General features: G+C 69.0%; 198 protein-coding genes, 4 tRNA genes, 4 pseudogenes and 1 CRISPR repeat array (1 of these 207 cut by a window edge). Of the genes and pseudogenes, 108 read left to right on the forward strand and 98 right to left on the reverse strand.

Features of this window, described 5'->3' with window-relative positions; translation table 11 throughout:
• Window positions 1–34 precede the first annotated feature (34 nt).
• From dnaA to gyrA, 6 genes are all read left to right on the forward strand, one after another.
• On the forward strand, window positions 35–1,723 hold the full coding sequence (dnaA, locus tag FRANCCI3_RS00015) for a chromosomal replication initiator protein DnaA (RefSeq protein ID WP_011434478.1): 1,689 nt from the start codon (window positions 35–37) through the stop codon (window positions 1,721–1,723).
• Between the two features lie 764 nt (window positions 1,724–2,487).
• Window positions 2,488–3,696, forward strand: coding sequence for a DNA polymerase III subunit beta (gene dnaN / locus FRANCCI3_RS00020; protein ID WP_011434479.1), 1,209 nt, complete (start codon window positions 2,488–2,490; stop codon window positions 3,694–3,696).
• Window position 3,697: 1 nt separating this feature from the next.
• Window positions 3,698–4,897, forward strand: a complete 1,200-nt coding sequence (gene recF, locus FRANCCI3_RS00025; protein WP_011434480.1) for a DNA replication/repair protein RecF — start codon at window positions 3,698–3,700, stop codon at window positions 4,895–4,897.
• Entirely contained in the window at window positions 4,887–5,708 is an 822-nt protein-coding gene (locus tag FRANCCI3_RS00030) for a DUF721 domain-containing protein (protein ID WP_011434481.1), read from the forward strand. Before recF ends, FRANCCI3_RS00030 begins: the two co-directional genes overlap by 11 nt.
• 312 nt (window positions 5,709–6,020) lie before the next feature.
• Window positions 6,021–7,955, forward strand: coding sequence for a DNA topoisomerase (ATP-hydrolyzing) subunit B (gyrB, locus tag FRANCCI3_RS00035; protein WP_035729010.1), 1,935 nt, complete (start codon window positions 6,021–6,023; stop codon window positions 7,953–7,955).
• A 199-nt stretch (window positions 7,956–8,154) separates the two neighbouring features.
• On the forward strand, window positions 8,155–10,659 hold the full coding sequence (gene gyrA, locus FRANCCI3_RS00040) for a DNA gyrase subunit A (protein WP_011434483.1): 2,505 nt from the start codon (window positions 8,155–8,157) through the stop codon (window positions 10,657–10,659).
• Between the two features lie 165 nt (window positions 10,660–10,824).
• On the opposite strand, the gene FRANCCI3_RS23025 is transcribed toward gyrA, so the two are convergent.
• The gene (locus tag FRANCCI3_RS23025) at window positions 10,825–11,865 is read right to left on the reverse strand and encodes a hypothetical protein (protein ID WP_162492183.1); all 1,041 of its coding nucleotides are present in this window, start codon (window positions 11,863–11,865) and stop codon (window positions 10,825–10,827) included.
• Here FRANCCI3_RS23025 and FRANCCI3_RS00045 point away from each other — a divergent pair.
• The 5 genes from FRANCCI3_RS00045 (at window position 11,864) to FRANCCI3_RS00065 (ending at window position 16,435) form a co-directional block, all read left to right on the forward strand.
• Window positions 11,864–12,496, forward strand: coding sequence for a DUF3566 domain-containing protein (locus FRANCCI3_RS00045; RefSeq protein WP_235463104.1), 633 nt, complete (start codon window positions 11,864–11,866; stop codon window positions 12,494–12,496). The two genes, FRANCCI3_RS23025 and FRANCCI3_RS00045, sit on opposite strands and share 2 nt — an antisense overlap.
• Window positions 12,497–12,559: 63 nt before the next feature.
• Window positions 12,560–12,633 (forward strand) — tRNA-Ile (locus tag FRANCCI3_RS00050).
• A gap of 488 nt (window positions 12,634–13,121) precedes the next feature.
• Entirely contained in the window at window positions 13,122–14,525 is a 1,404-nt protein-coding gene (locus FRANCCI3_RS00055; protein ID WP_011434486.1) for a glycosyltransferase family 4 protein, read from the forward strand.
• 10 nt (window positions 14,526–14,535) lie between these two features.
• Window positions 14,536–15,267: a class I SAM-dependent methyltransferase gene (locus FRANCCI3_RS00060; RefSeq protein ID WP_011434487.1), complete on the forward strand. Its 732-nt coding sequence runs from the start codon at window positions 14,536–14,538 to the stop codon at window positions 15,265–15,267.
• On the forward strand, window positions 15,254–16,435 hold the full coding sequence (locus FRANCCI3_RS00065; RefSeq protein ID WP_011434488.1) for a hypothetical protein: 1,182 nt from the start codon (window positions 15,254–15,256) through the stop codon (window positions 16,433–16,435). The genes FRANCCI3_RS00060 and FRANCCI3_RS00065 overlap by 14 nt, the downstream gene beginning before the upstream one ends.
• Here FRANCCI3_RS00065 and FRANCCI3_RS00070 read toward each other — a convergent pair.
• Both FRANCCI3_RS00070 and def read right to left on the reverse strand, forming a co-directional pair.
• Complete coding sequence (locus FRANCCI3_RS00070) at window positions 16,418–17,035, reverse strand: class I SAM-dependent methyltransferase (protein ID WP_023839953.1); 618 nt, start codon at window positions 17,033–17,035, stop codon at window positions 16,418–16,420. The two genes, FRANCCI3_RS00065 and FRANCCI3_RS00070, sit on opposite strands and share 18 nt — an antisense overlap.
• 91 nt (window positions 17,036–17,126) lie before the next feature.
• Complete coding sequence (gene def / locus FRANCCI3_RS00075; RefSeq protein ID WP_023839952.1) at window positions 17,127–17,810, reverse strand: peptide deformylase; 684 nt, start codon at window positions 17,808–17,810, stop codon at window positions 17,127–17,129.
• Window positions 17,811–18,573: 763 nt separating this feature from the next.
• Here def and FRANCCI3_RS00085 point away from each other — a divergent pair.
• The 10 genes from FRANCCI3_RS00085 to cas2e all read left to right on the forward strand — a co-directional run bounded on the left by FRANCCI3_RS00085 (window position 18,574) and on the right by cas2e (window position 32,142).
• Window positions 18,574–20,655, forward strand: coding sequence for a glycosyltransferase family 2 protein (locus FRANCCI3_RS00085; protein WP_236701414.1), 2,082 nt, complete (start codon window positions 18,574–18,576; stop codon window positions 20,653–20,655).
• 70 nt (window positions 20,656–20,725) lie between these two features.
• Window positions 20,726–22,171 (forward strand): acyltransferase family protein, encoded by a 1,446-nt coding sequence (locus tag FRANCCI3_RS00090; RefSeq protein WP_236701413.1) that lies wholly within the window; start codon window positions 20,726–20,728, stop codon window positions 22,169–22,171.
• A gap of 313 nt (window positions 22,172–22,484) precedes the next feature.
• Window positions 22,485–25,316, forward strand: a complete 2,832-nt coding sequence (gene cas3 / locus FRANCCI3_RS00095) for a CRISPR-associated helicase Cas3' (protein WP_256375104.1) — start codon at window positions 22,485–22,487, stop codon at window positions 25,314–25,316.
• A gap of 362 nt (window positions 25,317–25,678) precedes the next feature.
• Window positions 25,679–27,331 (forward strand): type I-E CRISPR-associated protein Cse1/CasA, encoded by a 1,653-nt coding sequence (gene casA / locus FRANCCI3_RS00100; protein ID WP_011434494.1) that lies wholly within the window; start codon window positions 25,679–25,681, stop codon window positions 27,329–27,331.
• 26 nt (window positions 27,332–27,357) lie between these two features.
• Window positions 27,358–27,978: a type I-E CRISPR-associated protein Cse2/CasB gene (gene casB, locus FRANCCI3_RS00105; protein ID WP_011434495.1), complete on the forward strand. Its 621-nt coding sequence runs from the start codon at window positions 27,358–27,360 to the stop codon at window positions 27,976–27,978.
• Window positions 27,979–28,056: 78 nt separating this feature from the next.
• Complete coding sequence (gene cas7e / locus FRANCCI3_RS00110) at window positions 28,057–29,211, forward strand: type I-E CRISPR-associated protein Cas7/Cse4/CasC (protein ID WP_011434496.1); 1,155 nt, start codon at window positions 28,057–28,059, stop codon at window positions 29,209–29,211.
• Window positions 29,208–30,038 (forward strand): type I-E CRISPR-associated protein Cas5/CasD, encoded by an 831-nt coding sequence (gene cas5e, locus FRANCCI3_RS00115; protein WP_011434497.1) that lies wholly within the window; start codon window positions 29,208–29,210, stop codon window positions 30,036–30,038. Before cas7e ends, cas5e begins: the two co-directional genes overlap by 4 nt.
• A 7-nt stretch (window positions 30,039–30,045) precedes the next feature.
• Window positions 30,046–30,873: a type I-E CRISPR-associated protein Cas6/Cse3/CasE gene (gene cas6e, locus FRANCCI3_RS00120; RefSeq protein WP_011434498.1), complete on the forward strand. Its 828-nt coding sequence runs from the start codon at window positions 30,046–30,048 to the stop codon at window positions 30,871–30,873.
• 1 nt (window position 30,874) lies between these two features.
• Window positions 30,875–31,867: a type I-E CRISPR-associated endonuclease Cas1e gene (gene cas1e, locus FRANCCI3_RS00125; RefSeq protein ID WP_011434499.1), complete on the forward strand. Its 993-nt coding sequence runs from the start codon at window positions 30,875–30,877 to the stop codon at window positions 31,865–31,867.
• Complete coding sequence (cas2e, locus tag FRANCCI3_RS00130) at window positions 31,864–32,142, forward strand: type I-E CRISPR-associated endoribonuclease Cas2e (protein WP_011434500.1); 279 nt, start codon at window positions 31,864–31,866, stop codon at window positions 32,140–32,142. The genes cas1e and cas2e overlap by 4 nt, the downstream gene beginning before the upstream one ends.
• Before the next feature lie 18 nt (window positions 32,143–32,160).
• A CRISPR array of direct repeats spans window positions 32,161–34,505; the repeat unit is 28 nt; unit sequence GTCGTCCCCGCACGCGCGGGGATCTTCC.
• 19 nt (window positions 34,506–34,524) lie between these two features.
• Here cas2e and FRANCCI3_RS00135 read toward each other — a convergent pair.
• A complete protein-coding gene (locus FRANCCI3_RS00135; protein WP_011434504.1) occupies window positions 34,525–34,953 on the reverse strand; it encodes an organic hydroperoxide resistance protein in 429 nt (142 codons plus the stop codon).
• A 917-nt stretch (window positions 34,954–35,870) separates the two neighbouring features.
• Entirely contained in the window at window positions 35,871–37,079 is a 1,209-nt protein-coding gene (locus FRANCCI3_RS00145; protein WP_023840580.1) for a lipase family protein, read from the reverse strand.
• Window positions 37,080–37,684: 605 nt separating this feature from the next.
• On the opposite strand from FRANCCI3_RS00145, the gene FRANCCI3_RS00150 reads away from it, so the two are divergent.
• Window positions 37,685–38,491 carry a DedA family protein gene (locus FRANCCI3_RS00150; RefSeq protein ID WP_011434507.1) on the forward strand — a complete coding sequence of 269 codons (807 nt, stop codon included), beginning with the start codon at window positions 37,685–37,687 and terminating at the stop codon, window positions 38,489–38,491.
• 419 nt (window positions 38,492–38,910) lie between these two features.
• On the opposite strand, the gene FRANCCI3_RS00155 is transcribed toward FRANCCI3_RS00150, so the two are convergent.
• Window positions 38,911–39,249, reverse strand: coding sequence for a P-II family nitrogen regulator (locus FRANCCI3_RS00155; RefSeq protein ID WP_011434508.1), 339 nt, complete (start codon window positions 39,247–39,249; stop codon window positions 38,911–38,913).
• Window positions 39,250–39,395: 146 nt separating this feature from the next.
• On the opposite strand from FRANCCI3_RS00155, the gene FRANCCI3_RS00160 reads away from it, so the two are divergent.
• Window positions 39,396–39,938: a YbhB/YbcL family Raf kinase inhibitor-like protein gene (locus FRANCCI3_RS00160; RefSeq protein WP_011434509.1), complete on the forward strand. Its 543-nt coding sequence runs from the start codon at window positions 39,396–39,398 to the stop codon at window positions 39,936–39,938.
• 40 nt (window positions 39,939–39,978) lie between these two features.
• On the opposite strand, the gene FRANCCI3_RS00165 is transcribed toward FRANCCI3_RS00160, so the two are convergent.
• The 6 genes from FRANCCI3_RS00165 to FRANCCI3_RS00185 form a co-directional block, all read right to left on the reverse strand.
• Window positions 39,979–42,114 (reverse strand): conjugal transfer protein TraC, encoded by a 2,136-nt coding sequence (locus FRANCCI3_RS00165; RefSeq protein ID WP_011434510.1) that lies wholly within the window; start codon window positions 42,112–42,114, stop codon window positions 39,979–39,981.
• A complete protein-coding gene (locus FRANCCI3_RS00170; protein ID WP_011434511.1) occupies window positions 42,111–43,613 on the reverse strand; it encodes an SCO6880 family protein in 1,503 nt (500 codons plus the stop codon). Before FRANCCI3_RS00170 ends, FRANCCI3_RS00165 begins: the two co-directional genes overlap by 4 nt.
• Window positions 43,614–43,652: 39 nt before the next feature.
• Window positions 43,653–45,035, reverse strand: coding sequence for a hypothetical protein (locus FRANCCI3_RS00175; RefSeq protein ID WP_011434512.1), 1,383 nt, complete (start codon window positions 45,033–45,035; stop codon window positions 43,653–43,655).
• Window positions 45,032–45,817: a hypothetical protein gene (locus FRANCCI3_RS23765; RefSeq protein WP_011434513.1), complete on the reverse strand. Its 786-nt coding sequence runs from the start codon at window positions 45,815–45,817 to the stop codon at window positions 45,032–45,034. Before FRANCCI3_RS23765 ends, FRANCCI3_RS00175 begins: the two co-directional genes overlap by 4 nt.
• Window positions 45,818–45,886: 69 nt before the next feature.
• Window positions 45,887–46,303: a DUF6112 family protein gene (locus FRANCCI3_RS00180; protein ID WP_011434514.1), complete on the reverse strand. Its 417-nt coding sequence runs from the start codon at window positions 46,301–46,303 to the stop codon at window positions 45,887–45,889.
• The gene (locus FRANCCI3_RS00185; protein ID WP_023840585.1) at window positions 46,300–47,517 is read right to left on the reverse strand and encodes a MinD/ParA family ATP-binding protein; all 1,218 of its coding nucleotides are present in this window, start codon (window positions 47,515–47,517) and stop codon (window positions 46,300–46,302) included. Before FRANCCI3_RS00185 ends, FRANCCI3_RS00180 begins: the two co-directional genes overlap by 4 nt.
• A gap of 1,528 nt (window positions 47,518–49,045) precedes the next feature.
• On the opposite strand from FRANCCI3_RS00185, the gene FRANCCI3_RS28830 reads away from it, so the two are divergent.
• From FRANCCI3_RS28830 to FRANCCI3_RS00200, 3 genes are read left to right on the forward strand one after another with little or no spacing between them, the layout of a single operon-like run.
• Entirely contained in the window at window positions 49,046–49,489 is a 444-nt protein-coding gene (locus FRANCCI3_RS28830) for a helix-turn-helix domain-containing protein (RefSeq protein WP_023840587.1), read from the forward strand.
• 40 nt (window positions 49,490–49,529) lie between these two features.
• The gene (locus FRANCCI3_RS00195; protein WP_023840588.1) at window positions 49,530–50,174 is read left to right on the forward strand and encodes a hypothetical protein; all 645 of its coding nucleotides are present in this window, start codon (window positions 49,530–49,532) and stop codon (window positions 50,172–50,174) included.
• Between the two features lie 6 nt (window positions 50,175–50,180).
• Window positions 50,181–51,176 carry an NlpC/P60 family protein gene (locus FRANCCI3_RS00200; RefSeq protein ID WP_011434517.1) on the forward strand — a complete coding sequence of 332 codons (996 nt, stop codon included), beginning with the start codon at window positions 50,181–50,183 and terminating at the stop codon, window positions 51,174–51,176.
• Between the two features lie 45 nt (window positions 51,177–51,221).
• Here FRANCCI3_RS00200 and FRANCCI3_RS26525 read toward each other — a convergent pair whose 3' ends face one another.
• From FRANCCI3_RS26525 to FRANCCI3_RS00210, 3 genes are all read right to left on the reverse strand, one after another.
• A complete protein-coding gene (locus tag FRANCCI3_RS26525; RefSeq protein WP_023840589.1) occupies window positions 51,222–51,380 on the reverse strand; it encodes a hypothetical protein in 159 nt (52 codons plus the stop codon).
• A 325-nt stretch (window positions 51,381–51,705) separates the two neighbouring features.
• Window positions 51,706–53,304, reverse strand: a complete 1,599-nt coding sequence (locus tag FRANCCI3_RS00205; RefSeq protein WP_011434519.1) for an FAD-binding oxidoreductase — start codon at window positions 53,302–53,304, stop codon at window positions 51,706–51,708.
• A 123-nt stretch (window positions 53,305–53,427) separates the two neighbouring features.
• Window positions 53,428–55,893, reverse strand: coding sequence for a protein kinase domain-containing protein (locus FRANCCI3_RS00210; protein WP_035957966.1), 2,466 nt, complete (start codon window positions 55,891–55,893; stop codon window positions 53,428–53,430).
• Between the two features lie 269 nt (window positions 55,894–56,162).
• Here FRANCCI3_RS00210 and pgi point away from each other — a divergent pair, with 269 nt between their 5' ends.
• On the forward strand, window positions 56,163–57,833 hold the full coding sequence (pgi, locus tag FRANCCI3_RS00215) for a glucose-6-phosphate isomerase (RefSeq protein WP_011434521.1): 1,671 nt from the start codon (window positions 56,163–56,165) through the stop codon (window positions 57,831–57,833).
• Between the two features lie 93 nt (window positions 57,834–57,926).
• Complete coding sequence (locus FRANCCI3_RS00220) at window positions 57,927–58,268, forward strand: STAS domain-containing protein (RefSeq protein ID WP_011434522.1); 342 nt, start codon at window positions 57,927–57,929, stop codon at window positions 58,266–58,268.
• Window positions 58,269–58,310: 42 nt separating this feature from the next.
• Here the strand turns inward: FRANCCI3_RS00220 and FRANCCI3_RS26530 are convergent, their stop codons facing one another.
• A complete protein-coding gene (locus FRANCCI3_RS26530) occupies window positions 58,311–58,616 on the reverse strand; it encodes a hypothetical protein (RefSeq protein ID WP_049760794.1) in 306 nt (101 codons plus the stop codon).
• 242 nt (window positions 58,617–58,858) lie between these two features.
• Between FRANCCI3_RS26530 and FRANCCI3_RS00230 the strand changes: the two genes are divergently transcribed.
• The gene (locus FRANCCI3_RS00230) at window positions 58,859–59,182 is read left to right on the forward strand and encodes a hypothetical protein (protein WP_011434523.1); all 324 of its coding nucleotides are present in this window, start codon (window positions 58,859–58,861) and stop codon (window positions 59,180–59,182) included.
• 21 nt (window positions 59,183–59,203) lie between these two features.
• On the opposite strand, the gene FRANCCI3_RS00235 is transcribed toward FRANCCI3_RS00230, so the two are convergent.
• Both FRANCCI3_RS00235 and FRANCCI3_RS00240 read right to left on the reverse strand, forming a co-directional pair.
• Window positions 59,204–62,473: an adenylate/guanylate cyclase domain-containing protein gene (locus FRANCCI3_RS00235; protein ID WP_237704554.1), complete on the reverse strand. Its 3,270-nt coding sequence runs from the start codon at window positions 62,471–62,473 to the stop codon at window positions 59,204–59,206.
• 155 nt (window positions 62,474–62,628) lie between these two features.
• Complete coding sequence (locus tag FRANCCI3_RS00240; protein ID WP_011434525.1) at window positions 62,629–62,964, reverse strand: ATP-binding cassette domain-containing protein; 336 nt, start codon at window positions 62,962–62,964, stop codon at window positions 62,629–62,631.
• 130 nt (window positions 62,965–63,094) lie between these two features.
• Here FRANCCI3_RS00240 and FRANCCI3_RS00245 point away from each other — a divergent pair, with 130 nt between their 5' ends.
• Both FRANCCI3_RS00245 and FRANCCI3_RS00250 read left to right on the forward strand, forming a co-directional pair.
• On the forward strand, window positions 63,095–63,721 hold the full coding sequence (locus tag FRANCCI3_RS00245) for a nitroreductase family protein (protein WP_011434526.1): 627 nt from the start codon (window positions 63,095–63,097) through the stop codon (window positions 63,719–63,721).
• A gap of 95 nt (window positions 63,722–63,816) precedes the next feature.
• Complete coding sequence (locus FRANCCI3_RS00250; RefSeq protein ID WP_011434527.1) at window positions 63,817–64,413, forward strand: hypothetical protein; 597 nt, start codon at window positions 63,817–63,819, stop codon at window positions 64,411–64,413.
• A gap of 34 nt (window positions 64,414–64,447) precedes the next feature.
• Here FRANCCI3_RS00250 and FRANCCI3_RS00255 read toward each other — a convergent pair whose 3' ends face one another.
• Window positions 64,448–67,876 carry a patatin-like protein gene (locus tag FRANCCI3_RS00255; protein ID WP_011434528.1) on the reverse strand — a complete coding sequence of 1,143 codons (3,429 nt, stop codon included), beginning with the start codon at window positions 67,874–67,876 and terminating at the stop codon, window positions 64,448–64,450.
• A gap of 194 nt (window positions 67,877–68,070) precedes the next feature.
• Between FRANCCI3_RS00255 and FRANCCI3_RS00260 the strand changes: the two genes are divergently transcribed.
• A complete protein-coding gene (locus FRANCCI3_RS00260) occupies window positions 68,071–69,915 on the forward strand; it encodes an acyl-CoA dehydrogenase (RefSeq protein ID WP_011434529.1) in 1,845 nt (614 codons plus the stop codon).
• Between the two features lie 63 nt (window positions 69,916–69,978).
• Window positions 69,979–70,365: a hypothetical protein gene (locus tag FRANCCI3_RS00265; RefSeq protein WP_232234807.1), complete on the forward strand. Its 387-nt coding sequence runs from the start codon at window positions 69,979–69,981 to the stop codon at window positions 70,363–70,365.
• 121 nt (window positions 70,366–70,486) lie between these two features.
• Here the strand turns inward: FRANCCI3_RS00265 and FRANCCI3_RS00270 are convergent, their stop codons facing one another.
• The 4 genes from FRANCCI3_RS00270 to pdhA form a co-directional block, all read right to left on the reverse strand.
• Window positions 70,487–70,723, reverse strand: a complete 237-nt coding sequence (locus FRANCCI3_RS00270; protein ID WP_011434531.1) for a hypothetical protein — start codon at window positions 70,721–70,723, stop codon at window positions 70,487–70,489.
• Window positions 70,724–70,853: 130 nt separating this feature from the next.
• A complete protein-coding gene (locus FRANCCI3_RS00275; protein WP_011434532.1) occupies window positions 70,854–72,428 on the reverse strand; it encodes a dihydrolipoamide acetyltransferase family protein in 1,575 nt (524 codons plus the stop codon).
• A 52-nt stretch (window positions 72,429–72,480) separates the two neighbouring features.
• Window positions 72,481–73,542 carry an alpha-ketoacid dehydrogenase subunit beta gene (locus FRANCCI3_RS00280; protein WP_011434533.1) on the reverse strand — a complete coding sequence of 354 codons (1,062 nt, stop codon included), beginning with the start codon at window positions 73,540–73,542 and terminating at the stop codon, window positions 72,481–72,483.
• A complete protein-coding gene (pdhA, locus tag FRANCCI3_RS00285) occupies window positions 73,539–74,738 on the reverse strand; it encodes a pyruvate dehydrogenase (acetyl-transferring) E1 component subunit alpha (protein WP_011434534.1) in 1,200 nt (399 codons plus the stop codon). Before pdhA ends, FRANCCI3_RS00280 begins: the two co-directional genes overlap by 4 nt.
• Before the next feature lie 126 nt (window positions 74,739–74,864).
• Between pdhA and FRANCCI3_RS00290 the strand changes: the two genes are divergently transcribed.
• Together FRANCCI3_RS00290 and FRANCCI3_RS00295 are read left to right on the forward strand one after the other, a co-directional pair.
• The gene (locus tag FRANCCI3_RS00290) at window positions 74,865–75,776 is read left to right on the forward strand and encodes an LLM class F420-dependent oxidoreductase (RefSeq protein ID WP_011434535.1); all 912 of its coding nucleotides are present in this window, start codon (window positions 74,865–74,867) and stop codon (window positions 75,774–75,776) included.
• Window positions 75,777–75,884: 108 nt separating this feature from the next.
• Window positions 75,885–77,102 carry a CapA family protein gene (locus FRANCCI3_RS00295; protein WP_011434536.1) on the forward strand — a complete coding sequence of 406 codons (1,218 nt, stop codon included), beginning with the start codon at window positions 75,885–75,887 and terminating at the stop codon, window positions 77,100–77,102.
• Between the two features lie 96 nt (window positions 77,103–77,198).
• Here the strand turns inward: FRANCCI3_RS00295 and FRANCCI3_RS00300 are convergent, their stop codons facing one another.
• Window positions 77,199–77,708: a Fur family transcriptional regulator gene (locus FRANCCI3_RS00300; RefSeq protein WP_369807835.1), complete on the reverse strand. Its 510-nt coding sequence runs from the start codon at window positions 77,706–77,708 to the stop codon at window positions 77,199–77,201.
• A gap of 274 nt (window positions 77,709–77,982) precedes the next feature.
• On the opposite strand from FRANCCI3_RS00300, the gene FRANCCI3_RS28835 reads away from it, so the two are divergent.
• Together FRANCCI3_RS28835 and FRANCCI3_RS00305 are read left to right on the forward strand one after the other, a co-directional pair.
• Entirely contained in the window at window positions 77,983–78,078 is a 96-nt protein-coding gene (locus tag FRANCCI3_RS28835) for a hypothetical protein (RefSeq protein WP_023840601.1), read from the forward strand.
• A 90-nt stretch (window positions 78,079–78,168) separates the two neighbouring features.
• Window positions 78,169–78,789, forward strand: coding sequence for a hypothetical protein (locus tag FRANCCI3_RS00305; protein ID WP_011434538.1), 621 nt, complete (start codon window positions 78,169–78,171; stop codon window positions 78,787–78,789).
• Here FRANCCI3_RS00305 and FRANCCI3_RS00310 read toward each other — a convergent pair.
• From FRANCCI3_RS00310 to FRANCCI3_RS00320, 3 genes are all read right to left on the reverse strand, one after another.
• Window positions 78,731–80,362, reverse strand: a complete 1,632-nt coding sequence (locus tag FRANCCI3_RS00310; RefSeq protein ID WP_108913668.1) for a hypothetical protein — start codon at window positions 80,360–80,362, stop codon at window positions 78,731–78,733. The genes FRANCCI3_RS00305 and FRANCCI3_RS00310 overlap by 59 nt on opposite strands.
• A 61-nt stretch (window positions 80,363–80,423) precedes the next feature.
• A complete protein-coding gene (locus FRANCCI3_RS00315) occupies window positions 80,424–81,671 on the reverse strand; it encodes a pyridoxal phosphate-dependent aminotransferase (RefSeq protein WP_011434540.1) in 1,248 nt (415 codons plus the stop codon).
• 133 nt (window positions 81,672–81,804) lie between these two features.
• Window positions 81,805–82,002, reverse strand: a complete 198-nt coding sequence (locus tag FRANCCI3_RS00320) for a hypothetical protein (protein ID WP_035957958.1) — start codon at window positions 82,000–82,002, stop codon at window positions 81,805–81,807.
• 324 nt (window positions 82,003–82,326) lie between these two features.
• On the opposite strand from FRANCCI3_RS00320, the gene FRANCCI3_RS00325 reads away from it, so the two are divergent.
• Window positions 82,327–82,662, forward strand: a complete 336-nt coding sequence (locus FRANCCI3_RS00325; protein WP_035729259.1) for a type II toxin-antitoxin system VapB family antitoxin — start codon at window positions 82,327–82,329, stop codon at window positions 82,660–82,662.
• On the opposite strand, the gene FRANCCI3_RS00330 is transcribed toward FRANCCI3_RS00325, so the two are convergent.
• Both FRANCCI3_RS00330 and FRANCCI3_RS28840 read right to left on the reverse strand, forming a co-directional pair.
• A complete protein-coding gene (locus FRANCCI3_RS00330; RefSeq protein ID WP_011434542.1) occupies window positions 82,641–82,997 on the reverse strand; it encodes a hypothetical protein in 357 nt (118 codons plus the stop codon). The two genes, FRANCCI3_RS00325 and FRANCCI3_RS00330, sit on opposite strands and share 22 nt — an antisense overlap.
• Before the next feature lie 128 nt (window positions 82,998–83,125).
• Entirely contained in the window at window positions 83,126–84,496 is a 1,371-nt protein-coding gene (locus FRANCCI3_RS28840) for an HNH endonuclease (protein WP_131728887.1), read from the reverse strand.
• Window positions 84,497–85,043: 547 nt separating this feature from the next.
• Between FRANCCI3_RS28840 and FRANCCI3_RS26535 the strand changes: the two genes are divergently transcribed.
• A complete protein-coding gene (locus FRANCCI3_RS26535; protein WP_023840608.1) occupies window positions 85,044–85,766 on the forward strand; it encodes a hypothetical protein in 723 nt (240 codons plus the stop codon).
• A gap of 1,053 nt (window positions 85,767–86,819) precedes the next feature.
• Here the strand turns inward: FRANCCI3_RS26535 and FRANCCI3_RS00340 are convergent.
• Together FRANCCI3_RS00340 and mscL are read right to left on the reverse strand one after the other, a co-directional pair.
• Entirely contained in the window at window positions 86,820–87,968 is a 1,149-nt protein-coding gene (locus FRANCCI3_RS00340) for a S1C family serine protease (protein WP_023840609.1), read from the reverse strand.
• Window positions 87,969–88,698: 730 nt separating this feature from the next.
• Window positions 88,699–89,094 (reverse strand): large conductance mechanosensitive channel protein MscL, encoded by a 396-nt coding sequence (gene mscL / locus FRANCCI3_RS00345; protein WP_011434546.1) that lies wholly within the window; start codon window positions 89,092–89,094, stop codon window positions 88,699–88,701.
• A 1,114-nt stretch (window positions 89,095–90,208) separates the two neighbouring features.
• On the opposite strand from mscL, the gene FRANCCI3_RS25765 reads away from it, so the two are divergent.
• Entirely contained in the window at window positions 90,209–90,892 is a 684-nt protein-coding gene (locus FRANCCI3_RS25765; protein WP_083494738.1) for a hypothetical protein, read from the forward strand.
• Between the two features lie 28 nt (window positions 90,893–90,920).
• Here the strand turns inward: FRANCCI3_RS25765 and FRANCCI3_RS00355 are convergent, their stop codons facing one another.
• The 3 genes from FRANCCI3_RS00355 to FRANCCI3_RS00365 all read right to left on the reverse strand — a co-directional run bounded on the left by FRANCCI3_RS00355 (window position 90,921) and on the right by FRANCCI3_RS00365 (window position 93,810).
• The gene (locus tag FRANCCI3_RS00355; RefSeq protein WP_011434548.1) at window positions 90,921–92,099 is read right to left on the reverse strand and encodes a PHB depolymerase family esterase; all 1,179 of its coding nucleotides are present in this window, start codon (window positions 92,097–92,099) and stop codon (window positions 90,921–90,923) included.
• Window positions 92,100–92,126: 27 nt separating this feature from the next.
• A complete protein-coding gene (locus FRANCCI3_RS00360) occupies window positions 92,127–92,525 on the reverse strand; it encodes a hypothetical protein (RefSeq protein WP_236701411.1) in 399 nt (132 codons plus the stop codon).
• Between the two features lie 196 nt (window positions 92,526–92,721).
• Window positions 92,722–93,810 (reverse strand): mechanosensitive ion channel family protein, encoded by a 1,089-nt coding sequence (locus FRANCCI3_RS00365; protein ID WP_236701410.1) that lies wholly within the window; start codon window positions 93,808–93,810, stop codon window positions 92,722–92,724.
• A 209-nt stretch (window positions 93,811–94,019) separates the two neighbouring features.
• Between FRANCCI3_RS00365 and FRANCCI3_RS00370 the strand changes: the two genes are divergently transcribed.
• The gene (locus tag FRANCCI3_RS00370) at window positions 94,020–94,670 is read left to right on the forward strand and encodes a UdgX family uracil-DNA binding protein (protein ID WP_011434551.1); all 651 of its coding nucleotides are present in this window, start codon (window positions 94,020–94,022) and stop codon (window positions 94,668–94,670) included.
• 73 nt (window positions 94,671–94,743) lie between these two features.
• On the opposite strand, the gene FRANCCI3_RS00375 is transcribed toward FRANCCI3_RS00370, so the two are convergent.
• The 5 genes from FRANCCI3_RS00375 to FRANCCI3_RS00390 all read right to left on the reverse strand — a co-directional run bounded on the left by FRANCCI3_RS00375 (window position 94,744) and on the right by FRANCCI3_RS00390 (window position 98,539).
• A complete protein-coding gene (locus tag FRANCCI3_RS00375) occupies window positions 94,744–95,478 on the reverse strand; it encodes a L,D-transpeptidase (protein ID WP_023840613.1) in 735 nt (244 codons plus the stop codon).
• A 20-nt stretch (window positions 95,479–95,498) separates the two neighbouring features.
• Window positions 95,499–96,299 (reverse strand): hypothetical protein, encoded by an 801-nt coding sequence (locus tag FRANCCI3_RS00380; protein ID WP_011434553.1) that lies wholly within the window; start codon window positions 96,297–96,299, stop codon window positions 95,499–95,501.
• Window positions 96,300–96,563: 264 nt separating this feature from the next.
• Entirely contained in the window at window positions 96,564–96,704 is a 141-nt protein-coding gene (locus FRANCCI3_RS26540; protein WP_023840614.1) for a hypothetical protein, read from the reverse strand.
• Between the two features lie 519 nt (window positions 96,705–97,223).
• Window positions 97,224–98,027: a pyridoxamine 5'-phosphate oxidase gene (gene pdxH, locus FRANCCI3_RS00385; protein WP_035729252.1), complete on the reverse strand. Its 804-nt coding sequence runs from the start codon at window positions 98,025–98,027 to the stop codon at window positions 97,224–97,226.
• A gap of 116 nt (window positions 98,028–98,143) precedes the next feature.
• Window positions 98,144–98,539: a toll/interleukin-1 receptor domain-containing protein gene (locus FRANCCI3_RS00390; RefSeq protein ID WP_011434556.1), complete on the reverse strand. Its 396-nt coding sequence runs from the start codon at window positions 98,537–98,539 to the stop codon at window positions 98,144–98,146.
• 426 nt (window positions 98,540–98,965) lie between these two features.
• On the opposite strand from FRANCCI3_RS00390, the gene FRANCCI3_RS00395 reads away from it, so the two are divergent.
• Together FRANCCI3_RS00395 and serC are read left to right on the forward strand one after the other, a co-directional pair.
• Entirely contained in the window at window positions 98,966–100,075 is a 1,110-nt protein-coding gene (locus tag FRANCCI3_RS00395) for a citrate synthase 2 (RefSeq protein ID WP_011434557.1), read from the forward strand.
• Window positions 100,068–101,192 (forward strand): phosphoserine transaminase, encoded by a 1,125-nt coding sequence (gene serC / locus FRANCCI3_RS00400; RefSeq protein WP_011434558.1) that lies wholly within the window; start codon window positions 100,068–100,070, stop codon window positions 101,190–101,192. Before FRANCCI3_RS00395 ends, serC begins: the two co-directional genes overlap by 8 nt.
• Window positions 101,193–101,295: 103 nt before the next feature.
• Here serC and FRANCCI3_RS00405 read toward each other — a convergent pair whose 3' ends face one another.
• From FRANCCI3_RS00405 to FRANCCI3_RS00415, 3 genes are all read right to left on the reverse strand, one after another.
• Window positions 101,296–102,663, reverse strand: a complete 1,368-nt coding sequence (locus FRANCCI3_RS00405; protein WP_011434559.1) for a citrate synthase — start codon at window positions 102,661–102,663, stop codon at window positions 101,296–101,298.
• A 237-nt stretch (window positions 102,664–102,900) separates the two neighbouring features.
• A complete protein-coding gene (locus FRANCCI3_RS00410; protein ID WP_011434560.1) occupies window positions 102,901–103,620 on the reverse strand; it encodes a response regulator transcription factor in 720 nt (239 codons plus the stop codon).
• A complete protein-coding gene (locus FRANCCI3_RS00415) occupies window positions 103,611–105,374 on the reverse strand; it encodes a sensor histidine kinase (protein WP_011434561.1) in 1,764 nt (587 codons plus the stop codon). The genes FRANCCI3_RS00410 and FRANCCI3_RS00415 overlap by 10 nt, the downstream gene beginning before the upstream one ends.
• Window positions 105,375–105,748: 374 nt before the next feature.
• On the opposite strand from FRANCCI3_RS00415, the gene FRANCCI3_RS00420 reads away from it, so the two are divergent.
• Window positions 105,749–106,180 (forward strand): MarR family winged helix-turn-helix transcriptional regulator, encoded by a 432-nt coding sequence (locus tag FRANCCI3_RS00420; protein WP_011434562.1) that lies wholly within the window; start codon window positions 105,749–105,751, stop codon window positions 106,178–106,180.
• A 36-nt stretch (window positions 106,181–106,216) separates the two neighbouring features.
• Here the strand turns inward: FRANCCI3_RS00420 and FRANCCI3_RS00425 are convergent, their stop codons facing one another.
• Window positions 106,217–107,230, reverse strand: a complete 1,014-nt coding sequence (locus tag FRANCCI3_RS00425; RefSeq protein ID WP_023840617.1) for a Gfo/Idh/MocA family oxidoreductase — start codon at window positions 107,228–107,230, stop codon at window positions 106,217–106,219.
• A gap of 207 nt (window positions 107,231–107,437) precedes the next feature.
• Between FRANCCI3_RS00425 and FRANCCI3_RS00430 the strand changes: the two genes are divergently transcribed.
• Window positions 107,438–108,103 (forward strand): 2'-5' RNA ligase family protein, encoded by a 666-nt coding sequence (locus FRANCCI3_RS00430; RefSeq protein ID WP_049760797.1) that lies wholly within the window; start codon window positions 107,438–107,440, stop codon window positions 108,101–108,103.
• On the opposite strand, the gene FRANCCI3_RS00435 is transcribed toward FRANCCI3_RS00430, so the two are convergent.
• Together FRANCCI3_RS00435 and FRANCCI3_RS28845 are read right to left on the reverse strand one after the other, a co-directional pair.
• Window positions 108,070–108,585 carry a winged helix-turn-helix domain-containing protein gene (locus tag FRANCCI3_RS00435; protein ID WP_011434565.1) on the reverse strand — a complete coding sequence of 172 codons (516 nt, stop codon included), beginning with the start codon at window positions 108,583–108,585 and terminating at the stop codon, window positions 108,070–108,072. The two genes, FRANCCI3_RS00430 and FRANCCI3_RS00435, sit on opposite strands and share 34 nt — an antisense overlap.
• Window positions 108,586–108,942: 357 nt before the next feature.
• Complete coding sequence (locus FRANCCI3_RS28845; RefSeq protein ID WP_347272474.1) at window positions 108,943–109,023, reverse strand: putative leader peptide; 81 nt, start codon at window positions 109,021–109,023, stop codon at window positions 108,943–108,945.
• A 206-nt stretch (window positions 109,024–109,229) separates the two neighbouring features.
• Between FRANCCI3_RS28845 and FRANCCI3_RS00440 the strand changes: the two genes are divergently transcribed.
• Complete coding sequence (locus FRANCCI3_RS00440) at window positions 109,230–110,144, forward strand: sulfotransferase (RefSeq protein ID WP_011434566.1); 915 nt, start codon at window positions 109,230–109,232, stop codon at window positions 110,142–110,144.
• A gap of 57 nt (window positions 110,145–110,201) precedes the next feature.
• On the forward strand, window positions 110,202–110,540 hold the full coding sequence (locus FRANCCI3_RS00445; protein ID WP_011434567.1) for a DUF2530 domain-containing protein: 339 nt from the start codon (window positions 110,202–110,204) through the stop codon (window positions 110,538–110,540).
• A gap of 28 nt (window positions 110,541–110,568) precedes the next feature.
• Here FRANCCI3_RS00445 and FRANCCI3_RS00450 read toward each other — a convergent pair whose 3' ends face one another.
• Window positions 110,569–114,126, reverse strand: a complete 3,558-nt coding sequence (locus FRANCCI3_RS00450) for a sacsin N-terminal ATP-binding-like domain-containing protein (protein ID WP_049761029.1) — start codon at window positions 114,124–114,126, stop codon at window positions 110,569–110,571.
• A 187-nt stretch (window positions 114,127–114,313) separates the two neighbouring features.
• Here FRANCCI3_RS00450 and FRANCCI3_RS00455 point away from each other — a divergent pair, with 187 nt between their 5' ends.
• From FRANCCI3_RS00455 to purM, 3 genes are all read left to right on the forward strand, one after another.
• A complete protein-coding gene (locus tag FRANCCI3_RS00455; protein ID WP_011434569.1) occupies window positions 114,314–115,126 on the forward strand; it encodes a sterol carrier family protein in 813 nt (270 codons plus the stop codon).
• A 257-nt stretch (window positions 115,127–115,383) separates the two neighbouring features.
• The gene (purF, locus tag FRANCCI3_RS00460; RefSeq protein WP_011434570.1) at window positions 115,384–117,018 is read left to right on the forward strand and encodes an amidophosphoribosyltransferase; all 1,635 of its coding nucleotides are present in this window, start codon (window positions 115,384–115,386) and stop codon (window positions 117,016–117,018) included.
• Complete coding sequence (purM, locus tag FRANCCI3_RS00465; RefSeq protein WP_011434571.1) at window positions 117,015–118,124, forward strand: phosphoribosylformylglycinamidine cyclo-ligase; 1,110 nt, start codon at window positions 117,015–117,017, stop codon at window positions 118,122–118,124. Before purF ends, purM begins: the two co-directional genes overlap by 4 nt.
• A gap of 263 nt (window positions 118,125–118,387) precedes the next feature.
• On the opposite strand, the gene FRANCCI3_RS00470 is transcribed toward purM, so the two are convergent.
• Window positions 118,388–118,594 carry a DUF3073 domain-containing protein gene (locus FRANCCI3_RS00470; RefSeq protein ID WP_011434572.1) on the reverse strand — a complete coding sequence of 69 codons (207 nt, stop codon included), beginning with the start codon at window positions 118,592–118,594 and terminating at the stop codon, window positions 118,388–118,390.
• A 381-nt stretch (window positions 118,595–118,975) separates the two neighbouring features.
• Window positions 118,976–120,046 (reverse strand): Glu/Leu/Phe/Val family dehydrogenase, encoded by a 1,071-nt coding sequence (locus FRANCCI3_RS00475; RefSeq protein ID WP_011434573.1) that lies wholly within the window; start codon window positions 120,044–120,046, stop codon window positions 118,976–118,978.
• Between the two features lie 261 nt (window positions 120,047–120,307).
• Here FRANCCI3_RS00475 and FRANCCI3_RS00480 point away from each other — a divergent pair, with 261 nt between their 5' ends.
• The 4 genes from FRANCCI3_RS00480 to FRANCCI3_RS00495 all read left to right on the forward strand — a co-directional run bounded on the left by FRANCCI3_RS00480 (window position 120,308) and on the right by FRANCCI3_RS00495 (window position 123,089).
• The gene (locus tag FRANCCI3_RS00480; RefSeq protein ID WP_011434574.1) at window positions 120,308–121,138 is read left to right on the forward strand and encodes a hypothetical protein; all 831 of its coding nucleotides are present in this window, start codon (window positions 120,308–120,310) and stop codon (window positions 121,136–121,138) included.
• Between the two features lie 152 nt (window positions 121,139–121,290).
• A complete protein-coding gene (gene bldC, locus FRANCCI3_RS00485; protein WP_006540950.1) occupies window positions 121,291–121,497 on the forward strand; it encodes a developmental transcriptional regulator BldC in 207 nt (68 codons plus the stop codon).
• Between the two features lie 544 nt (window positions 121,498–122,041).
• Window positions 122,042–122,794 (forward strand): hypothetical protein, encoded by a 753-nt coding sequence (locus FRANCCI3_RS00490; protein WP_011434575.1) that lies wholly within the window; start codon window positions 122,042–122,044, stop codon window positions 122,792–122,794.
• 219 nt (window positions 122,795–123,013) lie between these two features.
• Window positions 123,014–123,089, forward strand: a tRNA-Glu gene (locus FRANCCI3_RS00495).
• A gap of 53 nt (window positions 123,090–123,142) precedes the next feature.
• On the opposite strand, the gene FRANCCI3_RS00500 is transcribed toward FRANCCI3_RS00495, so the two are convergent.
• Window positions 123,143–124,507, reverse strand: a complete 1,365-nt coding sequence (locus FRANCCI3_RS00500) for a transposase (RefSeq protein ID WP_011434576.1) — start codon at window positions 124,505–124,507, stop codon at window positions 123,143–123,145.
• A 265-nt stretch (window positions 124,508–124,772) separates the two neighbouring features.
• Here FRANCCI3_RS00500 and FRANCCI3_RS00505 point away from each other — a divergent pair, with 265 nt between their 5' ends.
• Both FRANCCI3_RS00505 and FRANCCI3_RS00510 read left to right on the forward strand, forming a co-directional pair.
• Window positions 124,773–125,201 carry a hypothetical protein gene (locus tag FRANCCI3_RS00505; protein ID WP_011434577.1) on the forward strand — a complete coding sequence of 143 codons (429 nt, stop codon included), beginning with the start codon at window positions 124,773–124,775 and terminating at the stop codon, window positions 125,199–125,201.
• 40 nt (window positions 125,202–125,241) lie between these two features.
• Window positions 125,242–125,610: a nuclear transport factor 2 family protein gene (locus FRANCCI3_RS00510; protein ID WP_011434578.1), complete on the forward strand. Its 369-nt coding sequence runs from the start codon at window positions 125,242–125,244 to the stop codon at window positions 125,608–125,610.
• 109 nt (window positions 125,611–125,719) lie between these two features.
• Here FRANCCI3_RS00510 and FRANCCI3_RS00515 read toward each other — a convergent pair whose 3' ends face one another.
• Window positions 125,720–126,277, reverse strand: coding sequence for a hypothetical protein (locus FRANCCI3_RS00515; protein WP_023840621.1), 558 nt, complete (start codon window positions 126,275–126,277; stop codon window positions 125,720–125,722).
• Between the two features lie 205 nt (window positions 126,278–126,482).
• Here FRANCCI3_RS00515 and FRANCCI3_RS00520 point away from each other — a divergent pair, with 205 nt between their 5' ends.
• Window positions 126,483–127,232: a transposase gene (locus tag FRANCCI3_RS00520; RefSeq protein WP_011434580.1), complete on the forward strand. Its 750-nt coding sequence runs from the start codon at window positions 126,483–126,485 to the stop codon at window positions 127,230–127,232.
• A 201-nt stretch (window positions 127,233–127,433) separates the two neighbouring features.
• A complete protein-coding gene (locus tag FRANCCI3_RS00525) occupies window positions 127,434–128,207 on the forward strand; it encodes a glycosyltransferase family 2 protein (protein ID WP_023840623.1) in 774 nt (257 codons plus the stop codon).
• 60 nt (window positions 128,208–128,267) lie between these two features.
• Here the strand turns inward: FRANCCI3_RS00525 and FRANCCI3_RS00530 are convergent, their stop codons facing one another.
• From FRANCCI3_RS00530 to FRANCCI3_RS00540, 3 genes are all read right to left on the reverse strand, one after another.
• A complete protein-coding gene (locus tag FRANCCI3_RS00530; RefSeq protein WP_011434582.1) occupies window positions 128,268–129,806 on the reverse strand; it encodes a hypothetical protein in 1,539 nt (512 codons plus the stop codon).
• A 250-nt stretch (window positions 129,807–130,056) separates the two neighbouring features.
• Window positions 130,057–131,040, reverse strand: coding sequence for an intradiol ring-cleavage dioxygenase (locus tag FRANCCI3_RS00535; protein ID WP_011434583.1), 984 nt, complete (start codon window positions 131,038–131,040; stop codon window positions 130,057–130,059).
• Window positions 131,041–131,257: 217 nt separating this feature from the next.
• Entirely contained in the window at window positions 131,258–131,458 is a 201-nt protein-coding gene (locus tag FRANCCI3_RS00540; RefSeq protein WP_023840626.1) for a DUF7715 family protein, read from the reverse strand.
• 923 nt (window positions 131,459–132,381) lie between these two features.
• On the opposite strand from FRANCCI3_RS00540, the gene FRANCCI3_RS00550 reads away from it, so the two are divergent.
• Complete coding sequence (locus FRANCCI3_RS00550; protein ID WP_011434585.1) at window positions 132,382–134,361, forward strand: UvrD-helicase domain-containing protein; 1,980 nt, start codon at window positions 132,382–132,384, stop codon at window positions 134,359–134,361.
• A 34-nt stretch (window positions 134,362–134,395) separates the two neighbouring features.
• Here FRANCCI3_RS00550 and FRANCCI3_RS27625 read toward each other — a convergent pair whose 3' ends face one another.
• The 3 genes from FRANCCI3_RS27625 to FRANCCI3_RS23790 all read right to left on the reverse strand — a co-directional run bounded on the left by FRANCCI3_RS27625 (window position 134,396) and on the right by FRANCCI3_RS23790 (window position 139,558).
• Entirely contained in the window at window positions 134,396–135,169 is a 774-nt protein-coding gene (locus FRANCCI3_RS27625; protein WP_011434586.1) for an RNA-guided endonuclease InsQ/TnpB family protein, read from the reverse strand.
• Between the two features lie 52 nt (window positions 135,170–135,221).
• Complete coding sequence (gene metH / locus FRANCCI3_RS00560) at window positions 135,222–139,001, reverse strand: methionine synthase (RefSeq protein WP_011434587.1); 3,780 nt, start codon at window positions 138,999–139,001, stop codon at window positions 135,222–135,224.
• Window positions 139,002–139,210: 209 nt separating this feature from the next.
• Window positions 139,211–139,558, reverse strand: coding sequence for an enoyl-CoA hydratase-related protein (locus FRANCCI3_RS23790; RefSeq protein ID WP_083282414.1), 348 nt, complete (start codon window positions 139,556–139,558; stop codon window positions 139,211–139,213).
• Window positions 139,559–139,981: 423 nt separating this feature from the next.
• Between FRANCCI3_RS23790 and FRANCCI3_RS00575 the strand changes: the two genes are divergently transcribed.
• Window positions 139,982–140,056: transfer RNA gene (locus FRANCCI3_RS00575), tRNA-Asp, on the forward strand.
• A gap of 52 nt (window positions 140,057–140,108) precedes the next feature.
• Window positions 140,109–140,185, forward strand: a tRNA-Phe gene (locus FRANCCI3_RS00580).
• Window positions 140,186–140,304: 119 nt separating this feature from the next.
• On the opposite strand, the gene FRANCCI3_RS00585 is transcribed toward FRANCCI3_RS00580, so the two are convergent.
• On the reverse strand, window positions 140,305–141,465 hold the full coding sequence (locus tag FRANCCI3_RS00585) for a tyrosine-type recombinase/integrase (RefSeq protein WP_049760798.1): 1,161 nt from the start codon (window positions 141,463–141,465) through the stop codon (window positions 140,305–140,307).
• Between the two features lie 207 nt (window positions 141,466–141,672).
• On the opposite strand from FRANCCI3_RS00585, the gene FRANCCI3_RS00590 reads away from it, so the two are divergent.
• The 4 genes and pseudogenes from FRANCCI3_RS00590 (at window position 141,673) to FRANCCI3_RS00595 (ending at window position 143,365) form a co-directional block, all read left to right on the forward strand.
• Window positions 141,673–142,620 carry an ISAs1 family transposase gene (locus FRANCCI3_RS00590; RefSeq protein WP_023840632.1) on the forward strand — a complete coding sequence of 316 codons (948 nt, stop codon included), beginning with the start codon at window positions 141,673–141,675 and terminating at the stop codon, window positions 142,618–142,620.
• Window positions 142,571–142,756: pseudogene (locus FRANCCI3_RS28490) on the forward strand (ISAs1 family transposase); the annotation flags it as partial. The gene FRANCCI3_RS00590 and the pseudogene FRANCCI3_RS28490, both read left to right, overlap by 50 nt.
• A gap of 30 nt (window positions 142,757–142,786) precedes the next feature.
• Window positions 142,787–142,927, forward strand: coding sequence for a hypothetical protein (locus FRANCCI3_RS27630; RefSeq protein ID WP_023840633.1), 141 nt, complete (start codon window positions 142,787–142,789; stop codon window positions 142,925–142,927).
• Window positions 142,928–142,960: 33 nt separating this feature from the next.
• On the forward strand, window positions 142,961–143,365 hold the full coding sequence (locus tag FRANCCI3_RS00595) for a tyrosine-type recombinase/integrase (protein WP_330218938.1): 405 nt from the start codon (window positions 142,961–142,963) through the stop codon (window positions 143,363–143,365).
• 176 nt (window positions 143,366–143,541) lie between these two features.
• On the opposite strand, the gene FRANCCI3_RS00600 is transcribed toward FRANCCI3_RS00595, so the two are convergent.
• Together FRANCCI3_RS00600 and FRANCCI3_RS00605 are read right to left on the reverse strand one after the other, a co-directional pair.
• Window positions 143,542–144,165, reverse strand: coding sequence for an IS630 family transposase (locus FRANCCI3_RS00600; RefSeq protein WP_011434592.1), 624 nt, complete (start codon window positions 144,163–144,165; stop codon window positions 143,542–143,544).
• Window positions 144,129–144,617, reverse strand: a complete 489-nt coding sequence (locus FRANCCI3_RS00605; protein ID WP_049761030.1) for a winged helix-turn-helix domain-containing protein — start codon at window positions 144,615–144,617, stop codon at window positions 144,129–144,131. Before FRANCCI3_RS00605 ends, FRANCCI3_RS00600 begins: the two co-directional genes overlap by 37 nt.
• A 280-nt stretch (window positions 144,618–144,897) precedes the next feature.
• Here FRANCCI3_RS00605 and FRANCCI3_RS23795 point away from each other — a divergent pair, with 280 nt between their 5' ends.
• The 3 genes from FRANCCI3_RS23795 to FRANCCI3_RS00615 all read left to right on the forward strand — a co-directional run bounded on the left by FRANCCI3_RS23795 (window position 144,898) and on the right by FRANCCI3_RS00615 (window position 150,523).
• Complete coding sequence (locus FRANCCI3_RS23795; protein WP_011434594.1) at window positions 144,898–148,125, forward strand: NACHT domain-containing protein; 3,228 nt, start codon at window positions 144,898–144,900, stop codon at window positions 148,123–148,125.
• Between the two features lie 163 nt (window positions 148,126–148,288).
• Window positions 148,289–149,023, forward strand: coding sequence for an IS5/IS1182 family transposase (locus FRANCCI3_RS00610; protein ID WP_011434595.1), 735 nt, complete (start codon window positions 148,289–148,291; stop codon window positions 149,021–149,023).
• Window positions 149,024–149,209: 186 nt separating this feature from the next.
• Window positions 149,210–150,523, forward strand: coding sequence for an IS701 family transposase (locus tag FRANCCI3_RS00615; protein WP_237704540.1), 1,314 nt, complete (start codon window positions 149,210–149,212; stop codon window positions 150,521–150,523).
• An 882-nt stretch (window positions 150,524–151,405) separates the two neighbouring features.
• Here the strand turns inward: FRANCCI3_RS00615 and FRANCCI3_RS00620 are convergent.
• The 5 genes from FRANCCI3_RS00620 to FRANCCI3_RS00640 all read right to left on the reverse strand — a co-directional run bounded on the left by FRANCCI3_RS00620 (window position 151,406) and on the right by FRANCCI3_RS00640 (window position 156,923).
• Window positions 151,406–152,596 (reverse strand): ISAs1 family transposase, encoded by a 1,191-nt coding sequence (locus FRANCCI3_RS00620; RefSeq protein WP_011434597.1) that lies wholly within the window; start codon window positions 152,594–152,596, stop codon window positions 151,406–151,408.
• A gap of 468 nt (window positions 152,597–153,064) precedes the next feature.
• Window positions 153,065–154,531: an SAVED domain-containing protein gene (locus FRANCCI3_RS00625; RefSeq protein WP_011434598.1), complete on the reverse strand. Its 1,467-nt coding sequence runs from the start codon at window positions 154,529–154,531 to the stop codon at window positions 153,065–153,067.
• Between the two features lie 6 nt (window positions 154,532–154,537).
• The gene (locus FRANCCI3_RS00630) at window positions 154,538–155,449 is read right to left on the reverse strand and encodes an AAA family ATPase (RefSeq protein WP_011434599.1); all 912 of its coding nucleotides are present in this window, start codon (window positions 155,447–155,449) and stop codon (window positions 154,538–154,540) included.
• On the reverse strand, window positions 155,446–155,955 hold the full coding sequence (locus FRANCCI3_RS00635) for a hypothetical protein (RefSeq protein ID WP_011434600.1): 510 nt from the start codon (window positions 155,953–155,955) through the stop codon (window positions 155,446–155,448). Before FRANCCI3_RS00635 ends, FRANCCI3_RS00630 begins: the two co-directional genes overlap by 4 nt.
• Window positions 155,956–155,957: 2 nt before the next feature.
• Window positions 155,958–156,923: a CBASS oligonucleotide cyclase gene (locus tag FRANCCI3_RS00640; RefSeq protein WP_011434601.1), complete on the reverse strand. Its 966-nt coding sequence runs from the start codon at window positions 156,921–156,923 to the stop codon at window positions 155,958–155,960.
• Window positions 156,924–157,062: 139 nt separating this feature from the next.
• Here FRANCCI3_RS00640 and FRANCCI3_RS23800 point away from each other — a divergent pair, with 139 nt between their 5' ends.
• Together FRANCCI3_RS23800 and FRANCCI3_RS00645 are read left to right on the forward strand one after the other, a co-directional pair.
• Window positions 157,063–157,398, forward strand: coding sequence for a helix-turn-helix domain-containing protein (locus FRANCCI3_RS23800; protein ID WP_011434602.1), 336 nt, complete (start codon window positions 157,063–157,065; stop codon window positions 157,396–157,398).
• Window positions 157,399–157,447: 49 nt separating this feature from the next.
• On the forward strand, window positions 157,448–157,909 hold the full coding sequence (locus FRANCCI3_RS00645) for an ImmA/IrrE family metallo-endopeptidase (protein ID WP_049760801.1): 462 nt from the start codon (window positions 157,448–157,450) through the stop codon (window positions 157,907–157,909).
• Between the two features lie 109 nt (window positions 157,910–158,018).
• Here the strand turns inward: FRANCCI3_RS00645 and FRANCCI3_RS00650 are convergent, their stop codons facing one another.
• The 4 genes from FRANCCI3_RS00650 to FRANCCI3_RS25775 all read right to left on the reverse strand — a co-directional run bounded on the left by FRANCCI3_RS00650 (window position 158,019) and on the right by FRANCCI3_RS25775 (window position 162,718).
• On the reverse strand, window positions 158,019–158,840 hold the full coding sequence (locus tag FRANCCI3_RS00650; protein ID WP_011434604.1) for a hypothetical protein: 822 nt from the start codon (window positions 158,838–158,840) through the stop codon (window positions 158,019–158,021).
• A gap of 1,201 nt (window positions 158,841–160,041) precedes the next feature.
• Entirely contained in the window at window positions 160,042–161,406 is a 1,365-nt protein-coding gene (locus FRANCCI3_RS00655) for an IS110 family transposase (protein WP_011434605.1), read from the reverse strand.
• A 295-nt stretch (window positions 161,407–161,701) separates the two neighbouring features.
• Entirely contained in the window at window positions 161,702–162,172 is a 471-nt protein-coding gene (locus FRANCCI3_RS23805; RefSeq protein WP_011434606.1) for an NUDIX hydrolase, read from the reverse strand.
• A gap of 3 nt (window positions 162,173–162,175) precedes the next feature.
• Window positions 162,176–162,718: a hypothetical protein gene (locus FRANCCI3_RS25775; protein ID WP_011434607.1), complete on the reverse strand. Its 543-nt coding sequence runs from the start codon at window positions 162,716–162,718 to the stop codon at window positions 162,176–162,178.
• A gap of 417 nt (window positions 162,719–163,135) precedes the next feature.
• On the opposite strand from FRANCCI3_RS25775, the gene FRANCCI3_RS00665 reads away from it, so the two are divergent.
• From FRANCCI3_RS00665 to FRANCCI3_RS00695, 8 genes are all read left to right on the forward strand, one after another.
• Window positions 163,136–163,372 carry a hypothetical protein gene (locus tag FRANCCI3_RS00665; protein ID WP_035732209.1) on the forward strand — a complete coding sequence of 79 codons (237 nt, stop codon included), beginning with the start codon at window positions 163,136–163,138 and terminating at the stop codon, window positions 163,370–163,372.
• Window positions 163,373–163,400: 28 nt separating this feature from the next.
• Window positions 163,401–163,628, forward strand: a complete 228-nt coding sequence (locus FRANCCI3_RS00670) for a hypothetical protein (protein WP_035959083.1) — start codon at window positions 163,401–163,403, stop codon at window positions 163,626–163,628.
• A 660-nt stretch (window positions 163,629–164,288) separates the two neighbouring features.
• On the forward strand, window positions 164,289–164,501 hold the full coding sequence (locus FRANCCI3_RS25780; protein WP_134352052.1) for a hypothetical protein: 213 nt from the start codon (window positions 164,289–164,291) through the stop codon (window positions 164,499–164,501).
• Between the two features lie 529 nt (window positions 164,502–165,030).
• Entirely contained in the window at window positions 165,031–165,240 is a 210-nt protein-coding gene (locus FRANCCI3_RS00675) for a hypothetical protein (RefSeq protein WP_023842166.1), read from the forward strand.
• A gap of 93 nt (window positions 165,241–165,333) precedes the next feature.
• On the forward strand, window positions 165,334–165,717 hold the full coding sequence (locus FRANCCI3_RS00680; RefSeq protein WP_131728958.1) for a hypothetical protein: 384 nt from the start codon (window positions 165,334–165,336) through the stop codon (window positions 165,715–165,717).
• The gene (locus FRANCCI3_RS00685; protein ID WP_011434612.1) at window positions 165,717–165,908 is read left to right on the forward strand and encodes a hypothetical protein; all 192 of its coding nucleotides are present in this window, start codon (window positions 165,717–165,719) and stop codon (window positions 165,906–165,908) included. The genes FRANCCI3_RS00680 and FRANCCI3_RS00685 overlap by 1 nt, the downstream gene beginning before the upstream one ends.
• A gap of 726 nt (window positions 165,909–166,634) precedes the next feature.
• On the forward strand, window positions 166,635–167,696 hold the full coding sequence (locus FRANCCI3_RS26555; protein WP_157858587.1) for an FtsK/SpoIIIE domain-containing protein: 1,062 nt from the start codon (window positions 166,635–166,637) through the stop codon (window positions 167,694–167,696).
• 494 nt (window positions 167,697–168,190) lie between these two features.
• Window positions 168,191–168,370, forward strand: a complete 180-nt coding sequence (locus FRANCCI3_RS00695; protein WP_023842169.1) for a hypothetical protein — start codon at window positions 168,191–168,193, stop codon at window positions 168,368–168,370.
• 243 nt (window positions 168,371–168,613) lie between these two features.
• On the opposite strand, the gene FRANCCI3_RS00700 is transcribed toward FRANCCI3_RS00695, so the two are convergent.
• The 4 genes from FRANCCI3_RS00700 to FRANCCI3_RS00715 form a co-directional block, all read right to left on the reverse strand.
• Complete coding sequence (locus FRANCCI3_RS00700) at window positions 168,614–169,255, reverse strand: hypothetical protein (RefSeq protein ID WP_011434615.1); 642 nt, start codon at window positions 169,253–169,255, stop codon at window positions 168,614–168,616.
• A 309-nt stretch (window positions 169,256–169,564) separates the two neighbouring features.
• Complete coding sequence (locus FRANCCI3_RS00705; RefSeq protein WP_011434616.1) at window positions 169,565–170,038, reverse strand: type II toxin-antitoxin system VapC family toxin; 474 nt, start codon at window positions 170,036–170,038, stop codon at window positions 169,565–169,567.
• Window positions 170,022–170,291, reverse strand: a complete 270-nt coding sequence (locus FRANCCI3_RS00710; RefSeq protein WP_011434617.1) for a type II toxin-antitoxin system Phd/YefM family antitoxin — start codon at window positions 170,289–170,291, stop codon at window positions 170,022–170,024. The genes FRANCCI3_RS00705 and FRANCCI3_RS00710 overlap by 17 nt, the downstream gene beginning before the upstream one ends.
• Window positions 170,292–170,919: 628 nt before the next feature.
• Window positions 170,920–171,693, reverse strand: coding sequence for an IS5/IS1182 family transposase (locus FRANCCI3_RS00715; protein WP_011434618.1), 774 nt, complete (start codon window positions 171,691–171,693; stop codon window positions 170,920–170,922).
• Between the two features lie 212 nt (window positions 171,694–171,905).
• Here FRANCCI3_RS00715 and FRANCCI3_RS00720 point away from each other — a divergent pair, with 212 nt between their 5' ends.
• Window positions 171,906–173,606 (forward strand): IS66 family transposase, encoded by a 1,701-nt coding sequence (locus FRANCCI3_RS00720; RefSeq protein ID WP_237704555.1) that lies wholly within the window; start codon window positions 171,906–171,908, stop codon window positions 173,604–173,606.
• Between the two features lie 561 nt (window positions 173,607–174,167).
• Window positions 174,168–174,713, forward strand: a complete 546-nt coding sequence (locus FRANCCI3_RS26560) for an AfsR/SARP family transcriptional regulator (protein ID WP_157858537.1) — start codon at window positions 174,168–174,170, stop codon at window positions 174,711–174,713.
• A 171-nt stretch (window positions 174,714–174,884) separates the two neighbouring features.
• Here FRANCCI3_RS26560 and FRANCCI3_RS00730 read toward each other — a convergent pair whose 3' ends face one another.
• The 3 genes from FRANCCI3_RS00730 to FRANCCI3_RS00740 form a co-directional block, all read right to left on the reverse strand.
• Complete coding sequence (locus FRANCCI3_RS00730) at window positions 174,885–175,619, reverse strand: SDR family oxidoreductase (RefSeq protein WP_011434621.1); 735 nt, start codon at window positions 175,617–175,619, stop codon at window positions 174,885–174,887.
• A 142-nt stretch (window positions 175,620–175,761) separates the two neighbouring features.
• Window positions 175,762–176,334, reverse strand: a complete 573-nt coding sequence (locus FRANCCI3_RS00735; protein WP_347272520.1) for a methylated-DNA--[protein]-cysteine S-methyltransferase — start codon at window positions 176,332–176,334, stop codon at window positions 175,762–175,764.
• Between the two features lie 38 nt (window positions 176,335–176,372).
• Window positions 176,373–176,858 (reverse strand): RNA polymerase sigma factor, encoded by a 486-nt coding sequence (locus FRANCCI3_RS00740; RefSeq protein WP_011434623.1) that lies wholly within the window; start codon window positions 176,856–176,858, stop codon window positions 176,373–176,375.
• A gap of 196 nt (window positions 176,859–177,054) precedes the next feature.
• On the opposite strand from FRANCCI3_RS00740, the gene FRANCCI3_RS00745 reads away from it, so the two are divergent.
• From FRANCCI3_RS00745 to FRANCCI3_RS00765, 5 genes are all read left to right on the forward strand, one after another.
• Window positions 177,055–177,582 carry a methylated-DNA--[protein]-cysteine S-methyltransferase gene (locus FRANCCI3_RS00745; protein ID WP_011434624.1) on the forward strand — a complete coding sequence of 176 codons (528 nt, stop codon included), beginning with the start codon at window positions 177,055–177,057 and terminating at the stop codon, window positions 177,580–177,582.
• Between the two features lie 192 nt (window positions 177,583–177,774).
• Window positions 177,775–179,004 carry a 3-carboxy-cis,cis-muconate cycloisomerase gene (locus FRANCCI3_RS00750; protein ID WP_011434625.1) on the forward strand — a complete coding sequence of 410 codons (1,230 nt, stop codon included), beginning with the start codon at window positions 177,775–177,777 and terminating at the stop codon, window positions 179,002–179,004.
• Between the two features lie 230 nt (window positions 179,005–179,234).
• Window positions 179,235–179,987: an IS5 family transposase gene (locus FRANCCI3_RS00755; RefSeq protein ID WP_011434626.1), complete on the forward strand. Its 753-nt coding sequence runs from the start codon at window positions 179,235–179,237 to the stop codon at window positions 179,985–179,987.
• 642 nt (window positions 179,988–180,629) lie between these two features.
• The gene (locus FRANCCI3_RS00760; protein ID WP_011434627.1) at window positions 180,630–180,932 is read left to right on the forward strand and encodes a nucleotidyltransferase family protein; all 303 of its coding nucleotides are present in this window, start codon (window positions 180,630–180,632) and stop codon (window positions 180,930–180,932) included.
• Window positions 180,922–181,269, forward strand: coding sequence for a HepT-like ribonuclease domain-containing protein (locus FRANCCI3_RS00765; RefSeq protein WP_006538963.1), 348 nt, complete (start codon window positions 180,922–180,924; stop codon window positions 181,267–181,269). The genes FRANCCI3_RS00760 and FRANCCI3_RS00765 overlap by 11 nt, the downstream gene beginning before the upstream one ends.
• A gap of 84 nt (window positions 181,270–181,353) precedes the next feature.
• Here FRANCCI3_RS00765 and FRANCCI3_RS00770 read toward each other — a convergent pair whose 3' ends face one another.
• Window positions 181,354–182,241, reverse strand: a complete 888-nt coding sequence (locus tag FRANCCI3_RS00770; RefSeq protein ID WP_051569443.1) for a WYL domain-containing protein — start codon at window positions 182,239–182,241, stop codon at window positions 181,354–181,356.
• A 15-nt stretch (window positions 182,242–182,256) separates the two neighbouring features.
• Here FRANCCI3_RS00770 and FRANCCI3_RS00775 point away from each other — a divergent pair, with 15 nt between their 5' ends.
• Window positions 182,257–183,180 carry an IS66 family transposase gene (locus FRANCCI3_RS00775; protein ID WP_237704556.1) on the forward strand — a complete coding sequence of 308 codons (924 nt, stop codon included), beginning with the start codon at window positions 182,257–182,259 and terminating at the stop codon, window positions 183,178–183,180.
• A 78-nt stretch (window positions 183,181–183,258) separates the two neighbouring features.
• Here FRANCCI3_RS00775 and FRANCCI3_RS00780 read toward each other — a convergent pair whose 3' ends face one another.
• Window positions 183,259–184,026, reverse strand: a complete 768-nt coding sequence (locus FRANCCI3_RS00780) for a hypothetical protein (RefSeq protein WP_035958099.1) — start codon at window positions 184,024–184,026, stop codon at window positions 183,259–183,261.
• Window positions 184,027–184,214: 188 nt separating this feature from the next.
• Here FRANCCI3_RS00780 and FRANCCI3_RS28850 point away from each other — a divergent pair.
• Window positions 184,215–184,262, forward strand: a pseudogene (locus FRANCCI3_RS28850) (hypothetical protein); the annotation flags it as partial.
• Window positions 184,263–184,294: 32 nt separating this feature from the next.
• On the opposite strand, the pseudogene FRANCCI3_RS27635 reads toward FRANCCI3_RS28850, so the two are convergent.
• The 7 genes and pseudogenes from FRANCCI3_RS27635 to FRANCCI3_RS00815 form a co-directional block, all read right to left on the reverse strand.
• Window positions 184,295–185,014: pseudogene (locus FRANCCI3_RS27635) on the reverse strand (transposase); the annotation flags it as partial.
• A 232-nt stretch (window positions 185,015–185,246) separates the two neighbouring features.
• Window positions 185,247–188,675 carry a CHAT domain-containing protein gene (locus FRANCCI3_RS00790; protein WP_011434630.1) on the reverse strand — a complete coding sequence of 1,143 codons (3,429 nt, stop codon included), beginning with the start codon at window positions 188,673–188,675 and terminating at the stop codon, window positions 185,247–185,249.
• 215 nt (window positions 188,676–188,890) lie between these two features.
• Complete coding sequence (locus FRANCCI3_RS00795) at window positions 188,891–189,832, reverse strand: hypothetical protein (protein ID WP_011434631.1); 942 nt, start codon at window positions 189,830–189,832, stop codon at window positions 188,891–188,893.
• A 5-nt stretch (window positions 189,833–189,837) separates the two neighbouring features.
• Window positions 189,838–190,254, reverse strand: coding sequence for a hypothetical protein (locus FRANCCI3_RS00800; RefSeq protein ID WP_011434632.1), 417 nt, complete (start codon window positions 190,252–190,254; stop codon window positions 189,838–189,840).
• 266 nt (window positions 190,255–190,520) lie between these two features.
• Window positions 190,521–191,390, reverse strand: coding sequence for a TIGR03619 family F420-dependent LLM class oxidoreductase (locus tag FRANCCI3_RS00805; RefSeq protein WP_011434633.1), 870 nt, complete (start codon window positions 191,388–191,390; stop codon window positions 190,521–190,523).
• A gap of 103 nt (window positions 191,391–191,493) precedes the next feature.
• Window positions 191,494–191,853: a MerR family transcriptional regulator gene (locus FRANCCI3_RS00810; protein ID WP_011434634.1), complete on the reverse strand. Its 360-nt coding sequence runs from the start codon at window positions 191,851–191,853 to the stop codon at window positions 191,494–191,496.
• Between the two features lie 371 nt (window positions 191,854–192,224).
• A complete protein-coding gene (locus FRANCCI3_RS00815; protein WP_011434635.1) occupies window positions 192,225–193,595 on the reverse strand; it encodes a YncE family protein in 1,371 nt (456 codons plus the stop codon).
• Between the two features lie 471 nt (window positions 193,596–194,066).
• Between FRANCCI3_RS00815 and FRANCCI3_RS00820 the strand changes: the two genes are divergently transcribed.
• Entirely contained in the window at window positions 194,067–194,693 is a 627-nt protein-coding gene (locus tag FRANCCI3_RS00820; RefSeq protein ID WP_108913321.1) for a polysaccharide deacetylase family protein, read from the forward strand.
• A 137-nt stretch (window positions 194,694–194,830) separates the two neighbouring features.
• Here the strand turns inward: FRANCCI3_RS00820 and FRANCCI3_RS00825 are convergent, their stop codons facing one another.
• Window positions 194,831–195,691 (reverse strand): polysaccharide deacetylase family protein, encoded by an 861-nt coding sequence (locus FRANCCI3_RS00825; RefSeq protein ID WP_023840183.1) that lies wholly within the window; start codon window positions 195,689–195,691, stop codon window positions 194,831–194,833.
• Between the two features lie 441 nt (window positions 195,692–196,132).
• Between FRANCCI3_RS00825 and FRANCCI3_RS23045 the strand changes: the two genes are divergently transcribed.
• A complete protein-coding gene (locus FRANCCI3_RS23045; protein WP_157858540.1) occupies window positions 196,133–197,257 on the forward strand; it encodes an SGNH/GDSL hydrolase family protein in 1,125 nt (374 codons plus the stop codon).
• Between the two features lie 100 nt (window positions 197,258–197,357).
• On the opposite strand, the gene sigJ is transcribed toward FRANCCI3_RS23045, so the two are convergent.
• Complete coding sequence (sigJ, locus tag FRANCCI3_RS00835) at window positions 197,358–198,236, reverse strand: RNA polymerase sigma factor SigJ (RefSeq protein WP_011434639.1); 879 nt, start codon at window positions 198,234–198,236, stop codon at window positions 197,358–197,360.
• Window positions 198,237–198,469: 233 nt separating this feature from the next.
• Between sigJ and FRANCCI3_RS00840 the strand changes: the two genes are divergently transcribed.
• Window positions 198,470–199,165 (forward strand): NAD(P)-dependent oxidoreductase, encoded by a 696-nt coding sequence (locus FRANCCI3_RS00840; protein ID WP_011434640.1) that lies wholly within the window; start codon window positions 198,470–198,472, stop codon window positions 199,163–199,165.
• Between the two features lie 110 nt (window positions 199,166–199,275).
• Here the strand turns inward: FRANCCI3_RS00840 and FRANCCI3_RS00845 are convergent, their stop codons facing one another.
• From FRANCCI3_RS00845 to FRANCCI3_RS00855, 3 genes are all read right to left on the reverse strand, one after another.
• Window positions 199,276–200,727: a Kelch repeat-containing protein gene (locus FRANCCI3_RS00845; protein ID WP_011434641.1), complete on the reverse strand. Its 1,452-nt coding sequence runs from the start codon at window positions 200,725–200,727 to the stop codon at window positions 199,276–199,278.
• 262 nt (window positions 200,728–200,989) lie between these two features.
• Window positions 200,990–201,931, reverse strand: coding sequence for a lysylphosphatidylglycerol synthase transmembrane domain-containing protein (locus FRANCCI3_RS00850; protein WP_235462892.1), 942 nt, complete (start codon window positions 201,929–201,931; stop codon window positions 200,990–200,992).
• 20 nt (window positions 201,932–201,951) lie between these two features.
• Window positions 201,952–203,220: a glycosyltransferase family 4 protein gene (locus tag FRANCCI3_RS00855; protein ID WP_011434643.1), complete on the reverse strand. Its 1,269-nt coding sequence runs from the start codon at window positions 203,218–203,220 to the stop codon at window positions 201,952–201,954.
• Window positions 203,221–203,553: 333 nt separating this feature from the next.
• Here FRANCCI3_RS00855 and FRANCCI3_RS00860 point away from each other — a divergent pair, with 333 nt between their 5' ends.
• Window positions 203,554–203,949, forward strand: coding sequence for a hypothetical protein (locus FRANCCI3_RS00860; RefSeq protein WP_011434644.1), 396 nt, complete (start codon window positions 203,554–203,556; stop codon window positions 203,947–203,949).
• A gap of 54 nt (window positions 203,950–204,003) precedes the next feature.
• Here the strand turns inward: FRANCCI3_RS00860 and FRANCCI3_RS23820 are convergent, their stop codons facing one another.
• The 3 genes from FRANCCI3_RS23820 to FRANCCI3_RS00875 all read right to left on the reverse strand — a co-directional run bounded on the left by FRANCCI3_RS23820 (window position 204,004) and on the right by FRANCCI3_RS00875 (window position 207,507).
• Entirely contained in the window at window positions 204,004–204,486 is a 483-nt protein-coding gene (locus tag FRANCCI3_RS23820; protein WP_011434645.1) for a hypothetical protein, read from the reverse strand.
• 198 nt (window positions 204,487–204,684) lie between these two features.
• On the reverse strand, window positions 204,685–205,857 hold the full coding sequence (locus tag FRANCCI3_RS00870; RefSeq protein ID WP_011434646.1) for a PP2C family protein-serine/threonine phosphatase: 1,173 nt from the start codon (window positions 205,855–205,857) through the stop codon (window positions 204,685–204,687).
• A 150-nt stretch (window positions 205,858–206,007) separates the two neighbouring features.
• Window positions 206,008–207,507, reverse strand: coding sequence for an amidase (locus FRANCCI3_RS00875; RefSeq protein WP_011434647.1), 1,500 nt, complete (start codon window positions 207,505–207,507; stop codon window positions 206,008–206,010).
• A gap of 545 nt (window positions 207,508–208,052) precedes the next feature.
• Between FRANCCI3_RS00875 and FRANCCI3_RS23050 the strand changes: the two genes are divergently transcribed.
• Together FRANCCI3_RS23050 and FRANCCI3_RS00885 are read left to right on the forward strand one after the other, a co-directional pair.
• Window positions 208,053–208,643, forward strand: coding sequence for a hypothetical protein (locus tag FRANCCI3_RS23050; protein WP_011434648.1), 591 nt, complete (start codon window positions 208,053–208,055; stop codon window positions 208,641–208,643).
• Between the two features lie 31 nt (window positions 208,644–208,674).
• Window positions 208,675–208,983, forward strand: coding sequence for a GlsB/YeaQ/YmgE family stress response membrane protein (locus FRANCCI3_RS00885; protein WP_011434649.1), 309 nt, complete (start codon window positions 208,675–208,677; stop codon window positions 208,981–208,983).
• Between the two features lie 134 nt (window positions 208,984–209,117).
• Here the strand turns inward: FRANCCI3_RS00885 and FRANCCI3_RS00890 are convergent, their stop codons facing one another.
• The 3 genes from FRANCCI3_RS00890 to FRANCCI3_RS00900 form a co-directional block, all read right to left on the reverse strand.
• Window positions 209,118–210,755, reverse strand: a complete 1,638-nt coding sequence (locus FRANCCI3_RS00890; protein WP_011434650.1) for a mechanosensitive ion channel family protein — start codon at window positions 210,753–210,755, stop codon at window positions 209,118–209,120.
• Between the two features lie 674 nt (window positions 210,756–211,429).
• Complete coding sequence (locus tag FRANCCI3_RS00895) at window positions 211,430–212,041, reverse strand: GNAT family N-acetyltransferase (protein ID WP_011434651.1); 612 nt, start codon at window positions 212,039–212,041, stop codon at window positions 211,430–211,432.
• A 91-nt stretch (window positions 212,042–212,132) separates the two neighbouring features.
• A complete protein-coding gene (locus tag FRANCCI3_RS00900; protein ID WP_011434652.1) occupies window positions 212,133–212,333 on the reverse strand; it encodes a hypothetical protein in 201 nt (66 codons plus the stop codon).
• Between the two features lie 343 nt (window positions 212,334–212,676).
• Here FRANCCI3_RS00900 and FRANCCI3_RS00905 point away from each other — a divergent pair, with 343 nt between their 5' ends.
• Together FRANCCI3_RS00905 and FRANCCI3_RS00910 are read left to right on the forward strand one after the other, a co-directional pair.
• Window positions 212,677–214,077, forward strand: a complete 1,401-nt coding sequence (locus FRANCCI3_RS00905; protein WP_011434653.1) for a glutamate decarboxylase — start codon at window positions 212,677–212,679, stop codon at window positions 214,075–214,077.
• A 308-nt stretch (window positions 214,078–214,385) separates the two neighbouring features.
• Window positions 214,386–215,183, forward strand: coding sequence for a VOC family protein (locus FRANCCI3_RS00910; protein ID WP_035941068.1), 798 nt, complete (start codon window positions 214,386–214,388; stop codon window positions 215,181–215,183).
• Here FRANCCI3_RS00910 and FRANCCI3_RS28645 read toward each other — a convergent pair.
• Window positions 215,087–215,782: a beta-eliminating lyase-related protein gene (locus FRANCCI3_RS28645; protein WP_011434655.1), complete on the reverse strand. Its 696-nt coding sequence runs from the start codon at window positions 215,780–215,782 to the stop codon at window positions 215,087–215,089. The two genes, FRANCCI3_RS00910 and FRANCCI3_RS28645, sit on opposite strands and share 97 nt — an antisense overlap.
• Before the next feature lie 16 nt (window positions 215,783–215,798).
• Entirely contained in the window at window positions 215,799–216,278 is a 480-nt protein-coding gene (locus FRANCCI3_RS27640) for a maleylpyruvate isomerase N-terminal domain-containing protein (RefSeq protein ID WP_235462895.1), read from the reverse strand.
• Window positions 216,279–216,441: 163 nt separating this feature from the next.
• Here FRANCCI3_RS27640 and FRANCCI3_RS00925 point away from each other — a divergent pair, with 163 nt between their 5' ends.
• The 8 genes and pseudogenes from FRANCCI3_RS00925 (at window position 216,442) to FRANCCI3_RS00965 (ending at window position 223,949) form a co-directional block, all read left to right on the forward strand.
• Window positions 216,442–217,584: an ABC transporter substrate-binding protein gene (locus FRANCCI3_RS00925; protein WP_070982161.1), complete on the forward strand. Its 1,143-nt coding sequence runs from the start codon at window positions 216,442–216,444 to the stop codon at window positions 217,582–217,584.
• The gene (locus FRANCCI3_RS00930) at window positions 217,578–217,841 is read left to right on the forward strand and encodes a hypothetical protein (protein ID WP_023840171.1); all 264 of its coding nucleotides are present in this window, start codon (window positions 217,578–217,580) and stop codon (window positions 217,839–217,841) included. The genes FRANCCI3_RS00925 and FRANCCI3_RS00930 overlap by 7 nt, the downstream gene beginning before the upstream one ends.
• A 6-nt stretch (window positions 217,842–217,847) precedes the next feature.
• Window positions 217,848–219,344: an ABC transporter permease subunit gene (locus FRANCCI3_RS27645; protein WP_011434657.1), complete on the forward strand. Its 1,497-nt coding sequence runs from the start codon at window positions 217,848–217,850 to the stop codon at window positions 219,342–219,344.
• A gap of 26 nt (window positions 219,345–219,370) precedes the next feature.
• Window positions 219,371–219,871: pseudogene (locus FRANCCI3_RS27650) on the forward strand (ATP-binding cassette domain-containing protein); the annotation flags it as partial.
• A gap of 139 nt (window positions 219,872–220,010) precedes the next feature.
• Entirely contained in the window at window positions 220,011–220,250 is a 240-nt protein-coding gene (locus FRANCCI3_RS27655; RefSeq protein ID WP_035941046.1) for a hypothetical protein, read from the forward strand.
• Between the two features lie 31 nt (window positions 220,251–220,281).
• Window positions 220,282–221,313, forward strand: a complete 1,032-nt coding sequence (locus FRANCCI3_RS00955; protein ID WP_011434659.1) for a 2OG-Fe(II) oxygenase family protein — start codon at window positions 220,282–220,284, stop codon at window positions 221,311–221,313.
• Between the two features lie 278 nt (window positions 221,314–221,591).
• Window positions 221,592–222,524 carry a hypothetical protein gene (locus FRANCCI3_RS00960; protein ID WP_011434660.1) on the forward strand — a complete coding sequence of 311 codons (933 nt, stop codon included), beginning with the start codon at window positions 221,592–221,594 and terminating at the stop codon, window positions 222,522–222,524.
• A gap of 276 nt (window positions 222,525–222,800) precedes the next feature.
• Window positions 222,801–223,949, forward strand: a complete 1,149-nt coding sequence (locus tag FRANCCI3_RS00965) for an aromatic ring-hydroxylating oxygenase subunit alpha (protein ID WP_070982162.1) — start codon at window positions 222,801–222,803, stop codon at window positions 223,947–223,949.
• Between the two features lie 234 nt (window positions 223,950–224,183).
• Here FRANCCI3_RS00965 and FRANCCI3_RS00970 read toward each other — a convergent pair whose 3' ends face one another.
• Window positions 224,184–224,423, reverse strand: a complete 240-nt coding sequence (locus tag FRANCCI3_RS00970) for a transposase (RefSeq protein WP_011434662.1) — start codon at window positions 224,421–224,423, stop codon at window positions 224,184–224,186.
• 563 nt (window positions 224,424–224,986) lie between these two features.
• On the opposite strand from FRANCCI3_RS00970, the gene FRANCCI3_RS26570 reads away from it, so the two are divergent.
• From FRANCCI3_RS26570 to FRANCCI3_RS00990, 5 genes are all read left to right on the forward strand, one after another.
• Complete coding sequence (locus FRANCCI3_RS26570) at window positions 224,987–225,139, forward strand: hypothetical protein (RefSeq protein ID WP_157493328.1); 153 nt, start codon at window positions 224,987–224,989, stop codon at window positions 225,137–225,139.
• A 44-nt stretch (window positions 225,140–225,183) separates the two neighbouring features.
• Entirely contained in the window at window positions 225,184–225,414 is a 231-nt protein-coding gene (locus FRANCCI3_RS00975) for a hypothetical protein (protein WP_131728897.1), read from the forward strand.
• Window positions 225,415–225,564: 150 nt separating this feature from the next.
• Window positions 225,565–227,316, forward strand: coding sequence for a type I restriction-modification system subunit M (locus FRANCCI3_RS00980; protein WP_011434663.1), 1,752 nt, complete (start codon window positions 225,565–225,567; stop codon window positions 227,314–227,316).
• Window positions 227,306–228,556 carry a restriction endonuclease subunit S gene (locus FRANCCI3_RS00985; RefSeq protein WP_011434664.1) on the forward strand — a complete coding sequence of 417 codons (1,251 nt, stop codon included), beginning with the start codon at window positions 227,306–227,308 and terminating at the stop codon, window positions 228,554–228,556. The genes FRANCCI3_RS00980 and FRANCCI3_RS00985 overlap by 11 nt, the downstream gene beginning before the upstream one ends.
• Window positions 228,556–230,686, forward strand: partial view of a type I restriction endonuclease subunit R gene (locus FRANCCI3_RS00990; protein ID WP_011434665.1) — the 5' portion only. 995 nt of this gene lie beyond the right edge of the window; the window shows 2,131 of its 3,126 coding nt (coding positions 1–2,131); its start codon is at window positions 228,556–228,558; its stop codon lies off the right edge, out of view. The genes FRANCCI3_RS00985 and FRANCCI3_RS00990 overlap by 1 nt, the downstream gene beginning before the upstream one ends.

A 230,686-nucleotide genomic window follows, 5' to 3' on the forward strand; every position in this document is an offset into this window, starting at 1 on the left:
CCGCAAACCGTACCGAACTGCCCGAGGAGCCCCCGTGTCCAACCTCCGCGCCGACTCCGTCGCCGGTCTGCCGTTCGGGGACGAGCCTTCGGGTGACCCGGACCTGGCCGCGGTGTGGAGCCAGGCCGTCGCCGGGGTCGCCGACGGCACGCTGTCCGCCCAGCAGCGTGCCTGGCTGCGGCTGACCCGCCCCCTCGGGCTCGTCCAGGACACGGCTCTGCTGGCCGCGCCGAACGAGTTCACCAAGGATCTCCTCGACTCGCGCCTGCGCCCCTTCTTGTCCACAGCGTTGTCCACAGCCTATGGGCGGGAGATCAGGGTCGCGGTCACCGTCGAACACCTGCCCGATCCGGAACCAATGAGCGGACCGATCCGGATCGTACGGCCGGTGGATGCCAGGGGCGACACCACACCCGGCCAGGGCTCGGGCCCCGCCTCCGGTTCGGCGTTGAACGCGGGTACCGGATCAGGATCGACCGGCGCCGCCGCAGCCCCGGTGCCGCCGACGAGCCCGGGCTCGTCGGCGGTGCCGGTGCCGGCGCCGGCACCGGCACCAGTGCCGCCGGCGCCGGCGGCACTGGTGAACGGCGAACTGCCCTTCCCCGACGCCACCGAGGGAACACCACCGGTACGGGTCAGCGCGGGTCTCGGACGCGATGCGGCGCCGCACGAGACCGAACCGGCCCAGGCCCGGCTGAACCCCCGCTACATTTTCGAGACGTTCGTCATCGGCGACAGCAACCGGTTCCCCCACGCGGCAGCGGTGGCCGTCGCCGAGGCACCCGCGAAGGCCTACAACCCGCTTTTCATCTACGGGGACTCCGGGCTCGGCAAGACTCACCTTCTGCACGCGATCGGTCACTACGCACTCAAGCTCTACCCGAACATGCGGGTGAAGTACGTGAGCTCCGAGGAGTTCACCAACGACTTCATCAACTCGATCCGGGACGACCGCCAGCAGGCGTTCCAGCGGCGCTACCGTGACATCGATGTCCTGCTCGTTGACGACATCCAGTTCCTGGAGAACAAGGAACGGACGCAGGAGGAGTTCTTCCACACCTTCAACGTCCTGCACGACGGCGAGAAGCAGATCGTGATCAGCTCCGACCGCTCGCCCAAGCAACTCTCGGCCCTGGAGGACCGGCTGCGCAGCCGCTTCGAGTGGGGGCTGATGACCGACATCACCCCGCCCGACCTCGAGACGCGCATCGCCATCCTGTCGAAGAAGGCGGCTACGGAGCGCCTGCCGGTACCCCCGGATGTCCTCGAGTACATCGCCACGCACATCGAGCGCAACATCCGTGAGCTGGAGGGGGCGCTGATCCGGGTCGCGGCCTTCGCGAGCTTGAACAAGTCCCACGTCGACCGCACGCTCGCCGAGATCGTGCTGCGTGATCTCATCCCCGATGCCGGCAATCCCGACATCACGGCCGCCGCCATCATGAACGCGACGGCGGCGTACTTCGGCGTCTCGATGGAGGACCTGTGCGGCACCTCACGTAGCCGCGTGCTGGTCACCGCCCGTCAGATCGCGATGTACCTGTGCCGGGAGCTGACCGACCTGTCGCTACCGAAGATCGGCCAGCACTTCGGGGGTCGGGATCATACGACGGTCATGCATGCCGATCGCAAGATCCGCGGTCTGATGGCGGAACGGCGCGCGATCTACAACCAGGTCACCGAACTGACAAACCGCATCCGTCTGCAGGCCCGGCAGGCCTAGCGCCACTGCCCACTGTCCACCGCCGCCCACCACCGCCGCCCACCACCGCCGGGCAGCACCACCGCCGGGCAGCACCACCGCCGGGCAGCACGGTTCCTCCTACCTCCCCCCGGCCGGAACGTCCCGCGGACCGGTGGCTGCCGCCCGAAGGTGGGGTGTGACGCCTCGCCGGGTGTCACACGTGGCGCAGGAACCGGACGCCGCGGGGCAGGACTTCCCCAAACGACCCCGGACAACCACGGACGGCTGGGGACAACCGGGGACGACCTCACCGAGCCCACGGGGTGGTTCCGCCCACAGCTTGTGGAAAACGTTGTGGACAGCCTGCGGTCGGAACGGTGGAGTGGCAGTGGACAGCCTGTGGACAACTCGGGGATGGCCTGTGGAGGGACAACGTGGTCCTTGTGGACGCAGATCGGGCCTGGGGATAACCACTGCGCGCATGCACAGATCCACCCACAAGATTTGCACCGGCCAACAACCCCTCTGACCTGCAGAAACAGAGGTTATCCCCAGTATCCACACCCCCTACTACTACGACCAACTAGATCTTTCTAAGAATGATCAAAAGCTCTTAGTACTAGGGGGTGTGGACAACGGCTCGAGCGCGGCTCCGAGAGCCCTACGTGCCGCGACTCGGCCCCGGGCAAGCGCCCGGGGCACGGCCGACCGCTCGTCGGCGCCTGCTGGCACTCTGAGATGCTGGTCGGTGTTCCCTGCGGGGTGACTCCGAACAACCGGAGGGAACGACAGGAGGCCTAACCATGAAGTTCCGGGTGGAACGGGACGAATTCACCGAAGCGGTCGCCTGGACCGCACGCACGTTGCCGAGCCGGCCGACCACCCAGTTGCAGGTGCTCTCGGGCCTGCTCCTCGACGCGACCGGACCGATACTCAAGATCGCCGCGTACGACTACGAGGTGGCCGCCCAGTGCACGGTGCACGCGACCGTGTCGGAGGAGGGGCGCGGGCTCGTCAACGGCAAACTGCTCGCGGAGATCACCCGGGCGCTGCCCGCGGCACCGGTCGATCTGGGCATCGACGGCACCCGCCTGGTGATCACTTGTGGCAATGCTCGGTTCGCGTTGCCGATGCTGCCGGTGGACGACTATCCCGCCCTTCCGGCCATGCCCCCGATCACGGGGCACATCGAGGGATCCGCGTTCGCCGCGGCGGTCTCACAGGTGGCGATCGCGGCCGGTCGTGACGACACGCTGCCGGTCCTCACCGGGGTCCGTATCGAGATCGAGGGGGACACTCTCACCCTCGCCGCGACCGACCGTTACCGGCTCGCCGTGCGGACGTTGAAGTGGCGGCCGTCGGAGACAGCCGCCGGGCCCGATGAGGACGGCGTGACCGGTGTGGACGGCCCCCCGCCCACACCGGTCACTGTCGCTCTCGTGCCGGCCCGCACCCTGCTCGACACCGCGAAGTCGTTGTCGGGTTCGGGGGTGGAGGTATCCATCGCGCTCGGGACCGGCCCCTCCGGCGAGACGCTGGCCGGTTTCGCCGGCTCGACCCGGCAGACGACGACCCGGTTGCTCGACGGAAGCTTCCCGCCCTACCGCAAGCTGTTGCCTGACAGTTCGCCGTTGATCGCGCAGCTGGAGATCGCCCCGTTGCAGGAGGCCGTCAAACGGGTGGCGCTGGTCGCCGCGAAGACCGCACCGGTGCAGCTGACGTTCTCCCCGGACCACCTCGTGCTGGAGGCCGGGACGGGCGGTGAGGCGCAGGCGACGGAGACCCTCCCGGTGACCTACGACGGACCGGAGCTGTCCGTGGCGTTCAACCCGTCGTACCTGCTCGACGCACTCGGGGCGCTGGAGTCGGACGTCGTACGGATCGGTTTCGCCAGCGCGGAGGACCCGGCGGTGGCGGCGAACAAGCCGGCGATCCTGACCGGGAAGGCCGACGACGACGGCGAGGTCCCCGACTACCGGTACCTGCTGATGCCGATCCGCCTGCACGGGTGACGTGCACCTCACGCACCTGTCCCTCGTCGACTTCCGTTCCTACCCGGCCCTTGACCTGACTCTGGGTCCGGGAGTGGCCACCTTCGTGGGTGGTAACGGCCAGGGGAAGACCAACGTGATCGAGGCGATCAGCTATGTCGCCACGTTGGCCAGCCACCGGGTCGCCGGGGACGCCCCGCTGGTCCGTGACGGCGCGTCTCGGGCGGTCATCCGCGCCAGGATCGTCCGGGGTGACCGGGCCGCGCTGGTGGAGATCGAGATCGTTCCGGGAAAGGCGAACCGGGCCCGGTTGAACCGGGCTCCCGTCGCCCGGCCGCGTGACATCGTCGGTCTGCTGTGCACCGTGCTGTTCGCCCCGGAGGACCTGGCCCTGGTGAAGGGGGATCCGGCGCAGCGTCGTCAGTTCCTCGACGAGCTGCTGATCGCCCGGACCCCAAGGATGGCCGCGGTCCTCGCCGACTACGACCGGGTCCTCAAACAACGATCGACCCTGCTACGCACCGCCGGGACGGCCCGGCGAGCTGGGGGGCAGGGAGATCTGCGCACCCTCGATGTCTGGGACGGGTATCTGGCCGCGCATGGCGCCGAGGTGCTGGCCGCGCGGTTGGCACTCGTCGACGCGTTGCGGCCGGCCGTGGCCGCGGCGTACGAGGCCGTCGCCGGCGCCGAGTCCGCTACCGCGCTGGACTACCGTTCCAGCGTCACCCTCCCGGACATCTTGCATGCGTCCGGTCCACCCGGTCCACCGGGCCAGCCAGAGCAGCCGGGCGCGGGTCGGCCGGATCCGGCGGCACCGGATCGGACCATGCTGGCGGAGGCGATCCGCGCCGATCTGGAGGCCGCCCGGCCACGGGAGGTCGAACGGGGGATGACGCTGGTCGGTCCGCACCGCGACGATCTGCTCTTGTCGATCAACGGGCTCCCGGCCCGTGGCTACGCGAGTCACGGCGAGTCCTGGTCCCTCGCCCTCGCGCTCAAGCTGGCCTCGTTCGACCTGCTGCGTGCCGATGACCGCGAGCCGGTCCTGCTCCTGGACGACGTCTTCGCCGAATTGGACACGCGCCGCCGCGGTCGGCTCGCGGAACTCGTCGCCTCCGCGGAGCAGGTGCTGGTCACAGCCGCGGTCGAAACCGACGTTCCCACAGAGCTGACCGGGGTGCGGTACGCCGTCGCCGGAGGAGAGGTCCAGCATGCCCACTGAGCGCCCGGACCCCCGGGACCATCCCACCGTGCCCGGATCCACCGTGCCCGGATCCACCGCATCCGGGCGGTCCCGGGGAGGGGCCGGGCGCCGCGGGAAGACCGAGGGGCCGGACGGCACCGCAGCCCACGGAGCGGACCTGGCTCGGGAGATTCTCGCCCAGGTCAAACGGGACGCGCGGGAGCGTGGGCGGGGACGGTGGGGCGCCGGCCACACCGCCCGCCACCCGACCGGGCCCGGTCCGGCCGGGCCCGGCACTGGTCGCGGTGGCGGGATGCCGGGTGCCGACGGCGGCACGTGGGCCGATGAGGACGCCTCCACCGGCGCCACCGGGACGGGCGGCCCGTGGGGCCCGGGCTCTCGGACCCGCCTCGGTGCCCGGCGGGCCGACCCGTCGGACGACCAGGTGCCCCGCCGACCGCGGATGCCGGGCATCGCCCCGCCCGGCCGGGAATGGCGCGAACCGGTCGGTTTCGGGACGGCGATCAACCGGCTGCTGGCGGCCCGTGGCTGGAAGGCTCAGGCGAGCGACGCGAACGTCCTGGCCCGATGGGATGCCATCGTCGGGCCGGACATCGCCGACCACTGCACCCCGGTGTCCCTGCGCGACGGAGACCTGGAACTTGTCGCGGAGTCGACGGCCTGGGCGACCCAGCTGCGCATGCTGTCCCGGCAGCTCCTCGGCATCCTGCACCGGGAGCTCGGTCCACACGTGGTCCGCCGGATCGTCGTGCGTGGCCCGACGGCGCCGTCCTGGCGGCACGGGTCCATCCGAACCGGCGGTCGAGGGCCCCGCGACACCTATGGCTGAGGCCGGCCGTTCGGCTGCTGCCCGCCTGACACCCCGGTGCTCCCGGTGCTCTCGGTGCCCCTTGGCGCCTGGATTGTGCCTGTGGTATCCGTCGGTGCGGCTGGGGCGATCATGATGGCTCCGCGGGATCGCGGTGTCGGTGACAGTCGTGGAGGCGCGCCAAGGCGGTCGGGGGAGTCGGTCCGGTAGGGGGGGTTGGCCATCCCCATGTGCGTGGCGCTGCGCAGACGCCAGGGGGCTCCCTGCGTCCGCTATGGCGGGTTGCCGGGTAGACTGGTGGATACTTCCGCCCAGAACGAGGGGACCCGCCGCGTGGCCTACGATGCAAGTTCGATCAAGGTTCTCGAAGGTCTTGACGCGGTCCGCAAGCGTCCGGGCATGTACATCGGCTCCACTGGAGAGCGTGGACTGCATCATCTCGTCTACGAGGTCGTGGACAACGCGGTGGACGAGGCGCTCGCCGGTTACTGCGACACCATCACCGTGACGCTGCTTGCCGACGGCGGGGTGCGGGTCACCGACAACGGCCGTGGCATTCCCGTCGGCATGCATCCCACCGAGAAGCGGCCCGCCGTCGAGGTCGTGCTGACCACCCTGCACGCCGGCGGGAAGTTCGACGGCAAATCGTACGCGGTGTCCGGCGGGCTGCACGGAGTCGGCGTCAGCGTGGTCAACGCGCTGTCCACCCGGCTCGACGTGGAGATCCACCTGGATGGGCACGTCTGGTTCCAGCCGTACGTGGCGACCCGCCCGGACAAGCCGCTGGCCAAGACCGGTACCACCCGCAGGACCGGGACGTCGGTCACCTTCTGGGCGGATCCGACGATCTTCGAGACCACCGAGTACAAGTACGAGACGCTCTCCCGCCGCCTGCAGGAGATGGCCTTCCTGAACAAGGGGCTGTCGATCACGCTCGTCGACGAGCGTGACGAGGAACGCGTGGCGGTCACCTACAAGTACGCCAACGGCCTGGTCGACTTCGTCGGTCACCTCAACGCCACGAAGGACACCATCCACCGCAGCGTGATCTCGCTGGAGTCGAAGGGCGTGGGCATCGAGGCCGAGCTCGCGATGCAGTGGAACGGCGGCTACACCGAGTCGGTCTACACCTTCGCGAACACCATCAACACCCACGAGGGCGGCACCCACGAGGAGGGCTTCCGGGCCGCGCTGACCAGCGCCGTCAACGCCTACGCCAAGGACCAGAACCTGCTCAAGCCGGTGAAGGCGGGGGCCAAGAACAGCGACGAGCGGCTCTCCGGCGACGACATCCGGGAGGGCCTTACCGCGATCATCTCGGTGAAGCTCGCGCAGCCGCAGTTCGAGGGCCAGACCAAGACCAAGCTCGGCAACACCGAGGCCAAGAAGTTCGTCCAGGAGATGTGCTACTCAGCGCTCAAGGACTGGTTCGAGGTCAACCGCACCGAGGCTCGGGCCATCGTCAGCAAGGCGCTCGACGCCCAGCGGGCCCGCATTGCCGCCCGTCAGGCCCGCGATCTGACCCGGCGCAAGGGTCTGCTCGGCGGCACCGGCCTGCCGGGCAAGCTCGCCGACTGCCAGTACACCGATCCCGAGCGGTGCGAGCTGTACATCGTCGAGGGTGACTCGGCGGGTGGGTCGGCCAAGGGTGGTCGAGACTCGAAGTTCCAGGCGATCCTCCCGCTGCGAGGAAAGATCCTCAACGTCGAGAAGGCCCGCATCGACCGCGTTCTGAAGAACACCGAGGTCCAGGCCCTCATCCAGGCGCTGGGTACCGGCATCCACGACGATTTCGACATCGCGAAACTGCGCTACCACAAGATCGTTCTGATGGCGGACGCCGACGTCGACGGCCAGCACATCCGGACCCTGCTGCTGACGCTGCTGTTCCGGTTCATGCGCCCGCTGGTCGAGGCCGGTCACGTGTTTCTGGCGCAGCCGCCGCTCTACAAGATCAAATGGGGTAGGGAGGACTGGGAGTACGCCTACTCCGATCGGGAGCGCGACGGGCTGGTCGCCCGCGGGGTGGAGTCCGGGCGCAAGCTGCCCAAGGATGCCATCCAGCGCTTCAAGGGTCTCGGCGAGATGAACGCCACCGAGCTGTGGGACACCACCATGGACCCGGACCGGCGCATCCTGCTGCAGGTCACGCTCGACGACGCGGCGGTCGCCGACGAGTTGTTCTCCGTGCTCATGGGTGAGGATGTCGACGCGCGTCGCAGCTTCATCCAACGTAATGCCAAGGACGTGCGTTTCCTGGACATCTGACCCGGCCGTGTCGCGTGCCTCGGACCGGTCGTCGGGTGACCCCTCAGGTCGGTCCGGGCGCGGCGATCCCGACGGTCCGGCCCGGCGAACGGAGGGCTCCGGATCCCGCCCGCCGTCGGGTCCACCCGGCCCCGTTGCCCGGGGCGCCCGTCCCGCCCTGACGCCCTGACGACTGCTCCCACTGCCCTGGAAGGACCCCGTGGTCGACGTCCTACCTCCTCCCCCCGGCGACCGCATCGAGCCCATCGGCATCGAAGTCGAGATGCAGCGGTCGTATCTCGACTACGCCATGTCGGTCATCGTCGGCCGTGCGCTGCCGGAGGTACGCGACGGGCTCAAGCCCGTCCACCGCCGGGTCCTCTACGCCATGTACGACGGCGGCTACCGCCCCGACCGCGGATACTTCAAGTGCTCCCGCGTGGTCGGGGACGTCATGGGTAACTACCACCCCCATGGCGACACGGCGATCTACGACACCCTCGTCCGGCTCGCGCAGGGCTGGTCGTTGCGCTACCCGCTGGTCGACGGGAACGGCAACTTCGGCTCGCCCGGCAACGATCCGCCCGCCGCCATGCGGTACACCGAGGCGCGGATGGCGCCCTTGGCGATGGAGATGTTGCGTGACATCGACCAGGAGACGGTCGACTTCGCCCCGAACTACGACGGGCGTTCGCAGGAGCCGCTTGTTCTGCCCAGCCGGTTCCCGAACCTGCTCGTCAACGGCGCCGGCGGCATCGCGGTTGGCATGGCGACGAACATCCCGCCGCACAACCTGCGCGAGGTCGCGAAGGGCGTGCGGTGGGCGCTCGACCACCCGGACGCGAGCGACTCCGAGCTGCTTGAGGCGCTGATCGGCCTGATCAAGGGTCCGGACTTCCCGACCTCGGGGCTCATCGTCGGCCGTAACGGCATCGAGGAGGCCTACCGTACCGGCCGCGGCAGCATCCGGATGCGGGCGGTGGTGAACGTCGAGGAGAACAAGGGCCGCACCCAGCTCGTCGTCACCGAGCTGCCCTACCAGGTGAACCCGGACAACCTCGCCGAGAAGATCGCCGAACTGGTCCGGGACAACAGGGTCACCGGTATCGCCGACGTCCGGGACGAGACCTCGGCGCGCATCGGCCAGCGGCTGGTCATCGACCTCAAGCGCGACGCCGTCGCCAAGGTCGTGCTCAACAACCTCTACAAGCACACCCAGCTCCAGGACACCTTCGGCGTCAACATGCTGGCGATCGTCGACGGCGTGCCGCGTACCCTGCGCCTGGACCAGATGGTCCGCTACTACGTCGAGCACCAGATCGACGTCATCGTCCGCCGGACCCGCTATCAGCTGCGCAAGGCCCGCGAGCGGCTGCACGTCTTGGACGGTCTGCTGATCGCGCTGGATCACCTCGACGAGGTCATCAACCTCATCCGCAACGCCGAGTCGGCGGACGTGGCCCGCGGCCAGCTGATGGAACGCTTCTCGCTGTCGGAGATCCAGGCCACCGCCATCCTCGACATGCAGCTGCGCCGGCTCGCCGCCCTGGAACGTCAGCGGATCATCGACGAGGCGGCCGAACTTCGCGCGAAGATCTCCGATCTGGAGGCGATCCTGGCCTCGCCGACCCGGCAGCGGCAGATCATCGGCGAGGAGCTCGCCGAGGTCGTCGAGAAGTTCGGCGACGAGCGGCGGACCCGTCTCGTCCCGTTCGAGGGCGACATGTCCATCGAGGACCTGATCGCCCAGGAGGATGTGGTCGTCACCGTCACCCGCGGTGGCTACGCCAAGCGCACCAAGACTGACCTCTACCGCTCGCAGCGCCGCGGCGGCAAGGGCGTGCAGGGCGCGGCGCTGCGCGAGGACGACATCGTCGAGCACTTCTTCGTCACGACCACCCACCACTGGCTGCTGTTTTTCACGAACAAGGGCCGGGTGTACCGGGCGAAGGCGCACGAGCTGCCCGAGCAGGCCAGGTCGGCCAAGGGTCAGCACGTCGCGAACATCCTGGCCTTCGGGCAGGACGAGCGGATCGCCGAGGTCATCGCGGTCAAGGACTACGAGGCCGCCCCCTACCTGGTCCTGGCGACCAAGCGCGGGCTGTGCAAGAAGACCGCGCTGCATGACTTCGACTCGAACCGGGCCGGTGGCCTGGTGGCGATCAATCTGCGCGACGACGACGAGCTGATCGCCGCCCGGCTCGTGGCGCCCGGCGACGATCTGCTCCTGGTCAGCCGTAACGCCCAGTCGATCCGGTTCCACGCCGACGACGAGCAGCTGCGGCCGATGGGCCGGGCGACCTCGGGTGTGATCGGTATGCGGTTCGATGCCGAGGACGAACTGCTGTCCATGGACGTCGTCGTGCCGGGTACGACGGCGGATCTGCTCGTCGCCACCTCCGGTGGATACGCGAAGCGGACGCCGCTGGCCGAGTACCCGGTGCAGGGCCGTGGTGGCAAGGGCGTGCTGACCGCTAAGATCGTCTCGACTCGCGGTGGTCTGGTGGGGGCACTCGTCGTCGATCCCGACGACCAGCTCTACGCCATCGCCTCCAACGGGGGCGTATTGCGGACCGTTGCCAAGGATGTACGGCGGGCGCAGCGGCAGACCATGGGAGTCCGGCTCATCGATCTGGAGTCCGGGGTGCAGGTTGTCGGAGTCGCACGTAATGCTGATGCGGAGGACACCGACGCTCGTATCGACGCCGGGCCCCAGGAAAGCTGAGAGCGAGCCCCCGAGAGGTTGACGATCTCGTGGTCGTGGCCACCCACGCCGAGAACGACGCCGCCCGAGGGGACGGGTGTGCGCGGGACCCGTGCACACCGTCAGGACTGAACCGGGAGAGTCCGTGAGTGACAGTCAGGAAGACCGGCCAGCCCGGTCGGCGGTCTACCGCGGCCCCTCCTCGGCCGCCGGGGCGGAGGGATCGCGTGCCACCGAGCAGTCCCGCCGGCCGAGCGGGGGGGACGGGGCCGGCCCACGGTCCACGGTGAGACCCGCTTCCGTTGGTTCCTCCGGTGCTGGCGGCGCGGCCAGAGGCGCGAGCTCCTCCGGCCCGGATTCCGCGGGCCCGGATTCCGCGGGTTCCGCTGGTGTTTCCGATTCCGCCGGGCGTGATTCGGAAGCCGGCCGCCGGGCCGGCGCCGGCCCGGCGTCGGGACGCGCGGCGGACGCCGCGGGCCGCTCGTTGTCGCTGCGGGACGGCCGTGGGGAGGACGCCGGCAGCGAGACGGTGAAGGTGCCCGCGGCCGGCGATGGGCCCGAGTCCGGTAATCCGTTCTTCCAGCGGCCCGGGCGGTCCGGTCGGCCCGTGGATGAGCGGGAGGGCGGCCGCGGCCCGGCCGGAGGCGCGGCGGACCCGCCGCAGTCCTCCGCCGGGGGGCCGACGGGTTCGACTGGGTCGTCGAAGGCCGGGTCGTCAAAAGCCCATTCGGCTGAACCCGGCTCGTCGGCGTCGGGTTCGGCGGGTTCGGGTTCGGGTGCGGCGGGTTCGGCGGCGTCCCGCTCCGGATCGGTCCCCGACGGGGCGAAGTCCCCCTTGTCCTCGCGGTCCTTGTCCACCTCTTCCGCGGGCGCGTCGGGTGTGTCGGGCGCAGGGTCCTCGGCTGGCACCTCCACGGGACGTGCCAGCGGAACGTCGTCGGTGTCCCCATCCGGGTCGGCTCGTACCGGGGCCGCTGGAACCCACTCCGACGAGGCGGGCTCGGCTACCCGGAAACTCGGCCCGGCCGCCGTATCGTCGCCGGCGAAGTCCCTCGGCCTGGCGCCACCCGGACCCGGTCGAGCCACGCCAGGGGGGCCGGCAGTTCGCGTGGAGCCCCCGGCCGAGCGGCCACGGGAGACCGACACGATCTCCCTGGTCCGCCCGCCCAGCATGACGAGGAGCCGTACCACGAAGCCCGACAGGAACCGTGCCGCGCCCGAGCGCATGCCCGCCCCCGATCCGGTACGCCCCGCCCCGCCGGGTCCGGCGGGGGGGAGGTCCGGCGGTGCCGGCCCCACGGCGGCCTACGACCGGCCGCTCGCGGCGCCGGAGTCCGCGGGTACCACCACGACGACGGGTGCTCTGAACAGCGTGACCACGACCTCCCCCGGTGCGCTCGACGACCAGTTCGAGCCGGTCTCCGCTGAGCGGGCGGGTGCCGGTCACTCCCCTGGCCGGTCCGGTCCCGGCTCGTCCGGTTCCGCCCGCCCGCCCGGTCAGGGCCGGCGGGCCAAGCTCAAGCTGTCCAAGGTCAATCCCCTCACGGTGACCCGGGTCAGCTTCGCGTTCTCCCTCTGCGTCTTTGTGGTTCTGCTCGTCGCGATCGCCGTGCTGTGGTTCGTCCTGAACTCGATCGGCGTGTTCGACAGCGTCTCCGACGCGGCCGATACCCTGACCGACAGCAGCAGCACCGACATCCGAGGATGGCTGTCGTTCGGCCGGGCAATGCAGATCAGCTTGCTCATCGGGGCGATCAACGTCATCCTCATGACCGCGCTGTCCACGCTCGGTGCCCTGCTCTACAACCTCTGCGCCGAGATGATCGGCGGCGTCGAGCTGACTCTGAGTGATCAGTAGCTTGGAGGGACGGCGGCGGTCCCGCTCCTGCGCCGCCGTCCTGTATTCTTGGACTCGCAGCACGGACCTATAGCTCAGTCGGTTAGAGCGCTTCCCTGATAAGGAAGAGGTCGGTGGTTCAAGTCCACCTAGGTCCACGCGCTAGCCAATCATGATCGCCGCCCTCTGGGCGGCTTCGCCGTGCCCGTTATGCTGGCCGAGGGGCCAAGCCCCCTGACCCCCCGTGTTGCGCCTTCGGCGCTCGCCGTGCCCGGTGGGATGGTCGGGCCGTCGGTGGCGGCGAGGTCTGAGAGCGGGCCCGGGCCGACGTGCTGCGCGAGGTCGCGGGCAACGCCACAGGGACGACTCCCGGCTGCATAAACCGTCCACCGGTGATCCGGGAAGATCCCCGCGCCTGCGGGATAAAGCGGACACAAAACCCTCTGGATGGGCAAGTCTCCCTCGTTGCCGCAGATCTTGGACTCACGACGAAGAGTCCTAATGTGACGCAGGGCACACGGCCAGGACACAGTGTCGGCCCATTTCAGTGAAGATCGGCACTCAATATCCTAATGTGCCAGGAAGCGGCGCCACCCTCGACGTCGAGGAACCAGGACATGGCCCGAGACGGACGGAGGGCGCACAGTTGCGGATTGCGTTGTTGTCGTACCGGAGTCTGCCCACCTGCGGTGGCCAGGGTGTGTACGTCCGACATCTGTCCCGCGAACTGGTCGCCCTGGGGCACCGCGTCCAGGTGGTGAGCGGGCCGCCGTACCCGGTGCTTGAGGAGGGTGTCGGCCTCACCGAACTGCCCAGCCTTGATCTCTACCGGGACTCCGACCCGTTCCGGTGGCCCGGACTGGCCGAGTTCCACGGCCTGCCGGACGTCGTCGAGTTCGCCATGATGCGGACCGGCCAGTTCTCCGAGCCGCTCGCCTTCAGCCTGCGTGCCTGCCAAGCCCTGCGCCCCAGGGCATCCGGGGGTCGGCCGCCGTTCGACATCGTCCATGACAACCAGGGGCTGGGATACGGCCTGCTGGCGCTGCGGGCAGCCCTGCGCCCGTACCGGATCCCGGTCGTGGGCACCGTGCATCATCCGATCACGGTCGATCGCCGCCTGCACCTCGCCGCGGCGACCACCTTCACCTCCCGGCTGGGCCTGCGCCGGTGGTACTCGTTCCTCCCGATGCAGGCCCGGGTCGCGCGGGGGCTGGATGGCATCGTCATCCCGTCGGAGAGCTCCCGGCGAGAGATCATCGCGGACATGAACCTCCCCCCGACGGTCATGCGCACGGTTCCCTTGGGAGTCGACGCCGACGTCTTCACGCCGGCGCCCGCGGGCAATCCGGCGGTTCCGGGCCGTGTCGTCGTCGTGACCAGCGCCGATGTTCCGCTTAAGGGCCTGCTTGTCCTGCTCGAGGCGCTCGCGAAGCTGCGGGTGGATCGCTCGGCGCACCTGGTCTGCGTCGGCAAGGTCCGCGAAGGGGGAACGGCCCAGCGCCAGGTTGCCGAGCTGGGCCTGGCCGACGCCGTGACGTTCCGTTCCAACATGCCGGAACCGGAGCTGGTGGACCTGTTGCGCTCCGCCGAGGTCGCGGTCGTTCCCTCGCTTTACGAGGGGTTCAGCCTGCCCGCCGTCGAGGAGATGGCCTGCGGGATCCCGCTGGTCGCCACCACCGCCGGGGCGTTGCCCGAGGTCGCCGGTCCGGACGGGGAGGCCGCGTTGCTGGTCCCACCGGGGGATGCGGGAGCCCTGGCGGACGCCATCGGTTCCCTGCTCGATGATCCCGAACGACGGGCCCGAATGGGTGCCGCCGGGCGCCGCCGGGTGGAGGCGCGGTTCTCCTGGCGGGCGGCCGCCGCGGCCACCGCGGACTGGTACGCCGAGCGGATCGCGGCGGTCGGCGGGACGCCCACCTCCCCGGTCCCGGCCCCGGGACCGGGACCGGGACCGGCGGCCCAGTGGACGCCGGCACCGCTGTCCACACCCGGCGCCGTCACACCCGGCGCCGCGGCGTCCGCACCGGCGTCGTCGACGCTGACCGGCTGACGGCCGACGCATGCTGACCGTCGACTTCGACCAGTTTCCCGTCTCCGCGGGCTGCCGGCTGCTCGACCTGGGCTGCGGCGCCGGACGGCACACGTTCGAGGCGTTCCGACGGGGCGCCGAGGTCATCGCGCTGGACCACTCCGCCGGCGAGGTCGCCGGCGTCAACGCGATGCTCGCCGCGATGGCCCTGGAGGGACAGGCTCCGCCCAAGGCGAAGGCCGCCGGAGTGCGCGGTGACGCGCTGGCGCTGCCGTTCGCCGACGGCACCTTCGACCGGATCATCGCCGCCGAGGTGCTCGAACACCTGCCCGCCGACACGGCGGCGATGACGGAGATCGCCCGGGTGCTACGGCCCGGGGGGTGGGTGGCGGTCACCGTCCCGAACCGGTTCCCCGAGCAGGTGTGCTGGAGCCTGTCGACGGCTTATCACAGCGTCGAGGGGGGCCATGTCCGCATCTACCGCCGGGACGAGCTTCGTGACCGGTTGATCGCGGTGGGACTGGAACCGGCCGGCACCCATTTCGCACACGCCCTGCACGCCCCGTACTGGTGGCTGCGGTGTCTCGTCGGTGTCCACGACGACGACCATCCGGCGACGCGGCTTTACCACCGGCTGCTGGTGTGGGACATGATGCGCCGTCCCCGCATCACCCGGCTCGCCGAGCGGGCCCTCAATCCGATCATCGGCAAGAGCATCGTGCTGTATTTGAGGAAACCGGAGGTAACGCGTGCGGCCGGTTGAGTCTGCTCCGGTCCTGACCCCCGAGGCGCTCACCGCGACCGCGACCGCGATCGCCGTCGTCCAGGAGCCGGACGGCGCCATCCCCTGGTATCCCGGTGGCCACACCGACCCGTGGGATCACCTCGAATGCGCCATGGCCCTCGACCTCGGCGGCCTGGTCGACGCCGCCGACGCCGCGTGGGCCTGGCTGTGTCGCAACCAGCGGCCGGATGGATCCTGGGCGACGAGCTACGTCGGCGGCGCGGTCAAGGAGGACTTCGCCGACAGCAACCAGTGCGCCTATGTCGCCACCGCAGCCTGGCACCGCTGGTTGGCCACCGGTGACCGCGCCTTCCTCACGAGGATCTGGCCGGTCGTCGAGGCAGCCCTGGGCTTCGTCGTCGACATGCAGAGCCCGACCGGACAGATCTGGTGGGCCCGGTCGTCGGACGGTGTCGACTACCCCGAGGCCCTGCTGACGGGATGCTCCAGCACGTTGCACAGCCTGCGCTGCGGGATGGCGCTCGCAGCCCTGGTCGGGGAGGTGCCACCGGCCTGGGAACGGGCGACCGGCGCGCTGCGGCACACCCTCGTCGCTCACCCAGAGTACTTCGCCCCCCGCGACCGGTGGTCGATGGACTGGTACTACCCGGTGATCGGCGGAGCGCTGCGCCGGTCCGCGGGTCGGTCCCGGCTCACCAGCCGGTGGAACGACTTCGTCGTCGACGGTCTGGGCATCCGCTGCGTGGCCGACGAGCCCTGGGTCACGGGGGCCGAGACCTGCGAACTAGCCATCGCCCTGCATCTCGTGGGCGAGACCGCCGCGGCGACCAAGCTGGTTACGGACATGCAGCACCTGCGGCACGCCGACGGGAGCTACTGGACGGGCTGGCAGTTCGAGACCGCGACGTTCTGGCCGGCCGAACAGTCGACCTGGACCGCGGCGGCGGTGATCCTCGCGGTCGACACGTTGGCCGGCGGGGTCACCGAGACCCTCTTCCGCGGCGACGGCCTCCCCGAGGGGATCTGTGTCCTCGACAAGGAGTCCGACGAGCCTCGGCAGGGCGGCAGGCGGCTTCCGGAGTCGCGGACGGAGCCGCGGACGGGGACGGAGGTGGTGACGCCCGCCGAACGCCGGCTTCCTCGGCAGCGGCCGGCATGCGGATGCCGCTCAGTCGACGCGGCGTAGGACGCGCAGCGAACCCGCGCACGACAGCTCGCGGAAGCCCTCCGTCAGCGCCCGCACCAGGACGTGGTAGGGCGCCTGGCCCCCGTCCGCCGGGTCCGGAAAGACGTCGTGGATGGCCAGGAGACCGCCGGGCCGCACGTGGCAGGCCCAGGCCTCGTAGTCCGCCTGGGCCTGCTCCTCGGTGTGCCCGCCGTCGAGGAAGAGCAGGTCGGCCGGGGTCGACCACCATCGCCCCACCCGTTCGGAGCGGCCGACGACCGCCGTCACGACGTCCTCGACGCCCGCGTCCTCCAGCGTCCGCCGCAGGAAGGGCAGCGTGTCCAGCCGGCCGCTACGCGGGTCGACGAGATCGGCGTCGTGGTACTCCCACCCGGGTTGGTTCTCCTCCGACCCGCGATGATGATCCACGGTGATCACCGTCGCTCCCACCGTCCGGGCGGCCGCGGCCAGGTACAGGGTCGACTTACCGCAGTAGGTGCCGACCTCGCAGATCAGGCCGCCGGCCGATACCCGTGTTGCCGCCGCGTAGAGCGCCAGGCCCTCCTCCGTGGGCATGAAGCCCGTCGCCGCCTCGGCCGCCCGCCGCAACACCACATCCACCGCCGACTCTCTCTTTCTCGCAGGACGGATAGCCTTTCTTGCAGGACAGGTAGCCTTCCTCGCAGGACAGGTAGCGCGCGCCGGTGGCTCGCTACCTGCCGAGCCGCGCGGCCACCTCGACCCGGCGGGCGAAGATCTCCTCGGTCCGCTCCTCCATCTCGCGGAGGGCCTTCTTGCGTCCGCGGCTCGACAGCCGGTCCAGGTAGAGGCTGCCGTACAGGTGATCGGTCTCATGCTGCAGGCAACGGGCGAAATAGCCGGTTCCCTCCAGGCGGAGCGGGGCACCGTGCTGGTCCTGACCGCGGACAGCAGCATGCTCCAGCCGGGCGACCTCCATGTAGGCCCCCGGAACAGACAGGCACCCCTCATCCCCCTTGACGAGCCGGCGCTCCGCCGGCGGCGCCTCCTCCAGGACGGGGTTGACCAGATGGCCCACGTGCCGCACACCGTCCTCGTCGGTGCAGTCATAGACGAAGACCGCGGCGTCGACGTCGATCTGGTTCGCGGCGAGTCCGACACCTTCGGCGCCGTACATGGTGGTGAACATGTCATCGATCAGCGCAGCGAGCTCCGCGGTCCCGAACTCGGTGATTTTCTTACAGGGCCGGTGCAGAACAGGCTCGCCGACAACGGTGATCCTGCGGATGGAACCGCGGCCGACCTCCGGCGGCAGCTGGGGGTAGGAGTCCACCGGCTCCCCCAGCACCCGGACCCGCCGATCGATCTTCTCGTCCTTCTCGTCCTTCTCGTCAGATCGCGTCAAGCGCGAGGCCATGGCGAGCATCTCCTTCCATCCGACCGGGGCGCGCCTGCGCGTGAGTCGGCGCGGGGCCGATCCTGCCGATCGGCAGGATCGGCCCCGCGCCACCGCCGATCCTCGACGTGCTTCGTTCGCTACGAGCTTGACAGATCGCACCCCCTGTCCGCTCGGCGGACTGGTCACTCCCGTGATCAACAGTGTCACCAGGTGCGGCGCCATCATGGCCGCTACCTGCGGGAAGAGCGCGGACCTCAGACTGTTCATTGCATGGCGCAACTTCACCAACACCATACGCACATAAGGCTCCCCGGAAACGGGGAGCCTTTTCCGTGCCCGGTCGCACGCGGTCATGCCCGACCGTGTCCAGCCGTGTCCAGCCGCGTCCTATCGCCGTTCCCGCAGAGATCGCGGACGCTGAATCGTCCGCGATCCGCGTGGGTAAGAATGATTACCGCAAAGGATGAACAGAACGTTAAATCTAACTCGCATGCCGCTAACGCAACGTATCGTCTCCCCCTGGCGCACGGCCCACCAACAGACACCCGAACCCCGACTGGTATGGTGTCGGCCACGATAAAGCTGAACCAGTAGAGAATCACGCTCCCAGGTATTTACCTTCCGGCCAGGAGAGAGGAGTGCTGCCCCGACTCCCACGACTCCCTACACCAAAAAGACTTAGAATTATCCGGCGAATCTAGCGAGAGTTCAGTTCATGGCTGCGAATTTCGCTGAAACGGTCGCTGAAAGGCCGACGCCGGGGGGGATCAACACACCGAACATGGCAGTTCCGCCGCCGGAGTACGTGGTGGTGGATCTGGATCCGGGAACGAGTGACCTCGCCGTCCCGGATGGATCCGGATGGCGGCGGGTCATGCGGGTGCCAGGACGACGGCATTACCATCACGAGCACCACGATCGCGCCATCGCGACCGTCCAGCAGGCCCGGAGCCGTACTCGATCGACGGGCCGGAGTTGCGTCGTCGGCCTTCTGTACATCGCCGAGTTCGGCCGGCTGCGCGAGCGCCTCGCTCCGGGCGCCTGCCTGTCTCTACTCGATCAGGTCGCCGCCCTGGCAGGTGATCTGCATCGGTGGCGTGGCTCCGCCATCGGCCAGGGCCGCCCCGGCGAGGTGGTCGTCGTCCTGCCGACGCGGCCGGGCCGCTCCGCCGAAGCGGCGTTCGGCGAGATCGTGCGTACGGTCGCAAGCTGTGACTTCGCCGTCAACGGCGAGCGTCTGCGGGTCACCCCCGTTCCGGGGTTCGTCCAGGTGGACGACACCATCGATGATGCCACCGCCCTGCGGCGGGCCCGGCTGGCCATGGGGCTCGCCGCAGGGCAGCTCGACATGGTCCCCGTCTGTTACGACCCGAAGATGGAACCAGCGGAGAACCAGCCGCGACGTTCCGGGCGCCCGTTGCACACACGGTTGCGGCCGTCCGACGCCGTCCAGATCGTCGTCTCGACCGCGATCTGCCTCGGACTCCCGTTCGGGATCTACAGCACACTGTTCACACTGGGCCTCGACCCGACCCACGTCGTCTTCGCACTCCTGGCCATCGCGCTGGCCGGCACTACCCTCACCACCTACCTGGAGCAGTTGTCGGCGCTCGAACCGGAGAAGTGCCCGGACGCGCCCGCCGCGCCGTTCCCGGCGGCGAGCGCCATCATCGCCGCGTATCTGCCGAACGAGTCGGCCACGATCGTCGACACGGTCAAGGCGTTCCTCCGGCTGGACTACCCGGGTCCACTACAGATCATCCTCGCCTATAACACTCCCCGATACCTGCCCGTGGAGGAGACGCTCGCGCGGATCGCCGATTCCGATCCCCGTTTCATCCCGATGCACGTGCCGACCAGCACCTCCAAGGCGCAGAACGTGAACGCGGCGATGCCAATGATCACCGGTGAGTTCGTCGGTGTCTTCGACGCGGATCATCATCCGGCACCGGACGCCTTCCGGCGGGCCTGGCGGTGGCTGTCGCACGGGGCCGCGGTCGTCCAGGGGCACTGCGTGATCCGGAACGGAGAGGCATCGCGGATCAGCCGCACCGTCGCCGTGGAATTCGAGTCGATCTATGCGGTGAGTCATCCCGGCCGGGCGAGGATGCATGGTTTCGGGATCTTCGGCGGGTCGAACGGCTACTGGCGGACCGACCTGCTGCACCAGACCCGTATGCGCGGGTCGATGCTGACCGAGGACATCGACGCGAGTCTGCGCACCATCATGAGCGGTGAGCGGATCGTCGCAGACCCGGAACTGGTCTCCTACGAGCTGGCGCCGACGACGATGTCGGCGTTGTGGCGGCAGCGGTTGCGCTGGGCGCAGGGTTGGTACCAGGTCTCCCAGCGGCATCTGTGGAAAGCCGTCGGCTCACCCGACCTCACCGCCCGCCAGAAACTCGGCCTGCTCTGGCTGCTGGGCTGGCGCGAGATATATCCGTGGCTTTCGCTGCAGATGTATCCGCTGATCGTCTTCGGTCTGCTGCACCCGCAGTCCGGGCACGGTTTCCGGTTGAACGTCTCCCTGTACGTGGTCGCCACACTCTTCTCGGCGATGGCGGGCCCGATCCAGGCGTTGTTCGCGTACGCCCTCGCCGACCCCACGATCCGCCGCCATCGGAGTTGGTTCGTCCAGTTCTGCCTGATGAACATCGTCTACAGCGAGTTCAAGAACGTCATCGCCCGGCTGGCACCGGTGAAGGAGCTGCTGCGGGAACGCGAGTGGCACGTGACCCCACGCGCCGTGCCGCAGCCCGACCCGGTCACGCCGGACGGCGCGACCGCACCTCCAGCTGGCTCCGCACCTCCAGCTGGCTCCGCGGCGGGCGGTGTGGTCCCTTACCCCGAAGCCAGGTCATGACCACACCAGGCGGACCTCGAAACATCGTGCCGAGGTCCCGGGTTCTGCCCGCGCCGGCTCTCCCGTCCTGGTGGGCGCAGCCCCCGCCGCCGCCGCCGCCGGTGCCGCCGCCGCCGGTGCCGCCGCCGCCGGTGCCGCCGCCGCCAGTGCCGCCGCCGCCAGTGCCGCCGCCGAGAGAGCGGCCGACCGTGCCGGTCCGGACCTCGGCCCGGCCGCGGGCCGGGGGGTGGGTATCACCGGAGAGAGCGGAGGGAACCGCCGCGGTCGCCGACGGACGACGGTGGGCGATCCCAGGCTCGAGCTGGTCGACCTGGGCGGGTTCCGCGGCGTGGCGGCGATCTCAGTGATCATTTTTCACGCCTATCAGTTCTGCCGCGGGGATGGCAACACGCCGTACGCGGGTACGTTCCTCGGCCAGGTCCTCGGCGCCTTCGACGGGATGATCAGTTGGTTCTTCCTGGTCTCCGGGTTCCTGCTGTATATGCCGATGGCGAACCGGGTCAGGGCCGGCCGGACCCAACGGTCACCCAAGAACACGCTCATACGTCGTGGACTGCGGATTCTTCCGCTGTACTACACGGCGCTCATCGTCGTGTGGGCGGCGCGTAATCCCACTCTGCCCGGCGACTGGATCGACCTGGTCGAACACCTGACCTTCACCCAGGTCTTCGACAGCAAGCGGGTGTTCTACACGATCGGCCCGGCCTGGTCGCTGGCCGTCGAGGTCTACTTCTATCTATACCTCGCCCTGGTCGCCGGCTGGCTGCGGCGGCAGACTCATCGACTACCCGAGGCGCATCGCTGGCGGCGGCTCTGCCTGCCGCCGGTCCTGCTGATCGTGGTGTCCGCCGTCTGGATCGTCTATGCGGTCTACATCGTGCGGGCTCAGCACGACCAGTGGGCGTACTGGTTCTCGCCGCAGAACTATGCCGGCAACTTCGGCCTCGGAATGATCACTGCGGTTCTCTATGTCCGATGGGGTCGGGAGCGGCCGTTGCCCGCCCTGCTCGCGTGTGCGTTGCGGTTTGTCGCCGCCGGGCTCATCATCGCCGGCGCGCTGGTCCGGGGGCACACCGCGGCATCGTTCGAGGCGTTCTCCACGCTGAATTCAATCGGTTTCGGTGTGCTGTTCGCCGCATCCGTGCTGGCACCCCGCGACACGCTGTGGCGCCGGTTCTTCGCCACCCCGGCATTCGTCTGGCTCGGCATGATCAGCTACAGCGTGTATCTGTGGCATGAGCCGATTCTGCTGCTGGTGCTGGACCGGCACGGGCTGGTCAGTCATGCGCCGTCGGCGTTTCCGTGGGTGGCCGCCATGCTGGTCACGGTCGGCGTCCTCGGTGGATGGATCAGCTACGTCGTCCTGGAGAAACCGGGCCGCCGGCTGTCCATCCTGGTGGAGAAGCTCCGCCGCACCCCGGTGTCCGCCTCGGTGTCCCCCGCCTTGGTGTCCCCCGCCCCGGTGTCCCCCGCCCCGGTGTCCACCCCGGTGCGACCGGCACGGCCAGTTCCCTGACGTGGCGTGGCGCAGGCTTCCCGGTCTGCGCCGGCTGCGCTACGTGCGCCGGCCGCGCGCGGATCGTCTCCCGTTGGAGGCCCCGTCGTCCCCGCAGGCGCGGGGATCTTTCCAGTGATTTCCTGTCTTCAGGGCTGGGAGAACGCACAGCTCAATAATCAGTAAAACGAATCAGGCAAGCCGTCAACAGCATTTCTACGACGGCCGATGTCACGTCCAAGCCCCCATGAACGGGCTCATTTCGCAAGGTGCTTGAATGGGGCTGTCCATTATATCTGGGATGGGAGTCTTCATGGATGATGAGTTCTTCGGTATGATATGGGGGAAGTCGGCGGAGAAGGCGGGGGGATCGATGCACCTGCTCCTCGGCCATCTTCTGGATACGGCGGCGGTGGGCGAACTTGTCTGGGATCGTTTCCTCGCATCCACCATTCGGGATCGTCTGGATGATTGCAGCGATGGTCGCGGGCGGTCTCTGTTCGCGCTGTTGTGCGGCCTGCATGATGTCGGTAAGGCCACGCCGGCCTTTCAGATGAAGGACGAGGGTTTGGCGCAGCGCGTTCGGGCTGCCGGGCTTGGCTGGCGAGGGGTGACTCCTCAGCAGGGCCGGCAGTGGCATCACGCGCGGGCGGGGGCTGTCATCGTCCGCAAGTATCTCCCGCAGGTCGGTTGGAGTCGGCCGGGGTGTGACTGGGTGTGGCCGCTGGTCGCGGGCCATCACGGCCTGATACCGGACCGTGGCCGTCTTGTGCACAAGCCCGCCGTCCACGGCGCCGGACCGTGGCTCGACGTCCAACGTGCGTTCGTCGACCGGGTGGCCGGCGACCTCAACGTTGACCTGGCTTCCTTTTCGGAGCTGCGAACACCATCCCGCGGAGGTCAGCTTGCCCTATCCGGGATGATCATCATGGCAGACTGGGTCGCGAGCGACAAAGAGCATTTCGGTGGGCTGTCGGATCTGGCGGAGATCTCGATGAAGGGCTCGCGGGAGCGTGCACAGCGAGCCTGGGCACAGTTGGGTCTGCGTGGCGGGTGGCGCTCCGACCGGCCCGCACCCGGCAACCAGTCTGACCTGGTGCACCACAGATTCGGTAAGCCAGCCCGGCCGGCGCAGCGCGCCGCGGTCCAGGCCGTGCGGGAAATGCCCGGCCCCGGGCTACTGATCCTGGAAGCGCCGATGGGTGAGGGGAAGACGGAGGCGGCGCTCGCCGCCGCGGAGGTACTGGCCGGCAAGGTCGGTGCGGATGGGGTGTTCGTCGGAATGCCGACGCAGGCGACGAGCGATCCGATGTTCAGCCGGGTCCGCGGCTGGCTCACCGCGGTGGATCCCGAGGTTCCGATCGGCCTACTGCACGGCCGGGCTCGTTTCAACAAGGAGTGGGCGGCACTTCGGTCGCAGGTCCGGTTCGTCGACGTGCATGACGATCTCGACGAGTATGGGATGGCCGACGATTTCGGTACGGGTACGAGCGGCCCGGGTCGTCGCGACGCACCGCTGGCGGGCGCCGCGGCGGCCGCGGAGTGGTTCTTCGGATCGAAACGGGGGTTGCTCGCTGCGGTGACGGTCGGCACGGTGGATCACCTGCTGCAGGCGGCGACCCGGACGAAGCATGTGATGCTACGGCACGCCGGCCTGGCCGGCCGGGTCGTCATCCTTGACGAGGTACACGCCTACGACGTCTACATGGCGCAGTTCCTGTTCGAGGCGTTGCGCTGGCTCGCCGACACCGGCGTGCCGGTCATCGTTCTGTCCGCGACGCTGCCGCCGGTACTGCGTGCACAGCTCGCCGGCGCCTATCTGCAGGGCGCCCTGCAGCGCCCCGATGTCGACCTCGCCGATCTGCCGCGGCCCACCGGCTACCCGAGCACCACCGCGGTGTATATGGCCGACGGGAAGCCCCGGTTTTCCGTGACGTCCCAGTCACCCTGGCGTGAGTCCGTGCCCGTTGCGGTAGAGATCCTGGCAGAGCCCACCGACTTCGCCCCGGTGAGCATCGCCGCCGCTGTCTCGGCGGAGGTGAGCGAGGGCGGCTGCGCTCTCGTCGTGTGTAACACCGTCCAGCGGGCCCAGGTCGTCTACGCCGAGCTGCGGACGACGTTCGGTGATGACGTGGTGCTGCTGCACTCCCGGTTCACCGCAGCCGAACGCGCGAGCCGTACGGAAGACGTCGTGGACAAGCTCGGCCCCCCCGGACGGGAGAACGCCCAGGACCGGCCCGCGCGGCTCGTCGTCGTGGCCACCCAGGTGGCCGAACAGTCGTTCGACGTCGATGTGGACATCCTCGTCACCGATCTCGCCCCCATCGACCTTCTGCTGCAACGGGTCGGCCGGCTGCATCGGCATGACCGGCCGACCGGGCAGCGACCGGCCCGGCTTCGCGACCCGAAAGTGATCGTCAGCGGTCTGCGGCTGCCCGACGGGGCTGTGCCACTCTGGCCCGCCGGTAGCCGGGCCGTGTACGGGGATCATCTACTGCTGCGCTCCGCCGCTCTCGTCGCCGAAGCCGCCACGGGTGGTGGATGGTCGATTCCCGCCGACGTGCCCGGCCTCGTCGCTCTCGGCTACGGTGATGAGCCTCTCGGTCCGGCGCGCTGGGCTGATGCCGCGGCCGAGGCCAGGCAGGAATGGGAGGCCAAGGAGCGTCGTCGCCGGGTGAACGCCACCGGATTTCTGCTTTCCGGCGAGGACGGTCTGGGCCTGACCACGCTCGAGGGTCTGCACGACAAGGCGACCGCGCCGCTGGAAACCGAGGAACGCCTCACCGCGGTCGTCCGTGACAGCGACGAGTCCGTGGAGGTCGTCCTCGTCCGCCGCGGACCGGCCGGGTATCTCACGCTCGCGGGCCGATCGCTCGGGCACATCGGCGAAGTTGCCGTGTCTGACGACGCGGTCCTCGAAGAGGTCGTCGGAGCCACCATCCGCCTGCCCGCGAACAAGGAGATCACCGCCGCGGCGCATGCCGAACTGACTCCCCTGGCCGGCTGGGACGGCGACTCCTGGCTCCGCCGCACCCGCGCCCTGATTCTCGACGATCGCATGTCGGCGATCCTCGGGGGGCGACACCTGACCTATGACAACAAGCTCGGGCTGAGCCTCGCGCCTCGACCGGCTGCTGATACTCGACCGGCTGCTGGTAAAGGGTGAACTGCCGGACCGGGGCAAGGTGTTGATCTTCTCGGCGCTCAAGATGGGACGGCTGACTCCCATGCTCCGAGACAAGGCGAATCCGTGCAGATATACCGGTTCACCCCATACGTCACTGTATGTGCTACTTTCGGTGCGAGGCGGGAGCATGGGCACCGTTCGGCCAGTTATCTGGTCGCCATGGGTTAGGAGATCCTTGATGTGGCGACGCCAGATGTCCATCTCCTAGCAGGAGCCGCACGATCGGTAGCAGCCGACGTGCCGCGCCGTCGCGGTCGACCAAAACTGTCGGTGGCCCTTGGTACATCTCGGCTGAGCCACCGACGGTCGGCGCAGGCCGGGGCCTACGAACGGGGGAATGAGTGAACGGTTTCAACCTGATCGATGGGCAATGGATCCCAGTGATCAAGCGGGGGCGGCGCCTGGAGGTGGGGATCAGGAAGGCGCTCGTCGACGCTCACACGATCGACGGGCTGGCCCTTGATGATCCGCTCGAAGCCGTGGCGGTGCTGCGTCAGGTCCTGCTGCCCGTCGTCCTGGACGTGTTCGGCGCCCCCCGTACCGACGAGGAGTGGTCACAGCGGTGGGAGGCTGGCTGTTTCGACCGGATTATCAGGAAAGATCGGGCTGAGGATGAGGAGGGCATCGAGTCGTATCTGATCCGACAGGCGGCACGATTTCATCTGTTTCATCCGACGGCTCCGTTTGCGCAGGTCGCCGGGTTGCGGACCGCGAAGGACGAGACGAAGCCGGTGTCGCTGCTGGTTCCGCGGCTGGCCTCGGGGAACAATGTTCCGCTGTTCAGTTCCCGGACCGAGAACGACCCGCCGAGCCTGACGCCCGCTGCGGCGGCACGGGCGTTGCTCGCAGCCCATTGCTGGGACACCGCCGCGATCAAGACCGGAGCGGCGGATGACCCGAAGGTCAAGACGGGGAAGACGATGGGGAACCCGACCGGGCCGCTCGGGCAGTTCGGGATCGTCCTGCCGCTGGGTGAGACGCTCTTCCATACGCTGATGCTCAGCATCCCCGTCCTGCGGCACGGTCTGCGGCAGAAGGACCGGCCGCAATGGAGATCCGAAAGCAGCGCCACCTCCCGCTGGGAGACTCGCGCCCCGGAAGGGCTACTGGATCTGCTGACCTGGCAGTCGCGGCGGATCCGGCTCGTGCCCGAGGCAGACCCGACGGCTGTCGAGGATGTCTCGGTCCGACGGGTGGTGCTCACCGCCGGTGACCGGCTCACCGGATCGGTGCACGCACTCGAACCGCACACGGCGTGGCGGCAGGTTGACAAGCCCAAAGCCGACGAGCCGCCGGTCCGTCCGGTGCGGCATCAGCCGGGCCGGTCGGCCTGGCGCGGGCTGGAGGCTCTGCTGACCACAACGCCCTTGTCGAGTGACAAAGTGTTCGCGCCGACGGCGCTGTCGCAGCTCGCCCGGCTGCGTGACGACGGCTATGTCCCCGATGATCTGCCACTGCAGGTACTGACCGTCGGGGTGAAGTACGGCACGCAGTCGGCGGTGATCGACGAGGTAATGGCCGATGAGATTCCCCTCCCGGTCACCGCGCTGGCACGGGACTCCGCGGTCCGTGAGACCGTGCTGGCGGTGGCGGCCCAGGCCGAGAGCCTGCGGATCGCCGCCAACCGTCTCGGCGACGATCTTCGTGAGGCTGCCGGTGCGACGGACAAGCTGCCGTGGGACAAGGGCCAGCGGCTCGGAGAAATACTGATCCACAGCTTCAATCCGACGGTGCACCGGCTGCTAGCCGGGTTGCAGCAGCATCCGGAGGACGCCAAGCGGGCCGAACTTGCGTGGCGGATCCTCGCTCGGCGGTTGGCGTGGGAGGTCGTCGACCCGGTGTTGTCCGCTGCCGGTCCTGAGACGTTCCTGGGCCGCGATCCCGGTGAGCCGTTCGGCGCCCGCCTCGCCGGCGCCGAGATGTCATTCCGGCGCACGCTCAACGACGTGCTCGGCAAGGACGAGGACAACCGGCTTGCTCTGGCCGCCGCCTGATTCCCACGACCCGTCAGGAAGGTCTGATGACCGAGGTAACCGCGGCGCCGTCCGCATCGTCCACATCATCCGAGACGACATCGCCACGCGAGACGACATCGCCACGGCACTTCTGGGAACGGGACCATAAGGGCGACCGGCCCGACGGGGCGGATTTGGCCGTGTTGCGCCGCGGTGTTGGCCGCGAGCCTGGCAGCGTCCCGGAGATGTGGCGCTACTACTCCACGCTCACCGTCGATGGCCGCAGAACCTGGTCCCTGACCGCGGAGCACGTCGCGCTCACCTTGTTCGCGGTGCACCAGCAGTCCCTGCCCACTGCGGCGTATCAGCCTGGCATCGGGCTCGGCGAGGCTGCTCTACGCCTGCGTAGCAGCGACAAGTTCAGTCCTGAGGCGGTCGACCGGCGGTTCAACGCCGTGGCCACCGCCACCACCCTGGACGAGGCCGCCTACCACCTGCGTGGTCTGGTCCGCCAGTTCCGCCAGGTCCCCGTCGGTCTCGACTACACCCAACTCTGGCGGGACCTCATCGCCTGGCAGACCCCCGAGCGGATCGGCGACGTACGCCGCCGGTGGGGAGCCCAGTACTTCTACCGGCCCCCGAAAGACAAAGCCGCTACCCCGGCCGCCGCGTCCGGCACTTCCTGATCTTCCGTCTAACCTCCGGCGTTGCCTCCGCGCACCGGGGCTTTCCCGTCCTGACCCAGCAGAAAGAGGCATCTACCAATGCGCTGCTACATCGACGTCCACATCCTGCAGACCGTCCCTCCGTCCAACCTCAACCGAGATGACGCCGGTACCCCGAAACAAGCCGTCTATGGCGGGGTGAAGCGGGCCCGGGTGTCGTCCCAGGCCTGGAAGCGGGCGACGCGAACCGCCTTCGCCGACCACATCGATCAGGCCCAGCTCGGAACACGCACCAAGCGGATCTCCGCGCTGCTCGCGGAACGGCTCGCAACCCGCTGCGCGCTCGACGCGGAAACCAGCACCCGGATCGCCACCAGCCTTCTGACCGCTCTGAAGATCAGTGCGGGGAAGAAGGCGGCGGAGACCGCCTATCTGCTGTTCTTTGGCCGTCCCCAGCTCGAACGGCTCATCGACCTCATTGTCGAGGATGTGCCGCGCCTCGCCGATCTCAGCGACGGCGATCTGCTCGCCGCGGTCAAGGATGTGCCTGTCCTGGCTACTCTCGGCAGCGACCATCCGATCGACGTCGCGCTGTTCGGGCGGATGGTCGCCGACCTGGCGTCGTTGAACGTCGACGCGGCCACCCAGGTCGCGCATGCCCTGTCCACCCATGCCGTCGACGTCGAGTTCGACTACTACACCGCCGTTGACGACCAGAACGCCAAGGACGAGACCGGCGCCGGGATGATCGGCACGGTCGAGTTCCAGTCCGCGACGCTGTACCGGTTCGCCACCGTCGGCCTGCACCAGCTCGCCGAGAACCTCGGCGGTGACATCGAGGCGACCGTCGAGGCGCTACGGGTGTTCCTCACCGCGTTCACCACCTCCATGCCGACCGGCCATCAGAACTCCTTCGCCCACCGCACCGTGCCGAACCTGCTCACCATCGCGATCCGCCCCGACCAGCCGGTCAACCTTGTCTCCGCGTTCGAGAAGCCGGTACTGCCCCGTGGCCGGGGCGTCCTCACCGGATCCCTCGAGCAGTTCGCCATCGAACTCAACAGCGCGTCGACGCTGTGGGGCCTCCAGCCCGACATCCTCGCCTCCACCTACCGCGCCCCCGACGACACCAACACCAACACCGACACCACGGCGATGATCGTCAAGGCGCTCGGCGAGCCGAAGCCGTTCGACGAGGTTCTCGACACAGTGGTGGCTGCCGCCCGCGACCGGCTCATGAGCAGCGTCCGATGAGCCAGGACCCGCCCCGCCACTGCCTGGTGCTGCGCCTCGCCGGCCCCCTGCAGTCCTGGGGTTCCCGCAGCATGTTCAACCGCCGCGACACCCTCACCGAACCGACGAAGAGCGGGATCATCGGGCTGCTCGCCGCCGCCCAGGGCCGCCGGCGCACCGACCCGATCGAGGACCTCCTCAGCCTCACCCTCGGGATCCGCACCGACCAGCCCGGCACCCTGCTGCGCGACTACCACACCGTCAGCGACTACCGCGGCCGGCCGCTACCCTCCGCCGCGGTCAGCGCGAAAGGCCTCCAGAAACCGACGTCCCCGGCGAAGCACACCCACGTCACCGAGCGGTTCTACCTGCAGGACGCCGTGTTCGTCGCCGCCCTCGCCGCACCCGAACCGGTGCTCACCACCCTCGCCGACGCGCTGCGCACCCCCGCCTTTCCCCTCGCGCTCGGCCGCCGCGCCTGCCCGCCGACCCACCCCCTCCTCCTCGTTCCCGACAGCGAGCCGGACGCCGCTTTGTGGTCGGGCAGCGCCCTGGAGGTCCTGCGGCAGGTGCCGTGGCAGGCCCGCCCCGACCACCGCGACGCCCTCGCCCGGCGCAGGCCACCCCGCCTCCGCCGCATCGACCTACCCGTCACCGTTGACGACCCAGACGGGGACGACGTCCGGATCGACCTGCCGACCACCTTCGATCCCCACCAGCGAGGGTTCACCAGCCGCCGGGTCCACCAGAGCTGGGTCCACCTCCCACCCCCCTACGAGCTCACCGACGCCGACAACGTCGAGGGCACCACCCCGCACCACGATCCTTTCGCGATTCTCGGATGGTGACCGGACCATGACCTACCTGTCCCGGATCTGGCTGAACCCGCTGCGCACCGGCGCCCAGGCGCTACTGAAGAACCCCCAGCGCATGCACGCCGCCGTCCTCGGCGGGCTCAGCCGCCAACCCGTCACCGAACGGGTCCTGTGGCGACTGGAAACCGGTGAAGGCCTCCGTGGAGCAGACCGACCGCACCGCGCCGAAGTCCTCGTTCTCACCGAATCCACGCCGTCCTGGGAGCACCTCATCGAACAGGCCGGCTGGATCCACACCGACGAACCCCAGGTCCTCGTCCGCGACTACCAGCCCCTGCTCGACCGCCTCCACACCGGCCGCGAATTCCGCTTCCGGCTGCGCGCGAACACTGTCAGCGCCACCCGCACCCCCGACAATCCCTCCCCTGCCCAGAAGGAACACCTCGCCGCCCCCCGCCCCCGCGGTGTCCGCGTCGGCCACCGCACCGCCGCCCACCAGACGACCTGGCTCACTGACCGCATCGACCGCTGGGGATTCACCCTGCTCACCACCGCCGACCTCGATGGCCCCCGCAACCAGCCCGATGGCCCCCGCAACCAGCCCGACGGCCCCGGCGACACCGACGAGCCGGCCCCCGCGCTACGGCTCACCGCCCGCGAACGCCTCACCTTCCCCAAGAAAGCCAAGAACACCGAGAAGACTGGCCGCCGCGTCGTCCTCAACACCGCCACCTTCGAAGGCGCCCTGCGCGTCACCGATCCCGCCCGCGCCCGCGCCACTCTCCTGCACGGCGTCGGCCCTGCCAAGGCCTACGGCTGCGGGCTGATCACCCTCGCGCCCCTGCACACCGAACAGGCCGGCCGCTGACATGTGGTGGCTGTCCAATCCGCAGGACCTGCACCGCGTCGAGGACCGCGTCTCCACGCTCTACGTCGAGAAATGCCACGTTGACCGCGACGACAACGCCGTCGTCCTGGTCAACAAGGAACGCACCGTCCGTGTCCCCGCCGCGTTCGTCGCCACCGTCCTGCTCGGTCCCGGAACCCGCATCACCAGCGCCGCCGTGCGCCTGCTCGCCGACTCCGGCACCGCCCTGTGCTGGGTCGGCGACCGCGGCGTACGCATGTATGCCGCAGGACTCGGACCCAGCCGCGGCGCCGGCCTGCTCATGCGCCAGGCTTACCTCGTCACCCGCACCAGCGAACGCCTTGACGTCGCCCGCCGCATGTACGCCAAACGCTTCCCCGACGACGACGTCACCACCGCCACCATGCAACAACTCCGCGGCCGGGAAGGCGCCCGCATCAAAAAGATCTACCGCGATCACGCCACCCGCACCGGCGTCACCTGGAACAAACGCGTCTACACCCACGGCGACCCCTTTGCCGACAGCGACGACATCAACCGGCTCCTGTCCGCCGGACACAGCTGCCTCTACGGCATCTGCCACGCCGCCATCGTCGGCATCGGCGCCAGCCCCGCCCTCGGATTCGTCCACACCGGAGCCGCCACCTCCTTCGTCCTCGACATCGCCGACCTGTACAAAGCCGACTACACCATTCCCCTCGCCTTCGACCTCGCCGCCGCCGGCCTCACCGACGAGCGCGACATCCGCACCGCCTTCCGCGACAAAGTCGCTGACGGGCACCTCATGGCCCGCATCATCCACGACATCAAAGACCTCCTCATCGAGGAAGGAACCCGAGATAACGACGAGGACGCACTCCACTTGTGGGACGAGCTCGACGGCCACGTCCCCGGCGGCGTCAACTGGGCCGCCGACCTCGCCGACCAGACCGACGACACCACCATCCTCGGTGTCACCGGACCCGACACCGACCAGCCACCCCCACCCTGGTGACCGTCATCGTCCTCATCGCCACCGCCGACGGCCTCCGCGGCCACCTCACCCGCTGGATGATCGAAATCTCGGCGGGCGTCTTCGTCGGCAACCCCAGCGCCCGCGTCCGCGACCGGCTCTGGACCCTGCTCTCCCAACGCGTCGGTGACGGCCAAGCCATCATGATCGAACCAGCCACGAACGAACAAGGCTGGGCCGCCCGCACCGCCGGCCGCAACCGCACCCAGCCCGTCGACTACGACGGACTGATACTGTTTGCCCGATCTCGCCGATAAACCCGCAGGTCAGCAAGTGTCGTCCCCGCACGCGCGGGGATCTTCCTGTCAGCCCGAAAGATCTCCGGTGGCCGTCGGCGTCGTCCCCGCACGCGCGGGGATCTTCCCCGCAGCAGTGTTCACCCGCGCATGTCTGTTACGTCGTCCCCGCACGCGCGGGGATCTTCCCGAGATGAAACACAGCAGCTCGACAGGGGTGCCGTCGTCCCCGCACGCGCGGGGATCTTCCCTCGGCCCAGCCCATCCGCTCGATGGCGCAGCGGTCGTCCCCGCACGCGCGGGGATCTTCCCTCCCTCGCCGAGATGTGGGTGCTCACCCGCTGGTCGTCCCCGCACGCGCGGGGATCTTCCCGGCTCTACGCCCTGCACCACGTCGACATCGCCGTCGTCCCCGCACGCGCGGGGATCTTCCCCAGAACATGACCACGGTCGGCTGTCGCGCGCTGTCGTCCCCGCACGCGCGGGGATCTTCCCCGTCTCCGCGGACTCGACCAGTCACCCATGCCGTCGTCCCCGCACGCGCGGGGATCTTCCGGTTCCCGAGCATCGACCGGGCGGCCTGCGACCGTCGTCCCCGCACGCGCGGGGATCTTCCGGTCTCGTGCATTCCGATCGCGGCCGCGGCGGCGTCGTCCCCGCACGCGCGGGGATCTTCCTATTTTCCGGAGCTTTGAAACCCATTGCTTAGTCGTCCCCGCACGCGCGGGGATCTTCCCATTGCGGTCCTGCACAGTCATCCAGACCAGGGGTCGTCCCCGCACGCGCGGGGATCTTCCTCCCAGAGGGCAGTCCTGGAGTGGTGGCGCCCGGTCGTCCCCGCACGCGCGGGGATCTTCCCCTCGACGTACACCACAAGCGGCTACACGCCGAGTCGTCCCCGCACGCGCGGGGATCTTCCGAGCATCCGTCGGCTCCAGCTCGGCTGAGGCCGGTCGTCCCCGCACGCGCGGGGATCTTCCTTCGGGTGAAGAAAGCCGCGCGCAATCGCATTCGTCGTCCCCGCACGCGCGGGGATCTTCCGCGGGGGATGAGGTCGGCGGGCACGTGCCAGTGGTCGTCCCCGCACGCGCGGGGATCTTCCTTGAGATGGACGCCGACCACACGGCGCGGATCGGTCGTCCCCGCACGCGCGGGGATCTTCCTCTGCTGTCATATCTGGTGGGTGGAAACCGCCCGTCGTCCCCGCACGCGCGGGGATCTTCCCAGATCGGACCGGCCGGCTGGGGCTCCCACCGCGTCGTCCCCGCACGCGCGGGGATCTTCCGCGCATGGGGTTGCAACTCCGCACCGCCCGGCAGTCGTCCCCGCACGCGCGGGGATCTTCCGGACGAGATTGCGGCGATCGGAAACGAGATCGTGTCGTCCCCGCACGCGCGGGGATCTTCCGCCTGGCCCGGCCCGGCCGCGGGGTCGGGATGAGTCGTCCCCGCACGCGCGGGGATCTTCCCTTCCCATCGACCCACAGCTAGGCATCCTGGACGTCGTCCCCGCACGCGCGGGGATCTTCCTGGCCCAGACGTGGGCCGACGACCAGCGCAATCGTCGTCCCCGCACGCGCGGGGATCTTCCTTCCAGCCTCATCCCGCCACCAACGTCCCGCAGGTCGTCCCCGCACGCGCGGGGATCTTCCCCCGAGGTCTTCGAGAAGGTAGAGGCTTCCCGGGTCGTCCCCGCACGCGCGGGGATCTTCCTAGCGGGACCGTCCGGGGCTGCAACCCCCGGACGGTCGTCCCCGCACGCGCGGGGATCTTCCCCCGTCGTCGCTGACCGCGCCCAACTTCGCGGCGTCGTCCCCGCACGCGCGGGGATCTTCCCCGTGCCCGTTCCCGGGCGATCCGCGCGCGCATGTCGTCCCCGCACGCGCGGGGATCTTCCTCTCGCCATCCAGAAAGTTGCCGGTTCCAGAGGGTCGTCCCCGCACGCGCGGGGATCTTCCTGCGCCGCGATGCGGCATGAGCGGCTTGTCGTCGTCGTCCCCGCACGCGCGGGGATCTTCCCCTACACCATGGACGACGTCAACGCTATGGCTGGTCGTCCCCGCACGCGCGGGGATCTTCCTTCGGGTGAAGAAAGCCGCGCGCAATCGCATTCGTCGTCCCCGCACGCGCGGGGATCTTCCCCTCAGATGAGGTGGGAAAGCTTGCCTTCGCGGGTCGTCCCCGCACGCGCGGGGATCTTCCTTGAGATGGACGCCGACCACACGGCGCGGATCGGTCGTCCCCGCACGCGCGGGGATCTTCCCCCCCACCCCTGTTTTCGAGGAGACCCCACGATGTCGTCCCCGCACGCGCGGGGATCTTCCCATCCAGGAAGGAGCAGACCGTGACCGTCGAGCGTCGTCCCCGCACGCGCGGGGATCTTCCGGTGAGCAGGGGAGCCGGGTCAGTCGCTCTCGACGAGGACCACCTCGGAGGGGATGTTGCCCCGGGTGGCCACGGAGTATGGGCACAGGGCGTGCGCGGCCTCCAGAATCTCCTGGGCGCTCGCCCGCTCGATGCCGGGGATCTGTGCCTCGATCCGCGTACTCAGCCCCAGGCTGCCGTTGTCGTTCCTGATCAGCCCGACGGTCACGGAGACCGCCGAGTCCTTGATATCGATCTTCTTCCCGCGCGCGATGGCCTTGAGCGCGCCATGGAAGCACGCCGCGTAACCGGTGGCGAACAACTGTTCCGGGTTCGTGCCCGGTCCGTCGTCACCACCGAGGCCCTTCGGGGCGGAGAGCTGGAGGTCGACCCGGTTGTCGCTGGACACCACCCGTCCGTCGCGTCCACCCCAGGCGGTCGAGGTGGCGGAGTAGATCGTGTTCGCCATGGTTGCCTCCGTGCATCAGGTGTTGCCGAAGCTCCGGAGAGCCTGTGACATTTATGCAACCAAACTGGTGCCCTAAAAACTTCGCGGCCCACACCTTCGATTCCCGCCTAGCCTGAGCGGACGGCGGAGGAGAAGACCGGTGAGCTCGACCGACCGCGACGGGGACGGCCCCGGGATACGACGATCGACACTCGCGTGATCTCCGCCGCAGTCGCCGAGTTGGCCGAGCACGGCGTCGGCGGATTCCGCGGGTTCCACCGGTCCCGCACGCTGCCCTCCGATGGCTGCCCTCCCATGGGCAGCGTGCGGGCGATATCTCCAGGCGGTACGGGATCCCCAGGCGGTACGGGGCCGTGCTCAGGTGACGATGCCCCACCCGGGCAAGAGCGATATGAGCTGACGATCAACCAGCTCGGGCAGGGTCCATCGGCTTTGGCCGCCCGTGCCCACGCTGCCCGTCTCCGGACGATGGTTGACGGTTCTGCCGGTCACCTGGCCTGGTGCTGGTGGCCGGATTGCCCCTTCGCCGTTGATGGGCACGGTGGGGACGGTCAGTGGAAGGTCGAGGGACGGTCGGTCGACGGTGCTCCACACAGCCCGGGGTGGGAGAACGACGGCGGTTTCGTCGGTCACCGTCGTGGGTGCTGGTGAGCGGATTCATCGCTTATCGCCTCGGGGCAGTGCGACCCGAGGGGGCTCTGCACCGCGCCCGCGGACTTATCCACAGGGTGGGTGTGTCGCCATGGGCAGCGGGCGGCGACGTTTTCCACATCAGCTACCCGATCAGCTACCGGATCAGCCACCTGACGGTCCCCATAGATGGGCAGGGTGTGCTCGGGCGCACGGTTGTCCACAGGCCCTGTCGTGAGCCGGGCCCTGCCGTGAGCCGGGGACGGGCCCGTTTAGCCGGGGACGGGTTATCCGAACCGAGCTGCGCGCATCTCGCAGATGTCGGTGACCGGCGGCGGGTGCGGGGCGAAGCGCTGCGCGACCCAGGCGGTGAGCTCGGCCATCGATGCGCCGAGGACGGTGCCGTGGTCCGCGTCGGGGTAACGCCGGTAGTCCACGGTCGTGCCCTTCCGGCACAGCCCGGTGACCACGCTGTCGGTCACCGGGCGTCGGATCACCAGGTCGAGGTCGCCCTGGAGAACGAGGGTCGGAGCCATCTTCCGCAGGGCCACCTCTCGCTGCCGGGCGAATCCGGCTGCGAATGGCTGATGATCCAGTGGATTGACGGTAAAGGCGGTGCTGACGGACGTACCGATGCTTGCCCTGATGAGGTCGGTGGCGCAGCGGTCGCGGGCGATCGACAGCAGTCGCCGGCCGGTCGGGGTGAGTACCCGGTCCAGGTTGATCGTCCGGTCCTCGACGGACAGCCCGATCATCGCCAGCAGGACATAGGCGACCCCGTCGGCATTGTGCTGCAAGGTGGCGAGGGACGCCGGCAGGTCGGCCAGGGGGGCGGTTGCGACGACTCCCCGGATCCGTAGCTCGGGTGCGTAGGCGGCGGCAATCGCTCCGGCGGCCAACACCGCCTGGCCGCCCTGCGAATAGCCCCAGAGGACGACGTCGCGACCGGCACCGGTCGCCTTGAGGGCGGCGGCGGCGCGCGCCGCGTCAAGCACGGCCCTGCCCTCCGGCTCGGCAACATAGATCGCGTGTTCGCCGGGACTCCCCAGCCCCGGATAATCTGTGAGGGCCACGACATAACCGGCCCGGACGAGCGGAAAAGTCGAGGCGGCGGCGATCAGCGCGGGTCGTGCCGCCGACGGTGCACAGGCATCCTTGAGGCCCGTGGTGCCATGCCCGAACGCGACGATTCTTCGGCCGCCCGGCGGAACCGGAACGTTCTCCTCCGGGGCCAGGATTATCCCGGACACCGGAATGTCGACGCCCGACGTCGCGTGGGATCGGTACATCACCCGCCACGCCCGGATGCCGGTCGGGGCCGGCGCGACCACCTGACTGGACAGAATTTCCCCGCGGGTTCCCGGTGGTAACGATGCACCTCGCTCATCGGGTCCGCCGGCACTGATTGCGGGGGATGATCCGTCGTTGCCATCCCGCTTTCCGCAGGCCGCAAGGGGCAGCAGTCCGAGCAGGAGCCCGAGCAGAAGCAGGACCATGAGCAGCGGGGTACGGACCGGGTGGGAAGGGCATCGGTGCGCCCCGACAGGGGTGGCCCCCGCAGCCGGTCGCGTCGGTCTCCCTGACCGCGCTGACCGCGCTGACCGCGCTGACCGCATCGGCCGGGAGCGCGGGGTCCGTGGCGTTAACGCATCCGGCCAGGCCGGCGGATCACTCGGATCACTCGGATCACTCGGGACAACAGGCCGCTGATCCTGGCTTGGCCGCCGATAACGCACGAATTAAGCCTAATGAGGCACATCCGGCCATCGACGTCGGCGGTCCACCTGGGCCGGCCAGATCTTGACTGGCGGCGGATCGCTGCACTGGACAATTTGGGAACTCATGATCGGAAACTCATGATCGGGCACCTATGGTGGGGAACCTATGAGGGACGTACCGGGCGCACCCGGGCATGCCGCAACCTGCCGGGACGCGCCCGGGACGCCGGGGAGCCACTCTTGCGGGTGCCCGGTGGGAGACGGGAGAGCGCTCGATACCCTTACGGTGTCCTCGGGCGGGTGCGGTGGCGGTCCCTCGACGGTTGCCGCGGTCTCACGGACGTGTCCAACCCGTCGTCAAAGCCTGTCGGAGGCCCGCGATAGTGAATGCATTCGCGTCGAACACCCTCGCTCTCGGCCCTGGCGTCCTCAGCGCGGACAGCTTGGCCAAAGCGGGCCTGGCTGTCGTTCTGCTGATCGTCTTCGCGGAGTCCGGCCTACTGGTCGGGTTCTTCCTCCCGGGTGACTCCGTGCTGTTCACCGTGGGTATGCTGATCGCCCGCGACGAGCTTTCCACCCCGCTGCCGGTGGCGGCTGTCCTGATCGGGCTCGCCGCGGTGACTGGCGACCAGGTCGGCTACCTAATTGGTCGAAGAGTCGGTCCGGCGTTGTTCCGACGCCCCGACTCGCGGCTGTTCAAACAGGAGTACGTCGAGCAGGCACACGAGTTCTTCGAGAAGTACGGGCCGCGGTCCATCATCCTGGCGCGGTTTGTTCCCGTGGTCCGCACCTTCACTCCGGTTATCGCCGGCGTGAGCCGGATGAACTACCGCCTCTTCATCACCTACAACATCGTGGGCGGGGTGGTCTGGGGTTGCGGCATCACGGTTCTGGGTTTCTACCTCGGCAAGATAGACTTTGTACGGAACAACATTGAGCCGATGTTGATTCTGATTGTCGTCGTCTCGGTGCTTCCCATTGCTTTCGAATTTCTCCGGGCCCGCCGTAGGAAGCGGGCCGGGAACGGTGCCGTGCGGGAGGGCTCCGCTGGATTCGGCGGGAGTGCCCCGGTCGCCGACGAGGCTGAGACCTTCGCGGTACGGCCACGCCGCGGCGGCGGGCGTCACTCGGTCGCCCATCAACGTCAGACGCCGGGACTGACCGAGGCTGATCGAGAAGACCGAGGCTGATCGAGAAGACCGAGGCCGATCGAGAAGACCGAGGCCGATCGGGATACCCCGATGGTCATCGCGGCCGCGCGAACGGTTACCTGCGATGCGGGCCAAGTCGCGAGGACAGGTCCCGGCGGGCTCCGCACCGATACGGGGGGAGTCGGCGAGACGCCCGCCGGGACCCGTCAACCGTATCGGGTCAACGGGTCATTGTCGCCTCTCCTCGTCACCCAAAGGTGGGAACAGTCGCTGGTCGCACACCGAAAGCATCGTTTGTATGACGATCGTCTCACTATTGATGGGTGGTGCCGTGGCCTTGGGGACCATCGAGCGATCGCGGCAATCGAGCTGGTCACGGTCGGTGCAGTCTGCTGGTCACCGTCACCGCAGCCGGGTGACCGCAGCCGGTCGCGTCCGGACTCACAAGGCGTCCGGACTCACAAGGCGTCCGGCCCGCGTTCCCCCGTGCGGACGCGGGCGATGGCGTCGACGGGAAGGACCCAGATCTTGCCGGCTCCGCTGGCCGCCGATCCGCCCGATCTCCGGATCACCTCGATGACGTCCTCGACGTCGCAGTCCGCGACGACGCACTCGACCCGCACGGCGCTCACCGACTCATCGTGGAAGGTCTGCCCGCGATACGTCTGGGTACGCCACAGTTCGATGCCGAATCCGGTCACCTGGCTGACCGTCATACCCTGAATACCGAAGGTCTCAAGGGCGGTGCGTACGTCATCGATGCGATGTGGACGCAGGATGGCGGTGACCAGTCTCACCGGGACCTCACCAGGTTGTCTGGAACCGCATGCCGACGGCCCGGCGCACCTTCGGGATGAGGTTTCATCGCGGAGAAGCGTAGAGCCGGCAAGCGACGGTTCCGTCTCGGGAATGTCATCGAATGGCGTAACGGAAGGAATGGTAGATGTCCCTGCTCGACCGCGGTACACCCCCCGACCCGTTCGACGTGCTGCCCGCCAAACCGCTGTTCACCGTGACCAGTACGGACCTCGTCGACGGTGGAGTCGTTCCGTCCGATCAGGTGCACACCAGCGCCGGGGGCGCCGACATCTCCCCACAGCTGGCCTGGTCCGGTCAGCCCGCCGAGACCAGGAGCTTCGTCGTCACCTGCTACGACCCGGACGCGCCCACCGGCAGCGGATTCTGGCACTGGGTCCTGGTGGACATCCCCGCGGCGGCGACCGAACTTCCCCGCGGCGCGGGCAGCGGCGACTTCACCGGCCTGCCCGCCGGCGCGTATCACGTGCGCAGCGACTGGGGCTCCAAGGCGTATGGCGGGGCCGCGCCGCCGCAGGGCGACGTACCGCACCGGTACATCTTCACCGTCCACGCGGTCGACGTGCCGAAACTAGAGATCAACGACGAGGTCTCACCGGCCGTCGTCGGCTTCAACCTCACCTTCCACACTCTCGCCCGGGCCGTGCTGCGGGTGACCTTCCAACGCTGACGGGGCCGCCCTGCCGGCGCGGCGAGATCCCCGGGGATCGTCAGCCGGTGGAGCTGGGACTGGGCTCCACAGGCGGGTAACCGAACCCGCCCGTGAGGTCGGCGGCCCGTGGGACGGCCGGGCCGCCGGCGAGCTCCCGGCCGGCGAGCTCCCGGTCGCCGAGGAGTTCGTCGGCCATCCGGCGCAGCCGGCCGGGACCGAGATCCGGCGGGTCCAGCTCGGCCGGATCCAGATCGTCGGGGGTCAGGTTAGTGTCGTCGACCTCGCCGTGCATCTTCGAGCCGTTGAGCACCACGGGGATCTCCAGGTCGCCGACGACGTGCTCGACGTAGAAGGCGCGGGCGCCGATCAGCCACAGGGCGTAGCCCGGGTCGAGCCTGGGGAGCAGGTCGGCGGCGACGTCGGTGAGCCCGAGCGCGGCCTGCGTGTCGGCGATCTGATCGGACGCCTGCTTGTAGAGGATCCGGATCGCGGTTTCGGCGAGCAGGCCTTTGGCGATCTCCACCGAGTCCGGCGAGGCGGACAGCAGGTCGGAGATGCGGTGGGCGACGATCGCGTTCGCGCATCCCCACTGTCGGGCGAGCTTCTGCTGGGCGGACAGCCGGCGGACGAGGCCGGCGAACCGCATCAGCCGCCAGCACTCGTCGTAGACGACGTAGCGCTGCACGCCGTCCTGGCGCATGAGTGCCGCTTCCATCCACGCCTGCGCGCAGGTCATGATCAGGGCGATCATCTCATCGCTGCCCTGGACCCGCTCCAGGTTCAGCACGGCGATCGGACGGTCGAAGTCCAGGGGAGAGGTGGTCGGCCCGTCGAACAGACCGCCCAGCGCGCCGTGTGTGAGCCGGCGCAGGGTCAGCGTGGCATCCCGGGAGGCGTCGCGCAGCTCGGTCGCGGTCATCGGGAGGTTGACACAGTCCTCCTCGGTTGGATCCGTCATCGCCTCCAGCACGTGCGGCAGGATCGGGGTTGCCCACCGGTCCGGGGACGCCCCGGTGATCTGCCGGGTCACGACGTCGAGAGCCAGGTCGACCGCGGTGTGCTCGGCCGGGGTGAGCGGCACCCCCTTCGCCGTCTCGATCAGGGACGACAGCAGCGCCGAACGAGCCCGCTTCACCTCACGGGCCCAGTCCTCGTCGGCGATGCCCATCGGACGGGGTGGGGCGTCGAGCGGGTTCAGCCGGGTGGCCATGCCGGGCCCGATGTAGGTGGGCTCACAGCCGAGGCGCCGAGCCAGCCGCGTGTACTCGCCCTTCGGGTCACAGGGTACGGCGGCCTGGTAGCCGAACGCCGCCCCTCGCGAGATCAGCGTCTTCAGCAGCGCCGACTTGCGGGAGCCGACCGCGCCGAACACGGCGAAGTTCGGATTCTCGATGACCTGCTGGCGGTACAGCTCGAAGACGTCGAAGTCGAACGAGTTCCCGGACCAGACGTGCCGACCGATGTACATGCCGGGCGCGGCCAGGCCGGAGTCGACGACGAACGGGTAGATGCCGGCGATCTGCGCCGTCGTCTCCATGTGCGCGGGAAGCCGCAGCTTGTGGAACGTTCGCCCGCCGAACGGCCCGAACAGCCGTGGCGGCTGTGCGCCCCGGCGCAGGGCTATCTGGGCCCGGCGCATCGCAGCCTTCTCGGTGGCCGCCGCGGCCCGTTCCGCGCGCCGGCTGCGCCGGGGGGGCTCCGCGGATAGGCGTCCCTCGCGCCGCCGCCGCGGACCGCCGCCGAGGTCCACATAGCCCTCGGCATCGCGTCCCGGGTCGTGGGAGGTGGCCTCGTAGTCCGCCGCCTCGTAGCCGTCGGGGTCGTAACCGGTCTCGTCGTAGCTGGGCGGGTCGTCGAAGTCGCTGTCGTCGAAGTCGCTGTCGTCGAAGTCGCCGTCGCCGAAGTCGCCGTCGGGGCCCTCGTCGTCGGGGCCGCCGGGGCTGCTGTCGGCGCGCTCGGGGTGACCGGCCACGGCTTCACCGGCTGGATAGCCGGCCGGCACGTAACCGCCCACCGCATGGCCGTTGCCCGCATAGCCGTTGCCCGCATAGCCGTTACTCAGCTGGCCATTGCCTGGCTGGCCATGGCTCGTGTTGCTGTTACCCGGATAGTTGTTACCCGGATAGCCGCCGGTCGGGTAGCCGGTCGGGACCGGGTACCCGCGCGCCGAGGCGTCGTCGTGTGCTGAGCTCACGAAACCCCCACCGCCAACGGTAGCGCTCCGACGCTGAAGCCCTGATCCTGCTCGCCGACGAGACGCACCATCTCCAACCGGCTGCGTGAGGCCAGCGTTTCGGCCTCACCGCAGGCGTCGGCGAGCCCGTCGAGGTCGTCGGCGGAGACCATGACGAAGCCGTGGAAGCGGAAGGCGCCGAATCCGGCGATCAGCTCCTGCTCGCGGCGTTCGACCTCGTCGGCCTCGGCCACGTCGCGCTGGGTGGTGACCTTCCCGACCTTGTCCCGCATCTGCTGTTCACCGAGGTGCGCCATCCGCCGTCGGTTCACCGCCTTCTCCGCCTTCCGGCCGGGCAGCGGCTCGACCATCAGTGAAACCGTCCGCCGACAGGTCGTCTCCATCAGCAGCGGAGCGAGGAACGCGGCGGGGGAGGGCACACGCGGCCAGCCATTGATCCAGTACGTCGTGTGGAAGCCAGAGTCGGTGCGGTAGTGGTCCCAGGCGGTGACGGCCCGGACCGGGCCGGCGACCGCCGGGTCGATGCCGGACGCCAACCCCTTCAGGCCCCCGGCGAGGTCCGTACTCGCACCACCCCGCGCGTCAATCATCTCGATCGAGTACGGATCGTAGGTGGTGCGGATGACCGCGGCGAGCGCCCGTGGCGGCAGCCATCCGACCGTGTTGATGGACGCACGGGCGAGAGCCGCCTCCATCGTGCGCAGTTCGCCGAGCAGGACGGCGCAGGCCGCCTGGTCACCGCCCCCGGCCCGCTGGATCGCGCGCCGGGCGTCCCTGGTCCGAAGCTGGAACGAGAGGTAGGTCTCGTGTCGCTGCGCCACCGGACCCGCCGCGTCGATGACCTGTTGGTAAGCGTCGGCGGCCCAGGAGTCGTCGTGATGCCCGCGGACCCGCCAGTGCCGCTGAAGCTGGTCGCCGGAGTCGGGCAACGTGCGTTCCAACCACTGGATGCGCGACAGTTTGCCGCCCCCGGCGGTCAGTCCGGCCAGCAGTTCCCCCCAGGCGTCCACCCTGGCCTGCTGGTCACCGGACTCCAGCAGGGCGAACTGGCTACCCTGCACCTGCAGGACGGCGGTGTAGGTCTGCTGCTTGGCATCCTTTACCACCGCCACGTACCGGCCGCCGCCGACCGGTACGGACAACATCACCAGCGACGACAGCGGCCCCGGGAGGACCGTTCGGCTGAGCTGGTCCTCCCCGGCGCCCAGCCGGAAGAACGCGCCACGGAACACCGTTTCGCCCGTCACCTTCTGCATCGTGAAGCCGAAGAGGATCGGCACCCACTGGTCGAGATTACGATCCTCCACCCGGACGAACGCAACAAACAGGAGCGTTACTCCCACCAGTACCCAGAGTGGGATGAACAGGAGCGGAGAGCGAAGTGCCCCGAGCACACACAGCATCACGCCGATCATCAGGCCGAGCTGCGGCCAGCGCATGCCCAGCATGACTCCGCCGCGTTCCAGCGGTCCGAAGCGGTAACTGCGTTCCGCGATCATCGACTACCTCGCTACCTCGCTACCTCGCCACTCAACTACTCACGTGCCGCCGGTGCGGGACGGCGGCACCGCCGCCGTCATCTTCGGAGGCCGGGACGCCGGCGGGGGCACGGGTACCCGCCTCGTGGCCTGACCGGTCCCGCGTGCCCCGCCCGTGGCGGAACCCGGGCGCATCGTCCTCGTGGCGCCGACCGGCCTGGAATTGCTGCCGACCGTGACCGTCGCCCTGGTGGGGGTGGCGGCTCTTGCCGGTTGCCGGGTACTGCCACCGCCGGCCCGGGGCCGGCCGGCCGTCGAGCCGCGCACCGCGGCCGTGGCGGCACCCGTCCGGGATGACGTGCCCGCCGGAGCGCCGAGGCCGCTGCCACGACCGGTCCGTAGCCCGGCTGGCCGGGGCAGCGCGGGCTCGCTGCCGACGCCACCGACGCCACCGGCGTCGCCGAGCATGCCGCGGTTGCGGGTCTGCAGCCGTGCGCCGATTCCGCGGAAAGTCTCCCGCGACGTCGATCCCAGCAACGCACCCGCCCCTTGGCCGAACGACGCCGCACTGCGCCGACCTGCCGAACCGACGGCGCGCATCAGGTGGATGTCGGCGAATCCCATCAGATGCAGCAGGACGAAGGGAGCGAACACCGCCGCAATCATCACCACGGCCCCGCCGAGGATCGTCAGTGTCTGATCGACTGTGGAGCCGCTCGAGTCGCTTGCCACACCGGCACCGAGTGTGAAAATCGCGTAAATAACCGGCTTCGCGAAAATCAGCGCCAAGAGGATCTCGGTCGCCCGCTTGATCCAGGCGCTCGTGGACATCGTCGGCTGCCCGGCCAGATACACCGGGATGAACACCGCCATCACGATGATCGCGACCTTGCGGATGTACAGCACCACGAAGAGCGCAAACGAGAACAACGCCACCAGCAGCGACAGCACGATGTCGAGTGCGAAGTTCCCCTGCTCCGGTAGGGCCCGCAGTTGGGTTACCAGGGCCGAGCCGAGTGGCTTCCCGTCACCGAAGGCGTCGGCGATCCCATCCGAGGCGGTGAGCACCATCTGTAGCAGGGTGAGTGCGACGAACGAGCCGAGGATCGCGGTGCCGGTGGAGGCGAGCGCGCGTGCGAAGATGTGAGGATCACCGCGCACGGCGCCCATGATGCAGGCGCAGATGAACAGGCCGGTGACGATCAGGACCGCCACCCCAAACGCGATGTTGTAGTTCTGGACGACGTAGTCGGCATTCAGGTTGATGGTCGTCTTCTGCGCCGCGAAGCTGAATACGGAGCTGGACAGGTCCGCCGCCATGCCGCAGAAGGCCTTGCCTGTCGAGTTGAAGTACGCATCCGCACTCCCCGCTATCGCATCCTTGATAGCACCGAGTGGGTGAAATGGGAGGGCTTGCAGTTGATTATCCACGGTCACGGTCACTGTCCGGCTCCGACCAATAGAAAATCACGGAAACTCTCGGCTGCTCGTTCGGTGATGGCTGGCGTCCAAGGTCCATCGCTTGCATCTTTAAGCTTCCAGTCCCCTGAACTCCATACAACCTGACAGTTATCCGTTCCCCAGCCTTCATGTGGGGCAAGCCTTGGATCGGGATTTCCGTAAAGCCCGATTCCAACTAGTCCCCAGAGTGTTATGTTAGCTTCATCGTTGCGATATGAGCGAACCGTGTAGCCCGTGACCCGTCCAATCCAGTTTACCGCCGGAGATTGAAGAGAGTTCAATTTAAAATATTTTGCGTTTTCCTTGTCGATTGAAATAACGGTGTTAGCAAGTCTGTCGGCTTCTTCTGGAAGTGCCATCGATTTGAAGACATCTTTGACGCGGGAAGGTGTGCGATTCGCGGGATTTCCATAAGCTCTGTCGTAGTTGGCGCAGGCGCTGACGGCGCCGGCTTCGGTGTGGGGGTAGCCGACCGGGATACCGAACTCGTTGATCCGGGTGGGGACACCGGGGACTGAGGTGGTGGCGGCGGTGTTGGCCGGTTGGCTGGACGGTTTCGGCGAGGGGACCAGCGTCGGCGTCACTCCGGGCGGGGTAGCGCTCGGAGAGGTCTGCGGCGCGACGGACGCGGTATCCGGGCCATTCGAACCATTGTCTGGGACCACGTAACGGCCGATGACCAATCCGCCGATCACACTCACCGTGCCAGTGGTCACGATGATGATGATCAGGCGTCTGGCCGCCCACTCCACAAGGCTTACCAACGCCCACTCCCCTCACAAGACGGCACGGTCATCATCGCAATGTCCGCCCGCTGGTATCCGGGGAACAGGTCAGAAGAGCGTTGACGATGGGTCATGGACCACGCCGGGGTCAACGGCAACGGTGAGCTCTACGGCGGGTTGACGCTGGCCAGCCGGGTTAGGGTCGGGTGCGGTGGCCGTTGCACCGGTGGCAAGGAAGAAGTTGACGAAGGCTGCCGCGGCACCGACGAGGAATGCGAGACCGAAGCCTGCGATCACACCGCTCTTGCCGACCATCGACGCGCGTTCGAGGCCCATCCGTTCGCCGAGTGCCCATGCGATACCGCCCAGTAGCACAGCGGCGACCGCAGCGATCACCGCATAGGCCGCCAGGCCGTTGACCAGGTCTTTCAGAGCATTGATGCCAGGCGCCTTGGAGTCATCCGGTTTGACCTGTACCTCAGCGAGGACAACGGTCGCCTTGACGGCGGCGGCGTCCAGGATCATCTCGGTTCCTTTCCCACAGGCGGGGGGCCGCCCGGCCGATCCGGTCCGGCGATCCTTGTGGGTGCCGTTGGTGACCGTAGGTCGCCAAATGATACGCCCTGCGCCGCAGGGTGATCCTCGGTAGTCGCTCGTGGGCCGCCGGAAGCGCCAGAATCTGCACGGGTGGTGACCGCTTCCACAGCGCCGCCGGCCGCAGCCCCCGGCTGATCGACAGCGCCCGCAGCAGCCGTGACCTCGGCTTTCGCGAGAGTGAACAGGGCTTCCACGGCGGCCGCGGCCAGCTGGAGGTAGGCGCGGCGAGTACGTCGGCGTAGTCGAGGAATCCGCACCGGAGTATGCCTGCTGGGGTCGAGCCGGGCGTCGTACGGGATTCGGATCAGCGTGTCGACCTGGCGCCCGAGCCGGGCCGCCGCCGCGCGGGTCCGGGGCGAGGGACGGCCCCGGCGCGGCGCAATCATGGCTGCCACGATCATCGGCCCGCCGTGTCTGGCTGAGCCACCACCCGCCGCGTCCCGCAACGTACGCAGTCCGGTGAGTGTCGCCTCCAGATCGGCGGCGGTCGCGAGTGTGACGAGGATGATGAGGTCCGCGGCCTGGAGCGCCGCAGGCGTCAGCGGTGCCTTGGCCGGCGCGTCGACCAGCACCAGCGGATAGGAATGCGCGAGCAGGCCGAGCACGGACCGCAGTCCGGTCGGGGCGACGGTGTCGTCCGCGGGGACGACGGCGGCCGCCTCGTCGCCGGAACCGCCGCCGCCGTGCCGGTCGGATCCTCCGCCAACACCGCGTCGCACGGGAAGCACGTCGAGGTCCCTGGTGCTGCCTGCGGGACGACCGCTGATCATCAGAGGTAGATCGGTCACCGTACTGTCGGAGGCTTGCCGGCGGGCGACGTCGGCGACCGTCGTCGTTCCGGCCGCGCCGACCCGGATCGCGAGCGGATCACCGCGTGGTTCGTCCTCGTCCTCGGTGCCGGCGCCCACAGGCGACGATGGCGCCCCCCCGGGAGACTCCCCCGGCCAGAGATCGACCGCGAGGACCGGCTGCGCCCGCACCCCGGCGAGGGTCAGCCCGACGACCCCGGCAAGGGTGGTGGTCCCGGAGTAGGGGAACAGCGAGGTCACCGCGATCCGCCACGAACCGGGCAACGGGATACGGGCCCGGTCGCGCAGAGAGAGCCGTACCGGGATCTCTTCCCATGGCTCGAGATCGCGCACGCCGGCCCACGGCTCCTGCCACGGCCACAGCCGACCGTCCGACGACGGCCGGCGACGCGAGACGGTCTGGCCGCCTGCCGCCGCGGCCTCGGGGGTGGATCGAGACGCCGGGTCCGGCTGCGGTTGCGCGGGGGGGAGCACTGGAGCCGTCGGCTGCTTCGTGTCCGCGGCTGGCGCGGCCGGCGCGGCTGGCGCGGCCGGCGTGTAGCGGGCGACCGGCGGTGTGACCGGCACCGCGCAGACGTGGCCCGGGACGGACGATTCGGAGGGGACCGGATCGTCCGTGGGAGGGGCCTGCGCATCCCCGGGGCCGGTTACCTCGATCGGGCCGGCCGCGGCTGGCCGGCTGGCCGCGGCGGATGGAACGGTTGCCGTCGGCGGATCGGTCGGGCCGCTGATCGGCGCCGCATCCGTCGGCGCGGCCGGTGTCGGCCGCGGAGGCTGCGGATGGCGGGGCGCGGAGGCGCGCGGCGGCCGGACGCGTGGCCCGTTCGGGGCAGGCAATGGCCCGTTCGGGTGTGGTGGTACCGCAGTTGGGTCGCCACCGGCACCAGGACTCGCGGCCGGGCTGACGCCTCGGCCTGACGCGCTGCCACCCGGCGCGCTGCCACCCGAGGCGGTGTCCGCCTTCCGCGAGGATTCCACCGCGCCCGGGGGGATCGGGGTCGAACCGCGGGGATCTGCCGGCCGGGTTGGACGGCGGGAGGGATCAGCCTGGTTACGGGGCGGAATCGCCGACGGGCGGCCGGCGCGCCGGGCAGCGGCGCCGCGGGTGCGCCGGGAGCTGGTGTCCGCGCCCGTGGTCGCCCGGCCCGGCCCGGCGCCGGGTGCCTCGGTCCTGGCGCCCGGCACCGATGGCGGTGTGTCGTCGGACGTGTTTGTACGGTCCGCACCCGAACGGGCCGCCGATGTCGCATCATCGAGGTGGAATGCCTCGCTCTGCCACGCTTCGTCGAGTGGCTGCGGCGAGCCCGTCCCGCCCCGCCGTCGATGCCGTCGGCGCCCGGATCGTGAATGGGGAGGTGACTCTACGTCTTCGGTGCCTGCTGCTTCGTCCCGTACGTACTGATCGTTTCGTATGTACTGATCGTCTCGTATGTACTGATCGTTCCGGATGGGCGGACCGTCGGGAGGGGAGACCGACGAGGGGATGCGGGCACCAATGAGCGAAACGGGCCGCGCGTCGCCTTCCTCACCGTACGGTGCCTGTGGCACATCGCTCACGCGCCGTCGACCTCCCGGCCTTCTAAGGTTAGCTAGTGCCAGTTAAGGTTACTTACTGTTATCTGCGCTCGGCTGCGGTCGGATCGATGTAACACGAGTCATTCGAGTATGACAAGCTCTGGTCGAAGCTACCCATCATGGGTGGGTCGGTGTACCTTCCGGAACCGGAGATGTGCCGTCCGGATTGAGGGGACGAACCGGCGGACGGTTTGGCGGACGGTTGGCTGTGATCCGCGACGTGGCGGGCTGGGGGCGGCCTGGACGACACGGCACCGTGCGTGCGGCAGATGGGAAAGGAGCGTCGGTGGCGCAGGACGGCTTCTCGATGGCGACGCCTCGGCCATCCCAGCGCTCCGGCGCACCGCAGGGGGTGACGCCCGCGAAATCCCCGGTCGGCTCGGCCCCGGCCCGGTCTGCTCCGGCGGCATCCGGCCGGGTCCGCACGGCCTCGGCCCGCTCGACCGGCATGTCACCGACCGTCGCATCCCGCGGCACACCGGCGCCCGCCGCCGCGGCGCCTCCGCTCGCGCCCCCTCCGCTCGCGCCGACGTCGGCCGGTGGCGTGCCGTCCCGACCCTCCGACGACGACGAAGTGCTCACCGTTGACGAACTGGTCGCCTGGTTGCGGTTGTCGGAGAGCACCGTCCTCAAGCTGCTTTCGGAACGGGCCATCCCGGCTCGCAAGGTCGGTCACCAGTGGCGGGTGCGTCGGGGGCGGGTGCGGGACTGGCTGGACGGTCGGGAATGAGCGCTCTCACCCCGGTGCCGCCTCGCTCCGGCCGGCCGCGGTGAAGCCCCGCCCCTGGCTGGCCGTCGGGCTGCTGCTCACCGTGGTCACCGTGGCCGGATGCGGCGTGTCGGGTAGTACTGCCGGTCCGTCTCCCGCCCCGTCCGCCACCACGGGGCCACCGCCCGGGGCGAGTCAGGCGCCGGGTCCGCCGCTGGCCACCGCGTCCGCGCCACCAACCGGCGAGGTGGACCGGAAGGACCCGTCGGCGGTAGCCGCCGACTGCTTCACACGCTGGCAGTCCTTCGACGCCCGGACGGACCCCGGCCCGGCAGCCGGTGTCGAGCGGGCCCGCGACTGCCTCACCGAGGACTTCGCGGCCAGCCTGGGCGCCGGGGGCGCGGGCGCCGGGGGGTCCGGAACCGCTGCCGGTGGGGACGGTCAGGCGTGGCAGGAGGTGCGCGCCGCGGGCACCCACTCGCGGGTGACCGTGCTGGCGACCACGCCCCTGGGCGGGATCGACACGACGGCCACCGGTCGGGTGGTGCTTCAGCTGAACGTGCGCCGCGAGACGGCGGCGGGCGGCGCCGCCCCGGTGGTGACGCTGTCCACCCCCGCGCTCACCCTCCTGCGCCAGACCGACGGGACGTGGCGGGTCGCCGGTGCGGATCTGTCGAGCGTCGCCGGTGACGCACCGGGCCGGTGAGGCGTGATGGCCCGCGGCTTCACCCGTAAGCGTTCCCGCTGGCTGGTCTGGACGGGGGCGGGCATGGCCCTCGCCGTCGGCGGCATCGTCATGCTGGTCGCCGTCCTCATTCTGATCATCACCGGTCCCTTCATCCAGGATCAGGGCGGGGGTAACCGGACCATCAGGAACTCCGACGGCATCCCGGCCGAGTACCTGCAGACGATCATTGATGCGGCGAACGCGGCCGGGTGCGCCGAGGTGACTCCCGCCCTGCTGGCCGCCCAGTTACATCAGGAGTCGGGTTTCAACCCGCGGGCCCGGTCACCCGTGGGCGCGATGGGGATCGCCCAGTTCATGCCCGGGACGTGGGCGTCCCACGGGCAGGGCGACGTGTGGAACCCGGCCGACGCGATCCCCGCGGCGGCCCGGTACGACTGCGCGGTGGCGGCCTCGGTCGCCTCCGTGTCCGGCGCGGCCCAGGAGAAGATGCTGGCCGCGTACAACGCGGGAGCGGGCGCGGTGCTCGCCTTCGCCGGCATTCCGCCGTACACCGAGACGCGTAACTACGTCCGCACGATCCTCGCGCAGGCGCAGGTGTACGGTGACGCCTTGGAGCTCGGCGTCGACATCCCCGCTGGTTCGGTCGCCCCGATGGTCGCCTTCATGCGGTCGCAGATCGGCAAGCCCTACGTCTGGGGTGCGACCGGTCCCGACGCCTGGGACTGCTCGTCGCTGGTCCGGGAGGCGTATCGCCGCATCGGCATCGAGCTCCCCCGCGTGACGACCGACCAGCTGCGGTTCGGCCCGCAGGTCGCGGGCGTCGATCCGCAGCCGGGGGACCTACTGTTCACCCCGGGCACCGACGGCACCGCCGAGGCGCCGGGTCATGTCGGGATGTACATCGGCGACGGCCGGGTCATCGCGGCCAAGGGAGCGCGGTGGGGGGTCGTCGAATCCGACATCTCGGACTGGAGTGGGACCGTGGCCGTGACCAGGCCGCTGGCCAGGCAGCGTTCCTGATCCGGATTTCCTGCTCCGGACACTCCGGGTGTGCCGTTGCTCCGCTCAGGTAGCCGCCTGGGACACGAAGGTGGACAGCCCGTCGGCCACGCCACCGAGCGCACCGACGGCGCTGTGCACCACATCGGCGGCGTTACCCGGTGCTGTCACCGCGAAGAACAGGGCGAACAGCCCGACGCCATACGGCCAGAAGATTTTTTTCATCGAGGACCTCACAGAAAACCCAGTCGACACGGCCAGACGGACACCAACGTCGGTGCGTTACCGACAGCATGTGTGTACTCACCTTGAGTAGTCACCGCAAGATGAATCGCCGGAGCGATGAGTGAACTGCGCGGTGGCGGGGCCGGGGGACAGCGGATGGACAGGGATCTGACCATAGGTGGGCAGTAGGCAACGGATGGGTGAACGGATCTAATAGTGCATGCCACCCCGGGTCGGTTGACTTCGATTCCCGGCGCGGGGTGGCTGTCCGGGGCAATGGCCGGGGCCCGGCCGGGGAAGCTCCCGCCGGAGCCGCTCAGGACCGTCAGGACGGCGCGATGCTCTGCGCGAAGCGAAACAGGTTGTCCGGGTCGTAGGCGCGCTTGACTTGGCGCAACCGCGGAAGGTTCGCCCCGTAGTACGCATCGGCCCAGGTGGTGAGGTCCGGGTCGATGTAGTTCTGGTACGCCGACGACGACATGAACGGCGCCGTCGCCGCCACCGTGGATCGCAACCAGCTCTGGTTAGCCTCCTTGTCCGCAGGGGATGCGTCGACGGAGTAGCCGGCGACGAACTGGGCGCTGGCGAGCGTGTTGCGGTGCACGAACGCCGTGTCACCCGGGCCGACCCGGTTGATCGCGCCGCCCCAGGAATCCAGGATCACGCCACCCGGACCGGCCCCGGGTGTGCGCTGGCGTCGCTCGAGCGCGGCGAGCATCGTCTCGATCCCGCCGGCAGGCATCGGTTCGGTGAGGAATGCCGAGGCAGCCCGTTGGGCCACCCGTGGCAGGGTGCCTCCGGGCGTCCGGTCGCGCAGGTGGCACGCGTCGACGCTTTTGCCCGCGCAGCCCGCCTCAAGCAACATCGTCTCGAGATGGCCACGCTGGGCGACGAAGGTGCTCGAGGGCCTCCGGCCGACGGCGGCGACGAGGTCGGCGAGTCGATCCCGCAGCCACGTGATCCGCGTGTCGTCGGCGCCGCCCGCGAGCACGCCGCTCACCCGCAGGGCTGGGCTGCCGGTGGCCCCGGTCGTCGGCATCGAGGTCACGACGCAGGTCGACCACAGGTCCTCCGGCGCGCCGCCGCTGTCGGCGATCCAGCCCTGCCACGCGGTGAGCACGTCCGCCGCCACGTCCCAGGGCCAGCGGTAGGTGAACAGCGCCAACGGTGTCGCCCGATGGGTGGCGAAGGTGAACGACGTCACGATGCCGACGTTGCCCCCGCCCGCACCGCGTAGCGACCAGAAGAGGTCCGGCTCGGTGTCGGCGTCGGTGCGCACGGTCTCCCCGGAGGCCAGCACGACCTCGGCGGAGACCATCCGATCGCAGGTCAGACCGTAGCGCCGGCTCAACACTCCGATGCCGCCGCCGAGGGCGAGCCCGGCGATGCCGACGGTCGGGCATGATCCGGCTGGCAGCGCCAGCCCGTTCTCGGCGAGTGCGGAGTAGACGTCGATCAGCAGCGCTCCGGCCCCGATCAGCGCGGTGCCGTCGGGCCCCGGCCGGACCGACGCCATCGCAGTCACGTCCACGACCAGCCCGGTCGTCGTTGAGTAACCCCCGTAGCTGTGGCCACCGGCCCGCGCGACGAGATGTATCCCGGTGGAGCGGGCGAAGTCGATGCAGGCCGTGACGTCCCCCGCGGACATGGCACGGACCACCGCCTGCGGACGTACCGCGTCGAAAGCCGGGTCGAACAGCATGCTGGCGACGGCGTAGTCCGGATCGGTCGGTCGCAGCAGCGGACCGGTCAGTCGTTCGTCGAGCGTGCGCCAGTCGATCTCCGTCGGTATTGGGTGGGGGGCGTCCTCCTGCTGACAGGCGCTCATCAGGCCGCCACCGAGCCCGAGCGCGGCGAGCCCGAGCCCGCCGGCTCCGGCTGCGGCGGTCCGTAACACCGATCGTCGGTCAGGCTCGTAATCCACGGTCAGTCCTCACGGCTGCTACGAGTCCGGGGAGTGGACGATGGTCGTCACGAATCGTCCGACCATCCGTGCCATCGGCGACAGCCTAGGTCACCGGCGACACCCTAGGTCACCGGCGACACCCTAGCCCGGTTGGGCGACGGTCGTGATGGTGCCGTTCGGATCGATGCGGCGCACCCGATCGTTGCCGTTGTCCGCGATGTAGAGCGCGCCGCTGCCGTCGACCGCGACCGAGCTCGGGTTCTTGAACTGGGCCGCGGTCGCCGGGCCGCCGTCGCCGCCGGAGCCTTCGCCGCCGGTGCCGGCGATCGTGGTGATCACGCCGTTCGGGTCGACCCGGCGGATCCGGTGGTTGCGGTAGTCAGCGAGGTAGAGCGTCCGGCCGTCCGGGCCGACGGTGAGCGACGGCACGTTCAGCCTGGCCCGGGTGGCCGGGCCGCCGTCACCCGAGAAGCCCCCCTCACCGGTCCCGGCGACGGTGGTGATGATCCCGTCCGGGGTCACCTTCTGAATGGTGTCGCTGGCGAGGTCGGCGAAGTAGAGGGTGCCGTCGTCGGTCATCTGGAGATCGTTCGGGCCGTTGATCTTCGCTGCGGTGGCCGGGCCGCCGTCGCCGGTGTAACCCGCGACTCCGGTGCCCACGTACGTGGTAATGATCCCCTGTGGGCTGATCTTGCGGATCCGGTGGTTTTCGTAGTCGGAGAGGTAGACGCTGCCGTCCGGCCCGGTGGTCACCTTTTCCGCACTGTTGATCTTCGCCGCGGTGGCCGGGCCGCCGTCGCCGCCGTAACCGGCGTCACCGGTGCCGGCGATCGTGGTGATGATCCCGGCTGGGCTGATCTTGCGGATCCGATTGTTCTTCGCGTCCCCGATGTAGATGTTGCCGGCCTTGTCACGGGCGGTCGATCCGGGCCCGTCAAGCTGCGCCGCGGTGGCCGGGCCGCCGTCGCCGCTGATCCCGCCGGCTCCGGTGCCCGCGAGGTCGCTGACCGCCCCGGCGGGGGTGATCTTCTGGATGCGGTCCGTCGCGAGGCTGGAGACGAGTAGCGAGCCGTCGGGATCGACATCGACGCTGTAGGGGCTCAGGCCCTGCACCGACAGCGCCGTTCCCCGGTAGGCGGTTGCGAGGCGTGCCGTGCCGCCGCCGCGGTCACCGCCGCGGCTGCCGCCGCCCGAGTTCGTCACCGCTGCCACGATGCCGACGGTGATGGCGACGATGACGACGAACGCGACCGCTCCGATGATGAGCGGCGTCCGGTTACGGGCGTTCGGACTCGACTGGTGCCCGGCCTGGCGGGTGGCGGCCGGCGGTACCCCCGCCATCCCGTGCACCGGTCCCCCCGGACCGGGCCGGTACGTCTGGCCGCCGGGACCGCCGGGGGCACCCGGTCCGCCTGGGGCATCCGGTCCGCCATAACCGGGGCCGAGCGACCGCGGCGGTGGGGTCGACCGCGGCGGTGGGGTCGACCGCGGCGGTGGAGTGTTGCCCGGCGGGAATCCACCCCAGCCCGGCCCACCCGGTGGTGGATATCCCCCCATCGGATGGCCGGCCGGACTACCGGGTGCTCCGGGGCTACCGGGGAAGCCCGGACTACCGGGTGCTCCGGGGCTACCGGGGAAGCCCGGACTACCGGGTGCTCCGGGGCTACCGGGGAAGCCCGGTCGACCGGCGGCCGGCGGGCGCGGGGTGGTCGAGGTGGCGAGCGCCGCCTCCCGGATCTCGTCGTCGATCCGCACCTTGACGTCGGACCGGGACAGCCAGGTCGGGCCGAACGCGCGGCTGCTCGCTCGGGCGAGTTCCAGGGCGAAGTCGGCGGCGTCGGCGAAGCGGATGCTCGGATCCTTCGCCAGCGCCCGCAGGATCACCGCGGAGACGGGTGGCGGAACCATGGTGAGCGGTTCCGGCATGATCGTCAGATGGTGGTGGGTCAGCGGTTGCACCGCCATCTGACGGCCGAACAGCGGCCGGTTGGCGATCATCTCGTAGAGCACACCCGCGAGGGCGTAAAGATCGGTGGACGGGAAGAGACGCGTCCCCATGATCTGCTCGGGAGCCATGTAACGCGGCGTTCCCAGGATCGCGCTGGCGGTGGTCTCCGCTCCGTCGAAAATCTTGGCGATGCCGAAGTCGGTCACCTTCAGCAGCCCGTCGCCGGCGAACATGATGTTGTCCGGCTTGATGTCCCGGTGCAGCACTCCGTGGCCGTGCGCCGTGGCGAGGGCGGCCGCGGCCGCGAGCCCGATCGAGCAGGTGGTCTCGGCGGAGACCGGTCCCGAGCTCATCCGCTGTTTGAGCGTGCCGCCGGAGAGCAGCTCCATGACGAGCAAGCAGGTGCCCTCATGCTCCACGTAGTCGTGGATACGCACGATGTGCGGATGATCCAGTTCGGCCAGCACCCGAGCCTCGGACAGGAAGCGGGTACGCAGATCGGGGTCGTCGGAGGTGTCCAGCAGGATCTTGATCGCGACCTTGCGGCCGATGAGCCGGTGCTGGCCGGCCAGCACGAGCCCGTAGCCACCCCGGCCCAAGTCGCCCTCGACGGAGTAACCGGGAAGCGCCGCCTCCACCCGAGATTTATCTATCAACAAGGTCCAGATCCGTCCGCTACCACGCCGGGCATCCGCTGTACCGCCACCCGTGCGCCGAGAACCATCCTGGCCTGCAATGACGCCCTTCGTCGGATTCCTGGTGATCCTACGGCCCTGACCCCCCATTCCCTACCCCCGGCAGGCCGATCCGGCGTGCCGGATCGGCGACACGGGCATGCCGACGGGGCTGACGAGCGCCGCCGCCGCCGCAGTGCGGATGATGGGCACTGCGGCACACGTTGAACCTGCGAGGAAGGGCATCCCACGTCATGTCGACAACCGAGCCCGCTGCCCCGGTGGCTCCGCTGGACATCACCGCGACCGAGGAATGGGCGGCGCTCACCACGCATCTGCGCGAGATCTCCGAGGTGTCCCTGCGGGATCTGTTCGCCGCCGATCCCCGGCGTGGCGAGACGTTCGCCGCCGAAGCGGACGGACTCTATCTTGACTACTCCAAGAACCGGCTGACCGCGCGCACCGTCGAGTTGCTGACCGCGCTGGCCCGGCGCGCCGGGCTGGCGGACCGGATCGAGGCGATGTTCCGGGGCGAGAGAATCAACGTCACCGAGAACCGACCGGTGTTGCACGTGGCGTTGCGCGCCCCGGCCGGAACCCGGATCGAGGTGGATGGCGTCGACGTCGTCCCCGACGTGCATCGGGTGCTCGACGCGATGTCCCAATTCGCCGACCGGGTGCGGTCGGGGGACTGGCTGGGGGCCACCGGTGAGCGGATCCGGACGGTGGTCAACATCGGCATCGGCGGCTCCGACCTGGGACCCGCCATGGCCTACGACGCCCTGCGCGACTATGCCGACCGGTCGATCGAAGTCCGGTTCGTCTCCAACGTCGACCCCACCGACATCTGGGAGGCTACCGCCGATCTCGATCCGGCCAGCACCCTGTTCATCGTCTCGTCCAAGACGTTCACCACCCTGGAAACGATCTCCAACGCGCGGGCCGCACGGTCCTGGCTCACCGGCCTGCTCGGCGAGGACGCCGTTTCCCGGCACTTCGTCGCGGTCTCCACGAATGCCGAGAAGGTCGCCGAGTTCGGTATCGACACCGTGAACATGTTCGAGTTCTGGGACTGGGTGGGCGGCCGGTACTCGGTGGACTGCGCGATCGGCCTCTCGCTGATGATCGCGATCGGGCCGCCGAACTTCCGGGAGTTCCTCGCCGGTTTCGCCGCTATGGACACGCACTTCCGGACGGCTCCGTTCGAGCGGAACCTTCCGGTTCTGCTCGGTCTGATCGGCCTGTGGTACCGCGACTTCTTCGGTACAGCGACGCACGCGGTGCTGCCCTACAGCCACTACCTGGGCCGATTCCCGGCTTATCTCCAGCAGCTGGACATGGAGAGCAATGGGAAGTCGGTCGATCTCACCGGGCGGCCCGTGTCGACGCCGACCGGACCGATCGTCTGGGGGACTCCCGGCACGAACGGACAGCATGCGTACTACCAGCTCCTGCACCAGGGGACAACGATCGTTCCGGCCGATTTCATCGGCTTCGTCCGGCCGAACCATCCCGGGGTGGGCACGGCGGATGGCGCCGGGGTGGACCAGCACGCCCTGCTGCTGGCCAACTTCCTGGCGCAGACAGAGGCCCTCGCGTTCGGCCGGACAGCCGCGGAGGTGGCCGCCGAGGGTGTCACGCCGGACCTCGTTGCGCATCGGACCTTCCCGGGTAATCGACCCTCGAACACCCTGCTGGCCCAGAAGCTGACTCCGTTCGCCCTCGGTCAGCTGATCGCACTGTACGAGCACAAGGTGTTCACCCAGGGGGTCATCTGGGGGATCAACAGTTTCGACCAGTGGGGCGTGGAGCTCGGCAAGGTGCTGGCCGGTCGGATCATTCCGGAACTCGGGTCCGAGCAGGAACCGGAGCTGGGGCATGACAGCTCGACGAATGCTCTGATCAAGCGTCTGCGGGCCGGCTGACGCCCGCCGGGGATCCAGCCAACCGAGGCATGTTACTCTGCGTAATCGATCGGGGGTGGCCCCGCGCGGTGACGACATCGGGGGGTGGAAGTCATGCGGGTGGATGCTGGAGCCTTGCGGATGTCCGTGCGGCGGACAGGCGAGGACGTGCTCATCGAACTCGCCGGGGAACTCGACACGGCCGGGCGGCTCCGGTTCCGTGAGCAGATCGGCGAGCATCTTGGCCGGGGCGGGGGGACGGTCACGGTGGATGTCGCGGGCCTGCGCTCGATCGACGTCCCGGGGCTCGCAGCTCTGCTCCGCGCCGATCTGCTGCTCCGCCGGGTGCACTCATGTCTGGAGATCCAGGCACCCACGCCGGCGTTCGCCGCGTTGTTGCGGGAGGCCGGTCTCGACGGTCGGCTGCGGGTCGGTGGGGGATCCCGCCGCCGCTGACCGCCCCCTCGACTGTCCGCATCCCGCGGGCTGGGAGACGGCTCAGCCGATGAGCGGTGACGTCCGATCGCCCGATGACGCGGGTGCGCTGGGGGTGGCGGGTGCGCTGGGGGTGGCGGGTGCGCTGAGGGCTGCGGGTGCGCTGAGGGCCGCGGGTGCGCTGGGTGACGGTCGTGCACCGGATGGTCCGGAGTCACCCACCGAGGCGGTGCCGTCCTCGGTGACCAGGGAGAGCAACCCGCGGGAGCCGATCAGACGTTTCTCGATTCCGCCCATCATGAGCATCCCCGCCATTACGAAGAGTGGAAAACCGAGCACCATCAGCAGGACGGGTGGTGTGAGACTCACCGAAAGACCCCCAGGCTGGCTTACGGATCTGATCGGCACCATGGACGCCGTACCGTAGGCGTTACCCTCGGACCTCCGTTGCTCACGTCCCGACAGTCGTCTCACCCGACTCGGGTGTCCACCGGGTTCTCCCCGAGGGGGCCGCCGATTCCGGCCGGGTGGAAGAATGAACCGCAGCTCAGAGGTCTGTTTCGGGATGCGTGTTGTTCCCGGTGTCCGCGGGCTCGTACCCTTCCCCCAACATGTCTGCGCGGCCCGCTCCATTGCCCGCTTATAGCGGCCGTCCGTGGGTTCGTGACGCGGACCTGCTTGCGCGTCTCGACCTGCTCTCCGAGCAGATCGATTTCGCCCTCGCCGAGATAGCCCTGCGGCGGGCCGCCTACCAGCGAGCCTGCGAGGAGGAGGCCGCCTGGCCGTGGGCGCCCGTCGGCGTTGAGGTACTGAGCCGGCCGTCCGTGGCGCAGGCTCTGGCCGGCGAGCTCGCCGCCGTCGAGCGGCTGCGGTTGTGGGCGCAGGAGATGTACTGGTTGCAGGAACAGGCGCGGCTGCGCGGACTGCTGCGCTGAGCGCGCGGGCGCGGACCCCCGCTAGCCAGTTCCTGGCGAGGGGTCTCCCGTCCCTGCTGAGGGGTCTCCCGTCCCTGGTGGGGGGCCTCCGGTTCCCGGCGGGGGACCGTCGAGCGCGTCGAACAGCCGGCGGCCGAGGTTTGCCGCGGCGACGTTGCCCCGGTGCAGATACCGGGTGATGCCAGCCTCCAGGCTCTCGGCGGCGTCGTCCTTGCGGCCGGCCCGGTAGAGAACCTCGGCGCGGGACAGCAGCGCATGTCCCTGGCCGTCGACGTCGTCGGTGCGGCTGGCGAGATCGACGGCGGTGTCGGCGAACCGGAGGGCCTCGGCATCGCGGCCGCGCAGCGCCAGGAGCTTCGCGTGGACCCCGCACCATCCGGCCTGGGCCGGTAGCTGGTCGGCGGCGGCGGCGTCCCGACACCGGGTGACATACTTGCCCGCGTCGTCAACCTTGCCGAGCCGGACGAGAACGTCGGCGAGTGCCGCGGCCCGGTTGGCCAGGAACGCGCGTTCCCCCATCCGGGACAGCTGCCGGCAGCTTCGCCGCAGCTCCCGCTCGGCGACTGCCAGCTCGTCGGCGAGCAGCGCCACCCGGGCCACGACGAACCCGCCATGAAAGGGGTCGGTCCGCGGGGCGCGCAGGTCGTGAACGATCTCCTCGGTCGCCTTGAGATGGATCCGCGCGCCCTCCAGATCCCCCGACATGGCGGTGAGGACCGCGAGCTGGGCGAGCACGGCCCGACGCAGAGCCCGGTCGTCGCCGGCGGCGTCGAGGGCCTCGTTCGCCCGGGTGATCCCGACGGCGACCGGCCGGGGCCCCCAACTCATGAGCATGGTGAGCTCGCGGCGCAGCGACTGCGCGGCCCGGGGCACGCCGGACTCCTCCGCGTGCCGGACGGCGTTCTCCATCGCCCGCTCGGCCGCGGCGAACTGCCCGGCCGCCAGGTAGGCATTGGCCTGGCTGCGGCAGGCGAGCGCCGCGCCGACCTCGTCGCCGGCCTGCACGAAGTTGGTCAGGCACACCGCGGCTTCGGTCAGCGTCCTGGCGACCAGGCCCTCCGGATCGGTGGAGAACAGCACCCGCAGGTACGCGAGCCGGGCGTGGGCCCGCAGGCCCTCCTCCCCGGCGCGCCGGGCCCGCTCGGTCACCTGGCGCAGGATGCGCTCGGCGTCGGAGAGCCGGCCGAACGAGTACAGCGCCCAGCCGAGGTCGATCTCGGCCCGTAGCCGCAGTGGGTCCGTCTCGGGCAGCAGGGTGATGGCCCGCTTGAGCAGCTGGGCCGCGCCGGTCTCGTCGCCCTGGCGCACCCGGTCCGCCGCCTCGATCAGACAGGTCGCCGCGGATCGGCCCAGCTCGATCGTCTCGGTGTCGCGCTGCCCGATCTCCACCCGGTAACGAAACGCCTGCTCCAGATGGTAGCCGACCAGTTCGTCGTGCTCACCGGGGCCACCCTCCAGCCGGGTCTGCAGCCACTGGGCGAACCGCTGGTGCAGATCGGCGCGCTGCCGTTTGGCGGTGGACTGGTAGGCGCAGTCGCGCAGCAGCACGTGCAGGAACCGAAACGCCTCGACGCCGGGCAGGTCGGACCGGTCCGGATGCACCAGTTCCTTGCGGACCAGGCTCAGACAGTGGGCGGCGACCATCGGCTGTTCGCTCGGGTCCGACAGGTCGATGACAGCGTCGAGGTAGAAGCGTTCCCCCACGATGGCGGCGCGTTCAAGGACCCGCCGTTCGGGCGGGTCGAGCCGGTCGAGCCGGGCCGCGAGCAGGGACGAGATGGTCGGCGGCACCGTCACGTTGCGCAGGCTGCCGGTGGCGATCCACCGGCTGCCCTCCCGGCGCAGCAGGCCGTCGTCGACGAGGGCCGCCACCATCTGCTCGACGAACAGTGGGTTGCCGGCCGCGGAGGTAGTGATCCGGGAGACGAGGGCCGGGTCGAGGTCGTCGGAGCCCATCAGGGTGCGGATCAGGCGCTGGCAGCGCGCCTCGGTCAGCGGCGCCAGCAGCATCGAGGTGGCGTTGAGCTTGCCGCCTCCCCAGTCCCGCCGCTCCTCCAGCAGTTCCGGGCGGGCCAGGCACAGCAGCATGATGGGGGCGTCGCGGGACCAGTCGGCGATGTTCTCCAGCAGGTCGAGCAGGGTCGGCTCGGCCCAGTGCACGTCGTCGAACCACAGGATCAGCGGGCGTCGGGCCGCCAGCGCCTGGAAGAAGGACCGGACGGCCCAGAAGCTTTCCTGCGGACCGAGTTCCGCGCCGCCCAGCCCCACCAGGGGCGCGAGCGCCTCGACGATCTCCGCCGCCTGGGTGACACCGTCGAGCAGTTCCCGCAGCCGACGCCGCCCGTCCGGGGCGCTCTCGTCAGCGGACAGACCAGTGGCCTGGCGCACCATCTCCATCAGCGGCCAGTAGGCGATGCCCTCGCCGTAGGACAGGCAACGCCCGGTGAGCACGGTCGCCCGGTTCGCCATGGCCGCGCAGAACTCGCCGACCATCCGGGACTTGCCGATGCCCGCCGGGCCCAGCACGGTGAACAGGTGGCAGGTGCGTTCCTCGACCACGGCCTCGAAGGCGTCCTGCAGCCGGCGGCGTTCCCGGTTACGCCCGATGACCGGGGCGGTGAAGCCGTGGGTCGGGGCCCGGCTGCCGGGACCCGCGGTCGGGTCTACCAGCCCGATCAACCGGTGCACCCGCAGCGGGTCGCGCTTGCCCTGGACGACCAGGGGGCCGAGCGGGCTTACCGTGACGCTGTGCCGGATGAAGCGGTAGGTGGTGTCCCCGATGAGGATCTCGTCGGGGGGAGCGGCGTGTTCCAGCCGGGAGGCGACGTTCACCGGATCGCCGGTGACGCCACCGCCTGCGACGGTCACCTCGCCGGTGTTGATCCCGATCCGCACCCGCAGTTTCAGGCCCCACTCGCGCTGCAGGTCGGCATTGAGCGCCTCCATCGCCGCCCGGATGTCGAGGGCGGCGCGAACCGCGCGCAGCGCGTCGTCCTCGTGCAGCACGGGAATGCCGAAGACGGCGAAGACGGCGTCGCCGATGAACTTCTCGACCGATCCGCCGTGGATGTAGATCACTTCACGGACGGTGGTGAAGAACCGCCACATGACCTGCTGCAGCGGTTCGGAGTCGATTCTCTCGCCGATGTCGGTGGACCCGGTGATGTCCACGAACATGATCGTCACGGTCTTCCGGGCGCCGCTCCCCGGGGTGGGAAGGGGGTTCCCACATCCGGAGCAGAAGCGGGCCCGCTCGTGGTTGTCCTCCGCGCATGTCGGGCACGGCACCATGTGCCGGATGGTAGGCCGATCGCGACCCGATGCGGTGGGGGATGCGCGTACCCGACGCGCCTGAGGTGACCCATCCCACGCCGGTGCCACCGCCGGGTCCCGGCCGGGACGGCGCGACCCGGACGGCTCATCCGCCGGCGGCCAGCCTGGCGCGGTCATGACGGCAGCTCCCGCCGCACCGCGAGGAGCGCCGCCACCTGGGCCAACACTCCCCAGCCGACTACTCTCCAGCCGGCCGCGTTCACCTCGACCGCCCCGCAGCCACCGAAGACCAGCACACTGCCGGAACCAGGGGTGACCAGACTCAGCAGGATGCGCAGCGTCGTTGTCTTGCCGGAGCCGTTCGGCCGCAGAAAACCGGTGATGTTCCCTTCCCGCACCGTGAAACTCACGTCCCGGACGGCGCGCTGGGACCCGTATCGCTTGGCCAGATGGTCTATTTCAACGACGGCGGTGACGAGAGCCTCCCGGCGGAGGTCCGAGCGGGGCAATATCTACGGTAACCTGTCACCGTTCCAGATCCACCGGCGGCTGTCACCGCTGGCTGGGTCGCGGTCGCCGGCCGGGAGATCGGTACTTCCCGCGGGGGCTCCCCGAACCGCGATCCCCCGAGGAGTTTTCATGGACGCTCTCGCCTGCCTGATGACGCGCCGCACAGCGACCCGGCTCGTCGAACCCGGTCCGACGGTGGAGCAGATTATGATCATGCTTGGCGCCGCCACCACGGCGCCGGATCACAAGATGCTGCGGCCCTGGCGCTTCGTGGTTGTGCGGAGCGATGCCCGCGCCACCCTGGCTGCGGCGATCAAGCGGGCCGCCGAGGCCCTCGGCGGGTTGCCCGAGCCGGTCATCCGCAAGACCGCGGGCAAGGCCACCCGTTCCCCGGCGCTCATCGCCGTCGTCGCATCCCGTGTCGGTTCGAAGGTTCCGGTCGCCGAGCAGGACGCCTCGGCCGCGGCAGCGGCGCAGAACATCTGCCTGGCCGCGCACGCGCTCGGCGTCGCCTCGGCCTGGAAGTCGGTGCCGATGCAGGACAGCGCCGAGGTCCGGGGGGCGTTCGGGCTGACGTCGGACGAGGTGCTGGTCGGCTGGGTGGAGCTCGGGACCCAGGCGGACACCGCGCCGCTGCCGGCGCGGCCCGCCGTTCGGCTGGCCCAGGTCGCGACGGAGATGGAGGTCGACGGGACGCTGGTTCCCGTGGCGGCGGACGATCGGATCTCCCAGTTCGGGCAAGTGACCACGGTGTGAGCGGCAGGTTACCTAAGCTGGAACACAGGTCTTGAGATCGGGCGGCCTGGACCGGGGTATGACTCCGGCTCCCGAGGTGCGACGGGAGGTACGCCGTGTATGGCGGTCTTCGAGGCCGTGGTGGTCTTCGAGGCCGTGGCCGTCTCGGCCTGACCGTGGCCGGAGGGCTGCTGCTCGCGCTGGTCGTCGGATGCTCGGAGCCGGGGTCGAGTGGGTCCGGCGGCTCGGTCGCCCGGCCGGGCTCGGTGGTCACGCCGAGTGCGTCGTCTCAGGACCCGGGCGGCCCGGGCGCGCTCGGGACCTCCGCCGCGGCTGCGACGCCTGACGTCTCACGGGCGCCGGGCCCCTCCGGAACCTCCGCCGCCCCGGACGGTGTCGCGTCACTGCCGGTGCCGACTCCGCGAGCATCCTCCGTCTTCGTCGGAGAGGCCTGTTCCCCCGCCGAGGACACCTCGCCCGCGACCGCCGTCAACGGCCTTGTGCTGTTCTGCGCGCCCGTCGGCGGGACCGGCCCGGCCGGCATCGGTCGATGGTCCACGGAGCCGCCCGCCCCGGCTCCCGTGGTTCGGCCGGATGAGGGCGGGAACTGCGACCCCGAGGACGTCGGGCGCATCGTCCAGGACTCCGCCGGCCGCCCGGTGTCCTGCCTTCGGGACCCGACGGGCACCCTGACCTGGTCCGACATCTCCTGAACTACGTCGCCACGTCGCCACGTCGCCGGGATGATCAGCCGTTGCGGCGGGCCCGGCGGGTGGTGAGGGCCTCGGCGACGGACCAGAGAGCCGGCAGCACCAGGGCTCCGAAGACGGTCGCCCATGCCCACGGATGATCGGCCAGGTAGGGCACGACATCGTCGTGTAGCCAGGGGAAGAGCCGGTCATGGATCACCGGAACGACACCGGCCGCCGCGAACACCGCGATGAGCCCCGCTCTCACGACCGCCAGTCCTCCGGGCAGGTGCCGCCAGCCGGTAAGTCCGATCATCAGCAGGCCGATCAGGCCGACGACGATCCCCAGGCCGCCGACGATGCCCGAACCGGTCAGCCCGCCGGCCGTGCCGAGGCCGACCAGCGCTGTTCCCACCGCGATCGTCATCCGCCGCCGGCCGTGCGTGACATCCCGGATCATCTCGAAGGCGAGACGGGTGACGGTCCGGGCGAGGAACGCGACCGGCCGCAGGGGCCGTGGCAGCCGGCGGGTCGATGTGGCCCAGGCGACGACCACGGCCACGATCTGGGCCAGGGCGGTCACCAGAACCGGGCCCTGCGCCGCGTCGGTGATGCGCTCGTCCGAGACGCGGCAGGCCTCGAGTACCTTGTCCACCGCTCGCGGGGGCAGCGCGCCGGGCGTGACGGGGACGCCGCTGAGCCCGGGTGGCCGGGGCGGTCGGCGCGCCAGAGCCGAACTGTCGACGCCGGCAGGCCGGTGGGCACCGGTCTGTCCCGCGGCGATCCTGGCGGCCACGGCCGCGGCCAGCGAGATGACCTCGGCGCCGCGCGGCTCGTCCAGGTTCGGGGAGCCTGTCCCTTCCGGTACCGCCGAGGCCCCCGGTCCGGTCGTCGTCCCGGGCCGGCTCGGTTCCACGGTCAGGGCCCGGTCGACGGCGGCGAGGAAGTCGGCGGTGGGCCGCGGATCGACCCCGGCCTTGTTGTCGCGCCGCACCGCCTCGGCGACCCCCACCAGCTCCTTGGCCGCGATGTCCCGTTGGATGCCGGCGGCGACCCAGGTCGCCGTGACCGGAAGGTTCGGCGGCACGGGGGCGTCCGGATCGGTCAGAAAGCCAAGCTCGTCGAGTACCTCCCGCGGCGCCGGGATGCCGGCCACCTCGGTGAGATCGTCGACCAGATCCACCAGCCAGCCCCGGCGGGCCAGCGCCGCGGCGTGGGCGTGACCGGCGGGGACGGCGGTGTCCCGGCGGATCACGAGCCGGCGTGGATCCAGCATGATCCGGACCAGCCAGCCCGCACCGTCCAGCCGTCCCCACATCCAGTCGTTGGCCCGCCACGAGGACTTCGCGAAGGCGCCGAAGTTTCCCAGCTGCAGGCCTGTGACCTTCTCCTCGGCCAGTGCGCGGGCGGGATCGAGGCGGTTCGGTAGATCCGCGCTGATCTGGACGAGCTCAACCGGTTGGTCGAGGACCGCGGCGCCGGTGCTTCGTTCGACCAGGTGCACGTCGAGCACGGCGATCAGGGCGTCCGCGGGAGTCGACGGGAGGTACCCGACGAAGTCCGCGAGGGTCCGGGCCGCCACCGCCCGGCGCTGGCCGACGCTGAGACCCTCGGGCCTGGTCTCTGGTCCCGCCGGAGGCCGGGCCGCGGGGGACCGCCGGTCCACGAGATCGGTGAGCTCGGTCCGCAGGGTCTCGATCATCCGCTCCAGGGAGCGCCAGGCCCGGGTGAGCTCGTCCTGCCCCGCGTCGCCCTCCGGGTCGGTCCGCAACCAGCGGCGGGCAGCCTCGGCGATGACGTCGAGCAGCGGTGCCCCGGCCATCGCACCGAGGGTCTCGCTGACCGTCGTGAAGACGCCGGGCCGCAGGGCCGCGGTGGCTGTGGTGGCTGTGGTGTCGGTGGTGTCGGTGTTCCGGATGGTGGCGTGCGATGCGCCGTGCACGGCCGCCGCGAGCCGGGCAAGTCGGATCCGGTCCGCCGGCTCGGGGGAGAGGACGTACCCTTCGTTGATCATGTTGATCAGTAGACCCTTGGCGGCGTCGAGCGCGGGTCGGCCCAGCCGCCACAGGTCGGCGAGGTCGGCCGTGGTCGGCAGCCGGTCGGGAAGCATCTGGATCACGGCGTTGACCGCGGCGTTCGTCATCCGGGCGGGTCCGGCCGCGTCGGTGCGCAGCGCTTCGGTGTCCGGGGGACGGGGCAGATCGAACCGACCACCGAGGACGCGCAGCAGCGCCTCGATCACCGGTGGGGCGATCTCCTCTGCCAGGCTGCGGCGGTAGGCGTCATAGACGCTCTCGTCCGCTAATCGGGGACCACCGGCCGGGGCGAGGCGCAGCAGCCGTCGCCGGTTCGCCCGCGTACCGCGTACGGCGCTGTTGTGGTCGCGCAGCGTCGCCAGATCTGTACCGATCGACTGGTTCAGCGCCGCGCCGAGCACCTGGAGAAGGGTGGGGATCACCGTGGGTGGCACAGGCAGGGCGGGCGGTGTGGACGTCCTGGTTGGTGCCGCCGGATTCGTTGGTGCCGCCGGATTCGTCGGTACCGGCATCCGCGGCGAGGGCACGACGTAGGCGAGCACGCGACGGACTTGGCGTTCGGCGGGCCGGTCGAAGATGGCCGCCAGCGCCGGTCCGATCGGGCGGTTGACCAGGATCCCGCCGTCCGATGCGTGGAATCCGTGGGAGGCGTTGACGTAGCGGGCCATGTCCGGGTGCGCGGCGTCGACGGCGTGCCCCACCGGCACGTAGGCCGGCTCGAAGGCGCCCGGAAAGGCGGAACTGGCCCGTGCGGCCAGGGCGAGACGGGGGACCGCGCCAGGGTCGGTCAGGTCCTGCGTGCCGAAGGCGAACAGGCCCCGGTGGTCGACGTCGTACATGGTGCCGCCGAGTGAGTCGGCGTGCTCGGCGACCTCGCCGCGCAGGATCGTCGTAGTGATGAAGACCGATGTCGGGCGGTCCATGCCGGCTCGGTCCATGCCGGCTCGGTCCATGCCGGCTCGGTCCATGCCGGCTCGGTCCATGCCGGCTCGGTCCATGCCGGCTCGGTCCATGCCGGCTCGGGCCGTCTCCCCCACCGCTGTCAAGGCGGTGTGCAGCGCGGGCAGCACGGCGGTGTCCCCGTGCAGCAGCGAGGGATACGTCTTCTCGTGGGGGGTGCGCATGAGCGCGTCAAACGAGCCGAGGGACAGCCACAGGTCCCGCAGCGGGGTGAGATCGGCGTGGTGGGTGTTCGCGTAGCCCAGCATGGCGGCGTTGATGCCACCGGCCGAGGTGCCGGCGAGTACGTCCACACTGACCTCGACGTCGAGGATGGTCGCCAGCCGGGCGTAACGGGCAGCGACGGCGGCGTCCGCGTCGTCGGCCCGGTCACGGTCCGGGCTGGTCGCAAGGTTGATCTCGGTGGCGACCCCGCCCATCCAGACGGCGAGGCTCGCGCCACCGGTCATGACGACCGCGAGCCGTACCTCCTGGGTGGCCGGGTCGCGCATGAGTGGCAAGAGTAGACGTGCCCGGCCCCGGGCCTTCCCCGTTTGTCGGAGAAAAGTTGGATCGCGACGACTTCTTCCCAGCCGCCACTCTTGTCAACGGGTTACTCGTGAGTAGCATGGGAACAACGTACTCACGAGTAGCTAGCCGGCATCGGCCGATCACGGTGTCCGGCGGTCCCGGGAAGGAGCCGTTGATGGGCCACTACCGGAGCAATCTGCGAGACATCGAGTTCAACCTGTTCGAGGTGTTCGGGGTCGATCGCACGCTCGGCACCGGTCCCTTCGGGGAGATGGACGCCGAGACCGCGCGCGAGGTGCTGGCCGAGCTCGATCACCTCGCCTCCGGACCCGTTGCCGAGTCCTTCACCGACGCCGACCGTCATCCACCGACCCTGGATCCGGCGACCGGGTCGGTGACCCTGCCGGAGTCGTTCAAGAAGTCCTACCAGGCCGTTCTGGACGGTGAGTGGTGGCGGCTCTACCTTCCGCCGCACCTGGGTGGGCTGGGTGCGTCTCCGACCGTCGCGTGGGCGGCCTCGGAGCTGCTGCTCGGAGCGAACCCGGCCATCTTCATGTACATGGCCGGGCCGACGTTCGCGGCGATCCTGCACCGGCTCGGCAACGAATGGCAGCGCCAGCTCGCCGAGTTCGCCATCGAACGGCACTGGGGCGCGACGATGGTGCTCACCGAGCCGGACGCGGGTTCCGACGTCGGGGCCGGTCGTACCAGGGCGATCGAGCAGCCCGACGGCACCTGGCACATCGAGGGCGTGAAGCGGTTCATCACCAACGGGGACTGGGATGTCCCGGAGAACATCATCCACCTCGTGCTCGCCCGGCCGGAGGGGCACGGCCCGGGGAGTAAGGGCCTGTCGATGTTCGTGGTGCCGAAGTTCATGCCCGATCCGCGGACCGGCACGCCCGGCGCCCGTAACGGCGTCTACGTGACGAACATCGAGAAGAAGATGGGCCTGAAGGTCTCCGCCACCTGCGAGCTGCGGTTCGGTGAGCGGGCGCCGGCGGTCGGTTGGCTGGTCGGTGACGTCCACGAGGGCATCGCCCAGATGTTCCAGGTGATCGAGTACGCCCGGATGATGGTGGGCAGCAAGGCCATCGCCACGCTGTCCACCGGATATCTCAACGCGCTCGAGTTCGCCCGCACCCGCGTCCAGGGTGCGGACCTGGCCCGCGCGTCGGACAAGACGGCACCGCGTGTCACGATCATTCATCACCCGGATGTCCGCCGGATGCTGATGATGCAGAAGGTGTATGCGGAGGGCATGCGTTCACTGGTGCTCTACACCGCGACGTTCCAGGACCGGGTTGCGCTGGCCGGCGAGCGGGGGGAGGCCGACGAGCTCGCCGAACGCATCAACGACCTGCTGCTCCCGATCGTCAAGGGGGTCGGCTCCGAACGGTCCTACGAGCTGCTCGCCTCTTCACTGCAGATCCTCGGTGGTTCCGGGTACCTGCAGGACTATCCGATCGAGCAGTACATCCGCGATGCCAAGATCGACACTCTCTACGAGGGCACCACGTCGATCCAGGGCCAGGACCTGTTTTTCCGGAAAATCGTCCGGGACCAGGGGCAGGCGCTGGCCTCCGTGCTGGGCGAGATCCAGACGTTCGTGAAGGGCGAGGCCGGCAACGGCGCGCTGCGGGCGGAGCGGGAGGCGCTGGGGGTGGCCCTTGAGGACGTCCAGAGCATGGTGAATTCGCTGGTCGGGTTCCTCACCGGCGCCGCCGAGGAGGCCGCCGCGATCTACAAGGTCGGCCTGAATACGACGAGGCTGCTGATGAGCCTCGGTGACCTGATCATCGGATGGCTGCTCCTGCGCGGCGCCGAGGTAGCCCTGCGGACCCAGGATTCTCCGGCGTCCGCCGGGGCCCGGCCCGCTCGGGACGCCGCCTTTTACCAGGGCAAGGTGGCCGCCGCGCGCTGGTTCGCGGCCAATGTGCTACCGGAGTTGACGGCGCGCCGGGTAGCGCTGGAGTCCACCGGCCTCGGGCTCATGGAACTGCCGGAGGAGGCGTTCTGATGTTGCCGCGGCGGGGTTGCGTTCTTGCCGCGGAAGGGTATATGGACCGGTATGGGAATCCCGTTGAGTCTTTTACTCTTGGCCCTCGGCGCCATCCTCGCCTTCGCGGTCCGCTCCGAACCGTCCGGGCTCGACATCACGGCCGTGGGCATCATCCTGATGTGCGTCAGCGCCATTGGGCTCGGCCTCACCCTGTACCGCGACCAGTGGCGCAGGAAGATCGTCGAAGAGTCGGTCGAGAACGGCGTGCCCGCGCCCAGACCGCTCGATGACGGCATCATCGTCGACCCGTCCGCTCCGTTCGAGGCCCCGCACCGGCGCGAGCTGGGACTGACCCCCGAGGAGGATCGTCGGCTGAACCCCTCACGCCATCCGGAGGCGACCTACGGTGACGGGCAGCCGGCCATCCACGTGCACGTCGAAGGGGACCACCCCCTGTCGCCGCACTGAACCGTGCTCGTTCACCGGTCCGCCTGCCCACCGCCCGGTCCGGTTCCCTGGACGGTCCGTGGGGACGGACCAGGGAACCCGGCCGGGCGCTCGTCCGCGGGGGCGAGCCGGGATGGTCGGTTCAGGAGGTGCGTAGCGGCGGGAACGCCTGATCGAGCTCGTTGCGCATGTCCCGCTTGAGGATGTCGTCGGCGTCCGAGGAGGACTGACCCTCGAGCAGAAACCGAGCCACTCGTAGGGTGAGGTCGACCCGCTCAGCCAGGTTGAGCGTGCCGGTGAACCGGCCGCTGGAGTTGGCGGAGGTCAGAACCTTGGCGACGAACTCGTCCGCGGCCTGCAGTGCCTCCACTCGCGTCATGGTTCCACCTCTTTGTGCCGGAAGCCGGTCAGAGGCGCAACCGTACCAGGGAGCGGAATCTGGGCCGTTGTGTGCCCCTCTTGCGTGCAGTGTGCCCGTTTGTGGCCAACTGGTGGATCCGATGAGTCGATCAGGACCAGGCGAGTGCCACCGTGGGATCGGTGATGACGGCACCCACGTCGGCGAGGACCGCGGAGCCCAGCGCGCCGTCGACGATGCGATGGTCGAACGAGAGTGCCAGCTGTACCACCGTACGCACGGTGAGCTGGCCCTCGTGCACCCAGGGCATCGGTCGGATCGAGCCGAGGGCGAGGATCGCCGCTTCGCCCGGGTTCAGGATCGGGGTGCCGATGTCGACGCCGAGGACGCCGACGTTGGTGATGGTGATCGTGCCGCCGCGCAGATCCGCGGGGCTGAGCCGGTCCGCCCTCGCCGCGGTGGTGAGGCCGGCCAGGGCGTGAGCCAGCCCGACGACGTCGAGCCGGCCGGCATCCGGGATGGTGGGCACGACGAGCCCACGCGGGCCCGCCACGGCGATGCCGAGGTTCACCCGGTCGTACACATGTATCTCCGGCCGGCCACCGTTCTCCGGCCGGCCACCGTTCTCCGGCCGGCCACCGCCCGCGTCCTCGACCCAGGATGAGTTGATCATCGGATGTCGGCGAACGGCGATGAGCAGGGCTCTGGCGACGAACAGCAATGGGGTGATCTTGATCCCGGTGAACTCCGGCAGCGCCGCGATCCGGTCCCGGGCGGCCATCGTCGCCGTCGCGTCGACGGTGAGGAACTCGGTGACATGCGGGGCAGCCGAGACGCTGGCGACCATCGCCTGCGCCATCGACCGCCGGATGCCGGTGACAGGCACGTGCCAGGTACGCGTCTCGGCGGAGAAGGTGGCCCCGGCGGGGATGACGCCGATCGGCGGGGCATCGCGCGTGGGCGGCGCCGCGAGGGGCGCGGTACGGGCGGCGGCACGCACCGCGGCCTCGACGTCGGCCCGGCTGATCGTGCCGTCCGGGCCGGTGCCGGCGAGGGATGCGAGGTCGACACCGAGGTCACGGGCGAGCTTGCGGACCGGCGGTTTGGCGAGCACCGGACCGGCTGTGTGGACCGGACCGGCTGTGTGGACCGGACCGGCTGTGTGGACCGGACCGGCTGTGTGGACCGGACCGGCTGTGTGGACCGGACCGGCTGTGTGGACCGGACCGGCTGTGTGGACCGGACCGGCTGTGTGGACCGGACCGGCTGTGTGGACCGGACCGGCTGTGTGGACCGGACCGGCTGGCGTAGGTGGTCGTCGAGGGCGGCGCCGGCGGCTCTCGGCCGTCCTCGGTCCATAGCCCACGAGGACGGGGGTGCGCTCGATGCTGCCAGCGTCCCGGGATGTCGGCAGGCTGTTCGCACCCGTCCCGTTCCCACCCGTCCCGTCGGCGTTGGTGTCGGTGTCGACGTAGGTGTCGGTGTCGGCGGTCTGGATGGTCAGCAGGGGTGCGCCGACCGCGAGGGTCGTTCCCTCGGCGCCGTGGGTCTCGACCAGGATCCCGGCGAACGGGCTGGGGACCTCGACGACCGCCTTCGCGGTCTCGACCTCGACGAGGGGCTGGTTCACCGTGACGGTGTCCCCGACCTGGGCAAGCCACCGGACGATGTCCGCCTCGGTCAGACCTTCGCCGAGGTCAGGGAGCCGGAACTGTCGCTGCGTCACGGTAACCCCAGTCAGATAGCCGGTTGGTCGGTCCTCATGCTTCTCAGTACGCTCAGTACGCGAAAGAACGGTCCACGGCGTCGAGGATGCGGTCGACGTCGGGGAGGTAGTGATCTTCGAGGCGGGCCGGGGGATACGGGGTGTCGAAGCCGGTGACCCGCAGGACCGGCGCCTCCAGGGAGTAGAACGCCCGCTCCGTCACCCGCGCGGCGACCTCGGCCGACACCGAGACGTTGGACGGTGCCTCATGGACCACGACCAGCCGGCCGGTCCGGCGTACCGAGTCGAGCACGGGTTCCAGGTCCAGGGGTGAGAGCGTCCGCAGGTCGATGACCTCCAGCGACCGGCTGTCGTCCGCCGCGCTGATCTCGGCGGCGTCGAGGCAGGTCCGTACGGTGGGGCCATAGCCGACGAGGGTCGCGTCCGTGCCGGTGCGCACGACCCGGCTGGCGTGCAGCTGGGTGAGCTCGCCCGCGGGCAGTTCGGCGAGGGGGCGCGGGTCGACCACGCCCTTCTCCCAGTACCGCCGTTTCGGTTCGAGGAAGATCACCGGATCGTCGGACCGGATGGCCTGCTGGATCATGTGATGGGCGTCGACCGGGTTCGAGCAGGCGACAACCTTCAGGCCGGCGGTGTGACAGAAGTACGCTTCCGGCGACTCACTGTGATGCTCGACGGCGCCGATCCCGCCGCCGAAGGGGATGCGGATCGTCACCGGCAGCCGGATCCGGCCGGCCGACCGGTAGTGCAGCTTCGCGAGCTGGCTGACGATCTGGTCGAACGCGGGATAGACGAACCCGTCGAACTGGATCTCACAGACCGGCCGGTAACCGCGCATGGCCAGCCCGATCGCCGTGCCGACGATCGCCGACTCGGCCAGCGGGGTGTCGATGACCCGGGCCTCGCCGAACTCCTGTTGCAGCCCGTCGGTCACCCGGAAGACCCCGCCGAGCTTGCCGACGTCCTCCCCCATGATCAAAACCTTGGGATCGGCTGCCATCGCCGAACGCAGCCCGAGGTTCAACGCCTTGGCCATGGTGACCGGGGCGCGGGCAACCCGCTCACCGACCTCGTCGGAGCGCTGCTCCCCGGCGACGACGGCCCCGCTGGTCACCGGTTCCCCTCGGGTACGCCCATCTCGTCCTCCACGCCGGGCCCCTCCACGTCGAACATGGCCGCCAACGCCGATCGCTGGGCCGTCACGAGTTCATTCTCAGCCACCTGCACATGGTCGAACAGGCTGGCCGGGATCGGATCCGGCAGCGCGACGCACTGCGCGCGCAGCTCGTGCGCGAAGGAGTCCGCCTCGATGGCCAGCTGCCGCAGACTCTCCTCGGTGAGCAGGCCCCGCGCCGTCAGGTAGGCGCGCATCCGGTCCAACGGATCACGCCGACGCCACATGTCCAGTTCACCCTTCGGACGGTAGCGGCTGGGATCGTCTGCCGTGGTGTGTGGATTCATCCGGTAGGTCACGGCCTCCACCAGCACCGGACCACGCCCGGCACGCGCGGTCGCCAGGGCCCACCGGGTCACCGCGAGACACGCCAGCACGTCGTTGCCGTCCACCCGCACGCCCGGGAAACCGAAGCCCGCGGCCCGGTGGACGATCTCGATCCGGCTCTGGCGCCGGGCAGGTGCCGAGATGGCCCACTGGTTGTTCTGGCAGAAGAACACCAGCGGGGCGGCGAACACGCTCGCCCATCCGAACGCCTCGCTGACATCGCCCTCGCTTGACGCCCCGTCACCGAAGTACGCAATGGCCGCGTCGTTGGTGCCGTCCCGGGCGATTCCCATCGCGTAGCCGGTGGCATGCAGTGCCTGCGAGCCCACGACGATCGAGTAGAGGGCGCACCCGTGGGTGCCCGGATCCCAGCCACCGAGCGTCGTGCCGCGATAGATCGCCAGGATTTCCCTCGGCCTGACTCCCCGGCACCAGGCCACCCCGTGTTCCCGGTACGACGGGAACACCATGTCGCCGGGCCTCAGCGCCCGGCCGGATCCGACTTGGGCCGCCTCCTGGCCCCGCAGGCTCGCCCACAGCCCCAGCTCGCCCTGGCGCTGCAGGCTGGTCGCCTCCTCATCGAACCGGCGGATGAACACCATGTCCCGATACAGCCCGTACAGGTCGTCGTCGGTCAGGTCGGCGATCTGGGCGGCCAGATCGACGGCTGTCCGGGGCGGGTCCGCTCCCGCGGCGTCCACCCCGCCGGCGCGGGCTCTGGAGGGATCGGGTCCCGGCGCGTCGGGTCCGGCTGCCGTCGTCGTGGACGCGGTGGTGATCCGGTGGCCGGTCGGGGTGAGCAGCTGCATGAGCTCCGTCACACTTGCCAACGATAGACCTTGGACGGACAGTGGCAACCGGATCCGGCGGTCCCGCCGTGACGAGTGACCATCGTTCCTGCTCGGTACGGTTGCGCGGTGACGAGTGCGCAGCACATGAGCCGCCCGCCGGCCCGGCGTGAGATCGGCAAGGTGGGGATCTGGAGTGGCCAGTTCGACTTCTCCCCGGCCGCGGTCGTCCGGGAGGCGGTCGCGGAACTCGACGATCTCGGTTATCCGACGTTGTGGACCGGTGAGGTCAAGGGGCGCGAGGTGCTGGTCACCGCCGCTCTGGCGCTCGCGGCCACCTCCCGGATGACGATCGCGACCGGGATCGCGCAGATCCTCGCCCGTAACCCGCTCACCATGACCGCCGGTCAGCTGGCCCTCGCCGAGGCGTACCCGGACCGGTTCCTGCTCGGGCTCGGGGTGTCCCACGCCGAGCTGATGCACATCCGGGGCGCCTCCTACACGCGCCCACTCGCCCAGATGGCGGCGTACCTCGACGAGATGGACCGGATGGCGGTCGAGCAGTACCGGGCCGTGCCACCGCCCGGTGTCCCGCCACGGGTGCTCGCCGCGCTCGGTCCGAAGATGCTCGGCCTCGCCCGGGACCGGGCCGACGGCGCCCACACCTATTTCGTGCCACCCGAGCACACCGCTGCCGCCCGGGACATCCTTGGGCCCGGCAAGCTGCTCGTCCCCGAGCAGGCGTTCGTCTTGCACACCGATCCGGAACAGGCCCGTGAGCTCGCCCGCCGGCACACCGGGTCCTATCTTCGGCTGCCGAACTACACGACGAACCTGCGGCGCTTCGGGTTCGACGACGACGATCTCGCCGGCTCGGGCTCGGACCGCCTGGTCGACACGATCGTCCCCTGGGGGGACGCGGACGTCCTGCTCGGGCGGATCAAGGAGCATCTCGACGCCGGGGCCGATCAGGTGGCCGTGCAGGTGCTTGACTTCGACCGCCGTGGGCTGCCGCGTCGGCAGTGGCGCGAACTGGCACCGGTGCTGTCGGCACTCTGACCTCGGACGGACCACGGCGGTCGAGTTCGGGATCATGGGAACGGTCGGGACGCGGCCGGTTTGCGAGTGGCTCGTCGTGGCGCGGTCGTCACGGAGGGGGAGCCTGGGGTGGAGCGGGGTGCAGTCAGCCGGCGTGTTCGGCGTGTTCGGCGTGTTCGGTGCAGACGCGGGCGCACGGCCGTCGCCGGTGGCGTCGCCGTCATCGTCGGATTCATGTTCGTGGCCTGCGCCGTGCCCTACGGCGAGGACCATCCGAGGCCGACGCCGACGACTCATGCCGATGGTGCCCCCGTCACCACCGGTCCCTCCGCCTCAGCCGCGGCCACCGGGGGAGCCGGGGGAGCCGGGGGAGCCGCCCCCGTCGGTGACGGCCCGCGGCGGCCGACGGGGCAGCCGGTCACCATCGCCTTCGGCGGCGACATCCACTTCGCGGGTGCTCCCGGTCAGCGGCTCGCCGCCGATCCGCGGACGGCGATCGGACCCATGTCGGCGGCCCTGAGCGCGGCCGATCTTGCGATCGCGAACCTGGAGACGGCGGTGACGGACCGTGGCACCGCGGCCCAGAAGGCGTATGTGTTCCGGGCTTCGCCCACCGCGTTCACCGCGGTACGGGCGGCCGGCATCGACGTTGTCACGATGGCCAACAACCACGGCATGGACTACGGCATCGAAGGCCTGCAGGATTCGCTGCGTTACGCTCGGGAGGCGCACTTCCCGCTCGTCGGCATCGGCGTGGACGACACCGCCGCGTACGCCCCGTACACGACGACGGTCAAGGGGCAGCGTATCGCCGTCCTCGGGGCCACCCAGGTGCTCGACGACGAGTTGATCGCGGCCTGGACGGCGGGTCCGCACAAGCCCGGCCTGGCATCGGCCAAGGAGGTCGATCGGCTGGTGCGAGCCGTGCGGGCCGTGCGGGCCGCGGCGGACACGGTCATCGTCTTCCTGCACTGGGGGACCGAGCAGCAGCAGTGCCCCAACGAGGCACAGCGCGCCCTGCTCCCCCGGCTGGCGGCCGCGGGCGCGGACGTCGTCATCGGGAGCCACGCCCACGTTCTGTTGGGCGCTGGATGGAACTCCGATGGAGTGTACGTCGGCTACGGGTTGGGGAACTTCGTGTTCTATTCCTCCGGCGCCGGCCGGAACACCGAGTCCGGGGTGCTGGAACTGACCGTCGCCGGCCGGGCGGTCACGGCCGCCGCCTGGCTACCCGCCCGGATCGTGGGGGGCATCCCCCAGCCGGTGACCGGTGCCGCGGGAGCCCGGGCCCTGGCGAGTTGGAACGCTCTGCGCGCCTGCACCGGCCTCTCGGCGACGGCACCCTGACCGACGGCTGCGCGCACTGTGCTCCGCCGCGCGCACTGTGCTCCGCCGCGCGCACTGTGCTCCGCCGCGCGCACTGTGCTCCGCCGGGAACCTCGCTCAGGTGGCTGGTCGGGCCGCGCAGATGGTGCAGGTGCCGTAGATCTCCACGGTGTGCACGACGTCGACGAATCCCTCGGCGTTGGCGACCTTGGCGGTCCACGCCTCGATCTCCGGTCCGGCGATCTCCACCGTCCGGCCGCAGGAGCGGCAGACAAGGTGATGGTGATGGTCGTCGGAGGCACAGCGCCGGTAGACCGTCTCACCGTCGTCCCGGCGGATCATGTCGACCTCGCCGCGGTCGGCCAGCACCTGCAGATGGCGGTACACTGTCGTGAGCCCGACCGCGGCGCCCTGCGCCCGTAGCCGGGCGTGCAGATCCTGGGCGCTGGTAAAGGCGTCGGTCTCGGCAAGCGCGGCGGAGACGGCGTCGCCCTGCCGGGTGGCACGCACGGCCGTCCCCCGGCTCGGCGCCGGACGGCGCTCCACCGTCTCATCCCGATGGTTGCAGGGGTCGCGGGCCGGCCGGCCCGCGCCGGCCGACCTGGTGTCGTTCCCCGCGGTGCTCACGTTGCTCCCTTCGCCGCCGTTCAGGCTGTCTGGTCGGTTCAGTCTGTTGCCGGAGGCGCCCTTACCGTCCGTGCCTCTCATCCCGACTGTGCCGTCCGTCCCGCCCGGGGTGCGCGCCAGCCGTGGGGTCGGCTCGGACCCATGAGCTTCTTGGGGTGTACGGGCCACGTTCTCACTTTCTCATCTCCTCGTCGCGCTGGGCGTGCCTGTCGATGGGAATGGGCACGCGTCCGTTTGTCATTATTGAAAATGGTTTTCATCTCGGAGGCGCTGGGTGTGGCACGACTCCGCCGGTGGCGAGCAGTACCGGCGTTTCGTCTCGATCGGAGCGCAGGTGCTCAACCAGAAACCCGAACTCGCCAACTGCTGACGGCCGCACGCTGACGGTCGCACCCACCGATGATCTGCAACACTCCGAGGCATAACCTTCGCCCAGAGTAGATCCAGGACGGAGGGATGCATGGCGGGGCGTAGCGGCCGACCTGGGTGGTTGCGGGAACCGGATCCGCTCCAGAACCCCCTCGGTAGTCGGCTCGCCATCCTCGGCGCGATCGTGTTGGTGATCGGCGGGGGAGCGGCGACCCTGGCGGGCGGTGCGGATCCGGCGTCCGGGCTGCCCACGTCCACCGCTGGCGATTCTGTGTCCACCGCTGGCGATTCTGTGTCCACCGCGAACGACTCTGCCGAGCTGGCCTCCTGGTACCACGGCAGCGAGGGTCTGCGGGCCCGGGTCGCCACGGACGTCGCGGCGGCCCGGGCGTATCTGGCCGCCCAGGACGGCGCTTCCCTGCAGCCCGTCTGTGTCTCCCTCGGCACCGACACGCAGGCGGCGCTGACCGCGCCGGTGCCGCCGACCGTGGCCGCGCAGGCGCGGTTCGATGCCGGCGGCAGGGACTACGCCGCCGCTGCGGCGTCCTGCAAGCAGCTCTTCGATGGCACCCGGATCCAGGTCGGCGTGCTGCAGCAGCGCATCGCGGCGTCGTTGGCGGACGGTGACCGGGAATGGGGGGCACTGGCCGCTCTCATCGGACAGCCGATGGCGACCGCGAGTCCCCCCGCGGCGTCGGGGCGCAGCGGGTGAGGCCGTGCAGGGTGCCGGTGAGCGGAAAGGTCCGGATCTCTTGCTCACACCATCCGGCCTGCCGCAGGGACGCGAGTTCGGCGGCCGTGCCCCGGAGGTCGTAGGCGAGGATGAACAGCAGGATCCGGTTCGGCGGTTGCGGGCGGCTGCGGATCGCGCTGTCCGCGCCGTCCGCGCCGTCCTTCCCGATCACGCTCAGGAAGGTCGTCGCCGATCGGGGTACCCGGGGCCCGACCGGCGGTTCCCCGGACGATGCGTCGTCGCTGAGGTCCATGGCGTAGAGCCAGCCCGCCCGTGCCAGTCGGCCGCCGACGATGACGAGATCGCCCGCCCGATACTCGGCGCGGGCGGCGATCGTCGCGTCGACCATGGCCTCGATCGGACGGGGATCGTGGCGTTCGTCCCATAGCGTGACGGTCCCGCCGACCGCGCAGACCGGCATCACCGCCAGCGCGATCAGGCCGACGGCCGCGGGAAGCCGCGCCGGCCCAACCAGCCTGGCTGTCTGGGCCGTGCGGGCCAGGTCGGCGACGCCGACCGCGACGATGATGGTGAGCAACGGAACCAGAAACAGGTTGGTCCGACAGGCCCCGAAGGGCCAGTAGCGTCCGGCGCTGGCCGCGAGTTGGAGCAGTTCGGCGCCGACCAAGGCGACGATAAGGATCATCCCGTCGGGGCGCCGGCGCAGTACCCGGACTCCGAGCGCCAGCGCAACCGCCGTGGCCGTCCCGACGAGCAGCGTCGGGAGGCGATGCCCCTCGAGGAGGGAGTGCACCAGATTGGGGTCATAACGGTCGATCCCGGGCGGGACGCCACCGAGAATCGCGCCGGTCTGTTCGAGCGTGAACCGCAGGCCGCCAAGGATCCCTCGACCGGCGAGGAAGTGATCGTCCCAGAAATGGCTCGCCCGTTGGCTGGACTGGTGCGCCACAAAGATCATCATGTGGGTGCCGGTCAGGAGGAGGGCGGGGCCCACCCGTCCGGCGGTGCGCACCACGGTGCGTCGGGGCACCGCGCGGACCAGGTCGTAGCCAGCGAGGGGAACCAGCAGAAACACCGCTGGCAGCGACAGCAGCGCCAGCGCCCCGGCCGCGGTCCGGCGTGGGAGCGTGGCCTGTCCCGTCCACAGCGCGACCACCGCGAGGGTGACCACCGCATCGAGGACGTAGGGCTTGAGCTGCGTGCCGGTGTCGACGACGGTGCCGGCGAGGGCGGTCGTCACCGTGGCGGCCACGGCCGGTACCCGGCCGGTGAACCGCCGCGCGAGCAGGAAGCCGCCCGTAGCGAGAAGCGGTAGCCAGATTCCCGCTCCGACGAGCCGGAGCGACCAGCTGTGCCAGCCGAGGATGGTCCCGGTCAGCCGGGTCAGTGCCAGTGAGCCGACCGAGGACGGGGTGTTGGCCGCCGTCAGCTCCGACCAGAACGTCGGCCACGGTTCCCCCGCGAAGTGCGGGCGCCACAGCTCGTCGTACCAGAGCGGACGATCGATCCGGGCTCGCAGCGCGATCTGCACCCCGATCGTGGCGGCGACCAGTAGACCCACGAGCAGGACGTCGCCATGCCGTTTTTCCACAGGTTGTCCACAGGACACTGGCGTCCTGTGGACAACCTCCCCGATGGTGTCGATTGCTCCGTCAGTTCCGTCGTTGGGAGGGGCACTGTTGTTGGGAGGGGCGTTTGTAGGAGGCCAGGAAGCGATCGATCCGGCCGATGGCGTCCGTGAGATCGTCCACCGCGGGCAGGGTCACGATCCGGACATGGTCGGGATGCGGCCAGTTGAAGCCGCTGCCCTGGACGAGCAGGATCTTCTCGGCCAACAGCAGATCGAGGACGAAGCGCTCGTCGTCCCGGATCGGGTAGACGGCGGGGTCCAGCCGGGGGAAGGCGTACAGCGCCCCCCGCGGCGGGACGCACGACACCCCGGGGATGTCGTTGAGGAGCTTCACGACCGTGTCTCGTTGTTCGCGCAGCCGGCCGCCGGGCAGGACGAGGTCCCCTGCGCCGCCGTCCTCCGTGAGGGCGGCGACCGTGGCGAACTGCCCGGGCGCGTTGGCGCACAGGCGCATGTTCGCGAGGATGTTCACTCCCTCGATGTAGCTCGAGGCGTGGCCGCGCGGACCGGACATCACCATCCACCCGGCCCGGAACCCGGCCAGCCGATAGGACTTCGACAGCCCGTTGAAGGTCATGCAGACCAGGTCCGGCGCGAGCGCTGCGGTCGCGATGTGCTCGGCGTCCTCGTAGAGGATCCGGTCGTAGATCTCATCGGACAGCAGCATCAGGTGGTGGCGGCGGGCGACCTCGACGATGTTCTCCAGCACCTGCCGGTCGTAGACGGCACCAGTCGGGTTGTTCGGGTTGATGACGACGATCGCTCGTGTCCGCGGGGTGACCTTGGCGGCGATGTCGTCGAGGTCGGGCGCCCAGCCGGCGGACTCGTCGCAGAGGTAGTGCACGGGCCGGCCACCGCACAGGCTGACCACGGCCGTCCACAGTGGATAGTCGGGCGCGGGGAGCAGCACCTCGTCGCCGTTGTTGAGCAACGCCTGCAACGACATCATGATCAGTTCGGAGACGCCGTTGCCGAGGTAGACCCCGCCGGGGTCGATGCCGGTGACCCCCTTGCGGAGGTGATAGCGCACGACCGCTTCCCGGGCGGCGAGTAGTCCCTTGGAGTCGCTGTAACCCTGTGCATCCGCAAGGTTTGCCACGACGGCCTCGAGTACCTCCGGCGGTGCGGAGAAGCCGAACGGCGCGGGATTGCCGATGTTCAGCTTGAGGATGCGCGACCCCGCAGCTTCCAGCCGGGTCGCTTCGTCGAGGACAGGCCCACGGACGTCGTAGCAGACGTCGGCGAGCTTGTCGGACTGGGTGAACTCCATCTGCCCAGGGTAGGTGGGCTGTCCAGCGGATTTTCGACCGGTCGGCGGCGTGCCGGCGAGTTCACCCCGAGGGAGTGACTCCGAACTCGACGGTTGCGTGCTCGTCCGGCCTGATCGGCTGATCCCTGTCCGGTCACCGAGAGCCGTGCCGCTCCTTGGCACGAAGATTGACGATATTCGCCTTGAGATCGATCGTATCGATGAGACCGATCTTGACCTGTGATGGAGCTGGAGTCACCTGCACTCCGGTCACCTGCACTCCGGTCACCTGCACTCCGGCAATCTTGTCACCGGTCGCCGCAGGTTTCCCGTGCCGGGCAAGCTGCGGCATCTGGTGAGATCAGGTGAATACGCACTGATCAGATCCGGTTCGGCAAGCGCACACGTGGAGAGGTCGATGCGTCGACCGGCGTCTGGAGGCGGGCAGAGCACGACGTCGTCCATGGAATCTCCTTGGCATCAGGTTAAGCTTACTTAAGTCATGCCTGGCTGTGAGATCGGGAGAAGGGGTGCCAGCTGGGGGCATCTGACCTGCAGCCGTGGTCCGGGTGTCCACGCGGCTCGATGCTGCGGGGCCACCGGGGTCTTATAGGAGGGGCGGGGATTCTAGGCTGTCGTGGTCGGAGAATGTCTCGCCCTCGAGGAGGAGGTGCCGGTGATCTTCAGATTGGTCGGAGACGGTCGCCCGTACCCCGAGCACGGCCTTGGCCAGCGGGACTGGGCGGCCATTCCCCCTCGCCAGGTTCGGCTTGACCAGCTCGTCACCACCAAGCGAGTGCTCGCACTCGATGTTCTCCTCGATGAGGACTCGACCTTCTACGGTGACCTCTTCCCTCACGTCGTCGAGTGGGACGGAGCCCTCTACCTGGAGGATGGCCTGCACCGTGCTGTACGGGCCGCGCTGCAGCAGCGCACGTCCATACACGCCCGCGTCTACGTTCTGACCGGCCCGGCCCTGACCGGTCCGGCTCAGTCGTCGGCGGCGCGGTAGATGACGAAGACGTCCTTGCCGATCCTGGCGAAGAGGTAGCGCGGACAGTCTGATGTCGGACGGTACGCCATGATCGGGCGGAACACCGGTGACCGCCTGACCTCCTTGAGGCTGCCACCTGCCATCTGGCGTGCACGGCTTCCTGCGATGTCCAGCTCGTCTGAACGCTTGTACCATCCGCCGCAGTAGCGGATCTCGTCCGGTCGTGATGTCCACGCGGGGGTGCGGAAGAACCACATCAGATACACCGTCCGCATCAGCAGCACAAGCAGCAGGATGATGAACAGGGCTCGGATGAAGTTCCCAGCTCGTCCGGGCGCGAGGATGGGGCTCACAAGGTTGGGAGCCTACGGGCATCCCGTTCGTAGCTGAGCATCGGCTCTCGTGTCCCCCCCCCCCCCCCATCGGGTCGCGGTACGCCGAGGCAGACATTTGGATCATGTCCATACCCCCTGGGGGTAATTCAGGCTACTCGTCTTGTCGGGACGGTCTCAGCTGGCGCGGCTGAGGTGTTATCGCTGAGGAGCTCCAACAGATCCGGACCCAGATGCAGCCGTGGCGCCTGCTGCATCAGCGTTCCGTCACGATGGCGGGCGACAATCGAACCGTCGCGTCCGCGCTGCAGAACAATCCGCCTTTCATGAATAGTCCGATGATGAAGGGAGCAGATCAGAACGAGATTATCAAGATCTGTATTTCCGCCTCCGGATGCCCATTCCTTCATATGATGTACCTGGAGCCAGCGGGTATGATGGCAGCCCGGATACTGGCATACCCCTCGGTCGCGTGCATAAATTGCTAGCCGCAATCTCGTGGTTGGGTTTCGGCGGGTGCGACCCAGCATGAGAGGGTTTCCCTTGGAGTCTATAATAAGTGTCCGAAGGAGGCTGTCGCAGGACAGTCTTCGAACGACGTTCGGTAGAACGGGGATATGGTCCTTCACATCACACCTTCGGGTATTCAGTCCATTCCCTTCATGTCGCTGGAGGGGGGATCCATGGTTCTCTCGGCTTGAACCGATAAGTGTATCAATATCTATGTGTACATTTATCGTGTGAGATGTGGAGCTCATCAGCGTGGGAGCGCCGGTGGAGAGGAAAGATTCGGACATAGCCGTCAAGGCATCGGCTTTCATCTCAGGACCTGCGTGTGTTATCGAGGTGTCATTGATCGAGCCCTCGGCATCGGATGTCGTGGAAGAATCTTCCCGGTTAGAGTCTCGGGAGTCGTGCAGGCTTGACATGGCCATGACGAGAGCGCTCTCAATGATCGCACCACGGGCTGGATCGAGGCGGACGGACAGTGAAAATGTTCCATCTTCGTTCCACCGCCAAGAGCACCGCGTATTGTTCGGGCCATCTTCGTCGCGCCCCCCGTTCTCATCTTTTTGATCATGATTGATTTTGGCATGCAAGGACACGAGTCTCTCGAGCTTCTGCGCTGTGCACTGTGCGGCCTGCTCAACCCACCTTGCTTCCGTCTCCGGCTCGGCGACACGTGTTATAGCCCGAACCTTTGAATAGGAGATCTCTCCTTTGGAGAAGGACTCGCGAATGAGGGGAAGGAGTTCTAGTGCTCGGGCGACTCGAAGGTAGTCGTAGCTGGCGCGAAGTCCGAGTCCGCACCGCCAGGACAACCAGTGCGCGCAGGTCGGCATGCCGCTGGCGGACCAACCTTTGCGGCGATCGAAGGCAGCGAGCAGAATCAGCCAACGGCAGGTGGCGGCAGCCAGTCGACCCGCCCAGCTGCAGAGTTCCGTCTCGAGGGCAGGGAGGGGAACCGTCTCCAGATCTTTACCGAACATGTGTTCGATTATGGCGCGCGATGGGACCATCGTCAACCGCGTCTGGTGGGCGAACCATCTCAGCGTAGATCGCGTTATAGATCGTCAGCGGGGGCGACATCGAGAATTCTGTTTGCTTGAGGATGCGGTCGCCACAGCCGCAAGTCATGCGCTGTTCCGCGGTGCGGTCTTCCTCGACGGGCGTAGGGGTTGACGCCGTGGCGAGTGTGACGCAGAATCGACCATGTGTTCGGTTGGCTCCTGTCATCCTTTCAAGTGCGCGGGATTTCAAGTACGCGAGCACAGCCAGAACACGGTGATGATCTTCCGTGAGAGGTAGCCAATTATGCCAGCTCATCGGCGAGAAACTCTGCGGCATATTTCTTTTCGACATACTGGCGGAGAACGGGGCCGGGGACCCTGCGTGGGCAATGCGTGATTATGGCGCCGACGGGTCCGGGACCGAACCGCAGTCCCTTCTAGGCCGAGTATCGGCACTCGGCGGATCTCGGGCCTTTTAACGTCTCTCGACCTGGCAGCTTTTGAGTATGCCCGTACCCACATTGTTGTGCAATGTGTACTAGAGAGAGAAGACTAGATGAAAATGGGCAGCGGTATTGTGATCGTATTGGTGATCCAGCCGCCCGTGCTGGGTGAACTTGTCCCTCCGGTGGAGAAACTGCTGGGGGCAGGTCCGGTACTTGGGCTCCCGGGGTTGCCACTCGGCGGGGACGTCGGCGTCGGAGCGTCCACCCCGGTCGGTGTCGTCGAGGGTGGGGTGCTGGTGGGTGCCGTCGTGGGTCTGCTGGCTGGCGATGGAGCCGTGGTTGGCGGCTGTGTAGGAGTCGTGGTCGGTGGCTCCGTCGTCGGCGTGCGTGGCGCCGGGGCGGTGGATGGCGAGGACGGAGGCGATGTCGCAGGCGTCTTGACAAAAGCAGGGTCGGGACGGTGGGTGGCGGAGGGCGAGGGCTTGCTGACCTGTCGCGCGATGGGCTCCATGAGGTGTGGTTCCAAGCCTCCGGGCGATGCAGCCCGGCTGGTAAACGCTCCGGCAACCGTCGGGACGACTGTCGAGGACGTCGCGGCCGCATTGCTGGGTGCGGCCGCAGGCATGGGCGGACGTATCGCGTCCGGGGTCGGTGCCTGCGTCACCTGCCCCTGCGTCACCTGCGTGATATTCGGCTCGTCCTCCGACAGCAGCTGGGCATCGGAGGTGGGCCAGTTCATGGCCGCCGTGAGGCCGGCGACGGCGATGGCCGTCACCGCGGCGACTGCCACCGCCGACCGCCTGCGCCATCCCGCGCTGCCGCGGCCAGCATGAGTCTGCGGTGCGTCGGTGAGGTCGTTGTCGGAGTCCATGCGCATGAGCGGGAGTACACGCACGGAGTGCGTGGTGGCGGCGATGATGGTTTTCTCGGCGTCGGCGTACCTGTCACCGCTGGGTGGAGCCGTCGGTACCTTGACGAGATTGACCTTCGGTGTCTCCTTGGTGGTCTCGCCGACTTCGCTCTCAGTATCGGCTGCCGCTGCCGCTGCCGCTGCCGCTGCCCGCCGACTGGCGGCTGAGGCTGCGGCTACAGCCGCGACAGCGGCGCGATCGAAGGTGCGCGCGAGGCCGACCCGCAGACTCGCTGGCGCCGGAACCACGGCACCGGCGAGGAGCTCTTCGGGCGAGACTCCATGGGGTACCGGGATGCTGCGCGCCTGGGGCGATCCAGACCAGGCCAGAGCGCTTCCTCGAGCAAGCTCGAGTAGCCAGGACCGCAGCCGGGTGGGATCGCTCAGAGGATTTAGACGAGTGCGGGCGACGAGGGCGAACGCCGTCCCGGCCGCTGCGCGGGCCACGGTGGGATCGCCCAGAATCAGCAGGCACATCGAGAAGACATCATCGGCGTACAGATCGTAGAGATCGTCGAACGCCTGTCGGTCACCACGTCGGACACGGGCCACCAGGTCCGCGTCGTCGTCCATACTCAGCTTCTCCCCGGGGACTAGCGGCGGCCCCGGAACGGGCCGGCATCGCCCCATCGGTAGCCCGGTGAGGCAGTCCCAATGCTAGAAGTTCGTCCCCCGCAGCGGGTGAACGTCGTGAAGATTTTGTTGTCGCCGATTCGACAGTCGATAACGCTTGACTACTGATGCCGTCGCACTTTGATCCTCATCGACTACGGCTGGTTACTTTGCCTGGTAGGTCCCACGGCAGGGTGGCCATGTCCCGTCGGAGACGGGACCAATCCGCCATGGACGAATCTGCCTTCAATGAGTATAAGTCGAAATCTGTCACCAATTCGGCGGAACCGGCGTTCGGAACCGGACCGGCCATTCGCGGCCTTCCACCGGATGGCACCATGCTTCTTGCGGGTCGGGACATAGCTCAGGATGCCGGTGGTTGTTGGGCGAGCCGGGCCTTGACGGTGCCGCTCTGTCCATCACGGGTATAGGTCACTTCCACCTCGTCGCCGATGGCGTGGGACCGGACCGCCGCGATGAGGGAGTCGACGTCGTTGACGGCACGGTTGCCGACCTTCGTGATGACGTCGCCGGTGCGAAGGCCGGCCCTTTCGGCGGGTCCACCCGGAACCATGGAGCGGATCTGTGCACCGTTGCCGCTGGAGGCGGTGGAGCGGGTGTTCTCCTCCGCGGTGGAGGCGCTGACGCCCAGGTACGGGTGCCGGGCGCTTCCCGTGGAGATCAACTGGGTGGCCACCGACTCGGCATAGTTGCCCGGAATAGCGAAACCGACGCCGATGTTGCCGGACTGCTGGCCGCCACCGAAGGGACTTCCACCACCCACGGTCGCGATCGCGCTGTTCACGCCGATGATCTCGCCGCGACTGTTGACCAGCGGACCACCGGAGTTACCGGGGTTGATCGATGCGTCGGTCTGGATTGCGTCGAGCACGGTGTTCTGCTGATCCCGCACGGTTGAATCCCCGGTGCGCACCGGGCGATGCACGGCACTGACGATGCCGGACGTGACCGTACCGTTCAGCCCGAGCGGACTGCCGACCGCTACCACCAGTTCCCCGATGTTCAGCGTGTCGGAATTGCCGAACGTGGCCGCAGTGAGACCGGTGGCATTGATTTTGATCATCGCGAGGTCCGAGCTCGGATCCGTGCCTACGACCTGCGCATCGAAGGTACGACCGTCCTGCAGGGTGACCGTCAGCGAACCGCCGTTCGCGGCACCCGAGACCACATGGTTGTTCGTCAGGATATGCCCGTCCGAACGGATGATGGTGCCGGAGCCGGTGCCCGACTCGCTGCTCGATTCCTCGGAGATTGTCACGACACTCGGCAGGATCTTCTGCGCCGCGGCCGACACGGTGTTCGCGGCTGCCGGCGACGTTCCACCGGAACTGTCCACGGTGTTGTGCAGACCGGCGGATGTGACGATGGTCTGCCCCCCGTTGTTATCGGCGACCAGCGCTCCGACACCGCCACCTACACCAGCTGAGACCAGGGCAATGGCGAGTCCGGCGGCGACGAGCCGCCGTCGGCGCCAAGGCGGCGAGGCGGCCATGGTTGTCCCGTTGCCGTAGAGGTCCTGGGCGGGTGGCGAGCCGGCGCCGCTCGGGGAACTCCACGGCGGTCCCCAGGAATGCCCTCCGGTCGGGGGTCCCGCGGGGGGGCCCGCGGGGCCGGCCGCGCCGTTCAGAGCTCTCGGGGCAGCGGGACCACTGGGTGGCGGGCCTGAAGGTGGTCCCCACGGGCCGCCGGGCGGCGCCGCCGGAGGTGGGCTTCCCGCGGAGAACGCGGCCTGCTGCTGGCTGGCCTGGGACGGCCCGGCCGGGTACGGAGAATCCGGATACGGACGAGGATCCCCATGCGGGGGATGGGGATTCGGATACTGAGGATGCTGGCCGGAGGATGGCCCCAGCGCCGGCGGTTGGCTGTACGGCGAGCCGGGCGGACGGGAAGGCGGGCCCGCCGGGAGGTCGGGTTCGGAGCTGGCGGGACCAGCCGGGTGAGCTTGGCCGGCTGGTGTCCCGGCCGCGCTGCCGATGGGCGGAGCCCAGGGGGAGGGGGAGTCATGCCCGGCGCCGGACCCCTCCCTGCCGCCGCCCCCGGGGGCGGCCTCGGCGCTACTGCTGAAGGGGAGACGCGGTGTCATGGTAGGCACTTTCCCTTGAAAGCCTGAGCGATTCCTGAATGCCGACCAACGTTCGGGTAAGCGATCCGGCGTGGAGCCGCGCCGCGCCGGGTCGGCCCGACCCGGGCCGACCCGGCCCGGCCCGGCTGGGTCAGCTGGGTCAGCCGGTGGGACGGTGTTCCGCCAGTAGATCACGAATTTCCGTGAGCAGGCGTGCCTCGTCGGTGAGTGCCGGGTCCTCCTCCGGCGGGACCTGCCCCCGCGTCCGCCGCTCGTTGATGGTGTTCAGGGGGAGTACTACCACGAAGTAGATCACTGTAGCGACTGAGAGGAATGCGATGACGCTGTTGATGAACTCGCCGTACCGAAACACGCTGCCGTTGATGGTGAAGGTGAGGGCCGAGAAGTCGGGTTTGCCGAAGATCGCGGCGATCAGCGGGGTGAAGATGGTCTTCACCAGCGACGTCACCACTGCGGTGAAGGCGGTGCCGACCATGACCGCGACCGCCAGGTCGACGACGTTCCCTCGCATCAGGAACTGCCTGAAGCCCTTCATGTGGCGTCCCCCCTGAAATATGTGCCTGATGACATGGGAGGATATCGACGCAGATCAGTGGGTGACCGGCGAGGTGCCTGGCCGATCCCTTTACGCCTTCGGGGGGCTACTGTCAACTAAGCTCGCGCAACGTCGACGCAACGCCGTGGTACACCGGTGGCACGGGTGGACGCAAGCGGAGCTCGGGATCGGAGGTCGTCTGGTGACGGACGGTGTGCGACGGACCGAGTGGGACGACGACGACCGGCAGTCTCCCTACTATCAGGGGAGCGGCAGGGGTCCCTCGATGGAGCCGTACCAACCAGCGGGGCCGGATCCGCGGCCTAGCGGCTACGGCCCTCCGACCGGGCCATATGACGCCGCGGGCCCGGTGACCGGGCCCTACCACCCGGTACCGGCGAGCCATGGCGATCCCGGCCATGGCGATCCCGGCCATGGCAGTCCACGTCAGGGCAGTTCGATACAGCCCGAGGATATCGATTCCCCGTCCACCGGCACCTCGATGCGCCGGGCGCTCGTCCCGCCCGCTCGGACCGCTCGGACCGCTCGGGCTGAGAGCCCGCGGTCCCGAGCCGTTCCTGGTTCCACTCCCACTCCCGCACCCGCACCCGGTTCCACTCCCGGGCGTCGACCACCCGGATGGGCTACCGATGGAAGGTCGGCTCCACGAGGTGGACCGGATCGGCAGAATGAGGTCGGTCTGCCGCGGGCCAGAAGGGCGATGCCGACACGTCGGGCCGACGGTGCCTCCACAGGCGGTCCGCCGACCGGCGGCGCCGGGATGAGAGACGGTGGAACAGGCCCGCGGATGCCCTACGGCAGGGATGCCGGCGACGACCTCGGACTCGACCGACGCCATGCCGACCGCACCGATCCTGATCGGCCCGGTCGGCCCGGTCGGCCCGGTCGGCCCGGTCGGCCCGGTCGGCCCGGTCGGCCCGAGGCTTACCCGCCGGGCGCGGGGCGGAGCCGGCCGAGTCCGGCGCGGTTCGGAGCCGATCAGCGGGTCGCGGCGCGTCGCTCGGGGAGCCTGGCCTCCGCCGCGGGCACAGCCGATTTCCCCGACGATGACGACGCTCGCGATTCCCGACAGGGAGATCGTGATTCCGACACCATGCCTTTCCTGCATCGGGTCGGGGTGGCCCTGGTGGTGCTGGCCGTGGCACTCGGGGTGGGCGTCGGGGCCGGTGCCGTCTGGGAAAAGGTCCGGCCCAGCGGCCGGACCGCCAATGCGGCCCCGGCGCCGACGGCAGCATCGTCCGGCGGCCCCGCAGCGGCCGCGCCCAGCCCAAGCACAGGGGCGGCTGGCGGTCAGGCAGCTGGCGGTCAGGCGGCTGCGGGCCAGATCGCGGTGCCGGCGGACTGGACCTCGTTCACCGACACTGTGCAGAAGGCCACCTTCTCCCACCCGCCCGTGTGGAAGCAGCGGCGCGACAACACCGGCATCTTCTACGGCGAGCCCGGCACCGTCTCGGAGTACGGACCGCAGATGATCGGGGTGGCCCGGGTCGCGGTGCAGGATCCGGTGGCAGCGCTCACGCAGGTCCAGTCCGCCGAGTTCAACACGGTCCCCGGTCTGACCAGGGACCATTCCGGTCCGGCGACGGACACCAGCGATCAGCCCACCCAGGAACTTGCCGGCTCGTACGACCGGGAGGGGCAGCGGGTCTCCTACCTCATGCGCACGGTGTCGGTGGCCGGTGCCGTGTACGTGCTCATCGCGCGAGTGTCGACCAACGTCCTGGCGTCGCTCAACACGCTGATGGGCGCACTGCGGTCGTCGTTCGCGCCGGCCTGATCCGTCCCCGCCGGCTGGCCGTCATGGGTCACATCCGTGGGCCGGGCCGCGCGGAACGGGCCGGAGCCAGCAGATTCCAGATCACCCTGCCCGTGGCGAAGGCGGCCGGTCCGGAGACGGCCGGCCAGCCGTGGGCCAAGGCGGGCAGCAGGAACTGCACGACCCGGGCCGAGGAGGCACAGGGGGTCTCCTTGCGCAGGGCGACGGCCGGTGACGTCACTGCGGTCGAATTCGCGGGCACACCCGGGACGGCACTCGGCATCAGGACCCGCGGGGCGGCGTTCACCGGCGCGCTTGCCGGGTTCACCGGCGCGCTTGCCGGGTGCACTGGGGGCACGGCGACGGGCGCGGCCACGTCCGCATCCGTTCCAACGCTCAGCGCGGACGGTGATGCCACCGGAGCGTGCCATGGCACGCCGGCCGAATCCGTGAGGACAGTGTCCGTAGGCCGGCTCGGGACGGGGCAGCGATCCACCGACCGGAACGGGATCATGCTCTCCTCGACCGACGTGATCGCGGTCCGTAGCACCGGCGACCAGGGGGTCCCCTGGTAGGGGATATGGCCGTCCGCCCCGCCGTGGACGTCCACGACGGTCAGTGGGGCGCCCGGATGGCAGTCCGACACCTGACGGCTGGCCGCCACGACGGCGATGCCCGCGAGTTCGTCTCCGTGTTCGCAGGCGTACCGGTAGGCCAGCATGCCACCGTTGGACAGACCGATCAGGCTGACCCTGTTCCGGTCGATCGGGTAGTGCTCGCTGAGATGCGCGATCAACGCGCGTAGCCAGCCGACGTCATCGGTATGGTTGGTCACGGCGGGTTCGCAGCAGGTTCCAGCGTTCCATGCCCTGTTGAGGCCGTCCGGGTACACGACGGCGAGGCCGGCGGTACGGGCGAGGCCGTCCAGGTCCCAGTGCTGCTCGGGATCCGTGCCGTCGTAGTACAGGCTGTGCAGCGCCACGAGCAGGGGATAGGGCTTCGGGGCGTCGGACGGGGGCAGGGTCACCCGGATGTGGGCGCCCCGTCCGGAGCGTTCGAATGCATCGGGACCCGTGGTCGGCGCGGGGGTGGCGGCCAGGACCACATGACCACGTCGGGGACCCTCCAGCACGCCGCAGCCGGACGTCGTCAGCAGAAGGGGAACCAGGAGGGCGAGGAGCCAGGCCGCGGCGACGCGGCGGCGACGGACGGCTGGCACGAGGGCCATTCTGACGCGCGTCCAGCGCCCCGGGCGTCACCGGTGTCGGTGATTGCTCTTCGTGTTCGATCTACTACGAGCGAGATCGCCTTCGGGGGCGCGGACCACATTGAGTCTGGGACGATCCGCGTCGGAAGGTACCCAGCGGCCCGATGACCGTGCCTCCGTGTTCTCCGCGGCCGTGCGGTAACGGTCGAACGCCTCCTGGGCGCGGCTTTCCAGATCGTCCACGAGAGCGAGTGACTCGCGTACCCGCCGCTCCCCGGCGGGACCGGCGGCGAGCAGGTCCGACAGACAGTTGTCCACGGCACGCCGCGCCGCCAGCCAGCCGAGGAGCAGTCGGGAGCGCTCCATATCCGAGAGCTCGTCCACCGAGATGTCCCTCCGCTCGCCACTCGTGACGTTGATGAGGTTTCCGCCGTGAGGATCGGCCACATGCGGACCGATCCGGCGGGGTCCCCTGGCTGGGTCAGGTGTCCGGGTCAGGGCGATATGCGTGGTCGAGGTCAGTGACCGACTTTTACCGTCCGTCCTCTTCCAGAGTGCCCCACCTGGGGCCCGAACGCGCCGCAGTTCGCCGAACGCACATCCACCGGTCGACGCGACCGGGACGTGGGGGACGGACCACACGTTACGTGGGTCCCCCCGGAAGCGGTCGGTCGGCGGTCGGCGGGGGCTCGTCCACCGCGGACGGTGGAGGTCGTTCGGAGGAGCCGGTTTTGGACAGTGGTCCCTCACCCGGTGGCGGGATCGGGGGTCGGGGCGAGGCGACGGCCGGCGGTGGCAGCGGCTGTTTCGGCGCGTGTGCCGAGGAGTCTGTGTGTCCCGGGGAGTCTGCGTGCCTCGGGGAGTCTGTGTGCCTCGGGGAGTCTGTGTGCCTCGGGGAGTCTGTGTGTCCCGGGGAGTCTGCGTGTCCCCGGGAGGTGTGTGGGCTCGGGGGACCGGTGGGACCGGCGGGACCCGGGAAGCCGTGGGGTGTGGACGGGCGGTGAGAGACCGACGATACCTGGGGCACCGTGGTGGGGCGGCGATCGTGCCACTTCGCCCGAGCCTCGGCGGCGGTGTCCTCGACATGATCGAGGATCTCCTCCCATCGGATCTGCATGGGTCGAATGAGGCCGCCTCCCACGCCGACGACGATCACACCGGTGAGGGAGGCCAGGATCGCCCAGAGGAGCGGTGTGGTGACCGACGTCGCGAGTCCCACCTCGTCCAACGCCGCCTTGCCGAAGGCGACTACGAGCACGGTGGCCACGATGTTGCCGGCCGCCCGTCCGTACGCGAGGTCGCGTAGTGCCTCCGTGACGAAGGTCCGGACGACCCGGCCGAGGCCGACCCCGATCATGATGACCAGCGTCGCGAGCAGGGTGTGGAGCAGCAGAGCGAGTAGATCGGTCACGGTGTCCTCGGCCGCGTTCGGTCCGAAGACCCCCAGCGCGATCCGCAGCACGCCGAGCAGGCCGATGCCCATGAGCACCCGCAGCCCGCCCGCACGCACGCTCGGGGCCGGCTGGTGCAGTAGCCGCGGCAGGCCGGCGCGATCGATGATCCGATCCAGGCCGGCGCGTTCGGTCAACCGGGTGACGAGGCGCGTACCCGCCCGAACCAACAGCCAACCGAGCAGACAGATCGCGAGGAAAAGGCCAATTTTCGGGGCTGTCGCGGCGATTTGCGACCAGGCGTCGGAGAAGCCCCGATCCCACTCCACGGCAAGCGTCACCCGTACAGCACAACAGCAAACGCTGTGTAGTTGAATGATGACACGCCGCTATTTTGTGGGGGTGGTCCCGTGGTTTGCCCCGACCGCCGGGGGCCAGATATCCGGCCCCGGCACCCCCGGCACCCCCGGCACCGGGTTCCCGGCACACCGGGTCTCCCAGGGCTCGTGCGGACGGGCGAGGGCCCGTCCGGTTGAATCGGTGGATGAGCATGCAGCCCGTACACATACCACCACGGGCGGACCTGCCGACCCTGGCGGCGGCCGCCGCCGACTGCCAGGGATGCGACCTCGCACAACTGCCCGGCACCCGCACGGTCTTCGGGGTCGGCCCCGCGCATAGCTGGCTCGCCCTCGTCGGCGAGCAGCCGGGCGACATCGAGGACCGGCGGGGTGTGCCGTTCGTGGGCCCCGCCGGCAAGCTGCTCGACCGGGCCCTCGGCGAGGTGGGACTCGACCGTGCCGAGGTGTACACGACGAACGCCGTCAAGCACTTCCGGTATCGCACCGGCAACGGTCCGCGGCGGATCCATCAGACCCCGGACCTGCGGCATGTCACCGCGTGTCGTCCCTGGCTATCCGCGGAGCTCAACCTCGTTCGGCCGGCGATCGTCGTGATCCTGGGGGCTACGGCCGGCATGTCGCTGCTCGGACCGTCGTTCCGGGTGACGAAGATGCGTGGCCGGCTGCTCCCCGGGCCGGCAGGCTCCGGGGCTCAGCTGCTCGCCACGCTGCATCCCAGTGCGGTGCTACGGGCGGATCCTGCCCGCCGTGACGAGGTCTACGCCGGCTTCGTCAACGATCTGCGGATCGCCGTGGCGGCCCGTCCCACCATGGACCCGTCCGCCTCGGTGGACGCATAGTCCGTCCGGGCCCCGGCGATCCTCCACCGGGAAGGGCCTCGTTACCGATCTTCGTCTAGGTGACGATCTTCGTCTAGGCGACGATGTCGATCGGCGTGCCGAGGGGAACGGTCTGGGCGAGTCTGGTGATCGCGTCGTTGCTCAGGCGGATGCATCCGTGGCTGACGTCCTTGCCGATGAGCTTTGGTTCGTTCGTCCCGTGCACGCCGATGACCGGCTTGTGGCCGCCGAACGAGCTGAGTGATGTCGAGAAGCCGTTGAGCCCGAAGGCATACGGCCCGTACGGACCGTTCGGATCACGCGGCTTGAGCAGCTCCATGAGATAGAAACGCCCGCCCGGCGTCGGGGTGTCGGCGGTGCCGATCCCCACCGGCTCCTCGGCGATCTGCGTCCCGTTGCTGAACACCTGGAGTCGGTGCCTGCTGCGGGAGACAACCAGCCGGTACGGCGTCTCGGACGCGGTGACCTGGTCCGCCTTCAACCATCCGGTGCTGCCGTTCGGCTGCACCGGCAGCAGTACCTGCCACCATCCCGACAGCTTGGCCTGGACGAGGAAGACCCGCTTGACGCCGTTCTCATTCGGACTGGCCAGAGTGGAGGAGGGTTGGGTGTCGGTCGGGGCGCTGTAGACGTCGACGCTGGCACCCACGGCCGTGACCACGGTGCTCTTTCCCTGGCCGAGTCCGGCGGCGGCGGCGAGCTGGTTGCGCACCTGCGGGGAGAGATCGGTGGATGCGTTCCTGGCGCCGTCGCCGCAGCCGGTCAGCACGACGCCACCCAGGATGGCCGCGAGGGCGCCCGCGGCCATCCTGGGACCAGGTCCGGAGCTCATCGCGTGTAGTGCGGATCGGCCGGGACGGCGCTCGTGGCGGCGGGCACCGCGACGGGTAGCGGAGCGGGCGGTGCGAGCGGCGGCGGGGCCGATCCGCCCGTGCAGTTGGAGACACCGACCGTCGGCACGGTCACGAGCAGAACCTTGGTCTTGGCGTCCCAGGGGGAGCCGATTACCGCGAGTGCCTTCGAGGGGAGGTCAACGGTCTGCTTCGGCCCGATGTCCAGAATCCCGCCGTGCAGGCTGGTGTCGAACCAGCCGAATCCAAAGGCCTTGTCCGCGGTGTTCTTCAGTTTCCAGGAGGGGACGGAGCCGTCGCAGGTGAAGGTGAGGAACAACGGGTTGACGTCCATGTCGTCGATGCTGTTGATCTGCTTGTCCAGCGGGACCTTGAAGGGCAGCAGGTCGAGGAAACCATCGAGTGTCGGCTTGCCGGTGCCGTTGGTCGGGGTCGCGGAGGACGCCGCGCTCGCCGTCGCGTCCAGAATCAGAGCCGCGGCGTCGGTGGGCGTGGCGCTCGGCGTGGCGCTCGGATCGAGGCTCGCAGTGGCGGTCGGGCCGGCCGACCCGGTCGGCTTGCCCGCCGAGTCCAGGCCGGCCAACGGCCCTGTCTTCGGGGTCGCCGTCGGGGTGTCGGAGACGAGGGGGGACGGACTCGACTGGGTGACGGCGGCCGTGGCCGTCGCGATGGCGGTGGGCGACGGTTCCGGAGTTTCGGCGAGCGCCGGGGAGGCCAGTGCGATGGTCGCCATGCCGAGAACGCCGGCCACCGCGGCACGCATTCTGGTGATACGCATAAATCCGTCTCCTCGACGTGTGCCGAGCACGTTGATTGCGGGCAGGAGCGATTGCAGCCAAGAAGGTAGCAACGCGCCGTTCGTCCCCGGCGGGCCGGGTCCGGCGTAGCGGAACTGTTGGGTCGAAGAGGGACGGAGGACGGGCGCGACCCCTTTGTCGATCATGGAGTTCTCGACACTTCATGTTCGACAGGGAAGGGGAATGGGCCCGGGACGCCCGCACCGGGCGGCGTTGGAAAGAGCTGCCGAAGCCTGGATCCAGGCTCACTGGCGGCCCTCGACGCCGCCCCACACCGCCCGACATGGCGGGCGGGCCGGGTACGGCGCGTGCTCACGGTAGATGGAACGACGATGCGCCCCCAGCACGGCAGCCGCCACGTGCACCTGCCCGAAGGCCTCGCCCACGCCTGCGGCGTGCTCCTGACACAGGTCGACGTCGACGAGAAGACCAACGAAAATCCCTTTGTTCTCCGCGGTTTAGGCCAGATTCCTGACCTGACCGGCGTCCTGATCACTGCTTTCCCGGCCCCGCCCTCACACGCCCAGGCGGCAGGATCAAACGGCCACCAGCTCAACACACTGGAGCCCGGGGAACCGTGCCCGCAGAGCCTGGCAGATCTGCTCCGGCCTCCACCGTATGGCGAGGTGGTCCTGGATGAGGTCCCGCAGCTACGAGTTACGGATGATCTTGCTGGTGTCCGAGAAACGGGCCGCACCTCAGTTCACTCGCGTCAGCATTTCGTTGTCCGGTGCCGTGGACCAGTAGCACGGGAACGAGAACAGTAGTCACAGCTACAACGGAGAGCGCCCAGAAGGCAGGGTCTTCTCGATGCGAGGACGGGGCCCAGCCAGAGCCACCGGAGCCGGCACCTGTGGATTTGTGTACGCGCCCTCAGCCAAAGTTCTCCCAAGATCGGCGAGACTTCAAGGGGCGAGGCGTTCGACGACCCAGAGATCTTCGGCCGCGGTCGGGACGCCGCCGCCCGCATCGCCGCCGCCCGCATCGCCGACCCGGACACCGGTGGCGTCCGGGTCGGCGACGGCGAGGGAGTCCGTGCCGCCGCCGTCGGCCGGTACCGACACCCGCCGGTACCGCAGCCGGTCGTGCAGCCGGTCCGCGCGGCCCTGCCAGAACTCCACGGTGTCCGGCACGATGCGTAGCCCACCCCAGAACTCCGGTGTCGGCACCCGGGTGCCCTCGGGCCAACGGGCCGCGAGCTCGGCGGCGCGGTCGTCGAGCACCGTACGGGACTCGATGATCGTCGACTGGTGGCTGGCCCAGGCGCCGAGCTGCGAACCATGCGGACGCGACTGGAAGTAGCGTTCCGTCTCGGCCCGGCTCACGCGCTCGATCGATCCGATGACGACGACTTGGCGCTCGAGGGCGTACCAGGGGAAGACCAGCGAGCCGAAGGGGTTCTCGGTGGCCTCACGGCCCTTGCGCGAGGCGTAGTTCGTGTAGATCACGAAGCCCCGCTGGTCGAACCCCTTGAGCAGCACGGTCCTGGCACTGGGCCGCCCAGCGGCGGATGCCGTCGCGAACACGGCCGCGTTGGCCTCCGGAACGCCTACCCCGGGGGTGGCCGCGTCGATGAACCAGGCGGCGAACTGTTCGACCCAGGTCGGCGCGAGATGCTCCGGCTCCAGACGACCGGCGCGGTAGCCCTGGCGGAGCAGGGCGGGATCGGGGACGTCCAGATCGGGGACGTCCGGGTCCGGACCGCCCACCGGCGGCTCGTCGGCAGCGGAGGCTGGGGCCACGCCCCGATCCTGCCAGGCAGGCCGCGCACCCCAGCGGGACGGTCCCGAGAGTGATCCCGCCGGGCCAGGGTCCGTCGTCCTGGTCAGGAGAGCTCGGCCAGGATCTCGCGGACGCCGAGGTCCCAGCGAACCGTGAGGTCGGTGCACCGTCGGCCGGCCAGCCGATATGGCGCGTCGCCGCCCGACGACCCCGACAACAATGCTGGTAGCAGGGTGATACCGCGAGCGGCGAGATCATCGGCCAGCGCGGGCAGCCATTCCTGGACGATCCACGGCGTGTGGATTCCCAACGTTGAGTATCCGAGCACGAGAAAGTCGGCGACGGCGAGCGTCTCATTCATGAACATGGACACGGTGTCGCCGATGCGTATCTCCCAACGGTCCAGGTGCACCGCGTGCCCCGCCGCGCCGATCGCCCGGCCCAACCGTTCGGCGGGTGCGATGTCCGCTGCGCGATGACTGATGAAGACGAACGCCATGATCCTCCCGTCGTGTTCGCGCTGCGTGACTGCCGCCGGTCAGGCGTTCCAGGCACGAGGCCCGACCGTAGCGCGGAATGATCTCAGTTGACCAAACTTTCCATTCACGACTTTCGGCATATTCGTATAAATAGTAATATGATAGATAAAACTGCTGTGACTTACGTCATATTTTATGGGTTTCGCGTTGCCCGGTGCGTCGGTCTGTGCGCGGTCGGCCCCAGATAAGGGTTGGATGGAGCATCGCGGGGCACCTGCGCCCTGGCGCGCTGGGAGGCCTCACGGCAGGATCGGACGGAGCAGCACCGACGAAGCAGGCAGCACCGACGAAGCAGCACCGACGAAGCAGGACGCGGACGGGCCGCCGGCGGGACCATAGAGACAGAACCGGTGGGACCAAGAGACAGAAGCGGAGATCCGGACTCGATGGCCGAGAAAACAAGCGATTTCAAGCCCGGTCTGGAAGGTGTGATCGCCTTCGAGACGGAGATCGCCGAGCCGGACAGGGAAGGTAGCGCGCTGCGTTACCGCGGCGTCGACATCGAAGACCTTGTTGGCAAGGTCGACTACGGCCACGTCTGGGGGCTGCTGGTCGACGGGGCGTTCGAGCCCGGACTGCCGCCGGCCGAGCCCTTTCCGGTCCCGGTGCACTCCGGTGACATCCGGGTGGACGTGCAGAGCGCGCTCGCGATGCTCGCGCCCTACTGGGGCCTGGGCCAGCTGATCGACATCACCCCGGAGCAGGCACGGGACGATCTTGCCCGGGCATCGGTCGTGGCGTTGTCGTTCGTCGCCCAGTCCGCGCGGGGCCTTGGTCAGCCGGCGGTGCCGCAGAAGGAGGTTGACCGGGCCCGGACGATAACCGAGCGGTTCATGATCCGTTGGCGTGGTGAACCGGATCCCAGGCACGTCCAGGCCGTGGACGCCTACTGGGTCTCGGCCGCCGAGCACGGCATGAACGCCTCGACGTTCACCGCCCGGGTGGTCGCCTCGACCGGCGCGGACGCCTCGGCGGCGCTGTCGGCTGCCGTCGGTGCGCTGTCCGGTCCGCTGCACGGCGGTGCTCCGTCCCGGGTGCTCGCGATGCTCGACGAGGTCGAGCGCACCGGCGACCCCCTCGGCTACGTCCGCCGCGCCCTGGACCGCAAGGAGCGCCTGATGGGCTTCGGGCACCGGGTGTACCGCGCCGAGGACCCGCGGGCCCGGGTGCTGCGCCGGACCGCTCGTGACCTGGGCTCGACCCGCTACGAGGTGGCGGAGGCGCTGGAGGCCGCCGCGATCGAGGAGCTGACCAATCGGTTCCCGGATCGCCCGCTGCGGACCAACGTCGAGTTCTGGTCGGCGGTGGTGCTGGACTTCGCCGAGGTGCCGGCCCATATGTTCACGTCCATGTTCACCTGTGCCCGCACCGCCGGCTGGAGTGCCCACATCCTGGAACAACAACGCACCGGGCGGCTGATCCGCCCGTCCGCGCGGTACGTGGGCCCCGCTCCGCGCCCGCTCGGTGACGTTCTGCCGGGGGTCAGCCGTGGCTGACGCTCCCGCGATCGTGCTGCCCGACCGGCTGCGTCCCCGGGACGGCCGGTTCGGCTGTGGCCCGTCGAAGATCCGTCCCGAGGCGGTCGAGGCCCTCGCCACGAGCGGGGCGACCTACCTCGGCACCTCACACCGGCAGAAGCCGGTCAAGAGCCTGGTCGGCCGGGTGCGGGCAGGCCTGTCCGAGCTGTTCTCCCTGCCCGAGGGCTACGAGGTCGTGCTCGGGATCGGCGGCGCCACCGCCTTCTGGGACGCGGCAGCCTTCAACCTCGTCCGGACCCGCTCCCAGCACCTCGTCTTCGGCGAGTTCGGGGGCAAGTTCGCCGACACGACGAAGGGCGCGCCGTTCCTGGCCGCGCCGTCGGTGATCTCCTCGCCGCCCGGTACGCATCCGGACTGGGCGCCGGAGGCGGGCATCGACGTCTACGCCACTCCGCACAACGAGACCTCGACCGGTGTCGCCCGTCCGGTCCGCCGGCCGGTGGGTGCGGACGACGGCGCCCTGCACCTGGTCGACGCCACCTCGGGGGCCGGCGGGCTGCCGGTCGACGTGCGCGAGGTGGACGTCTACTACTTCGCGCCGCAGAAGAGCTTTGCCTCCGACGGCGGCCTGTGGGCGGCGCTCGTGTCCCCGGCGGCGATCGACCGGCTCGCCGAGATCGCCGCGACGGACCGGTGGATCCCGCCGTTCCTCGATCTCACCACGGCCCGGGACAACAGCTCCAAGGACCAGACCTACAACACCCCGGCAGTCGCGACGCTGTTCCTGTTCGCCGACCAGATCGAGTGGATGCTCGCCCAGGGCGGGCTGGACTGGTGCGTGCGGAGGACCGCGGAATCGTCGTCCATCCTCTACACCTGGGCCGAGAAGACCTCCTACGCGACACCGTTCGTCGCCGACCCGGCCGCGCGTTCACAGGTCGTCGTGACGGTCGACTTCGAGGGGGTGGACGCCGCCGCCGTGGCCAAGGTGCTGCGCGCCAACGGTGTCGTCGACGTCGAGCCCTACCGCAAGCTCGGCCGCAACCAGCTGCGGGTGGCCTGCTTCCCGGCGGTCGAGCCGGCCGACGTCGAGGCGCTCACCACGAGCATCGACTACGTGGTCGAGCACCTGTAGGTGGTCGAGCACCTGTAGGCGCCGGGAACCGGCGGGAGCCGCCGGCCAACCACAAGGGCCGGGGCCGCGGGAGACGCCGCGGCCCCGGTGGGGCCGCATCCGGTCAGCGCAGCGGGCGCTCCGGTGCCGCCTGGGCCGCCTGGGCCGCGATCGGGTCGATCCCGCTGTCCCCGACCCCGCTACGGTCGTCTATCGGGACATACGACCGCTGGTCGTAGCCGATGTACAGCTGGCGCGGTCGGGCGATCTTCTGCTCGGGGTCGAGTAGACCCTCCTCCCACTGCGCCAGCCATCCCGGCATCCGGCCGATGGCGAACAGCACCGGGAACATCTCTACCGGGAAGCCCATCGCCTGGTAGATGATGCCGGTGTAGAAGTCGACGTTTGGGTAGAGCTTGCGCGCGACGAAGTACTCGTCCTCCAGCGCGATCCGCTCCAGCTCCATGGCCAGGTCGAGGAACGGGTTCGTGCCGGTGACCTTGAAGACCTCGTCGGCGACCTGACGGATCACCCGGGCCCGCGGGTCGTAGTTCTTGTAGACCCGGTGGCCGAAGCCCATCAGCTTCTTCTTGCCGTCCTTCACCTGGGCGATGAAGGCGGGGATGTTCTCGACCGACCCGATCTCCGAGAGCATCCGCAGCACCTGCTCGTTGGCGCCACCGTGCAGCGGACCGTAGAGCGCGGAGATCGCGGCGGCGGCCGCCGAGAACGGGTCCGCCTGCGAGCTGCCGACCGCGCGCATCGCGTTGGCCGAGCAGTTCTGCTCGTGGTCGGCGTGCAGGATGAACAGCACGTCGAGGGCGTGCTCCAGGTTGGGGTCCGGCTCGTACTTGAGCTCGGTGGCCTTCCACATCATGTTGAGGAAGTTGCCGGCGTAGGACAGGTCGTTGTCCGGGTAGACGTACGGGAAACCGACCGAGTGCCGGTAGGAGAACGCCGCCAATGTCGTGATCTTGGCGATCAGGCGGACGATCTGCAGCCGGCGCAGCCCCGGGTCGTCGATCGTCTTGGCGTCCGGGTAGAAGGTCGACAGCGCACCTACCGTGGAGACCAGCATGCCCATCGGGTGCGCGTCGTGGTGGAAGCCGTCGATGAACTTCTTGATCGACTCATGGACCAGGGTGTGATGGGTGATCTCGTCTTCCCAGGTCGACAGCTCCTCGGCGGAGGGAAGCTCGCCGGCGAGGAGCAGGTAGGCGACCTCGAGGAAGCTGCTCTTCTCCGCCAGCTCCTGGATCGGATAGCCGCGGTAGCGCAGGATGCCGGCGTCACCGTCGATGTAGGTGATCGCACTCCTACAGCTCGCCGTGTTCGTGAAGGCGGGGTCGTACGTCATCAGCCCGAAGTCGTCGTCGCTCGTTTTGATCGAGCGAAACGCACTCGCACGTACCGCGCCGTCCGTAACCGGTATCTCATACGTTTTTCCGGTGCGGTTGTCGGTGACGGTCAGTGTGCTGACCTGCTCGGACACGCCGGGCTCCTCTCGCTGTGGCGGTGCCGCAATGACGGCACTAGCCCAAGTCGGGGCGCGCGTCCGGGTACGGAGCGCTCACGCCGGTTCGCTGGCTCACATGGTTGTTCCCAAGTTTGGCCGTTCGTGCCTGCACATGCCCGTGATCGGTGAGCTCCGTCCCACGTGTGCTACACCACCCCCGGTGGGACAGAGTCTCCCGTGGCTGCGCTCGGGGTTGGAATCACGCTTCGATGGTCACCGCGGCTCGCCCAACCGGGTGGACCGCTCCTCGCAGAGCGAGGAGCGGTCCTCGCCGCCGGCCTCGCCGCCGGTGGCTCGGAGCCAGGCGAGCACGGCCAGCACCCGACGGTTGTCGTCCGCGGAGGCCGGCATCCGCAGCTTTGTGAAGACGTTGGCTACGTGGTTCTCGACGGTCTTCGGCGCCAGATGGAGTTTGGCGCCGATGCCCTGGTTCGATCGTCCCTCGGCCATGTGCCGGAGCACGGCCCGCTCCCTGGCGGTGAGGCGTTCCAGTTCGTCGGCCCGCCGGCGATGGGCCAACAGGCCGGCGATGACCTCCTCGTCGACGACGAGCCGGCCGCTGACCACCCTGCGTAACGCGTCGTGCAGCGCGGTGATGTCGTCCACCCGGTCCTTGAGCAGATATCCGATGCCGCCGCCCCCGTCGCCCAGCAGCCGCAGCGCGTACGGCGTCTCGGCGTACGTGGACAGCACCAGGATGCCCATCGCGGGATGGGCCGCACGTATCGTCTCGGCCGCTATCAGCCCCTCGTCGGTGAACGTCGGAGGCATCCGGATGTCCAGGATGACGGCGTCGGGCCGGTTGCCGGCGAGCTGGTCGATGATCTCGTCCGCAGTCCCGGCCTGCGCGACGACCTCGACTCCCGCGGCGGCCAGCAGCATGGCCAGCCCCTCGCGGAACAGGGCCGAGTCGTCCGCGACGGCTACCCGCACGGGATGCTCGCAGTCAGCCGGGTGCCGCCGCCGGACGGGCTGACGATGCTCAGGTCGCCGCCGAGCGCACGTACCCGATCCGTGAGACCCGCGAGCCCGCCACCCTCGACCACGACGGCACCGCCCTTACCGTCATCGGTGACTTCGATCAGGATGCCGCCGTCCACGCACCGGACCGTCACCCGGACCTGGGCCGCCCCGGCGTGTTTGACCGTGTTCGTCAGCGCCTCGCAGATCGTGTAGTAGGCGCCGGCCTCCAGGATCGGCTCGAACCGGACGGTCGGGATGTCGAACTCGACCTTGACGGGGAGGGGCTCGATCACCACCTCCAGGGCTGGGCGCAGCCCACCCTGACTCAGCATGGCCGGGTGGATTCCCCGGGCCAGACTGCGCAGGTCCTGGAGAGCATGATGCAGATCCTCGCGAGCGGCTTCGATGGCAGAGATCGTATCGGGGTCGGAGGTCTTTGTCCGGGCGAGTCCCAGTCTGGTGGCGAGGGCCAGCAGCCGTTGCTGGACGCCGTCGTGCAGATCGCGCTCGAGGCGGCGCCGTTCGATCAGGCCGGCCTCCACGATGCGGGCCCGGGAGGCGCGTACGGCGTCCAACTGCGCGGCCACGGCGGCGTGCAGCCGGGCGTTCTCCAGCGCCATGGCGCTGGCCTGCAGGGCGACCGTGACCAGGTCGCGGTTGCGCTCCTGGGCGGCGGTGGCGGAGATCAGCGCCAGTGGCGCGCCCGACGAGGTCGTCACCGGCACGAGCAGCCGGCCGGCTCCGGGGCGGGGCGGGGTGGCCGTGGCGCCGTCGGCGTCGACGTGCCGCCGCTCCTGCGGCATCCATAGGAAGAGCTCGGCGGAGTCGTCGTGCAGAGCCGTACGCAGGATGTCCCGTACGGCCGGGACCGTCGGTGGCATCGGCAGCGTCGCCAGGATCTGGGCGATGCGGGCGCGGGCGAGCTGGCGGCGTACGCCTGCCGCGGCGAAGGCCAGGGGGATGGTCAGCAGCGCGAGCGCGATGAGGATGAAGGCCGGCGGGACGTAGGCTCCGCTGGGGTTGCAGACGAAGATGTTGACCGTGGCGGCGAGGGTGAACGCGACCAGCAGCGCGATGGCGACCGGTCCGAAGATCCGGCGGTCGAGCGCGGAGTAGCGGCGCAGCCGCACGCGGACGACCCAAAAAAAGGCCGCGGCCAGCACGAGGGTCAGGCTGTCGAGGACCCAGATGATCTCCTCGAAGGCATCCCGGTCGATCGGCGAGCCATACCACCAGACATTTCGGGAATATCCGAACCAGGTCGGGTCGGAGATGCCGACCAGTCCCAGGTTTGCCACCGGGATGAGGAGGACGGCGCTCGCCAGCAGGGCGCGCTCGCGGTTGCTCTGCAGTCGCCCGACCGGATATCGCAGCGCGCCCCAGCCGAGACAGACCCAGAAATGCGTGTAGGCGAACGTGGAGATGAAAGCCGACGGACCCTCGTCCCACGCCACGGTCCAGGTCAGTGCCCACAGCAGACCACTGAAGATCATGGCTCCGGTGGCGCTGCCCAACGCGTCCTCACCGTTCAGCAGCACTCCGGTGAGGACGAAGGTGAGCGCCACCGAGACGTTGATGCCCGCCGTCACCGGGTTGTCGGAGAATGCCGGCCACTGGCAGGCGACCGTTCCGGCCGTGGTGGCCACACCCCCGATGCCGAAGCACCATGAGCGGTGGCGGGCGGCGCAGGCGGCCAGCCGGCGGGGTACACGCGGATGAGGCACCTCAATCCACCGTATGTAGCCGGAATCTCACCGAACAAGCGTCGCACATGGCGACCGGGGGTTTCGAGGGTTCCCCCCTAATCTCCCGGCGGCAACCCCCCGAAGAACTCTGGAGCTGCCCCCGAAGCCAGCGGTGGCATCGAAGGTGGAGGCTGGGAGAAACGGGTCGGTGTCCCTCGGGGACCGGGCCTTCGGGGCCGGGTCTTCGGGGTCGAGCCTTCGGGGTCGAGCCTTCGGGGCCGGAGCTCGCGAGAGGCCGCCTGTGGTGGTGGGTCGGCTGCCGCTGGGGGGTGGCCGGCCCACCTCCTGCTGTTTTCGGCGGTTCACCAGAATGTCATTCGTTTCTGAGTGTCGCTAACGAGTACCGTCGTGAGATGGAGACCGAGACGGCACGTGAGGCCGAACTCGCGTCCGCGCTGCGCCTGTCGGTGATGCGGCTTTCCCGGCGCATGCGCCAGGAGCGGTCGAGCCGGCTCACCCCCACGCAGACCTCCGCGCTTGCCACGCTGGAGCGGCACGGCCCCATGACGCTCGGGGAGATCGCCGCCCACGAGCGCGTCCAGCCGCCGTCGATGACCCGGGTGATCGCGCATCTGGCCGTCACCGGGCTCGTCGAGCGCCGGCCGCATCCCACCGACGGCCGTCAGGTGATCGCCGAGGTGACCGAGGCGGGTCGAGCCCTGCTCGAGGACGACCGTCGGCGCCGGGACGAATGGCTGACCGATCGGCTGGCCGAGCTCTCACTCGAGGAGATCGCCGCGCTGAACCGCGCCGCACCGATCCTGGACGCGCTTGCCGGCTCGTAGGCTGCCCGCCGATCCGAGCATCGTTCCGACCGCCGTTCAGAGCTCCACCCAACCGCCCTGCTGATGGGAGGTCTGCGCGGCGGCCATCAGGTGGTTCGCGGTGAGCAGGTCGTGGAAGGTGGCGCCGCGGACCAGCCGGGCGTCGTCGAGTTCGGTGGCACGCACCACGTCGTAGGTGGCCTCCATCAGCCCCGGCCGGGAGGTCGGTACGGTCGGCATCATCAGATCCCGGATGCCGCTGCCGTCCTGGCGGCGGACCAGACGGCCCCGGACGACGATGCGTCCGGAGTCGCCGCATACCGTGAGGGTGGCTGTGCCGAGGTTCCCGCCCATCTGCTCGTTGATCAGGACCGTCGCGCCGCTCGCCGCCAGCAGGGCCAGCGTCACCGGTGCGTCCGGGGTGAGCGCCGGGGCGGGCATCGCGGCCGGATCGGCGCAGACCGCGAGGATCTCGCCGCACCAGCGCATCGCCAGATCGATGATCTCGACTCGCCCGGCGGGCCCGTTCGGCGCGCCCACCACGGTCATCTGGGTGAGCCGGCCCAGGGAGGGAACGGTCGCCGCGACGTGGGTGGCAGCCGGCCAGGCCCGCCCGTCGAGCGCGACCACGTGGGCGAGATCACCCTCCTCGGCGAGGTCGGCGACCGCGCGCAGGGCCTCGGCCTCGACGGTCGCCGGCCCGGCCAGGAGCACGTGCAGGCCGATCTCGGCCGCTTGCCGGGCGACGATGTCGGAGGCGGGCGGCGGCATCTCCACGCAGACCGCCTCGATGTCGTCCGAGAGCAAGGTGAGCAGATCGGCGTACGCCCGTCGGACACCCGCCTCGGCGGCCCAGGCCAGGGACTCCAGCGGCTCCGGGGCGAGGAGACCGACGACGTCGACCCCGGCATCGCGCAGCACCTCGGCGGTAGTGCTGTCCGAGCCGTCGGTGACCAGGGCCATCGCGAGGGGCAGGTCCGGCTGCCGCCGACGCACGACGCGCCGCAGCTCCCGCCAGGCCTGAGAAAGGGCGGGATCGCGCGGCGGCACCAGATCGGGGAGCGTCGTCACAGCATTGATAGTGCTCCCCGTCCGGTGGCGAGGGTCGCCGGTCAACCCGATTGTCGCCGAGAACCGATCGGAGGCCGAGCGCTCGCCATCCGAGCCCGGAGCAGGTCCGTGCCGCACTGTTCGTCTCGTCCCAGGGAGACTGTCGTCTCGTCCCAGGGAGAGGGAGCCTGTCGTTCCAGGGAGGTTGAGCTGGCAACCAGACTGTTCGTGGCGGCCGTCCCACCCCCCGAGGTCGCCGAGGCGCTGCTCGCGGCCGTGCGCAGGACGCGCGCCGCGGCGGCGGATCTGCGCTGGACCACGCCGGACCAGTGGCACGTCACGTTCGCCTTCCTCGGGCCGGTGCCGGACGACCGGCGCGCCGAGCTCGGCGTGAGACTGGCGCGGGTGGCACGCCGGCACGGCCCGTTCGCCGTCGAGACGGTCGGCGGCGGACGGTTCGGCGATCGGGTGCTGTGGACCGCGGTGCGGCAGCCACCGCCGGTGACCGCGGACGCATCCGTCGACGGCATTGCCGCGGCCGCCGCCGCGGCCGCCGGTGACGTGGCAGGCTCGCGAGCCAGCCCACGCCTGACGGCGCTGGCGGTCGGGGTCCGGCGGGCCGCCGAGCGTGCCGGGGCGGCCCGCCGGAACACCCGTCCGTTGCGCGCACATCTGACACTCGCCCGGGTGCCGAACGGACGCGGGCGAGCACTGGAACCGCTCGTCGAGCTGTTGCGTGCCGATGTCCCACCGCTGCCCTGGAGCGTCGAGCGGCTCATCCTGATGAGCAGCTCGGGCGGCGGCGAGTCCGGATCATCCCCCACCTACCGGGCGGAGACGGTCTGGGACCTCGTCGGCGGTCAACCGTCGGTCGAGGGATCCGCCGGGCGGTAGCGGTAGCCCACGCGGCGGATGGTCTCGATGCGGTCCCGGTGCTCCGGGCCGAGCTTGCGCCGCAGCCGCGTCACCAGGACATCCACCGTGCGGATGTCGGGAGCCGACTCGTCGTCGACCTGATGGCCCCAGACCGAGCAGAGCAGTGCCTCCCGGCTGTACGCCTGCCCGGGATGGCGGACGAAGAAGTCCAGTACCTCGAACTCCAGGTAGGTCAGCTGCAGGGTCCGGCCGTCAACGGTGGCGAGCCAGGCGGTGCGGTCGACCCACACCCCGCGCTGGGGCGGCGGCGCGATCTCCCACTGGCCGGTCCGGAGGCCGGCGTCGGGCGTGTGCGTGGGCGCCGTCGCGGGCAGGGACGGTCTCGGCAGGGACGGTCTCGGCCGGGACGGTCGTGGAAGGGACGCCGCCGGAACGGACGCCGCACGGGAGGGCGCGGTGTGGGGCGTCCGGTACGGGAGGACGGTCGTCTGCGGGGGCATTGCTGGCCTTTCGGTCAGGTTTCTCTCGGTCACCGAAGATCGGGTGGGCGGCGAGATGCCGTCGACGTGTCAGCGTTCTGGCCGGTGGGTCCGCCGGGTACGCGGCGCGGTGGCGCGAAGATGGTGGCGGTGTCTCTCACCGGCGGCGGCGGGGGAGGGCGGGGCCGATGTTGTTCGGGGGAGGTCGGCATGTGCAGCTACCAGCGATGACGCTGCCCGGTGGGGCTTTCCTGGCGATGCTTGCCGGTTCGCGCGAGACGAGGCAACGTCGGTTGACAGACGGTGGCGTGCCCTGGTGCGGCGTCCGGACCGACTGACGCTTCGTGAAGCGCCGTGCGGGAGGTAGGCGGCTGCCCGTCAGGCCGCCGGACAGGCGGCCGAGGCAACGCGGAGCAGATCAATGTGGCCCCGGGTGACCAGGATCAGCCGCTTCAACACAAGAGCAACGGAAGCACACTGCTCCGGTGGTCGCCAAGCATTGAAAAGTATGACTTATCTCACCTCTTGGTCTTTCGGTGGAATCCGTGGTGCATGACGCCGGCCGTGGAGGTCCCGGGATATCCATCTTCCCGATGGAGAAGCGTGAATATACTCACGGACTGTTCCAGGAACCGCGGCCGGGGACGTCAGGAACAGGAGATGCCGTGGCTCTGCCTGATTTCTTCGTGATCGGTGCTCCCGACGCGGGTACGGAGGTCCTGCACGAGGAACTCGGCCGCCATCGATCCGTCTTCATGTCCGAGATCCCGCAACCGGGGTACTTCCTGGCCGGGCGCATCCTGGAAAGCGGGCTCGACGTCACCACGGCAGGCCGGGCCGGCGTCGTCTGTTCCGTTTGGGACAAAGCCGGCGGGAGTGCCGGTCGTCCGGGCTGTGTGGCTCGCGCCGGGCCGGGCGAGCGATCACCTGTCCGTCGGCGATCCGACTACGAGGCGCTGTTCGACGCGGCTCCGGCGGGTGCGGTGCGCGGCGAGAGCACCCCGTACTATCTCGCCGACTTCACGGCGCTGCGGCATATTCACGAACTGCTTCCCTACGCGAAGCTCATCGTCGTTCTTCGTGATCCGGTGGAGCGGGCCTATGCGAACTGGGTCCGGATGCGGCTGGCCGGTCTTGAGGACCTCGACGATTTCGAACGTGCCGTGGCCGCCGAGGCCGCCCGGACGGCCGCGTGCTGGCCATGGCCGTGGCGCTACCTGGCCCTGGGCAGGTACGGCACGCAGCTGCAGCGGCTGTTCACGCTGTTCCCCCGCGAGCAGGTACTCCTGACGGCGCACCGCGATCTGATCGGGGATCCCGCCGCCGTCATTCGACGGGCCCACGGTTTCCTGGGGGTCAAGCTGGGGGTCAAGCTGGGGGTCGAGCGCCGAGGCCGTCCCGGGCCACCCGGGACGTCCGTGCCGACGCCCCCGTCCGTGCCGGCCTTCCCGGCCCCCCGGCTGGATCCGGCGATCGGGGCCCGGCTGCGGGACGGGTTCCGTTCCGATATCGCCCTGCTGAGCGACGTGACGAGACGCCGGTTCGACGAGTGGCTCGTCGAACCGGCGGACGACTCCTGACTATCATCCCGGCCGCGAGCAGCCCGGCCGCGAGCCGAGAGGGTAGCGTCGAGCGGGATGAGCGTCTCAGCAAGCAGCGATTCCACGGGTGGTGCGCACGCCCCCGAGGTACCGCCCGTCCCGGAGGGCGGCGAGCCCGCCGCGACAACCCGCCCGTCCGCGCCCGAACCGTTGCCCTACGACGGGGTCGCCTCCGTCGCGGTGGGAACCGTGCTGTGGGCCATCGCCGCGCTGGTCATGGCGTTCTTCCTCGACGAGCTGCGGGGCGACGGCCGGCTCTGGTGGTTCGCGACGGCGATCTGCGGCTTCGTCCTCGGGCTCGCCGGCCTGTGGATCGTGATCCGCCGCCGCAACCGGCTGCGGGCGCGGGGAAACCCTGACCACGCGGATCGATAGTCCGGCGACCGGAACCCAGCGGCGCGGCTCAGGTCTCGTCGAGGTCGTCCTCCGCGGCTCGGAAGGCGGCACCGTCGGGGTCGCGCAGCGCCGCGGCCAGCGCATGCCGCCGGTCCCACTGCCCGCCGCGCCAGGCCAGGGCCCGCGCGAGCGCGTCCGAGCCGGCCTCGGCATCCACGTGGATCTCGCCGCCGATCCCGCCGAGTACCCGCCAGGGCACCCGGGTTGGCCTGCCGGCGAGATCCTCGACCAGCAGCGGGTCGTGAACCCGGTACGGTGTGCCGTCCGGTGCCTGCCGGGCCTCGCCGGGGCCCGCCGAGGCGATCTCGCAGGTGCCCGCCTCGGCGGTGAGGCGCACGCCGAGGACGTGGGCCACCTCGGCCGCCCGGTCCAGCGGGAGACGCAGCCCGAAGCGGTCCGCGCCGAGCAGCCCCAGCATGTCCGGTGCGTCCACCACGACGACGTCGGCGCAGGCCCGGACGCCGTCCGGGGTGCGGACGGTCAGCGGCGGGTCGAACCGCCCGTCGTGGGCGGAACCGTCCGGCGCCGTCAGGACCCGGGCCACCGCGTCGACCGCGGCGATGTACAGCGTGCGAGCCGCGGGCCACGGCACGTCCCGGTCAACGTCGCCCAGCCGGTCGAGCAGGTCCATCACCGCGCCCAGGTCGCCGAGGACGTCCTCCAGCGTCAGCCGGCAGCCGAGGTGGCGCAGGAACTCGTCGTCGACCCCCGGGAGCGGTGCCGCCGGCGCGAACAGCCCGGTGAGCAGGGGGTCCGCGTCGGGTAGGACGAGCTCGCCCGGAGGCAGAACCCTGCTGTCCCGGTGCGCCGGGTGTTCCGCGGAGCGCTCCGCCGGGTGTTCCGCGGAGCGGGGCACCCGGCCGTCGCCACCGACGGGCAGCACCGCGTGCCGCGCCAGCCACCAGCGCGTATAGGACGGCTCGGGGGCGAACACGATGTCCCGCAACGGTGGTCGGGCGAGCTCGGCGAGCGCCTCGGGCCAGGCGGTCCGGTCGACGAGTTCGAGGTCGCGTACCGCCGCGAACACCCCGATCATGGCGGGTGCCGGTGGCCCGCCGGGAGGCGGCCGACGCAGGTTCGCCGAGCCGCCCGGCGCGCCGTGGTCGTCCGCCGCGACGTCGTCAACCCAGATGTCGCTGTCGTCGAGGTCAAGCAGGATCTGCTCGTCGGGATCCAACGGCAGGTCGTGGGCGTGCAACACCCCGAAGGTGCGCAGCACACCGACCTTCGCCAGTACCTCGGCGGGCCAGGCCCGCGCGACCTCGGCGCTCAGGGTGCCGAAGGGCGCGTCCTCGGCGAGCACCCGATCCAGGGGGCCTCCCTGGATCAGCAGCTCGCCGGCCGGGGTGAAGTCACCGTCGCCGTCCGGCAGCAGCAGCTCGTCGAGCCAGCTCAGGTCGGCCGCGGACTCCTCGCCCGCGTCCCGGACCAGCGCCAGCACCGCGTTCGCCAGGGCGGTGAGATCATCGGGATCGTCCTCCGGATCGGCGTCCAGGACCGCCTCGCGTACCGCCGCATCCCTTAGGACACCCGCTGGAGTGCCCTCAAGCGCGCCGAGGGTGCGCAGGGCATCCCGCGCCGCGTCCTGGGCGCAGGCGTCGGGATGCACGACCCGCAGCGGCAGCCCCGATCGGGCCAGCGCGACGATGTCGAGGTCGGCGGTGGGCAGCAGGGTCCCACGCGGACCGGTGACCATCCGCGTCCGCAAGGCGCTGGACCCGGCTGCCCCGCGCGGCTCGGTGTCCTCCCAGGGCGCGGGAACCTCCGTGACCGGTACCGGAAGCGCGCCGAGCGCATCCCGGTCCGGCGCCCCGACCAGGAGCGGATAGAGACGTCCCCACCAGTGTGGCGGGCGGGGCACCCCGGAGAGCAGCTCGACTAGGGCGGCGCTGTCCACCCGTCGAACGCCCAGGGCGGAGAGTGCGGTACGCCACCGGCGGGCCGCATAGGCCGCCGGGAGCAGGCCGGGAACCTGCCCATCGACCTTCGCCGCGACGGTGTCGTCGCTATCCGGACCCGCCCCGTCCGTGCCGGCGATCTCGGCCGGGTCGGCCTCGGTCCAGGCCTCGGCCGGGTCGGCTCCGCAGGAGCGCAGCAGCTCGGTGACCGCATCGGTCGCGGGGCCGAGATCGCAGACGGAACAGTCCCGGCCACGCAGACCGGCGGGCAGCATCGCCGCGTCCGGGAGAAGTCGGGTCAGCACGTCCCGTAGCCTGCCGTCGACTTCGCCCACCGGCAGCCCCGTCGGCACGAGGGCCAGCGCGGCCAGCGGGTCGCCGGGTGTCTCGTCTGGGTTCCTGCCGGCGTCTGGGTTCCTGCCGGCGTCTGGGTTCCTGCCGGCGTCTGGGTTCCTGCCGGCGCCCAGGTATTCGGCCAGCGCCACGGTGGCCGCGCTCAGCTGATCGGTGAGCCAGTCTCGTAACGGACCCGATACCGTGTGTCGACGCGAGGGATCCAGTGGCAGCTCGACGCTCGCCAGGATCGGCAGCGAGATCGGTTCGTCCGTCGGCTGAGGTGCCCGCACGACCCGGGCGACGCCCTCGGGCCATCCGCCGTCGCGGACCATGACCCGGGCGGTGAAGCGGTTCCGGCCGCGCTCCTCTACCGGGCGGTCGGCCAGCAGGTTGGCCGGGATCACGCCGCTACGGGCGATGCCGCGCCAGCGCTCGCCGTCGAGATCGGCGATCTCCACGCGGGTCGCCGTCACGCCCGGCGCGGGCTGGGATGAGCCGCCCCCGCGGATCCATCGACAGGTGATCGTCCGAACGGCTCCGTCGACGTCAACCACGATCTCGCTGGGACCGCCGAGGACGAGCGGCAGGGTCGGATCGAGCCCGGCCAGCAGATCCCGGGCCGCCGTGGCCGCCGCGACGTCCCGCAGCGGGAGGCGGATCACGGTGTCGTACCCGTCCGGCGGTGCGGGCGGCGCGGGAAGATCGAATGGCAGCCGGAGGATGGGTACCGCCCCGTCGCGCCGGGCCAGTTCTTCGGTCAGGCCCGGCGCCGGCGTCGTGGTGCCGGCGCAGCCCACCCCCGCGGCCGTCACGGCCTTGATCACCCTGCTCTTCGACCAGGTGACTCCGGACGCCCTCCCGCCCGGGCGGGACCGGGAGACGATCGAGGGATCGTCGCTCACCGCGAGCACTGCGGCGAACCCGGCGCCGAACCGCCCTACCGACGTGGTGTCCCGTTTCGCCGAGGCACGCAGGGTCGACAGCGCCTCCACCCCCGCCGGGCTCAGCGGTGCCCCCGTGTTGGCGATCTCCAGCAGGCCCCCGGGACCGGCGCCGGTCTTCGAAGCATCCGGAGCATCCGACTCCGAAGCGGAGGTGCGCAGCCGCAGGTACACCCGGGCCGGGACGCCGGCCTCACGCGCGGCGTCGACCGCGTTCTGCACAAGTTCGACGACGAGGCGGTCGCGGTAGGCGCCGAGAGCCGCGTCCTCCTCGGCATTGGCGTCTTCCCGGAAGCGGGCCGGGGAGGCGGCCCAGGCGTCAAGAACCCGCTGCCGGATCGCGGCGGTTGCGTACTCGTCGGCGGGAGCGCGCGGGATCGTCACTGGCACCCGTCCATACTCGTCTTCCTGCCCGGCAGGGCGGGGGATCGGGTCCGGCACACCGGCGCGCGCGGACAGCCGGATATAACCGCGTACCGGTTTGTACCGGTTTGTACTAGATGTTATCGGGTGGTGCCTGGTGGTATCTGGCAGGTAGGCTATCCGGCCGGGACGCGGCGCCGGGCAGGATGGAGGGGTGCCACCCCGCGGACGCCGCCAGGATCCCAGGGCGACCGGTACCGAGCTGGCCGCGACGTTGGCGGACCAGTGGCAGCGGATCGTCGATGCGGTGAGTGTCCTGCCCGACGGGGCCCTCGGGGTGCCGAGTCCGCTGCCCGGCTGGACGGTCGGCGACCTCGTCCTGCACGTCTCCCGCTCCGCGTCCGCGCTCACCGAGGCCCTGGCCCCCGCGGTCCCGGCGTCCCGGCGCACGACGGATCTCGTCACGGCGAGGGATCTCGTCACCGCGAGCGGCTACCTGACGGGCGCCGGAACCCGGACGGAGGCCGTCGCGGACACCGCCCGCTCGCTGGCGGCGAACCGTGGGCCGGCCGAGATCAGAGGCCGGCTGGCCGGCGAGGTGTCGGCCGCGGTGGCCGCCATGGCCGCGGTGACTCAGGAAGCGGTGGTCCCGACGCCGGGCGGCCCAATGCGACTGGCGGAGTTCCTGCGCACCCGAGCGGTCGAGGCGGTGGTGCACGGCCTCGATCTAGGCGTCACGCCGGTCCGGGATGCGCTCAGGGCGGCGACGAAGGTGTTCGCGGAGATGTTCGCCGAGCGGGCACCCGGACGCTCGGTGGAACTGCGGGTGCCGCCGTTCACAGCCGTGCAGATCGTCGAGGGTCCACGCCATACCCGGGGCACACCGCCGAATGTCGTCGAGGCCGAACCCGTCGCCTTCGTCCTGCTGTGCGCGGGCCGCCTGCCGTGGGCCGAGGCGGTGGCCGACGGCCGGGTCGCGGCCAGCGGCGAGCGCGCCGACCTCAGTTCCTACCTGCCCCTCCTGTAGATGCGGGTTGGCTGGTCCGGATGATCTACCAGGGACGATCTGGTCCGTCCGGGCATGCGCGCACAACGGCCGATGCGCGTCCTCACTGCTAGCGTGGTGGAAGGTAGCTGCCGGGGTGAGGCGGTGGTCGGAGTGGTCGGCGCGTCTCGGCACGTCTCGGCACGTCAGCGGACGAGCCCGGCACCTCTGTGGTCCCGCATGGTCCCGCGCGAGATCGTCCGCATTCTTCGGTGTCCCTGACCTGTCGAGGAGTCCTGGTGCCAGACGTCGCACCCCGCTTCGGCGCCACCCCCGGATGGGAATCAGACCTCTCCGACGAGCCGGGGCCGCGTGACGCCTGCGGTGTGTTCGGGGTGTGGGCGCCCGGTGAGGACGTGGCGAACCTGGCCTACTACGGTCTGTACGCGCTGCAGCACCGCGGGCAGGAGGCTGCCGGCATCGCGGTCGGGGACGGTCGGACCGTGGTGGTCTTCAAGGAACTGGGGCTTGTCGCTCAGGTCTTCGACGAGGTCACCCTGTCCAGCCTGAGCGGCCATGTGGCGGTCGGTCACACCCGGTACTCGACGACGGGCTCCTCCACCTGGGAGAACGCCCAGCCGTCGTACCGCACCGCCCGCTTCGGCGGCCCCATCGCGCTCGGGCACAACGGCAACCTCACCAACATCGTCGAGCTCGCGCGGACGCTCGGCGCGGAGCGGGACCGCCTGCGGGCGACCACCGACTCGGACCTCATCACCGCCATGCTCGCCGACCATCCCGGCCCGACCCTCGTCGACGCGGCGATGGACGTGCTGCCCCGCCTGACCGGGGCCTTCTCGCTGGTCTTCTCGGACGCCTCGACGCTGTATGCCGCCCGGGACGCGCACGGGATCCACCCGCTCGTGCTCGGCCGGCTCGACGGCCATCCCGACGGCGCGTGGATCATCGCCAGCGAGACGGCCGCCCTCGACATCGTCGGCGCCACCCTCGTACGGGAGATCGTTCCCGGCGAGCTGGTCGTCATCGACGCCGAGGGGGTGCGTTCGCGCACGTTCGCCCGGCCCGATCCGCACGGCTGCCTGTTCGAGTACGTCTATCTCGCCCGCCCGGACACGTCGATCGCCGGACGTTCCGTGCACGCCACCCGGGTCGATGTTGGCCGGCAGCTGGCCCGCGAGGCGCCGGTGGAGGCCGACCTGGTCATCCCCGTGCCGCAGTCCGGGGTACCCGCCGCGGTCGGCTACGCGGAGGAGTCGGGTATCCCGTTCGGTGAGGGCCTGGTCAAGAACTCCTACGTCGGGCGCACCTTCATCCAGCCCTCGCAGACGATTCGGCAGCGCGGGATCCGGCTCAAGCTGAACCCCCTGCGGGATGTGATCGAGGGGCGTCGCCTCGTCGTGGTGGACGACTCGATCGTCCGCGGCAACACGCAGCGCGCGCTGGTGCGCATGCTGCGGGAGGCCGGCGCCGCCGAGGTCCACATCCGGATCTCCTCGCCGCCGGTACGGTGGCCCTGCTTCTACGGCATCGACTTCGCGACCCGCGCCGAGCTGATCGCCAGTGAGGCGGGCATCGAGGAGATCAGAGCCTCTCTCGGGGCCGACTCGCTGGCCTACGTCTCGTTGGAGGGCCTCGTCGAGGCCTCCCGCCAACCGGCCGGCACGCTCTGCCGGGCCTGCTTCGACGGCGTGTACCCGGTTCCGCTGAACGATTCCGACAAGCTCGGCAAGCATCGGCTGGAGGCGACGGGCGGCGCGGAGACCACCGAGGACATGATCGCCGAGGCGTTGCGGCGCGGCGTGACGCTGGGCATGAACGGTGCCGATCCCTCCCCGGACAACCACGACGCCGAGCCTGAGCCCGAGCCCGATCTTGAGTCCGAGCCCGAGCCGGCCGGGGTGAGGCCCGCATGAGCGGTGGATTGAACTCGTACCGGGCGGCCGGGGTCAACGTGGCCGCGGGCGAGCGTGCCGTCGAGCTGATGCGCGGTCACGTCGCGCGCGCGATCCGGCCCGAGGTCGTCGGTTCGCTCGGCGGATTCGCCGGCCTGTTCGCGCTGGATACGGCGCGGTACCGTCGGCCGCTGCTCGCCTCGTCGACCGACGGTGTGGGCACCAAGATTGCCGTTGCCCGGGCCCTGGACACGCACGACACCGTGGGCATTGATCTGGTCGCCATGGTTGTCGACGACCTCGTGGTGTGCGGCGCGGAGCCGCTGTTCCTGCTCGACTACATCGCGTGCGGCTCCCTGGTCCCCGCGCGCGTGGCCGAGATCGTCTCCGGCATCGCAACCGGCTGCGAGCAGGCGGGGGCGGCGCTGGTCGGCGGGGAGACCGCCGAGCACCCCGGGCTCATGGGTAGCGACGACTACGACCTGGCCGCGACGGGGGTCGGGGTCGTGGAGGCCGACGACGTGCTCGGGCCGGAGCGAGTCCGGCCCGGGGACGTGGTGGTCGCGATGGCATCATCCGGCATCCACTCCAACGGCTTCTCGCTCGTACGGCATATCTTGTTCGGTCCTGTCGATTCTGGCCAGCCCGGTGGGATTCCCGAGACCGCGCGGGAGGATCTGGAGGCATACGTCCCGTCCCTGGGGGGCACGCTGGGCACGTCCCTGCTGGTTCCGACCCGCATCTATGCTCGGGACTGCCTGGCGCTGGCCGCGGCTGTCGAGGTGCACACCTTCGCCCACATCACCGGCGGCGGTCTCGCGGCGAACCTCGCCCGGGTCATCCCGCCGGGCCTGCTGGCCACGGTGGACCGGGCGTCGTGGTCAGTGCCCCCGATCTTCGGTCTGCTCGCCGAGCGCGGCGAGGTGACCCAGGCGGACATGGAAGCCACCTTCAACCAGGGAGTCGGCATGGTGGCGGTCTTGCCGGCCACCGCGGTCGCCGACGCTCTCGCGCTGCTCGCCGCGCGGGACGTGCCGGCCTGGGTGGCAGGGGAGGTCGGCACGGCGGACGCTCCGGAGCCAGCCGGCGTGGCCAGGGCCCGGCTCGCCGGCCGGCATCCACGCTGAGGCGGCCCGTCCGGGACAGCACGTCCGGGACAGCACGTCCGGGACAGCACGTCCGGGCAGGGCAGCCCCTCCGGGCAGGTTGGGCAACCTGTCCGGGCAGCCTGGGCTGATCAGGAGTGAACTGGCGAAGAAGCATGCAGCGCGGCCAACATCACGGCAGCACGTTATGGCGGTGGGAGCCCGGGCCTGAGCCCGGACGACCACCGTCGGCGACGACCACCGCGGTGAGCCTGCCGCGGTGAGCGACTACCGAAGCGACGCTGTCAGCGGGAGGAACGTCGATCGTCCTCGTCGTCTGCGTAGGCGTCGTATCCGTAGTCGTCATCTACGTACGAGTCGTCGTTGTTGTTCTCGCGCGTCGAGCCCGCGCCCAGATCCGCCTTCAATCGGTCGAGATCCATAGTGGGCGAGTTGTACTTGAGCTCGCGGGCGACTTTCGTCTGCTTGGCCTTAGCTCGGCCGCGCCCCATGGCTCGACCCCCTCGAACATGACGACGGGGACCCGCCCCGGTGCTCTCACTGTCTCGTGCTTCCCGAGACTACAGGGACCGGAGGCTTCTCGGCACGCCAACCCGACAGTTGCCTGTCCCCGGACAAGGTGTCCGCGATCGGAAACGGTGTATGAACCCGCTTGTCCGGTGGGTTCGATCGGGGATATCCGCTCGTCCCCGCCGTCGGCGGCCCGTTTGACGGGGCCTGGATGTGATCACCGTCACCTGTTCCCATTGACGTTCAGGCCTCCGCCGGGCGGGTGATCGTGCCTCGCCTCACGGTGTGCCTCGCCTCACGGTGTGCCTCGCCTCACGGTGTGCCTCGCCTCACGGTGCGTCTCGCCCCATCCGCGGTCGGCGTCAGGGCAGCAGGATCCCCCGCAGGCGTCCCACGTCGGTCATGCGGCGTTCGGCGAGCCGCTCCGCGGCCTCGGTCGGGGTCACCTCCTCGGCCTCGGCGAGGCGGAACACCTCCGAGGTGGTGTCGAAGATCTGCGCGGCCCTGGCCCGGGCCCGCTCCGGCGAGTAGCCCTCGATCTCGTCCGCGACCTGGATCAGGCCGCCGGCGTTGACCACGAAGTCGGGGGCGTACAGGACTCCGGCGTCGGCGAGCTGCCGCCCGACCTCGGGCTGCGCGAGCTGGTTGTTGGCGCCGCCGCAGACGACGCCGGCTCGCAGCCGGCGGACGGTCTCCGCGCTCAGCGCTCCGCCCAGCGCGCAGGGGGCGTACACGTCGATGTCGAGGTCGAGCAGATCGTCCGGGTCCGGCACGGTCTCGGCCGCCGGGAACTCCACCCGCAGCCGGGCCAGGGCCACCGGGTCCACGTCGCCCGCGACCACCGAGGCGCCGCTGTCGAGGAGATGCCCGACGAGCCGCCGCCCGACCTTGCCGACTCCCGAGACCGCGACGCGGCGCCCCGCCAGGCTCGGCGTTCCCCACCGGTGCCGGGCGGCGGCGCGCATGCCCTCGAAGACCCCGTAGGCGGTCAGCACGCCGGAGTCGCCCGAACCGCCGTGCGCCGGTGACCGTCCGGTTACCCACCGGGTTTCCCGGGCGATGACGTCCATGTCCGCCACATAGGTACCGACGTCGCAAGCGGTGATGTATCGGCCGCCCAGTGATGCGACATGGCGGCCGAAGGCGCGCAGCAGTGGCTCCGACTTCGCGACGGCCGGATCACCGATGATGACGGCCTTGCCGCCGCCGAGGTCCAGCCCGGCGCAGGCGGCCTTGTAGGCCATCGCCCGGGACAGGGCGAGGGCGTCCGCCAACGCGACTTCCTCGTCGGCGTAGGGGTGGAAGCGGGTACCGCCCAGCGACGGCCCCAGCGCCGTCGAGTAGATGGCGATGATCGCGTGAAGACCCGAGGGACGGTCCGAGCACAACAGCACCTGCTCATGGTCACAAACGGCGCTGAACAGGGACGACATGGCGCACCTCTCTCCTCGGGGCCTTCTGGGGGCCTTCTGGGGGCCTCCGTGGGGCCCGTGGCCCCCACCGCCCTGATCCCGCGCGCCGGGCCAACCACCCCGCGCCGCGCCCAGGGCCCGCAGATCGTGTCCTGGCGAACCCTACGGCGCCGGTAGGCCGGACGGCTTGTGTGTGGACGTGCCAGGATCGAGGCATGCCAGGATCCAGGGCATCCGCGTGGGTGTCGTCGGTCGGATCGCGCGCGGTAAGTGGGTCCTGAGGTGCCCGTCGTCTCCCCCGCGGCGTATCTGCGGGTGTACGAACCGCTCGCTGCCTTTCCCGCGGCCGAACGTGGCCGCTGGCAGCGTTACGCCGCCGCGGGGCCGCCTTCGCGCCGGGCCGGGACCCGCCGGGAGCGGGTCCTGGCGCTGGTCGCGACCGTCCATCCCACCCTTGACGTCGCCGACGAGTCGGCCTTCGTCCAGTGGATCGACGGTCTGATGTTCGTCTGTCCGTGGTCGACCCAGCTGCGGGTGTGGCAGGCGGCGCTCGAGTTCCGCGGCCTGATGCCCGACCGCGTCGCGGAGGCGTTCCTGCCACGGCGGATCATCGAGCCGGCCGAGGTCGAGCTGGACCGGTGGAAGGCCCGCCGCCCCGCGCTCAAGGTCCACGTGCAGACCTGTACCTGGATGGTGCCACCGCCGTGGTTCCTGCTCTTCGACCCGGCCGAACGGTCCCTGGTCACGGGGGACACTGCCGAGCGGTCCATGATCTACCGCACCACGATGAGCCTCGCCAGACGGCGGGCGGGCCGGGCGGTGGAGGCGGTGGAGGCGCTGCGGGCGAGCTCTCCGGACGCCCCAGGAGTCGAGGGCGTCGGCGAGCTGGCCCGTTGGCTGGGGTCCTTCCATCCGCAGAGCAGGGTCGAACTGGACTACGACGGGCTAGTTGACCTGCTGGACGATGACATGCTTCGGCGCGACAACTCTGTAGAGGACATCGTCGAGGCTGTCAGTGCGTTACGCCGTGGGCGAACAGACCTAGCGGTCGAAGCCTACGAACGAGTCCTGATGAGGTGGAGGCCCTTGCAGGCACGGGAATCCGCGAGCTGATCGGCGCATTCTGTTAACTGAGAGTTGCCGCCCGCGTCGGACGAGCTGTGACTAGTCAGTAGATGGTCCTGACGTGCCATGTCCGAAATGCCCCCGAAGGATGCACGATCTGTATGGGACGGAGCGACGCTCTGTGACGGGAGGCCAACGCAATGACGACACGAACGCCAGACGCTGAGCCGCTGCTGACGCCCGCCGAGGTTGCCACGATGTTTCGGGTAGACCCGAAGACCGTGACCCGGTGGGCGAAGGCCGGAAAGCTGACGTCGATTCGGACTCTGGGCGGTCACCGCCGGTACCGAGAGGCGGAGGTGCGTGCCCTGTTGAAGGGAGTTCCGAGCATCGGAAGTGACATCTAGGTTCGCGCCAACCTGGCGCGTTGCACGAGCCCCCTCCTCTCCTCGGGTGCGGGCCGCACGGCTGACAGTGCGAGGGTGTCGGTCGTGAGTCCCGCGGAATAGGGCCGAAGGTCTCGAGAGCGGTTGATCGTCCCGTATCGGACGACGGCCGGAGGCTGCGGTATCACCATCGGGCCGCTGATGGAGGGGTAGATAGATCCAGGCGTCGGGTCGTCCGGCATGTGGGTGAGCCCATGCGTCGGGATCCTGTCCCGCCGACGTCCCGCGTCAAGGACCACCTCCGCACCGGGAGGGCGCTGGGTGGACCTGCTGGGGAACCGGCGGACGGCCGTTACGGCTGTCCGCCGGTCTCGTCGCGCTGGGCCAAGGCACTGGACGGACGGCCGAGGCCCTGGACAGCCGAGAGGCTGGACAGAGATCGCTGGACAGAGATCCGAGCTGCCCGGAGGTTGATCATCGTTGGACCGCCGCCTGGCGCCGTAACCCGCCCGGCACCGTGACGTCGGGCGGCGCCGATAACCAGGGCTGGGGGCGGGAGTCGACTGTGCCCGGTTTCCGGCCCAGTACCAGCGCGTTCCGGTTCACGAACAGCTTCGCTCCGCAACCGTTGTTGGCCGTTTCGGCGCCATGGTCGACTCGGCGGCTGGGCCTCGGCGACGCCAGCCGGGGCCTGTGCGGCGGGATGATCTACGCTGTGCGTGATCTGTTCGAGGCCGGAATCGGGCCGCCGCCTGACGTCGTGGCGCCGGCAGTCGGTTCCCCGCTGTACGCGTACCTCGTCCGCCGCCTGCTGGAGAGCTTCGACATCCCGCGGGGGGTGGCCCGCTACTACCGGCTCATGCAGGGCGCCGATGCCGACGTCAACCGGGGGATCCGGGTCCGGCCGGGAGTCGCGCGGACGAGCCTGGCGGATGAGTGGCCACGGATCCGGCTCGATCTGGACGAGGGGTTGCTGTCCCCGATCGGGATCATCACGGTGCGCTCCCCCGATCCGCGGCTGCTCGGCCTGAACCATCAGGTGCTCGCCTACGCCTACGTCCAGGCCGGAACGTCGATCACGCTCCGTGTCTATGATCCGAACACTCCCGGGGACCGGGCCGACGAGGTCACGCTGAGTTTCGATCTCGCCGGGCCGGCGCGGATCGAGCACTCGATCGCGATCGGGGGGCGGCCGGTCCGAGCCTTCTTCCGTTCCCGCTACCGATGGGTCGACCCGCGCCGCGCCATCGCGCCCGCGGCAGGCCGCCCCGCGGGGCAGGAGGCGCCGGGCCGTTCACGCCTGGAGAAGGGCCGGTGACGCGGCAGCCGGGCAGCCGGGTGGCCGGGTGGCCGGGCAGTCGTTGGGCAGCCGGGTGGTTGGCCGGCCAGGGGAGCGTTCCCACGGGGATGCCGAGCGGTCGGGATCGGCCCGGGAAGGGTTTGTCGTCCGACCGGGCCATCCCCTATGCTTGCGGTGTTTCAGACGATCGACGTCGCGGTTGGGCGGATGCGCAGCCTCGCTGAGGGTCGTCGCCGCGCCCCCATCGTCTAGCGGCCCAGGACGTCGCCCTTTCAAGGCGGTAGCACGGGTTCGAATCCCGTTGGGGGCACCAGAGGGTAGCCGATCGGCCACTAAATGCTAACATCTAGAGCGCCGGTCAGGTAGTCAGGCTGCTTGCTGATCGTTTCTTTGGCGGGCGATGACGTGGAGGTTGTGGACGACGGCGGTGCGGCGGAGGTAGAACAGGTTCTTGCGCTGCCCGTGGTAGCGGGCGCGGCGGCCCTGCCAGTGGCCGACGTGGGCGAGGGTGTGCTCGACCGCGGTGCGTTCCCGCAGGCGGGCGCGGCCGGCCGGGGTCGCCTGGCGTTCACGGAGTTCGGCGAGCAGAGTCTCGTCGGGATGGATGCTCACGCTGCGCCCGCGGGTGCTGGTGGTGCACTGTTCCCGCAGGGGACAGGCCGCGCAGGTCGCTGCTGGGAAACGGACGGTGCGGCCCGGGGTGAAGGGCATGACCACCCCGGCCGGGCAGGTGAGCTGGCCGTGGTCGAAGTTCAGGGTGAAAGCGGTCTCGTCATACCGGCCGGTGGTGTTGCGGACTCGCCACGCCTTACAGAACACCTGCAGGTTCTCGTCGCGGTCGCGGACCAGAGTGGAGGGCAGGTAGGCCCGGTCGATGTGCAGCTCGGTCAGGTTTTTCGCTACCCCGCGGCGCAGCCGGGCCACACCGGCCGGGGTGGTCTCGACGTCCTGGTCACGGACCTGGCGGGCCACCGCGACAGCCGCCCCGACCGGGGCGGGCTGGGCAGCGATGAAGGTCTCCACCGCCTCCAGGGCGGCCAGCACCACCGCCAGAGCGTGGTCCCGCTCGCCGGGGTCGTCCCAGTCGGCGTCCAACGCGGCTTTCAGGCTGGATCCGGCCAGCACCGGGGCCCCAGCCCGGCGGGCCAGGACGGCGGTTCCTTCGTCCAGCCCCCACCCCTGCCCGGCCGCGATCACACCCAGAGCCTTGCGCAGGGCGTGTCCCATGTTCGGGGTGTCCTCGACCCGGCCGGCGCCCCACAACGGACTGGAGTCCAACGCCGCCCGTAACGCCCGCGGCCCGAACCCCCCGCTCACCATGGCGATCTCGATGGTGCGTGCGATCAGCCGCCGATCCCACCCAGCGTTGATCAGCCGGGTACGGAATCCCACCAGGGTGCCCTTGGCAAACGGGGGACGGTCGGTGTCCAGGCAGTCCAGCACCAGCTGCCAGCGCCGGTCCATCACCGTCGCCTCGATCACCTCGTCGTCGGAGATACCCGTGTAGGCCTGCAGGATCAGCGCCAACGCCAGCTGCGCCGGCGGCACCGGCGGCTGGCCCTTCGGACTGTCGCGGTAGACCTCGGCCAGCTCGGTCTGGAACGCCTCGTCGAACAGCTCATGCCGATACCGGCGCAGGAACACGAACAGCTTCGCCCGCCGCACCAGCCTGATCACTGTTTGTTCCGCAGCCGAGGGCTCCACCGGTGGACGCCACACCCCAGGACGCATCAGGCAGCACCTTCCGATCAGAGGCTGGCACCCGGCACCCACCCACCGGTGCTGCCTACCACAGATCACACACGGCTACTTGACCGGCGCACTAGCCGCCCGTCCGTCCCGAGCCCACTGAAATCCGCCGCGGAGCGTGCGCGCCGACCGCGGCTCGATTACCTGGGCGGTAATCGACCATCCCGGCGACTGTGGCACACGCTGTACGTGGCACAGCACCCTGCGGCCTGTGCCACGCACGATCACGTTGAGGAGGCTGATGTCAATGACCACGAGCCAACCCTCGGTCCGTGCCGGGGCCGAGGTCAGGACGGACGGGGCCACCTGGCTACAGCGTTTCCTCGCCCTCGACGCCGTCGTCACCACGGTGAACGGAATCGCCTATCTGGTGGCGTCGGGGCCGTTGGGGCGGCTGTTCGACGTCAGCGGCGATCTGCTGCTCGCTCTGGGCGCTTTCCTGCTCCTCTACGGCCTGGCTGTCGGTTGGCTCGCCAGCAGGCCGCGGCCATCGGTACTGGCCGTCAACGCGGTGATCGAGGCCAATCTCGCCTGGGCGGTGCTCAGCATCGTCGCGTTGTTGTTCTGGTTCGACGATCCCAGCATCGCCGGGCAGGTCTGGATTCCGCTGCAGGCGGCGACGGTCGGCGGTCTCGCCGTGCTGCAGTTCGCCGCCCTGCGTCGCAGTCGGGTGTGACTCCGAACACCATCCAGCACGATTTTGAAAGGGTACTGAGTTGACTTCGTACAACGACGCTGTCCAGCGGTACTTCGCCGCCTGGAACGCCGCCACTCCCGAGGACTTGAAGGACGCGGTCGCCGCCGCGTTCACAGAAGAAGGCACCTACACCGACCCGCTGGCCGACGTCAGCGGGCACGACGGCATCGCCGCCGCGATCAGCGGAGCGCACGAGCAGTTCCCCGGTTTCGAGTTCAGGCTCGCCGGCTCCCCTGACGGGCACCACAACATCGCTCGTTTCTCCTGGGAACTGGTCTCGAAGGCCGATGGCTCGGCTCCGGCGGCCGGCTTTGATGTGATCACTCTCGCCGAGGACGGACGAATCAGCTCGGTGAGCGGCTTCCTGGACCGGCTTCCGGGAGCCTGACCCCGGAGGTCCGGGCACGGCCCGGTGGAGACGTGCCGACCGGACATCCGTGCCACGGATGCCCGGCCGGCACGCACTTTCGCCTGGGTCTTTCTCCGGGCCTGGGGGCTCATACCACGGGTGCGCCTTTCATGGCGACCTGAAGCGCCTGTGCCGTCTCCGGATCGGCTGGCAGGAAAGTCTCTACCGCCAGTTCGGAGACGGTCACGTCCATAGGCGTGTTGAACGTGGTGACCGTCGAGATGAGAGACAGGATCGTTTCGCCTGCCTGGATCTGCAGTGGCAGCGCGAGCGGGTAATGCTCCGCGCCGAGGGAGGCGTGCGCCTGGCCGTCTCCGTCCGAACCAGGCGCCGGGTACGCCGAGACCTCGTTGAACAATTCCTTGAGTTCACTCGATGGCCGTAGCGTGACCTGTCGGTCGATACGCTCCAGCAGGTGTGCGCGCCACTCGGAAAGGTTACGGATCCGGGGAGCTAGCCCTTCCGGGTGAAGGGTGATCCTTATGGCATTCATCGGCGGTTCGAGCAGGAATTTTGGAAGGTCCCCGAGCAGTGCCTGGACACCGCGGTTGGCGGTCAGGATGTCGTACCTGCCATCCATGATCAACGCGGGATTGGGCTCGTAGGCGGCCAGCAGCCGCTCCAGCCCCGTCCGGAGCACGTACATCTGCGGGTCCTGGAGGCTAGAGTTTCGCAGTTTTCTTGATCGTCTCGCGGTGGTTAGCGAGGCGAGTTGATTTAACCTATTGATGGGACGAGTTGTGTCCGGGTGTGGCACGGCTGCGGCGTGCCGGTAGAGGAAGCAGGCTTCCCGACGGGCTGATGGCGGGAGCATCGACGCTTCCTAAACCAGCTCGAATGAGTGGACGCCGATGCTCCCGGATGTCACTGTACCGTTTTCCCTGGCCGTTCTCCTGGCTGATTTCCGACCGTGCTTCACCGTGCCGACCTTCCGGGTTTTCCGCGCCCTGGTGGCCGGGATGCTCGCGGCCACGGGCCGGCGCACGGTGTGCGGGATGCTCGTCGGCGCCGGGCTGTCGCGGGTGTGGCCGCACGACCGGGTGCACCGGTTCTTCTCCGCCGCGGTCTGGTCCGCCGACGAGCTCGGGGTGACCCTGGCCCGGCTGGCGGTGCGCCTTCTGATCCCCGCCGGGGCACCGGTGACCGTGGCGGTCGACGACACGCTGTTCCACCGCAGAGGCACCAAGGTCTGGGCCGCGAGCTGGTTCCACGACGGCTCGGCCGTCGACACCCGCCAGATCGGCTACGGCAACAACTGGGTCCTCGCCGGAATCATCGTCACCCTACCCTGCCTCGACCGGCAGATCTGCCTGCCGGTGATGGCCCGACTGGTCCGCAAGGACACCACATCGGCCTCCCGGCTGTGGCTGGCCGCCCGCATGGTCGAGAAACTGGCCACCGCACTGCCCGGACATACGATCCACGCCGTCGCCGACGCCGCCTACGCCGGCGACGAGCTACGCACCCTACCCGCCCCGGTGACCTGGACCACCCGACTACGCAAGAACGCCGCCCTCGACGGTGGACTCGCGCAGGAACCTGCGGCGCCAGTACCGGTCGGCGCAGATCAGCCAGGGGTCGGTGACGAAGTCCGCCGATGAGACCCGGAAGGGAGGTTCGATGTTCGCGTCGATCAGCTCGGCGGCGACGTCCTCGCAGACCCGGTCCAACTCGCGGGAGTCGGCTGAGGCTGCCTGACCGAGCCGCGCATTGATCGATGCGACGTCCATGTGCCCCCTCCGTCAGATCTTCTCCGGATATGTACCACACGGCTGCGGGGCGGATCGGTACATACTGCGAACATGCGGGTCGATGTGGTCACCGCGGTACACGCCGAGTACGCGGGTTACCTGCCCGCGGCGTGGGACTCGCTGCACCGGCAGAGCCATCCCCACTGGACGTGGCGGGTTCACCTCGACGGGTCGCCCGACGAGGTCCTCGACGTGCTGACCGCCTGCGGAGCGGCGGACGACGGCCGGGTCCGGATCGCCGCGCACGGCACCCAGGAAGGCCTCGGGGTCGCCCGCAACATCGCCCTCGGCGCGTGCACCGCGCCGCTGGTCCAGAACCTCGACGCCGACGATGAGCTCGAACCCGGCGCGCTCGCCGACCTCAGCGGCGCGCTCGCCGCCCATCCCGCGGCAGGCTACGCGGTCGGCCATGCCCGCGACCTGCACGCTGACGGCACCCTGCGCACCGCGCCGCTGGCAGTGCCCGCCGGGCCGCTGGCCCGCGGTGCGCTGGCCGTCGCGTGGGCGTCCGCCTTACCCGACCGCACCCTGCCACCCGTGCATCCGGCCGGGGTGATGTGGCGCCGAAACCTGCTCCTCGTCGTCGGGGGATGGGCGGCGCTGCGCGGTGTCGAGGACACCGCGACCCTCATTGCCGGCTCCGCCCTCGCCACCGGAATACTGCTCGACGTCCCCACATTGCGCTACCGACGCCACGACGCACAGCGTTCCCGCCAGAACGGCAATTTTTCGGAGGGCAATATTTGCTCATCTGGCGGTGTGCCGCCCTACTCGCCGGCGGACCCCCCTGGGAAGAGCGGTAACCAGCAGGGCCGTGTGGGATGATCGGCTGAATAGCATTCGTGGTCCACGAGCAAAGAGGCTGAGTTCACCAGAGTTCGGTTTTTACCAGAGTTCGGTGAGCGCGGCGAACAGCTGGAGCCGGTGCTGTAGCCAGCCGAGGGTGCGGAAGTCGCCGCCGAGGCTGGCGGGCGGGTTGCTGACCAGGGTGTCCCGACGCAGGAGATCAGCAAAGTCGATGGTGGCGCCCACGGCTCCGGGTACGTTCGCGCGGGCCAGGATCGCGAGCATTTCGCTGGCCATGATGCCGTAGCCGATGCTGGTGGGATGGACGCCGTCGAGCGCGATAAGACCTCCCTGGGTACGACCCCGGGCGTCGGAGAGGAAGAATCGGGTGTCGGGCCGGGGGTGCAGCTCGCGGAGTGCCTGGGGTAGCGGATAGGGGCCGTACCGGTTCCACCAGCTCGGTCGGGTGGTCGGGTCGTCGAGATAGCGGCGGTAGGCGAGCCGGTCCAGCAGGGCGCACAGGTCGAAGACCCGCCAGTCGTCACCGGCCTGCCGGTGCGCCCTGACGTGTTCGATGATGACCTGGTTGTACATGTCGATGGCGCTGTCGATCTGCCGGCACTGCGTCCCGGTGAGGCAGGGGTCGGCGGTGTCGAACTGGTCGTCGCTGATCCAGGCGTAGGTGTAGCGGGCGAAGTATCGCGAGCCTTCCGGCTTGTCGCCGACCCCGCGGGCGAGCGGTGCGACGGTGACGTGGGGGACGGTGACCAGCACGACATGCCGGGCTCCCACCTTTTCGATTTCGGTGACGAGCTGGTCGTACTCCTGCTGGAAGTGGGCGGGGCGCCATACCGTGTAGGCCTTCTTCCCGTTCAGGTCGGCGAAGTTGTCTCCGCTCCAGACCAGCCGCAGCCGCAGAACGCTGGACAGCGCGTTGTTGGCCCCGAGAGCGACCACGAGCGTGCCGACGCCCTCGGCACCGAGCTGCCGCGCCGCCGTCAGCTGGGTGGTACCCGGGTCGCCGGGGCCGGCCAGGGCACGCAGGGCAGCGATCGGCCCGTCGTTCTGGACCAGGAGCCTGCGCGGATTCCAGGACCGGCGGGCGGGGCGCTCGGCCAGCTGTTCCTGGCACCAGCCGACGTTCTTCGAGAGTGCGTCGCGGACATCCCAACCGTAGATTGCGAGATTGTGGTTGAATTCCGCCTGCTCGACGGGGAGCCGGCCCGGGCCGAAGCCCCAGTAGCGTTGCACCCCCCGCGCCTGGGTGTACAGCGCGACTATCAGGCGTAGCGCGTGCGCCGGTAGCGGCCGGCCCTTGGTAATGGTGTCCGCGTGGCGCAGCAACTCCTCCATGTTGAGGGGGAGGCCGGCGCAGCCATCCGGCCCGGGATAGACCGGATAGCGAAACGGCGTCACCCCCATCGCCTCGGCCAGCAGAGCCGGCCACGACCGGTCGGTGTTGCGGACCGCCAGATTCTGGAAGCCATGGGTGAGCGAATCACCGATCGTCACGAGCGGATGGGCGACATCCACGTCGGACTCGATGGTGAACTCTAGGCCGAGGTCGTCCCGAACGGGCTCCGGAGCCTCCACGCTAATCACCAGCTCGTCCGGCGCTGGCACCTCCGGTACGGACATCGCGGCTCTCCTTCCCCCAACCCACGATTTCCCCGACCTATGATTTCCCCCAACCCGCGATGCGTGAGTCGCCCCCGAGGTCGAGAGCGCCATTGTGCACCCACGCACCTGTCCAGCCCCCCGAGTCCCCAGCCCCCGAGTCCCCCGAGTCCCCGGAGACCTCTCGACCACCGGGATCGTCGAGTTCGACTCCGTGAACCGGAGGGGGTTGGCCGTGACGACGGGGTGTCCTCCCGATGCGTCGTGTGGGTCAGCTCGGCGCACCCGGCGGCCGCCCGCCGGGCCCGCCGGACGGTGGCTGGCCGCCGGGCGCACCGGCGGGCTGGCCGCTGGACGGGGTGGTCGTGGTGTCGACGCCGACGGCGAGGGAGACCGTGTAGCCGCTGGTGACGTTGCCGGTCACGGTGGCGAGCTGGCGGGCGCCACCGTCGTCCCCGAAGACGTTGTCGCTGTCGAGACTGGCCTGAGACAGGTTCGCGATCGACGCCTTGTAGCCCTGCTGCGCGTAGACTTGGTCGCAGACGTTCTTCGGCAGGGCGACCTGGGACGTGGCGATCGCTTTGGTGGCGTCGGTGATGCTGGCCTGGTCGGGGTAGACCTCGAAGTGGATGTGTGGCCAGCGTCCGCTGTAGCAGGCCGGGAAGATGCTGGTGAAGCGTACCTTCCCGGCCTTGTCGGCGATCTGGACGCCGCGCAGGTAGTTCTGGTCGGTGATGCCGTTGGTGTACATCGAGTAGCGGCCTTCGCGGTCACAGTGCCACACGTAGACGGCCACTCCCGCGAAGGGGACGCCGTCGGCGAGATCGGTGATGGTCAGCTCCAGCGTCATGGGAACGCCCTCGGCGGTGCCGGTCGCTCCGCCGAAGCTGGACCGGATGTCGCTGCGGACCACGCCGCTCTGCTCGAGCACGTCCGGCCCGTTGGAACCGTCGCCCGGGTAGGGGCCAGCCGTCTCCTGGGGGATCTCCCCGGACGCCCCGCTGGTCGAGGCGGATGACGACGTGCTGGGCGACGCGGTGGAGCCGGACGATCCCGAGGCTTCGGCCCCGCCTGTTCCGCAGGCAGTCAGGCCCGCCGTCGCGGCACCGAGGCCGAGAAAGGTCAGCATCCGCCGCCGGCTCAGCAGCGTGCCGAGGTCGAAGCCCAGTCCCTGGTCGACGGCCTCCTCCTCGGGCCGGGGCAGGGGACGCCCCTCGTACGTCGGCCTCCGGCCGTCCCGCTGGTAATCCGTCATGCGCTCTCCCTGAAATCGACTGATCTTGTGCCTTCACCATGGCGGGACAGTTTTTGCCCGCGCTGTGCGTCCGCTGTGCCTCGGCTGTGCGCGCCAGGTCCCCATCACGGCGGCGGCGGGAAGACCGGCAGGCACGAGCCGGCAGGCACGAGCCGGCCGGATCGGGCCGGCCGGCACGGATCGGGCCGCATGACGGTACCGGTGGGGCTGAGGCTGACTACGGGATGGTCCACTCGCGCACGGTGACGATGTCCAGCCGTCGTTCCACGACGGCGCCTGCCGGCCAGCCGTTGACGAGCCGGGTCAGCTCGTCGGCCAGCGATTCGGAGCCGACGGCGTGCCACCTCTGCGCGGCTAGGCCTGCCCGTAGCGCCTCGGCGTAGGAGCTCCGGCTCATCTCGGCGATGTCGCGAACCATCGCCGTCGTCGTCGCGTTGGCCCTGGGTGGCCGCGGTCGCGGTCAGGATCTTCATGTCGGCTCCTCGGAGCAGGGAGGTGTCGGGTGCACGGGCAAGCGAGCGGTCACAACCGCGGGCCGTTGAGTCGTGACCGCGGGCTGTTGAACGGACGGGCCCCGAACGCAGTCGGGCCCCGAACGCAGTCGGACCCGCGCATCGAAGCACCCGGGAGCTCAATCGACGAGGAGTAAATCCGGCTGTGGGCGCCCTCGACGGACGTCACCGCAGGTCAGGTGCCCTATATCGAGCGTGCGCCGCCGAACGCCGAGAAGCCGAACGCCGAGAAAACGCGCTCATCTGCAGTTCCTTGACTCCGGGGGCGGCGACGGCGTCCAGCTCGCGCGGAGCGCCCTCGGCGAGTTCGACCCGTCGTTGCTCCGGGTCGCGGCGGGATCGGGTGCGCTGTCGGTGCGTCGGTCGGTCCAGCTCGATGCCGAGACCTCGGTCTGGATCGGGACGTCGTCCGGTGCGCATCCCGGGGCGGCTGTCGAGGTAACCGGCCCGGCGCAGCAGCAGCAGCCGGCGGCGGTCGGGCCCGCGTGGCAGGCGGTGCTCAGGCTGATCACCGCGACGGAGCCGGGGCTGGTCGAGCTGGTGCGGGAGCTGGCGGCGCGGGATGTGCCGGTACCGGAGGTCGGGTACGAACTCGGGGACGCGGCCTGGCAGGCGGAGCTGGCCTGGCCGGCCGCCAGGATCGGGGTCGTCACCGCGGCCGGGCCGGGCGACCCCGAAGGCTCGGGACGCGACGCCGCCTACGCGGCGGCAGGCTGGCTGGTGCGGACCGTGTCCGAATGGCAGGCATCCGATCTCGCCTCGAACCTCACATTGAATCTCGTAGCGAACCTCGCAACGAACCTCGCAACGAACCCCGCATCAAGGATCGATGGTCCACTCGGCTCACGGAGGGACAGCCAGTCGTGCGGAACGGCAGCTGACCCACACCCGGGTCAGGCCCGCCCAGGTCAGGCCAGAGCCGGCGCCGGGAGTCGGCGACACCGCAGGGGGGGAGCCGGGCGGCCAGAAGGACGTCGAACGGCCGTTGTTCGAGGCCTTCACCGACCAGGACCTGGTCGACCTCGGTGTGGTTCCGGCCCTGCTTCCGCTGATCAGACGGATCGTTGACGAGGACGAGCTGCTCGGGCTCGCCGAGGTCGCCCCGCAGCTCACGTCCGACGTGCTCCTGGCGCTGCACGACGGCAAGAGCGTCGAAGAAGTACTCGAACACGTCACCGTGCCGGTGAAGGCCGACAGCCCGGTCGACCCGGAGGACTTCGCTGCGGCGGTTGCCCGGCCGGCGACCCAGGTGACCAGCGACGATGCCGCGCTGCAGGCGGTGCTGGGCGAGTCGTTCGCGCGGTGGCAGGTCTTCCTGCATCCGACCCAGCGCCAGCTCGTGGACCGGGTCTACGGCGGACCGGCGCGGGTCAGCGGCGGGCCGGGAACCGGGAAGACGATCGTCGCGCTGCACCGGGCCGGGCACCTCGCCGCCCGGCTGCCGCCGGGCGATGACAAGCCGATCCTGCTCACCACGTTCAACCGCAACCTTGCCGCCGACCTGCGGGCCCGGTTCCTCGACCTGGTCGGCCCCGACCTCGTCGATCGGGTCGATATCGTCAACATCGACAAGCTCGCGAGCCGGGTTGTCGGTGAGGCCGGGGCGAGCCGTCGCCGGCGGACGATCGACGATGACGCCGCCGTGCGGGAGTGGGCCGCGATGCTTGACGAGGTCGGTGAACGACGGTGGGACGCCGAGTTTCTCGCGGCCGAGTGGGCCGAGGTCGTTCTGGGCCAGGTGCTCCGTTCCCGCACCGACTACTTCAAGGCCCGGCGACCAGGTCGAGGGCGGCCACTGTCCCGAGCCGACCGCGACGCGGTGTGGCAACTCGTCGAACGTTTCACCAAGCGCCTGGACGACGCCGGTGTGTGGACGTGGCGCCAGGTAGCCGAATACGCCGCCCGCACCGAACAGGACCGCGCGGCCGCGGTGGTGAGCGCGGCCGGTCAGCCCACCGCTTCCGGCTCCCTGCCCAGGTACCGCTATCGGCATGTCGTCGTGGATGAGGCCCAGGACCTCAACCCGGCGCACTGGAAGATGCTGCGGGCCATGGTCGCGCCAGGTCGGGACGACATCTTCCTCGTCGGCGACACCCACCAGCGAATCTACGATAATTACGTCACGCTTGGTAGTCTCGGCGTGAATATCCGTGGTCGCAGTGCCAAGTTGACGCTGAGCTACCGCACCACCCGTCAGATCCTGTGGACAGCGCTTCGGCTGCTTGCCGGTGAGACGTACGACGACCTCGACGGCGGCGACGACAACCTCGCGGGGTACCGGTCGCTGCTCAGTGGCGGAGAACCCGTGCTCGGTGAGGCCGTCACCTGGGCGGATGAACTGAAGCTCATCAGCGGGCAGATCAGGGTCTGGGAGAGCGCCGGCGACGGTTCGACCAGTGCCGGCGACGGTTCGACCGCCGTGTGCGTGCCGACTCGACGGATGGTGGAGGACGTCGTCACACACCTCGAGGCGAGCGGGATTTCTGCCATCGAGATCGGGCCGGACGGGCCGAAGCGAGCCGGCGGCGTCCACGTGGGCACCATGCACCGTTTCAAGGGCCTGGAGTATCGGCGGATCATCATCGGAGGTGCCAGCGCCGGGCTTGTGCCCCGTGGCGTGGTCGAGCGGTACCAGGACGTCGACCCAAAGCGGTACCAGCAGGAACGGGCACGAGACCGGTCACTGCTGTTCGTCGCGGCGACCCGCGCCCGCGACGACCTGGCGATCTTCTGGCACGGCCGGCCAAGCCCGTTCCTGGCCGCCGCCTGGACGCGGCGTCGCGCCGTTGGGTCGAGCTTGCGCAATTGACGAAGCGCATGCGGGGTTATGCCGACCGGGTACCTCATACCAGGCCGAGGTCGGCCTTTACCTTGTCCCATGGAACTACCTTGTCCCATGGAACGGGCGTCTGCCCGGTAGCCGCCATCTCCTCGACGTAGACCACTTGGTTATCGCGGACCAGTCGAGCGGCAAGCTTGTGATGATGATCCCGGCGGGTTTCGCGCACTTTCCGGTGCAACACCGCTACCCGCCGCACCGCCTTCCGACGGTCCGCGGAACCTTTCCGTGCGCGGGCCAGCGACCGCTGGGCGCGGGCGAGATGCCGCCGCTTCGACCGCGGCGGGCGAGGGTTCGCCACGATCTCACCCGTGGACATGGTCACCAACCGATCGAGCCCAAGATCGACCCCCACCTCGGCGGGCACGACCGGGTACGGCTCGTCGGTCACATCGACCACGAACGACACGTAGTACCGGCCGTCCGCTTCCCGGATCACCGTGGCCGACGACGGAACCGACGGCAACCCCCGAGACCAGGCGAGTTCGACATCTCCGACCTTCCTGATCCGAGTTCTTAACGCGACTGGGCGACACTCGCCACCTGGTCCGTCAGCATGCTTGAGCGGGAGGTGTTCACCGAAGCGGGGTCGCGGCCCGGCTTCTCGGCCTGCCGCAGAACACCTTCCACTACTGCTTGGCGGGTGGCACGGTCGGTGACCGGGCCTACAAGCCGGTGATCCGTGTCGCACCCCGGGCGGCCGGCCTCGACTACAAGAAGACTGCCAACCGTACGTCTGGCCGGCCCCTCGTGCTTCTTGCGGGAACGGCCGCCGCATGTCGGATCACGAGGAGTAAGCGTCGTGAACCCGGACCTGCTGTCCGGGGCGTCTACTCGGGATCGTAGGCGAGGTTGGGGCGTAGCCAGCGCTCGACGTCGGAGATCTTCAGGCCCCGCCGCTGGGCGTAGTCCTCGACCTGGTCCCGGCCGATGCGCCCGACGGTGAAGTACCGCGACGACGGATGGGCGAAGATGAGCCCGCTGACGGCGGCGGCGGGGGTCATCGCGAAGGACTCGGTCAGGCCCATCCCCACCCGCCCGGCGTCCAGCAGGTCGAACAGCGCCTGCTTCTCGCTGTGGTCGGGGCTCGCCGGGTAGCCGAAGGCGGGACGAATGCCGCGGAAGCGCTCGGCGTGCAGATCCTCCAGCGACGGCTTGGCGTCCGGCTCGAACCAGGCGCGTCGCGCCTCAAGGTGGACATACTCGGCGAACGCCTCGGCGAGCCGGTCGGCCAGGGCCTTCACCATGATCGCCCGGTAGTCGTCCTGCCGGGCCTCGAAGCCGGCCGCGAGCGTGTCGGCGCCGTGGACGGCCACGGCGAACCCGCCGATGTGGTCCCCGGCCGGGGCCAGGTAGTCGGCGAGGCTGCGGTTCGGCCGCCCCGCGGGCTTGGCCGTCTGCTGGCGCAGCATCGGCAGGCGCAGCCGCCCCGTGCCACCCGGACCCGGCGTGCCACCTTGACCCGGCGAGCTGGCGCTGTTCACCGCGCCGACGTCGATCTGATCGATCAGGATGTCGTCGTCCTCCGCGACGGCGGGCCAGAAGCCGTAGACCCCGCGGGCCTGAAGGCTGCCGTCCGCGATGATCTGATCGAGCAGGACGTTCGCCTCGTCGTACAGCTCACGGGCCACCGGCTGGTCCAGGATCGCCGGGAACTTGCCCTTCAGCTCCCAGGCAAGGAAGAAGAACTGCCAGTCGATCATCGAGCGCAGCGCGCCGAGGTCCGGGGTGACGACGCGGACGCCGGTGAAGGCGGGGACGGGCAGGTCGTCGAACGTGACCTGCTCGCGGTTCGCCCGGGCCTGCGCGAGGGGGAGCAGCGGGCGCTGCTGGCGGTTCTCGTGCTGCTCACGCAGGAGCTTCTGCTCCGCCCGGTTACGCACGGCGAGCTCCCCGGCCCGGTCGGCGTCGAGCAGGTCCGAGACCACGCCGACGACGCGGGAGGCGTCCAGCACGTGGACGGTGGTGGCGTCGTAGGCGGGGGCGATGCGGACCGCGGTGTGCTGGCGCGAGGTGGTGGCACCGCCGATCAGCAGGGGCAGTTTCAGCCCGCGGCGCTGCATCTCGGTGGCGACCGTGACCATCTCGTCCAGGGACGGGGTGATCAGGCCGGACAGGCCGATCGCGTCGGCGCCCTCCGCCACCGCCGTGTCGAGGATGACCGTGGCGGGGACCATGACCCCCAGGTCGATGACCTCGTAGTTGTTGCAGCCGAGGACCACACCCACGATGTTCTTGCCGATGTCGTGCACGTCGCCCTTGACGGTCGCGAGCACCACCGTGCCGTTGCCACGGTTGGCACGGCCGGTGCCGGTGCCGGCCAGCAGCGCCTGCTGCTTCTCGGCCTCCATGAACGGTTCCAGGTAGGCGACCGAGCGCTTCATCACCCGGGCGCTCTTGACCACCTGCGGCAGGAACATCTTCCCCGACCCGAAGAGGTCGCCGACGATCTTCATGCCGTCCATGAGTGGTCCCTCGATCACGTCGAGGGGGCGGGCCGCCCGCGCCCGGGCCTCCTCCGTGTCGGACTCGATGAAGTCGACGATGCCGTGCACGAGCGCGTGCGCCAAGCGCTCCTCGACCGGCGCCTCGCGCCAGGACAGGTCCACCGTGCGCTTCGTGCCGCTCCCGCTCACGGTCTCGGCGAACGCGACGAGCCGGTCGGTGGCGTCGTCGCGCCGGTCGAAGAGCACGTCCTCGACGAGTTCGAGCAGGTCGGCGGGGATGTCCTGGTAGACGGCGAGCTGGCCGGCGTTGACGATGCCCATGTCGAGCCCGGCGCGCACGGCGTGGAAGAGGAACGCCGAGTGCATCGCCTCGCGGACGATGTCGTTGCCGCGGAAGGAGAACGACAGGTTCGAGATGCCGCCGCTGGTCCGCGCTCCCGGGCAGTGCTGCTTGATCAGCGGCAACGCGTCGAGGAACGCCTTCGCGTAGCCGTTGTGCTCGGCGATGCCGGTGGCGACGGCGAGCACGTTCGGGTCGAACACGATGTCCTCGGCCGGGAAGCCGACCCGCTGGGTGAGCAGGTCGTAGGCGCGGGCGCAGATCGCCACCTTGCGTTCGGCGGTGTCGGCCTGGCCCCGCTCGTCGAAGGCCATCACGACCACGCCGGCGCCGTAGTCGCGGATGCGCCGGGCCTGCTCCAGGAAGGGCTCCTCGCCCTCCTTGAGGCTGATCGAGTTGACGACGCCCTTGCCCTGCACGCAGCGCAGCCCGGCCTCCAGCACACTCCACCGCGAGCTGTCGACCATGATGGGCAGGCGGGCCGCCTCCGGCTCGGTGGCGAGCAGGTTCAGGAACGTGGTCATCGCCCGCTCGCTGTCGAGCAGGTCGGCGTCCATGTTGACGTCGAGCAGGTTGGCCCCGCCGCGCACCTGCTCCAGGGCGACGTCCACGGCGGCCTGGTAGTCGTCGGCCTCGATCAGCCGCCGGAACCGCGCCGAACCGGTGACGTTGGTGCGCTCCCCGATCATGACGAAGCCGGTGTCCTCGCCGATCTCGAACGGCTCCAGCCCGCTGAAGCGGGTGCGCGCCGGCGGGGTCGGAACCGGGCGCGGCGGCGCACCGCCGACGGCGGCGGCGATCCGCGCGATGTGCGCCGGCGTCGTCCCGCAGCAGCCGCCGACGATGTTGACCAGGCCCGCGGCGGCGAATTCGCCGATCAACTGGCCGGCTTCGTCCGGGGTCTGGTCGTAGCCGCCGAAGGCGTTCGGCAGGCCGGCGTTGGGATGGCAGGCCGTGAACGTGCCGGCGAGCCGGGCGAGCTCGGCGACGTGCGGGCGCATCTCCTCGGCGCCGAGCGAGCAGTTCACCCCGACGACCAGCGGATGCGCGTGGGCGATGGAGCTCCAGAACGCCTCGACGGTCTGCCCCGACAGCGTCCGCCCGGACAGGTCGACGATCGTTACCGAGATCCACAGCGGCAGCCGCGGGGCGACCTCGCGGGCGGCGGCGATCGCGGCCTTCGCGTTGAGCGTGTCGAAGATCGTCTCGATGAGCAGCAGGTCGACCCCGCCGTCCGCCAACGCCTGGATCTGCTCGGCGTAGGCGGCCCGGACCTCGTCGAAGGTCACCGCCCGGTACGCCGGGTCCTCCACTCGCGGGGACAGCGAGAGCGTGACGTTCAATGGGCCGATCGAACCGGCGACGAACCGCCGCCCCCCGGTCTGCCGGGCGGCCTCGTCCGCGGCCTGGCGGGCCAGCCGCGCGCCCCGCAGATTCATCTCCCGCACCAGCGACTGCAGCCCGTAGTCCGCCTGGCCGATGCTCGTCGCGGTGAACGTGTTCGTCGTGGTGATGTCCGCGCCGGCCGCGAGATACTGCCGGTGCACGTCGAGGATCACGTCCGGACGGGTCAGGTTCAGCAGGTCCGGGTCGCCGGCGAGGTCCTTCGGGTGGTCGCGGAACCGCTCCGTGCGGTAGTCGGCCGGGGTGAGCCCGGCGTTCTGCAGCATCGTGCCCCAAGCCCCGTCGAGCACGACGACCCGCTGGGCCAGCAGCTCCCGGAGCTCCCGCTCGCCGGCCTCGACCGCGTCTGCCCCGACCGTGCTGGCCTCGACCACACCGTCATGGACGGCCACCTCGTCGACCGACCTGGACCCTGCCATCAGACCACCTCCCGGTTATGGGAGGCGCCCTTACTGAACGGTGCGGGCCGAGCGTGGCGGACCTGGGCCCGTCGCAGCGCCTCTCGACCTGTGAGTGACGATACCGTGCCATCGTGATCACTTCACGCCGGCTCGAGCGTTTCGCTGTCGCTGTCGCTTGAGAGTCGTATGCTACCCGGGCGGGACACCGGTCCGCGCCGCGCATGAGCTCATCCGGACCTGGCAGAGGTGTCGGCATACAGCGCACGGATCTGGGCGTCGCTCGGATGGTGGCCCGTGCCCGGGAAACCGACCATCCAACCGGCGACAAGCACCGCGTGGTCCAGTACGTCGTCATCCGTGATCATCTGGTTGACCAGCCCGAGCTCGGCCGCCTCGGTGGCGCTGACGGCGTGGCCGGACAGCAGGAAGTCCGAGACCCGGGCGGTGCCCATGATCTGGGGAAGATGCCAGGACAGACCGTATTCGACGGCCAGGCTGAGGCGGGAGAAGCCGGAGCCGACGAAGGCGGAGGCCGCGATGAACCGGACCTCCGGGTCGGCGTCCGCGGCACACAGGGCCTGCGCCTAGGCGGTGGCCATCGGCAGGGTGAACGCGCTCATGACCTCGGGCCGGTTCAGGGTGGCGACGGCGACCCCGTCATCGGACCCGGGTCAGAACGGGATCGGCAACGGCGGTCTGGATCGACTCCGTGCTGCTGCGCACCTTTCGCTCGGTTCCCGCGAGGTCGGCGGCGTGCCTGGCATTCCCGGGTGCGCCCCGGCGTGCCGTCGCGCCCGCCGCGTGGACTCCGCGGATCTCATGCCGATGTCGCGTCTCCATAGCGGATCGCGAGTGATCGGGTGCGTGGACTGTTGGGCAAGAATCCTGGGCTCCCGGCCCTTCGAGTGGTCCCGGTGTCGTGTAGCATGACCTCCAGATCCGGACAGGGCCCGTGGCTGGCACCTGGAGGGCGACAACTGAAGATCGATCTAGAGCATGGTCCCGTGGTGAAGCCTGGAGTTCACGCCGCCCTGTCAAGGCGGAGGTCGCGGGTTCGAATCCCGTCGGGACCGCGTTCGTAGGGCTAACAGTGCGCTGTGGCTCATGCGAGAGTCGCACTGCCCGGGGCAGGTAGCTCAGTCGGTACGAGCGTCCGCCTGAAAAGCGGAAGGTCGGCGGTTCGACCCCGCCCCTGCCCACCACCTCTGACCTGCGGTTTTGCTCGTTCACGGGTCTCCTTGCAGGACGTTGGAGATCATTTTGTAGCAACGGGTGTAGCAACGGCCCCGCACGCCAGCGCACGTGGGCGGCCAGTGGCGTCCTACGCCAGCTCGTCGACGAGCTTCTGGAGCGCCGCCCGCTTGTCGTCCAGCGAGGCATGGGCATAGATCTCCATCGTAACGTCGATCGCGGAGTGCCCCGCGATCTCGCGGACGACGTGCGGGGGCACGCCCGCGTTCAGCAGCAGCGTGACGCAGGTGTGGCGGATGTCGTGGAAGCGCACGCCCTCCAAGCCGAGTACGCCGCACAGCGGCAGCCAGCTACGTCGAAGGTTGTCCGGCTCGATCGGCGTACCAATCGCCGTGGTGAACACGAAGCCAGTCTCCCGCCAGTTCACATCGGCTGTCTCGCGTTCCGCGTCCTGCCGTGCCTGGTGCTCGCGCAGGACCTTCGCGATCAGCGGCAGCAGCGGCAGGGTTCGCTCCGAGGTCCGCGTCTTCGGCGCTACCACCCTCAGATGCCCACCGACCCGCTGCAACGAGTGCCGCACGGCAAGGGTCTCGTCCTCGAAGTCGATGTCCTCCCAGCGCAGGCCAAGGATCTCCCCTCGCCGCAGCCCCAGGTACAGGGCCAGGACGTAGAGCGCGTATAGCCGGTCGTGCGCGGCGGCCTTGAGCAAGTGGCTGGCCTGGTCGGCGCTGAGCCCCCGGTGCACCTTGTAGGTCGGGCCGGAGACCTTCGCGAGCTTCGCGACATTGCGGCCGACCAGTTCCTCGCGTACTGCGGCGCCGAGGACGTTACGCAGAACGCTGTGGACCTGCTGCACGAGCCGGGCGGACGGCGCCTGGTGGCAGCAGCGCCCAACGGCGCAGCAGCGACGCTGCTTCACAGGGCGGCGGCGGTCGGTGCCGTGCAGGCAGCACAGGCAGGTGCCGCGCACCCGCTTGAGCAGGTTCCGCACATCGACGCCGTTCAGCTTGTTCAGCCGCTTCTTGCCGATCGCCGGGATCAGGTAGTTCCGGACGATGACCTCGTAGCCCTGCACCGTGCGCGGTTTGCAAGCCGGCGTCACGATGTCGCTGAGCCAATAGGTGAGGAACCGCTCCATGGTCCACCCGGTTGCCTCGGCTGGGATGCCCTGGTCCGACTGGGCCTGCATCTTGGTGAGCTTCTCGCGGACGATGTCGGCAGTCTTCCCGTATACCGGCCGGCGTCGCTGCGTTCCGTCGGGCATGAGGACGTAGGCAGCCCCCACCCACATCCCGTCGCTCTCGCGCTGGTAGATCGAGCCCCAGGGCCATTTCGTAGTCGATAGGCCAAGTTGATCATTCTTGGCATCGGCCGATGCATGGTCTGACCTGGACGGATACCGGCGACACGCCGGAGGTAGACGCACGGCAGGCACGACCCCCCACCGATCATGGAGTTCTCGACGCTTCATGTTCGCCAGGGAAGGCCGTGCCCGCCGATGCCATCATCCCCCGTCGCCGCCGTGGTCGACGAGCTTGCCGCGCAGCTTCCGGACAGGATCAACCAGCCGCGTCTGATCACCGAAGGTGATCAGACGGCGTTGCTAGAAGCTCTCGCGCGGGTACCGGATCCTCGTCGACGGCGCGGGGTGCGTTACCGGTTCGCCGCGGTCCTGGCGATCGCGGTGTGCGCCATGCTCAGCGGAGCCCGGTCGTTCGCGGCGATCGGGGAATGGGCCGCCGACCTGCCCGCGGACGCCCGCGCCGGCCTGGGGTTGACCGGGCGGGTCCCGGGCCCGGTGACGATCTGGCGGGTGCTGGTACGTGTGGACCGGGCGGCGTTGGAAACCGCGATCGGAGCCTGGATCCAGGCCCGCCTCGACACCATCGACACCGCCGGGCACCAGCCGCCACAGCGCCGACGCCGGGTCCGGCGGGTGCTCGCGGTGGACGGCAAAGCGATGCGCGCCACCCGGCACGGCACCCACCCCGTGCATCTCCTCGGTGTTCTCGACCATGCCCGGGGCGTGGTCCTGGCACAGGTCGACGTCGACGAGAAGACCAACGAAATCCCTTTGTTCTCCACGGTTCTCGATCAGATTCCGGACCTGACCGACGTCCTGATCACCGTCGACGCGATGCACGCGCAGACCGCGCACGCCGACCACCTACACGCCCGGGGAGCGCACCTGCTGGTCACCGTGAAACGCAACCAGCCCACCGTCCATACCCGGTTGAAGACACTGCCCTGGAAAGACGTCCCGGTCGGGCACACCACCACCGGCCGTGGCCACGGCCGGATCGAGACACGCACCCTCAAGGCCGTCACCGTCCCGGCCGGGCTCGGGTTCCCCCACGCGGCCCAGGCCATCGGAGATCACCCGCACCTCCCGTCCGATCAGCACGAACAAGAAGAAGACCGAGGGCAAGCGCCGCCAGCGACGTGAGACCGTCTACGCGATCTGCGCCCTGCCCGCCGAGGACGCCCTACCCGCCGAACTGGCCACCTGGATCCGAGGCCACTGGTCCATCGAGGTCCGCCTGCACTGGGTCCGCGACGTCACACTGGGTGAAGACCTCCACCAGGCTCGCACCGGCAGCGGACCCCAGGTCATGGCCGCTCTCCGCAACCTGGTGATCAGCCTGCTCCGGCTCGCCGGCTTCACCAACATCGCCCGAGCCCTACGCCACCACGCCCGCCATCCCGACCAGGCCATCACCCTCGTGACCAGCACAAACGCGACTTTGCAATGACCCTGGGAGCACCCCGAGCGCGGTGACATCGACCTGGAGCGCCGCGAGCTGCGCGTGACGGGCAAGGGCCGCAAGGAACGGATGATCAAGCTCGGCTACAACGCCGCGCGGGCCATCGACCGGTACCTTCGGCTGCGCGGCAAGCACAGCTACGCGCACAGCCCGAAGCTGTGGCTCGGGATCAACAACCGCCAGCCCATGACCGCGAACGGCATCTACCAGATGATCTCCCGGCGCGGAGACGAAGCCGGCGTCGTGGTCCACCCGCACAAGTTCCGGCACCACTTCTCCCACTCGTGGCTCGACAAGGGCGGCAACGAGGGCGACCTCATGGAGCTGAACGGCTGGACCTCCCCGCAGATGCTCCGCCGCTACGGCGCCAGTGCCCGCAACGTCCGCGCCCGCCGCACCTACGACCGGATCATGAACGGCGAGTAGGGCAGCATCAATTCTGCAGTGGTCACCGTCGACCGACCTCGCTTCGGCGAATAGGCTGTGTGGCTCCGGCCGGGAGTGCCGGCCGGAGCCTACCGGCGGGCATCCCAATGAGCATCGCGGGATATCCCCCGTACTCATCAGCAACGCGCTACAGAGCTTGAATGGTCAGGGTCTGGCTACGGCGGTTCCGGGTCGATGATCAGTTCGGTCTGGCCGAGGAAGCCGGCGATCAGGTCGGGCCGGTACTGGACGCGTTTGAGCAGGGTCTTGATCGTGGCGGTGAGCTGGTCGACGGTGACCCGGACGTGGTTGCCCAGGTCGCGTTTGACGTGGGCCCACACGCCTTCGACGGGGTTGAGGTCGGGGGCGTAGGCGGGCAGGGGGATCACGGTCAGCCAGTGGGCGTGGCGGGTGAGGAACCTGCGCATCGCGGCGCTGCGGTGGGTGTTGAGGTTGTCCCAACACAGGATGATCGGAGCACGGGGCTGGTGGTGCGCGGCGACGAGCAGGGTGGCGTAGTCGTCCTCGGAGAAGCTACGACGCTCGCCCTTACGGCCGTGGTGGGTCAGGACCCGGTAGAACAGCCGGGGCCGCTGGCCGGGCCGGTAGCAGACCAGGGCTGCCATCGAGACCCGCCCGGAGCCCTTCCCGGACACTCGCACGGTCGGGGTGTGTCCCCGTGGGGCCCAGGTCCGGGCCTTCGGGGGTCGCAGGCTCTGCCCGGCTTCGTCCTCGAAGACGATCCACGCGCCGGTCGTCGCCGCTAGCCTCGTACCTTCGCCCAGGTCTCGGCCCGCCACGCGGTGATCTTCTCCTCGTCGCGTTCGGTGGCCCGGCGGGCGGGGACCTGAGGGCTGTAACCCATGCGGTGCAGCAGGTACGACGTACCGCGCAGGGTGTAGCGGGTGCGGAACAGCCGGCCGATCAGCAGGGTCACCCGGGCCAGGGTCCAGCGCTGGTCGGGCCAGCCGTGCGCGGCCGGACCGCGGTCCAGTTCGACCCGTAGCCGGTCACGCTGACTGTCCGACAGGCGGCATGACGCACCACTGGGTCCTCGTGAGGCCAGCGCCGCCGTGCCACCGGCCTGCCAGAGCCGTTTCCACTGGTAGGCCGACTTCGTACTCACCCGCAGCCGCCCGGCGACCTCGACCGGATCGACCCCGGCGGCGAACAGGTCCGCCGCCTGCACCCGGACCACTTCCCGACGGGCACGACCCTGCGCGGTAAGCCCGCCACCATCCGCATACCTCATGCCCGATACAAGCGTCGGACACGGCCGGGTCATACCCGGACAGACCGGATGTGATCAAACAGACCCCGACCATTCAAGATCTGTAAGCGGGCCATCACTATCGGAAGCAACTTTCGGTCCTCGATCGGCCGGCCTCGTCGATGTTGTCGCGATGGGCGACCAGCGGAAGGCCTCTACGCGTCGTGCGGTATGGATCGGAGCTCCCGGGCCAAGCAGCGTACAATACGACATCTCTGAGTAGAGGCGTCAGCAAGATCGACTAGATCGACGAGAGTGGCCTGTGAGTGGGCAAGGGAACGAGGCGGGCAGCCTGCATCGAGCCGGTGTCGCCGCTTGGCTGGTGTCGCATGGAATTAATGGAAATCCTATTCCTCTGGACGACACGGCGAATTCTGGAACGATTCAGAGCGTCGACTTTGAAACAAATGATGCTATCGACGACATACATTGTAAGCTAACGGACGGCCGTACACTGCTAGTACAGGCGAAGCGAGCTTGCGGTGACGATCGACATTTGAAGGATACCGTCTACCAGTGGGCACGCCAACGGCCCGAAGCCGGTGTAATATTCGGCCTCGCTGTTGCTGAGCCGAAAGGACCAGTTCGGCATCTCCGTACGGCCTTAAACCGGCGTAGGAGGTCGATACCAGGAAACCCAAGCTCTGGAGAGAAAAGCGCGCTGGCAGCACTCGCCAAAGCATTCCCTGTAGACATCTCAACCTCCCGACGCGAAGAAATCTTGGACTCCGCTTATGTGCTGGTCGTCGATGCGCATGAGCCGGGGTTGCCCCATTTTCAAGCTGCAGCTTCCTGGTTGGTAGCTGCAGGTGTTCCACATGAGCGCGGGGCCGAAGCATTCGAGGCATTGAGATCGCGGCTTCAGGCCGACGCGGCGAAGGCACGCGGGAGTGATCTGGACGATTGGCTCGAAATACTTGCTAAGGCTGGATACCCGCTCGCAGAGGAATATCGTGGGTCACGCGGCCAGCGCCGCCAGTTCGACTTGGGAGTTCTGGCGCGATATTGCGACCGCTTTCAAGCCGACCGCGGAATGCTATCTTTCGCGCTACTCGCCGATGACCTACCGCCGATGAAGGTCGAGGGCCTGGCGAAATCATTCACGGTTAGTTGGTCGTCGACCTTCGAAAATCGGAAGTATGCTTCGGAACCCTTGCTTGACGTCGCTCGGCGCTGGGGCCGGCTAGTGGTTACCGGTCTGCCTGGTTCTGGAAAGTCGACAGCCATAAGACAGCTTGCGGCGGAATGGGCAGCCACGTCGGACGCGCCCATACCTATTTTGGTGTCGCTAAAGGTCGTAGCCGAGAATCCTCCCGAGCCGGCTTCATTCACTCCGGCTATGCTCGTCGATGCCGCGCTTCCTAAGCTCGGAGGAGACGAGAGGAGAGCCTTGCACGCCACTCTACTGGCTAAAATCGGAGACGGAGACGCTGCGCTTCTCCTCGATGGCCTTGATGAGTGCGGGACCGCAACCAGCACGATAGCTGATGGAATAACTCGACTCCTCGAACAGCTACACCCGGATACCGACGTAATAGTTACGGCGCGAGGGAGCGCCCTTCCTGCCGCTTCGAAGACAGGACTTCCTACCGTTGAGTTGACTGAACCGCAAGGTCTCACGTCTCAGCTTGACAATCTGATCCGCCATGCGGCAAAAATTCGAGCGAACGGCCAGCAAGAGGCCGAGTGGGCGGCCGCGCGTATCTCGTGGCTAGAGTCCGTCCGCCGCGCGGATGGTCATGGTGGCGGTCCGTTGCTGGTTCGATCAAACAGCCTTTGGCAGGTTCCGCTACTTGCGACAATGGTTACACTTCTGGCGACATTGCGGCCGACCGAAAAGATTCCTACCAATAGATCACTTTTGTTCATGGCGGCAGTGGAGGAATCGGTCACCAAATGGGAATCACGGCGTGCCATACAGCGCGTGCCATGGAACGTAAGTGACCCTCGGATGCTCGTCGACGGCTTTGCCGTGATCGCGCATGAGCTCGCCCATCGTAGCGGTCGCTTGTCGGTTGAAATCGCTAGAAAATCGATCAGAGACCGCGCGGTTCAATATTGGGGAATGTCGCGGGGGCCAGCAGAGTCGGCCTCTGCAGACATTGTTAGGTTCTGGGACGAAGTTATCGGGGCCTTTCCGAGAAATTCAGATGGAATGCTTCTTTCGCGAGCGCAGTATCTTGTGGATATTGGCGACGCGATGTGGGCCGCTCACGTTCTCGAAGACGAAGAGGAAAGAAAGGCTTGGGTGAATCGTGCGCTCGAGGATCCGAACCGCCGCGAGGCTTTTATTCTAGCTGTTTTGTACGCGCCGTCGATTTTGCATAGTATCGAAACCTTCCATGGTAGTGGAAATGATCGCGGGCGAAGGGCGCTTGTTTGGGCCGCTGACGCCATCAGAGAGGGTGGTAGATCTCTGATGAATGTTGTCACCCCCGCCCTGATGGCAGCACTTGCAGATGCTGCAGGCAAAGGATTGGCCCTCCCCGATATCGGTAGCAACAGTGCAGGTCAGAGGAGCGGGCGAGACCCCAAGGAGTGGGAGTACGTCCTACGGCTGGCTGGTCTGCCGGTCGTCCCCCAACTCCGCAAGTTGCGGGACGACTTGCTTGCCGGACTGCGGTTGAACAAGGAGCACCGTTTGGTGTCCCAAGCGCTCACTTCACTTACCGATGCGGTGGTAGACGGGCATACCGAAATACCAAACTCTTCCTTGGCTGCGCTTAAAGAAATGCTGGCCGTTCCGGCGCCACGGCGAGTAAATCGTCCACCGCGCAGAAATTCGCGTGGAGTTATGAGCTTCACTCTACCGGAACGCCGGCGTCCGATAGGATATGCCGACGTGCTCAAACTTGCAGCCGAGTACGCTGGAAGTCTCGATTCATCGACCCGAACGGCTATCTACAGCGAGGCTCGGGAAGCTAGTGTTCGCGACTATTTTGAAATCGTAGCCGTTTTGCAGGCAAAGGGATTCTCTGATCCGCAACCATTTTTCAGAGTCCCTGAACTTATTCGCCTAACCGAGGAGTTTCCCAGTCATTGGGCGGCTGTCGAATGGCTGTTTCGCCCTATGGAAAATATCTCGGAAGGTACGCAGCTGCGGCGGGTGCAGCGGTGGAGACCCGCCGAGATTCTAGAGTTCACCGAACTCATCGGTCTACGTGCATCTGGTCTTGATGATCTGAGGGCCGGCAGGAATGAGGCCACGACGACCATAGAATCTCTAGTTAAATGTGTTTGCTCATCCTATAGAATTTCGGAATCTCATATCGCGGCTCAAGCGGCCTACATTGCAAGTATCGCATCGACTGGGGACCAGCAGATTGTCCGAATTATTCTGGGGATTCCCCCTGCTCGCGAAGTGCGTTTCGTAGTGCCAAGTACGGAATTTCGGCTCGAGGGCCTTGAGTCTTTGCTTGCTGGGTACGCAAGTACATGCCAGATACTGAGCCTTTTCAATCTCTGTTTGTCTGATTCTTTCGGCCGTTGAGGATCACCAATTGACGAATTGAACGGGCACTGGTTCCGGTCGTTCCGTCATCTGGCGGCGGCGATAGTTGTTCGGGCGGTGGCCGGAGGGGTGCCGTAAATAGAGAAGTCCCCGGTAGATCACAGGGTGTCTACCCCACTGTGCCCTTGACCGAGGACTTCCGTTGCTAACCTACCCTGGTGTCGTCGACCTGCCCGAGTCGACCCTGACCTTCCTCGCGGGGCTGCTGGCCGAGGATCGCGCCCAGCGTCGGACCTGGCGCAAGCTGCCCCCACCCGAGCAGGCACTCCTGGTGCTCGTCCACCTCCGCAAGGGTGAACGCTACGAGCAGCTCGCCGAGGGCTTCCAGGTCAGTGTCGGCACCGTCCACAACTACATCCGCGAAGCCGTCCGCCTGCTCGCCACTCACGGCCGGACCCTGCTCGCCGCGGTCTGGATCTTCGCGTGGACCCAGAGCAACTTCCTCATCCTCGACGGCACCGTCGTGCGTACCAACCGTGTCCGCGCGCACAACAAGCTGTACTACTCGGGCAAGCACAAGTACCACGGCATCAACCTGCAGGGCCTCACCGACCCCTACGGCCGGCTGATCTGGATCTCCGAAGGGCTTCCCGGCTCCGTCCATGACCTCACCGCGGCCCGGATGCACGACATTCTCGATCTGATCGACCGCTCGGAGCTCTACCTCTACGCGGACAAGGGCTACGTCGGCGGCGAGGGCGACCGCCTCCTCGTCCCGATCAAGAAACCCAAGAACAACGACCTCCCCGACCGTGACAAGGAGGCCAACCGGACCCACGCCACCACCCGCTCACAAGGCGAACGAGGATTCGCGGTCCTCAAGAACTGGCACATATTCGACCGTTTCCGTGGCTCTAGAGTTTCGCAGTTTTCTTGATCCAGATCAGTGTCTGGCAACGGCTGGATAATTTTCCCGATTGCTTTCGGGTGGATGATTCCCTGGTGCCTGCCGGTGGTATCGCGGTGCGTGGCGGAGGGGTGGAAGGCCAGCGCGAGGGGCTGGTGGCGGGAGCATCAGCGTTTCCTGTACCAACCCGAAAGTTGGACGCCGATGCTCCCGGACGTGACGATACCGGTTTCTCTGGCGGTGCTGCTGGAGGGTTTCCGGCCGTGTTTCACCGCGCCGTCGTTCCGGACGTTCCGGGCGCTCGTCGTGGGGATGCTCGCCACCGGCGGGCGGCGCACGGTGTGCGGGATGCTCGTCGGCGCGGGCCTGTCCACGCTGTGGCCGCACGACCGGGCGCACCGGTTTTTCGCGCGGGCGGTCTGGTCGCCGGAGAAGGTCGGCCTGGCGCTCGCCCGGCTCGTCGTCGACCGCCTCGTCCCGGCCGGGCCGCTGCACGTCGTCGTCGATGACACCCTGTTCCACCGGGCGGGGAAGAAGGTGTGGGCGGTGGGCTGGTTCCACGACGGATCCGCGAAGGGGCCAGACCAGGTCGGGTTCGGCAACAACTGGGTGATCGTCGGCCTCGTCGTGCCGGCGCCGCTGCTCGGCCGGCCGGTCTGCCTGCCGGTCCTGGCCCGCCTGGTCCGCAAGGACACCGTCTCGGCCTCGCGGCTCTGGCTGGCCGCCCGCGCGGTCGAACAGCTGGCCGGGGCGTTCCCCGCCCGCCGGGTCCACGTCGTCGCGGATGCCGCCTACGCCGGCGACGAGCTCAGGGGACTGCCGGCCTCGGTGACCTGGACGACCCGGCTCCGCCGCGACGCCGCCCTGTTCGCCCCCGCCCCACCCCGCACCGGGAGACGTGGCCGGCCCCGACTCAAGGGCGACCGGTTGCCCTCCCTCGCCCAGCTCGCCGCGGCCGCGACGTTCCGCCCGACGGCCGTGACCCGCTACGGCCGCGCCGGGACCGTGCACACGGCGGTCATCCGCTGCCTGTGGTACGGAGTGTTCGGCCCCCGCCCCGTCACCGTCGTCCTCGTCCGCGACACCGACCGGCCCGGGACCTACGACCTCGCGCTCGTCACGACCGACACCCTGACCAGGCCCGCCGAGCTCGTCGCCCGCTATGCGGCCCGCTGGTCGATCGAGGTCGCGATCGCGGACGCGAAGCAGATCTTCGGGGTCGGCCAGGCCCGCAACCGACTCACCGCCGCCGTCGAACGCACCGTCCCGTTCGGCCTGGCCTGCCAGACCCTCGCCTTCGCCTGGTACCTCACCACCGGCCACCACCACGGCGACGCCGCCGACCACCGCGCCCGCACCCCCTGGTACACCACCAAGACCCGCCCCTGCACCGCCGACCTCGCCGTCAAGCTCCGCCGCGTCCTGATCACCACCCAATATCAGCCCACACGGCCCGCGAACCCGACCGACGCGGAAATCCACACCCTCCGCCTCGCCTGGGCCACCACCGACAGCGCCCTCGCGGCCTGACCAGCCCCCATCCCGGCCCCACAGCCCGGGAACCAGACAAAACAGACATCGACCCGAGACCGCAAACCAGCTCAAACACCCCACCACGAACCAGCACACCAAACACGCACAGAACACGTCTCACGCGACGTCAACCATAAAATTGGAGATCAAGAAAACCGCGAAAGTCGAGGTGGCTGCCCACGCCGCGTCGGCACCTTCGCCCAGGCCGCCCTCGTCCTCGCCACCGAGGGCCTTTAGGAAAACCAACTTTGAAATGGCTCACTGTCGGAGGTGGCATTTTCGATTCTACGAGTTGACAGGGATCGACGTGTCGGCCTGGAAGTCCGCAAAGCCATGACGGCGCTTAGTCCCAGCAGACGAGGCAGAGCAGCAGCGCTCACAATCGGTCATTCGGAGGACAGATCAGCAACTGCCGAGGAGCTTCTTGAATCCTCAGACCCGAACGTCCGAGTAGCGGCAGCGAAGGCACTCACACGAATCGCGAGCACTGATGTAGGCGCGGCTCCGCTCGTGGCTCTGGCGCGCAACGACCAAGACCTAGCGGGCAAACATTCAGCCCGGGCCGCGTGGGTGTCGTTTGATGGCATGACGTGATGCCGGTCGGCGCGGGTGCGCCTCCGGTCGGTGGTGTTGTCGGGTGGGGGTTGTGTTTCAGGCCGGGGTGGCGGGCGGCCAGTCGGGGATCCAGGCCCGGCCGGTGACGACCTCGCGCAGGGTCGTCATGACGTCGCGGCCGTGCTTCGCGGCGGTGCGCAGGTAGCCGAGGATCGTGTACCGGTCCTGGGTGACCGTGTCGCTGGTCAGCCGCAGGGCTCCGGCACGTTCGCGTTATGACCGGCTCGTCCGCGCGCCGACGGGACGGCCTGGATGTCCGTATCGTCAGGGAAAGCCGTGCAGGTCGAGCGCGGCGGTGGCGGTCTTGCAGGCCCGGCGCCCGGCCGGAACGTAGCGGTGGCCCGCGGCGCGGACCGCGTGCGCGACAGTGGCGCGGAAGATCGCGAGGTTGGCCGGGCCGCGGCGGGTCCGGCTCCGGCTCGCGTCCTCACCGAAAGTGACGTCACGGACGTGGTGCTGACGGTTCTCGATGATCCACTGGCCGCGGGCGGCGTCGGCGAGGAACCCGGCCGAGGCCTGCTCGAAGGCCAGATCCGTGATGCCGTAGACCGTCTCCCGGCTGGGTTTCCTGCCCTTCTCCCGGCGCCAGCGCTGGATCCGGACGGCCTGGCGGGCGTGCGGGAACTCGGCGTGCTCGACGGTCGCGGCCTTCAGCGTGCGGGTCTCGTCACGGCCGTGGCCATGGTCGTGGGTGGTGTCGGCGACCGGGACGTCCGCCCACGGCAACGCGGCCAGGAACGCGCGCAGCGTTGGCTGGTTGCCCTTCACGACCGCAAGGTAATGGGCCTTCTTGTCGGTGACCAGCCAGTCGAGATGGTCGCGCACGGTATGCAGAGCGTCGAAGGTCAACAGGTCGCAGGCAAGGTCGAGGGGCTCGAGGACAGGGCGGAACGCCTTCGTCTCATTGCTCTTCGAGTCCACCTCGTGCTGGTTGACCAGCCGGCCGGTCGCCTGGTCGGCGACCCCGACCAGTTGGACCTGCCGCCCGTCGGCGCGCTTCGCGCCGCGGCTGGTCTTCCCATCCAGTGCGTAGACCGCCCGCACCGCTTCTCCCGCCGCCTCGGGTGACGCCGGCTTCGGCGGGGCCGGGTCGGCCAGCGGCGGATCGAGCAGTGCGCGGGCGAGCCGCGCGTCGTCGGTGTCGTTGAGGAACCGGCGGATCGTCGACTCGCTCGGCAGCCGGTAGCCGTCAAACGGGTCGTACGGCAGCCGCAGCCGGCGCCGTTCCTCCTCCGTGGTGCCGGCGAGCCATTCGATCACGGCGGTGACCCGGTCATGGCCCGCCGCGGTCAGCGCGCACAGCCACACCGCCGCCAGCACCGCCAGCGGGTAGACCCGCCCACGTCGGCCCCGGTGCTCGCCCATCGCGTGCAGCCGCTGCCAGATTCCCTCACGCGACACCGCGCCGGCTCCCACCACACCGGCCGCGTCACGCGACAATGCCCCCACAGGCACGTGCGCTCCCGGACCACGAAGACGTTAGACACCTCCGTGATCTACAGGCGCCGTGCCTGTCTTCTTCTCAGCGACGCGTGACCTGGCCGTGTCCGCCCGCCGACCCCCGCGCCCGCCCGATCAGGGCATACCGGGACCCCACCAGCCAACTCCGGGCGGACCGGGACCTCAGCTGACAGAACCGGCCAGGGCACCGCCCAGCAGGCCAGAACAACGAACACCTGGATCGATCACGCGATCAGCGCCACCCAGGACGCACGGCCACGATCACACCAAAGCGCGAACGTGCCGGAGCCCTGCGGGTTTTTCGGGGGTTCCGGTGTTCTGGATGGCTGCTCGTGATCTTGCGCGCCGGACACGGCATCAGGGCCGTCGATCGCCCATCCGGGGCACGGTGTGGTTACACGCCGTGCCGACGGGTAGCTCGTTGCCGCAGGTCCCGGCGGAGATCGATGCTGCGGGCGTTGTTCAGTTGGGCAGGAAGAACGCCGGCTCGTAGCCGGACGCGGCGAGGTCTTCGTAGGTCTGGGTGGCGGGAACCCGATCCCACACGCCGCCGAGTAGCACCGCAAAGCCGGATGGCGCCGCCATGAAGAGGTGGAGTATTGGCGGATTGACACGGCGCGCGATCTGCCGGCTCAGGTCGCGAACGGCCAACGCGACGGCATATGCGTGATCTCTGTCGGCGATGCTACTACCCGAGATTCCGGAGGGCAGGCTGATCGTGATGATGGGTATATCGCGTCCAGTGCTAGCGATGTAGCTGGTGACGTCTGGGGTCAGGTCGGCGGAGATCGCGAGCGCGAGTGCGACCTCGCTGCCTGGCCGAAGTTCAGCGATCGATGACGAGAGGCAGATGGAAGCGGGCATGATCGTTCCGCCGGGTTTGAGCCACAGTTGGCCGTCCTTGGTCTTGGCGGGGATAAATCCGGCTGTCTCCTGGAACATGACGGCAGCGGTGAACCAGGTCGGCAGTCGCATGGTGCCGGTGATGAGGATGCGTTTCGCGCCGAGGCTGCGCAACGTCCGCTGAGCGTCGATGAGTTGTGGCCGAAGAACTGTTTCCCATTCCTTGGGGTTCTTGAGACCGCGTCGGCTGCGGGCCTCGCTTCCTCGGAATCGGTCCACCCAGTCGAGCGTCACGCGGGCGTCCGGGTTTGTGAAGCCTTCGTCGAGGGCGTTGATGGCAACCATGGTGAATGGCTCTTGCGCCCGGATGCCGAGGCGGTCGATGGCGGCCGCGATGTCGGCTGGTCGTTTCTGGCTGCGGCTGGTTTTGACCCACTCTCGAACTTCGGCGATTCCGAGCCGGTAGGCGACTTCGTCTGCTTGGACACCCGCCGCGTGGCTTATGTCTCGGATATGATAGTCGCGCCAGGCAGCTTCGGATGCGTCGGTGTGTAGCCGCAGGTTGGACAGGAATTCGTACAGCTCGTCGTCGGTGCAGTCGAGGTGACGGAGTAGGTTTCGACGTCCGGCCGCTGTAGCTGCATTAGTCGCGGTGCACAGCCGATCCGCCAAGTGATCATTGCGGTCTCGCAGGGTGAGCACCGGGTCGTCGGGGTGGATGGACCGATTCGTGACCAGGGTCAGCCTCGGGTGGGCACCGTCGACCCGCAGCTGCTGCGAGGTGCGGTAGAACCGCTGGAGAATGCTGGGGCCTCGCTTGCCCGACAGCGCGGTCAGCCACTCAATGGTCGCTGCTTTCTCGGCTGTGACGCTGGCCTTGACCTGCATGTAGTCGTCCGGCCCGTGGGCCTTCCCGATGACGACGTCGTCCACGTTGCCGGCCGTCACCGCCTCGACAGTGACGGCGTTGGCGCCCGAGTGTGGCACAAGGGTGCGCAGCGCGGCGTGCCAGGCGACTGCGTACTGGAGGTCATCGCCGGTGACGCGTGCGCCGCTCGCGCTGGGCCTGCCGCTGTCGGCTGCCATGGCGCGTCAGTGGCGCGAGGTGAACGGGGGCGTGGGCGGGTTCGCCTTGACCTGGCTGATGATCATCTGTGCGGTGACAGGCTGGTCGGGGTAGGCGGCCAGGCAGGTGGAGGCAACGAGGCGGTCGGTGAGGTCGGAGTAGGTGAAGCCGTAGCCACGTCCATTCGGGCCAGTGAGCCGCACGAGAGTTGCGATCTCCCCCTCGCTGAGGGTGACGCCATCGAAGATCCTTGCGAGGACCGCGCCGCGTTGGCTGTCGTCTGGCCGGCTGAAGTCGAATTCGGCGGCGGCCCGGCGGCGGATGGCGGGATCGAGCGCGTCCCCACGGTTGGTACACATGATCACCAGAACAGCGAGCTCTTCCGCGGCGATCTGGCTAATACCGCGGATCAGCGCGTTCACGCCGGCCCGATCCTCGTGGTGCATCTGGCTGGCTTCGCGGGACTGTGCGAGGGCGTCGGCCTCGTCGATCACCAGGATGAGTGGCCGGCGGCCACGGTTTGCTCGGGCTTCGGCAATGATCGTGTCGAACGCTGTCCCGATCAGACGGGTCATCTCGCCGACGATGCCACTCCCGCGGGTGCGCAAGCTGAGCCGTTTGACGCGCACGGTGATGTGATGCTCGCGAGCGATGGCGTCGGCGAAGGTCTCGGCGAGCGTCGTCTTTCCGGTTCCGACATCTCCGCTAAAAATGATCAAAGGTGGGCGGTGGGCCATCAGCCTCACGGCGGGCAGCACGGCCCCGTGCATGGCGGTGCTCCAGTCCTCCAACAGCGAGGGCTTGAGGATGACCTCCGCTTCCTTGAGGAGGCGGGTCTTGATGTGGTCGAGCCCGACCAGCGCCGTGTAGCGCCGGAGGGCGAGCGGGTCTGGGAGATCGAGGTCGTCGTCGAAGATCTCGGCGGGTGTTGTGCTCATAGCGGGCGGTAGCTGCTCCTGGTGAACCCCGTCCCCTGGGCGGAGTAGGTGCGGTCGGTGGTGTGGAAGCCGCCGGAGTACCCCGGCGCCGCCGCCGGGGTCCGCACGATCGGCAGCGACTTCTCGATCGTGTCGCGGATCGCGGCGTCCAGGCGCCACCAGGCGGGTGAATGGATCAGGTAGCTGGTAAACGTGGCGTCGACGACGTCGGCGTGCCGGCACACGCCTCCGGCGCGGTCGTCGGTTGTGAGTGTGCCGTTGACGAAGACGTACTCCAGGGTCAGAATCCAGGCGCCGCGACATTGGAAGCCATAGATGACCTTGTCCACGTGGCCCCCGTGGGCCAAGGCTGTGGCTTCCGCTGCGAGGTCAATGATCTCTGTGTCGGACGGCTTGCCGTAGTACCGCTGGAGCTGGGCCAGGTCGGTAGCAATCTTGGATGCGACATACCGCGCCGAGGCGATGCTGAAGGTCTCGTTGGTGGTGAGCGTGGCGGTGATGGTCATAATCAACCCCGGAACCGGTCGCCGAGGACGACCTGCCAGCACTCGATGGCCTGGGCCCTCGTCGTGGCGTGCCGGGCTTCAGTGATCGCGTCCAGTGCCCGCTCGGCGGCCGTGACGATCCTCTGCTGGTCCTTCATCGTGTAGAGGCGTGCCGCGTTGTTCTCCGGGTTCACCGGGTCGAAGATCTCGATCACGTCGGTCCGCTGCCGTGGGAGGGCGTAGGCCGGGTAGTAGTCGGTGAAGGCGATTCGCTCGTTCAGTTCGGTCCGGACCACCAAGTCGAAGAAGCCGTCCAGGGCCGTGACGTAGTCACTGAACACGATCTTGTCTGTGTCGAGCAGGTGGGCGCACAGCAGCTCGACCATGAACGACTTGAAGCGGAAGTCCGCGTCTCGGTCTTTCTGCGCGTGGACCCACCACTTCACCAGCCGCACGACCTGCGCCCAGTCCGTAGGGCAGGCGCGCTTGCGGGCGCGGACGAAGTCGAGGTGGAGTCGCACACTGGTGAGCAGCCGGCGCCCATCGCTCTTGGAGACGAGGTAGCCCCGGTCGTCCGGATCGCCTTCGTACAGCACCGGGACGACGTCGACGTCGATGCCGCTGGACTTGAAGTGGATGTTGACGCAGTGGGTCGTCGCCTCGATCTGTGACGGGTCGATCAAGCCGCCGTATGCCTCCCGGAGCCGCTCCGCGAGCCAGTCCACCAGCTCCGCGCCGTCCTGCGGGGCTTCCGCCAGGCGGACGTACACGGCGACGTCGTAGTCGAGGACGTTCCGAAGCGCGGTCCCCTTGGCGACCGAGCCCGCGTGAAGCATCTTCACCAGCGAGAAGTTTGGGTGCTTGGCGATATGCGCGTGCAGGCGCTCGCGGAGGTGGTTCACCTGCTTCCGATCCTCGTCCGCAGTCGCCTTCGGCAGGTTCACGACGCGTCCGGCAAACACCGCGAGATCGTCATGAGTGATCTTCATGTCGTTCGGGTGCCCCCCTCCAGGAGTCGATCAAAGGGCGGCGCAACCGTACCACGGATGTTGACAAGGACAGCAAGCCTGGTCCAGGATGTTTGTATCAATCACATGATGTTGGCGTCACTCGCACACGGGGTCAAGGATGACAATCGAGCCCGCCTACCAGGAGTTCGGAGAGCGGCTAGCCCAGACACGTCGACATGCTTCGCTGACCCAGCGCGACGTCGCCGAGCGTTCAGGTATCAGCCGCCCGACTATCGCCAACATTGAGAAGGGGCGGCAGCGCCTGCTCTACCATCAGCTCCTCGACTTGGCGCACGCGATCGGGGTCGATCCACGCGACCTCCTGCCCGCCCCGCCGACACCGTCGCCGGCTCTCGCGCACCTCGATGACCTGGCGCCACCTGCTCATGTGCTTGACTGGGTCCGTCGGGGCGTAGATAGAACAGGCAGACAGGACCGTGGCGAGCAACGCTGAGCGCGCAGCTCATGACCTCCTCGCCCGTCATGCCGTCGCCGCTCCACCCGTGCCAGTCGACAAGATCGCAGCGGCCGAGGGGATCTCCGTCGTTCAGGAACCGTTCCGCGACGACGAGGTCTCGGGCGTACTCCTCCGCGAGCCCGACCGGACGATGATCATCGTCAATGCGGCCAACGCTGTCGTCCGACAAAGATTCACTATTGCCCATGAAATTGGACACTTCACGTTACATCGTGGAACTGTCTACCTAGACGGACGCGCCCGCGTGAACTTCCGGGATGGCCTGTCGTCTATGGCTACAGACCAGGAAGAGATCGAGGCGAACTCATTCGCCGCAGCACTTCTCATGCCCACCAAATGGGTCAGAACAGCATTCGAGACCACAGTCCGAAACAGCCCGGTCGGCAGCGAGGAAGAGTTGGCCGGGCTGCTCGCTGGGCGCTTCGTCGTAAGCCGTCAAGCGATGCTCTTCAGGCTCATCTACCTCGGGCTTATTGCCGCACCTTAAAGACATCCCAGCTTCCATAACTGGCCGGCAGCCCTACAGGGGAAGCTCGGCAGCGATGCCCGTGCCACCAGACCAGCTGCGGGCACGGGCATCGCTCAGTCTCTGTCGATCAGAATGCTTGCTGGGGCTCACCGCCGACTGACCTTGCATTGCCTTCGATCTGGGCGTGGATGTCGCTGCGTAGCTGCGCGACCAGTCTGCGGGCAGTACCGGCGCCGACATGCAGCCGTTTACGCAGCGTCTCAGCGGAGATCGGGCGCTGGTGCTGCTGCCAGTGCAGCACGTCTTCGGCTCGCGCCCGGTGGAGCAGGTCCTGCTCCCGCGCACCCAGACCGTTCCGACAGGGTGTCTCGTCTGCCGAGAGCACTTCCGCCCTGCCATCCTGACCAGGCTGCGCGGGCACCGGTGGTTGGTCCATCAGCATCGACTCATACGAATCATCCGCGGTTCGTGAGGTCGGCAGGGGCGCGCGCGCCCCGGTAGTCTGCATGGCCTGAATCAGACCTGGGCCAACCTCGGCCCAGCCGATCATCAGAAGTGGGCCGACGGCGTCGAACGCGGCTTTGCCGTACTGGCCGGCAATCAGGGGCTCGGCGACGTTGAGAGCCAAGGTGACCAGACTGGCGAAGATGAGCAGGCGCCGGGCGGATCGCTGCACGTCGGCGGGGCCGCCGTACAGAGCCATCTGACGGGTACCCAGCAGCAGCCCGACAACGGACAAATCCACCGCGGGAGCTACCAAGGGGGCGATGAAAACCGGAACTCCCAAACGCAGGCCGAGGGCGAAAGAGTTCCCGAACCCGAACAGAAACGTCAATCCCACGACGATCCCGATCATTGTGGTCACGAGCTTCACGGCGTACGCGGGCCCAGCCGAGCCCGAGGAGTCCTCGCAGGGCGAGGCGGCTGAGGTTTCGCTCTGGCCGTTCACTGGGTACCACCCCTGACCGACAGCAATACGGCCATCCCGATCGGCCAGCCTGCGGCGGCGTTGCACCGAAGCCAGCCAGTGATCGCAGATGGCCGGCGGCTTGTCCCCGGCATCCGCAAAACCGATCTTCTTGGAGTGGGGGAGGACAGGGCAGTGAGTAGGACGGTGCCTCGTGCTGAGTTCGGGCTCGGGGCGGCCCCAGGCGACGTCGGAGGGGCACAGACACCGGCAAGTCGCGCGGACCCACACGGGCGTGGGGTCGAGCGGATGCGCTGCCGTGCGAGCCGCACCCTCGTCAAGGACGGGTCGAGGTGTAGCAACGGGTGTAGCAACGCCGGCGAACCGGCGCGTACGTCGGCGGCCTTCCACGGCCGAAAACGTACGTCCGCGGACGTCGAAATGACGGTCATTTCGGCCTGAAAAGCGGAAGGTCGGCGGTTCGACCCCGCCCCTGCCCACCACCTCTGATCAGGGGTTTTACCTCGCGACTGAGATCGTTTGAGGCCATTTGAAGATCGTTATGTAGCAACGTCTGTAGCAACGGCGACCGCAGTTAGACGGCGGACGGTCGCCCGCGCACCCCGCTGACCTGCACAGACACTTCCGACAGACCGTCCGCTTTGCGGCAAAACAGTCGAGCCAGCTCGATCGCCTCGGCACCGCGCCCCATCGCATCCGGCGTCGCGCAAAAGCCCTGGTCAAGCGTTCGTCACGAGGCGCAGATCCGGCGCCGCACCGCTCTGAACGGGCCGTTGAAGCCTCATGACCTGCGATGTTCGCACTCGCGGTCCGGCGCGCCGCATCACTCCCGGATGGTCGTGGGCCGCTGCTACACCGGTAGCTACAGATGGGCCGGAGAACCTGACGGAATCCGCTGATGTAGCCGTCTGACCTGCCCCGACTCGGGAAGCGTCGCGGCCGGACCGTCCGTTTCAACGGCGGACGGTCCAGGGAGCGCGTGCTGGTGTCAGATTGACACGCTGCTACCACACGAGTCCTCGTGATCTGACCGGAAATACCAACTGAACGTGGGCACGCTCGCGCCCGCCAGGGCACTTGGCCGCTGGTGCGCGCGACAGCGGCGGATCCCGTGGGCTGCCGGCTGGCCGTTCTGACGGTGAGCGGTGCTGGCGTGTCCGGTCGTCGCCCCGACAGAGCGGCCGTCAGGCCGCCGGGTCGGGCGTTCCGCTCGCGGCGGCCGTCAGGCCGCGGCGAGCAGGGCGGTGATCTCCTGTGCGCTCAGGTTGAGGCTCTTGAGCTCGCGCAGGGCGTTGCGCTTGCGGCGTTCCCTGCTCTGCAGGCTGGCGTGGTAGTCGACTCCGAGGTCATGGAACCGCGCGGTGGGGTCGTTCAGCAGATGCCAGACGATGGTCAGGATGGAGCGGGCGACGGCGACGAGGGCCTTGAGATGGCCGCGGCGTTTGACGAGGCGCCGGTAGCGGGAGCCGAGGAAGGTCTTCGTCTTCGCCGCCGCCATGGCGGCCTCCCCGAGGGCGCCGCGCAGGTAGGGGTTGCCCTTGCCGGTGCGCCCGGTGCGGCTTTTCGCGCCGGACTGGATCGTCTGGGGGGTCAGTTTCGCCCACGAGTTCAGGTGGCCGGAGGTCGGGAACTGGGCCATGTCGGTCCCGATCTCGGCGATGATCACCTGGGCGGCGTGGCGGGCGATGCCGGGGATCTCGTCGAGCCGGTCGAGGATGTCCAGGCCGGGCCGGGCCGCGGCGCCACCGCCGCCCTGGCCGGTCCCGGTGGTGGCGTCCCCGTCGGGGCCGGTCTCGCCACCGCGGGCGGCGTCGGCGGCGGCGTGGGCCGGGGCAGGCAGGGCGGCGATCGCGGTGTCGATCCGCTCGGTGAGCTCGGCGATCCGCCGATCGAGGCCGTCGATCTGGGCGAGCAGCACCGAGAGCAGGTAACCGTGGTGCTCGGTGAACTGGCCGGTCAGCGCGGTCGCCAGCTCGGCCTGGGTGGCCTTGACCCGGCCGCGGGCAAGCGCCGCGAGCTTCTTCGGATCACGTTCGCCCGCGACGAGCGCGTCGAGCATCGCCCGACCGGAGACCCCGAAGATGTCCGACAGCACCGTCGACAGTTTGATCAGGGCGTCCTCGAGGAGCTTCTCGACCCGCAGCCGGTGCCGGGTGCACTCGGCGGTCAGGTCCAGGCGCAGCCGGGTGAGGTTACGGATCTCGCGGATCTCGGGTGGCGGCACGAAGGAGGGCCGTAGCATGCCACGCTCGTTGAGTTTGGCCAGCCAGATCGCGTCGAGTTTGTCCGTTTTGGGTCTTCCCGGGACGTTCTTGACGTCCCGGGCGTTAACCAGCCACACCGTGAGACCGCGGGCCTCGAGCAGGTAGTAGAACGGGCGCCAGTAGTCAGGCGTGGATTCCATACCCACCAGAGAAACCCGCTGTTCCGACAGCCACCCGGCCAGCCGGGTCAGTCCCGCTCCCGTCGTGGCGAAGGTCCGCACCTCCCCCCGCCGGCCGCCACCACGCCCGCCAACCCGGACCGCCGCCACGACCGTGTCCCGGTGCACGTCCAACCCGGCGACCCGGTCGATCAGCACATCCATGAAAGACCGCCTCCTTCCCTTACGATCAGTGATCCACACGGACCGCCCGGGGAGGGCCTGTCATCAAAGATTCTGAGGTACGCGCTCGTGGCAGCAGGACAGGATTCCTCAGGACCTCCGCGCCACACTGACCTACGGGCTCGCAGGCACCACAGAGGGACGACGTCGGACCGGACGGCACCAACATCCTCATCAGGACAGGGTGCCGGCGCAAGCCGGCATGATCACTGACCTGCGACGATTCGCCGAGCGTCGGGCCTCGCCGAGCGTGTCGACCTATTAATATTACCAGCTATCAGCCAATATACGGTTCACTCCTTTCTTCGAGATAATGATCAACTCGCAGTCGGATCGACGGATGCATTTTATATGAAGGGAGATCGCTAATTGCTACGAACCTCACCTGTGAAGATTCGTCACTCGTTCTAGGTTCACCACCGGTCATCCTGGTTCGAAAACAGATGGAGAATTGTTGCCGCACCTCGCCATTGTCGTAGGCCGCTACGTGGCCAGGATTGGAGTAGATCCCAACCACTCCGGTTACTTCGCAGGATATCCCGGTCTCTTCCATGACTTCACGCGCGGTAGCCTGCCTGACTGATTCGCCAGGCTCAACACCCCCGCCAGGGATGGCCCAATATCCGTTGTCGGTACGACGGATCAGGAGAATCCGTCCTTCGCTATCGGGAACGATCGCACTTACAGCCGGAACAATGCTGTTAGCCGCTGGAGCTTCGGGATCGTTCAAGTAGTCAACACGAGGCACAGGTCACCCCTCCTTGTTTTCCAGCACTCGGCTCTGCGCCCAAATTCGCTCAAAACATTCAGCGTAGGTCTCGAACAGGGGTCCGCCGTCGATCTTACGCAGATGGACAATCGGGGCGCGGAATGCGGGCATGCTGTAGATGTGCGGATTGATCAACATCTGATCGTCGAATCGGATGATCGAATTATACAGCACCGTTGCATGAAAGCGGACCTGAAGGTTTTCTACTCCGAGTATCGGTTGATACCAGGAGAGCGCATATCTAATGCGCGCAGCCATCCCAGCGCCAACCCCTTCCTCCTCTCCGCGCGTTCGCACTTCCTCTGATTCGGGGTCGCCGAACGCGATGCGTACTTGCACCCCATCGCCACAACGCCTCTGGATTTCCGGCACCCAGGACGGGTTGGCTTCAGGTAGGTGTAGACCTGCATAGACGAGGATATCGAGCACGCTCGAAGTTTCTTGTAGAAGGGCGAGCCACAGAGCATTCGGGACGGCGCTTCGCTCCGTGTAGACCGTGACGACTTCGCCGTGTCGTTCATCCATGGCGACACGCTTACCCACATTGGGCCATAGATAGTCGCTTCCTCCCCGAGTAGTCGCGCGGCCTTCATCGCGGTGGTTCGGTGCGGAGTCCGCCCCTTCGTGATCCATCGTTCAACCGTTTTCGCGTCGACACCCAGAGCCTCACCGAGCGTGGGCGGTGTCCAGCTACGGCGAGTGAGCGCGGTTCGCAATCTTTCGTTGGGCACGTTGCGGCTCCCGAGACCGAGGGCATGGGACGTTTCGATCTTAGAACGTCCCAGCATGTCCCTTGCGGGGGGTGACCGCGTCCCTCGCTATCTGTCATGTTCTGTCGTAGGGCGCTTCGGGTCACCTTGGGCTACACACGACGGGGTGCCCTACCTAGACGTCCCCGGGTGTGCTGCCGCCGACGATGCCGGTGCGCCCGGGGACACCCATGTGAGCCGCGAGGGGGACGGGATGCCGTACATAAAGATCGTTTACAAGGGGGCCGCGCCGACCACGACCTACATGCAGTGGGCTCCGGTCGTGGCGGCCGGTCTGCGGCGGATCGTGGGCGAGGCTCTGGAGGAACCGGGGGTGGCGTCCGTGGAGCTGACGGACGACGCGGGCTCACGCGTTCTGGTTGCGGAGAAGCCACGCGATCTTCTTGCTTTGGAGTGCGGGGGATGCTGAACGCAGCTGCGATCAGGGACCTTCCGCCATGTTGACGATCTTGGTTCGTTATGAGGATGATCGAGGGCCGTCCGCAACCATCGCGAGTCCGGACGTGCTCCGTAACGCCGACCTTCCGGCGCTGGCCTCGCGGTTGCTGCGGATGCTTCCGGCGGTCGAACGGGTGCAGATCTTCGATGGTGAACGGCCGGTCGCCGATACCGCCTCGCGGGGGCAGGGTGAGGTGAGTCGGGGCTCATGCCGTTCGTCCGGCTGATCGCGGCGCCTGGTAGGGCCGGAGCGTTGTACTACGTTCCTGCGTGGAAGGCCCGAAGGATGGACCTTCCCGACGGGCCCGGCGTGCGCTGGTCGAAGATCCGACTGTGACCCGCGTCGACCTGCTGTCGGATACCTACGAGGTAGAGCAGATGATCAACAGAGAGTAGCTGCCTCGTCGCGTCTCTATCGGAGTGAGGCTCTGCCTGTGGCGCGGTGCCTGCCGGTAGCGGTGCGGGTGGGAGCGTAGCGGCGCCACACGCTGTCGTCTTGTCCGGTGCATCCGCTGTGACCTGCATCGATAGCGATACGGGCGACCCCGGCCCATGCCGGCCCCGGTCCGACGGGCGACCCCAACCCGGGCGGCCCCGGTCCGTGCGGTCTCCTAGAAATCAACTGGGTAGTGTGTTATGCCTCTCGTATTAGGCCTGGACATATTATCGGGTGAGCCATCCTAGCCATGCTCCGGCGATAACGGACGGCACGGCGACGAAAAGGACGACTACGGCGATAAAATACCAGGGGATTTTTCCGTCGGGCTCCTGGTAGAACCGGCTGAACATCACGGACCTCCTTTTGCTTCCCTCTTTGCAAGGGGACGGAAGGTGCTTGCGGGTGGCGGTGGGTTTTTGGGTCCGGGACGCGTGGATGGCATGCGGCCGTGCCCGTCTCCGGCATGATCACCGCGTGTGGTGTCATGCCCGGTGGTGAGTCGGTGGTCGATTTCGATCGCGAGCGCGGTTATCAGGTTTTTCTCGTGTGTCTTGCGGAAGGTGTCTCCCTCAATCCGGTAGTAGACGCTGGCGGCGTGGCGCCGTTCCGTTTTTGTGAGCCGCACTCCCATGCCACGCGGCGCGGGGTCCAGCGCGAGTAGTGCCCGCAGGGCTGACCCGCGTGGGTGACCGAGTGCCTGTGTGGCCGCGTGCAGCAGCCTCACGACCCCCCGCGCGCGCGCCCACTCGCCTCCCTGCGCTGCCACGAGGGCTAGCAGGCGTGGCGCGGCGTTGATGATGTCTTCGGGACCCCGGACGCCGTGATCGGCAAGCCTCCCAAGATCTTCTATGAGTCGCCGTTGGCGGTCATCGCCCGTCATGATCCGTCTTCCCGTCGTCCCGTGCATACGCCGTTGCGCCTGCACACAGCAGGCCAGTGATCGCACGCTCACGCATCCGGGTTTTTTCCGGGTTTGGTCAGGGTTGAGTCCGGGGTGTCCGCGCGCTGATGATCGTTCCGGGTTTGGTCCGGGTCCGGTCCCCCGGAATTCCGGCTCCCAGCCACTAATACCCCCCGGATTTGCCGGTCTAATACCTGCGGTGCGGCTTTTCATCGGGAAACATGGGCGGTGTCCGGCGGGGCTGACAGAAACGGCCCCGAAGGCTTGCCCCCATCCCTCGGGAGTTCCTGTGTTCCTACTTCTTCTATTCCTTTTCCTGCTGGTTCTGGCCGTGCCGCTGTGGCGTTTCCTCGCGGTGTTCGTGCCGGTTTCCCTGGCCCTCTGGACATTTTCGTGGGCGGCCACGACATCCACCCCCGGATACGGCAAGTACTTCATCGCTATCATTTTCATTCTTCTGGCCGCGCGGGCTATTACGAAGTGGACACACAAGCCGTGACCAGAATGCACCGCGTTCTCTTCTGGACAGCCCTTGCAGTCTGGCTCGCCGATCTTTTTCTGCTAGGCGTCCTAGCCGGATACAACCTGCAGCATGAATACCGCCCGCGGCCGTGCCCGACGCCGGTTGGCCGTGCCATTCCCGCGTTTTCTTTCTCCCCTCTCCCTTCCCTTTCGCGAGGTGACTGCCGTGTTCGATGATCGCGAGCTCGCCGTCCTTGAGAAGCGCGCGGCCGACGCCTTCGACACCCATATGGACGGCTACACGGCAAGCGCAGTCCTCCACGACATCTTCATGGACATTCTGGGCCAGGACGAAAAAGGTATCGAAGCAATCCGGTACGTACAGAGCCTGCTGAAAGCCCACCGGGACAAGACCCTCGCGGAATGGCTGACCGCCCAGGATCTGTGGTTGTTCGCGGCAGGCATCGCCTATGACACCAACTTTGACGATGACGAAGACGAGGCCAACCACTGATGATTCCCTTTTCCATTCTCTTCCTGCTTCTTATCGTTGTCATCGTCATGATCCGCGCGTTTGACCTCAACCCGTGGCAAGCGTTCGTCTGCGCCGCGCTCGGTTTCTACGTCGCACAGTCCAATTTCTCGGACACGTTTCAGGGCATTCTCAACCAGATTTTCGGCATATTTTCCTCTATTCATCTGTAGGCCGCGCGGGGGTGTCCGGCTTCCGGACACCCCCGTTTTCCTCTGAGAAGAGAAGCCATGCCACGAACCCACACCAACGATCAGCGTCGGATGACACGGGAAATACGGCGGATGCGCCGCTACATGCGCCGTTCCACCCGACGAAAACTCCGGGAGAACCACTCCGGCCCGATGGCCGTGACCAGTATCACCGGTTTCTTCTGGCGGTTCCGCAGCGAATTTCTCCCGTTCTATATCGCTCTGTTCCTGGCGGTGTCCGCCACGGTGGCACACCGGGCGTGGGGCGCCGGTGCCGTGGTGCTGATGACCCTGTTCAGCCTGGCTACGGCGTGTGTGGTAGCACGCAGGATGCCGCGCCGGATCGAACGCGCCTACGCCGTGACCGTGGCCATCCTCGCGTCCGGATGGTGGTCAGCCGCCGCGATTCTCAGCCCTGGCCACCCACCCCTTCCCACCCTGCTCGTCACAGCCGGCACTGTGGCCGCTATCCCATGGTGGGCACATCGGCGCCGACGTGAACGGGTCCGGGTCGAGCGCACCATGCAGGCGTGGCCTGTCCTCGCCGAAAACGCGGGGCTTTCCGGTTCACGGGTGATGTCCGCGATAGTAGATGCGTGGGGATATACCGCGCGAGTGGCGCTACGCCGTGGCATGTCCGCCCGTAGCGCCATCGCCCGGAGCGACGAAATAGCCTCCATGCTCGGTGTCCGGCCAAACTCGGTACGGGTGACCGCCGATCCCGACCGTGAAGACCATGTCATCGTCCGAGTGACAGAAACCGATCCTCTGGCACGCCCGAACCCCTGGCCCGGACACGACCACCCCGCGACGATCACCAAACCGATTGCTATCGGCGTTTCCGAGGATGGCACGGCCGTAACCGTTCTTCTCCTCCGCCGCCATGTCCTCATCGGTGGCGTCGTCGGCGCGGGGAAATCGGGCCTGGTGAACACGATCCTCGCCGGGCTCATTCCCGCAGACGATGTGACCGTCTGGGGAGTGGACCTGAAAGGCGGCATGGAACTCGGCCCGTGGGCGCAATCACTCGGCAGGCTCGCGACCACACCGGACGATGCCCTAACCCTCTTCACCGCCGCATGGGAAGAACTGAACCGGCGCACCCGCGAGCAAGCACAGCGCGGGGAAAGGACCTGGAACCCCACCCGGGAACGCCCAGCACTCGCGATCTTGGTCGACGAATTCGCGGAACTCCCCCCGGAAGCACTGGACATAGCTGATTCTCTGGCCCGTCTCGGCCGCGCAGTCGCGGTCACGCTCATCGCTGCCACGCAACGACCAACCCAAGACGCGACGGGAAACGGCGCTATCCGTAGCCAGATGGACGTCCGGATAGCGCTGCGAGTCCGGGAACGCGCCGACACAGACCTCATCCTCGGCGCAGGCGCCTACAAAAGTGGTTGGCGAACCGACGCCTTCACCCTTCCCGGCGTGTTCCTCATCCTTGACCCCGACCACACCACGCCCACACCCCACCGTGCCTACCTGCTAGACGACGACACCGTGGCGGATATCACCAGCCGCTATCCCACGCCACCGGCTCTACCCGCCCGGTCGGACGGGCCGCACACGGACCATAACCCCGACCCCAACAGTGCCCTGTGGACTGCCCTCACGGCAACACCGGACGGCGCCAGCGTGCCCGACCTGGTGACCGCCACCGGCCGGCCCCGTCGATGGGTGTACTATGCCCTACAGCAGCTCCAGGAAGCCGGCAAGGTGCGCCAGGCCGCGCCCGGCCGTTGGCACGCCACCCCCCACCGCCCATGACCCACCGTCACGGAACCGCCGTGCACACCCCCGTGCAACGCCGTGCACCCCGGCGTGCATGCACGGCCCTACGCGCGCGCGTGCGTGCGCGCCTACGCGCGTAGGCACCCACACACCCCCACCCGTGCACACCACGGCACATCGCCACAGACAGTCACATCACCGGGCGGACCCACCCCGCACCCCTACACGCGGGTAGGGCACACCCACACCCACACCGCGCACGCCCGCGCAGCGACCACCCCCGCCACACCGCACCCAACCCCGGGAACGCCGCCCGCTAGCACCACGCCCGCGACCAGGTAGCGGCAACACCCCATGCCCGCACCCCGCGCACCCCCGGTGATCTGAACAAACACAGCACGGTCGCGGTAGCCGTCCACCCCCGGGTGCCACGCGACCGTCCCGAACCACCCCCGCCGACCCCCACCCGGCGCAACCGCAACCCCCCTCCGGTCGTCACGTGACGACCGGCGGGGGGTCAGGGAGCCGCGATGACCAGCACGCCGGACCACCCTGCCGACGAACCGGACGACGAACACACGGCGATCCGCCGCGCCGTATGGGCGATGCCCCCACTGACCGATGAACAGATCAACGCCCTCGCGGTGCTGCTCGCCACCATGCGGGACCATCCACGCCCCCGACCCCCCGACCCACCCCCCACCGACTGACCCCAACATGCGGCAGGCCCCCCGCACCGTATCCGGTGCGGGGGGCCTGTTCCTGTAAGCGTCTAGCAAGCGGCTACGGGCGTGGGGTCCGGGGGACGAGACCGATGCCACGGATCACTCCGCCGCTGGCCCGCAACATGGCCTCGTGGCATAGGGCGCACGCCAACGCCGTTTCTCTCCCATCGGAGACGATCACCAGTGCGGGTGCGGCACAACGGGGTGTCTCACACGTCGGCACGTCGCTCATCGCGCGTCCCCCGGTCCGGCCGTGACCAGATGCGCCCGTGTCTGCCTGCCGTAGCGCACGGTGAACCCCAGCGCGTCGAGCGTGGCCGCTACCGCGTAGGTCAGCACATCACCCACCCCGGCCGGGACGGGCCGATTCGCCGTGGGGATGGTGGCCATCCGGGGATGGGTAGCCCACCCCAACGCCACCCCCCGGTACGCACCCGTGCGCACCGGGACAAGCAGGACCCCGCCGGTTGCCTCCCGCCCGGTAGTGTCCGCCACCGGCACCCCCGCCAGCACGAGCGCACGCGCTACCCGCACCGTGAGCAGCGCGGTAGCGTCCCGGGTCGCGCGCACCCTCCCCCCATGGTCATCGGTGAGCCGCGCGACCTGTTCGGACCACAGGCGATTAAACGCGAGATCATCCGGTGCGGAACGGCTCGTCAGCGTCCCGTCCGCCGCTACCACCCCGTAGCCGACGGCGCTACCGGGATGGTCATCCCCCGCCCGGACTGCGTCATACCGGTCCGCCCACGGGCCGGCAACCACCCGCCCGTCCACCACCGTCCAGAACGCCGGAACCGACGCCCGGTCGTGGCGGGCACGCGGTCCGCGCGTCGCATCCTGCGAGGGATCGGTGCGCCCCGCATGCGGCACGGTCGGCACCCACCCGCCGGACGCGAGGGGACCGTCCGGGACGGTCGGCGCGTCGTTCCCGGCGGTCGGGAACGGAAGTGGAAGGCCGTCGACGTGCGTGGTCGGTTGCCTCTGTTGCTACACCCGTTGCTACACCTCCCCATGATCGCTGCGGCGCCCCAGACTGTCGCGCTGGGCTTACCGGGTTGATCGTGTCGTCATGGTCGGTCTGGGGTTCCCGGATCCGGCTGGCCAGATCGGGGTGCGGCCCGTGACACCCGAAAACGTCCGCCATCGACGTATGGCAGCAGCCTCGCCGCCCCGGCTGGGTTAGGGCTTCCTCTCGTGGGGCAATGGCGGCCTCGTGACGGGGACCGTGCGTAGGAGCCGTTCCAGGCCGGTGTAGTCGCCGGGGTTGGTGGTGAACAGTGGAAGGTCCTCCGCGACCGCCGTGGCGGCGATCATCAGGTCCGCGGTCCGGCGGCGCGGTTTGCGGCCCGCGGCGACGACGGCCGCGGTCAGCCGGCCGTAGACCCGCGCCGCCTCGGCGTCGAACGGGATCGGATCGAACTCGTTCTCGGCACGTTGGAGGATCTCCATCCGCCGTGCCCGTTCCTCATGCTCGTCGTACAGGTCCTGCTCGTCGTTACGCCGCACCTGGTGTGGCCCGGCGGACAGCTCCGCCAGCGTCACCACGCTGATCGCCATCTCGTCCGGAAGCTCGGCCACGTTCACCCAGCGGCGCAGGATCAGGATGTTGGTATCCAGCAGGCCCTGCCGGACGGGCTCACTGGTCATAGGCATCCGTCGCCTCGTGGTCGGCCGCGGCCTCCTGGTCGGCGCGGAACGCCTCCAGGCCGGTGTCAGGTGCGTTGCGTGACATCGCGGCGAACTCCTGCCGCGAGACGAACCGGCGCCGGCGCCGGATCGGGACGAGCTGCCCGATCTGGTGACCATCCCGAGTGACCGTGAACGACTGCCCATGCTCGACGGCGTCCATGATCTCCCGCGACCTCGACCGCAGGTCCCGCTGCGTGATCTCAGGAGTGCTCACCATGCCAGCGTAGCACCCGGTGCTACAGCGTGCCGCGACGAAGATCCAGAGTCTGGCCAGGCGATGTTGACCGCCCGGCTTCGCCATACCGCCGTGTGCCTGCGGTCGCCTCCTGCACGAAAGACGCTATCCGCAGCGCTCAAGAATATTGCGGATCCGCCGGGCGCCTGGATGATCGTCGTCATACGCGGCTTCGACGATTCGACGATTCCCATTACCTGCCGCGTCAGGTCCTTCCTGCATTCGGCGGCCCCACGATCCGGCTATCCGGATGAGGCCGAGTAGTTTGCGCGTCAGCGATGCTGCTGTGAGCTACTCATCTACCTGATTCCGCCCAATTTGCCGGACGCCGTGAGGTGGTCCTGTGTCGCGTCCAACCAAACCCAACGAGCGCCAGCTCGCGGTTCTCCGCTGGATTGGCGACGGATGCCCGCCGCGAGATTGGCCCGACCAGAGCCACAAGCTCACCGCGCGGGTCTTGGAGGGACGCGGTCTGGTCCAGGTCAGTGATCATGCCGGCTTGCGCCGGCACCCTGTCCTGATGAGGATGTTGGTGCCGTCCGGTCCGACGTCGTCCCTCTGTGGTGCCTGCGAGCCCGTAGGTCAGTGAGCCATTTCAAAGTTGGTTTTCCTAAAGGCCCTCGGTGGCGAGGACGAGGGCGGCCTGGGCGAAGGTGCCGACGCGGCGTGGGCAGCCACGGAAACGGTCGAATATGTGCCAGTTCTTGAGGACCGCGAATCCTCGTTCGCCTTGTGAGCGGGTGGTGGCGTGGGTCCGGTTGGCCTCCTTGTCACGGTCGGGGAGGTCGTTGTTCTTGGGTTTCTTGATCGGGACGAGGAGGCGGTCGCCCTCGCCGCCGACGTAGCCCTTGTCCGCGTAGAGGTAGAGCTCCGAGCGGTCGATCAGATCGAGAATGTCGTGCATCCGGGCCGCGGTGAGGTCATGGACGGAGCCGGGAAGCCCTTCGGAGATCCAGATCAGCCGGCCGTAGGGGTCGGTGAGGCCCTGCAGGTTGATGCCGTGGTACTTGTGCTTGCCCGAGTAGTACAGCTTGTTGTGCGCGCGGACACGGTTGGTACGCACGACGGTGCCGTCGAGGATGAGGAAGTTGCTCTGGGTCCACGCGAAGATCCAGACCGCGGCGAGCAGGGTCCGGCCGTGAGTGGCGAGCAGGCGGACGGCTTCGCGGATGTAGTTGTGGACGGTGCCGACACTGACCTGGAAGCCCTCGGCGAGCTGCTCGTAGCGTTCACCCTTGCGGAGGTGGACGAGCACCAGGAGTGCCTGCTCGGGTGGGGGCAGCTTGCGCCAGGTCCGACGCTGGGCGCGATCCTCGGCCAGCAGCCCCGCGAGGAAGGTCAGGGTCGACTCGGGCAGGTCGACGACACCAGGGTAGGTTAGCAACGGAAGTCCTCGGTCAAGGGCACAGTGGGGTAGACACCCTGTGATCTACCGGGGACTTCTCTATTTACGGCACCCCTCCGGCCACCGCCCGAACGTACGTAGTCGGAAGTCCCGTTGAGTTGATCGACGTTGGCGGTGGCTGCGGGGGCTGGGTGTGGCCTGATGGTCTCCGTGGGTGATGGTTCGCTGGTCGGGATGGTTTGCTGTGGTGCGTGGCGGTTGTCGAGTCGGGTGTTTGCGGCGTTGCTGGTGGTGAGGCGCTGGCGGATGTGTTGGTGGAGAACGGCCGTCTGCGAGTCGAGCTCGCGGAGCTGGGGACGGAGCATGCCCGGCTGCTCGCGCGGGAGACCGCGGCCGCGGCCGAGCTTGAGGCGTTGCGGGCGGAACTGGCGACGTTGCGTCGGATGCTGTTCGGCCGGTCGTCGGAGCGCGCGTCGGGCGGGCCGCCGGCCTGCGCCGGCGCAGGGGACAGCGGTGATGGTCGGGACGGGGCGGCTGGTGAGGGGGCTGGTGGGTCGACGGGCCGGCCGCGGGGGCCGGGGGCGCGTTCGGGCCGGCGCAGCTACGACCACCTGGCGCGTGACGAGGTCGACGGCGACTTCGAGGGCGGGGGTTACACGTGCCCGTCGTGCGGGGCGTCGTTCACGCCGTGGGGTGAGCACGTCGTCGAGCAGCTCGACTGGGTGGTGTCGGTGCGGCTGCGGGTCACGCGGCGTCGCCGCTACCGGCGAGGCTGCCGGTGCGGGGGGCCGGTGACGGTGACCGCGCCGGGCCCGTCGAAGGCGATCGGGAAGGGTCTGTTCACGCACCGGTTCCTCGCCCTGCTGGTCGTGGAGCGCTATGTCGCGGGCCGTTCCCAGAACTCACTGGTCACCGGCCTGTCCCGGCAGGGGGCGGAGATCTCGCCGGCGACGCTGACCGGGGCGTGCGCCCAGGTCGGCGACCTACTCGCCCCGCTCGCGGAGAAGATCGCCGGGCGGTCGCGGGGGGCGTGGCACCTGCACGCCGACGAGACGACCTGGCGGGTGTTCACCCCGACCGGCGGGGACGGCTCGGCGCGCTGGTGGCTGTGGGTGTTCCTGGGGCCGGACTCGGTGTGTTTCGTGATGGACCCGACCCGCTCGGCCGCGGTGCTCGCCGACCATGTCGGGATCGATGCCGAGACCGGGCAGCTGACGGGCGACGACGGCGCCGGCGGCCCGCGCCGGCTGGTGATCTCCTCGGACTTCTACGCCGTCTACGCGTCCGCGGGGGCGAAGGCGGACGGGATCGTCAACCTGTTCTGCTGGGTCCACGTCCGGCGGTACTTCCTGCGCGCGGGCGACGCGAACCCCGCGCAGCTGGGGATCTGGGCCCGGCAGTGGCGCGAGCGGATCGCCGCGCTCTACGCGGCGCACGCCGAACTCGCCGCCGCCTGGCAGGCGGCGATCACGGCCCCGAGCCCGCCGGCCGAGCGGCGTCTCGCGACCGCCTACACCGGTTGGGACCGCGCGATCGACGCGATCGACACCGCCCGCCGCGAGCACATGGCGTCCCCCGGCCTGCCCGAACCCGCGCGCAGGGCGCTGGCCACGATGGACCGGGAGTGGACCGGGCTGGTCGCCCACCGCAACCATCCCATGATCGGTCTGGACAACAACCCGGCCGAGAGGATCATCCGCAAACCGGTGATCACACGGCGGAACACCGGCGGCTCCCGCACCGACGACGCCGCCCGCCGCGCCGCCACGATCTTCACCGTCACCGCGACCGCCGACCTGCACGGCCTCAACCCACTGACCTACCTGGCCGACTACCTCGACGCCTGCGGTCGCGCCGGCGCCAGAGCACCCACCGGGACGGACCTCGACCGGTTCCTGCCCTGGGCTGCCAACCCCGACGACCTCGCCCGCTGGAGGAAGCCTCCCGGCTGACCCAGCCACGCCAGCCCGACTCCAGCGGTGTCACACCCGGTGACACCGCCCGTCAGCATTCCCCCACGCGACTTCCGACTACTTACATCGAATCGACGGTTTCGAATAGGTCGCCACTGCCGTCGCCGCGCAGCGGCATAGGCTTTCTACGTCACCACGTAGGACGCGTGAGCCATCACGCCCGGGCACTTACCAGACGTAGTTGATCGTAACCGACAGCTACCTCCGCGCAGCCCTGCGTCCGCACCAGAGACAGCCGACGTCGACCGGGCAACGCCCCACCATCATCCCAGACACAACCCCGAACGCGACAAACAGGCCACCGCAGCCCCACAGAATTCTCATCCGATCAGGTGGCGGCCACGCCGCCAGGAATGCTCAAAAAGACGCACCCTCTACGTGCTCAAAAAGACGCACCCTCTACGTGCTCAAAAAGACGCACCCTCTACGTGCTCAAAAAGACGCACCCTCTACGTGCTGCATATCCGGCGGAGTCTCCGGCTGCCGTCGGTCCAGGATTCTCGCGAGGTTCTCGTCACCCGGAACCATGCATACCAGATCGTGGCGGACGGATACGACTTCGACCGGTGCCGATTCGATGATCTATATCGGGCCGGGCGGACTGCCGCGGCTCGGCGCGATGCCGAGGCGGCGAGCCGGCTGTTGGGCCAGGCGCTGCGCGAGTGGCGCGGCCCTGCCCTCGCGGATGTCAAACGTGGCAGCCTCAGCGCACCGCACGTCATGGCGCTGGAGGAGGCCAGGCTGCACGCGACCGAGCTCAGGATCGAGGCCGACCTGGCGCTCGGGCGGCACCACGAGCTCGTGCCCGAACTGGAAGACCTGATCAGCCTGCATCCGATGCACGACCTGCACGCCCAGCTCATGGTGGCCCACTCCCGGTCCGGCCATCCGAAGCGAGCCGCCTCGGTCTTCCGTCGCCTCCGCTCCACGCTCATCGACACGATGGGCATCGAGCCGACGTTCCGGACGTCCAACCTCATGCGTGCCATCCTCGCCGGCAGCGACCTGCTGCTGGGCGACCGGTGGGAGTCGTCGCCGCAGGCGTTTCGGCAGGGAACGGGCCGCCAGCTGACCCGCGCCCGCTGATCCTGGGCGCTCCGTCGCGGCCTGCGGCCTGGGCCGTCGAGTGCCAGGCCTGTCCTCCACGGGCAGGCCGGCACCCGGCGGCCGCAGCGACTCCCGCCGGACCGAACCCCGTCACGCCTGGTGGGTCATGCCGGTCGGGTGCGGCGCGCTGCTACCCGGGCGCGGTGTTTGCTACCAGGCTACGATGCCGTTCTGGTCGAAGAACGTGCCCGAGGGGGCGTCGTCGGGCAGGGTCGCGGCCCGGACGACGACCTGCGCGGCTTGGTCGGCGGTGAGTTGAGCCTGCTCTCTGTTGATCGGGGTCAGGTCGGTCTGCACGAAGCCCGGGCAGACTGAGCTGATCTTGATGGGGGTGTCGGCGAGCTTCTTGGCGAGCGAGATCGTGATGCTGTTCAGCGCCGCCTTCGAGCTCTGGTACGCCGGCACGATCAGGCCGTAGTAGGGCGATGCGGGGTTCGCCTGGTCGCTGAGCGAGCCCATCGTGGTGGAGACGTTGACGATGCGGCCGGCCGGGCTCCTGCGCAGCAGCGGAAGGAGCGCCTCGGTGACGGCAACCGGGCCGAAGACGTTGGTCGCGTACGTCTTCCCGAACAGATCGAGGGAGGCGAACTCGTGCTGCTCGCCGTCCGTGGCCTCGGGCAGGATCCCCGCGTTGTTGACCAGAATGTCCAGGCCGGCCGGCAGCTCCGCGACCCGCCTGGTGGCTGCCGCGATGCTGTCGGGGGAGGTGACGTCGAGCGCGATGGCGTCGGCGTCGAATCCCTGCGCCGTCAGATCGGCCGCGGCCTTGTCCGCCGCGGCCTGCTCCCGCGCGGTCACGAGGACCCGGTGCCCGAGCCGCGCCAACGCCTGCGCGGTTGCGAAGCCCAATCCACGGTTGCTCCCGGTGACAAGTGCTGCAGACATGCGTTGTCCCGTCCAGGGGTTCGGCCCGCCGCCGGGGCGGCGGCGAGAGCGTTGACGAGGCTCTCGGCAAGGAGACGCCCGGACAGGCCGGAACGTGAGGTGTCGATTGCGATCCGATGCCCTGTGACCTCTCCGCGCCGCGTCAGAGTGCCCCCTCGAGCCGCAGCAGGGATTGCTTGGCCTGCTCGCCGCCCAGGTAGCGGCCGATCCGGCCGTCGCTGTATATGACGCGATGACATGGAAGGATCACGGGCAGTGGATTCGTCGCGCAGGCCGTCCCCACTGCCCGGACCGCGCGAGGGCTGCCCGCCAGCGCGGCGACCGCCGCGTAGCTGGCCGTGCTGCCATAGGGGATGTCGCGCAGGTGCTCCAGCACCGAGAGCCGGAATCCCGTCGCGAGCCGCAGATCGAGGCTCAGTGTGAAGCGTGACCGGGCCCCGGCGAAGTACGCGTCGAGCTGAACGGCGACGGGATCGAGCCGCCCGTTCGCCCGCAGAACGCGGGGGCTGATCCGCTCGGACAGCGACGCGAGCACGGCGTCGTGGTCCTCCACCTCATAGGCGACCCGGACCAGCCCCTGCGGGGTCGCTGCGAGCAGGAGCCGCCCGACGGGCGAGTCCACGCTGCGGTAGGCCACGTCCAGCAGACCCTCCCGCTCGGCCTCGGCCGCGAGCCGTTGGCGCAGGCGACTGAGCCGGGCATCGAGGTCCGGCATGGCGGCGAACGGATCGGGCGCCCGAAGATCGTCGCTGGTCATCGCGACTCGTCCTCCTTCGCCAGTGCAAGCATGCTCCGCAGCGATGCGATGGCGTCAGCGCCCGCGCGCCGCGCGGCGGCGGGATTGCCACCGACGAGCCGGGCGACCTCGGCGTACGGGAGTCCGGCGAGATAGTGGAGCGCGACGGCCTCCCGTTGCCTGGGCGTGAGCCGTTTCAGCGCGTCCCACAGATCCAGCTGCGCGTCACGCTCCTCCCACCGGGCCGGCTCCGGGAGGCGCTCCGTCGGCGCGGGCCGCCGTGACTGGGCCCGCAGCTGGTCGATCGCCTTGTTGCGCGCGATCGTCACCAACCACGCCTCGACGTTGCTGCCCGCAGGCAGCTCCGGATACGCCCGCAGCGCCGCGAGAAACGTCTCCGACCAGGCATCCTCGGCCAGATCCGGCCCGGCGACCGCCCAGCAGACCCGCAGCACCATCGGCCCGCACCGCTGGACCACGGCGTCGAACGGTTCGCGCTCCATGCCAGAAGAACGATCCACACGGCCCAAGTGTGAGCCCGGGCTCGGGCCGGGTCGGATCCGGTCGGCGCAGCGGCCGGGGCCCGTCCCGGGCGGACGAGGACGCGAGGACCTGCCCGGGGCTCACAAACAGCCCGGCCCGGACGTCGTAGGGGTGAACGCACGAACCGTCGCATTCCGGAGGCCGGCGATCAGCGAGATGCCTGTGCGCCGAGCCCCGCTTCACGCCGCCGTGACCCACCGCCACGTGGACACGGCTGTCGGCCGGCTCTTCCTCGTGCGGACCCAGCGGGGTGTGGTGCGCGTGGCCTTCCGCGACCAGGACGCCGACTTCGTGCTGGACAGCGTGACCAGGCAGGTCGGGCCGGCCGCCGAGGCCAGGTGCGGCCAGCTCGACGACGTGTACCGCCAGATCGTGGAGTACCTGGACGGCGACCGCCGGGAGTTCGCGGTGCCGCTGGACACGTCGCTGGTTGGCCCGGCCCAGCGGGAGGTCCTGCGTGCCCTGTGCGCCGTGCCCTTCGGCGCCGCGGTGACGGTCGGTGAGCTGGCTGTCGCGGCGGGTCGACCGGCGGAGGCGGCGGCGGTGGGGCTGGAGGTAGCGGCCAATCCACTGCCGATCCTCATCCCCTGCCACCGGGTGCTGCGCGTGGGGCCGGATGCCGCCGTCTATCCGGGTGGCTGCCATGTGCGCCATCAGCTGCGGGCCCTGGAGGCCCGAGGGTGAGCGCGGCCCGGGCCGGCTCTCGAGCGTCGCTGTAGCCGAGCCGCACAGTCTGGTCTGGCGCTACCGCTACCGCTGCCACGGCAGGCGCCCGACCGGGCGGCGGAGGCGGCGAGTGCACATCGCCCGGACCGGTCCGCCCCGCACTCGGCCGTGACCGCGACCGGACCTCCGTCTGCGAGAGGAAGCGGCACGATGGACGACCTACGACACGGTGACGGGCGGGCGGCGTCCTGGGCCGGAACTCTCATCGATACGGCGACGAGCGGTGCGGCGTGGCTGCGGGCGATGCTGGACGTGGAGGCGGCCGTCGTGCGTGCGGAGGGCCGGCTGGGTCTGGTGCCTGCCGCCTGCGTCGCCGCGATCGACAAGGCCGTCGCGGAATGCTCCGCGGACGTCGAGCGGCTCGCCACCGGCGGGCAGTGGTCCGCGAGTCCGGTGGGTGGGCTGGTGGCGACCCTGACCGAGACCACGCGGCGCATCCACCCCGCCGCCGCCGAGCATGTGCACCGCCATCTCACCGATGCGGATGTCGTTGCAGCCGCGTCGCTGGTCGTAGCGACCCATGTCCTCGCCCTCGCCGACGCCGATCTGCAGCGGGTGGCCGCGGGACTCGCCGAACTGGTCGACCGACGGCGGCCGGGCGGGTCGGCCGTGGACGGGGCCGGTGCACCGGGCCGGGCGGCGCGCAGTCTTCCGACGGTCGCCGCCGGTTGGCTCAACGACGTCCTCGACGCCCGTGACCGCCTGGCCCGCCTCGTCGCCGACGGCCTGCCCGCCCCGTTCGAGGGGATCCTGACCCTCCAGGTACCGGCGCCGCTCGCGGCGGCGCGGGAAGAGGTACCGGGCCCGATCGACGGGGCCCTGGCCGCGGTGTTCGCTGCCGAAGCGGGCCTGTCCGAGCCGTCACTGCCATGGCGTGGGCCTCGTACCATTCTGCTCGATCTGATGGCTTTCGCCGTCTTCGTCACGTCCACGGCGGCCACGGTGTCCGCCGGGATGCGGCGCTGGGCTCCCGCACGCCCCGAACCGGCTGGCGTGAGGGACGCAGCCGCGGCACGCCACTCGGCTGCGGCGGTCGACGTCATGGTGATCTCCTCGGCCATCCGGACGCCCGTGCTGGTCGTCTCCCTCGTCCACGACCTGGCAGCCGAGCTGTGGAACGACAACGACCGGCACGTCGAGTGGGAGACGCTGCGCGGGGCACTGCGTGCCCTCGGCGGTTCCGCGCACGCTGTCGCGGAGCTGGTCGAGCATGAGGTGACGGACGGCCTGTTCGCCGACCCGGACCGGTACCGACGCGCGGCCGACGCCGAGACCGAGGTCGACGCCGACGCCGACCCCCAGGCAGAGGCCGGCGGCCCTGGTGTCGGCCGGATATTCGTCGATCGGGTACTCGAGCGCTATCTCTTCAGCGCGCGGTGAGCGCGATGCCCAGTCGTCCGAAACTTCAGCGCTGTCGCGGAGAATTGCAGGGTGACGAGCCACTCACGCCGAAGACCACGGGAGAGGTGGATGTATGTCCGTTGCGCTGTCGACCGGCAAGGCTCCAAGAGCCTGTTTTGGATCTTTTTGCATATGCGGAGCGTGACGGAAAGTTGGTGTGGATGTTGGTGGTGGGGTTTGGACGGGGGTGATGGCGGCAGGGGCTGGTCATGGTACGTACACACCGGTATCCATCGGATCTGACCGACGCCGAGTGGGCGCTTGTCGAAGCTGTGTTGCCGCCGGTATCGAAGGACGGCCGGCCCGGGGCGCACTCTCGCCGGGACATCGTGGACGCCATCCTGTACGTGACACACAACGGGATCGTGTGGCGCGCGCTGCCGGCGGGCTTCCCGCCGTGGCAGACGGTCTACGGCTTCTTTGACCGGTGGAAGAAAAAAGGCGTGACCGCCGGGATCCATGACGCGCTGCGGGGCAGAGTCCGGCTCGCGCGGGGCCGGGAGGCGGAGCCGACCGCGGGGGTGGTGGACTCCCAGTCGGTCAAGGGCGCCCAGACGGTCGGCGCCGACTCCGGCGGCTACGATGCCGGCGAGAAGGTCAACGGCCGCAAGCGGTTCGTGATCGTCGACACGCTGGGTCTCCTGCTGACCGTCCTCGTCGTCCCTGCCAACGTCCAGGACCGCGACGGCGGCCGGCGCCTCCTGATAGACCACTACTTCACCCATCATCGCTGCCGTCATCTGTTCGCCGACGGCGGTTTCGCTGGCCAGCCTGTTGCATGGGCGCGGACCATCATGAGGACCACCGTCGAGATCGTTCGGAAGAAACCCGGTCAGAAAACCTTCGAGGCCCTGCCGAAACGATGGGTGGTCGAACGTACCCTTGTCTGGCTCACCGCCCACCGGCGGCTTGCCCACGACTACGAACGCCACCCCGCCACCTCCGCATCGTTCATCCACTGAGCGATGATCCGCACCATGGTCCGCCGTCTCGTTCGCGGGAATCCCGTCCCACGCCGGCAACCCCGCGACACTACAGGGCGTTAACATCACTCAAGATCCAGGACAGGCTCTCAGTAGCCATGGCCACGCCGTGGCGGGAGTCAGGTCCACCGGGTCGTGGAGGGCACGGCCGGTGGATCTGTGAACCACGAATACCCGGCGTCTGTCACCCGGTCGTGTTCTCGCTGCCTGCGGATGCCCGAATCGCGATCGTGATCTCGTTACCGGCCGCGGGGGCGACGGTGCAGTGCAGCCCGAGATCGGTGACACGGCCGTCGCGGGCGTTCCATTCGCGGGCGCCGTCGTCTTGGTGTGACCTGGCATTTTGTTGAACTTTTTTCTTGGTGCAAAATTCGCACAATCCGAACCGTCGCCTGATTCGCCCGGCGGGCGCTGTGGTCCAGAGCTCGTTTGCCGGTGTTGAGTTAACCCCTTAACCGCCTCGGGGTGCCGCTGGCCTCGGTCCGAGTCGCCGGGGCGGGCGTGATGCCAGTGAGTCGCGGTTTGCCCGTGCGGCTGGTCAACGGGCAGTCATGATCAGCGGCGATGCGCGTTGGAACGGTGCGCCCTGGACCTTGAGCTTCCTGCGGCTACCCTTGACCTGTGGGGTCCATCGCCGGAGTAGAGATCGACAGGGCACGCCTGGCCGCGATCTGCGCTCGTTACGGGATCGCGGAACTCCAGGTGTTCGGCTCGCAGGCGCGCGGCACCGCGACCGCTGACAGCGACATCGACATCCTGTACACCCTTGCGCCGGGCCGGCGTCTGGGCTGGGACATCGAGCAGCTCGCCGATGACCTCACCGGCCTGTTCGGACGGCCCGTCGATTTGGTCTCCGCCCGCGGGCTCCACCCGCTGCTCCGCTCGTCCGTCCTGGCTGAGGCACGGCCCGTCTATGCGGCGTGACGTCCTCCTTCTCAGCGAGATGATCGAAGCGGCCGACCAGGCACAGAAACTCACCGACGGAATCACCGTCAGCGCCCTGGAAGCGGACCGGCAGCGCCGCGACGCACTCCTGTGGAACTTCACCGTGCTCGGCGAAGCCGCCAGTCAGCTCTCCGAAGAGATCACCAAGAGCTATCCCGACATCGCCTGGAAGCAGCCCGTCCGGCTACGCAACCGGATCGTCCACGGCTACTGGTCCGTCGACCTCGAGATACTGCACACCGCGGCCAGAGAGCAACTACCCCAGTTCTCTGTCGACCTGCGTCGAGTCCTCGCAGCTGTACGCGAAGGCACCTGAACCCACCGAGGGCTGGAGCGTGAGTGGCCTGGTCGCCTGATGTCGGGCGCGGGCACAGGCAGTCGGTGAGGGCCACCGACGGGGTCAGCCGACCGGGGCGACCGACTCGATGTTGGCCACGGTGAAGTCCCGTTGTGCGTCCCGCAGGTGACACCACGCCTCGAGCCATCGGCCGTACAGCTGGTGCGGCTGGATCTCCCGGGCAGTCCGGTTTCCTGCCTTGTTCCGGTAGCTGATCAACACGTCGCGCTGGGCCTCGATCGCGTCGGCAAGCAGGATGATCTCGGTATCGGTCAGGCCAGGGTTCAGCTGCGCCAGCCGCGCGGACGTCTCCGAGATATCCGACCCGCCGCTGTCCGTGCCATCCGGGTCCGCGAGCAGCCGTGCGGCCAGCTTCTCCGCGTCCATCCGGGGCCGGACCCGGGACGCGGCCCGCGTCGGCGACCGGGGCGCAGCCGCGCGGTGCTCCTGCTGCTTCTCGACGATCACTGTGCCCGTCGCGTCCTCGGCGACCGGGGACAGCCCGGCCGCACGCAGCCGTGCCAGCACCTCGTGCGGCTCGTGCGAGCTGGACAGCACCGTCGGCGCCACCCGCGCCAAGGACAGCTTCGCCAATGACCGGGTATGCAGAATCTCGCTGATCAAGGCCTCTTCGGCCATGACGCACGAGCGCATTCCCCGCACCCGGATCTTCCCGTGGAGGCGAGCCACATCCTTGACCAGATATTCCAACTCCCGTATCGCGGCGGCCGCCTTGTCCCGCAGCTCGCCTGGCCCGTATAGATGCAGCGGGAAGAACCAGTCGACGTGCTCGCCGGCCACCCGCAACGACAGCCCACCGCGCGCCGCGCACAGCATGGCGCGTCGTAGCCCACCGGCGGCCGAGGCCAGGGGCAGCGGCGGGGCCAGTTCCTTGTCTCCGCGGATCTCCCGGCTGGTCGGAGCATGTTCCAACATCAACCATGCGGTCACCAGCGCGGACCACTGATGGGCCGGCGGAACTATGACCATCTCACCCGTGACGAGGTCGACTGCGATTTCCCCGGCGGCGGGCCGGCCCGCTTCTGGCTGTGGGTCTTCCTCGGTGAGGACTCGGTGTGCTTCGTGATGGACGCGACCCGTTCGAGTGCGGTCCTCGCCGACCATGTCGGCCTCGACCCGGACACCGGCCAGCTCAGCGACACCCCCGGCGGCGCGGCGCGCCGGCTCGTGCTGTCGTCGGACTTCTACACCGTCTACGCCTCCGCCGGCCGGCGGGCTGACGGCCTGGTCAACCTGTACTGCTGGGCGCAGGCCCGGCGGCACTTCGTACGAGCCGGGGACGCGAACCCCGCCCAGCTCGGGATCTGGGCCCGCCAGCGGGTCGACCGGATCCGCGATCTCTACACCGCGCACGACGCGCTCGCCGCGGCCTGGCACACCCCCGCCACGGCCCCGTCCCCGCGCGCCGAGCGCGCCCTGGCCGCCGCCTACGCCGGCTGGGACACCGCGATCGGCGTGATCGACACCGTCCGACAGGAACAGATGACCTCCCCGGGCCTGCAGGAACCCGCGAAGAAGGCCCGGGCCACGATGGACCGGGAATGGGACGGCCTGACCGCCCACCGCGGCTATCCCATGATCGGTCTGGACAACAACCCGGCCGAGAGAGCGATCAGGGGGCCAGTCGTGACCCGGCGCAACGCCGGCGGCTCCCGCACCGAGGACGCCGCCCGCGACGCCGCCACGATCTTCACGGTCACCGCGACCACGACGCTGCACGGACTGAACCTGCTGACCTACCTGGAAAGCTACCTCGACGCCTGCGGCCGGACCGACGACACAGCGCTCACCGGCACCGACCTCGAACGGTTCCTGCCCTGGGCCGCCAGCCCCGACGACCTTGAGGCGTGGAAACAGCCACCCAGCTGACCAGCGAACTCCTCGCAACACCCAGCGGCGTGACCGACCGTCACGCCGCCCGCGACCATGCACCCACGGGAATTCCGACTACGTACGTCTGAATCGACGGAGGTCGAACGTGACAACGGGTTTCACGGCTTCTAGATCGTAAGGGTTGGGTGAGACTTCCGCGCCCAGCTCGGGCAGGCATCCGATCGGATCGGTGACTCGGTCGAGTTCAAGGCTCGCCTCGAACAGGGATCGTTCGGGTTCGAGACTTACCAGATGGTAGAGAGTGTCTTTGCTGGTCGTGGGTGCTACATCGATGACGGTTCCGTTGAAGACAACAACATCGATGAGGTCAAGCGTCTTCGTGGCCTCGAAGACTTCGTGCACTATCCGCAACGTCATCCAGGCAACGAGCTGCGCATATAGCTTCTTGGCTTCAGGCTCTTTCCACTTTACCGGCCTGACCTCGGGTGCGGTCTTGAATAGCTTGTATTCCCTGATTTCGGGGATCACGGATCGTTGTGGGAATTCGATCTCGATGACGATGTCGTGTTCCTGGGGCCGGTAGGCGATTTTGCGTGCTACGGGGAAGCCGTCGGGATAGGACGTGGCCGCGAGCGCTTGGCCGACGAACCACTCGACCGCTTCCGGGTCACCGTCCAGACACGCCGCCCACTGTGCCGCGATGCGGGCGTTGTGCGCCGCGGCACGGTCGAGGGCCGCAGCCACCTGCTGGTCGTGTCTGGTTCGAGCCGCAGTGAGTTGTCGTAGCCGGTCGGTCTCGACCCGCTGGAACTCGGCCGTGTCGGCTTCCCACGTGCTTCGGGCCGCGTCGAACTCCCGCTGGTATCGACCCGACCCGCCCACCAGCCGGCTGGCCCGACCAGGAGCCGGGGGCTTGTATTGCTCCCAATCCGGCGCCCTACCAGCGATCGCCAGCGATCCCGGCTGAAAGATCGACTGCTTCGGTACTACCTCCAGCGCGGCCACGGTGAAGGCAGGGAGGCCCAAGACGTTGAGTAGCAGGTTCCTGCCCAGCTCTGCGATGTGAGCGGCTGCGGCGGCGGGGCTGGTCGTGCCAGCGGCCCGCCCGGCGGGCGGTTGAACGCGACGACGGTGCGGTGGGGGTGTGGCGGCGGGAGACGTGGCCGCGGGAGACGTGGCCGCGGGCAAAAAAATCGTTGCGGCCACAGGGTCCTGGATCGTCTTCGAGGACGAGGCCGGGGCTTTCGGACGGGCCGTAGAAGCAGTCGGCGATCACCGCGCGGAACGGGATCCCGGCTGTGCGGGCGTCGGTGACCAGGCCGGCGGCGATCTGCCCCTTGGTCTGGAACGACGGGTCGTTGCGCCCCTCGGGTAGGCAGGGGGCCGGCAGGTAGAGCCGGGTGTGCAGCGGGTGGTAGGCCCGCTCGTCGGCCCATGCCGTGGTCACCGCGACGACGCCACGCTCGATGGCCCCGCGGGAACCGAGGTACTGGCGGGAGACTCCCGCGGTGGCGTGCCCGCTCTTGCGGTCCCCGGAGTCGTCGATGACCAGGGCCCCGCCCGGCTGCGGGGCTGTGCCTGGCGCTCTGGCGAGCAGCTCAACCCGCCTACTGTTGATCTTCTGGTGGTCCCAGGAGGACTCCGAGACGAACCACTGCAGCCGCTGGGCCTGCCGGTGCTGGGCGCCGACCACCGGCTCCGCCCCGGCCAGGCAGGTCAGTGTCTTGTTCCGGTCCCGCGGCGCCAGCCAGACCAACCAGACAGTCCCGGAACCCCTGCCGCTGCGCCCGCGACGCGAACAGGTCATCGAACCGGGACGCGTACGCCTCCACGGCGCCGGTGCCGGCGGGCACGGCAGCCGCGCTGTCATCACTGCTCACCCCCATGACCGCAGGCGATCACTTCTCCTTATTCCCTGTTCCCGCTCCCATTACCGATCACAACAAACCACCGCCAGTTACTTTCGCTCCCGGCGCAGGCCTGCCGGTGACCGGATTCGGAACCCCCGCCCGGGCGCTCTGTGCACCTCCTGTCGCCGCGACGGCTTGTCAAGAACCTCACGTAGCAGCTTGGTGGGCTGCTACGGTGTGGGCGTGGCGGCGTCAGGCGCCGACGTGGATGTGGGACGCCCACTGTGACGGGGATCGCGGCGCGTAGTTGCGCTGGGCACGGGTGGCGTTGTGAACGGCCGCGGCCACGTCGCTACCGTCGGCTAGGAACCTGTAGATATTTTCCGCGAGGTCGACGGCGATCTGGTCGTTGATGGGCCACAGCGTGGCGATGACATGCCGATAGCCGGCGAGCTGGAAGGCGGAGGCGAGGTGCATCGCCTCGTCGGAAAGCTCGCCGCCCGGGCGGGCGGTTTCGCACGCGGACAGGTATGCAAGTTCGGCGTCGGTGAGCCTGAGGCGGTTGACGTCCAGAACGGTGAGGGGCTGGTCGTGTAGTAGCAGACGGCTGGTCGATGGGGCGGAGATGGCTGCCTCGCCATGGCAGGCGAAGTGCACCCAGCGTGCCTGCGGCAGGGCGGCCAGCACCGCAGCGCGGGTCGCTTTGTCCTGGACCAGCGTGCTCACCCGTTCGTGCAGAATCCGCGTGAGGATGGCGGCTTCGAGGTGTGCGCCGGGCAGGTCGCCGGCGTCGGGGGTGTGGGGCATCACCACGACCAGCGCGCGCCTGCCCTCGTCGTTCGCTGACGGAAGGCCGACAAGCGTCGCCGCGTCGGGCGCGGTGCGCCGAGCATGGCCCAAGGCGCGGATCGTTGGAGTGTACGAACAGATCACTCTATCGATCAGCGTGTCCGGCGCCGGATCGAATCGAGCCTGGTGATGGCCTGCCGCGTGCACGGGAAGGAACGACAACAGCCCCGACAGGCACCACCACATCCGCGGCCACGAGGTGCCCGTTGCCGGTGGTCCGTGGATGTCCAGGCGTTCCAACACCGGTCCGGCGAGGACGTCCCACAGCCAGCCGAAGACGTTCGAGAGCCCCTTCTCGTCGCCGCGTTCGACAGCCGTCAGGAAAGCGAGGACCTGGTCACCAACGGCTTCTTCAGTGAGGTCCGGCAGGGGTAGGAGCTGCACGCCGGCCGTGGTCAGGATCAGGGCATCGCAACGGATCTCGCTGACGTTGACGGCCACGATCGGCCCCTGGCTCGCGGCGTGCCGAAGATCGTCGATGGTTGGTGGCAGAAGAAAACGCTCGAAGTCCGGCAGGCTGCGGATCTCGGAGACGAGGCTTGCGAACCGCGCCGCGCGGGCATGCCGCCGGTCGGCACCGCGTCGTGCCGTGCCCGTCGCGTCGTTTCCGACGAATGGCGGGGATGCCTGCTCCGCCAGCGGTATGTCGGATCCGTCGAAGGCGGGAGGAGCGTCGAACTCATCCTGAAGCCGCCTGAACAGCGCGGCCTTCTCCGGGTCTCTTGCGGCAAGGAGGGCGAGGTCCGTACGGGCGTCGAGAATCTGGCCGAGGATGACTCCGCGTCCTTGCTCCCAGAGTTCCAGGGCGCGTTCGACCTTGCCGACCTGTAAACACGCTGCGGCGGCCTGCGATCCCAGCCGGGACAGGGTGACGAGACGATACTCCTGGTCTTCGCGGTCAAGGCTGCGCGGCGCGACCTGTCCCAGCAGGTCCACAGCGGTGCTGTAGCCGGCGACAGCCTGCTGCCAGTCGCCCGCGGTGGCCGCCAGGCTCGCCCATGCTCCCGCCGCCTTCGCTCGGATGCTGGGTGCTGCCGTTGCCAGCGCGGCGGCACGTCGAAACACGGCGATACTGACATCCCGATCCGCCGGCCTCCCAGTGTGTTCGAAACGGTTCCACAAACTAAGACCGAGGCCGGACAGGGAAGTGGCAGCATCCGGGTCATCGCCGCGAGCATCGACCGCCATCCGGTACGCCGCCACGGAACCGTCCAGGTCGGGCATGTCTTCTGTCCGGTCAAAGCGGAGATGGAGGGTCTCGCCGAGATTCGACGCCGCGGCCGCGACAAAGGCTCTGTTCTCTTTGGCCTCGGCGGCGGCGAGCGCCGCGCGGGCAGTTTCCACCGCCTCGTCCAGATCTGCGGAGGTACCAGCCAGCCGGGCGCGTCGTGACAGCGCCCTGCAGAGGTTCACCATGACGGGGACCCAAGCCGTGTGCTCCGTCGAGGTGGCAGCCGCCGCCTGCCGGCCGACGGTGACTGCCTCGTCCAGGTCGGCCGCGCGCCCGATTCGATCCGCGCGCAGACCCACCACGGCCCCAAGATTGGTCAGTATCACGGCCCGTTCCGCGTGGCTGGCCGGCGTCGCCACTACCGCCTGCCGGCAGACCTCCACAGCCTCATCCAGGTCAACCAGCAGCCCGACCCGATCAAAACGTGCCCGGAGAATGTTGCCCAGATTGGAGAGACGCCGGGCACGGTCCGGGCTGCCGGGAGGAGTCACAGCCACTGCCCGCCGGGCCGTCTCCACCGCCGTGGTGAGGTCGGAGTCCGTCCCGGTGTGCAGCGCCCGGACCAGCAGCGCAGCACTCAAGTTTCCCAAGACGACCGGAAAGTGCGGATGGCTGGGAGGCGTTACTGTGGCCGCGCGGCCAAAGATATCGATGGCGGCCGTTAGATCCGTCGAGACCCCGGCCTGCACGAAACGCGTCTGCAGCGCGACGGCCAGATTGGTGAGCATCGTCGCGTACTGAGGATGGTGGGCCGGCGTCACATCGACGGCGCGTCGACCCTGTTCCACTGCCTCGTCGAGATCGGCTCGCGCGCCCGTCCACTCGAACCGGGAACGCAGAATGTTACTTAGGTTTGACAGATAACGGCCGCTATTAGGATCTTGTGGCGGGATGACCGCGACCGCCTGCCGGATTGCCTGCAGGGATTCCTCCAGGTCCGCCGGCGACTTCCGGTGCACACATCGCGCCCATAGCGAACCACTGAGACCCGACAGCACCAGGAAGCGGGAAGGGTGGTTCTCCGGTGCCCGGGTGGCGGCCAGCCGGCCGAGGTCGACCGCCTCGTCGATGTCGGAGTCCGAACCCGTCCAGGCGAACCGCGTCTGTAACGCCGTCGCGAGATTGGAAAGGAGCCCGACGTGAAGCGGATGACTCACGGGCGTAACAGCAGACGCGCGTCGGAACAGGGCGATCGCCTCGCTGAGACCGTCGACGTCACCGGTTTTCGTCGACTGGCCGTACAGGTGTTCGGCGCGAAGTGCCAACCTTTCCCGGCTGCTCGGGTTCATGTCAGCCTCGTCAAGGGCGTCACGGATCTCGCTGGGTAGAAGGGTCGGATTCGACCGGTGGACCGATGCCAGCAGTTCCCGTGCCCGCGCCAGGTCCGGCCGGCCATCGTCACCTCCCAGCACAAGATAACGACACCAGTACAGAAGACCGGCCGCGAGCAGAACATCCGTGTCGATGGACGGATCCGGGACGGCGTTCAAGAGACCCATCACCTCCAACACCGCATCGTTGGCCAACACGATCTCGGGGGAGCTTTCGGCGGCGAACAGCTCCAGTCGCCCCTGGACCCTGGCAAGAAGATCGTCCCGCATCGACTCGTTCCCCTCTCCTCTGTGACGAGGCTTCCTCAACGTCCGGCCTTCCGGGCCGGACCCATACCTGCCGAATTTGCTGGTTTCGAATGTGGCAGAGTCTCCCCTTTGTCCGCAGTGTCTGTCCAGAACCTCGACGTTTGAGAACCTCGACGTTTGAGGAAAAGGACGCGTGACGGTGTTGGCAATGTTGTTGTAGCGAGATCAGAGGGAGATCACGGGGTGGGCTGTGTGAAGTTAGGGGTGTTGTTGTCGGAACCGCGCCAGAGGTAGGCGGTGAGGGCTTGCCCCGCGGGTTTTTCTTCTGCGGGGGTGTGGGGGAGCGGCCAACGAAGGTGGGTGTAGAGCTGGGTGCGGTGAGTGTCGAAGGCGACTTCGATCAGTTCGCCGAACGCCTGCGCACGGGCGGGGATGACGACGGTGACGGTGATGGTGGCGACGGCGAGACCCGCAGGGATGGCAAGCAGGGTGTAGAGGCCACCGGTGGCGGCGAAGAGCAGCGCCCACAGGGTAATGGTGGCGGCAGTGTCGAGGGCGGTGCGGGCGGCGGCGAGGTCGGTCCGGTGGGTGTCAGGGAGCAGAGGCCAGAGACGGGGCCAGCAGATAATGGTGTCCAAGCCGTATTTGTCAGTGGGGCGTCGTTCGGCGGCGCGCAGGATGTTGCCCGTGCGGGTGGCTAGGAAGAAGCCGGGGGCGCCTGGGGATGGATGCTGTCGGCGACGCCGTTCGAGGCGGGTGTAGACGACGAGCTGCCGGTTTGTGGGGGTGTTCGGGGGTTGCACGGCAGTGTGTGCTGTCTGCCAGGCGAGGTCGTCTGCGGCGGCGCGTGCCGCAGCGCGGGCGGCGAGGCGGTGGCGGAGGGGGTCGGCGATGGCCGGCCAGTAGCCCTCAAGCAGTCGGAGCAGCGGAGTGGCAGCGCTGCTGACCAGGACCGCGGTGGCTGCGATGCCGAGTAGGGCGGTGAGGATGGCGAGGGTTTGGATTGCGGGGGTCTGCCGGTCGAGCCAGCTGGTGTGGTTGCTGAGGGTGTGAAGGCCGCCGTGGTGGTAGGTCCAAACGGCGAGGAGGGCGAGCCAGTACACCAGGGCGGGGGCGGCGATCGATGCCCATCGGTCGGCGACTTTCTCGCCGACTGTTTTCCAGAACTCCTCGAGCATGCCTGTCAGCCTCGTACGAGGGTGACCTGGTGGGTGGGGCAGGTGGGGATGGCGCTGCCTAGGTCGGGCCGGTACCAGGTGTAGTCGCCGCGCGGGCAGTTGTACCGGTCGGCGGCGACTGGACCTGGGTCGCCGAGGGGGCTGGGGCGGGGGGTGCGCTGGTAGCGGGGCTGCTGGTCGGGCGGCCTGTAGTGCGGGGCGTCGGCGAGAACATCGCGCAGGAACCGGCCGGTGTGAGGGTGGCCTTCGAGGAGGGCGCGCAGCTGACCAGCCTGGGTTCCTGCGTCGGCCGGGTTGGCAGTGGTGAGCAGGGCGGCGATCCCTTGGTCGAAGGCTGCGGCGTCCTGGGGGGCGAACCAGTCGGCGAGGTAGGGGCGGATGGCACGGCCGGCTTCGATGATGCCGTGGTTGTCGCTGGTCAAGGCGGAGACTCCCTGCAGAAGGGGGTGGGTCGGTCCTGGGGCAGGAGCCGGCGGCGGGTGGGATCAAGCGCCGGCGTGCAGGTGGGATGCCCACACCGACCCGGACCTGTGCCGCTGGCCGGTAGCCCGGCTGCGACGTCGGCGAGGTGGGCGGGCAAGTCGCCGAGCTCGACATGAGGTCGCACCCGGCCAGTAGGCGGAGGTGAACTCCGCCTACTGGCGGACGTCGAGAACATACGCGCCGCCGACCTGGTCTGGCCGAACCGTCAGGTCGATAGGCGGTCGAGGAGGCCGAACCGCTGGGCGAACGCGGATATCTCGTCGCGCTGCTGAACTGGATCGATGGCCGTGGCGCCCACGACGATGCGGGTCACACCCTGCGCGGCGAACGCCTCCACCCGTTCCGGTGTCATGTCGATCGACCCCCATCGCGTGTACTCCAGAGCATCCGGATTACGGCCAGCCTCGAAGGCGGTCGACCGGGCGAGGTCTAGTTGGAGGCTACGCTCATCAGGACCGAGCGCACCGCCGGGAAAGTAGCCGTCGCCTCGCAGCCCGGCCCGGCGTGCAGCCGCCCGACTTGATCCACCAACGTGGATGGGCAGCTGGGTAACGCCGTAGGGCTTCGGGAAGCTGCACAGGTTGTCGAAGTCGAAGAACTCCCCGCGGAAGCTGACCCCGTCCTCGCCCCCGGCCCAGAGCAGTCGCATCACGTCGATCGCCTCGTCGGCGCGGCGACCACGGGTGCTGAAATCCACCCCCACCGCCTGGGCCTCGCCCGGCAAGGTTCCCAGCCCCACGGTCAATAGCCGCATCCGCCCCTTGGACAGCACATCAATGGTGGCCAGTCGCTTGGCGAGGACCACTGGATGGTGGTAGGGAAGCAGCAGCACGCCCGTGCCGAGCAGCATCCGGTTCGTGGCCGCGGCGACGAGGCTCAGGCAATCGAGGGGATCGGCGTAGGGCAGCGACGGCGGGATCTCGATGGACCCGACCATCGCCCCGGGGTACAGCACGATGTGCTCCGGCAGATACAGTGCCTCGAAGCCGCATTCCTCCGCATGCTGGGCGTAGGCAGTGATCCGGTCCGGGTCGACACCGTAGTAGGGCGTGCTGTAGCCGATTGCGAACTTCATCTCATTCTTCCGATCTGCTGATACCCCATTGCTCCCCGCCCGCCGTTGGCCGGGCGGACAGGGACGTTGAGCTCGATGACTGTTCGTCGGTCAGCGACGGCTACTACGGCCGCATCGCGATCGTTTGAGCGAGCTGGCTCTGCAACTGCTGCCGTACCGCGTCGAGCCGCTTGATACAGACATCGACTTCGGCGAGTTTGCGTCGCAGCACCAGCACAGAGTCCGGGCAAACGTGTCCCGACGTGTTGCCGGCCCGCAAACAGGCGACGAACGGGCGGATGTCGTTGAGGTCGAAGCCCACAGCGAGCAGGGCCCGAATTTCGTGGACGACTCGCAGCTCTGTCTCGTCGTAGACGCGGTAGCCGTTGGCGGAGCGCCGTGGCCGTACCAACCCGTGTGACTCGTAGTAGCGCAGCGTGCGGGTGCTCGTGCCGGCCCGTTCCGCCAGTTCGCCGATCAGCATCCGACCTCCTTCACCCGCCCGGGGCAAGACGCTAAACCTTGTCGCCGGCGTCAAGGCAACGTGCCGCCGGTAAGAAAGTTGCCGGAGGAGGTCACCCCGGCCACCGCAGCACGGTGGCCGGGGTGACGAAGAAGACGTCCCAGCGGGCCCGGGGTAACAGCCGGGACAGCGCCGCGAGGATCACCCGATCTACCTATCCCAGCCCCGCCCAAGCCAGCCCAGATGGAACGTACTGCCTGTCTCGTCTCATCTTGGCAGGTAGGGGGGCTCCGGTTTTCCCCCGGAGGTGATCGTGCTGGCGGTGCGCCGGTGGACAGCCGGTGGACAGCCGGTGGACAGCCGATGGACAGGAGTATCGAACACGCGAGGGCTTATCGCATGATTCCGGTGTGGCCGAGGGAGTAGCGCCCGGGCTGCGGCCAGACAGCGAGCCCGTGCGGCTCGTGGCCCACCGGGATCTCGGTCAACAGCCGGCCGGTCGTCGGGTCCGACCCGCCGTTCCCGCCGGTATCGAACACGTACACGACGTTGCTGCGCCGGCCGGACAGCCACAGCCGGGTCCCGTCGGCGTTGACGTTGCCCATATCGGGGGTCCCGCCGCTGGGGATGGCCCAGTTTGCGACGATCTTCCTGGTGGTGAAGGAGATGACCGACACGGAGCCCCGATCACCGGTATGCGGGAACGGGACCATGTCGGAGGTCATCATGCCGCCCCGGTTGACGACGTAGAGATAGCGGCCGTCGCGGCTGGGGTACAGGCCGTGGGCCTCCGGGCCGGTCTGGACAAAGCCGGTTTTGGTGAGGGTGTCCCCGTCGATGAGGTGGACGCCGCCGGCGTTCATGTCGGCGACGTACCAGACCCGGCCCGCAGGATCGATCTTGATGTCCTGGGGGGCCGCGGTGCGTCCGAGATCGAGGTAGCCGAGGACCCGCTCGTGCGCCAGGTCGATCTTGACCAGTTGGCCGGCGAACTCGCAGGTGGCGATCGCATAGGTGCCGTCCGGGGAGAAGTCGACGTGGTTGACGCCCGCGCACCGGCTGCCCACGTCGAGGCTGTGGCGCAGGGCGAAGGTGTGCGGGTCGCGGAAGTCGACGCTGTGGTTCGCCTCGGCGATGACCATCGCGCTCTTTCCGTCGAGGGTGAAGTACAGGTTGTAAGGGTCGGTGACCGGTATGGCCCGGCCGGCGAGGCGCCCGGTCCGCGGGTCGATCGGTGACAGACTGTTCCCGACGTTGTTGTTGACCCACAGTGTCCGCAGGTCCCAGGACGGGACCACATGCTGCGGGCCGCGCCCCGTGGGGTAGGTGGCCACTACCCGCAGCGTGTGCTGGTCGATGACGCTGACCGTGCCGTCGGACAGGTTCGGGACATAGACGAGCTGCGGATCGTCGCGCACGACCGGGCTCAGCATCCCGGCATGGGCGTGGGCGTACACATCCACAGCAGTGGTGGTAGCACCAGCAACGGTGGTACCACCAGCAACGGCGGCGGTGGGGCTTGCTCCCGCCCTGGCCGGGGACGCGGCCGGGGACGCGCCCGGGGACGCGCCCGGGGACGCGCCCGGGGACGCAGGCGGTTGCGGGAGGGCTCCAGCGTTCGCAGCCTGGTTGCCCGGGTCACGGAGGGCCCAGCCCGCCAGCAGGGCGACGACAAGGACCACCAGGCCGGCCAGCAGGATCGGGCCGTACGGCCGGGGCCGCTTCCCGGGCCGGGGTTGATGCGATTTCGCCCTGGTTGGCATGCCGACACGCTAGTACCGTCTTTTCACGCGGGGCCCTTCGACCCCGTCGGACGGTCGCATAATCGAATATGGTAGAAAGGCGTTTTACTGATCGCTTGCCTGGTTGTGATCTATCGTCGACAAGAAGGCTCGTGTCGGGGTCTGGCCGCCCGTGGCCTCACGGTACCCGGCTGGTGATCCTGGGTGCCCATCGGGCGCCTCCAGTGGCCGGGATATCCCCGTAGCCGAGATACCCTCAGCGTCATGTCTCAGCCGGCCGGTCGTGGTACCTCTCGTCGTCAGTTCCTGGCTGTGGCCGGTACGGCGGCGGCTACGGGGCTGGCGGGCTGCGGTACCGGTGGCTCGACCCCCTCGGCGCCACCAGCGTCCTCAGGAGCAACGCCGTCACCCTTCGCCCCTGCCCTTGGCGGCACATCGGGTGAGACCGCGGCGGCCTCTTCCGCTGCCGGCGCGGCCGGCGGCCCGGAGCTGGTGCCGGGAGGCGCGGCGGCGGCGGTCACCCACGGACCGCGTGACCGGTCCCGGGTCGCGCTCACCTTCCATCTCGGCCCGCACGAGGCGGGTCAGGATCTGTCCCTGGCCCATCAGCTCCTCACCGACGCCGCCAGGCTCTCGGCACCGATCACCGTGTTTGCGGTCGGGCAATGGCTCGACCAGCACCGCGACCTCGTCCCCGTCATCCTCGCGGCCGGCAACGAACTGGCGAACCACACCTACACCCACCCGGCGCTGACGACGCTTCCAGCCGATCGGGTGACCGCGGAGATCACCGGCTGCCGGGACGTCCTGGCCCGACTGGCCCCGACGCAGGGCCGCTACTTCCGGCCCTCCGGCACGAGCACCGCCACCCCGCTGATCCTCACCGAGGCCGGCGCCGCCGGGTACCGCACGGTTGTGGACTTCGACGTCGACCCGCTCGACTACACCTCCCCCGGAGCCGACACCGTCGTCGCGCGGGTGCGGGCCGGCACCCGGCCAGGCTCCATCGTGAGCATGCATTTCGGCTACCCGGGCACCGTCAGCGCGTTCCCCCGGATCGTCGCGAACCTGCGCACGGCCGGCCTCACCCCGGTACCGGTCCACGACCTGCTCACCTGACCTCGGAAGGGCCGGCCCGGGTGAAACTCCTTGGCTCCTTGGCCGGGCATTTCTTGACCGGGAGTTTCTTGACCGGGCATTCCTCGGGCCCTTCCGACCAGGACGAGATCGTCGCTTCCGCGGAAATGTTGCCGTTGTCAGCCGACGGCGCGGGAGGTGCCGAACATGGTATCCAGGGTGACCGGCTGAAGGTTGCGCTGCTCGATCAGTTGTTGGACCTTGTCGAACAGGCCGAGGATGGTCTGGTGGTTGGCGTGGCCGAGCATTATCGTGCCTGGCTTGAGGTACTGCTCGGCAAGCCCGATGAGCTGCTGCGGGGTGAGTGTGGTCGAGTCGCCGAAGCTGCCGTTCCACAGCAGGACCCGGGTGTAGCCGAGCTCGCCCACGAGCCCGTCGACGTGGGGGTTGTGGGCGCCGTAGGGCGGACGGAACCAGGGCCGGCTGGTGATCCCGAAGGTTCGCTGAATCCACTGCTCGTTCCGCTCTATATCGGCCCGGATCGCGGTGTCCGTCTCGTGCAGCAGGTTCTTGTGGGTCCAGGTGTGGTTGCCGATCTGCACCTGGCCGGACTCCACCAGCGGACGCAGGACGTCGGCGTGGCGGTCCCAGATCGCCCGGTAGGCGCCGTTCGGCGAGAACGTGATGGGGATCTTCGATCGCTGGGCGAACGCCACGTAGCCGGCGACCGTCGCGGCATCGTAGCCGTCGTCGATCGTCAGGGCGATCTGCTGGGTCCGGGCGGGTGCCTGGAAGGTCACGGTGGGTCGGCCTGGATGCGGCGGGGGCATCGGCGGAAACGAGGGCGACGGACCTGTGACCACTCCATCCCCGGGCGTGGCTACGGAATTCCCGGGCGTGGGTACGGGTGCGACCGCTGGGACGGGGCCAGGGCCGCGCACGGTGTCGGTGGCGTGGGTGTCGGGCTTGGCGGGCGCCGTGCCGGCCGAGCATCCGATCAGCGCCTGCGCGGCGCCGATGCCCAGTAGGGAAAGGAGCATCCGTCGATCCATAGACCGACATTAACGGACATATGATTACGCTTTACCATCGGTGCGTGTAATCGCGGTTCTTCCTTGTCGAGTTGCTTCGTATGTTTCTCGAAGGGATCATGCGGTGGCCGTCCCCTTTACAGACCGCCACTCTGGGGTGTCGTAGGACCGTCGCGGAGTGGCGCAGGACTGTTCTGGGGTGGCGCAGGACTGTTCTGGGGTGTCGCAGGACTGCTACTCCACGTGCATCACATCCGTGGACTCCACTCCACGGCCTGTCATCATGACGGTATGACGGGTAGCGATCTCGGGCGATGCCGGTGGAGCATGCTCGTGGTGGGTCTGGTGGCGGCCGTGGTGGTCGCGGGTTGCCGTGACACGGGCGCAGCGGAGGTATCCCGTAGCCGGCAGAACGTCGCGGCAGCGACATCGCAACCTTCTGTGACGACGGTGACACGTTCGCGGCAGGCGATGGTGACCGTGCAGGCGGGACGCTCGCGCACAGTCGTCGGGCTGAGCGCGGTGGCCCTGCACGGCAGGGTCACCGGGCCCGCGGCATCCACAGCGTGGACGATGCTGTCGGGACCGGCCCCGGCCCGATTCGCCGGTGACGCGCCGGACACGACGGTGACCCTCCCGGCTCCGGGCAACTACGTGTTCCAGCTGACCGCGACCGACCGGTCCGGCCGTTCACGATCCTCGCGGACCAGGCTGACCGCGCTGCGCTACGTCGCGCTGGGTGACTCGTATTCCTCCGGGGACGGAGCCGGCCCCGTCGCCGACTACCTCCCGGGCAGCTACCGGCCATTCGGTGGCTGCCGACGCTCGACCGATGCCTACCCGGCTCTCGTCCACGCCGCCCTGGCCACCAAGGACCCGCCGCCGTCCGCGACGTCTGATCCACTGTTCACCTTCGGGGCCTGCGCGGGCGCACGCACTCGGGACTTCTCCACGTCGCAGGGGCCTGGCACCCCACCACAGGACACCTATCTGGACGGGTCGGCCGACACCGTCGGACTGGTCACCCTCACCGTCGGCGGCAACGACATCGGTTTCGCCGACATCGCGGTCTACTGTGCGGCACTGCACGTGACCACACTTCTCCCGTCCTGTCGGGACCACTCCGCACCGGCCGTGGGGGCCGCTCTGAACACCCTGCAGCCACAACTCACCGCGACCTACCGGGCTGTCCGACGGGCCCGCAGCCTCGCCCCCGGGGCACGGATCCTCGTCCTGGGCTATCCCCGGCTGTTCCCCGACGCTCTGGACGCACCCTGCCCGGTCAGCGTCCTCGGGAAGCTGGGGGTACGCATCCAGCCGGCCGACGCGGCCTGGTTCAACCAGACCGTCCACGACCTCGACAACACGATCCGCGCCGCCGCGAGGGCGGCCGGCGTGACCTACGTGGACACCGAAAACGCCTTCGCCGGGCACGAGTTCTGCAGCAGTACAGGCAGCCCTCCCGACGTCGACCTCCTCGGAACGCCGTTCTCCGCCGCGTTCCACCCCAACGGCCAGGGGCAGCGTGCGCTGGCCACCGCGATCACCGCCGCCTATCTTCCCACCGGCCGTTGACATCATTCGAGGTTGACATCATTCGAGGTTGACACATCCGAGACTGACACATCCGAGACTGTCTCCGGGTCGGTCAAAAACACCCCGGTCAAAAACACCCCTAGTCGGCGAGAACCAGGCGGTGGAGTTTGTCAGGGTCGAGGATCAGGTCGATGGTGGCGATCCGGCCGTCGCGCACGGTGAGGCCGGCGACGGCGATGACACCGGTCGATGTGCGCGCGACGATCCCGGCGGTGCCGTTGACCAGGGCTGGCTGGCAGTGCCGCGCGAAGCGGGGGCCTTGGATGGCGGTGTGCTGTGCGACGTCCGCGGAGCCGGTGAGCAGCGTGGGCATGAGCCGGGTGCGTGAGCCGGTGTCGACGCGGAACACGACGTCGGGATCGAGCACCGCGACGAGGGCGTCGAAGTCGCCGGCCCGGGCTGCGGCCAGGAACGCGGCGACGACCTTGCGCTGTGCGGCGAGGTCGGGGTCCGGGACCGTCGGGGCGCCTCGCACCCGCCGTCGGGCGCGGCTGGCGAGCTGGCGGGCCGCGGCGGGGGTCCGGTCGACTATCGGGGCGATCTCCTCGAACGGCACGGCGAACATGTCGTGCAGGACGAACGCGAGCCGCTCGGACGGGGTGAGCGTCTCGAGCACGACGAGCAGCGCCAGGCCGACGGAGTCGGCGAGCACGGTCTGCTGCTCCGGGCCGTCACCGTCCTCGGCGCTGACGATCGGCTCGGGCAGCCAGGTGCCCACGAAGTCCTCCCGGCGCGCCTGGCGGGCACGCAGCATGTCGATGCATACCCGACCCACGACCGTCGTCAGCCAACCGCCGAGGTTGTTGATCGCCTCGTCGCCGGAGCGGCTCAGCCGCAGCCATGCCTCCTGGACGGCGTCCTCGGCCTCGCTGAGCGAACCGAGCATGCGGTACGCGACCGCCTGCAGCCGCGGGCGCTGGCGCTCGAACTGCTCGGCCTGCCACGTCGCATCCTCCATTGCCTGCACCTCTCGCTTGCACCCCGCCGAACCAGCCTCTCCTGAGCAGTTGACGAACGCGGCACCGCCGATGTGACGACGCCACCCGTCCGGGTCCGGGGGACGGCTGGTGGCTGGTGGCCGGTGGCCGGTGGGCACGGCGGTCACATCTGTCCGGCGGGATCCGACAGACATCCGACGGACATCCGACAGGCAGGTGATCCGCGTACCCGCGGGTCAGGAGGAGCGCAGCAATGAGGATTGTCGTGTTCGGAGCGAACGGGCCGACTGGCCGGCTGCTGACCGAGCAGGCGCTGGCCGCCGGTTACGACGTCGTCGCGGTGACCAGGCGCCCGGCGGAATTCCCGATCACGCACGAACGGCTCGACGTCGTGGGGGCCGACGTGCACGACGCCCAGGCCGTCGATCGGGCCGTCGAAGGAGCCGACGTGGTGCTGTCGACGCTTGGCGTGCCGTTTACGCGCGAACCGATCAACATCTACAGCGACGGAATCCGGAACATCACTGCGGCGATGTTCCGGCACGGGGTCAAGCGAGTGGTCGTGGTGAGCTCGAGTGCCACCGAGCCGCATCATCATGCCGATGGCGGTTTCCTGCTCAATCGGGTCCTCCAGCCGCTGATCACCGCGACGATCGGCAAGACGACCTACCGCGATATGCGCCGCATGGAGGAACTTCTGCGCGATAGCAACCTAGATTGGACGATCATGCGTCCCTCGGGTCTGTTCGACGCGCCCGCCGTGACGAGCTACGAGCTTCACGAGGACCAGGCGCCGGGTATCTTCACCAGCCGCGCGGACCTGGCCGCGAGCCTGCTCGAACAGGCGATCGAGGTACGGTTCGTACACAAGGCGGTCGCCGTGACGACCCGCGAAGGCGCCCCGACGCTATTTCAGATGTTGCGCCGGGAGGCATTCAAGCGGGACTGACCTCAGTAAACGCGGCCAGCAGCCGGGGCCGGCCTCATGGGACAGGACGGCCGGCGCCCGGCTGACGGCGTTGTTCGTTACTTGTTTCGCTATTCGCTATTCGCTATTCGCTATTTGCTTAGTGCGGCGACGGTGTTCAGCGTCTTGCCGGAGCTGGACGTTCCACCCAGCACGTACACCCGGCCGTCACCACCGGTCGCCGCGGCATGCCCGGCCCGGGTCGAGGGGGAGCTGGTCGGTCCGGCGGCCCACCGGTCGTCCTTCGGGGTGTATACCTGCACCGCCCCGGTGACGTTCCCGGCGCTGTCCCGCCCGCCGATGATGTAGACCCGGCCGTCGGGGCCGGTCGCCCCGGCGGCACCCGCGACGCCGTCCGGCAGGTCGGACATCTGGGCCCACGAACCCTTCTCGGCCGCTTTCGAACCCGGTGTATAGGCGAAGACGTCGGTGGCTGCCCGCGCTGCGGAGCCGCCGCCAGCCCCGATGCCGCCGGCGGCCAGGATCCGGCCGTCCGGCAGGGCCGTCAGGACCGGAGCCCTGTTCCCGGATGGCGGCGCCCCGGCCGTCGACCAGCTGTCCGAGCCGGGGTCGTAGATCGCCAGGGTCTTCGCGTCGAGAACGTAGATCCTGCCGTCGGTGCCGCGGGCCGCGCTCGGGTCACCCATGGCGCTCGGCAGGGGCTTCCCCGTCGACCAGCTTCCGCTGGACGGGGTGTACACCTCGACGATGTCCGTGGGCTGGTTCGAGCTGCCGGACCGGCCGCCGATCGCGTAGATCCGGCCATCGAGGTCGGTCGCGGCGGCGAGGTGGGTACGCGCGGTCGGCAGATCGGGCGCGTCCGTCCAGGCGTTCTTCCGCGGGTCGTAGACCTGGACCGTCCCCACCGGCGTCAGGGGTGCGACGCCCGGCGGTGACGTGGGTGAGCCGGTGCCCGTCGGTGTCCCGGGCGTGGTCGGTGAACCGGTCGGACTCGCGCCGGGTGATCCGGTCAACGTCGCGGTGGGCAGGTCGGTGGTCGGGCTGGTGGTCGGGTCATCGGTTGACGGGCCGAGCGGACCGGCCAGTGGCTTCCGGGTCAGGCTCGCCGGACCCACCGTCGATGTCGTCGTCGCGGAACTTCCGGGCGTCCCGGTGGGGGCCGGCGACTGCGTCGGTGATGCGGGTGCGGTTGGCGAAGTGGGTGTGGTGGTTGGTGAAGTGGGTGTAGTCGGTGACGCGGTCGGGCCGGGCGTTGCCGTGGGCGTCCCCGTAGGCGAGCCCGGGGCGCCGCCACCGGCGCCCGTCTCGGCGGCCTGGCCGCCGATCGCATAGATTCGTCCGTCACATCCCGTGGTGGCCGCGAGATGGACACGGGGAGTCGGCAGGGCGGTAACCGTCTCCCAGCTTTGCAGTGGGCCGGCGATCTGGGGCAGCGACGGGCATCTGCTCGTCGGGCTGCCGGTCGGTGCTGCCGCCTCGGCCACCGAGCTGAGCAGCCCCGGCGCGGCCAGGGCTGCTGCCAGCGTGGCGGTCAGGACGAAGGCGCGCGAGGCGCACCGACGTGATGTACGGGACCAGTTCATGAAGTCTCCCCCCTCTGAGGACCGCGGGTGCGGCCCTGACCGACGGGTGGATGGCATGGGTAGATGACGGTGCACGCACGAGAACTAGCTGTACGTTGTGCATCCTGACGTTGTGCATTCCCATTGATTCGAAGAGTAATCACCATTGGGTTCGGTGCCCGCGGGTCCACCCGGACGGGACGAGTGGGCCTGACGTGCTGCGGGACCATCCCCCGACGGGGGTGAGTGGCGCGGGTCAGAGGTGCGGGGGTGAGTGCGCGGGTCAGAGGTGGCCGCGGCGGACCAGCAGGGCCAGGACGCAGGCCGACGGGGCCATCGGCAGCCATACCGTGATCATCCGGTAGCCGAGGACCGCCGCGAGCGCGATGGCGGCGGACTGGCCGGCAGCCATGATCGCTGCTGTCAGGGCCGCGTCGAGCGAGCCGAAGCCGCCCGGCGAGGGCACCAGGGCCGAGGCCGCGCTCGCCGCGAAGTAGATCGCGAATACCGCGCCGACCCCGAGCGGAAGGTGCAGCGCACGCATGATCGCCCACAGGGTCGCGGCGTGCAGCATCGGGATGGCGGCCGAGCCGCCCCACAGCAGGGCCGCCCGGCTCGGCGACTGCAGGGTGGTCTTCATCGACCGTAGGTGGTCGACGACGCCCGCCCATGCCCGGCGGGCCGCCCGGCGGACCGGGGCGATCAGCCAGCCGAGCAGGCCGAGCAGAGCGAGCCCGGCGAGCACCGCCGGGACCACCATGGCCACCGGCTCGCCGCGGGGTAGGCGTGCCACGTCCACCGGCAGGAATCCCCCCGCCAGGAGCATGATCAGCACGGCCAGGTGCGTGGTGACACCGGCGGCGGTGTCGAGGCCCACCGCCGTCACCGCCTCCCGCAGGGTCAGCCCCGCACGATGCAGGAAACGAAGCTTCACCGCGCCGACCCCGAAGCCCGCCGGCAGCACGTGGTTGGCGACGCTGCCGGCGACCTGGACCGCGAGCAGCGGACCCACTGGCAGGGGCCGGGCCACCGTGCCCTGCTGGCAGGCCGCTCCCGCGATCCAGGTCAACTGGGCGACAGCGACCGCGCCCACCAGCCAGGACGGGTGGGCGCGCGTCAACGCGTCGACACCGCTCTCGACCGTTGTCCACGAACGCGCGAGCCAGACCACCGCCAGCAGCGGCGCGGCCACGGCTGCAACCCCCTTCGCCCGGATGTATCCCATCCGCCGTCTCGCCATGGAATTCAACCGCCTTGGCTCACATCGATCCGGTCTGGAACGATGTCGTCCGAAATCATGCCGCTGGGCCCGATGTTGCTCGAGACGACGCCATCCGGGACCTCCCGATGCGCCGCCGAGGATCCGAAAGAGTGTCCCGCGACACCCTCAAGATCGGAATCTGGCCCGCCCGCGAGCAGTCCGGCGAGCCGCCGGCTCAACTCACCCCAGTTCCAGTTCCGGCACATCCAGTCCCGTCCGGCGAGGCCCATCCGGGCGGATCTCTCGGGGTCGTCGAGCAGGTCGGCGACGGCCGTCGCCACGGCGTGCCGGTCGCGGCCGTCCACGACGACGCCGGTGCGACCGGGCAGGACGACGTCGGGTGCCCCGCCCTGGGCACCGGTGACGACCGGCAGGCCGCTCGCCGCCGCTTCCAGGGCGGACAGTCCGAGACCTTCGAGGTCCAGGCCGAGCAGGCGGGTGCGGGACGGCATTGCGAAGACGTCGGCGGCGTCGAGATAGGCCGGAAGATCCTGCTCCGTGACCGCGCCGGCGAAATGCACCGCGTCGGCGACGCCCACCTGGGTGGCGAGCCGTCGCAACCGGTCCGCGGCGGGACCCTGCCCGACCAGCAGCAGCCGTGCGGCGGGATGACGTCGCAGGACCACCGGCCAGCCTCGGATGAGCATGTCCTGCCCCTTGCGCGCCACCAGGCGGGCCACGCAGATCACGACCGGTCGGTCCGACCAGCCGTGTTGCCGGCGGATCTCCTCGCCCCCGACCCGCGGCCGGAACCGTCCGGTATCCACCCCGCCGGTCAGCCGCGCGAGTGTCGTGCCCGGCGGGGCGACGGCGAGCAGCCGGCGCCGGGTGAACGCCGTCAGATAGGTCAGGACGTCGGCCCGGGCGGCGACCGCTCGGACGAGCGACCACCCGCCGGGCAGCCGGGACCAGGCGACCTCGTGCCCGTGGCTCGACGACACCACCCGGGAGATCCCGGCCGTTCGCAGCGTCGGGGCGAGCAGGCCGAGCGGCGCCGCGGTGGGAAACCAGGCCGCCTCGCAGTGCTCGGACCGCACGACCGATCGCAGGAGGCGCCGGGATCCGGGGGAGGTGAGGATCCTCTCGTCCATGCGGATCACCGGGAAGGGCAGCGTCCGGTCGAAGGCGGCGGCGCTGGGGGCTGCCGGCGCCACGACCACCACCCGGTCAGCCGGAAGCCCGGCCGCGAGATGGTAGGCGAACGTCTGGATGCCGCCGAGCACCGGGGGGAACTTGTCGGCGACCACCAGCATGCTTGGCACGTCGACCAGGCCGGTACCGGCCCCGGCGGTACCGGCCCCGGCGGTACCGGCCCCGGCAGGATCGGTACCTGAGGCCGGTCCGCTCCTCGCAGGGCGGATCGGCGCGTTCGGATCATCGGTGGGGCCCGGCGGGAGGGGAAGTTCCCTCACGCGTCGTCCGGCCGGCGACAGGGCTGAACGAGCGGCATCGGGCGTGTGGCGTCCCGGTTGACGGGATGCGACGGCAGGGGGTGACCCTTCATGAAGGGAGATGATTGCAGCCTCACGATGTGGCGCTAATGAGACCTGCGATCGTGACGAGCGTCCGCGCCAGGGGCGCATCCCGTGGCGAGCTGGACGGCGGCGGCCCGTGGGGCACGGGACTCCTGGAACCGCCCGGGAGCCTGGGCGTCGGTGCCGGTCCTCTCCTTCGGCCCCACGCCGGCGAGCGAGTACGCCTTCCAGTTGACCGCCGATCTACTGATCCACGGCTGGGATCTGGCGCGGGCGATCGACATGCACGGCCGGCGGGCCGGTGACACCTCGTCGGTGGCGGGTGTCGGCTCTGACCGGGACCTCGTGCACCGGGTCCACGAGCAGCTGGCGTCGCAGATCGACGCCTGGCGGGCGGCCGGCATCTTCGCCCGCCCGGTGCCGGTCCCGGATGACGCCGACGAGTGGACGAGGTTGCTGGCCCTCACCGGCCGCTCGCCCGACTGGCGGCCCGGATCCGGCGGATAGCTCGGCACGACGGATATCAGCACAAGAGCACAAGGGATATCGACACAACGGATATCAGCACAATGGGTAGATGAGGATGGGGGCGCCCGACCCCCCGGGTGCGGAGGTGGCCGGGGCCGTGCAGCTGTGTCGCGGGCTCGGTGCCGTGGGTGTAGGCGGATACTCGCCACTCGGCACCGGGCTTGGCACCGGGTGTTTCGCCCCGCCCACCTCCGTCGGCGTCGGTGACGCGGTGGCCGACGAAGGCCCGCTCTTCAGGGAGGGGCCCGCCGTCAGTGACGAGGGATCCGTGAGTGACGAGGGATCCGAGCCGCCGCCGATGCCCAGCCTGCCGATCGCCGCTGGCAGCGAGCCGTCCTTGGCGATGGCGAGGTCGGCCGCTGCCGCGGCGCCCTCGGCGCGTCCCCAGCTCACCCGTAACCCGGACGTCGCGATCAGACCGCCGACGGCGAACGCGGCCACGGCGCTCACGACGACGAGTAGGGCCAAGAGCAGCCGCACGGTGCGACGGTCACCGGAATCCACCGGAACGCTCACGACCGTCTCCGACCGTCCGGTATATCGATACCTGGAGTGAATACCCGTGAGCACAACTGTAGGCGTCGGTATCGGGCGGCGGCCACGGAATCCCTCCGCATTGGGTGACCGTAGCGGATCGCGACGGGCTCCAAGGGACAGCGGCACGCCGGATGGGAGTCGGATCTCGGGTCGAGGGGCCGCCGGGTCCCGCCGGGCTCAAGAGCTCAGGACGCCGACTCCTGTCCCGGCTCCTGTCCCGGCTCCCATCCCGCCACTCGGTCCCGCCTCCCGCTCGGCCAGCAGCACCGCGAGGTCGTCCTGCAGCCTGCCATCCACGTGGGCGCGCAGAGCCCCGGCGAGACGGTCGAGCGCGTCGTCCTGGCTGCCGCCCCGCAGCAGGTCCAGATGATCGTCCAGAGGGAAGAACCGCCCCCGGCCGTCCCGGGCCTCGGTGAGACCGTCGGTGAACAGCAGCATCCGATCGCCGACCGCCCAGCTCGCCATCGTGACGGAGAAACGCTCGGCCAGCCCGAGCGGCGGACTCGGCGACTTCAGTTCCAGCGTGGTGCACTCGTCCGCCGAGACCAGTCGTGGCGGGTGATGCCCGGCCGAGCACAGGCCCAGCCGACCGTCCGGGTGGATGTCGACGATGAGCGCCGTCACGAAGTCCTCGGGTTCGGCCTCCCGACCCACCGCGCGGGCGCAGGCGGCGGCCACCTGTTCCGGGTCGAGCCAGGTCACTGCCGCCTCGCGGAAGGCACCGAGCACTATCGAGGCCAGCCGGACCGCGGGCAGGCCCTTGCCGCGGACATCGCCGATGATCATCCGGATGCTCTGCGAGGTGGAGACGACCTCGTAGAGATCGCCACCCACCGACGCCTCCTGGGCGGCGGAGAGGTACCGAGCCGCGAAACCGGCCCCGTTGAGCCGGCTCGGGACCGCCGGTAGCAGTGCCCGCTGCGCGACCTCGGCGACCGCTTTGACCTGGTGCAGTTGTGAGCGTTGCCGTTCCCGGCACACGCAGATGCAGACCGCGATCACGGACTGGAGGGCGACCAGCGTGGTTGCGGCGAGATGCGGACCGGTCCCGAACCAATGATCCCAGAAGCCGGAGAGGAGCGCCGCGATCACTGCCAGCGCTCCGACCGCGGCGGTGACCCGGGGTGGACTGGCCGCCGCGATGATCAGTGGCCCGAGACCGAAGTACCCGACCAGGATCAGCCCGGGCGTCGCGTCGAGGATGACGACCGTGACGAGGACGAGCGTTCCGGCTATGAGGGGACGGACGTCCTCCACCCCGCCGAGCCCCTCTAATCCGCCGGGCCCCTCCACCCTGCCGAGTCCGCCGAGTCCGCCGAGTCCGCCAGCGCCTGAACGACGTCTTCGCATGGGTCATTGTCCCGGCCGGATCGGGATCCCGTGAGAGGGCCTCGCATTTCGGCTATTCGGTAACATCCCGCTACCCGTAAGGTCAGATCGGGCCGTGGACCAGGTCGGGCCGTGGACCAGGTCGGATCGGGTGCCCGTCGGGTCAGATCGTCAGATCGCGTGGGCCGAGCGTTCTCCCGGCTGATGGAGGTGCCAGCGCTCGCTGTCCTCCACCTGCGCCGCGAGGGAGATCAGCAGGGTCTCGCTGTTCGCCGGCCCCATCAACTGGGCGCCGACGGGCAGTCCCGCCGCGGTGCGTCCGGCCGGTACGTTGACGGCCGGCCAACCGAGGACGTTCCACGGCCAGGTGTAGGGACACGCCGCCACGATCGCCTGGTCGGTGGCCCAGTTGCTCTCCCGGTTGAGCTCGCCCACCCGGGGCGGCGGAGTGGCGGTCGTCGGGGCGAGTATGACGTCCACCCGCCGGAAGACGCGGCCGATGTTGAGCCGGGCCAGTGGTTCCGCGGCGCGTGTCAGCGGGAGGAACGGGCGCAGCATCCGTCCGGTCCGCGCGTTGGCCATGGTCCGCGGGTCAAGCAGGGTGGGATCGGGCACCCGCCCGGCCCAGTCGCGGATGCCGTCCATGGACCGCGGCAGGAAAATCGTGCCAAGCAGGCCGTAGGGCGGCTCCACCGGCACGATGTCATGCCCGCAGCGGGCCAGGATCTCGGCCATCCGTTCCACGGCGGCCCGGACGGCCGGATCGAGGGCCACCGGCATCCCGCTGTACGGGTGGTGCAGGGAGAGCCCGATCCGCAGGCGGGGAGGGGGATGGCCGGCGGCGGTGAGGAACGGCTCGGCCGGCGCCGGCGGTCGAGCGCGGTCGATGGGCAGGCTGCCGGACAGGACGTCGAGCAGCAGGGCCCCGTCGGCGACGGTTCGGGTTAGCGGGCCGTAGACAGTGAGCCCGTTGAACTGCTCGCGGACCGGGGCGCTCGAGATGCGCCCCCGCTGCGGTTTGATCCCGACCAGGTGGGTCCAGGCGGCGGGGATGCGCACGGAGCCCGCCCCGTCCGAACCGATCGCAGCCGGTACCAGCCCCGCGGCCACCGCGGCCGCCGCGCCTCCGGAGGAACCGCCGGGAGAGTAGTCGAGATCCCACGGGTTGCGGGTCACCCCGAACGCCTGGCCCTCGGTGAACGGCCACTGCCCGAACTCGGGGGTGTTGGTCTTGCCGATGATGATGGCACCGGCCGCCTTCAGCCGTCGCACCATCTCGCTGTCCCGGACCGCGGGGGGGAACTCCCCCATGGCGCCGAAGGCCGTGGGGGTACCGGTCAGGTCGGTGTCATCCTTGATCGCAATGGGCACGCCGAGTAGCGGTCGCCATCCCGGCGTGCTCCACCAGCCGCCGCGGCCGTCCCGGCCGGGACGGCCGCGGCGGGCGGCGAGCGCGACGTCCGCCGCCTCGGCCTCTGTCAGGGCCGCCTCGGCCCGTACCCAGCGGAAGGCGTTAAGGGTGGCCTGGGTCGCCGCTGTCCGGGCCAACGCGGCTTCGACGAGCTCGCGGGACGTCATCTCGCCGGAGGCGAGGCGTGCGGCCAGTGTGCGGATGCCTTCGAGCGGACCGTTCCGGTCGGCTGCGGAGGGCATTGTGGGCACATCCGACATCAGCCACCCCCTGACGCTCATGGCTGCTGTCCGAACCGTAGCCGACGCCGGGTCGTCCGCACCGTCGATCGCCTGATACCTCCCATTGTCCCCTGCTGTGGGCAGGTTGGGGAGAGATGAGCCATGATCGATATATTAGCCGTTATGTGGCATTTATGTGTCTGTGGATAGTGTTGGGCATCGGTGACGCGGCCCCGTGTCCTGTCAGGGCGTCTACATCGGGTTATCCGCATTGATTCCGGGTATGACGATGAGAAGTACGGCTAGTGAACATCCCGCCCGGTCGGCTTTCTCCGCGAGTCACGGGGAGCCGGCGGCAGGTCTGATCGCAGATGTGGCCTGATCGCAGATGTGGCTCGGCGAGGTGGTCCGCGTCGGTCCCGGTCGGACGGGCCGAGCGTGATGCCAGCTCAGCCGTTGACCAGCTCAGCCGTTGACCAGCTCAGCCGTTGACCAGCTCAGCCGTTGACCAGCTCAGCCGTTGATTCCAGATCGGACCCGGTCTCCAGGTCAGACACCGACACCTTCCAGGGAGGAACCGAACGATGCCAATGGACCCGAGTTCAGTGATGCCGGAGCCCGCACGGACCGCGTCGCTTCCCGCCGACGACACGACCACGGCTCCGTTCGCGTGCCCTCCGGTCCCCCCGGTCCCGACCGGTACCGAGAGGGTAGGTGCCGGCCCGGCACCCGGCCTGAACGGTCACGCTTCCCCGGCGCCGAGCCCCGACGTCATCGCCGCGACCACCTCCGCCTCACGTGTCACCGGCCCGGGAAACGTCACCGGCCCGGGAAACGTCACCGGCCCGGGAAACGTCAGGGAGCCGGGAAACGTCAGCGGCCCGGACCTGGCCGGCCCGGACATGACCACCCCGGGCGCCAGGGCCAGAGTGGCCGGCGGAGCCGCCGAGGTGCGCCAGAAGGTCAACGAGGCCGTCCAGACCCTTGCTCCCCATGTGTCGGTCGCCACCGAGAAGACGAAGGGGGCGGCCGAGAAGACCCTCGCCACCAGCGGGAAAGCCGCGCGGTCCGTCGGGCAGCGGATGCGGAGCAACCCGAAGGCCACGGGTGGGGTCCTGGCCGGCACGGTGGTGCTGCTGCTGGTGGTCCGGCGGGGACGGCGGCGCCGGGGATGAGTAATCCAACCACCTCGTAGGGAGAAAACTAATGATCACCTTCATCGTCGTCATGATTCTGCTCGGACTTGTCGCCGGGGCCGTCGCACGCGTGTTGCTGCCCGGCCGGGATCCCATCGGGATTCTCGGCACCATTGTGGTGGGAATCATCGGATCTTTCGTCGGAGGATTCCTCGGCTACGTCCTGTTCAATAAGGATGTCGGCGAAGGCGCTCTGCAGCCGTCCGGCATTCTCGGGTCCATCATCGGTGCCATCCTGGTTCTCCTGGTGTGGCGGAACGTGGGGGGCCACGGCGGCCGGTCGGGGTCGACCCGCAGCCGTCGTTACGCCCGCCGGTAATCGCGATACCCGCCGGCGACCGGGTGACCGCGATCCGGTCAGCAGCACACAGAGCACCTGCTCTGACCCGACGCCTGCTTCGGCCTGGGTCCTCCACCTGCGGAGGAGCTGGGCCGGAGCCTTCGGTGGTGTCGTTATGCGCCTGTGGTGTCGTTTGGCGCCTGCGGTGTCGTTTGGCGTCGGGTCGATTCCCCTGGCTGCGCCGCGTCGTCATCGTCGTCGTCGTCGCGGGGCGGTGGAGAAGAAGCGGAGCTGTCATGCTCGCTGGTCTCGCTGGTCTCGCTGAAGTTCCGCGCCCGTTCCGCGGCGTCGGCACTCGCGCCGGAGAACAGCCGGGCGTCCTCGGCGGCGTCGGCAGGCGCACCCGTGGGCGCGGTGCTCGTCCCGCCGTCCGTACCGGTCTCCGCCTCCCGGCTCGCGCTGCCGGCGGCGGTAACCGCGGCCGAGTTCGTGGCATCCATGATCGTGGGGGAGAGGAGACCTTGCACTGGGACGGGAACCGCCCGCGCTGGTTCTTCGCCGCGGCGGATGCCGTTCGTCTTGCGGAGCCGGTCGGACCTGCCGTCGGGATGGTCTCCATCGGGATGGTCGCCGTGGGGATGGTCGCGGCCGTGGAGATAGTTGTGCCGGCCGTTGCCGGACGGATCGGGGTGGCGGCCGTCGCGGTCATCGGCCCGGCCCTGATCCGGGATGCGCAGACCGAGCAGGTGCGCGGAGGCGTCGAACTCGATGCGGGTCCGGGGCAGAGCTGTCGGATGGTTGTGCTGGACCCATCGGACGAGTGCCTCGCGCATGTGGCAGCGCAGGTCGAACACGGTCGGTCCGTCCTTGCCGCTGACCAGGACGCGGATGCGGATGTGATCATCGATGGCGTCGGTGACCTGCAGGACGCAGACTCGCTTGTCCCACAGGTCCGTGGCGTCCAGGACCCGGTGCATCTCGGCCCGCATCTCGTCGATCGGGATTGCCCAGTCCAGGTCCAGCTCGACGGCACCGAGGACCGCGGACTCCTTGCGGGTCCAGTTCTGGAACGGTGTCGTGGTGAAGTAGGTCGACGGAAGGACCATCCGCCGGTCATCCCAGATGTGGACGACGACGTAGGTGAGAGTGATCTCCTCGATCCTGCCCCACTCCTTCTCGACCACCACCACATCGTCGACCCGGATGGCGTCGGTGAAGGCCAGTTGGAGTCCGGCGAAGACGTTGGACAGTGAGGTCTGGGCGGCCAACCCCGCGACGATGCCGACCACGCCGGCCGAGGCGAAGATGCTGGCGCCGGCGACGCGGACGCTCGGGAACGTCATGAGCATCGAGGCGCCCGCGATGATCGAGATGATGGCCACCGTGATCCGTCGGAGCAGGGTGACCTGGGTGCGCACCCGGCGGGCATGCCGGTTGTCGACGATATCCATTCGGTAGCGGGCGAGCGCGAGGTCCTCGAAGGCGAACGCGAGCACCGTGACGCACCAGGCGATTCCAGCGATAAGGGCGACATTAGACACTCGCAGGGCTGCCCCGGTCCAGGTCTGTTCAGCCGTGGAGGTGAGGCCGACGAGCAGGGCCACCAGCACGAGCGTGAGTCGCGTCGGCCGCTTACCGCGCTGTGCGAGATCGGCGACGATCTCCGAATGGCGGCCGATCCGTCTGGCCATGCGGTGCAGCAATACGGAGACGGCCAGGGCCAGCAGGACCGCACCGCCCAGGATCGTCAGGACGGCGACGGTCGATTGCATGTCGGAGAAGGACAGATCGGGCGCGGCGCTCAGACGCACAGACAGGCTCCTCGTCCTGGGCCATGGTCAGGGATGAAAAGGCTCGATGTCGGCCTGGGATACGGGTCCGGGTCACAGTGTGCCCGGTTGCCGTTCCCCGCGCCGGGGCCCAGCGCAGGGCTCCGATGGCAGTCGCAGCGAGGGCGTAGCAGTCACATGCATGGGGTTGGTCTGCCCGGAACATTCAGATCCAATGAAGTGATCCGAATCACGTCTGCCTGAAGGGTGGGGCGGACGATTGCGGTGGGTCCCCATCCGACTTCGTTCACGAATATAGACGTGTGGTGCGGACAAGAAAAACGTGGTTCTACCGGCGTCGCCATAGGTGTGATCGTGACACGAACGGGTCCTTCGCGGAAACACGCCGTCCTCCGTCGCCAGATTGTGTCTCGTTGAAAATAGCTACCTGGCAGGGAAGAAAGGTACGCGGGTCTGCAAGATATGGTGTCAACTGCTCGGCGCCGAGCCGGCCGTGGTGGAACACGTCGAGTTCGACGTGTTCCAGAATGCGACCGCCACCCATTCACGGCGGCGAAAGTGGGACTGGAGGCGATGCTCCTGCTGTAGAATCTTTTGTCCAGGTGTGGAAGGGGTATGGGAGTGTGTCGCTGGCGGACCTGGGGTATCGCCCCGCCTACGTGGAGACGCCGGTGTTCGTAGCAGTTGTCGCTAGATCAATGTTCCCGGGGGGGCAGGAAGCGGTACATCACGTGGAGGTCGACGTCGCCGAGCCAAGGATGGCGGAAGGCCGCCGGAAGGGTCCCGACGAGGCGGAACGCCAGCGAGCGCCACAGCGCGACCAACCGTGGATTGGCTGCGACGACGGCGTTGAGCTGCATCGCCCGGTAGCCGAGATCGGCCGCGTACTCGATCATCTGCTCCGCGGCCTGCCGGCTGACGCTCTCCCAGCGGTCGCCTTCGGCTCCCCGGCCGCCGTAGTAGCTACGTCCCCCGTACGGCCCGTAGCCCCGGTACATTCCGGCCCCGCCGCGCGGAGCCCCGTGATCCACCCGCTTAGGATCAACGAGCAGCATCGCCTGGACGACATGATCTCCCAGACCCGGCTGACTCGGTGTGAGCAGCGCGGTCGCGACGATCGAGGTGTCGCCCGGGCCGTCCTCCTCCATCACCAGAACCTCGGCCGGCGGGGGCAGCATCCACGCGCTTTTCGCGACCTCCTCGTCGGTGTCCGGTGTCCAGGCGCAAGTCTCGCCCTCGACCACAACGGCCCGCCAGATCGGCCAGATCGCGCCCCAGTCCTCCTCTGATGCCCGCCGTGTCCGCACAGATCGATCCTGCCTGTTCACCGGGCCGGAAGGTAACGGCCTGGAGCGCTGAACCCGCGGCAGTCACCCATCCTGGCGTTCGGTGGTTCGGTCACCGGCCGGGTTTTAAGATCGGGTCGACGGCGTAACCGCTGCATCCCTGCAGATGAACCCGGCCCATCAGTTGATCGGGATGGCCGGCGCGGGGCCGCACGGAGAGATTCGTCATGGCATAGCCGTCCGGGTGGTTGATCCAGCGTTCGCCGCTGAGATTCACCGCCCCATCGGTGTAGGTGATCCATACGAGAAACACACCGTGGGGAACCTTCGGATTGGTCGGCAGCGGAGAGAAGTCGAAAGTGGTCCACCGCTGGCAACATCGAGCGTGCCCGTCGAGCTACTTTGTGCCGGTCGCGGCCGGTACGGTCGCCTTGCCGGACGGGCCGGATAGTGGTCCGGTCCGGTGGCGTGCCGCTGATGTGGCGCGGCCGCCGGCGAGGACACTCGAGCGGACGACCTGCTGCGGCGCGCGCTCGGCGCACGCGATCCGACGCTGCTCCCGCATCAGCAGGAGCAGGTGCTCCGCTCGCTGCGCCGCTCGGGGGCCATGGCCTGAAACCGGTATCGCAGCGGCGCGGCTAGGAGGTTTATCCAGGATGGCTCTACATCGTCAGGCGAGTGGTGATCGGGCGGAGGAGACGGTCGACGTACGGCCGCACCTGGCCCCGCTGGGCGAGGAGGTCGTAGTCCCGCGGTTCCGGATGCCGCAGGAGTCGACTGCGCCGGAGACGGCCTACCAGATCGTCCACGACGAGCTGATGCTCGACGGCAAGGCGCGGCTGAACATGGCCACGTTCGTGACCACCTGGATGGACTCGTACGCCGACCGGCTGATGGCCGAGTGCGCCCCGAAGAACATGATCGACAAGGATGAGTATCCGCAGACGGCGGCGCTGGAGGAACGCTGCGTCAACATCCTCGCCGACCTGTGGCACGCCCCCGACGCCGAGCACGCGGTCGGCTGCTCGACCACGGGGTCGTCCGAGGCGTGCATGCTCGCCGGGCTTGCCATGATCCGCCGCTGGCGGGCGCGTCGCCGGTCCGCCGGCGCCCCGGCCGACCGGCCGAACATCGTCATGGGTGTCAACGTGCAGGTGTGCTGGGAGAAGTTCGCCCGGTACTGGGACGTGGAGGCACGGCTGGTGCCGATGGCGCCGGGGCGCACGCATCTGACCGCCGACGAGGCCGTGGCGCACTGCGACGAGAACACCATCGGCGTGGTGGCGATCCTCGGCTCGACGTTCGACGGCAGCTACGAGCCGGTCGCCGGGATCGTGGCCGCGCTGGACCACCTCGCCGCCTCCGGAGGGCCCGATGTTCCGGTACACGTGGATGCCGCGTCCGGCGGGTTCATCGCCCCGTTCTGCGACCCCGATCTGGTCTGGGACTTTCAGCTCGACCGGGTGGTGTCCATCAACACCTCCGGGCACAAGTACGGCCTGGTCTATCCGGGGGTGGGCTGGGTGCTGTGGCGCGACCGGGCGCATCTACCGGCCGAACTCGTCTTCCAGGTGGACTATCTGGGCGGGACGATGCCGACCTTCGCGCTGAACTTCTCCCGGCCGGGCGCACAGGTCGTCGCGCAGTACTACACCCTGCTGCAACTGGGCTATAAGGGCTACCGCCGGGTGGCCCAGGCGTGTCGGGACAACGCCCGCTGGCTGGCCGCCGAGGTGGCGGCGATGGGGCCGTTCGAACTGGTCTCCGACGGTAGCGGCATTCCGGCGTTCGCGTTCAAGCTCCGTGACGACATCACGGACTACACCGTCTTCGACGTCTCCGAGCTGCTGCGCACCCGTGGCTGGCTGGTGCCCGCCTACCGGTTCCCGCCGGGGCTGACCGATCTTGCGGTGTTGCGGGTCGTCGTGCGTCACGAGTTCAGCCGGGACCTCGCCGGGCTGCTCATCGCCGACCTGCGCCGGGTGGTGAACCGGCTGGCCCATCCGGGCCGGCGCACCGCGGGCGACCGGCCCGGCGAGTCATCGTTCCACCACTGAGCCGGGCGCCGGGCGCGGGGGCGAACCCGCCGAAGACGACCGAGTGCCCGCGGGGGGTCAGTGTGTACTCGATCCGCGGGGGTACCTCCACAGCGGGGGTACCTCCACATATGTGGACCGGTGGGGAGGCCATCGCGTCCCAGGCCGCGCAGGGACTCGGTGAGCACCCTGGGCGTGATGCCACGCAGCAGCACTTGGAGCTCGGAGAAGCGCCGCGGGCCGCCGAGGAATTTTTGTCGGTGCCGGGGTCCAAGGTGATGTGGCACGGTCCGCCTGATACGGGTCCGCACGACACGAAGGAGCACATCATGCCCACTCGAGAGACCGCCCCGGCCGGAGCGCCCTGCTGGGTCGACCTGATGACCTCCGACCCGGCCCGGGCTCGGACGTTCTACAGCGAGCTGTTCGGCTGGACGGCGGAGGATCCCGCTGAGGAGTTCGGCGGGTACTTCACCTTCACGAAGGACGGTGTCCAGGTCGCCGGCTGTATGCCCAAGCCGGACGAGGCCGTCCCGGATGGCTGGTCGGTCTACCTGGCCACGCCGGATGCCGAGAAGACCGTCGCCGCCGCCGTGGACCACGGGGGTCAGGTGATCGTCCCGGCGATGGTCGTCGGAGAGCTCGGCGTCATGGCCGTCGTGACCGACGCTGCCGGCGCGGCGATCGGCATGTGGCAGCCGGGGCTGCACCGTGGTTTCGGGGTGCTTGCCGAGCCGGGCGCCCCCGGCTGGTTCGAACTGCTCACCCGCGACTACGCTGCGGCTGTCGGCTTCTACCGGGACGTGTTCGGCTGGGACGTTCACGTCGTCAGCGACACCCCGGAGTTCCGCTACGCGACCTTCGGCAAGGACGAGGGCGCGCTTGCCGGCATCATGGACGCGGCGGGCTTCCTGGCCGAGGGCGTCCCGGCGCACTGGTCGGTGTACTTCGCCGTGCGGGACACCGACGCGGCGCTCGCGAAGACCGCCGAACTCGGTGGGTCGGTGGTGCTGCCCGCCGAGGACACCCCCTACGGCCGCCTCGCGGTCGCCGCCGACCCAACCGGCGCCGTGTTCAAGCTGGTCGGCCCGACCAAGTCTGAGCCCGCCCCCGCCGCCGCGAGCTGACCCGCCCGGCCTGGTTCCCGCCGCGGATGTGCCTGGGGCACGGCACTGTCGTTGCGGGAACCGAGGGCTGGCCCGTTACCGTCGGCCCCGGCGTCGGTGACCTGGACCAGCACCATGTTGCTCTCCACCGCCTTCGGGTCGACGCGGCCGGGTGCGGCGTCGGCCAGCAGCGCGGCGAGCTCGGCAGCGCGTTGATGGTCCTCCGCGAGCCGGTCGACATGGTGGTGCAGCGCGTGCAGGCCGGCCGCGGCCAACACGCCGGCTTGGCGCATCCCGCCGCCGAGCCGGCGGCGCCACTCCCGGACGGTGCCGACGCGGCCGGTATCACAGACGACCAGAGAGCCGACCGGCGCGCCCAGCCCCTTGGACAGGCACACCGACAGGGTCGTGAAAGCGGCCGCGAGGCGCCGCGGCGGGACGGCGCTTGCGACCGCGGCGTTCCACAGCCGCGCGCCGTCGCAGTGCAGCGTCACGCCGGCGGAGTCGGCGATGGCACGGAACTCCGCCAGCCGGCCGAGCGACCAGACCCGGCCGCCGGAAACCGTTGGCCGAGTGGAGCGGATCCGCCCACCTCGCGGGCAGGCCGGTGGACCGCTCACAGGACGCTGAACCGGGTCAGACCTGTGGAGCGGGCTGCTGGAACGGCCGTGCGCTGGTGGTCGCCTCCCACCTCCAAGAAGTGCGTCGAGGCCGGCCGTCGAGCTCACTCCGGCCGGTGCACCACAGCAGCACCTGAGCCGGGTCTCCGTCCGGTGCATCGGGGAACAGACGGCGAAGCACCCGTATGCCCAGGGGTGCTGGGAACCGGCAGGGGACCGTCAGCCCCGCGGCGATGTCCCAGGTATGGAGGAGGATTTCGGCGACGCCCATCGCCGCGAAGCCTTCGGGATCGCATGGCCCCCAATGCCAGGCCTGCGTTGCGGGGTCGGCGGTGGCCAGCGCGCTGCTGAGCAGTCCACCGCACGCGGTGATGACCTGGAGCACCTCGCGCGGTGGCGTGTCCGGGGGAACGGTCAGATCGAAGGGCAGGTAGGCATGGGTGGGCCGGCCCTGCCCCAGCCCGCGGCGCATGAGATCGGCGGCGGTCTCGCTCAAGGTCCGCGATGTGTCTCGCGCGATCGACATCGCCTGCCGATGAAGATCGTCAGGTAGGTCAATCGTAGTGCGCACACCGCGGTCTTAGCGTAGCGACGTAGCGATCGGTCGAGCATGGCATACGGAACGTATATCGCTCGTGTACTCAAGGTTGTATGGGTACGTGTCATTGCACTGTGCCCGACCCTCGGCTATTACCGGCGCGGGCGGTATCGCCGCGTTCCTCGCGGCTTGCGGCAGCTCCGGATCCAGCGCGGACACGGGCGCGGCCGGCGCGTCAGGCGCCGCGGGACGCACCTGGTCGTTCACGTTGCGCAAGGGCGTGCTCTTCTCTGACGGCACCCCGCTGGACGCGCCGACCGTGAAGGCGTCGTTCGACCGGCTGCTGGACCCGGCGAACAAGTCCGCCGCCTTGTCCGCCTTCGCGTCAGTCCTCAAGGCCGGCGGCGTGGCGGTGTCGGGGGCGGACACGGTGGTCTTCCACCTCGAGCGGCCGTTCTCCGACTTCCCTTACCTGGTCTCCGCGGGCAACTACAACGCGGTCGTGCTCAAGAGCGACTACAAGGTCGGCACGTTCGCCACGAAGGCGATCGGCACCGGGCCGTTCCGGCTCGACTCCTACGACGTCGGCCAGGGAGCCTCACTGCGCCGCAACCCGAAGTACCGGGACGCCGGCAAGCCGTACCTCGACGGCGTCAAGGTGACCTTCCACAAGGACGCCCAGGCCGACCTACTGGCATTGCAGAGCGGCGCCATCGACGCGCAGATCCTGTCCGAGGCCGACCTCGTCGTCCCGATCGCCGGAAGCAACTCCATCGCCGTCGACAAGGCCAGCGGTACCAGCCTGACCGCGTTCACCCTACGCGTCGACAGGCCGCCGTTCACGAAGAAGGAGGTCCGGCAGGCCATCTCCTACGCGCTGGACCGGCCGGGTGTCCTCACCGCCGTCTACAACGGGGTCGGCGTCATCGGCAACGACCACCTTCTCGCGCCCGCGTTCGCGGCCGCACCGAAGGACCTCGCGCAACGCGCGAAGGACGCGGCGAAGGTCCGGTCGCTGCTGTCCGCCGCGGGGTCGAGAATCTGCGGTTCACCCTCAGCTTCGACGCCCCGAACAAGGCCTACGCGCTGGTCATCCAGGACCAGCTCAAGCAGGTGGGGATCACCGTCGATCTCGACCAGCAGACCTCCGACGTGTTCTACGGCGGCAATCAGGAGACCGACACCCCCTGGCTGTTCACCACCGCGAACCTCGTCGGCTGGGTGGGCCGCCCGACGCCGAGCCAGTTCATCATCCCGATGGTGAAGAGCCACGGGGTCTGGAACGGTTCGAAATACGCCAACCCCGCCTTGGACGCCGCGGCCGACGCCTACGACGCCGCGACCGACCCCGCCGAGCGGAAGAAGCAGGCCGAGATCATCGCGCGGGCCCTTCACGAGGACGTGCCGGTCATCATCACCGTGTGGTCCGGGGCCGTCCGGGCCTACCGGTCCGACCGGGTCAGGGGGCTACGCGCCCACCCGTCGGCCTTCCTCGACCTGACAACCGTGAGCCGGGCCTGATCCGGCATGGTGCGTTTCCTGGCCCGGAGGTTGGCGGCGATCCCCGTCACCATGCTGGCGGTCAGCTTCCTGGTGTTCATCGCCACCGAACTGATCCCCGGCGACGTGGCGCGCGTCGTGCTGGGTCGGGAGGCCAGCCAGGCGTCGGTGGACGCGCTGCGCCACCAGCTGCGTCTCGACGAGCCGCTGATGCCCCGCTACCTGCACTGGCTGGGTGGGTTCGTCACCGGTGACTGGGGGCGCTCCTACACGCTCGGGGTCGACGTTCGCCCGCTGGTGATCGAACGTCTGCTCGACAGCGCGACGCTTGCCCTGCTCGCCTTCGTCCTGCTGGTGGTCTTCAGCGTGAAGCTGCACTGGCTGCCCTCGTCGGCGCAGGCACCGCCGGGGGCTGATCCGCTGACCTCGATCCGGCATCTGCTGCTGCCCGCGGTCTGCCTGGTCCTGCTGTGCACCGGCTATGTCGCCAGGCACGTGCGGGCGAGTACAGCCGCGGTCCTCGCTAGCCCGTTCATCCGGGCGATGCGGGTGCGTGGCATGTCCGAGGCGCAGCTCGTGCGAGGGCACGTGCTGCGCAACTCGCTGGTGCCGGCGACGAGCGCGCTCGCCGTGCAGCTGCAGTTCCTGCTCGCGGGACTGGTGACCGTCGAGCTGCTGTTCGGTTACCAGGGCATCGGCGACCTGCTGCTGTCGTCGGCGACCTGCTGCTGTCGTCGGCGACCAGCTGCTGTCGTTGGCGACCAGCAAGGACGTGCCGACCCTGCAGGCCGGCGCGATCGTGCTCGGCGCGGTGGGAATGGGCATCTACGTCGTCGCCGACCTGGTGTACGCGCCGCTCGATCCGCGCGTGCGGGTGGGGAGGGCGCGGTGAACGACATCACGGTGGATTCCGCGGCGAGCGTCGCGGCTGGCCCCGCGGTCGGCGGTGCGCCGGGCCGGTCGGCGGCGGATCCGACGCACCGCCGACGGCGCGGATCGCTAGACCAGCGGCGGCTCGTCCGCCGGCCGTCGTTCGCGGTCGTCGACGTGCTCGCGGTCTTCCCGAATCTGGTCGCGGCCGTGGTGGTGGTGGCGCTCGTGGGCCGCTCGACGACCACCCTCGTCCTGGTCATCGGAACGTTCTTCGTCCCGATCGTGACCCGCAGTGTGCGGGCGGCCGTGCTGGTCGAGTGGGAGAAGCCCTATGTCGAGGCCGCCCGGCTGCGCGGCGAGCCGTTCTGGTCGCTGCTGTGGCGGGAGGTGCTGCCCAACGTGACCGGAACCGTGCTGGTCGAGGCGCCGTCGCGGCTGGGCGACGCGGTCTTCGCCGCCTCGACCCTGTCCTTTCTCGGACTCGGCCAGCCACCGGGATCCCCGGAGTGGGGGGCCTCCGTGGCCGACAACCGGGTCTTCCTCCAGCAGGGCTGGTGGACGGTGCTGTTCCCGGCGCTCGCCGTCGGAAGTCTCGTCATCGGTGTCGCGCTGATCGCCGACACCCTGCGGGAACAGGAGACCCGGCGATGAGCGACGCGGCGATGAATGGCCAGGCGATGAATGGCCAGGCGGTGGGCGGCCCGGTGGTGGGCGAGGCCGTGGCCGCCGGGGGGCTTGTCGTCGATGGACTGACGGTGAGCTACCCATCGTCCGGCGGACCGGCCGTTGCGGTCGACGGCGTCAGCCTGCGGGTCCGACCCGGCGAGACCTACGGCCTGGTCGGAGAGTCGGGGTGCGGCAAGAGCACGCTGGCCGCAGCGCTCGCGGACGTGCTGCCCGGCGGGGGTGCCATCGACGCCGGCCGCATCGTGCTCGACGGGATGGACGTGCGGGCCCTGTCCGCCCGGGAGCGCAGGCGGTGGCGGGCCGACGCCTTCGCTATGGTCCACCAGGGCACGAGCAGCAGCCTGGACCCCACCGTGCGGGTCGGCGCGCAGGTGGCGGAGGCCTGCCGGCTGGCGGGGCTATCCCGGGCCGAGGCCCGGTCCCGGGCCGTCGAGCTGCTCGGCGCGGTGCGGCTGCCAGCGCCCGCGACGATCGCGCGACGCTGGCCGCACGAACTCTCCGGGGGCCAGCAGCAGCGGGTCGGCATCGCAGCGGCCCTCGGGCAGCCCCCGCCTGCTCGTCCTGGACGAGCCGACCACCGGCCTTGTCGCCGCCGTCCCGCGGGTGGGGGTGAGCAGGCGGGAACGCAGGATGCCGGCGGTGCCCGGGCAACCGCCGCCGCCGACCGACCGGCCGGTGGGCTGCACCTTCGCCGACCGGTGTGCGCTCGCCGACGAGGTGTGCCATGCGTCCGAGCCGCCGCTCGCCCCCGTCGCCGACTCCCCCGGCGGCCGCGCGGTGCACTGCCATCTGGACGCCGCCGATCTGCCTGTGCTCCCGCCACTGCCGGCGGCGGGCACCGGGGTGATGGCGGAGAAGGAGAATGTCTGATGTCGGAGAAACCGGAGAGGACGCCCCTGCCATGACCGACGAGATTCCCGCCATCGACCTGGAAGCGGCGCTGGCCGAGGACGCGCCCGCGGACCTGCTGCTGCGCGTGCGCGAGGCGGCCGAGCGGATCGGCCTGATCCAGGTGGTCAACCACGGCGTTCCGCTGGAGCTGATCGAGGATTTCGAGCGTCGGGTCGAGCGCGTCCTGCGTCTGCCGCGGCCGGAGAAGGCGAAGTTGGCCAGCCCCACCGGACACCCCTTCCGGGGCTGGCGGCAGTGGCCCGACGACCTCGGCCGCCTCGAACTCGAACGGTATTCCGTGGGCCAGTTCGACAACCCGGCCGATGCCGCCGCCGCAGGCGTGTCCGAACGGTGGCTCGGGCTCTACAAACACGGCAACGTCTGGCCGCCGGAGGACCCCGACCTGCGCGGGGTCACCTTCGCCTACGCCAAGGCGGCCGTGGTGCTGGCCCAGCGGGTGCTCGGCCTGTACGAGCGGCTGCTCGGACTACCGGCAGGCAGCTTCCCGGACGCCGAGCCGCACCACATCAACATGATCGTCAACGACTACCCGACCTGGACCTACCCGGACACGGTCGCTGAGGAGGAGAAGCTTCTCCTGCTGGAGCACACGGACGGCTCGGCGGTGACCATCCTGCACCAGCACGGCGAGTACTCCGGGCTCCAGGCGCAACAGGCCGACGGCACCTGGATTCCGGTGCCCGTCGTGCCCGGGGCGTTGCAGGTGTTCTCGGGGACAATCCTCACCCGCTGGACCAACGGTCTGTTCCGGCCCGTCCGCCACCGGGTCGTGGCCGGCGGCAGTGCGACCCGGCAGTCGACCGGGATCTTCTACCATCCGAGTCTGGACACCGTGCTGGAACCGCTGCCGGCCTTCGTCGGGGAGGACGGCACGGAGTTCGAGCCCGTTGTCCTGGGCGAGATCGACGAGACCAACGTCGAGAACTACCTGAAGGTCTTCGGCCGGCCGGAGCAGGTGGCCGCGTGGCGGGAGGGCCGTCCGTTCGTCTCGGAGCTTGCGGAGACCTCCGCCGGCCGCTGACCTGGGCGGCCGCACTGCCGTCGGAATCCGACCGGTCATTTCATCCCTCTCATCCCATATGCGTCATCTGATCGGCTCCCCAGGTGCCGTAATCGCGTGCCGTAATCGCGTGCCGGAGAGGGTATCGAGGGGCTCCAGGAGGCTGATCACGAGCGGACATTCTCCTTGCGGTTTCGCAACGACTGCGTGTCGGTTATGGAAAGCACCGCCGGCGCGACCCCTCCCTGCGTGTGTCATCGGCTTGATGGCAGAGGCTCCCCAGGTGAGAGGACGTCGACATGATCCGCGGGCTGGCTCGTACCCGGGTCCGGAGCGCGAGGACACGTGACGGGAGGAGAGCTTTCCTGCTCGCGGCCGTAATCATTTTACTTTCCATGGCGACATCGTCGCCGGTCAGGGCGGCCGGCGGTCCCACCCGCGGCGAGGGCGTCGCGGTTCCCTTCGAGGGGTTCACGGATCGAAACGGGGGCCCGACATCGATCGGCGGTGCGGTCGGTGTGGACCTGGTGCTCGGGTCGACCAGCCGACCGTACCTTCCCTGCCAGAACTACGACCCGCGGGCCCGTACGGGCGACGCCTTCGTCAACGCCTGCCAGGAACGGGGAAGTTACACCACCTACTCCCGCTTCCCTCCCGGCGGAGGCCTGCTTTTCCCGGCTGGCTACTTCATGGGCAACAGCCAGCCCGACCTGGTCCGGGGTGGTCTGCTGCGGACCGGCTGGGGAGCGCGCACCGCCGGCCTGTCGTTCGAGTTCTACCCGGATCAGGCGCATGACGCCGAGATCGTCCATTCGCGTTTCTACATCGACCGGTTCGACCATTGGACACACGGCTGGACGTACTCCGTCGCCATCGGCCGCATCGCCCTCACCGCCCTCGGCGACCCCGGAACCGCTCGGATCAGCGGGCAGCTGACCGACCGCGGCCGGCCGCCGGCACCGGGCCGGGTGCGGATCGTCATCTTCGGCGGCCACGCCCGTTCCTCCACCGGCTATCCGATCTCCTCCTTCGCCGTCCGCACCAGCACCGGGTCATCCGACTGGAGCAGCGGAGCGCTCTACGCCGGCCCGCAGCGCATCACCGTCACCGACACCGCGACGCATCGGGAATGCGTCCTGGAACGCCCGCGCGTCCTCGGCCCGGACAGCAGGATCGACCTCGATCTCTCCCGGCCGGGTTTCGGCCAGCCCGGCAGCACCTGCACGCCCTGACCACCCGCGTGGCTTGACCACCCGCTCGGACGTCGTCTACGCAGGGTGATATATCCAGGACATAGGGTGCCTATTCATTCCGGGATGACTGTAGATATTGCACATAGAGTGACGCCGTCGCTCCTTTTGGAAATTCGACGATGCCGGCTCAACGGCGTTTGGCCGAAGGCACATACGATTCCGCTATCACGTCATATGCGATCTTGTGCCGATACTTCGGTGCTCTCGGCATGACGTAACCGCCGCATCAGGACTGCCGTATCAAGGAGGCCTCAGATCGACCGCCACGAGCTCATCGATCTCACTCGACGGGCGCTCAAAATCGCGATGGACAAGACGACCGACATGGTGCCCGCGGAGCGCCGCCAGCCGGCCTTGGCGTACACGGGCCAGGGACGCTTCGAGCGCGAGCGCGAGCTTGTCCTGCGCTCTCCGCAGCTTGTCGGCTACCGCTCTGAGTTGCCGGCCCCCGGAAGCTACTGCACGAAGACCGTCATGGGCGTTCCCGTGCTTCTGACCCGGGGCGAGGACGGCACGGTCAGGGCTTTCCAGAACGTCTGCGCCCATCGCCAGGCGCCAGTCGCGGAGGGCTGTGGCGCGGCAGAGCGGTTCGTCTGCCCGTATCACGCCTGGGTGTATGACGCCCAGGGTGACTTCGTCGGCGGACCCGGCCGTGAAGGTTTCCCCTCGACGATGGCCGGGAAGCCCCGTCTCACGCAACTGCCCGCCGCGGAGCATTCCGGATTCCTGTGGGTCGGTCTCCAGCCGGACAGCGGTCCCCTGGACATCGATGCCCACCTGGGAGAGCTCGGTCCGGAACTCGCGTCCTGGGACATCGGTAGCTGGGCCTCGGTGGGCGAGAAGGTGCTCGACTTCCCGATCAACTGGAAGTTCGCGCTCGACACGTTCGCCGAGAACTATCATTTTGCCACGGTGCACCGGGACACGTTCGCGCTGATCACCAAGAGCAACTGCGCGCTGTTCGACTCCTTCGGCCCGCACCATCGGCTGGTCTTCCCGATGCGGCACATCACGGACCTCGCGGACAAGCCCGAGGAAGAATGGGAACCACTGCACAACCTCGTGGTGATCTACGCACTGTTCCCCAACATCGTCCTGTCGGTCACTGTCGCCAACGGCGAGGTGTTCCGGGTCTATCCCGGGAGCGGACCGGGTCATTCGATCACCTATCACCAGAACGCGTCGCCGATGGATCTCACGGACGAGGCGACGCGAACCGCCGCGGACGAGATCTTCGAGTACGCGCACGCCACGGTGCGCGACGAGGACTACCGCATGGCGATCGACATCCAGAAGAACATGGCGTCGGGGGTGCGGCCCGAGCTTGTCTTCGGACGCAACGAGCCGGGGCTGCACCATCGTCATGCGGTTATCGACGAGGCGCTCGCCGCATTCGGCGGGTAGCGCCGGTCCGGACGGGCCCCGCGCCGACCCCTGGCGCGGGTGGGCCGGGGCCCAGGGCTGCGGCGAGGTAGCAAATCAGCATTGATCGACTACGAAGCGTGGCGGCTCTGGTAGCTCCCTCGCGGGGCTGAGAGTCGGGCGGTGTGGTTTCGGCAGTGCGTGGTCGGTCGCTGGCCGCGTGGACGGGAATACTGATTTTTAATGCGTGATGTCGTCGGATCATGACTTCGTGGATCATGATGGTTTCAAGGTCAGATCGACGTCGTCGAAGGCCCGGTTGGCGATCTGCCCGCCTTTGAGTACCGACCACAGCCCTTCCACCGGGTTCAGGTCGGGCGCGTACGAGGGCAGCGCCACCACAGTCAGCCACAGTGTGTTCGCAGCGATGAAAGCGGCCATCTCCGCGCACAGGTGCCGGTTGAGGTTGTCCCAGACCAGCACGACCGGCCGGCCCAGCCGCTTGTGCACGGCCACGACCAGATCCCGGATAGTCCCGCCAGGAGAACGACTTCGGCTCGTCGCGGCGGCCCCGGTGTTTCACCGGTCCGCTTCAACCTGTGCGACCGGCTCGTCCCGGGCGAACCGTTCGGCCGCGTCCCTCCGGACCGGTTCCCGGCGATCCCGTTCCGTGGCGGTCAGCCCGCCACCCGTCGCGTACCTCGTACCAGCCGGCTACCCGAACAGAACGCGCACCACTCACCCAGAGATCACAATAAGGTGAAGGATAATCGTGCTTCCACACAACTTCGCGGATTAAAACTCAGTAGCCCGCCTGGACCGCCTCAAGCTGACGGCAGCCGCCAACACGCGGACCGGGGCTGCGGCCCAGCACCTGCTGCTCATCGCTGTCGCACAGACCGCGCCCTGCAGCGGGGGCTGACCGGATCAACGGGGCATAACCTCACGCACCGCTCCACACTGTCAGTCGGGTCATGTTCGCTGTGCCTCGGCGCCGGACGCTCTCCCACGGGCGGGATTGACGTCGCTGGCGTACTCGCGGTGGACGAACCGCCCAGGTCGAACGCGGCGTTGGCGTCATGGTCGATCACCAGCCGGCAGGCCTCACCACGTGGCTGGGAACCCGCCGCCACCAGGTGGAGAAGGACAAGGCGTTGCTGGCCGGCCTCTGGCCCGGCTGGAAACCGGCCATTCGCTGGGGCCTCGCTCCGGACCTGGCCGCCGCAGTGTAGGGCGGTCTGTAGCCGGGTGCGGACCGTGTCACGAGGGTCTTGGCATGATCGTCAGAACTGTGCGGCAGACTATCGTCCGTGGGGATCAGATTCGCGAGTTGCCGGGCGACCTTCGTGCCGCGTTGCCGGAGGAGCGGGACGAGGGCGACACGTGCGAGCCGCTGATCAAGGCGTACCTGGAGGCCGACCCGGGGTGGACCGAGAGGTTCTCCGAGGTCTGGCAGTGGACAGCCTGGCCTGGCCGTGGCGGGGTGAGTGACATCGGGATCGGCTGAGATCAGAGTCGACGATTCCGCCAGACCGCTCGGCTGCTGGTACGGGCTGGCCAGGAACTTCGGCCCCGAGCACGGCGGCGTCGGTAGCCCATGGCCCGGACGCGGGCGTCCGGCATCCCGTCTTCGCGTGAGATCCCCTCAAGGAGCCCTGTGAGCACCCTCGGTAGTTTCATCTGGTCGATCGCCGACCAGCTTCGGGGTCCCTACCGCCCCAACCAGTACGGCAACGTGATCCTCCCGCTCACGATCCTGCGCCGGCTCGACTGCATCCTCGAGCCCGACCGGGAGACGGTCCGCGAGCTCGCGCGGACGTTCGACAACCCGAACCGGCTGAAGATCGAGGTGAAGAAGGCGACCGGCAGGCCGTTCTACAACACTTCCAACTACGGATTCAGCAACCTCCTGGCCGACGCCGACGGGCTGGCGGACAACCTGGCCGACTACCTCGACCGATTCTCGGCGGACGTCGACGTGTTCGAGTACTTCGACTTCAAGAAGGAGATCCTCGCGCTGGAGAAGGCGGGGCTCCTGCGCGAGATCATCACCTCGTTCAAGGCGATCGATCTGCACCCCAAGGTGGTGTCGAACGCCGACATGGGCGATGCGTTCGAGTACATCATCCGCAAGTTCAACGAGGCCGCGAACGAGACCTCCGGCGACCACTACACCCCACGCGACGCGATCCGGCTGCTGGTCGACCTGCTCTTCGCCGAGAAGGAGGCCGACCTGTCCGAGGCCGGCATCGTGCGTACCCTCTACGACCCGACCGCGGGCACCGGCGGCATGCTCGCCCTGGCCGAGGAGCACCTGCTCGCGCAGAACCCGGACGCGAACCTGAGCCTGTATGGCCAGGAGTACAACCCGCAGTCGTACGCGATCTGCAAGTCCGACCTGCTCGCCAAGGGCCACGACGCGACCAACATCGCCTTCGGTAACACGCTCACCGACGACGCCTTCAAGGGCAGGAAGTTCGACTTCTGCATGTCCAACCCGCCCTACGGCGTCGACTGGAAGCAGTACGCCAAGAAGGTCACCGAGGAGCGCGACGAGGCGGGCCCGTACGGCCGGTTCGCCCCCGGCCTGCCGGCGACCTCGGACGGGCAGATGCTCTTCCTGCTCCACCTGGCCCACAAGATGCGGGCGCCCAAGGACGGCGGCGGCCGGGTCGGGATCATCATGAACGGCTCGCCGCTCTTCAACGGCGCCGCCGGGTCCGGCCCCTCCGAGATCCGCCGGTGGCTGCTGGAGAACGACCTGGTCGAGGCGATCGTCGCGCTGCCGACCAACATGTTCTTCAACACCGGCATCGCCACGTACATCTGGATCCTCGACAACACCAAGCACCCCGACGCCAGGGGCCTGGTCCAGATCATCGACGGCACCTCGTTCTGGACCAAGATGCGCAAGAACCTCGGTTCCAAGGGCCGTGAGATCTCCGACACCGACCGCGAGAAGGTCGTCAGCCTGTACGTCGACTTCCTCGACGCCGACCCCGACTACTCCAAGGTGCTGAGCAACGACGAGTTCGGCTACTGGACCATCACCGTCGAGCGACCCCTGCTTGGCGAGGACGGCAAGCCGGTCGTCGACCGCAAGGGTCAGCGCAAGCCCGACCCGAAGAAGCGCGACACCGAGAACGTCCCCTTCACCTACGGTGGCTCGACCGCCGGCCGGGCCGGCAAGCTCGACGTCATCAACGCCTACTTCGACGCCGAGGTGAAGCCGCACGTCCCCGACGCCTGGATCGACTGGGCCAAGGTCAAGACCGGCTACGAGATCCCCTTCACCCGCCACTTCTACAGGTACGTCCCACCCCGCCCCCTCGCCGAGATCGACGCCGACCTGGACAAGCAGATCGCCAAGATCCTCGACCTCCTGCGGGAGGTCGAGGGTGATCGCTGAGAGGCTCGACCTCGTCGACTCCGGTGTGTCCTGGCTCGGGAAGGTCCCGCCGCACTGGACCACAAAGCCACTGTGGTCCATGTTCGAACGCATCAAGGATGTGGACCATCCGGAAGAGCAGATGCTATCCGTCTTTCGCGAGTACGGCGTCGTGGCGAAGGACTCGCGCGACAACATCAACAAGACTGCCGAGAACCGCAGCATCTACCAGCTCGTCCACCCAGGCTGGCTGGTCGCCAACCGGATGAAGGCATGGCAAGGTTCGGTTGGCATCTCCTCGCTCCGCGGGATCGTTTCCGGTCACTACATCTGCTTCGCGCCGCGCCATAGTGAGGACGCCCGCTACCTCAACTGGCTCCTTCGCTCGACCACCTACACCAACGGCTACGCACTGCTCTCGCGCGGAGTGCGCATCGGTCAGGCCGAGATCGACAACGACGAGTTCCGGCTGATGCCGATCCTGCTCCCGCCGCTAGGGGAGCAGCGCGCCATCGCCGACTACCTCGACCGCGAGACCGCCCGCATCGACACGCTCATCGAGGAACAGCAGCGTCTGATCGAAATGCTCCGTGAGCGGCGCCGGGCAGTCGCTTTGCACGCGATCGATCAGCAGATCCATGCGGGCGCGACGACAGACAAACTAGGTCGCTCTACTCGAATCGGCAACGGGTCAACTCCGAGGCGTGAGACTGCCAGCTATTGGCGTGACGGAGAGTTCCCGTGGCTGAACAGTTCCGCTGTCAACGAGTCTCGTGTCACGCACGCCGACCAATTCGTGACCGACATCGCACTCTATGAATGTCACTTGCCAGTCGTTGCTCCAGGCTCGGTCTTGGTGGGTCTGACTGGCCAAGGAAAGACACGCGGAATGGCAACGCTTCTTGAGATCGAGGCGACGGTGAACCAGCACGTCGCGTACATAGCGCCTGATCGAGGCACATGGTTGCCGGAGTACCTCCTGTGGTCGCTCAGGGCGTCGTATGACGACCTCCGACGCTTGAGTGAAGAGAACGGCAGTACGAAGGGTGGGCTCACTTGCCAGGCGCTAAAGCAATATCGGCTTGCTGTACCACCCCTCGATGAGCAGCGTCGCGTTGCCGCTTACCTTGACGAGCAGACTGCGAAGATTGACTCGCTGATCGGCGAGACCGAGCGGTTCATCGAGCTGGCCCGTGAGCGGCGGGTGGCGCTGATCACGGCGGCGGTGACGGGGCAGGTCGATGTGCGGGGGATGGTCTGATGGCCGACTACCACGAGGTCGTCTTCGAGTCCGAGATCTGCGCGTACCTGGAGGCTCATGGGTGGCTGTACTCGGCGGGCGACTCCGGGTATGACCGTGAGCGGGCGCTCTTCCCCGCGGATGTGTTCGGCTGGTTGGAGGAGACTCAGCCGGCGGCGTACGGGAAGGCGTTGAAGGCGGCCGGGTCGGCGGCGAAGTTCCTCGATGTGCTGGCCACGGCGCTCGACAGGCCGCTGGAGCACGGCGGCGGGACGTTGAACATCCTGCGCAACGGGGTCGTCTACATCGGTGGTGGCCGGTTGAAGCTGGCGCAGTTCCGGCCGGAGACCAGCCTGAACGCGACGACGGTGGCGCAGTATGCGGCGATGCGGGTGCGGGTGATGCGGCAGGTGCGCTTCTCCACCGCCGATCAGCGCAGCATCGACCTGGTGTTCTTCGTCAACGGGCTGCCGGTGGCGACGGTGGAGCTGAAGACGGACTTCACGCAGTCGCTGGACGAGGCGATCAGCCAGTACCGCAAGGACCGGCGCCCGGTCACCAACGGCCGGGCGGAGCCGTTGCTGTCGTTCGGGCATCGGGCGCTGGTGCACTTCGCGGTCTCCAACGACCTGGCGGCGATGACCACCAGGTTGGAGGGGGAGAAGACGCACTTTTTGCCGTTCAACATCGGCCACGACGGCGGGGCGGGGAACCCGCCAGGTGCCGAGGGGCGGTCGGCGACGGCGTACCTGTGGGAGCGGGTCTGGGAGAAGGACGCCTGGCTCACCATCGTCGGGCGGCTGATGATCGTGGAGACCCGGGAGGAGTGGGACGTCGCGACGGGGACGTCGGTGCGACGTACCAGCATGCTCTTCCCGCGGTTCCACCAGTGGGAGGCCGTGACGACCATCGTCGACGCCGTACGCGAGGAGGGCGTCGGCCACCGGTACCTGATCGAGCACTCGGCCGGGTCGGGGAAGACGAACACGATCGCCTGGACCGCACACCGGCTGGCGCGGCTGCACGTGGACGACGAGAAGGTCTTCGACACGGTCCTCGTGGTCGTGGACCGGACGGTGCTTGACGGGCAGCTTCAGGAGGCGATCCGGCAGATCGACGGGTCCGGCAGGATCGTGGCCACGATCAGCCCGGAGGACGTCCGCAAGGCCGGCGCGACGTCGAAGTCCGGGCTGCTGGCCGCCGCGCTGCGGAACGGCGAGCTGATCATCGCGGTGACGGTGCAGACGTTCCCGTTCGCGATGGACGAGATCCAGGCGGACAAGGGGCTGACGGGCAGGAAGTTCGCCGTGATCGCCGACGAGGCGCACTCGTCGCAGTCCGGCAGGATCTCCTCCCAGCTGAAAGCCGTGCTCACCGCCGAGGAGATCAAGGACCTCGCCGACGGCGGCGAGGTCGCCCTGGAATCGCTTCTGGCGGCGCGGATGAGCGAGCGGGCCGACTCGCCGAACATCTCCTACTTCGCGTTCACCGCGACCCCGAAGGCCAAGACGCTGGAGATGTTCGGGCGGAAGGGGCCGGACGGGAAGCCGGTCGAGTTCCACCTGTACTCGATGCGGCAGGCGATCGAGGAGGGGTACATCCTCGACGTTCTGCGTGGCTATCAGTCGTACGACACCGCGCTGAAGATCGCCGGTAAGGCCACCGCCGACAGCGAAGTCGAGGAAAGCGCCGCGCGTAAGGGGCTGATGCGGTGGGTGAAGCTGCACCCGACCAACATCAGCCAGAAAGTCCAGATCATCGTCGAGCACTTCCACGCCAACGTCGCCCACCTGCTGGAGGGCAGGGCGAAGGCGATGGTCGTCACCGACTCGCGCAAGGCCGCGGTGAAGTACAAGAAGGCGATCGACGCCTACATCGCTCGCCGGGTCGCGGAGGATCCGTCGTACACCTACCGCACGCTGGTCGCCTTCTCCGGGTCGGTGACGATGGACGAGAACGAGGTGTGGACCTCGGAGTGGGGGCCGGTGCCGGCGGAGGACGTCGAGTTCACCGAGACCAACCTCAACCCCGGCGCCGGCGCGGACCTGGCCGCGGCGTTCAAGGGCGGGACCTACACGATCATGCTGGTGGCCAACAAGTTCCAGACCGGCTTCGACCAGCCGCTGCTCTCGGCGATGTACGTCGACAAGA

The sequence above is a fragment of the Frankia casuarinae genome (assembly GCF_000013345.1).
GTDB lineage: Bacteria > Actinomycetota > Actinomycetes > Frankiales > Frankiaceae > Frankia > Frankia casuarinae.

Bases quoted from the DNA above. Each gene is read 5' to 3' on its own strand.
- FRANCCI3_RS00235 (WP_237704554.1), bottom strand. From the start codon at position 62,473: ATGGTGCCGTGCCCGACATGCGCGGAGGACAACCACGAGCGGGCCCGC.
- FRANCCI3_RS00420 (WP_011434562.1), top strand. From the start codon at position 105,749: ATGGAGACCGAGACGGCACGTGAGGCCGAACTCGCGTCCGCGCTGCGC.
- FRANCCI3_RS00755 (WP_011434626.1), top strand. From the start codon at position 179,235: ATGGTACGTACACACCGGTATCCATCGGATCTGACCGACGCCGAGTGG.
- FRANCCI3_RS00630 (WP_011434599.1), bottom strand. From the start codon at position 155,449: ATGAGCACAACACCCGCCGAGATCTTCGACGACGACCTCGATCTCCCA.
- FRANCCI3_RS00045 (WP_235463104.1), top strand. From the start codon at position 11,864: ATGCCCGCCCCCGATCCGGTACGCCCCGCCCCGCCGGGTCCGGCGGGG.
- FRANCCI3_RS26525 (WP_023840589.1), bottom strand. From the start codon at position 51,380: ATGAAAAAAATCTTCTGGCCGTATGGCGTCGGGCTGTTCGCCCTGTTC.
- FRANCCI3_RS23050 (WP_011434648.1), top strand. From the start codon at position 208,053: ATGCCAATGGACCCGAGTTCAGTGATGCCGGAGCCCGCACGGACCGCG.
- FRANCCI3_RS00910 (WP_035941068.1), top strand. From the start codon at position 214,386: ATGCCCACTCGAGAGACCGCCCCGGCCGGAGCGCCCTGCTGGGTCGAC.
- FRANCCI3_RS00590 (WP_023840632.1), top strand. From the start codon at position 141,673: ATGCCATCATCCCCCGTCGCCGCCGTGGTCGACGAGCTTGCCGCGCAG.
- FRANCCI3_RS00160 (WP_011434509.1), top strand. From the start codon at position 39,396: ATGTCCCTGCTCGACCGCGGTACACCCCCCGACCCGTTCGACGTGCTG.
- bldC (WP_006540950.1), top strand. From the start codon at position 121,291: ATGACGACACGAACGCCAGACGCTGAGCCGCTGCTGACGCCCGCCGAG.
- FRANCCI3_RS25775 (WP_011434607.1), bottom strand. From the start codon at position 162,718: ATGGATGAACGACACGGCGAAGTCGTCACGGTCTACACGGAGCGAAGC.
- FRANCCI3_RS00255 (WP_011434528.1), bottom strand. From the start codon at position 67,876: ATGCGCGACCCGGCCACCCAGGAGGTACGGCTCGCGGTCGTCATGACC.
- FRANCCI3_RS00870 (WP_011434646.1), bottom strand. From the start codon at position 205,857: ATGCGAAGACGTCGTTCAGGCGCTGGCGGACTCGGCGGACTCGGCGGA.
- cas1e (WP_011434499.1), top strand. From the start codon at position 30,875: ATGTGGTGGCTGTCCAATCCGCAGGACCTGCACCGCGTCGAGGACCGC.
- FRANCCI3_RS00435 (WP_011434565.1), bottom strand. From the start codon at position 108,585: ATGCCCCCGCAGACGACCGTCCTCCCGTACCGGACGCCCCACACCGCG.
- FRANCCI3_RS00680 (WP_131728958.1), top strand. From the start codon at position 165,334: ATGAATACCGCCCGCGGCCGTGCCCGACGCCGGTTGGCCGTGCCATTC.
- FRANCCI3_RS00670 (WP_035959083.1), top strand. From the start codon at position 163,401: ATGTTGACGATCTTGGTTCGTTATGAGGATGATCGAGGGCCGTCCGCA.
- FRANCCI3_RS00355 (WP_011434548.1), bottom strand. From the start codon at position 92,099: ATGGCCCTCGTGCCAGCCGTCCGTCGCCGCCGCGTCGCCGCGGCCTGG.
- FRANCCI3_RS00790 (WP_011434630.1), bottom strand. From the start codon at position 188,675: ATGCGGGACGATCTTCTTGCCAGGGTCCAGGGGCGACTGGAGCTGTTC.
- FRANCCI3_RS00765 (WP_006538963.1), top strand. From the start codon at position 180,922: ATGCGGCGTGACGTCCTCCTTCTCAGCGAGATGATCGAAGCGGCCGAC.
- FRANCCI3_RS00855 (WP_011434643.1), bottom strand. From the start codon at position 203,220: ATGCTGGTGGTCGCCGACAAGTTCCCCCCGGTGCTCGGCGGCATCCAG.
- FRANCCI3_RS00520 (WP_011434580.1), top strand. From the start codon at position 126,483: ATGCTCCCGGATGTCACTGTACCGTTTTCCCTGGCCGTTCTCCTGGCT.
- FRANCCI3_RS00220 (WP_011434522.1), top strand. From the start codon at position 57,927: ATGCGGGTGGATGCTGGAGCCTTGCGGATGTCCGTGCGGCGGACAGGC.
- FRANCCI3_RS00470 (WP_011434572.1), bottom strand. From the start codon at position 118,594: ATGGGGCGCGGCCGAGCTAAGGCCAAGCAGACGAAAGTCGCCCGCGAG.
- FRANCCI3_RS00370 (WP_011434551.1), top strand. From the start codon at position 94,020: ATGCAGCCCGTACACATACCACCACGGGCGGACCTGCCGACCCTGGCG.
- FRANCCI3_RS00795 (WP_011434631.1), bottom strand. From the start codon at position 189,832: ATGCTCGAGGAGTTCTGGAAAACAGTCGGCGAGAAAGTCGCCGACCGA.
- FRANCCI3_RS28840 (WP_131728887.1), bottom strand. From the start codon at position 84,496: ATGGTCCCATCGCGCGCCATAATCGAACACATGTTCGGTAAAGATCTG.
- FRANCCI3_RS00390 (WP_011434556.1), bottom strand. From the start codon at position 98,539: ATGGCGTTCGTCTTCATCAGTCATCGCGCAGCGGACATCGCACCCGCC.
- FRANCCI3_RS00815 (WP_011434635.1), bottom strand. From the start codon at position 193,595: ATGCCAACCAGGGCGAAATCGCATCAACCCCGGCCCGGGAAGCGGCCC.
- FRANCCI3_RS25765 (WP_083494738.1), top strand. From the start codon at position 90,209: ATGCCTTTCCTGCATCGGGTCGGGGTGGCCCTGGTGGTGCTGGCCGTG.
- FRANCCI3_RS00905 (WP_011434653.1), top strand. From the start codon at position 212,677: ATGGCTCTACATCGTCAGGCGAGTGGTGATCGGGCGGAGGAGACGGTC.
- FRANCCI3_RS00530 (WP_011434582.1), bottom strand. From the start codon at position 129,806: ATGTCCGTACCGGAGGTGCCAGCGCCGGACGAGCTGGTGATTAGCGTG.
- FRANCCI3_RS00525 (WP_023840623.1), top strand. From the start codon at position 127,434: ATGCGGGTCGATGTGGTCACCGCGGTACACGCCGAGTACGCGGGTTAC.
- FRANCCI3_RS27645 (WP_011434657.1), top strand. From the start codon at position 217,848: ATGGTGCGTTTCCTGGCCCGGAGGTTGGCGGCGATCCCCGTCACCATG.
- FRANCCI3_RS00705 (WP_011434616.1), bottom strand. From the start codon at position 170,038: ATGCCTATGACCAGTGAGCCCGTCCGGCAGGGCCTGCTGGATACCAAC.
- FRANCCI3_RS00710 (WP_011434617.1), bottom strand. From the start codon at position 170,291: ATGGTGAGCACTCCTGAGATCACGCAGCGGGACCTGCGGTCGAGGTCG.
- FRANCCI3_RS00730 (WP_011434621.1), bottom strand. From the start codon at position 175,619: ATGTCTGCAGCACTTGTCACCGGGAGCAACCGTGGATTGGGCTTCGCA.
- FRANCCI3_RS00605 (WP_049761030.1), bottom strand. From the start codon at position 144,617: ATGAGGTATGCGGATGGTGGCGGGCTTACCGCGCAGGGTCGTGCCCGT.
- cas6e (WP_011434498.1), top strand. From the start codon at position 30,046: ATGACCTACCTGTCCCGGATCTGGCTGAACCCGCTGCGCACCGGCGCC.
- FRANCCI3_RS26535 (WP_023840608.1), top strand. From the start codon at position 85,044: ATGAAAATGGGCAGCGGTATTGTGATCGTATTGGTGATCCAGCCGCCC.
- FRANCCI3_RS00030 (WP_011434481.1), top strand. From the start codon at position 4,887: ATGCCCACTGAGCGCCCGGACCCCCGGGACCATCCCACCGTGCCCGGA.
- def (WP_023839952.1), bottom strand. From the start codon at position 17,810: ATGGCCTCGCGCTTGACGCGATCTGACGAGAAGGACGAGAAGGACGAG.
- FRANCCI3_RS00885 (WP_011434649.1), top strand. From the start codon at position 208,675: ATGATCACCTTCATCGTCGTCATGATTCTGCTCGGACTTGTCGCCGGG.
- FRANCCI3_RS00395 (WP_011434557.1), top strand. From the start codon at position 98,966: ATGGCCGAGAAAACAAGCGATTTCAAGCCCGGTCTGGAAGGTGTGATC.
- FRANCCI3_RS00315 (WP_011434540.1), bottom strand. From the start codon at position 81,671: ATGGAGTTCACCCAGTCCGACAAGCTCGCCGACGTCTGCTACGACGTC.
- FRANCCI3_RS00640 (WP_011434601.1), bottom strand. From the start codon at position 156,923: ATGAAGATCACTCATGACGATCTCGCGGTGTTTGCCGGACGCGTCGTG.
- metH (WP_011434587.1), bottom strand. From the start codon at position 139,001: ATGGCAGGGTCCAGGTCGGTCGACGAGGTGGCCGTCCATGACGGTGTG.
- FRANCCI3_RS00170 (WP_011434511.1), bottom strand. From the start codon at position 43,613: ATGATCGCGGAACGCAGTTACCGCTTCGGACCGCTGGAACGCGGCGGA.
- FRANCCI3_RS00180 (WP_011434514.1), bottom strand. From the start codon at position 46,303: ATGATCCTGGACGCCGCCGCCGTCAAGGCGACCGTTGTCCTCGCTGAG.
- FRANCCI3_RS00200 (WP_011434517.1), top strand. From the start codon at position 50,181: ATGGCCCGCGGCTTCACCCGTAAGCGTTCCCGCTGGCTGGTCTGGACG.
- FRANCCI3_RS00230 (WP_011434523.1), top strand. From the start codon at position 58,859: ATGTCTGCGCGGCCCGCTCCATTGCCCGCTTATAGCGGCCGTCCGTGG.
- FRANCCI3_RS00960 (WP_011434660.1), top strand. From the start codon at position 221,592: ATGATCCGCGGGCTGGCTCGTACCCGGGTCCGGAGCGCGAGGACACGT.
- FRANCCI3_RS00655 (WP_011434605.1), bottom strand. From the start codon at position 161,406: ATGGATGTGCTGATCGACCGGGTCGCCGGGTTGGACGTGCACCGGGAC.
- FRANCCI3_RS00270 (WP_011434531.1), bottom strand. From the start codon at position 70,723: ATGACGCGAGTGGAGGCACTGCAGGCCGCGGACGAGTTCGTCGCCAAG.
- pgi (WP_011434521.1), top strand. From the start codon at position 56,163: ATGTCGACAACCGAGCCCGCTGCCCCGGTGGCTCCGCTGGACATCACC.
- FRANCCI3_RS00975 (WP_131728897.1), top strand. From the start codon at position 225,184: ATGATCGTCAGAACTGTGCGGCAGACTATCGTCCGTGGGGATCAGATT.
- FRANCCI3_RS00550 (WP_011434585.1), top strand. From the start codon at position 132,382: ATGGTCCACTCGGCTCACGGAGGGACAGCCAGTCGTGCGGAACGGCAG.
- FRANCCI3_RS00320 (WP_035957958.1), bottom strand. From the start codon at position 82,002: ATGCCGCAGCTTGCCCGGCACGGGAAACCTGCGGCGACCGGTGACAAG.
- FRANCCI3_RS00740 (WP_011434623.1), bottom strand. From the start codon at position 176,858: ATGGAGCGCGAACCGTTCGACGCCGTGGTCCAGCGGTGCGGGCCGATG.
- FRANCCI3_RS00445 (WP_011434567.1), top strand. From the start codon at position 110,202: ATGAGCGTCTCAGCAAGCAGCGATTCCACGGGTGGTGCGCACGCCCCC.
- purM (WP_011434571.1), top strand. From the start codon at position 117,015: ATGAGCGGTGGATTGAACTCGTACCGGGCGGCCGGGGTCAACGTGGCC.
- FRANCCI3_RS00745 (WP_011434624.1), top strand. From the start codon at position 177,055: ATGCCTGTGCGCCGAGCCCCGCTTCACGCCGCCGTGACCCACCGCCAC.
- FRANCCI3_RS00505 (WP_011434577.1), top strand. From the start codon at position 124,773: ATGACCACGAGCCAACCCTCGGTCCGTGCCGGGGCCGAGGTCAGGACG.
- FRANCCI3_RS00930 (WP_023840171.1), top strand. From the start codon at position 217,578: ATGGTGAAGAGCCACGGGGTCTGGAACGGTTCGAAATACGCCAACCCC.
- FRANCCI3_RS26570 (WP_157493328.1), top strand. From the start codon at position 224,987: ATGGTCGATCACCAGCCGGCAGGCCTCACCACGTGGCTGGGAACCCGC.
- FRANCCI3_RS00305 (WP_011434538.1), top strand. From the start codon at position 78,169: ATGGCGGGGCGTAGCGGCCGACCTGGGTGGTTGCGGGAACCGGATCCG.
- FRANCCI3_RS27630 (WP_023840633.1), top strand. From the start codon at position 142,787: ATGGCCGCTCTCCGCAACCTGGTGATCAGCCTGCTCCGGCTCGCCGGC.
- FRANCCI3_RS00625 (WP_011434598.1), bottom strand. From the start codon at position 154,531: ATGGCAGCCGACAGCGGCAGGCCCAGCGCGAGCGGCGCACGCGTCACC.
- FRANCCI3_RS00515 (WP_023840621.1), bottom strand. From the start codon at position 126,277: ATGTACGTGCTCCGGACGGGGCTGGAGCGGCTGCTGGCCGCCTACGAG.
- cas5e (WP_011434497.1), top strand. From the start codon at position 29,208: ATGAGCCAGGACCCGCCCCGCCACTGCCTGGTGCTGCGCCTCGCCGGC.
- FRANCCI3_RS27655 (WP_035941046.1), top strand. From the start codon at position 220,011: ATGCCGGCGGTGCCCGGGCAACCGCCGCCGCCGACCGACCGGCCGGTG.
- FRANCCI3_RS23800 (WP_011434602.1), top strand. From the start codon at position 157,063: ATGACAATCGAGCCCGCCTACCAGGAGTTCGGAGAGCGGCTAGCCCAG.
- FRANCCI3_RS00875 (WP_011434647.1), bottom strand. From the start codon at position 207,507: ATGTCGGATGTGCCCACAATGCCCTCCGCAGCCGACCGGAACGGTCCG.
- FRANCCI3_RS00260 (WP_011434529.1), top strand. From the start codon at position 68,071: ATGGGCCACTACCGGAGCAATCTGCGAGACATCGAGTTCAACCTGTTC.
- FRANCCI3_RS00380 (WP_011434553.1), bottom strand. From the start codon at position 96,299: ATGCGTATCACCAGAATGCGTGCCGCGGTGGCCGGCGTTCTCGGCATG.
- FRANCCI3_RS00475 (WP_011434573.1), bottom strand. From the start codon at position 120,046: ATGTCGTCCCTGTTCAGCGCCGTTTGTGACCATGAGCAGGTGCTGTTG.
- FRANCCI3_RS27625 (WP_011434586.1), bottom strand. From the start codon at position 135,169: ATGCGGCGGCCGTTCCCGCAAGAAGCACGAGGGGCCGGCCAGACGTAC.
- FRANCCI3_RS00535 (WP_011434583.1), bottom strand. From the start codon at position 131,040: ATGACGGATTACCAGCGGGACGGCCGGAGGCCGACGTACGAGGGGCGT.
- FRANCCI3_RS00290 (WP_011434535.1), top strand. From the start codon at position 74,865: ATGAGCCGCCCGCCGGCCCGGCGTGAGATCGGCAAGGTGGGGATCTGG.
- FRANCCI3_RS00375 (WP_023840613.1), bottom strand. From the start codon at position 95,478: ATGGCCGCGGGCGCCCTCGCGGCCATCCTGGGTGGCGTCGTGCTGACC.
- FRANCCI3_RS00955 (WP_011434659.1), top strand. From the start codon at position 220,282: ATGACCGACGAGATTCCCGCCATCGACCTGGAAGCGGCGCTGGCCGAG.
- FRANCCI3_RS00245 (WP_011434526.1), top strand. From the start codon at position 63,095: ATGGACGCTCTCGCCTGCCTGATGACGCGCCGCACAGCGACCCGGCTC.
- FRANCCI3_RS00585 (WP_049760798.1), bottom strand. From the start codon at position 141,465: ATGTGGGTGGGGGCTGCCTACGTCCTCATGCCCGACGGAACGCAGCGA.
- FRANCCI3_RS00845 (WP_011434641.1), bottom strand. From the start codon at position 200,727: ATGAACTGGTCCCGTACATCACGTCGGTGCGCCTCGCGCGCCTTCGTC.
- FRANCCI3_RS00135 (WP_011434504.1), bottom strand. From the start codon at position 34,953: ATGGCGAACACGATCTACTCCGCCACCTCGACCGCCTGGGGTGGACGC.
- FRANCCI3_RS00750 (WP_011434625.1), top strand. From the start codon at position 177,775: ATGGACGACCTACGACACGGTGACGGGCGGGCGGCGTCCTGGGCCGGA.
- FRANCCI3_RS00635 (WP_011434600.1), bottom strand. From the start codon at position 155,955: ATGACCATCACCGCCACGCTCACCACCAACGAGACCTTCAGCATCGCC.
- casB (WP_011434495.1), top strand. From the start codon at position 27,358: ATGACCGAGGTAACCGCGGCGCCGTCCGCATCGTCCACATCATCCGAG.
- pdhA (WP_011434534.1), bottom strand. From the start codon at position 74,738: ATGCAGCTGCTCACCCCGACCGGCCACCGGATCACCACCGCGTCCACG.
- FRANCCI3_RS00850 (WP_235462892.1), bottom strand. From the start codon at position 201,931: ATGGGATACATCCGGGCGAAGGGGGTTGCAGCCGTGGCCGCGCCGCTG.
- cas3 (WP_256375104.1), top strand. From the start codon at position 22,485: ATGATATGGGGGAAGTCGGCGGAGAAGGCGGGGGGATCGATGCACCTG.
- mscL (WP_011434546.1), bottom strand. From the start codon at position 89,094: ATGAAGGGCTTCAGGCAGTTCCTGATGCGAGGGAACGTCGTCGACCTG.
- FRANCCI3_RS00085 (WP_236701414.1), top strand. From the start codon at position 18,574: ATGGCAGTTCCGCCGCCGGAGTACGTGGTGGTGGATCTGGATCCGGGA.
- FRANCCI3_RS00735 (WP_347272520.1), bottom strand. From the start codon at position 176,334: ATGCCGGACCTCGATGCCCGGCTCAGTCGCCTGCGCCAACGGCTCGCG.
- FRANCCI3_RS23025 (WP_162492183.1), bottom strand. From the start codon at position 11,865: ATGCGCTCGGGCGCGGCACGGTTCCTGTCGGGCTTCGTGGTACGGCTC.
- FRANCCI3_RS00145 (WP_023840580.1), bottom strand. From the start codon at position 37,079: ATGGTCCTGCTTCTGCTCGGGCTCCTGCTCGGACTGCTGCCCCTTGCG.
- FRANCCI3_RS00500 (WP_011434576.1), bottom strand. From the start codon at position 124,507: ATGCGTCCTGGGGTGTGGCGTCCACCGGTGGAGCCCTCGGCTGCGGAA.
- FRANCCI3_RS00695 (WP_023842169.1), top strand. From the start codon at position 168,191: ATGACCAGCACGCCGGACCACCCTGCCGACGAACCGGACGACGAACAC.
- FRANCCI3_RS00540 (WP_023840626.1), bottom strand. From the start codon at position 131,458: ATGGTTCGCGACATCGCCGAGATGAGCCGGAGCTCCTACGCCGAGGCG.
- FRANCCI3_RS00805 (WP_011434633.1), bottom strand. From the start codon at position 191,390: ATGAAGTTCGCAATCGGCTACAGCACGCCCTACTACGGTGTCGACCCG.
- dnaN (WP_011434479.1), top strand. From the start codon at position 2,488: ATGAAGTTCCGGGTGGAACGGGACGAATTCACCGAAGCGGTCGCCTGG.
- FRANCCI3_RS00060 (WP_011434487.1), top strand. From the start codon at position 14,536: ATGCTGACCGTCGACTTCGACCAGTTTCCCGTCTCCGCGGGCTGCCGG.
- FRANCCI3_RS00825 (WP_023840183.1), bottom strand. From the start codon at position 195,691: ATGCTCCTTTCCCTACTGGGCATCGGCGCCGCGCAGGCGCTGATCGGA.
- sigJ (WP_011434639.1), bottom strand. From the start codon at position 198,236: ATGGAGGATGCGACGTGGCAGGCCGAGCAGTTCGAGCGCCAGCGCCCG.
- cas7e (WP_011434496.1), top strand. From the start codon at position 28,057: ATGCGCTGCTACATCGACGTCCACATCCTGCAGACCGTCCCTCCGTCC.
- FRANCCI3_RS00840 (WP_011434640.1), top strand. From the start codon at position 198,470: ATGAGGATTGTCGTGTTCGGAGCGAACGGGCCGACTGGCCGGCTGCTG.
- FRANCCI3_RS00810 (WP_011434634.1), bottom strand. From the start codon at position 191,853: ATGCTGATCGGCGAACTGGCGGAACGGGCCGGCACGAGCACCCGCACG.
- FRANCCI3_RS00340 (WP_023840609.1), bottom strand. From the start codon at position 87,968: ATGGCCGCCTCGCCGCCTTGGCGCCGACGGCGGCTCGTCGCCGCCGGA.
- FRANCCI3_RS00775 (WP_237704556.1), top strand. From the start codon at position 182,257: ATGGGCCGGCGGAACTATGACCATCTCACCCGTGACGAGGTCGACTGC.
- FRANCCI3_RS00685 (WP_011434612.1), top strand. From the start codon at position 165,717: ATGATTCCCTTTTCCATTCTCTTCCTGCTTCTTATCGTTGTCATCGTC.